The 226,217-nt window shown below is 65.5% G+C and carries 218 protein-coding genes, 5 tRNA genes, 1 riboswitch and 1 other annotated feature; of the genes, 105 read left to right on the plus strand and 118 right to left on the minus strand.

From position 1 onward, the window contains the following. Positions 1-1,397 (minus strand): SulP family inorganic anion transporter (locus tag EO136_RS12075; RefSeq protein WP_164730572.1); only part of this gene is annotated, 1,397 nt, incomplete at its 3' end. Between the two features lie 73 nt (positions 1,398-1,470). Then, positions 1,471-1,527 (minus strand) — a sequence feature (sul1 is cis-regulatory element that is thought to sense ions involved in sulfur or methionine metabolism; They are found in Alphaproteobacteria). A gap of 303 nt (positions 1,528-1,830) precedes the next feature. Between EO136_RS12075 and EO136_RS12080 the strand changes: the two genes are divergently transcribed. The 3 genes from EO136_RS12080 to EO136_RS12090 all read left to right on the plus strand — a co-directional run bounded on the left by EO136_RS12080 (position 1,831) and on the right by EO136_RS12090 (position 5,184). Next, the gene (locus tag EO136_RS12080) at positions 1,831-2,673 is read left to right on the plus strand and encodes a sugar phosphate isomerase/epimerase family protein (protein ID WP_164730573.1); all 843 of its coding nucleotides are present in this window, start codon (positions 1,831-1,833) and stop codon (positions 2,671-2,673) included. 646 nt (positions 2,674-3,319) lie between these two features. After that, positions 3,320-4,090: an MFS transporter gene (locus EO136_RS12085; protein ID WP_246018370.1), complete on the plus strand. Its 771-nt coding sequence runs from the start codon at positions 3,320-3,322 to the stop codon at positions 4,088-4,090. 233 nt (positions 4,091-4,323) lie between these two features. After that, positions 4,324-5,184, plus strand: a complete 861-nt coding sequence (locus tag EO136_RS12090) for an HNH endonuclease (protein ID WP_246018359.1) — start codon at positions 4,324-4,326, stop codon at positions 5,182-5,184. A 9-nt stretch (positions 5,185-5,193) separates the two neighbouring features. On the opposite strand, the gene darG is transcribed toward EO136_RS12090, so the two are convergent. From darG to EO136_RS12115, 4 genes are all read right to left on the minus strand, one after another. Further along, positions 5,194-6,228 (minus strand): type II toxin-antitoxin system antitoxin DNA ADP-ribosyl glycohydrolase DarG, encoded by a 1,035-nt coding sequence (gene darG / locus EO136_RS12095; RefSeq protein ID WP_127144666.1) that lies wholly within the window; start codon positions 6,226-6,228, stop codon positions 5,194-5,196. Positions 6,229-6,241: 13 nt separating this feature from the next. After that, the gene (gene darT / locus EO136_RS12100) at positions 6,242-6,877 is read right to left on the minus strand and encodes a type II toxin-antitoxin system toxin DNA ADP-ribosyl transferase DarT (protein WP_127144667.1); all 636 of its coding nucleotides are present in this window, start codon (positions 6,875-6,877) and stop codon (positions 6,242-6,244) included. Positions 6,878-6,898: 21 nt separating this feature from the next. After that, positions 6,899-7,117 (minus strand): helix-turn-helix domain-containing protein, encoded by a 219-nt coding sequence (locus EO136_RS12105; protein ID WP_127144668.1) that lies wholly within the window; start codon positions 7,115-7,117, stop codon positions 6,899-6,901. Positions 7,118-7,412: 295 nt separating this feature from the next. Beyond that, positions 7,413-7,670: a hypothetical protein gene (locus tag EO136_RS12115; protein WP_127144670.1), complete on the minus strand. Its 258-nt coding sequence runs from the start codon at positions 7,668-7,670 to the stop codon at positions 7,413-7,415. A 121-nt stretch (positions 7,671-7,791) separates the two neighbouring features. Between EO136_RS12115 and EO136_RS18730 the strand changes: the two genes are divergently transcribed. Continuing rightward, positions 7,792-8,205 (plus strand): hypothetical protein, encoded by a 414-nt coding sequence (locus EO136_RS18730; RefSeq protein WP_206513332.1) that lies wholly within the window; start codon positions 7,792-7,794, stop codon positions 8,203-8,205. Here the strand turns inward: EO136_RS18730 and EO136_RS12125 are convergent. Both EO136_RS12125 and EO136_RS12130 read right to left on the minus strand, forming a co-directional pair. Then, positions 8,192-9,514, minus strand: a complete 1,323-nt coding sequence (locus EO136_RS12125) for an integrase (RefSeq protein ID WP_127144671.1) — start codon at positions 9,512-9,514, stop codon at positions 8,192-8,194. The two genes, EO136_RS18730 and EO136_RS12125, sit on opposite strands and share 14 nt — an antisense overlap. Before the next feature lie 114 nt (positions 9,515-9,628). Next, positions 9,629-9,703, minus strand: a tRNA-Gln gene (locus EO136_RS12130). Positions 9,704-9,823: 120 nt separating this feature from the next. Between EO136_RS12130 and EO136_RS12135 the strand changes: the two genes are divergently transcribed. The 3 genes from EO136_RS12135 to EO136_RS12145 all read left to right on the plus strand — a co-directional run bounded on the left by EO136_RS12135 (position 9,824) and on the right by EO136_RS12145 (position 10,795). Beyond that, positions 9,824-9,900, plus strand: a tRNA-Pro gene (locus EO136_RS12135). A gap of 210 nt (positions 9,901-10,110) precedes the next feature. Next, complete coding sequence (locus tag EO136_RS12140) at positions 10,111-10,386, plus strand: hypothetical protein (protein ID WP_127144672.1); 276 nt, start codon at positions 10,111-10,113, stop codon at positions 10,384-10,386. 166 nt (positions 10,387-10,552) lie between these two features. Further along, complete coding sequence (locus tag EO136_RS12145) at positions 10,553-10,795, plus strand: hypothetical protein (protein ID WP_127144673.1); 243 nt, start codon at positions 10,553-10,555, stop codon at positions 10,793-10,795. Between the two features lie 2 nt (positions 10,796-10,797). On the opposite strand, the gene EO136_RS12150 is transcribed toward EO136_RS12145, so the two are convergent. The 3 genes from EO136_RS12150 to EO136_RS12155 form a co-directional block, all read right to left on the minus strand. Beyond that, on the minus strand, positions 10,798-12,153 hold the full coding sequence (locus tag EO136_RS12150) for an NAD(P)/FAD-dependent oxidoreductase (RefSeq protein WP_127144674.1): 1,356 nt from the start codon (positions 12,151-12,153) through the stop codon (positions 10,798-10,800). A gap of 2 nt (positions 12,154-12,155) precedes the next feature. Beyond that, positions 12,156-12,326, minus strand: a complete 171-nt coding sequence (locus tag EO136_RS18600; protein WP_164730575.1) for a hypothetical protein — start codon at positions 12,324-12,326, stop codon at positions 12,156-12,158. A 132-nt stretch (positions 12,327-12,458) separates the two neighbouring features. After that, positions 12,459-13,079, minus strand: a complete 621-nt coding sequence (locus EO136_RS12155; RefSeq protein ID WP_127144675.1) for a biotin transporter BioY — start codon at positions 13,077-13,079, stop codon at positions 12,459-12,461. 65 nt (positions 13,080-13,144) lie between these two features. On the opposite strand from EO136_RS12155, the gene EO136_RS12160 reads away from it, so the two are divergent. After that, a complete protein-coding gene (locus EO136_RS12160; protein WP_127144676.1) occupies positions 13,145-14,026 on the plus strand; it encodes an MBL fold metallo-hydrolase in 882 nt (293 codons plus the stop codon). On the opposite strand, the gene EO136_RS12165 is transcribed toward EO136_RS12160, so the two are convergent. From EO136_RS12165 to pdxH, 4 genes are read right to left on the minus strand one after another with little or no spacing between them, the layout of a single operon-like run. Then, entirely contained in the window at positions 14,023-14,820 is a 798-nt protein-coding gene (locus EO136_RS12165; RefSeq protein ID WP_127144677.1) for a DUF1499 domain-containing protein, read from the minus strand. The genes EO136_RS12160 and EO136_RS12165 overlap by 4 nt on opposite strands. Positions 14,821-14,824: 4 nt before the next feature. Further along, positions 14,825-15,985: a M48 family metallopeptidase gene (locus EO136_RS12170; protein ID WP_164730576.1), complete on the minus strand. Its 1,161-nt coding sequence runs from the start codon at positions 15,983-15,985 to the stop codon at positions 14,825-14,827. Continuing rightward, entirely contained in the window at positions 15,960-17,210 is a 1,251-nt protein-coding gene (locus EO136_RS12175) for a DUF898 family protein (protein WP_127144679.1), read from the minus strand. The genes EO136_RS12170 and EO136_RS12175 overlap by 26 nt, the downstream gene beginning before the upstream one ends. 6 nt (positions 17,211-17,216) lie before the next feature. After that, positions 17,217-17,855, minus strand: coding sequence for a pyridoxamine 5'-phosphate oxidase (gene pdxH / locus EO136_RS12180; RefSeq protein WP_127144680.1), 639 nt, complete (start codon positions 17,853-17,855; stop codon positions 17,217-17,219). A 161-nt stretch (positions 17,856-18,016) separates the two neighbouring features. On the opposite strand from pdxH, the gene EO136_RS12185 reads away from it, so the two are divergent. After that, on the plus strand, positions 18,017-18,982 hold the full coding sequence (locus tag EO136_RS12185; protein WP_127144681.1) for a DnaJ C-terminal domain-containing protein: 966 nt from the start codon (positions 18,017-18,019) through the stop codon (positions 18,980-18,982). A 5-nt stretch (positions 18,983-18,987) separates the two neighbouring features. Here the strand turns inward: EO136_RS12185 and EO136_RS12190 are convergent, their stop codons facing one another. Then, a complete protein-coding gene (locus EO136_RS12190) occupies positions 18,988-19,941 on the minus strand; it encodes an L-threonylcarbamoyladenylate synthase (protein WP_127144682.1) in 954 nt (317 codons plus the stop codon). A gap of 59 nt (positions 19,942-20,000) precedes the next feature. Between EO136_RS12190 and EO136_RS12195 the strand changes: the two genes are divergently transcribed. Genes EO136_RS12195 through EO136_RS12210 form a run of 4 tightly spaced genes read left to right on the plus strand, consistent with a single transcriptional unit; the run spans position 20,001 to position 22,549 of the window. Continuing rightward, a complete protein-coding gene (locus EO136_RS12195) occupies positions 20,001-20,966 on the plus strand; it encodes a histone deacetylase family protein (RefSeq protein WP_127144683.1) in 966 nt (321 codons plus the stop codon). Further along, positions 20,966-21,202, plus strand: coding sequence for an exodeoxyribonuclease VII small subunit (locus EO136_RS12200; RefSeq protein ID WP_127144684.1), 237 nt, complete (start codon positions 20,966-20,968; stop codon positions 21,200-21,202). Before EO136_RS12195 ends, EO136_RS12200 begins: the two co-directional genes overlap by 1 nt. 13 nt (positions 21,203-21,215) lie before the next feature. Further along, positions 21,216-21,803 carry an SCO family protein gene (locus tag EO136_RS12205; RefSeq protein ID WP_127144685.1) on the plus strand — a complete coding sequence of 196 codons (588 nt, stop codon included), beginning with the start codon at positions 21,216-21,218 and terminating at the stop codon, positions 21,801-21,803. Beyond that, the gene (locus EO136_RS12210; protein WP_127144686.1) at positions 21,800-22,549 is read left to right on the plus strand and encodes a TlyA family RNA methyltransferase; all 750 of its coding nucleotides are present in this window, start codon (positions 21,800-21,802) and stop codon (positions 22,547-22,549) included. The genes EO136_RS12205 and EO136_RS12210 overlap by 4 nt, the downstream gene beginning before the upstream one ends. Before the next feature lie 20 nt (positions 22,550-22,569). Here the strand turns inward: EO136_RS12210 and ribB are convergent, their stop codons facing one another. From ribB to fabI, 4 genes are all read right to left on the minus strand, one after another. Next, complete coding sequence (ribB, locus tag EO136_RS12215) at positions 22,570-23,649, minus strand: 3,4-dihydroxy-2-butanone-4-phosphate synthase (protein WP_127144687.1); 1,080 nt, start codon at positions 23,647-23,649, stop codon at positions 22,570-22,572. After that, the gene (gene aroC, locus EO136_RS12220; RefSeq protein WP_127144688.1) at positions 23,639-24,766 is read right to left on the minus strand and encodes a chorismate synthase; all 1,128 of its coding nucleotides are present in this window, start codon (positions 24,764-24,766) and stop codon (positions 23,639-23,641) included. The genes ribB and aroC overlap by 11 nt, the downstream gene beginning before the upstream one ends. 98 nt (positions 24,767-24,864) lie before the next feature. Beyond that, entirely contained in the window at positions 24,865-25,497 is a 633-nt protein-coding gene (locus EO136_RS12225; protein ID WP_127144689.1) for a histidine phosphatase family protein, read from the minus strand. A 25-nt stretch (positions 25,498-25,522) separates the two neighbouring features. After that, on the minus strand, positions 25,523-26,323 hold the full coding sequence (gene fabI / locus EO136_RS12230) for an enoyl-ACP reductase FabI (protein WP_127144690.1): 801 nt from the start codon (positions 26,321-26,323) through the stop codon (positions 25,523-25,525). 153 nt (positions 26,324-26,476) lie between these two features. Between fabI and EO136_RS18970 the strand changes: the two genes are divergently transcribed. Next, positions 26,477-27,886 (plus strand): FAD-binding oxidoreductase, encoded by a 1,410-nt coding sequence (locus tag EO136_RS18970; RefSeq protein ID WP_127144691.1) that lies wholly within the window; start codon positions 26,477-26,479, stop codon positions 27,884-27,886. Positions 27,887-27,986: 100 nt separating this feature from the next. Then, entirely contained in the window at positions 27,987-28,547 is a 561-nt protein-coding gene (locus tag EO136_RS12240) for a hemerythrin domain-containing protein (protein WP_127144692.1), read from the plus strand. Between the two features lie 23 nt (positions 28,548-28,570). Here the strand turns inward: EO136_RS12240 and EO136_RS12245 are convergent, their stop codons facing one another. Both EO136_RS12245 and EO136_RS12250 read right to left on the minus strand, forming a co-directional pair. Further along, on the minus strand, positions 28,571-28,810 hold the full coding sequence (locus EO136_RS12245; RefSeq protein WP_127144693.1) for a hypothetical protein: 240 nt from the start codon (positions 28,808-28,810) through the stop codon (positions 28,571-28,573). A 385-nt stretch (positions 28,811-29,195) separates the two neighbouring features. Continuing rightward, on the minus strand, positions 29,196-29,939 hold the full coding sequence (locus EO136_RS12250) for an SOS response-associated peptidase (protein ID WP_127144694.1): 744 nt from the start codon (positions 29,937-29,939) through the stop codon (positions 29,196-29,198). On the opposite strand from EO136_RS12250, the gene EO136_RS12255 reads away from it, so the two are divergent. The 3 genes from EO136_RS12255 (at position 29,938) to EO136_RS12265 (ending at position 31,209) form a co-directional block, all read left to right on the plus strand. After that, positions 29,938-30,405 (plus strand): NUDIX domain-containing protein, encoded by a 468-nt coding sequence (locus EO136_RS12255; RefSeq protein ID WP_164730577.1) that lies wholly within the window; start codon positions 29,938-29,940, stop codon positions 30,403-30,405. The genes EO136_RS12250 and EO136_RS12255 overlap by 2 nt on opposite strands. Then, positions 30,402-30,815 (plus strand): TIGR02301 family protein, encoded by a 414-nt coding sequence (locus tag EO136_RS12260; RefSeq protein ID WP_246018360.1) that lies wholly within the window; start codon positions 30,402-30,404, stop codon positions 30,813-30,815. Before EO136_RS12255 ends, EO136_RS12260 begins: the two co-directional genes overlap by 4 nt. 115 nt (positions 30,816-30,930) lie before the next feature. Further along, positions 30,931-31,209: a hypothetical protein gene (locus EO136_RS12265; protein ID WP_127144696.1), complete on the plus strand. Its 279-nt coding sequence runs from the start codon at positions 30,931-30,933 to the stop codon at positions 31,207-31,209. A 7-nt stretch (positions 31,210-31,216) separates the two neighbouring features. On the opposite strand, the gene rlmN is transcribed toward EO136_RS12265, so the two are convergent. The 5 genes from rlmN to EO136_RS12290 all read right to left on the minus strand — a co-directional run bounded on the left by rlmN (position 31,217) and on the right by EO136_RS12290 (position 34,924). Continuing rightward, positions 31,217-32,269 (minus strand): 23S rRNA (adenine(2503)-C(2))-methyltransferase RlmN, encoded by a 1,053-nt coding sequence (rlmN, locus tag EO136_RS12270; RefSeq protein ID WP_127144697.1) that lies wholly within the window; start codon positions 32,267-32,269, stop codon positions 31,217-31,219. A gap of 108 nt (positions 32,270-32,377) precedes the next feature. After that, positions 32,378-32,698, minus strand: a complete 321-nt coding sequence (locus EO136_RS12275; RefSeq protein WP_127144698.1) for a DMT family transporter — start codon at positions 32,696-32,698, stop codon at positions 32,378-32,380. Positions 32,699-32,851: 153 nt separating this feature from the next. Continuing rightward, positions 32,852-33,421 carry a TetR/AcrR family transcriptional regulator gene (locus EO136_RS12280; RefSeq protein WP_127144699.1) on the minus strand — a complete coding sequence of 190 codons (570 nt, stop codon included), beginning with the start codon at positions 33,419-33,421 and terminating at the stop codon, positions 32,852-32,854. 76 nt (positions 33,422-33,497) lie between these two features. Beyond that, positions 33,498-34,391 (minus strand): lipid kinase, encoded by an 894-nt coding sequence (locus tag EO136_RS12285; RefSeq protein ID WP_127144700.1) that lies wholly within the window; start codon positions 34,389-34,391, stop codon positions 33,498-33,500. Positions 34,392-34,462: 71 nt separating this feature from the next. Next, complete coding sequence (locus EO136_RS12290; protein ID WP_127144701.1) at positions 34,463-34,924, minus strand: Lrp/AsnC ligand binding domain-containing protein; 462 nt, start codon at positions 34,922-34,924, stop codon at positions 34,463-34,465. 132 nt (positions 34,925-35,056) lie between these two features. Between EO136_RS12290 and putA the strand changes: the two genes are divergently transcribed. Next, positions 35,057-38,815, plus strand: a complete 3,759-nt coding sequence (putA, locus tag EO136_RS12295) for a trifunctional transcriptional regulator/proline dehydrogenase/L-glutamate gamma-semialdehyde dehydrogenase (protein WP_425466618.1) — start codon at positions 35,057-35,059, stop codon at positions 38,813-38,815. Between the two features lie 13 nt (positions 38,816-38,828). Next, positions 38,829-39,026 carry a hypothetical protein gene (locus EO136_RS12300; protein WP_127144702.1) on the plus strand — a complete coding sequence of 66 codons (198 nt, stop codon included), beginning with the start codon at positions 38,829-38,831 and terminating at the stop codon, positions 39,024-39,026. A gap of 156 nt (positions 39,027-39,182) precedes the next feature. Here the strand turns inward: EO136_RS12300 and EO136_RS12305 are convergent, their stop codons facing one another. Further along, entirely contained in the window at positions 39,183-40,520 is a 1,338-nt protein-coding gene (locus EO136_RS12305) for a dihydroorotase (protein WP_127144703.1), read from the minus strand. 77 nt (positions 40,521-40,597) lie between these two features. Here EO136_RS12305 and ygfZ point away from each other — a divergent pair, with 77 nt between their 5' ends. The 3 genes from ygfZ to EO136_RS12320 all read left to right on the plus strand — a co-directional run bounded on the left by ygfZ (position 40,598) and on the right by EO136_RS12320 (position 42,752). Then, positions 40,598-41,425, plus strand: a complete 828-nt coding sequence (gene ygfZ / locus EO136_RS12310; RefSeq protein ID WP_127144704.1) for a CAF17-like 4Fe-4S cluster assembly/insertion protein YgfZ — start codon at positions 40,598-40,600, stop codon at positions 41,423-41,425. 35 nt (positions 41,426-41,460) lie between these two features. Further along, complete coding sequence (locus EO136_RS12315; protein ID WP_127144705.1) at positions 41,461-42,069, plus strand: HD domain-containing protein; 609 nt, start codon at positions 41,461-41,463, stop codon at positions 42,067-42,069. A gap of 155 nt (positions 42,070-42,224) precedes the next feature. After that, positions 42,225-42,752, plus strand: coding sequence for a hypothetical protein (locus tag EO136_RS12320; protein ID WP_127144706.1), 528 nt, complete (start codon positions 42,225-42,227; stop codon positions 42,750-42,752). 138 nt (positions 42,753-42,890) lie between these two features. Here EO136_RS12320 and EO136_RS19130 read toward each other — a convergent pair whose 3' ends face one another. Beyond that, positions 42,891-43,832 (minus strand): cell wall hydrolase, encoded by a 942-nt coding sequence (locus EO136_RS19130; protein WP_425466614.1) that lies wholly within the window; start codon positions 43,830-43,832, stop codon positions 42,891-42,893. A gap of 359 nt (positions 43,833-44,191) precedes the next feature. Further along, positions 44,192-46,474, minus strand: coding sequence for a putative PEP-binding protein (locus EO136_RS12330; RefSeq protein WP_164730578.1), 2,283 nt, complete (start codon positions 46,472-46,474; stop codon positions 44,192-44,194). Between the two features lie 146 nt (positions 46,475-46,620). Between EO136_RS12330 and ispH the strand changes: the two genes are divergently transcribed. Both ispH and rnhA read left to right on the plus strand, forming a co-directional pair. Beyond that, positions 46,621-47,595, plus strand: coding sequence for a 4-hydroxy-3-methylbut-2-enyl diphosphate reductase (gene ispH / locus EO136_RS12335; RefSeq protein ID WP_127144709.1), 975 nt, complete (start codon positions 46,621-46,623; stop codon positions 47,593-47,595). Next, a complete protein-coding gene (rnhA, locus tag EO136_RS12340) occupies positions 47,592-48,062 on the plus strand; it encodes a ribonuclease HI (RefSeq protein WP_246018362.1) in 471 nt (156 codons plus the stop codon). The genes ispH and rnhA overlap by 4 nt, the downstream gene beginning before the upstream one ends. Here rnhA and EO136_RS19025 read toward each other — a convergent pair. From EO136_RS19025 to EO136_RS12360, 4 genes are all read right to left on the minus strand, one after another. Continuing rightward, complete coding sequence (locus EO136_RS19025; protein WP_342773416.1) at positions 48,059-48,427, minus strand: Fic family protein; 369 nt, start codon at positions 48,425-48,427, stop codon at positions 48,059-48,061. The genes rnhA and EO136_RS19025 overlap by 4 nt on opposite strands. Positions 48,428-48,637: 210 nt before the next feature. Beyond that, positions 48,638-48,817 carry a hypothetical protein gene (locus EO136_RS12350; RefSeq protein ID WP_127144710.1) on the minus strand — a complete coding sequence of 60 codons (180 nt, stop codon included), beginning with the start codon at positions 48,815-48,817 and terminating at the stop codon, positions 48,638-48,640. 186 nt (positions 48,818-49,003) lie between these two features. After that, the gene (glyS, locus tag EO136_RS12355) at positions 49,004-51,175 is read right to left on the minus strand and encodes a glycine--tRNA ligase subunit beta (protein ID WP_127144711.1); all 2,172 of its coding nucleotides are present in this window, start codon (positions 51,173-51,175) and stop codon (positions 49,004-49,006) included. A 193-nt stretch (positions 51,176-51,368) separates the two neighbouring features. Continuing rightward, complete coding sequence (locus EO136_RS12360) at positions 51,369-52,388, minus strand: polyprenyl synthetase family protein (protein ID WP_127144712.1); 1,020 nt, start codon at positions 52,386-52,388, stop codon at positions 51,369-51,371. 81 nt (positions 52,389-52,469) lie between these two features. Between EO136_RS12360 and EO136_RS12365 the strand changes: the two genes are divergently transcribed. The 3 genes from EO136_RS12365 to EO136_RS12375 all read left to right on the plus strand — a co-directional run bounded on the left by EO136_RS12365 (position 52,470) and on the right by EO136_RS12375 (position 54,404). Then, complete coding sequence (locus tag EO136_RS12365; RefSeq protein ID WP_127144713.1) at positions 52,470-53,267, plus strand: tRNA1(Val) (adenine(37)-N6)-methyltransferase; 798 nt, start codon at positions 52,470-52,472, stop codon at positions 53,265-53,267. Between the two features lie 61 nt (positions 53,268-53,328). Then, on the plus strand, positions 53,329-54,186 hold the full coding sequence (locus EO136_RS12370; RefSeq protein WP_127144714.1) for a S49 family peptidase: 858 nt from the start codon (positions 53,329-53,331) through the stop codon (positions 54,184-54,186). Further along, on the plus strand, positions 54,186-54,404 hold the full coding sequence (locus EO136_RS12375; RefSeq protein WP_127144715.1) for a hypothetical protein: 219 nt from the start codon (positions 54,186-54,188) through the stop codon (positions 54,402-54,404). The genes EO136_RS12370 and EO136_RS12375 overlap by 1 nt, the downstream gene beginning before the upstream one ends. Before the next feature lie 38 nt (positions 54,405-54,442). Here EO136_RS12375 and EO136_RS12380 read toward each other — a convergent pair whose 3' ends face one another. From EO136_RS12380 to EO136_RS12400, 5 genes are all read right to left on the minus strand, one after another. Next, positions 54,443-57,790: a hypothetical protein gene (locus EO136_RS12380; RefSeq protein WP_127144716.1), complete on the minus strand. Its 3,348-nt coding sequence runs from the start codon at positions 57,788-57,790 to the stop codon at positions 54,443-54,445. A 77-nt stretch (positions 57,791-57,867) separates the two neighbouring features. Next, positions 57,868-58,641, minus strand: coding sequence for a MotE family protein (locus EO136_RS12385; RefSeq protein ID WP_127144717.1), 774 nt, complete (start codon positions 58,639-58,641; stop codon positions 57,868-57,870). After that, complete coding sequence (locus EO136_RS12390; RefSeq protein WP_127144718.1) at positions 58,638-59,057, minus strand: DUF6468 domain-containing protein; 420 nt, start codon at positions 59,055-59,057, stop codon at positions 58,638-58,640. The genes EO136_RS12385 and EO136_RS12390 overlap by 4 nt, the downstream gene beginning before the upstream one ends. After that, positions 59,054-60,151 carry a flagellar motor switch protein FliM gene (gene fliM / locus EO136_RS12395; protein WP_127144719.1) on the minus strand — a complete coding sequence of 366 codons (1,098 nt, stop codon included), beginning with the start codon at positions 60,149-60,151 and terminating at the stop codon, positions 59,054-59,056. Before fliM ends, EO136_RS12390 begins: the two co-directional genes overlap by 4 nt. Before the next feature lie 8 nt (positions 60,152-60,159). After that, positions 60,160-60,657 (minus strand): flagellar basal body-associated FliL family protein, encoded by a 498-nt coding sequence (locus EO136_RS12400; RefSeq protein WP_127144720.1) that lies wholly within the window; start codon positions 60,655-60,657, stop codon positions 60,160-60,162. Between the two features lie 274 nt (positions 60,658-60,931). Here EO136_RS12400 and flgF point away from each other — a divergent pair, with 274 nt between their 5' ends. The 6 genes from flgF (at position 60,932) to EO136_RS12430 (ending at position 67,665) form a co-directional block, all read left to right on the plus strand. Next, entirely contained in the window at positions 60,932-61,675 is a 744-nt protein-coding gene (gene flgF, locus EO136_RS12405) for a flagellar basal-body rod protein FlgF (RefSeq protein WP_246018363.1), read from the plus strand. A gap of 13 nt (positions 61,676-61,688) precedes the next feature. Beyond that, positions 61,689-62,474, plus strand: coding sequence for a flagellar basal-body rod protein FlgG (gene flgG, locus EO136_RS12410; RefSeq protein WP_127144721.1), 786 nt, complete (start codon positions 61,689-61,691; stop codon positions 62,472-62,474). 14 nt (positions 62,475-62,488) lie between these two features. After that, the gene (gene flgA, locus EO136_RS12415) at positions 62,489-63,439 is read left to right on the plus strand and encodes a flagellar basal body P-ring formation chaperone FlgA (protein ID WP_127144722.1); all 951 of its coding nucleotides are present in this window, start codon (positions 62,489-62,491) and stop codon (positions 63,437-63,439) included. Positions 63,440-63,498: 59 nt separating this feature from the next. Beyond that, entirely contained in the window at positions 63,499-64,239 is a 741-nt protein-coding gene (gene flgH / locus EO136_RS12420) for a flagellar basal body L-ring protein FlgH (protein WP_127144723.1), read from the plus strand. A 212-nt stretch (positions 64,240-64,451) separates the two neighbouring features. Further along, positions 64,452-65,945, plus strand: a complete 1,494-nt coding sequence (locus EO136_RS12425; protein ID WP_127144724.1) for a carboxypeptidase M32 — start codon at positions 64,452-64,454, stop codon at positions 65,943-65,945. A 133-nt stretch (positions 65,946-66,078) separates the two neighbouring features. Continuing rightward, entirely contained in the window at positions 66,079-67,665 is a 1,587-nt protein-coding gene (locus EO136_RS12430; RefSeq protein ID WP_127144725.1) for an ABC-F family ATP-binding cassette domain-containing protein, read from the plus strand. A gap of 103 nt (positions 67,666-67,768) precedes the next feature. Here the strand turns inward: EO136_RS12430 and EO136_RS12435 are convergent, their stop codons facing one another. The 3 genes from EO136_RS12435 to EO136_RS12445 form a co-directional block, all read right to left on the minus strand. Continuing rightward, the gene (locus EO136_RS12435; RefSeq protein WP_127144726.1) at positions 67,769-68,197 is read right to left on the minus strand and encodes a DUF1801 domain-containing protein; all 429 of its coding nucleotides are present in this window, start codon (positions 68,195-68,197) and stop codon (positions 67,769-67,771) included. A gap of 76 nt (positions 68,198-68,273) precedes the next feature. After that, the gene (gene dksA, locus EO136_RS12440) at positions 68,274-68,693 is read right to left on the minus strand and encodes an RNA polymerase-binding protein DksA (RefSeq protein WP_127144727.1); all 420 of its coding nucleotides are present in this window, start codon (positions 68,691-68,693) and stop codon (positions 68,274-68,276) included. 116 nt (positions 68,694-68,809) lie between these two features. Then, the gene (locus tag EO136_RS12445; protein WP_127144728.1) at positions 68,810-69,235 is read right to left on the minus strand and encodes a flagellar assembly protein FliX; all 426 of its coding nucleotides are present in this window, start codon (positions 69,233-69,235) and stop codon (positions 68,810-68,812) included. A gap of 249 nt (positions 69,236-69,484) precedes the next feature. On the opposite strand from EO136_RS12445, the gene EO136_RS12450 reads away from it, so the two are divergent. From EO136_RS12450 to flaF, 8 genes are all read left to right on the plus strand, one after another. Next, the gene (locus EO136_RS12450) at positions 69,485-70,609 is read left to right on the plus strand and encodes a flagellar basal body P-ring protein FlgI (protein ID WP_127144729.1); all 1,125 of its coding nucleotides are present in this window, start codon (positions 69,485-69,487) and stop codon (positions 70,607-70,609) included. Positions 70,610-70,611: 2 nt separating this feature from the next. Continuing rightward, positions 70,612-70,944, plus strand: a complete 333-nt coding sequence (locus EO136_RS12455; RefSeq protein ID WP_127144730.1) for a rod-binding protein — start codon at positions 70,612-70,614, stop codon at positions 70,942-70,944. Beyond that, positions 70,941-71,408 carry a hypothetical protein gene (locus EO136_RS12460; RefSeq protein ID WP_127144731.1) on the plus strand — a complete coding sequence of 156 codons (468 nt, stop codon included), beginning with the start codon at positions 70,941-70,943 and terminating at the stop codon, positions 71,406-71,408. The genes EO136_RS12455 and EO136_RS12460 overlap by 4 nt, the downstream gene beginning before the upstream one ends. 109 nt (positions 71,409-71,517) lie before the next feature. Then, positions 71,518-71,868 (plus strand): hypothetical protein, encoded by a 351-nt coding sequence (locus EO136_RS12465; RefSeq protein ID WP_127144732.1) that lies wholly within the window; start codon positions 71,518-71,520, stop codon positions 71,866-71,868. A gap of 146 nt (positions 71,869-72,014) precedes the next feature. Beyond that, positions 72,015-73,586 carry a flagellin N-terminal helical domain-containing protein gene (locus tag EO136_RS12470; protein ID WP_164730579.1) on the plus strand — a complete coding sequence of 524 codons (1,572 nt, stop codon included), beginning with the start codon at positions 72,015-72,017 and terminating at the stop codon, positions 73,584-73,586. Positions 73,587-73,816: 230 nt separating this feature from the next. Further along, positions 73,817-75,844: a flagellin N-terminal helical domain-containing protein gene (locus tag EO136_RS12475; protein WP_127144734.1), complete on the plus strand. Its 2,028-nt coding sequence runs from the start codon at positions 73,817-73,819 to the stop codon at positions 75,842-75,844. Between the two features lie 109 nt (positions 75,845-75,953). Continuing rightward, the gene (gene flbT, locus EO136_RS12480; RefSeq protein WP_127144735.1) at positions 75,954-76,382 is read left to right on the plus strand and encodes a flagellar biosynthesis repressor FlbT; all 429 of its coding nucleotides are present in this window, start codon (positions 75,954-75,956) and stop codon (positions 76,380-76,382) included. Further along, positions 76,348-76,707: a flagellar biosynthesis regulator FlaF gene (gene flaF, locus EO136_RS12485; protein WP_206513326.1), complete on the plus strand. Its 360-nt coding sequence runs from the start codon at positions 76,348-76,350 to the stop codon at positions 76,705-76,707. Before flbT ends, flaF begins: the two co-directional genes overlap by 35 nt. A gap of 242 nt (positions 76,708-76,949) precedes the next feature. On the opposite strand, the gene EO136_RS12490 is transcribed toward flaF, so the two are convergent. The 3 genes from EO136_RS12490 to EO136_RS12500 are packed head-to-tail and all read right to left on the minus strand — an operon-like array spanning position 76,950 to position 81,883. Beyond that, a complete protein-coding gene (locus EO136_RS12490) occupies positions 76,950-78,455 on the minus strand; it encodes a hypothetical protein (protein ID WP_127144737.1) in 1,506 nt (501 codons plus the stop codon). After that, positions 78,455-80,233 (minus strand): flagellar hook-associated protein FlgK, encoded by a 1,779-nt coding sequence (flgK, locus tag EO136_RS12495; RefSeq protein WP_127144738.1) that lies wholly within the window; start codon positions 80,231-80,233, stop codon positions 78,455-78,457. Before flgK ends, EO136_RS12490 begins: the two co-directional genes overlap by 1 nt. A 45-nt stretch (positions 80,234-80,278) precedes the next feature. Beyond that, complete coding sequence (locus tag EO136_RS12500) at positions 80,279-81,883, minus strand: flagellar hook protein FlgE (RefSeq protein WP_127144739.1); 1,605 nt, start codon at positions 81,881-81,883, stop codon at positions 80,279-80,281. 250 nt (positions 81,884-82,133) lie between these two features. Here EO136_RS12500 and EO136_RS12505 point away from each other — a divergent pair, with 250 nt between their 5' ends. From EO136_RS12505 to EO136_RS12530, 6 genes are all read left to right on the plus strand, one after another. After that, a complete protein-coding gene (locus EO136_RS12505; protein ID WP_127144740.1) occupies positions 82,134-83,000 on the plus strand; it encodes an ATPase in 867 nt (288 codons plus the stop codon). A gap of 26 nt (positions 83,001-83,026) precedes the next feature. Continuing rightward, positions 83,027-83,947 (plus strand): homoserine O-succinyltransferase, encoded by a 921-nt coding sequence (locus EO136_RS12510; RefSeq protein WP_127144741.1) that lies wholly within the window; start codon positions 83,027-83,029, stop codon positions 83,945-83,947. A 72-nt stretch (positions 83,948-84,019) separates the two neighbouring features. Then, a complete protein-coding gene (locus EO136_RS12515) occupies positions 84,020-84,943 on the plus strand; it encodes a glycine--tRNA ligase subunit alpha (protein ID WP_127144742.1) in 924 nt (307 codons plus the stop codon). A 63-nt stretch (positions 84,944-85,006) separates the two neighbouring features. Beyond that, positions 85,007-85,564, plus strand: a complete 558-nt coding sequence (locus EO136_RS12520) for a LemA family protein (RefSeq protein WP_127144743.1) — start codon at positions 85,007-85,009, stop codon at positions 85,562-85,564. Positions 85,565-85,589: 25 nt separating this feature from the next. Next, entirely contained in the window at positions 85,590-87,500 is a 1,911-nt protein-coding gene (locus tag EO136_RS12525) for a DUF2207 domain-containing protein (RefSeq protein WP_127144744.1), read from the plus strand. Further along, complete coding sequence (locus EO136_RS12530) at positions 87,490-87,924, plus strand: fosfomycin resistance glutathione transferase (RefSeq protein WP_127144745.1); 435 nt, start codon at positions 87,490-87,492, stop codon at positions 87,922-87,924. Before EO136_RS12525 ends, EO136_RS12530 begins: the two co-directional genes overlap by 11 nt. A 184-nt stretch (positions 87,925-88,108) precedes the next feature. Here EO136_RS12530 and EO136_RS12535 read toward each other — a convergent pair whose 3' ends face one another. From EO136_RS12535 to EO136_RS12545, 3 genes are all read right to left on the minus strand, one after another. After that, a complete protein-coding gene (locus EO136_RS12535) occupies positions 88,109-88,987 on the minus strand; it encodes a 4-(cytidine 5'-diphospho)-2-C-methyl-D-erythritol kinase (protein WP_127144867.1) in 879 nt (292 codons plus the stop codon). A gap of 2 nt (positions 88,988-88,989) precedes the next feature. Continuing rightward, positions 88,990-90,687, minus strand: coding sequence for a tetratricopeptide repeat protein (locus EO136_RS12540; RefSeq protein WP_246018372.1), 1,698 nt, complete (start codon positions 90,685-90,687; stop codon positions 88,990-88,992). Between the two features lie 276 nt (positions 90,688-90,963). Further along, the gene (locus EO136_RS12545; protein ID WP_127144747.1) at positions 90,964-92,631 is read right to left on the minus strand and encodes an electron transfer flavoprotein-ubiquinone oxidoreductase; all 1,668 of its coding nucleotides are present in this window, start codon (positions 92,629-92,631) and stop codon (positions 90,964-90,966) included. A gap of 72 nt (positions 92,632-92,703) precedes the next feature. On the opposite strand from EO136_RS12545, the gene EO136_RS12550 reads away from it, so the two are divergent. Then, positions 92,704-93,534 (plus strand): uracil-DNA glycosylase, encoded by an 831-nt coding sequence (locus EO136_RS12550; RefSeq protein WP_127144748.1) that lies wholly within the window; start codon positions 92,704-92,706, stop codon positions 93,532-93,534. 224 nt (positions 93,535-93,758) lie between these two features. Here EO136_RS12550 and EO136_RS12555 read toward each other — a convergent pair whose 3' ends face one another. Next, positions 93,759-94,739, minus strand: coding sequence for a DMT family transporter (locus EO136_RS12555; protein ID WP_342773417.1), 981 nt, complete (start codon positions 94,737-94,739; stop codon positions 93,759-93,761). 260 nt (positions 94,740-94,999) lie between these two features. Here EO136_RS12555 and EO136_RS12560 point away from each other — a divergent pair, with 260 nt between their 5' ends. From EO136_RS12560 to EO136_RS12580, 5 genes are all read left to right on the plus strand, one after another. Continuing rightward, a complete protein-coding gene (locus EO136_RS12560; protein ID WP_127144749.1) occupies positions 95,000-96,325 on the plus strand; it encodes an MFS transporter in 1,326 nt (441 codons plus the stop codon). Next, positions 96,325-96,858, plus strand: a complete 534-nt coding sequence (gene moaB / locus EO136_RS12565; RefSeq protein WP_127144869.1) for a molybdenum cofactor biosynthesis protein B — start codon at positions 96,325-96,327, stop codon at positions 96,856-96,858. Before EO136_RS12560 ends, moaB begins: the two co-directional genes overlap by 1 nt. 113 nt (positions 96,859-96,971) lie before the next feature. After that, the gene (locus EO136_RS12570) at positions 96,972-98,123 is read left to right on the plus strand and encodes a PA0069 family radical SAM protein (RefSeq protein WP_127144750.1); all 1,152 of its coding nucleotides are present in this window, start codon (positions 96,972-96,974) and stop codon (positions 98,121-98,123) included. A gap of 37 nt (positions 98,124-98,160) precedes the next feature. Beyond that, on the plus strand, positions 98,161-98,805 hold the full coding sequence (locus tag EO136_RS12575; RefSeq protein ID WP_127144751.1) for a ribonuclease HII: 645 nt from the start codon (positions 98,161-98,163) through the stop codon (positions 98,803-98,805). 111 nt (positions 98,806-98,916) lie between these two features. Continuing rightward, a complete protein-coding gene (locus EO136_RS12580) occupies positions 98,917-100,026 on the plus strand; it encodes a site-specific DNA-methyltransferase (RefSeq protein ID WP_164730592.1) in 1,110 nt (369 codons plus the stop codon). Between the two features lie 40 nt (positions 100,027-100,066). Here the strand turns inward: EO136_RS12580 and EO136_RS12585 are convergent, their stop codons facing one another. Continuing rightward, positions 100,067-101,176 carry an A/G-specific adenine glycosylase gene (locus EO136_RS12585; RefSeq protein ID WP_127144753.1) on the minus strand — a complete coding sequence of 370 codons (1,110 nt, stop codon included), beginning with the start codon at positions 101,174-101,176 and terminating at the stop codon, positions 100,067-100,069. A gap of 41 nt (positions 101,177-101,217) precedes the next feature. On the opposite strand from EO136_RS12585, the gene EO136_RS12590 reads away from it, so the two are divergent. From EO136_RS12590 to EO136_RS12625, 8 genes are all read left to right on the plus strand, one after another. Further along, positions 101,218-101,739, plus strand: a complete 522-nt coding sequence (locus EO136_RS12590) for a DUF721 domain-containing protein (protein WP_164730580.1) — start codon at positions 101,218-101,220, stop codon at positions 101,737-101,739. Between the two features lie 78 nt (positions 101,740-101,817). After that, positions 101,818-102,531 carry a thioredoxin domain-containing protein gene (locus tag EO136_RS12595; protein WP_164730581.1) on the plus strand — a complete coding sequence of 238 codons (714 nt, stop codon included), beginning with the start codon at positions 101,818-101,820 and terminating at the stop codon, positions 102,529-102,531. 24 nt (positions 102,532-102,555) lie between these two features. After that, the gene (locus EO136_RS12600; protein ID WP_127144756.1) at positions 102,556-106,014 is read left to right on the plus strand and encodes an AAA family ATPase; all 3,459 of its coding nucleotides are present in this window, start codon (positions 102,556-102,558) and stop codon (positions 106,012-106,014) included. A gap of 235 nt (positions 106,015-106,249) precedes the next feature. Further along, a complete protein-coding gene (locus tag EO136_RS12605) occupies positions 106,250-106,642 on the plus strand; it encodes an AtpZ/AtpI family protein (protein WP_127144757.1) in 393 nt (130 codons plus the stop codon). A 12-nt stretch (positions 106,643-106,654) separates the two neighbouring features. Further along, the gene (locus EO136_RS12610) at positions 106,655-107,428 is read left to right on the plus strand and encodes a F0F1 ATP synthase subunit A (protein WP_127144758.1); all 774 of its coding nucleotides are present in this window, start codon (positions 106,655-106,657) and stop codon (positions 107,426-107,428) included. A gap of 56 nt (positions 107,429-107,484) precedes the next feature. Then, entirely contained in the window at positions 107,485-107,712 is a 228-nt protein-coding gene (locus EO136_RS12615; RefSeq protein WP_127072379.1) for a F0F1 ATP synthase subunit C, read from the plus strand. Positions 107,713-107,810: 98 nt separating this feature from the next. Beyond that, positions 107,811-108,440 (plus strand): F0F1 ATP synthase subunit B, encoded by a 630-nt coding sequence (locus tag EO136_RS12620; RefSeq protein WP_127144870.1) that lies wholly within the window; start codon positions 107,811-107,813, stop codon positions 108,438-108,440. Between the two features lie 8 nt (positions 108,441-108,448). Then, positions 108,449-108,931, plus strand: coding sequence for a F0F1 ATP synthase subunit B family protein (locus tag EO136_RS12625; RefSeq protein ID WP_127144759.1), 483 nt, complete (start codon positions 108,449-108,451; stop codon positions 108,929-108,931). 320 nt (positions 108,932-109,251) lie between these two features. Here EO136_RS12625 and EO136_RS12630 read toward each other — a convergent pair whose 3' ends face one another. The 8 genes from EO136_RS12630 to EO136_RS12665 form a co-directional block, all read right to left on the minus strand. Beyond that, a complete protein-coding gene (locus EO136_RS12630; RefSeq protein ID WP_246018364.1) occupies positions 109,252-110,301 on the minus strand; it encodes a DUF2332 domain-containing protein in 1,050 nt (349 codons plus the stop codon). Between the two features lie 87 nt (positions 110,302-110,388). Next, complete coding sequence (gene gcvPB / locus EO136_RS12635; protein ID WP_127144760.1) at positions 110,389-111,930, minus strand: aminomethyl-transferring glycine dehydrogenase subunit GcvPB; 1,542 nt, start codon at positions 111,928-111,930, stop codon at positions 110,389-110,391. Next, positions 111,927-113,270, minus strand: a complete 1,344-nt coding sequence (gcvPA, locus tag EO136_RS12640; RefSeq protein ID WP_127144761.1) for an aminomethyl-transferring glycine dehydrogenase subunit GcvPA — start codon at positions 113,268-113,270, stop codon at positions 111,927-111,929. Before gcvPA ends, gcvPB begins: the two co-directional genes overlap by 4 nt. Before the next feature lie 22 nt (positions 113,271-113,292). Then, positions 113,293-113,658: a glycine cleavage system protein GcvH gene (gcvH, locus tag EO136_RS12645; protein WP_127144762.1), complete on the minus strand. Its 366-nt coding sequence runs from the start codon at positions 113,656-113,658 to the stop codon at positions 113,293-113,295. 14 nt (positions 113,659-113,672) lie between these two features. Further along, complete coding sequence (gene gcvT, locus EO136_RS12650; RefSeq protein ID WP_127144763.1) at positions 113,673-114,821, minus strand: glycine cleavage system aminomethyltransferase GcvT; 1,149 nt, start codon at positions 114,819-114,821, stop codon at positions 113,673-113,675. Positions 114,822-115,000: 179 nt separating this feature from the next. Beyond that, positions 115,001-115,093, minus strand: a riboswitch (glycine riboswitch). A gap of 61 nt (positions 115,094-115,154) precedes the next feature. Further along, a complete protein-coding gene (locus EO136_RS12655; RefSeq protein WP_127144764.1) occupies positions 115,155-115,718 on the minus strand; it encodes a hypothetical protein in 564 nt (187 codons plus the stop codon). Between the two features lie 22 nt (positions 115,719-115,740). Next, on the minus strand, positions 115,741-116,235 hold the full coding sequence (locus tag EO136_RS12660; RefSeq protein ID WP_127144765.1) for a peroxiredoxin: 495 nt from the start codon (positions 116,233-116,235) through the stop codon (positions 115,741-115,743). Between the two features lie 349 nt (positions 116,236-116,584). Next, a complete protein-coding gene (locus EO136_RS12665) occupies positions 116,585-117,391 on the minus strand; it encodes a protein-disulfide reductase DsbD domain-containing protein (protein ID WP_127144766.1) in 807 nt (268 codons plus the stop codon). A gap of 135 nt (positions 117,392-117,526) precedes the next feature. Here EO136_RS12665 and EO136_RS12670 point away from each other — a divergent pair, with 135 nt between their 5' ends. Continuing rightward, the gene (locus EO136_RS12670; protein ID WP_127144767.1) at positions 117,527-118,117 is read left to right on the plus strand and encodes a YqgE/AlgH family protein; all 591 of its coding nucleotides are present in this window, start codon (positions 117,527-117,529) and stop codon (positions 118,115-118,117) included. 24 nt (positions 118,118-118,141) lie between these two features. Here EO136_RS12670 and EO136_RS12675 read toward each other — a convergent pair whose 3' ends face one another. The 12 genes from EO136_RS12675 to coxB form a co-directional block, all read right to left on the minus strand. After that, complete coding sequence (locus EO136_RS12675; protein WP_127144768.1) at positions 118,142-121,042, minus strand: sensor domain-containing phosphodiesterase; 2,901 nt, start codon at positions 121,040-121,042, stop codon at positions 118,142-118,144. Between the two features lie 203 nt (positions 121,043-121,245). Further along, positions 121,246-121,842 (minus strand): GNAT family N-acetyltransferase, encoded by a 597-nt coding sequence (locus EO136_RS12680; protein WP_127144769.1) that lies wholly within the window; start codon positions 121,840-121,842, stop codon positions 121,246-121,248. 21 nt (positions 121,843-121,863) lie between these two features. Beyond that, positions 121,864-123,123, minus strand: a complete 1,260-nt coding sequence (locus EO136_RS12685; RefSeq protein WP_127144770.1) for a M16 family metallopeptidase — start codon at positions 123,121-123,123, stop codon at positions 121,864-121,866. A gap of 3 nt (positions 123,124-123,126) precedes the next feature. Next, positions 123,127-124,527 (minus strand): threonine synthase, encoded by a 1,401-nt coding sequence (gene thrC, locus EO136_RS12690; protein ID WP_127144771.1) that lies wholly within the window; start codon positions 124,525-124,527, stop codon positions 123,127-123,129. Between the two features lie 36 nt (positions 124,528-124,563). Beyond that, positions 124,564-125,364, minus strand: coding sequence for an SURF1 family protein (locus EO136_RS12695; RefSeq protein ID WP_127144772.1), 801 nt, complete (start codon positions 125,362-125,364; stop codon positions 124,564-124,566). 3 nt (positions 125,365-125,367) lie between these two features. After that, the gene (locus tag EO136_RS12700) at positions 125,368-125,748 is read right to left on the minus strand and encodes a DUF983 domain-containing protein (protein WP_127144773.1); all 381 of its coding nucleotides are present in this window, start codon (positions 125,746-125,748) and stop codon (positions 125,368-125,370) included. Positions 125,749-125,800: 52 nt separating this feature from the next. Continuing rightward, entirely contained in the window at positions 125,801-126,637 is an 837-nt protein-coding gene (locus tag EO136_RS12705; protein ID WP_127144774.1) for a cytochrome c oxidase subunit 3, read from the minus strand. Between the two features lie 8 nt (positions 126,638-126,645). Then, positions 126,646-127,197, minus strand: coding sequence for a cytochrome c oxidase assembly protein (locus EO136_RS12710; protein WP_127144775.1), 552 nt, complete (start codon positions 127,195-127,197; stop codon positions 126,646-126,648). A gap of 11 nt (positions 127,198-127,208) precedes the next feature. Continuing rightward, positions 127,209-127,349 carry a hypothetical protein gene (locus tag EO136_RS18605; RefSeq protein ID WP_164730571.1) on the minus strand — a complete coding sequence of 47 codons (141 nt, stop codon included), beginning with the start codon at positions 127,347-127,349 and terminating at the stop codon, positions 127,209-127,211. Positions 127,350-127,369: 20 nt separating this feature from the next. Then, complete coding sequence (locus EO136_RS12715; RefSeq protein ID WP_425466616.1) at positions 127,370-128,302, minus strand: heme o synthase; 933 nt, start codon at positions 128,300-128,302, stop codon at positions 127,370-127,372. A gap of 82 nt (positions 128,303-128,384) precedes the next feature. Further along, positions 128,385-130,040 (minus strand): cytochrome c oxidase subunit I, encoded by a 1,656-nt coding sequence (ctaD, locus tag EO136_RS12720; protein ID WP_127144776.1) that lies wholly within the window; start codon positions 130,038-130,040, stop codon positions 128,385-128,387. Positions 130,041-130,057: 17 nt separating this feature from the next. After that, entirely contained in the window at positions 130,058-130,984 is a 927-nt protein-coding gene (coxB, locus tag EO136_RS12725; protein WP_246018365.1) for a cytochrome c oxidase subunit II, read from the minus strand. Between the two features lie 372 nt (positions 130,985-131,356). Here coxB and EO136_RS12730 point away from each other — a divergent pair, with 372 nt between their 5' ends. Then, the gene (locus tag EO136_RS12730; protein ID WP_127144874.1) at positions 131,357-131,812 is read left to right on the plus strand and encodes an invasion associated locus B family protein; all 456 of its coding nucleotides are present in this window, start codon (positions 131,357-131,359) and stop codon (positions 131,810-131,812) included. Positions 131,813-131,988: 176 nt separating this feature from the next. Here EO136_RS12730 and EO136_RS12735 read toward each other — a convergent pair whose 3' ends face one another. Then, positions 131,989-132,192, minus strand: a complete 204-nt coding sequence (locus EO136_RS12735; RefSeq protein ID WP_127144777.1) for a DUF1127 domain-containing protein — start codon at positions 132,190-132,192, stop codon at positions 131,989-131,991. Between the two features lie 141 nt (positions 132,193-132,333). Here EO136_RS12735 and EO136_RS12740 point away from each other — a divergent pair, with 141 nt between their 5' ends. Beyond that, positions 132,334-133,230 (plus strand): LysR family transcriptional regulator, encoded by an 897-nt coding sequence (locus EO136_RS12740; RefSeq protein WP_164730582.1) that lies wholly within the window; start codon positions 132,334-132,336, stop codon positions 133,228-133,230. 10 nt (positions 133,231-133,240) lie between these two features. Here EO136_RS12740 and EO136_RS12745 read toward each other — a convergent pair whose 3' ends face one another. Next, positions 133,241-134,620: a glutamate--cysteine ligase gene (locus EO136_RS12745; protein ID WP_127144779.1), complete on the minus strand. Its 1,380-nt coding sequence runs from the start codon at positions 134,618-134,620 to the stop codon at positions 133,241-133,243. 104 nt (positions 134,621-134,724) lie between these two features. Further along, positions 134,725-135,465 (minus strand): 16S rRNA (uracil(1498)-N(3))-methyltransferase, encoded by a 741-nt coding sequence (locus EO136_RS12750; protein ID WP_127144780.1) that lies wholly within the window; start codon positions 135,463-135,465, stop codon positions 134,725-134,727. Positions 135,466-135,546: 81 nt separating this feature from the next. On the opposite strand from EO136_RS12750, the gene ubiA reads away from it, so the two are divergent. Continuing rightward, positions 135,547-136,479 carry a 4-hydroxybenzoate octaprenyltransferase gene (gene ubiA / locus EO136_RS12755; RefSeq protein ID WP_127144781.1) on the plus strand — a complete coding sequence of 311 codons (933 nt, stop codon included), beginning with the start codon at positions 135,547-135,549 and terminating at the stop codon, positions 136,477-136,479. 74 nt (positions 136,480-136,553) lie between these two features. Here ubiA and EO136_RS12760 read toward each other — a convergent pair whose 3' ends face one another. Then, on the minus strand, positions 136,554-137,063 hold the full coding sequence (locus EO136_RS12760) for a DUF6101 family protein (protein ID WP_127144782.1): 510 nt from the start codon (positions 137,061-137,063) through the stop codon (positions 136,554-136,556). A gap of 240 nt (positions 137,064-137,303) precedes the next feature. On the opposite strand from EO136_RS12760, the gene EO136_RS12765 reads away from it, so the two are divergent. Further along, positions 137,304-138,167, plus strand: a complete 864-nt coding sequence (locus EO136_RS12765) for a 3'(2'),5'-bisphosphate nucleotidase CysQ (protein ID WP_246018366.1) — start codon at positions 137,304-137,306, stop codon at positions 138,165-138,167. 4 nt (positions 138,168-138,171) lie between these two features. Next, the gene (locus EO136_RS12770) at positions 138,172-138,405 is read left to right on the plus strand and encodes a DUF4170 domain-containing protein (protein ID WP_127144783.1); all 234 of its coding nucleotides are present in this window, start codon (positions 138,172-138,174) and stop codon (positions 138,403-138,405) included. A 2-nt stretch (positions 138,406-138,407) separates the two neighbouring features. Here EO136_RS12770 and EO136_RS12775 read toward each other — a convergent pair whose 3' ends face one another. From EO136_RS12775 to xseA, 3 genes are read right to left on the minus strand one after another with little or no spacing between them, the layout of a single operon-like run. After that, entirely contained in the window at positions 138,408-139,514 is a 1,107-nt protein-coding gene (locus EO136_RS12775; RefSeq protein WP_127144784.1) for a glycosyltransferase family protein, read from the minus strand. 28 nt (positions 139,515-139,542) lie between these two features. Continuing rightward, entirely contained in the window at positions 139,543-139,764 is a 222-nt protein-coding gene (locus EO136_RS18860; protein WP_246018367.1) for a DUF2093 domain-containing protein, read from the minus strand. 55 nt (positions 139,765-139,819) lie between these two features. After that, positions 139,820-141,229, minus strand: coding sequence for an exodeoxyribonuclease VII large subunit (xseA, locus tag EO136_RS12785; RefSeq protein WP_127144786.1), 1,410 nt, complete (start codon positions 141,227-141,229; stop codon positions 139,820-139,822). A gap of 227 nt (positions 141,230-141,456) precedes the next feature. Between xseA and purD the strand changes: the two genes are divergently transcribed. Further along, entirely contained in the window at positions 141,457-142,728 is a 1,272-nt protein-coding gene (gene purD, locus EO136_RS12790) for a phosphoribosylamine--glycine ligase (RefSeq protein WP_127144787.1), read from the plus strand. A 37-nt stretch (positions 142,729-142,765) separates the two neighbouring features. Here the strand turns inward: purD and EO136_RS12795 are convergent, their stop codons facing one another. Continuing rightward, positions 142,766-143,134 (minus strand): hypothetical protein, encoded by a 369-nt coding sequence (locus EO136_RS12795; RefSeq protein WP_127144788.1) that lies wholly within the window; start codon positions 143,132-143,134, stop codon positions 142,766-142,768. A gap of 216 nt (positions 143,135-143,350) precedes the next feature. Between EO136_RS12795 and EO136_RS12800 the strand changes: the two genes are divergently transcribed. After that, on the plus strand, positions 143,351-144,220 hold the full coding sequence (locus EO136_RS12800; RefSeq protein ID WP_127144789.1) for a patatin-like phospholipase family protein: 870 nt from the start codon (positions 143,351-143,353) through the stop codon (positions 144,218-144,220). On the opposite strand, the gene EO136_RS12805 is transcribed toward EO136_RS12800, so the two are convergent. After that, positions 144,192-144,641 (minus strand): nucleoside deaminase, encoded by a 450-nt coding sequence (locus EO136_RS12805; RefSeq protein WP_206513327.1) that lies wholly within the window; start codon positions 144,639-144,641, stop codon positions 144,192-144,194. The two genes, EO136_RS12800 and EO136_RS12805, sit on opposite strands and share 29 nt — an antisense overlap. Before the next feature lie 97 nt (positions 144,642-144,738). On the opposite strand from EO136_RS12805, the gene mutL reads away from it, so the two are divergent. Beyond that, the gene (mutL, locus tag EO136_RS12810) at positions 144,739-146,562 is read left to right on the plus strand and encodes a DNA mismatch repair endonuclease MutL (protein ID WP_127144790.1); all 1,824 of its coding nucleotides are present in this window, start codon (positions 144,739-144,741) and stop codon (positions 146,560-146,562) included. A 147-nt stretch (positions 146,563-146,709) separates the two neighbouring features. On the opposite strand, the gene rsmD is transcribed toward mutL, so the two are convergent. The 8 genes from rsmD to EO136_RS12850 all read right to left on the minus strand — a co-directional run bounded on the left by rsmD (position 146,710) and on the right by EO136_RS12850 (position 156,531). Continuing rightward, entirely contained in the window at positions 146,710-147,270 is a 561-nt protein-coding gene (gene rsmD / locus EO136_RS12815; RefSeq protein WP_127144791.1) for a 16S rRNA (guanine(966)-N(2))-methyltransferase RsmD, read from the minus strand. A 3-nt stretch (positions 147,271-147,273) separates the two neighbouring features. Next, a complete protein-coding gene (locus EO136_RS12820) occupies positions 147,274-148,992 on the minus strand; it encodes a pseudouridine synthase (RefSeq protein ID WP_127144792.1) in 1,719 nt (572 codons plus the stop codon). Positions 148,993-149,098: 106 nt separating this feature from the next. Beyond that, complete coding sequence (locus tag EO136_RS12825; protein ID WP_127144793.1) at positions 149,099-149,704, minus strand: hypothetical protein; 606 nt, start codon at positions 149,702-149,704, stop codon at positions 149,099-149,101. Positions 149,705-149,778: 74 nt separating this feature from the next. Further along, a complete protein-coding gene (lspA, locus tag EO136_RS12830) occupies positions 149,779-150,270 on the minus strand; it encodes a signal peptidase II (RefSeq protein WP_127144794.1) in 492 nt (163 codons plus the stop codon). Then, positions 150,267-153,272 carry an isoleucine--tRNA ligase gene (gene ileS, locus EO136_RS12835; protein ID WP_127144795.1) on the minus strand — a complete coding sequence of 1,002 codons (3,006 nt, stop codon included), beginning with the start codon at positions 153,270-153,272 and terminating at the stop codon, positions 150,267-150,269. Before ileS ends, lspA begins: the two co-directional genes overlap by 4 nt. A gap of 92 nt (positions 153,273-153,364) precedes the next feature. Further along, positions 153,365-154,348 carry a bifunctional riboflavin kinase/FAD synthetase gene (locus EO136_RS12840; RefSeq protein WP_127144796.1) on the minus strand — a complete coding sequence of 328 codons (984 nt, stop codon included), beginning with the start codon at positions 154,346-154,348 and terminating at the stop codon, positions 153,365-153,367. A 76-nt stretch (positions 154,349-154,424) separates the two neighbouring features. Then, positions 154,425-155,288 carry a TIGR01459 family HAD-type hydrolase gene (locus tag EO136_RS12845; protein WP_164730583.1) on the minus strand — a complete coding sequence of 288 codons (864 nt, stop codon included), beginning with the start codon at positions 155,286-155,288 and terminating at the stop codon, positions 154,425-154,427. Between the two features lie 22 nt (positions 155,289-155,310). After that, positions 155,311-156,531 carry an EAL domain-containing protein gene (locus EO136_RS12850; RefSeq protein WP_127144798.1) on the minus strand — a complete coding sequence of 407 codons (1,221 nt, stop codon included), beginning with the start codon at positions 156,529-156,531 and terminating at the stop codon, positions 155,311-155,313. A gap of 179 nt (positions 156,532-156,710) precedes the next feature. On the opposite strand from EO136_RS12850, the gene EO136_RS12855 reads away from it, so the two are divergent. Next, the gene (locus EO136_RS12855; RefSeq protein ID WP_127144799.1) at positions 156,711-158,141 is read left to right on the plus strand and encodes a sigma-54 dependent transcriptional regulator; all 1,431 of its coding nucleotides are present in this window, start codon (positions 156,711-156,713) and stop codon (positions 158,139-158,141) included. Positions 158,142-158,260: 119 nt separating this feature from the next. On the opposite strand, the gene EO136_RS12860 is transcribed toward EO136_RS12855, so the two are convergent. Beyond that, positions 158,261-159,790: a glycosyltransferase family 39 protein gene (locus EO136_RS12860; protein ID WP_127144800.1), complete on the minus strand. Its 1,530-nt coding sequence runs from the start codon at positions 159,788-159,790 to the stop codon at positions 158,261-158,263. Beyond that, positions 159,790-160,929, minus strand: coding sequence for a glycosyltransferase (locus EO136_RS12865; protein ID WP_127144801.1), 1,140 nt, complete (start codon positions 160,927-160,929; stop codon positions 159,790-159,792). Before EO136_RS12865 ends, EO136_RS12860 begins: the two co-directional genes overlap by 1 nt. Before the next feature lie 220 nt (positions 160,930-161,149). Here EO136_RS12865 and EO136_RS12870 point away from each other — a divergent pair, with 220 nt between their 5' ends. The 3 genes from EO136_RS12870 (at position 161,150) to EO136_RS12880 (ending at position 163,901) form a co-directional block, all read left to right on the plus strand. Further along, positions 161,150-161,440, plus strand: coding sequence for a co-chaperone GroES (locus EO136_RS12870; RefSeq protein WP_127144802.1), 291 nt, complete (start codon positions 161,150-161,152; stop codon positions 161,438-161,440). A 46-nt stretch (positions 161,441-161,486) separates the two neighbouring features. Beyond that, a complete protein-coding gene (groL, locus tag EO136_RS12875; RefSeq protein WP_127144803.1) occupies positions 161,487-163,130 on the plus strand; it encodes a chaperonin GroEL in 1,644 nt (547 codons plus the stop codon). Between the two features lie 264 nt (positions 163,131-163,394). Beyond that, a complete protein-coding gene (locus tag EO136_RS12880) occupies positions 163,395-163,901 on the plus strand; it encodes a fasciclin domain-containing protein (RefSeq protein ID WP_206513328.1) in 507 nt (168 codons plus the stop codon). 186 nt (positions 163,902-164,087) lie between these two features. On the opposite strand, the gene EO136_RS12885 is transcribed toward EO136_RS12880, so the two are convergent. Continuing rightward, the gene (locus EO136_RS12885; protein WP_127144804.1) at positions 164,088-164,837 is read right to left on the minus strand and encodes a TSUP family transporter; all 750 of its coding nucleotides are present in this window, start codon (positions 164,835-164,837) and stop codon (positions 164,088-164,090) included. 208 nt (positions 164,838-165,045) lie between these two features. On the opposite strand from EO136_RS12885, the gene EO136_RS12890 reads away from it, so the two are divergent. Then, positions 165,046-165,429 carry a DoxX family protein gene (locus EO136_RS12890; protein WP_127144805.1) on the plus strand — a complete coding sequence of 128 codons (384 nt, stop codon included), beginning with the start codon at positions 165,046-165,048 and terminating at the stop codon, positions 165,427-165,429. A gap of 58 nt (positions 165,430-165,487) precedes the next feature. Here EO136_RS12890 and hisG read toward each other — a convergent pair whose 3' ends face one another. From hisG to hisS, 3 genes are all read right to left on the minus strand, one after another. Further along, on the minus strand, positions 165,488-166,180 hold the full coding sequence (gene hisG, locus EO136_RS12895) for an ATP phosphoribosyltransferase (RefSeq protein ID WP_127144806.1): 693 nt from the start codon (positions 166,178-166,180) through the stop codon (positions 165,488-165,490). Then, positions 166,177-167,253, minus strand: coding sequence for an ATP phosphoribosyltransferase regulatory subunit (locus EO136_RS12900; protein WP_164730584.1), 1,077 nt, complete (start codon positions 167,251-167,253; stop codon positions 166,177-166,179). The genes hisG and EO136_RS12900 overlap by 4 nt, the downstream gene beginning before the upstream one ends. A 183-nt stretch (positions 167,254-167,436) precedes the next feature. Continuing rightward, positions 167,437-168,972, minus strand: a complete 1,536-nt coding sequence (gene hisS, locus EO136_RS12905) for a histidine--tRNA ligase (RefSeq protein WP_127144808.1) — start codon at positions 168,970-168,972, stop codon at positions 167,437-167,439. A 496-nt stretch (positions 168,973-169,468) separates the two neighbouring features. On the opposite strand from hisS, the gene EO136_RS12910 reads away from it, so the two are divergent. Then, entirely contained in the window at positions 169,469-169,693 is a 225-nt protein-coding gene (locus EO136_RS12910) for a hypothetical protein (RefSeq protein WP_127144809.1), read from the plus strand. A 24-nt stretch (positions 169,694-169,717) separates the two neighbouring features. Here the strand turns inward: EO136_RS12910 and EO136_RS12915 are convergent, their stop codons facing one another. Then, complete coding sequence (locus EO136_RS12915; RefSeq protein WP_127144810.1) at positions 169,718-170,338, minus strand: DNA-3-methyladenine glycosylase I; 621 nt, start codon at positions 170,336-170,338, stop codon at positions 169,718-169,720. 107 nt (positions 170,339-170,445) lie between these two features. On the opposite strand from EO136_RS12915, the gene EO136_RS12920 reads away from it, so the two are divergent. Continuing rightward, complete coding sequence (locus EO136_RS12920; protein WP_127144811.1) at positions 170,446-171,081, plus strand: L,D-transpeptidase; 636 nt, start codon at positions 170,446-170,448, stop codon at positions 171,079-171,081. An 18-nt stretch (positions 171,082-171,099) separates the two neighbouring features. Here EO136_RS12920 and EO136_RS12925 read toward each other — a convergent pair. Next, a tRNA-His gene (locus EO136_RS12925) sits at positions 171,100-171,176 on the minus strand. Between the two features lie 267 nt (positions 171,177-171,443). On the opposite strand from EO136_RS12925, the gene EO136_RS12930 reads away from it, so the two are divergent. The 4 genes from EO136_RS12930 to EO136_RS12945 all read left to right on the plus strand — a co-directional run bounded on the left by EO136_RS12930 (position 171,444) and on the right by EO136_RS12945 (position 178,277). After that, a complete protein-coding gene (locus EO136_RS12930) occupies positions 171,444-174,143 on the plus strand; it encodes an ATP-binding protein (RefSeq protein WP_127144812.1) in 2,700 nt (899 codons plus the stop codon). Between the two features lie 90 nt (positions 174,144-174,233). Beyond that, a complete protein-coding gene (locus EO136_RS12935; protein ID WP_127144813.1) occupies positions 174,234-175,307 on the plus strand; it encodes an ABC transporter ATP-binding protein in 1,074 nt (357 codons plus the stop codon). Between the two features lie 240 nt (positions 175,308-175,547). Then, the gene (locus EO136_RS12940) at positions 175,548-176,531 is read left to right on the plus strand and encodes an extracellular solute-binding protein (RefSeq protein ID WP_127144878.1); all 984 of its coding nucleotides are present in this window, start codon (positions 175,548-175,550) and stop codon (positions 176,529-176,531) included. A gap of 51 nt (positions 176,532-176,582) precedes the next feature. After that, a complete protein-coding gene (locus tag EO136_RS12945; protein WP_127144814.1) occupies positions 176,583-178,277 on the plus strand; it encodes an ABC transporter permease in 1,695 nt (564 codons plus the stop codon). Positions 178,278-178,318: 41 nt separating this feature from the next. On the opposite strand, the gene EO136_RS12950 is transcribed toward EO136_RS12945, so the two are convergent. Next, positions 178,319-179,464 carry an ABC transporter ATP-binding protein gene (locus EO136_RS12950; RefSeq protein WP_127144815.1) on the minus strand — a complete coding sequence of 382 codons (1,146 nt, stop codon included), beginning with the start codon at positions 179,462-179,464 and terminating at the stop codon, positions 178,319-178,321. Between the two features lie 33 nt (positions 179,465-179,497). After that, the gene (bglA, locus tag EO136_RS12955; RefSeq protein WP_127144816.1) at positions 179,498-181,180 is read right to left on the minus strand and encodes a beta-galactosidase BglA; all 1,683 of its coding nucleotides are present in this window, start codon (positions 181,178-181,180) and stop codon (positions 179,498-179,500) included. Between the two features lie 268 nt (positions 181,181-181,448). Between bglA and EO136_RS12960 the strand changes: the two genes are divergently transcribed. Beyond that, on the plus strand, positions 181,449-182,537 hold the full coding sequence (locus EO136_RS12960) for a LacI family DNA-binding transcriptional regulator (protein WP_127144817.1): 1,089 nt from the start codon (positions 181,449-181,451) through the stop codon (positions 182,535-182,537). 77 nt (positions 182,538-182,614) lie between these two features. Here EO136_RS12960 and EO136_RS12965 read toward each other — a convergent pair whose 3' ends face one another. From EO136_RS12965 to EO136_RS12995, 7 genes are all read right to left on the minus strand, one after another. Then, entirely contained in the window at positions 182,615-183,817 is a 1,203-nt protein-coding gene (locus tag EO136_RS12965; RefSeq protein WP_127144818.1) for a carbohydrate ABC transporter permease, read from the minus strand. Then, on the minus strand, positions 183,817-184,821 hold the full coding sequence (locus EO136_RS12970; RefSeq protein ID WP_206513331.1) for a carbohydrate ABC transporter permease: 1,005 nt from the start codon (positions 184,819-184,821) through the stop codon (positions 183,817-183,819). The genes EO136_RS12965 and EO136_RS12970 overlap by 1 nt, the downstream gene beginning before the upstream one ends. A 177-nt stretch (positions 184,822-184,998) precedes the next feature. Next, positions 184,999-186,306: an ABC transporter substrate-binding protein gene (locus EO136_RS12975; RefSeq protein WP_127144820.1), complete on the minus strand. Its 1,308-nt coding sequence runs from the start codon at positions 186,304-186,306 to the stop codon at positions 184,999-185,001. Positions 186,307-186,554: 248 nt separating this feature from the next. Beyond that, a complete protein-coding gene (locus EO136_RS12980) occupies positions 186,555-187,625 on the minus strand; it encodes an Mrp/NBP35 family ATP-binding protein (RefSeq protein WP_127144821.1) in 1,071 nt (356 codons plus the stop codon). 13 nt (positions 187,626-187,638) lie between these two features. Continuing rightward, positions 187,639-188,295: a fructose-6-phosphate aldolase gene (gene fsa / locus EO136_RS12985; RefSeq protein WP_127144822.1), complete on the minus strand. Its 657-nt coding sequence runs from the start codon at positions 188,293-188,295 to the stop codon at positions 187,639-187,641. 79 nt (positions 188,296-188,374) lie between these two features. Further along, the gene (locus tag EO136_RS12990; protein ID WP_127144823.1) at positions 188,375-189,559 is read right to left on the minus strand and encodes an amino acid aminotransferase; all 1,185 of its coding nucleotides are present in this window, start codon (positions 189,557-189,559) and stop codon (positions 188,375-188,377) included. Positions 189,560-189,662: 103 nt separating this feature from the next. Then, entirely contained in the window at positions 189,663-190,277 is a 615-nt protein-coding gene (locus tag EO136_RS12995; protein WP_127144824.1) for a class I SAM-dependent methyltransferase, read from the minus strand. A gap of 124 nt (positions 190,278-190,401) precedes the next feature. Here EO136_RS12995 and EO136_RS13000 point away from each other — a divergent pair, with 124 nt between their 5' ends. Next, positions 190,402-191,571 (plus strand): M20 aminoacylase family protein, encoded by a 1,170-nt coding sequence (locus tag EO136_RS13000; protein WP_127144825.1) that lies wholly within the window; start codon positions 190,402-190,404, stop codon positions 191,569-191,571. On the opposite strand, the gene EO136_RS13005 is transcribed toward EO136_RS13000, so the two are convergent. Beyond that, entirely contained in the window at positions 191,529-193,220 is a 1,692-nt protein-coding gene (locus EO136_RS13005) for an alpha-glucosidase (protein ID WP_127144826.1), read from the minus strand. The two genes, EO136_RS13000 and EO136_RS13005, sit on opposite strands and share 43 nt — an antisense overlap. 82 nt (positions 193,221-193,302) lie before the next feature. Continuing rightward, a complete protein-coding gene (locus tag EO136_RS13010) occupies positions 193,303-194,232 on the minus strand; it encodes a 2-hydroxyacid dehydrogenase (protein ID WP_127144827.1) in 930 nt (309 codons plus the stop codon). 161 nt (positions 194,233-194,393) lie between these two features. On the opposite strand from EO136_RS13010, the gene EO136_RS13015 reads away from it, so the two are divergent. Genes EO136_RS13015 through EO136_RS13025 form a run of 3 tightly spaced genes read left to right on the plus strand, consistent with a single transcriptional unit; the run spans position 194,394 to position 197,561 of the window. Then, positions 194,394-195,815 (plus strand): circularly permuted type 2 ATP-grasp protein, encoded by a 1,422-nt coding sequence (locus EO136_RS13015; RefSeq protein WP_127144828.1) that lies wholly within the window; start codon positions 194,394-194,396, stop codon positions 195,813-195,815. 4 nt (positions 195,816-195,819) lie between these two features. Then, on the plus strand, positions 195,820-196,770 hold the full coding sequence (locus EO136_RS13020) for an alpha-E domain-containing protein (protein WP_246018368.1): 951 nt from the start codon (positions 195,820-195,822) through the stop codon (positions 196,768-196,770). A gap of 5 nt (positions 196,771-196,775) precedes the next feature. Next, positions 196,776-197,561: a transglutaminase family protein gene (locus EO136_RS13025; protein WP_127144829.1), complete on the plus strand. Its 786-nt coding sequence runs from the start codon at positions 196,776-196,778 to the stop codon at positions 197,559-197,561. A gap of 82 nt (positions 197,562-197,643) precedes the next feature. Here the strand turns inward: EO136_RS13025 and EO136_RS13030 are convergent, their stop codons facing one another. After that, positions 197,644-198,579, minus strand: coding sequence for an AEC family transporter (locus tag EO136_RS13030; RefSeq protein ID WP_127144830.1), 936 nt, complete (start codon positions 198,577-198,579; stop codon positions 197,644-197,646). Positions 198,580-198,703: 124 nt separating this feature from the next. On the opposite strand from EO136_RS13030, the gene glpK reads away from it, so the two are divergent. Next, positions 198,704-200,191 carry a glycerol kinase GlpK gene (gene glpK, locus EO136_RS13035; protein WP_127144831.1) on the plus strand — a complete coding sequence of 496 codons (1,488 nt, stop codon included), beginning with the start codon at positions 198,704-198,706 and terminating at the stop codon, positions 200,189-200,191. A gap of 17 nt (positions 200,192-200,208) precedes the next feature. Here the strand turns inward: glpK and EO136_RS13040 are convergent, their stop codons facing one another. Then, complete coding sequence (locus EO136_RS13040; protein WP_127144832.1) at positions 200,209-201,060, minus strand: aminoglycoside phosphotransferase family protein; 852 nt, start codon at positions 201,058-201,060, stop codon at positions 200,209-200,211. A 114-nt stretch (positions 201,061-201,174) separates the two neighbouring features. Next, positions 201,175-201,411 (minus strand): hypothetical protein, encoded by a 237-nt coding sequence (locus EO136_RS13045; protein ID WP_127144833.1) that lies wholly within the window; start codon positions 201,409-201,411, stop codon positions 201,175-201,177. Positions 201,412-201,658: 247 nt separating this feature from the next. Between EO136_RS13045 and EO136_RS13050 the strand changes: the two genes are divergently transcribed. Further along, positions 201,659-202,036 carry a response regulator gene (locus EO136_RS13050; RefSeq protein ID WP_127144834.1) on the plus strand — a complete coding sequence of 126 codons (378 nt, stop codon included), beginning with the start codon at positions 201,659-201,661 and terminating at the stop codon, positions 202,034-202,036. A 54-nt stretch (positions 202,037-202,090) separates the two neighbouring features. Here the strand turns inward: EO136_RS13050 and EO136_RS13055 are convergent, their stop codons facing one another. After that, complete coding sequence (locus EO136_RS13055; RefSeq protein WP_127144835.1) at positions 202,091-203,878, minus strand: SLC13 family permease; 1,788 nt, start codon at positions 203,876-203,878, stop codon at positions 202,091-202,093. Positions 203,879-204,079: 201 nt separating this feature from the next. On the opposite strand from EO136_RS13055, the gene EO136_RS13060 reads away from it, so the two are divergent. Then, positions 204,080-205,570 (plus strand): UbiA family prenyltransferase, encoded by a 1,491-nt coding sequence (locus EO136_RS13060; RefSeq protein WP_127144836.1) that lies wholly within the window; start codon positions 204,080-204,082, stop codon positions 205,568-205,570. After that, positions 205,567-205,986, plus strand: a complete 420-nt coding sequence (locus EO136_RS13065; RefSeq protein ID WP_246018369.1) for a GtrA family protein — start codon at positions 205,567-205,569, stop codon at positions 205,984-205,986. Before EO136_RS13060 ends, EO136_RS13065 begins: the two co-directional genes overlap by 4 nt. On the opposite strand, the gene EO136_RS13070 is transcribed toward EO136_RS13065, so the two are convergent. Continuing rightward, the gene (locus EO136_RS13070) at positions 205,949-207,193 is read right to left on the minus strand and encodes a glycosyltransferase family 39 protein (RefSeq protein ID WP_164730586.1); all 1,245 of its coding nucleotides are present in this window, start codon (positions 207,191-207,193) and stop codon (positions 205,949-205,951) included. The genes EO136_RS13065 and EO136_RS13070 overlap by 38 nt on opposite strands. 266 nt (positions 207,194-207,459) lie before the next feature. On the opposite strand from EO136_RS13070, the gene EO136_RS13075 reads away from it, so the two are divergent. Then, positions 207,460-209,169, plus strand: a complete 1,710-nt coding sequence (locus EO136_RS13075) for an FAD/NAD(P)-binding protein (protein ID WP_127144839.1) — start codon at positions 207,460-207,462, stop codon at positions 209,167-209,169. A 53-nt stretch (positions 209,170-209,222) separates the two neighbouring features. On the opposite strand, the gene EO136_RS13080 is transcribed toward EO136_RS13075, so the two are convergent. The 3 genes from EO136_RS13080 to EO136_RS13090 form a co-directional block, all read right to left on the minus strand. Next, complete coding sequence (locus tag EO136_RS13080) at positions 209,223-210,752, minus strand: tripartite tricarboxylate transporter permease (RefSeq protein WP_127144840.1); 1,530 nt, start codon at positions 210,750-210,752, stop codon at positions 209,223-209,225. A 125-nt stretch (positions 210,753-210,877) separates the two neighbouring features. Further along, positions 210,878-211,414: a tripartite tricarboxylate transporter TctB family protein gene (locus EO136_RS13085; RefSeq protein ID WP_127144841.1), complete on the minus strand. Its 537-nt coding sequence runs from the start codon at positions 211,412-211,414 to the stop codon at positions 210,878-210,880. Further along, entirely contained in the window at positions 211,411-212,376 is a 966-nt protein-coding gene (locus EO136_RS13090; RefSeq protein ID WP_127144842.1) for a Bug family tripartite tricarboxylate transporter substrate binding protein, read from the minus strand. Before EO136_RS13090 ends, EO136_RS13085 begins: the two co-directional genes overlap by 4 nt. A 203-nt stretch (positions 212,377-212,579) precedes the next feature. Between EO136_RS13090 and EO136_RS13095 the strand changes: the two genes are divergently transcribed. From EO136_RS13095 to EO136_RS13110, 4 genes are all read left to right on the plus strand, one after another. Beyond that, positions 212,580-213,260: a response regulator gene (locus EO136_RS13095; RefSeq protein ID WP_127144880.1), complete on the plus strand. Its 681-nt coding sequence runs from the start codon at positions 212,580-212,582 to the stop codon at positions 213,258-213,260. Continuing rightward, positions 213,257-214,660 (plus strand): sensor histidine kinase, encoded by a 1,404-nt coding sequence (locus EO136_RS13100; RefSeq protein WP_127144843.1) that lies wholly within the window; start codon positions 213,257-213,259, stop codon positions 214,658-214,660. The genes EO136_RS13095 and EO136_RS13100 overlap by 4 nt, the downstream gene beginning before the upstream one ends. Beyond that, positions 214,657-215,724: an ABC transporter substrate-binding protein gene (locus EO136_RS13105; RefSeq protein WP_127144844.1), complete on the plus strand. Its 1,068-nt coding sequence runs from the start codon at positions 214,657-214,659 to the stop codon at positions 215,722-215,724. The genes EO136_RS13100 and EO136_RS13105 overlap by 4 nt, the downstream gene beginning before the upstream one ends. A 181-nt stretch (positions 215,725-215,905) precedes the next feature. Continuing rightward, positions 215,906-216,202 carry a hypothetical protein gene (locus EO136_RS13110; RefSeq protein WP_127144845.1) on the plus strand — a complete coding sequence of 99 codons (297 nt, stop codon included), beginning with the start codon at positions 215,906-215,908 and terminating at the stop codon, positions 216,200-216,202. Positions 216,203-216,269: 67 nt separating this feature from the next. Here the strand turns inward: EO136_RS13110 and EO136_RS13115 are convergent. Further along, positions 216,270-216,344, minus strand: a tRNA-Thr gene (locus tag EO136_RS13115). A 422-nt stretch (positions 216,345-216,766) separates the two neighbouring features. Between EO136_RS13115 and murA the strand changes: the two genes are divergently transcribed. The 9 genes from murA (at position 216,767) to EO136_RS13160 (ending at position 222,915) form a co-directional block, all read left to right on the plus strand. Next, entirely contained in the window at positions 216,767-218,059 is a 1,293-nt protein-coding gene (gene murA / locus EO136_RS13120; protein WP_127144846.1) for a UDP-N-acetylglucosamine 1-carboxyvinyltransferase, read from the plus strand. Between the two features lie 92 nt (positions 218,060-218,151). Then, positions 218,152-218,583, plus strand: a complete 432-nt coding sequence (locus tag EO136_RS13125) for a DUF2948 family protein (protein WP_127144847.1) — start codon at positions 218,152-218,154, stop codon at positions 218,581-218,583. A gap of 14 nt (positions 218,584-218,597) precedes the next feature. Further along, positions 218,598-219,890 carry a histidinol dehydrogenase gene (hisD, locus tag EO136_RS13130; RefSeq protein WP_127144848.1) on the plus strand — a complete coding sequence of 431 codons (1,293 nt, stop codon included), beginning with the start codon at positions 218,598-218,600 and terminating at the stop codon, positions 219,888-219,890. Between the two features lie 7 nt (positions 219,891-219,897). Continuing rightward, the gene (locus EO136_RS18610; protein WP_164730587.1) at positions 219,898-220,836 is read left to right on the plus strand and encodes a UPF0262 family protein; all 939 of its coding nucleotides are present in this window, start codon (positions 219,898-219,900) and stop codon (positions 220,834-220,836) included. A 115-nt stretch (positions 220,837-220,951) separates the two neighbouring features. After that, on the plus strand, positions 220,952-221,170 hold the full coding sequence (gene infA / locus EO136_RS13140) for a translation initiation factor IF-1 (protein ID WP_127144849.1): 219 nt from the start codon (positions 220,952-220,954) through the stop codon (positions 221,168-221,170). A 27-nt stretch (positions 221,171-221,197) separates the two neighbouring features. Further along, positions 221,198-221,848 carry a Maf-like protein gene (locus EO136_RS13145; protein WP_127144850.1) on the plus strand — a complete coding sequence of 217 codons (651 nt, stop codon included), beginning with the start codon at positions 221,198-221,200 and terminating at the stop codon, positions 221,846-221,848. Continuing rightward, the gene (gene yacG / locus EO136_RS13150) at positions 221,845-222,057 is read left to right on the plus strand and encodes a DNA gyrase inhibitor YacG (RefSeq protein WP_127144851.1); all 213 of its coding nucleotides are present in this window, start codon (positions 221,845-221,847) and stop codon (positions 222,055-222,057) included. The genes EO136_RS13145 and yacG overlap by 4 nt, the downstream gene beginning before the upstream one ends. Before the next feature lie 168 nt (positions 222,058-222,225). Next, positions 222,226-222,301 (plus strand) — tRNA-Phe (locus EO136_RS13155). 122 nt (positions 222,302-222,423) lie between these two features. After that, the gene (locus EO136_RS13160) at positions 222,424-222,915 is read left to right on the plus strand and encodes a TlpA disulfide reductase family protein (protein ID WP_164730588.1); all 492 of its coding nucleotides are present in this window, start codon (positions 222,424-222,426) and stop codon (positions 222,913-222,915) included. Between the two features lie 183 nt (positions 222,916-223,098). Here the strand turns inward: EO136_RS13160 and EO136_RS13165 are convergent, their stop codons facing one another. Genes EO136_RS13165 through EO136_RS13180 form a run of 4 tightly spaced genes read right to left on the minus strand, consistent with a single transcriptional unit; the run spans position 223,099 to position 226,117 of the window. Then, positions 223,099-223,641, minus strand: coding sequence for a copper chaperone PCu(A)C (locus EO136_RS13165; protein ID WP_127144853.1), 543 nt, complete (start codon positions 223,639-223,641; stop codon positions 223,099-223,101). Between the two features lie 26 nt (positions 223,642-223,667). Continuing rightward, positions 223,668-224,996: an ABC transporter permease gene (locus EO136_RS13170; RefSeq protein ID WP_127144854.1), complete on the minus strand. Its 1,329-nt coding sequence runs from the start codon at positions 224,994-224,996 to the stop codon at positions 223,668-223,670. Beyond that, positions 224,993-225,673, minus strand: a complete 681-nt coding sequence (locus EO136_RS13175) for an ABC transporter ATP-binding protein (protein ID WP_127144855.1) — start codon at positions 225,671-225,673, stop codon at positions 224,993-224,995. The genes EO136_RS13170 and EO136_RS13175 overlap by 4 nt, the downstream gene beginning before the upstream one ends. A 6-nt stretch (positions 225,674-225,679) precedes the next feature. Continuing rightward, the gene (locus tag EO136_RS13180; RefSeq protein WP_127144856.1) at positions 225,680-226,117 is read right to left on the minus strand and encodes a hypothetical protein; all 438 of its coding nucleotides are present in this window, start codon (positions 226,115-226,117) and stop codon (positions 225,680-225,682) included. Between the last annotated feature and the right edge of the window lie 100 nt (positions 226,118-226,217).

Genomic DNA, 226,217 nt, shown 5'->3' on the forward strand with positions numbered 1-226,217 from the left:
AGAATTTCCACTTGCGCACCTTCGCGGCGGAACTTGAGGATGATCATGTCGAGCGCCTGCACGCTGGAGATATCCCAGATATGGGCGCGGCTGACGTCGATTGTAACGGTGTCGAGCACTTCCTTGAAGTCGAAGGCGTTGGTGAACTCCTCGGCGGAAGCGAAGAATATCTGCCCTTCGACGCGATAGGTCCGGTGCTGGCCATCGTCTGAGAGAACCGAGGTGATCCTGAAGATCTGCGAGATCTTCCAGGCAAAAAAGACCCCCGAGAGCATGACGCCAGCCAGAACCCCGATGGCGAGGTTGTGGGTGTAGACCACGGTGACCACCGTCGCGAGCATCACGATCGAAGAGCTTTTGGGGTGGGATGTGAGGTTCTTGATCGAACTCCAGGAGAAGGTGCCGATTGAAACCATGATCATGATAGCGACCAGCGCTGCCATGGGTATCTGGGTCACGAGGTCCCCGAGCACCAGCACCATGAAAAGCAGATAAATTCCCGCAAGCAGGCTCGAGAGCCGCCCACGACCGCCGGATTTGACGTTGATGATCGACTGTCCGATCATCGCGCAGCCGGCCATGCCGCCGATAAAGCCGGTTGCGGTATTGGCGATGCCCTGGCCGATGCACTCCTGGTTCTTGTCGGACTTGGTGTCGGTCAGATCGTCCACGATCTGGGCCGTCATCAGCGACTCGAGCAGGCCCACCACCGCAACCGCTGCCGCATAGGGCAGGATGATCATCAGCGTCTCGAAGGTCAGCGGGATCTGCGGGATCAGGAACATGGGCAGCGTGTCGGGCAGCGCACCCATGTCGCCCACCGTGCGCAGATCCATGCCCAGCGCCATGGCCAGCGCGGTCAGAACCACGATGCAGACCAGCGGCGAGGGAATGGCCTTGGTGACGTAGGGGAAGAGGTAGATGATCGCGAGGCCGGCGGCGACCATCACATAGGTCAGCATCGACACATTGGTCAGCTCTGGCAACTGGGCCATGAAGATCAGGATGGCCAGCGCGTTCACAAAGCCCGTCATCACCGAACGGGACACGAACCGCATCACCATGCCGAGCTTGAGAAACCCGGCGGCGATCTGGAGAACGCCCGCCATAACCGTGGTGGCCAGCAGATACTCGAGCCCGTGATCGCGCACCAGCGTGACCATGAGAACCGCCGTTGCAGCGGTCGCCGCCGAGATCATGCCCGGGCGGCCGCCCACGAAGGCGATCAATACGGCAATGGAAAACGAGGCGTAGAGCCCGACACGCGGGTCGACGCCGGCAATGATGGAAAAAGCAATCGCTTCAGGAATGAGGGCCAGCGCCACCACAATGCCAGCAATGGCATCGCCGCGGATATTGCCGAACCACTCGCGCTTGTACGCGGTGAGAAAGGTCATTTTTGGGATAATTCCAACAGGCAGTTGAACGGCGCCGATAACTTCCGGTCCGCAGGTTCAATATTCTGTGTGCTGGTTGCCGGGGGATAGGCGCCCGGAGAAGCCACTCGGCGCTTCCGCCAAGTCCAACTTACGCCACAGTCTTTGCCTGCAGAATCGTCGACGCGCAAGTTATACCTGCCATGCGCAAGGCGCATGGCCCAGCCTTGCAGTTGGTAACCCGTCTAGGTTGGAGGATCACCTGACGCTGATGCGGCGGCAGTGATCGGCGATAAAAACCAAAGACTGCACTTTTGCGCCCACGGCGGCGGAACGCCGGCCTCTGCGGGGTGATCGCTATAGAGGCCCTTTGATTGCGGTCGAGTAACATGTAAGACGTCTGACCGAGGAGCGGACACGCGTCAGTGCTATGCCGCACAGCCGGGAGGACCATATGCCGATAACGATCGATCAGTTCTGCGGGAGCAATTTCAGCTATTTCAGGTTCCCATTCGTCACCTTCCTAGCTGACATGGTCGACCTGGGCATCGGCAACATTGAGATCTGGGGAGTATCTCCTCATCTGTACGCGCCCGATATGACGGACAGCGATGTTGCTGCAGTGAAGTCCCAGATCGACGACAGGGGATTGAACGTCCGCTGCTTTACGCCCGAGCAGTGCATATATCCGATAAACATCGCAGCGGAAGAGCGGGTCATCAGGGAGCGCAGCCTGGCCTATTTCATGCGCTGCGTGGAAGTAGCGGCCCTTCTGGACGCGCCATACATGTTCCTGACCTCCGGGTGGGGTTATGAAGGCGAGCCCAGAGAGCAGGCGTGGGAACGTTCGGTGCAATCTCTCAAAGCGATCACGAGCTATGCAGCCGAAAACGGCGTAACGGCCGTTCTGGAGGGCTTGCAACCTGTTGAATCCAACATCGTGAACACCGCAGGAGACATCAAAAGCATGATCCAGCAGGTGGGCCCGAGCAACCTCAAACCCGCCCTCGATACCGTCGGGATGGCTGTGAACGGTGAGACGGTCAAGGACTACATCGCGTGTTTTGGAGCGGGCATAGAGTACGCGCATTTCGTGGACGGACGTCCAGCAGGGCACGTCGCATGGGGTGACGGGGAGCTTCCCCTTGCCGAGTACCTCAGGGACCTCCAGTCGATCGACTACAAAGGCTATCTGTCCGTGGAATTCGCCGGTCCGAACTATTACATGACCCCGCGCGTGCCAGTTGAGCAAAGTCGAGATGCTATCCGCGCGGCTCTGGCGGATTTGAACAAGTGAGGATGAGCTTGGACCGCTGGCTACCGTCCTTGTTGATCTCTGAAAAGCTGGTGAACGGCACGTCGTATCGGCTGCGGCCGTTGGTCTATGCATGACCGGCGATCTTGTCCCCTGGCCGTGGCCCGGCCGCAACTCTTATTCCGTTGCCTCAACCCAGTTTCAGAACACCTGCTCAGCGGCGCCGCAGACATAATTCTGCTCTGCGATGTTCGGCTTGACGGGCTCCGCAAGTGTCAACATGCAGTTGCCGGTGATGCGGCTGACCATGAATTTCCAGTCGTTCCGTTCTTCATCTCCCCGACCCCACCACTCCAGAGCTAACCGGACGGGTTCTGACCCTGATGTTGGCGTCGGAATATTGAGGGATGCGATGGAAAAACGGCTGGTTGTACTCCGGCCCGCCGCGAGACTGATACCCGTTGGTCGCATTGACACCATCTATCCGCGAAGCCTAGTGAATTGGACGATCAAACATGCTTCACTATGATGCACGATCTGCGGGTTTGCGGTCGACGTCACGGCGCGCAGGGTAGGACGCAATGGCGATGATTGCAGGGTCTGGCTTAGCCTTTGGGCATCTGCGCGCGCGGGCACTGCCATGAGCATTCCAGCTAGAGGCCAGAAGGCGGTCTGGCGCTTGACGTTGGTGCAAGCGCTCGCTGGTTCCAATGCGCCCGTCGTCTTTGCGACCGGGGCGGTGGTCGGACGCGATCTGGCGCCGATTCCGACGCTGGCCACATTGCCCGTCTCCTTCTTCATGGTGGGCATGGCGGCGAGCACTCTGCCTGCCGGGATGATTGCCGAACGGTATGGCCGTCGTCCCGTATTCATGCTCGGCAAGCTCGCAGGCTTCCTATCGGGGATGCTTGCCTGCTTGGCCATCGCAACGCAGGGATTTGCCCTGTTCTGCCTCTCCATATTCCTTGCCGGAGTCTATGCGGCCGTGGTCATGAGCTACAGGTTCGCGGCGGCCGAATGCGTGGAGCCGGCAGTGCGGCCACGAGCCTTGGCAACGGTGCTGGCGGGCGGCGTTGCTGCCGGCATTGTCGGTGGCGTTCTGGTCAGCGCAACGATGGATCTCGTGCCCGGATACATGTTCGTGGGCACATATCTTGCGACGGCGGCGATTGCACTGCTTTCCGCAGCCCTATTGGCGCGCATCGAGCTTCCCAACATCCGCACTGTGGGGGCCTATGGGGGGCGCCCGATGCAGCAAATCGCGCGCCAGCCCCGGTTCATCGCTGCGGTGGTCTGTGGGATCGTGAGCTATCTGCTGATGAACTACCTCATGACGTCCGCGCCGCTTGCCATGCGGATGCACGGACACTCCCAGATCGACGCCAACCAGGTGGTGCAATGGCATGTCGTCGCCATGTACGCGCCAAGCTTTGTCGCCGGCCATCTCATGGTCCGGTAGGCGAACAGCTGCCATTCAGACTTTAAAAGTGCTCGCCTTCGATCTGGCTTGTCTCTGTTTGAGCCTTGAAGGCCGCACGCGGATCCCCGCCTTTCTGATCCACGACAGTCCGCGCGAGGCCGATTTGGGACAAACGATCTATGATGAGCATTTCCGGCTTTTACGAGAACTCGAGGAAGAGCCGGCGGGTGGGACCTTTCAGTATCTGATTACAACGACAACAAGGCCACCTCATGACGTCAACAAAGGGCCTTGGCGACGTGCGGTATTGCGTGGTGCGCCTGGCCGCGAACGATTGTTGGCCTGTGACCTATGAGGATCAATATGCAATGATCGAAGCGCCGCAGCCCTTCGTCATCCGCCAGGAAAGCGACAAGGTCGCGTTTCAGAATGGCTTTCGCCGCAAGTTGGGCGAAAACGAAGGATGGGCCAGCTTTAGCTCGACCACGGTGCCCGGCACGATCCATCTCGCCGCAGGCGGCGCACAGGGCCCGTGGTTTCTCGCCCTGGATCACACAGGCGTCATTGAAGAGCTGGATATGCCTGCAGTGGACATGCCGGGTCCAGGTCATACCCGCTACGCATTCGGGACGCTCGGCCAAGTTTACATCGTGTTACCGCGGATCTACCAACTGGCGGCGAGCCTGCCCGATGCGCCGCTTCGGGAGTTCGAGACGAAGATCAAGGACCTTCCGAAAACGACGGAGGCCGAACGCCTCGTCGTCCAGCGCATCGGCCAGGACATCTTCCGCGTGGGCCTGATCGAGTATTGGCAGGGGCGATGCCCGCTGACCGGCATTACCGATACAGCGCTGCTGCGCGCATCGCACATAATTCCATGGAAAGATTGCGCGAGCGATGCAGAACGCCTCGACGTCCATAACGGCTTCCTGCTCTCGGCCTTGTGGGATGCTGCCTTTGATCGCGGGCTAGTAACGTTCAATGACGAGGGCCAGCCGCAATTCTCACCCTTCCTTAGCGACAGCGCTTGCGCCGAATTGCGCTGGCAGGAACCGATCCCGTTGACCGACAAGCATCGGAGGCAACTGACCTGGCACCGCACCAACCTCTTCGTCAGACAAGGAGGAGCGTAAGACACTGGTTCAGGCGCTTGCGAGCCACCCCTTGTTCTGCAAGTTCTGGAGAGCGATGCCGATCTGGCGCGGGGAGAAACGCTTCTTACGTTCGTTCCACGCATAAACCTTTTCGATTGCATCCTCTGCGCTGACAGCCTTTTCGCGCGTCGTCACCCAGTGCACGGTTGCGAGAAGTTCTAGGCCGAATGGTGTCTCGAACCCCTCTACAAGCTCCGCCACGCGATCGAAGCGCGCGGCTGTATCTTGGTTATCCGACAAGAAGGACTCCGCGTCCTTCACCGCGCCGGGGACCAGTTCAAGCAGTTTTTCGGGCGCATCGCCACCATCGGCGTATCCCGACACGAGATGCCCCTCGACCGCGCGAAGGACGTGCCGCAGATTCTCGGCGTAAGGACCATACGGCGCCTTCGCATACTTGAGGCGGAGTGGCTCGCCTGCTTCCTGCATGAAATACATGAGTTTATGCACTTCAAGTAGCGTCACGAACGGGTCCATCAGCCCGCCAAGATAGCGGTTCATTAGAACCACCAGCGCCGCTCGTCCGGGGCTCATCGTTGGAACTTCCCGCGACTTCGTTGTGACCGGCGCACTATTTGGCTCGAAGACAATGATCTCCAAGTCCGGCAGGTCGCGCAGCGCGGCTTCGATCCGGGGACGAACGTCCTCCCAATTCAAGCCACCAAGACCGCTCCCAAGCGGCGGGATGGCGATTGATCTGATGCCGCGTTGCCGAACCTCTTCGGCAAGGGCGACAAGCCCGGAATCGATATCCTCCATCCGACTTTTCCCGCGCCAATGCCGCTTCGTCGGGAAATTGATGATGTACTTGGGGTTTGTCAGTGTATGGCTCTCGAACACGAACATCTTGCCCGGCTGAACTTCATCGCGCTTGCAGGCCGCTTCGTATGCCTTGAAGTTCGCCGGAAATGCATTCTTGAACTGGAGGGCGATGCCACGGCCCATGATGCCGACGCAGTTCACCGTGTTGACGATCGCCTCTGCGTCCGCCTGTAAAATGTCGCCTGTCATATATCTGATCATGGTCATCCTCCCCTTAGTAGTACCATTCTCTTTTTACTTTGACTTGCGGTCTATGCTTACTCTTCCCGAACGCTGCCATTGCACGAGCACCAACTTGTTCGGAATGTACACCTATCCCGCGAACAAGCTCCCAAGGAAAGCTCTCATGCATGAGAAACTCTGCCATTTTGTGATCGCGACAAGAAACCCAGTTTCTTGCATTGATCGCGTCCCAGTTTACCTGATCGAGCTTTGAGAGATCGTTGTAGAAGTCAGCGGCGCGGTTGGCGGCATTTATGTCAGTAAATGCCCAGCGGCGATTATTTGCCGCTGCCCAATCTACGACTTCACGCATATCCGCGACGAGATGAACGACCGGACCCTGCCCATCCTTGTACGCCACGTTCGGGTGGTTTCTCCGTGAAATCACATAGAGCATCACGGAACGCGGACAGAGATAGAACGGAACATAGTCGCCCACGCAAGTGCCGGGATTGCATTGTACGGGCAGAACAAGGCGGTCAGCCTTGATCTCGTTGTTTCCGATCACCGCCGCTCCCTGCCGCTTGACCATCACGGCGTCAGGCCACAGGCAACCGTCCCCGACAATAGACGCTAGGTTGTCGACATGGACTATGTGATAAATCCTTGGCCGGTCAGGTGTCGGCATGATTAGCCACCCATTTTCACATCATTCACCTTCGCTCGTCAATTTCGCGGCAACGGCTGGTGCGTCTTCCGCTGCCATCCCGTCCATGACCCAGCGATCAACATCGCTCAGCTTGAACTTCCAAAGCCGCCCAACCCGCTGAGCGGGCAAGCTCTTGGATTCGATCCAGCGGTACACCGTGTCCTTCGCGACCCCTAGGTGGGCGGCCACTTGATCAACAGAGACCCATGGTTCAGTCATCCCGCCACCACCCTCTTTGGCCCGTGTATATCGGTTTGAATCGGTAAGAGTCGACGAAACCCGTATAACACGCACCTGTGTTCCTCGAAAGTTCTTTCTCGGACGGCAGCGCATCCAGTCTGTCATTATGCCGATTCAACGGCACGCCCGAGCCTGATCTCTCATGACGCTGTAGTCGGCGAGCATCTCGGCGATAGCCGACGCCTCCGGCAGCAGATCGAGCTCGTCTGCTGCGCGCGCCCGGAAGTCGCGGCTGTACTCGACAACCGGTGGGCAGACGGTCGTGACGCGGGGCTCAGAACCGACCATCGCGCAGCCGCTCAGCGAGCTCATCGCGATCGCGAGGACGACGAGCCGCCGCCTCCAGCATCTGGCGTTGGACATCATTGGCCTTCTCTGTTGTCTTGAGGCGTTCAGCGAGGCGTCCTGCTCGCTCGCCAGTGCGCCGAAGCGCAAGCAGAAACAGGAGCACGGCGAGGACGATTGCGCCGAAGCGCAGCGCCGCCCGCATCCACGGGCTCGTGGCGATCCGGCCGAGCAAGGTGCCGATCACCGCCGCCCCCGGCGCCAATCGTCGAGCCGGGCATAGATCGTGACCGCGATCCCCCGAGAGCGACGGCGATGATCACCCAGCGCAAGGTGTCGAGATACGGCACAAGCGGAAGGATTGCGGATTGGGTCTCCGCCAAGACGCTCTGCGCGACTTCGACCCCGGCTGCGCCCAGCGTCGCGACGCCAGCAGCGCCGCCACCCTTCATGGTGCGGCTGTCGGCCAAAACCTCGCGCGCTGGTGGCGCTTCTTCGGCGAAGGCGGTCTTCCGGACCGGGAACCGCTCGCCCCACTGGCGCGCGGGGCCGAGGTCGACATGCATGAACCCCGAGCGGGGGTAGAAGCCGAAGCCGAGGAACCCGACCTCTCGCGCCGCCGCCTCGAAGGCCAAGGGATCGTGGTCCGTCACGGCGAGGCCTACGGCCCGCTGCTCGAGCGCATCGAACGGGAGCTGGAGGAGGCTCGGCGCCGGTCGTCCACCCGCGACCGGGCGGCGGATATCCTTGCGCGCATGACGCGGGAGGCTAACCTTGCCTAGGCTGCTGGAACGCGATGCGCTTCATCCACCGCGCCTTCTGCTTCAGCGAGGGGCCCGCTCCGTACTTGGGGCGAATCCACTTGTGCCCCATCAGCGATGCCACGACCTTCTCGGGAGCCTCGAGGCCGGTCAGCTGATCCTCGAACGTGTGACGAAGGCTGTAGACCGAGTGCCCATCCGTCGGGCGCATGCCATGATCGCCCATGTATTTGTTCGCCGTCGCCGAGAACGAAGCGTTCTTGTCGCGGTATCGAGGAAAGCCACCTGGGAACAGCTTGAATGCGGCCAGCGCGGTGCCGACGAGAGGGATGTCGCGAGCCGAATGGTCAGTTTTCAGCACCCGCTCGACCGGACGGACCTGGACGTAAGGCACTTCGGCGTCGAGGTGCACGTGCTCGGGGTAGACATGACAGACTTCCACCGGTCGCATGCCCGTCGAAGCCACCACCCAGATGATGGCCCGCGCTTCTGGATTGAGACCATCGAGCGCTCCCGGCGCGAAGATGACGTCGCGCACGAAGGACGGGTCAAACGGCGCGCGCTGTTCGTATCCACCGCCTTCCAGCAGCATCCCCGTGAACTTGGAGCGCACGTCGGTCAGCGCCAGCCGGTCGACGCTGCCGAACATCTGCGTCAAATGGCCGATGTCCTTGTTGGCGGTGTCGACGCGCACGCCCCCCGCCATCACTCTGGCCTGCCAGTAGTGACGATATTCCAAGGCATCGGCGCGGGTGATGTCGGCAAGCGTCTTGTCGCCGACGACCGAGATCAGGTTCTTGATGGCGAGCTTCTTGGCGTTGCGCCACCGCCGCAACTGATTGGGCGAGTACTTGTCCAGGGCCGTCGACTGGTTTTCCTCGACGGCCTCGAGCAGTCCGGAGAGGCGCAATGTCGGCTTGCTTTCGCCGCCCAGAACGGCCGCCACCTCGTCCCCATCGTCAAGAGCGCTGCGATCAAGGAGCAGCTGCACGCGCTTGACGATTTCATCGACGGAGCCTTCGGCCAGTATCCCGGCCGGCTGGTAGCTCACATTGAGCGATCGAGCGCGCTTGCGCGCCGCCTCATAGCGTCGATGGGCTTCGGCGGCCTGGCCCTCACGCAAACCCCGCCAATAGGCTTCCAGCTCGGCCGAGAGTTGCCGGACCACAGCCTTTGCTCTCACGCCGCGCGGGTCGTCGGCCACGGCAATTTCTGTGCTGACCTTTACCGGATTGCGCTTGTCGAGGTGCGCAAATTCCTTGGGCACCCTGCGAACGAGGTACCAGACGCCGTCCCGCTTATGCGGTCGGGCGTCACCCGATTTCCGCATGCGCAGCCCCCATTTGTTGAACAGTTTGTTGACCAGTATAAGGACACTTCGGCCCGCCAACCGTCAAGGGAAAGCTGAAAAATGAAGAAAATCAATCGACTGCGATTTTGGGAATGGCTGGGGCGGCAGGATTCGAACCTGCGAATGTCGATACCAAAAACCGATGCCTTACCACTTGGCGACGCCCCAAGGCGGGTTGGTTCGTACACTGTTTGCCCAATGCGCGCAACCGTGCCAAACGGGCTTGAATAGCGCCCGCGATTGGGGCTATAACCGCGCCGCTCGGGCGCAAATTGCACCCGACGATGACGGAGTATAGCGCAGCCTGGTAGCGCACCTCGTTCGGGACGAGGGGGTCGGGTGTTCGAATCACCCTACTCCGACCAATACAGCCGAGGACTCTCGAGTCCTCGGCTTTTCTATGCCAGCTGTTTGCCGATACCGAAGCCCTCCCTTTCGCTTTCCGACAGCCGGGTGATCGCTGATGCTGCCAAGCGCGGTACCGGGCATGAACAGCGCATGAATGGCACACTCATCGACACCTCACGTCGATCGTCCTAGCCTCTTCTCGTTGATTTGATCAGGGATAGAGAGACATGTTGAGCACCCGTTCTGCCACGATCGCCGTATTCGCATCGCTGCTGGCGATCACCTCCGCACAGGCTGCTGAAGGCCACAAGCGTTACGGCAAATGCGTCGTGATGGTTGACGTTGGAGGCCGACAGGTCCCAGCTGCTTATGACTGCAATGGCTCCGGCGTGAGTTGTCCCAACCCCGGCTGGGATACCGCTTGCACGGTTAACGGGATCTCCGGCACCACTGCACCCGGCGACGCCGAGCGTGCGGTTCGCGCCAAGCCGGCGCTGATGTAAGGCGCGGTCGCCTCGCCGGGCCTGAAGGTGGGTTCGATATGGCCGAGAGCCGATGGCTCCCGGCCATTTTTTTGCCTGAAACCTCACATCATCAAAAGGTCAGAACCGGCGCAGGCAGTCGGAACGTGATACTGTCGTCCCCAATACCCTTTAACGGATGGATCCGATGCCTCCTGTCGCTCCCCTGATGCTGCCCGCCCTCCTCGCGCTCGGCGTGCTGATGGGCGGATGCTCGTCGACGCACTCGCGGTCCGTGCCCGTGTCCCAGCTGCACGAAGTGGAATGCGTGGCCAGCAACACCGAGAAATCGGGCTGCAAGACGAGCCACAGCTTCATCATCGACCTGACTGCTGTATCTGAAGGTGAGCCCGATTTCACCATACCGCCTGATGAAGACACGGTTTTCTGACGTCAGGATTTCTGGCGGCTCTCCTTGAGGTTGGCTACCGATTCGTCGAGTTCGGCATCCACTGCAGCCGTGCTTTGGAGCGATTGCACGTGGGCGCCTTCCGGGCCGGTGATGAGCCGGGCGCCCTTGGCGTAGCTCGCCCAGGCCCAGAGCCAGTTGACGATCACGCTGATCCGGTTGCGGAAGCCGACCAGATAGCCGACATGGACGAAGCCCCACAGCAGCCAGGCGATGGCGCCCCGGGCTTCGAGCTTCCCGAACTTGCCCACTGCGCTGGACCGCCCGATGGTCGCCATGGTGCCCCAGTCCCGGTAGCGAAAGGGGCCGGGAGGCGCTTTTCCCACCTTGCGGGCGACGATCGTTTTGGCCGCGTAGGCGCCCTGCTGTTTGGCCACCGGGGCCAGGGCCGGCAAGGGCTCGCCGTCTTCGTCCAGAACGGTGCTCGCATCACCCACCACGAAAATCTCAGGGTGGCCTTCGAGCGTTAAGTCATTGCGGACGGCGAGGGTGCCGTTCTTTTCCGTATCGACCCCTAACCACGCCCCGACCGGCGTTGCGGTGACGCCCGCGCACCAGAAGACATTGGGGGTGTCGATCGTCACGTCGCCCGCGACCACACCTTTCTCATCGATCCGTGAAACCGGGGCTTCCAGTTGCACGTCGACCCCAAGCTCGCCGAGCTTGTCGAGGGTGTAGCTGCGGAGATGGTCGGGAAAGCCACCCAGAACGGTATCCATGGCCTCGACAAGGACGATGCGGGCCGAGCGCGGATCGATGTTGGAAAAATCGCGCGCGAGGCTGGCCTTGGCCAGTTCGGCAATAGCCCCCGCGGTCTCGACACCGGTGGGTCCGCCGCCGACCACGACGAAGGTCAGCAGCCGCGCGCGCAGCGCCGCGTCCGAGGCCGTTTCGGCGCGCTCGAAGGCCAGCAGGACGCGCCGCCGGATGTTGAGGGCATCATCGATGGATTTGAGCGCGGGCGCATGGGGCGCCCAGTCCTCGTCATGGCCGAAGTAAGTGTATTTCGCACCTGTCGCGAGGATGAGGTGGCTGTAGGAGATGCTCGCGCCGCCTTTGGTGTGGACGATGCGCGCGGCCTTGTCGACCGAGGCGATCTCGTCCATGAGCACCTTGACCTCTGCGCCGTTGCGCGGGTGGATGGCGGCCCTTATGGGCACCGCGATATCGGACGGAGCGAGGGCGGCGGTCGCCACCTGATAGAGAAGCGGCTGAAAGAGGTGGTGGTTGCGCCGATCGATGATGGTTATCGACTGGCCCGCGCGGGTCAGGACCTGGGCCGCCTTCAAGCCGGCAAACCCTGCCCCGACAATAACCGTACGCTGGCTATCGTGATCCATCGTCAGCTCTTGCTCTGGTCCTTGTGGTAGAGATCACGGGCGCCCTGCTCGGCCGCCTCACGCTGGCGGCGCGAGGCCTTGTGGGACTTGAGGATGCCATATGCGAGAGCAGCGCCGAGCATGATGGCACCTCCGAGCACGGCGAACAGCCAAGGGGATGCGGCGAATTCCATGGTGATATCCTTTCGGTGCTTGAAAGCGACCGCAAGGGGAATCAACACCGCGCCGGCAAGTTGCATCGAACAAACGAAAAACCGGCCCGCGAGGGGCCGGTTCGATCATCGATAGCTTTCGGTAAAAGCCGCTCAGCCGCGGGCGCGGCGCACCAGAGCCCAGCCACCAATAACCGAGAGAGCCGCGAAGGCCATCTTCAAGATATCCCAGACGATGAAGGGCTTGATCGCGCCTTCGAACGCCGAGAGCACCGGGGCGGACTGATCGATCCAGCCAGCCTGGCCCGAGAGCGCCAGCAGCCAGAGAAAGCCGGCTGCAAAGCTGATGGCATTGCCGGCCACCATCAAAGCGAACAGCGAAAAGAAATTGCGCGACAGGCCCTTGTCGGCGCCCTGCCCGATGACCCAGGCCATGGGCAGCCACGCAAGAAGGAAGCCGCCGGTGGGCCCAAGCAGGTATGCAGCGCCGGCACCGGCGCCGGCGAAAACCGGCAGGCCGGCAAGGCCCTGGGTGAGATAGAGGGCCACGCTGGCCACGCCGACGCGCGCGCCAAAGGCTGCGGCAATCGCCGCGACGGCCATTGTCTGGAGAGTGACGGGCACCGGCCAGACCGGGACGGAGATCTTGGCGGACAGCGTCAGCAGCATGGAGCCGATAAAGGCCGCCGCCAGCATGGTGGTGGCCTGAGCGGCCCGGCCTTTGGGCTGCAGCGCTCCGAGCAACGTATTCGAAGTGGCGAAAGTCATGGCCATGATCGGTCCCTTTGCGTTAAAGCCAGCTCAATTCGTTCTTCTAGCCAGTCGACTGGACATAGGCAATGGCCGGAACGGCACCCGAACCACTCTACCAACGCCAATTCGATCCCCGGATAGGGCAAGCGGTCGCGGTGGCCCCCGGCATCGTGCGGATCACCGCCGGAAACCCGGGGCCCTTCACCTTCACCGGCACCAACAGCTTTCTGGTTGGCCGGGGAAGGCTTTTGCTCGTGGATCCGGGGCCGCCCGACCCCGCCCACCTGAGGGCGCTGGAGACAACGATCGCCGGGCGGAAAGTGCTGGCCGTAGTTCTGACCCACACCCACAAGGACCACAGCCATCTGGCCGACGCCATGGCGCGGGCGGTCGGCGCCCCCATCTGGGCCGGGCCGGGCGCTGCCGAATCGCCGTATGCCTCGGTCGCCCGCGAACTGGCGGACGGCGAGAGGCTGGAAACGGACGGCCCCGTTCTCGAGGTCGTGGAGACACCGGGGCATTGCGCCGACCACCTGGCCTTCGGGATCGAGGGCACGCCCGACATGCTGACCGGGGATCATGTGATGGGCTGGAGCTCGACGGTGCTCCCAGCGAACGGCGGCGGGCTTGGGGCCTATCTCGGCTCGATCGGAAAGCTGCTGAATCTCGCTCACATACGCTATCATCCCGCCCATGGCGATACGATTGCCGACGGGCCGGCCCATGCGCGGGCGCTCAGGGACCACAGGCTCAGGCGCAACGCCCAGATTCTCGACCTGCTGTCCTCGGGAGGCCCGATGCCATGGCGCGCACTTGTCGACGCCATCTACCCCGGGATCGGGCCGGACCTCCAAGCCGCGGCGCGGGCGACGCTGTCGGCGCATCTGCGCTATCTCGAGGAGAGCGGTGCGATCGCGCACGAGGGTCAAGGCGAGGATGGGATCGTCCGGCTCGATCAGCCGGGCTAATCGACGACGACCTCAGCGGGCGCCTCTTCTTCCTCCTCGATATAGACGTTTTCCTGCAGATAGGTCGTTGCGGTCTCGTCGAGACCGACCAGAAATGCCTCAAGCGTGCGCCCGTTGTCGCCCAGATCGTGCAGAAGGCTGCGGATCGAGGCGGCACGAAGGTCCATCCGTGAACCCAGATCGGACGGCCCGACCCGAATGGCCACTTCGTTGGGCCAGCCCAATGCGGTGCGGCGCTCGAAATTGATCTGGCCAGGCTGTTCCTCACCTGGGGACACCTCGCGCGCCACGTCCCATCCGCGCCGCGCGCCCTCGCCCAGCGCCATCTCGTAGAGCGATTCAGGCGGGATCTGATAGGTGCGGGACAACAGATCGGGGAAATGCTCGATCATGTCGTCTGTGTCGGCGAATATATCGCGCTCATGACCGGTGGCCAGCACGAGTTCGGGCGGATTGAGCACGTTGGTGGTGATGTCGGCAGTCGAGGGGTAGATCGCGACCATGGCCGCCGAATACCCCGCCGGTGCGAGGGCGATGGCGCCTGCAAACAGTCCCACGCTCGCAGCGCCCCAACCCCGGTCCCCGGTGTACCAGAGGCGGATATAGGCCGCTATCGCCAGGAGGACGGCGGCAAGCGCCAGGGCCGAGGTGATGATCAGGCATATCTCATAGGCGTCGGTGTCGATGCCGCCCAGCAGATGCAGGATCGTCGCAAGGACGAGGACCGGAAAGGCGAAGCTTGCCAGACGCCGCGACCACTTGGCCAATCTCGATGTGCGAATCGGAATGCGCATGGGGTCAATCTGCACCGGCAGGCACAGGTCCGCCACACATCTCGGTGATCGCCTGCCACTGGGCGGACGTCAGCGCCGGAACGCGCGGTGGCACGGGGGTGCGCGCGGCGAGCGCGGCCCGGCGGTCCTCGGTGAGCGGATGCGTGCTGAGAAGGGCCAGCGCCTCGGCGAACGCGTCTTCGCCGGTCACCCGGTCGAGCAGATCGGCAAGGCCGGAGACGTCGAACTGCATGCGCTCAGCGGCGAGCCGGGCGAAACGATCGGCTTCGAGTTCATGGCGCCGCGAGAAATTGCTGTCCACCAGCATGACGCCCAGGGCCCCCGCGACCGAGAGGCCCGTCACATCCCCCAGAACGAAGCCGACCAGAAGACCGGTGCCAGCGGACGCCACCAATTGCTCCATGCTGTGGCGGTGAACGACATGGCCGATCTCATGGGCCAGAACGCCGGCAAATTCCTCGGGCGTCCGGGTCTCATCGAGCAGGGCCGAGAAATAGTAGATGCGGCCACCGGGCAGCGCGATGGCGTTCGCAACCTCCGAGCGCACGACCGCAATCCGGACGTCGAACGGGGACTCGACACCTTGGAGCACGCGATCTGCGAAGCTGGACAGCGCGCGGTTTCCGGGGCTGTCAGGATCGGGATCGCAGATCTCGAACCCGCCCTGCGCCTCGAAGATTTCGGCGACCTGTTCGGCGACGGTCTCGCCCACCTGCGTCTCCCAGGCCGGGGAGATCACCGAGACCACCCGGCCGGCCAGAAGCGGCACGCCGACCAGATAAGCGGCCACGAAGGCCACGAGCGCGGCGCTCGAAAGCCCGATCAGGCCCATCTGGCGGCGCTTGTCGGCGTTGCGCTTGCGGCCCAGCCCGGGCAGCGCGGCACGTACAACTGCAACGGCGGAGGGATCCTCGACGATGATCCGAGCGCCGGCCGGAGCCCCTTCTCGCCCGATCCTTATGGTATCGCGTCTGGAGGGGACGGTGAAAACGTCGGCGGTCGGCCATTGGGCCAGTTCGCGCCCGTTTGCCGGATCGATGACGATGAGCGCGCCCTCGGCGTCCTTGCCCGCGACCCGGACGCGGATGGGCCTAAGGCGCGCGAGATTGCCGTCTTGGAAATGGGCGGAAAAGGCGATCTCAATAGGATCCGACGTTGAGCGCATCGGCCAGGCCCTCCCCGATATTGGGCGATTCCGCGCCGTGCGCGCGGACCGTTTCGATCGCATCCACGTTCTCGATGCGCGCGCCCTCGGCCAGCAGCTTCCAGTAGCCGAGCCCGATGACGATCTCCCAGAGCGTGGCGTAGAGGGTGACGACGGTCAGGTAGCCCAGCACGATGGCGAGCACCGCACCAATGCCGCGTCCGAAGGTTGAGATGGCCTGGAGCGCCCCGGCAAAGGCCCCCTGCTCTGCCACCGTGACCACAAGGCCCAGCACGAGAAACAACACCGTGGTAAGGACGATCGCGAACAGCCCATAGCAAAGATATTGCGCCACCAGCCATCGCGCGGGCATGCGGACCGCCAGCCGGGCCTCCCCCAGCGAAATCGAGGACAGCATCGCCGACCGCTCGCGCGAGATGTAGAGCGGCACGGAAAGGCACAGCACGAGGAGGCTGACCGCCAGCCAGGTCCCGCCCGTCATGGAGGGAACGGGGGTTCCGTCGGCGGTTGTGCTCCAGGGGTTGGCGACCGATTGGTAGAGGACAATGCAAGCCAGGACGAGGTTGATCGCATAGAGCCCGTAAAAGACCTTCGCCAGCGCCCCGGCCTTACCGGCGAAAACCATCCGACGGTCCCCGAACCAGGTGTTGGAGAACCTGTAGCGATAAAGGCTCGTGACCATGGCCGGATAGGCCAGCCCGAGCGTGATGATGACCACCGGAATCCAGAAGAAGCGCTTTAGCGCGTAGATCCAGGCGCTGCCCGACTGGCCGAACCGGATGCCCCGCCAGAGCGTGCGGGTGAGCCGGAAGCGGCGGCCGCGAAAGGCGGCATAGCCCGAAAGAAAAAAGAAGCCGCCAAACATCGCCAGATAGGCAAGAGCCGCATATTCGGGCGCTGCGGTGCTCACGTAAAAGACGGTGCCATAGACCGGGATGAAGACGACCACCGCCAGTAGAAATCCGACGAGAAGCTGCACCGAGCTGCCCGTGTATTCCAGCGGCTGGTCGTCCACCATGGTGTTGGACCAGTAGAACCGGCGGCGCTGGGTCACCAGCCAGAACCGGTAGATCCCGAAGGTGGCGAGGGTAAGAACATAGCCCCTGAGCAAGATCCCAAGGAGCGCAAGCCTGCGCCCCAGGAAGGAAACCTCACCGGTTCGCGCCTCGATGGGCACATCGGCAGGCGGAGGGGACCCCCATGGGCCGGGCACCAGTTCGCCCATGGCCGATCAGGGATAGAGCCGGGCGCAGGACCAGGCGGCGGCCTCGCCATCGCGGGAGTATCGGAACCGGTCATGCAGGCGGAACGCGCCATCCTTCCAGAACTCGTAGGCCGAGGGGCGGATGCGGAAGCCCGACCAGTTCTCAGGCCGAGGCACCTCCGAATCGCCGTACTGCGCGCGAAGCTCCTCCACCCGTGCCTCGAGAACGCCACGCGATTGCAGGGGCTGCGACTGCTGAGAGGCGTGGGCCCCGAGGCGCGACTGCAACGGACGCGTGGCGAAATAGGCATCGGCCTCTGCGGCAGAAACCGGCTCGACCGACCCCCTGATCCGCACCTGCCGGCGCAGCGACTTCCAGTGAAACAGCAATGCAGCCCGGGGCGCGGCGCGCAATTGGCTGGCCTTGGCGCTGTCGAGATTGGTAAAAAAGACGAAACCCCTCTCGTCGCGGGCGTTGAGCAGGACCATGCGCAAATCGGGCATGCCGTCAGCGTCGACGGTTGCGAGGGCCATGGCCGTGGGGTCGTTAACCTCCGAGGTGCGCGCCAGAGCCAGCCATTCCTCGAACAGAGCGAAGGGGTCGACACCGGTGTCTGATGGCTCATCGAACAGCGCTCTGGTCAGCCGTTCGGTATCGTGGTTCATCGGTTGACCCTTCGCTCGAGCTTTGGCGCTTCTGGACATTGCTCCACCTGCTCGCCATATAGGACGCGAAACCAAGGCCGCGCAACCGCGGCTTTCTCCTCAATTCATGTCCGCCGGTGCGGTGTTGCGCCGGCGGCCAAAAAACGGTGCTAAGCGAAGCAATGCGCGATCCTTACACAGTTCTCGGCGTCTCCCGGACGGCCAGCGAAAAGGAGATAAAGTCCGCCTATCGCAGGCTGGCCAAGGCCCATCACCCCGATCAGAATCCCGATGACAAATCGTCTCACGAGAAATTCGCCGAGGCGACCGCTGCCTATGACCTGCTGTCCGACACCCAGAAGCGTGGCCAGTTCGATCGCGGGGAAATCGACGCTGACGGCAACCCCCGGTTCGCCGGCTTTGACCCCGGGATGCGCGGGGCACGGGGCGGCGCAGGCGCGGCCGGAGCCGGCGGCTTCAGCGCCGAGGATATTCTCAAGGAATTCATGAGCGGATTCGGGGGCGCGCGGCGTGGTGGCGCGGGCCCGGGCGCGGCAGGCAATCCCTTTGCCGGCGCTGCGGGCGGCGCGGGCTACGACCCGTTCGCAGCCGGAGCGGGCGGCGGCGCGGGCGCGGCCAAGGGCCAGGATATCGTCGTCAACGTGCTGGTGACGCTCGAGGACGCCCACAAGGGCGCTTCGGTGCCGGTGATCCTGCCCACGGGCAAACAGATGTCGGTCAAGCTCCCCACCCCGCTCGAGGAAGGCCAGCAGATCCGGCTGCGCGGCCAGGGCAAGCCCTCGCCCATGGGCGGGCCTGCCGGCGATGCCCTGGCGACGGTGAAATTCGCGCGCCACAAGACCTTCCGCAAGGATGGGCACGACCTTCGGGTCGACGTGCCGATCACGCTCTATGAGGCGGTGCTGGGCGCCAAGGTCCGCGTGCCGACGCTTTCGGGCCCGGTGGAGCTGAACCTGCCCCCCGGCCCGGATACATCCAAGGCGCTGCGGCTCAAAGGCAAGGGCCTGTTCGGCACCGGTGATCTCTACGTGAACCTGAGGGTGGTTCTGCCCAAGGGTGGCGATCCGGATCTCGAGAGCCTGATGCGGTTCTGGCGCGACCAGAAACCCTATTCGGTCCGCGACTGAACTGCCTAATCGCGCGGGGCTGCGGCGCGTTCGAGACGGTCGTTGATGGCTTCACCCAGCCCCTCCCGGGGGATGGGCGCAACGGCGATGCGGGCGCAGCCGGTCTCGTCGAGCCGAGCGAGGAACCCGAAGAGATTGCGGGCGGCTTCGCGCAGATCGCCATGGGGCGAAAGATCGAGCGCCTCGCCCTCGATCCCCTCGGGCAATCGGCCAAACCCCAGATAAGCCTCACCGGGCTCAGGCGCTGCGGCGGCGAGCCGCAGCTTGGCGCCGGGCGCGTAATGGCTTTTGAGCATTCCCGGCGCCGATATGGCGGCGTCATGGGAGGCCACTGCAACGGCAACGCCCATCGCGGCCTCGATCTCCTCGCGCGGCAGGGCGCCGGCCCGCAGCTGGGTGATCCCGTCGGGGCCTACTGTGACGATGGTTGATTCCACACCCGCCTCGCACGGCCCACCATCGAGCACCGGCACACGGCCCTCGAAGGCGGCGCGCACATGCTCGGCCGAAGTGGGGGACAGCCGGCCAGAGGGGTTGGCGGAAGGGGCAGCGAGCGGGCGGCCGACCGAGGCGATCAGATCGCGGGCCAGCGGACGTGCTGGTACCCGCAGAGCGACAGTCTTGAGCCCGGCTGTCGCGATGTCAGAAAGGCCAGAGGCCTCCACAAGCGGCACGACGAGGGTCAACGGGCCCGGCCAGAACCGCTCGGCAAGCTCGAGTGCCAGCCCCTCGATCCGGCCGAACCGGCGGGCCATGTCGAGATCGGCGCAATGGGCGATGAGCGGATTGAAGCGCGGTCGACCCTTGGCCGCAAAGATCTCGAGCACCGCATCGGGGTCGGTGGCGTCCCCGCCCAGGCCATAAACGGTTTCGGTGGGAAACGCACAAATGCGACCGGCCCGCAGCAGCGCCGCGGCCTCCTCGATCGATGCTGGGTCGGCAACGGGCTGGTAGGACATTTCGTCTGTTTGACAAGGTCGGTATGGCGCGTCAAGAAGTGCCACACACAGGAACGATCATGACAACGCTTCTGCTCAGCCAAACCAATGCCGAAAAGCACCGCACGCCGGACGGCCATCCCGAGCGCCACCAGCGCATCGCGGCTGTCCAGGAGGCGCTTTCGGGCATAGCGTTCGAGGGCCTGAGACGCGAAGTGGCTCCCTCGGGCGATTTGTCGCTCGCCGAGCTCGTCCATCACGGGGACGTTCTGGACACCATCCGCATGGCGCGACCCGCCGAGGGAATCGGGCAGATCGACGGGGACACGTTCATTTCCTCGATGAGCCTCGAGGCCGCCGGCACGGCGCTGGGCGGGGGTTTGCGCGCGCTCGAGGCGGTGGTGCTGGGCGAAGCGAACAATGCATTCGTCGCGGCCCGCCCGCCCGGGCACCACGCGGAACGCAGACGCTCAATGGGGTTCTGCCTCGTCAACACCATCGCCATCATGGCGCGGCAGGCCCAGCGGCTGCACGGGGCCGAGCGCGTTGCGATCGTGGATTTCGACGTCCATCACGGCAATGGCACCCAGGATATCTTTGCCCACGATCCCACGGTCTTTTATGCTTCGTCCCACCAGGCGCCGCTGTTTCCCGGCACGGGCCGGCGCGAGGATACAGGCGCGGGCAATATCGTCAATGTGCCCCTGCGCGCGGGCTCGGGCGGGGCGGACATGCGGGACGCCTATCTCGAGATCATCCTGCCCGCGCTCGTTGATTTCAGCCCCGACCTCATCCTCGTTTCCGCCGGCTTCGACGCGGAGCGCCGCGACCCGCTGGCGCAGCTCGAATGGGAGCCGGGGGACTTCGGATGGCTCACGGGAAAGTTGATGGACATCGCCGACCGGCGCTGCTCAAACCGCATCGTCTCGATGCTCGAAGGCGGCTATGACCTGGATGGACTTGCGGAGGGCGCATCGGCCCATGTGAGGACCCTTCTGACGGGCCAGGCCGAGTGGCGCCCAGCCGACCAGCACGGAGAACAGTGATGACAGACGTCAAGAAGATGAGCTTTGAGGCGGCGCTCGCCGAGCTCGAGACCATCGTCGCCCAACTCGAGGGGGGCAAAGCGCCCCTGCAGGAATCGATCTCGATCTACGAGCGCGGCGAGGCGCTCAAGCGCCATTGCGAGACCCTGCTCAAGCAGGCCGAGGCGCGGATCGAGAAAATCACGCTGGCAGCGGACGGCACGCCCTCGGGCACCGAACCGCTCGACGCACAGTAACGGAGCACAAAAGGTGCTGGGAAAAGTTCGTATCGCGCTCTGGGGTCTCGTGGCACTGGCCGCGATCTCGGCGACGGCCATCTATTTCACGCGGCCCTTCCAGCCGTCCGGCGCCATGTTCGGCGGCCCGTTCGAGATGGTTTCGACCGCCAGCGGCGAGACATTCACCCAGGACGATCTGGTAGGCACCCCGACCCTGATGTTCTTTGGCTATACGTATTGTCCCGATGTGTGCCCCATGACGCTGGCCGAGGCGACGGCCTGGAAGCAGGAGCTGGGGCTGAGCGACGAGGAGCTCAACATCATCTTCGTGACCGTCGATCCCGAGCGCGACACGGTCGATCAGGTCGAACTCTATCTCTCGAACTTCGGAGACGACGTTTTCGGGCTGGTGGGCAACGCCGCCCAGACCGACCAGATCAAGCGTTCCTACGGTGTGTTCTCCGAAAAGGTCGAGGCCGAGGGTTCGACCGATTACCTCGTCAATCATACCTCCACGCTCTACATGCTCGACGAGGACGGCCAGTTCTTCGGCACCATCGCCTTCCAGGAGAACAGCGACACCGCCCTCGACAAGATCCGCCGCCTCACCGGCGCATGAGCGCACGGGTCCGGCTCGACGTCGCGCTTCTCGAGCGTGGCCTCGTGCAGAGCCGGGCGCGGGCCCGCGATGCCATCCTGCGCGGCACTGTGCTGGTCAATGGACACACCGCGCACAAGGCCGGGCTGGCGATCACCGACACAGACATCATAACCGTTGCCGACCCTGCCGCGGATTACGTTGCGCGCTCGGCGCTCAAACTGATCGCCGGGCTGGAATTCTCGGGCTTTGATCCGGTGGGGCTAGTGTGCCTTGATCTGGGCGCGTCGACGGGCGGGTTCACCCAGGTTCTGGCCGAGCGGGGCGCGCGGAAAATCTATGCGGTCGATGTGGGGCACGGGCAGCTTCACCCCAGGGTTTCCGGGCTGCCCGAGGTGATTTCGCTCGAGGGGACCGATGCGCGGGCGCTCGACCGGACGCTTGTTCCCGACCCCATCGAGCTCCTTGTCTGCGACGTCAGTTTCGTCTCGCTGGTCAAGATCATCGGCCCGGCGCTGGCGCTGTGTGCGCCCGATGCGCGGGCGGTTCTGCTGATCAAACCGCAGTTCGAAGTGGGCCGCGACCATATCGGGAAAGGGGGCCTCGTGGTCCCCGGCCCGCATGTGGAGGCCGCGATCAATGCGGTGATATCGCACCAAGAGGCGCTTGGATGGCGGTTGCAGGCGACGATCGCCTCTCCGATCGCCGGCGGAGACGGCAATCGGGAGACGATTGCGACGTTCATACGGGCAAATGTGGGGGGATAACCACAATTGCCCTCTTGGTGTCAGGCGTCCACGATGGTGATGCCGAATGCCTCGAGACCGACATAGCGACGCGAGCGCGACGCCATGGGGCGGATCGAGGTGATGCCGATATCGCGCAGGATCTGCGCGCCCAACCCGACCTCGCGCCATTCCGCTTCCCGGTCACGCGCCGAGCGATGGTCCTCGCCGGGCACGGCAGGGCCGGCCTCGCTCGCCACACCCGCCGTTCCCTCGCGCAGATAGACCAGCACGCCGCCCGAACTCAGGCCTTGAATGGCGCTGTTGAGCTTGTCGGCGCCGGCAAAGACGTCGGCGATCACGTCCTCGCGGTGGAGCCGAACCGGCACGCCCCCGGTGCGATCGACGTCCCCGAAGACCAGCGCGATGTGCTGGACCTTGTCGAAGGGCGTCGAATAGGTGTGGGCGAGTGCACGGCCCGCGACGGTCTCGATCTCGAAGGTCTCGACCCGCTCGACGAGCTTTTCGCGCCGCTGGCGGTAGGAGATGAGATCGGCGACCGAGACCAGCGCCAGATCGTGGGCGGCGGCGAAATCGGCCACCTGCTGGCCACGTGTGACGGTGCCGTCATCGTTGACCAGTTCGCAGATGACCCCGACATCGGGCAGGCCCGAGAGCGTGCACAAATCGACCGCCGCTTCGGTGTGGCCCGAGCGCATGAGCACGCCGCCGCGCCGGGCGATGAGCGGGAAGATGTGGCCGGGGCGCGAGAAGTCCGACGCCCCCACATTGCCATTGGTGAGCGCGCGGACCGTGGCGGTGCGGTCCTCGGCGGAAATGCCGGTGGTGGTGCCGTGCTTGAAGTCGATCGAGACGGTGAAGGCGGTGGTGTGCGCCGAATCATTGTCGGCCACCATGGGATTGAGGTTGAGCTTGCGCGCCCGATCGGCGGTCAGCGGCGTGCACACGATGCCCGAGGTGTGGCGCACCATGAAGGCCATCTGCTCGGGGGTGATCAGGCTGGCGGCGGCGATCAGATCACCCTCCCCTTCCCGGTCATGATCGTCGATGACCACGACCATCTCGCCCTTGCGCATGGCCTCAAGCGCGCGCTCGACGCGGGTATCGACCTCAGAGTACATCGTTTGCTCCTTGAAAGCCCATGCCACCCTCCCGGCCCGTCTGGCCGCGGTGACGCAGGAAATGATCGGCCAGCACCACCGCCATCATGGCCTCTCCGATGGGAACCGCGCGGATGCCCACGCAAGGGTCGTGCCGGCCCTTGGTGACGATCTCGGTGTCGGTGTTGGTGGTGTCGACGGTCTGGCGCGGGGTGAGGATCGAGCTGGTGGGCTTGACCGCAAAGCGCGCCACGATGGGATCGCCGTTGGAAATGCCGCCCAGAATGCCGCCGGCCTTGTTGGAGAGGAATTTGGGCAGCGGCCTGTCCGAGCGCATCTCGTCTGCATTGGCCTCGCCGGTCAGCGTGGCGCTTTCGAATCCGGCGCCGATCTCCACGGCCTTGACCGCGTTGATGCTCATCATGGCCGAGGCGATGTCCTGGTCGAGCTTGCCATAAAGCGGCGCGCCCCAGCCGACGGGCACGCCTTCGGCGACGACCTCGATGATGGCGCCCACCGAGGAGCCGGCCTTGCGGATGGTATCGAGATAGCCCGCCCAGTCCTCTGCCGCGCGCGGGTCGGCGCAAAAGAAGGGATTGCGGTCGACCTCGTCCCAGTCGAAATTGCCGTAATCGATCCTGTGCGGGCCGATCTGGACCAGAGAGGCGCGGATGGTGACGCCGGGAATCACCAGCCGGGCGATGGCGCCGGCGGCGACCCGGGCCGCGGTTTCGCGCGCCGAAGAGCGCCCGCCGCCGCGATAATCGCGAATGCCGTATTTCTGGAAATAGGTGTAGTCGGCGTGGCCGGGGCGGAATTTGTCCCGGATTTCGGAATAGTCCTTGGAACGCTGATCGGTGTTCTCGATCATCAGCGAAATGGGGGTGCCGGTGGTGCGCAGCCCATCGGTGCGCTCATCCTCGAAGACGCCCGAGAGGATTTTCACCTCATCGGCCTCGCGGCGCTGGGTGGTGTAGCGGGACTGGCCGGGTTTGCGGCGATCGAGATCGCGCTGAATGATTTCGGGGCTGATCGCGAGGCCCGCAGGGCAGCCGTCGACGACCACCCCGAGCGCGGGCCCGTGGCTTTCGCCCCAGGTCGTAAAGCGGAACATCTGTCCGAAGCTGTTGAAGGACATCGCGGACTCCAGCGTGAATGTGAGCGTCTTCTAGAGCAATTCCAACGTTCACGGAATGCCTGTTCGGCCCCGCCTGCCCTCTGCCAAACCGCCTTCGATCAGGCCCAGGTCTTTTCGGCGTGGTGAAGGGTCATGGTGCCCGAGACGAAATGGGCGATCACCCCCTGGGGGGCTTCCCAGTTCAGCACTTCGGCCCTGTCGGCGCCCTCGACCAGGTGGCGGAGCACGCGCAGCACCCCGCCATGGGCGACGATAATGGAATGATCGGTCAGCTCCTCGGCGAAATCGTGGAGGCGATCGGCGACGTCGGCGTAGTTCTCCCCGTTTTCGGGGCGGAAATGCCAATAACTCGAATCGCGCTCTCCGGGGGCCTGGGCGGCAGCGCGCTCGCGGGCGATCTCGGCGTGAAGCGCGCCCTCGAACTCACCGAAGGAGATCTCGATCAGCCGGGGATCGAACTGGACGGGAGGAAGCTCGATATCGAAGGCGGCGCGCATGCGCTCCATGGTCTCGCTCGCCCGGCTGAGGGGGGAGGCGTACCATTTGAAGGCGCGCGGGTCGGCTCCCGCTTCCTCGAGCAGGAAGCGCAGCAGCTCCCCGTTGGAATCGGCCTGGAGCCGCCCGGTCTCGTTGAGCGGGATATCGCGACTGCCCTGATAACGACGTTCGCGATTCCAGTCGGTCTGGCCGTGGCGCGCGAAATAGAAATCGGGCCAGCCTGGCTTGGTCATGATGCAATCCGGTGGTCGGGGGCGCTCAGTCGGCGCCCTTGTCGTGGTCGAGGGTCTTCATGCCGATGACGTTATAGCCGGAATCCACATAGTGGATTTCACCCGTCACGCCGCTCGACAGTCCCGAGAGCAGGTAGAGGGCGGAGTTGCCCACCTCGTCGATGGTGACGTTCTTGCGCAGGGGCGCGTTTTCCTCGTTCCACTTGAGCATTTCGCGCAGCCCGGAGATGCCCGAGGCGGCGAGGGTCTTGATGGGGCCCGCAGAGATCGCGTTGACGCGAATGCCGTTGGGGCCCATGTCGGCGGCAAGGTAACGCACCGACGCCTCGAGCGCGGCCTTGGCGACGCCCATGACGTTATAGTGCGGCAGCACTTTCTCGGCGCCGTAATAGGTGAGGGTGAGGATCGACCCGCCCGGCTCCATGAGCGCTTCGGCACGCTTGGCCAGCGCGGTGAGCGAATAGACCGAGATGTTCATGGTCAGCGCGAAATTGCCGGGGCTGGTGTCCACATAGCGTCCGTCGAGCTCTTCCTTGTTGGAGAACCCGATGGCGTGCACGAGGAAATCGAGCCCGCCCCATTTGGACTTCAGGACGTTGAACACCGCGTCCATCGCGTCGGCGTCGGTGACGTCGCACGGGAGCACGAGATCGGAGCCGAACTCGGCCGCGATCGGCTCGACGCGCCGGTGGAGCGCTTCGCCCTGATAGGTGAAGGCCAGTTCCGCCCCCTGCGCGTGAACGGCCTTTGCGATGCCGTATGCGATCGAGCGGTTGTTGGCGACGCCCATGATGAGCCCGCGCTTGCCTTCCATCAGTCCAGCCATTGTCTTCTCCGAGATAACCCTTGGCCCCGGTTTTGGCACAGGCCCGGGCGGCGGGCAAGGTGGGCGTCTCGGGATCGCGCCGGAGGTGGCGAGAGTCGCACCGGCTGTGCCATAGTCCAGGTCCTGCCCGACCCGCCCAATAAAAGGCCCGCCATGACGCTTTCCTCGGACCAGATCGCCAACGCCCTTATCAGCCTGCTCGGCCCGGACAGCGTGATTTCCGAGCCCGGGGGCATGGAAGGGTACCTTGTCGAACCGCGGCGGAGGTTCACCCAGACGGCCAAGGCCGTAGCCCTGCCCCGCACGGTGGCGGAGGTGCAGGCGGTGGTGCAATGGGCCCATGAGGTGGGCGTACACCTGGTGCCCCAGGCGGGCAATACCGGGCTCGTGGGCGGTCAGGTGCCGCTGTTCGGGGACGAGGTGATCGTCTCGATCGCCCGGCTCAAGGGCATCCGCTCGATCGACGCGGATGCGGGCACCATGGTGGTGGAAGCGGGCACGACGCTCCAGGAGGTGCAGGAGGCGGCGGACGAAGCGGGGATGCTGTTTCCGCTCTCCATCGCCTCGCAGGGTTCGGCGCGGATCGGGGGCGTTCTGGGCTCGAACGCGGGCGGGGTGCAGGTGCTGTCCTATGGCAATGCGCGCGAATTGTGCATGGGGGTCGAGGCGGTGATGGCCGACGGGACGCTCTATCGCGGGATCGGGGCCCTCAAGAAAGATAACACAGGTTACGATCTCAAGGATCTGCTGGTGGGATCCGAGGGCACGCTGGGGATCATCACGGCGGCGACGCTCAAGCTCTTTCCCAGGCCGGAGCGATACGAGACCGTGCTTGTGGACGTGGAAAGCCCCGAGGCGGCGTTGAAGCTGTTTTCCGCGCTCAGGGCCCGGGCCGGCCAGACGCTGACCGCGTTCGAATTGATGCCGCGCATCGGGTTCCAATTCCAGATCCGGCACGGGATGCTCGAGCGCGAGATCGCCGCGACGGCTTCGCCCTGGCACGTTCTGGCGGAGATCTCGGTGCCCCGAGGCGGGCACGGGGTTATGGAGGATGCGCTCGAGGACATGTTTGCCCAAGGGCTGGTGACCAATGGCGTGCTGGCCGATTCGCTGGCCCAGCGCGAGACCATGTGGCTGGCGCGCGAGCAGATGTCGGAGGTCCAGTCGCGCGAGGGCGGATCGATCAAGCACGACGTTTCCGTGCCCGTAGCCAAGGTGCCCGAGCTGATCGCGCGCGGATCGGCGGCGGCGATCGCGGCGGTGCCCGGGATCCGGCCGGTGCCCTTCGGGCATCTGGGCGACGGCAACATCCACTTCAATTTCAGCCAGCCCGAGGGGGCCGACAAGGCGGAGTTCATGGCCGGGGCCGAGCCGGTGCACGCGGCGGTCTACGCGGTGGTGGTGGAGCTGGGGGGCTCGATCTCGGCCGAGCACGGGATCGGCCAGCTCAAGACCGGGCTTTTAGCGCAGGTTAAAGACCCCGTGGCGCTCAAGGCGATGCGGGCGATCAAATCGGCGCTCGATCCCAAGGGGATCCTCAACCCGGGCAAGGTGCTGGGCTAGGCGCATAGCTGCGGGGCGCTGCCAGGGGTGGACATCGGGCGTCCCTGCCCTACATCTGGCGCGACACGCCTTGCCATCCTCAGATCGCGGAAGATTTCCCATGCTGCTCGATATCGGTTTTCTCGACGACGCCACGCGCCCGAGGGCGCCCCGGCTCGAGAACCTCACCCCTGCCCAGAAGGCGCCCGGCCGGCACCTCCAGATGATCCACAACCACCTGCGCCAGAACGTAGCGGTGCTGCGCCAGCTCGTGGACAAGGCCGCAAAGGGCAAGGTGTCGCCAGAGGCGGTGGAGGCCGAAGCCGCGGCGCTCGAAATGGTCGCCAATTTCCGGCAGTTCGGCAATTTGTGCGGGCAGCACTGCCAGATCGTGCACACCCATCATTCGATCGAGGACGCGCACATTTTTCCCGAGCTTTCGGCCAAGGGCGAGGCCTGGAAGAAGGTGACCGACCGGCTGGTCGAGGAGCACCACGTGGTCCATGCGCTGCTGCTCAAGCTGGTCGATGCGCTCAACGCGCTGGCGAGAGAGCCCAATGCGGCCAATTTCGAGGCGGCGCGGGAGGTCAACGACGCGCTCGAGCGCGTGCTGCTCTCGCATCTGGGCTATGAGGAAGAAGAGATCGGAGATGCGCTGGGCTATTTCGGCATCGGGGTTTGACCCGATGCCGGACGGCTGGCCGATTACGCCACGAGGTCGTCGTCGAGTTCGCGATTGTCGGGCGCGGTGATGGTCTCGGCGAAGTCCGCGGAATCCTCCACCAGCTTCCTCGCGGCCTCGCGGGCGGCGGCGACGGATTCAAAGACCCGGCCCTCGAGCGGGAACACGCCCAATTTCACGGCCATGAAGCGATAATCCCCGCCATTGGGGACGACGACGCCCTGAGGCTCACCATGGACGGATATGACGATAGGCTTGGTCATCTCGAATTCAGTCTCCGAAGCAGCCCGTCCCCGCGGGGAGGTGCTAACAGTATCGTGTGAGGGTCTTGTGACAGGCAGGCAGGCTGTAAAAAGCGCTACTTTCGCCAGGTCCAGAAGCTACACATCGAACCCGCGGGTTTGGAGCCACATACGGGATAGACGGAGACGGACGCGGTCAGGCGTGCCCAATATGCTTGTGGTTTCATACTGCCGTTCTCCAGCCTGACCGTGACGCGCGACGTCCTCCTGACGAGCGCGCGGCATGGCTAGTGTTTACCAAACACGAGGGGAAAAATCGAGGGCCAATGTCCCAAAGGGGGAGTTCGGCCTGGAATTTCCCTGTTCCGATAACCGGGAACGCGCAAACCGGTTCCGCGGCAAACGGCTAAAAAAGATCGTACTGACCACTATCTTTGCGCTTGACTTCACTGGGCTTTTTCTTCGGCGCCGGGGCGGGCTCGGGCGCGGCAGGCGCGATGAGATCAGGTCCGTCATTGGCAGCGGAATTGACCCGGCGCGAGACCGGGTGGAAGGCCAGCACACCCTGCTCCGCAGGTCGGATGGCACCCATGGCCTCGGGTCCGGTATGGCCGCGCACGTCCAGCCACGAATCGAAATCGGCCTCGGCGAGAAGGGCCGGCATGCGATGATGGATGGTCTTTATCTCGTCATTGGCGGGGACGGTGAGAACCGCAAGGGTATCGACCTCCTCGCCCTCGGGCCCGATCCATGTGGACCACAGCCCCGCCATGGCCAGCGGATCGCCGTTGGTGGCATGGATGAAAAAGGGCTGGCTGGGGCCATCGGTATCCCGGCGCCATTCATAATAGCCGCTGGCCGGCACGATGCAGCGGTGGTGCTTGAGCGAATCGCGAAAGGCGGGCTTTGACGCGATGGTTTCGGCACGGGCGTTGACCAGAAGCGGGAACTCGCGCGGATCCTTGACCCAGGCGGGCACCAGACCCCAGCGCGCCAGGCGCGCGGCGCGCCCGCTTTCGTCCTGCCAGATGGCGAGGACCGGCTGGGTGGGGGCGATGTTGTATCGTGCCGGAGGCAGGTCTATCCTGAGATCGGCAGCAAAGCGCCCCATGGCTTCGGGCACGAGCATAAAGGCAAAACGTCCACACATGGCAAAAGCGGTTCCATCGTCCGGTCCGGTCGGGACGTCATCCTATCAGGCTGGCGCGAGCGCGCCCAATGCCTGTTCGGCGGCCCTCGTCCATCGCGGGTCGGTGCTCCTGATCCGGAGGGCCTACGCCCCGTTCGAGGGGCTCTGGACGCTGCCGGGAGGGCGGATGGAGCCAAGGGAAACCCCGCTCGAGTGCGTGGCGCGCGAGGCGTTCGAGGAAACCGGGCTGATCCTTGATTCGCCCCTTCACGTTCTGACCGAAACCGTGGGCGAGGGGAAAAAGACCTTCTCGCTGGCGGTGTTCGTGGCCGCCCATGTCATGGCGGCGCCGGTGCCCTCCGACGAGGTTTCGGCGTGGGAATGGGTGGCGTTCGAGGACGTGGGAGGGTATCGAACCACACCGGGACTGGTGCGCATCCTTGCTGACTGCGCCCGGCACCTGCATGTCCATGGAGAGGCCCATTGAGCCCGCAGACCGGCCGCACGCACACTTGGAAAGCCCACTGGCTGGCCCGGATGGCGGGCGCGGTGCTGCTCGTTGTGGCGCTCGGGCTGCCCCATGGCGCGCGGGCGGTCGATCCGCCCTATCAGCCCCAGATGGAGCGGCTGGCCGAGATTTTGGGGAGCCTTTACATGCTCAGCCCGCTCTGCCGGCAGACCGAGGTGGACTGGCGCGGGCAGATGGCGGACCTTCTGGCGCTCGATGCGCCCGATCCGGACCGGCGGGCGCGAATCGCGGGAGCCTTCAATCAGGGCTATGAGGCCTATGCGAGGCTTTACAGAAGCTGCACGCCTTCGGCGCGGACCGCGATCGCGCTGCTGTTGCGCGAGGGTGAAGCGCTCTCGCGCGACATTCACACCCGGTTTTCCGAATAAGCCCGACGCCCGGGAGGGGGCCGGGGACGAGGATGCTGTGGATTGTCGGCCCCAAATTAACCAATCGGTCATTTCGCGTTAGCGCTCGGTGACGGGCATGTTACCACATTTGGCTATGAGACCATCGCGCACCAATTTCCCGTTTGCCGCTACCGAGCCCGGTCTGGAGACAGATCACGAGGAGCGCCAGCTCGCACTCGAATATCTGGCCGATGCCTGGAATGCGGCCGATGCCGACGGTGTGGATACCGAGGCGCTGGCCCATGCGGCCCTGTTTGCCGCCATCGCCACGCTGGTGCGCGAGTATGGCGAGGAAGCCGTGGCCAAGCTGATCGGGGACGTGCCCGACCGGATCAGCAATGGCGAATACACGCTGGACCGCGTGCTGCAATAGCGCCCTGTCAGGCGGGCGCAGCCAACGCCCTGCCCGCCGAATCCCGCAACCAGAGCTGACCGCAGGCCGCGGTGATATCCCGGCCCTGGGTATCGCGCACCGCGACGGGAATGCCGGCGCGGGCGAGACCCTCCCGAAATGCCGAGAGGGTGGAATCGGGCGTCCGCCCGAGCCTGACGCCATCGACCGGGTTCCAGCGCATGAGGTTGATGCGCGCGGGGGTGCCGGCAAACATCGCTTCGAGCCGGTCGAGATCGGCAGGGGAATCATTGATGCCCGGCAGGACGAGATAAACGAAGGTCACCAGGCGATTGTGCCGGTGCGCCCAGGAGAGGGCGCGCGCGACGACCTCGCCGATATCGTGCTTTCGCGCGCCCGGAATAAGGGCGGCGCGCTGGTTCTGGGTGGTGGCGTGCAACGAGATGGTGAGGTTGATGGCCAGATGCTCCTCACGCAGGGCCTTGAGCCCCTTGGGGATGCCGATGGTCGAGAGGGTGATTCCCGTGGTGGGAAAAGCCAGCCCCCTGCGTTCGCGCAGGATGCGGATGGCTGCGAGGACGTTGTCGTAATTGTTGAGCGGCTCGCCGATGCCCATGAAGACGATGCGGTTGACCCGCGGGCCGAGCCGGACGACCTGCTCGACGATCTCGCCAGCCGAGAGATTGCGTTTGAGCCCCGCCTGCCCCGAGGCGCAGAACCGGCAGGCAAAGGCGCAGCCCACCTGAGACGAGACGCAGGCGGTGTGCCCGTCGCGCCTGCGGATCAGCACGGTTTCGATCGCCATGCCATCGGGCAGCGCAAAGAGGAGTTTTTCCGAGCGCCCGCCGCGCTCCCTTGTGATCGCCTCGAGGCGCCGCAGGGACAGCCCGTGGTCCTGTGCCCATGCACGCAGGCGCCGCGGCAGGTCGGCATGGGGCGAGAAGAGATCGCGGTAGGTTATGGCCGCGCCCCCGTCTGACCCTAGCGCGTCGAACGCCTGCGCGGTGAGATCGAGGGCATGGGGAGCTGACGGCAGGCGTGCGGAGGCGACCGCCGGGGTGGCGGGCAAAGAGGCGGACATGGGGCTTTCCAGACGTGACCGGACGTGGGTGCGGGACAATTCAACCAGCGCCACTAATTTATAACAGTCACGTCGGTTATATTCAAGTCCGCCTCGAAACGTCCCCAGTCAGCTCGAGCTGGCGAGCTTCATGAGCACGATGCCCGAGACGATGAGGGACGCCGCGAGCACCCGCATGGGCGTGATGGCTTCGCCCAGAACCGTGATGCCCACGACGAAAGCGCCCACCGCGCCGATGCCGGTCCAGATGGTGTAGGCGGTGCCCAGCGGCAGGCTGCGCATGGCGGTGGCCAGCAGCGAGAAGCTGGCGATCATCGCGATGATGGTGACGACGGTCGGCATGGGGAGCGTGAAGCCCGCCGAGCGCTTCATGGAATACGCCCAGACGATTTCGAGCAATCCGGCGACAAAGAGATAGGTCCAGGCCATTGTCCGGCCCTCCTTTCGGTCAGGCCGGGTCGTCCCGGTGTCAGGGGCGCACGGATTATCTGGCTCCCGTGCGGATGGGGTCGTCCCCGTCAGGGACCGAGATAAACCATGGGCCGGCGGGGTCAAGAGGCGCGGCGAGCGGCCGGCACCGGATCAGGGGAAGTGGTGGCCCGGGTACAACACTTCGAGCATGCGGCGGGTCTGGTCGGTGACAAAGCCGTTCATGGGACCCACCGGTTCGATGAGCCATTGCATGGACGCGCCCTGGATGATCGCCTGGATGAGGCTGGCGGTGGGCGCGCGCTCGTGGGGGCCATCAGGAAGCCGGGCGGCGATGGCCTCGCGCACGAGGCGGTTGCGCTCCCGGGCCAGCGCGTTGAGAGCGGGATCGTTCACATCACTCCATTCGAGCAGGAGATAGCCCGAAAACCCCTCGCCCGTGCCCACGCCCGCGATCAGATCGCAGAGCATGGTCCAGAGGGCATCGAGCCCCCTGCCCTCGGGCACGGCAGCGAAATAGTCCCGCACCTCCTCGGTGGAGGCCTCCATGACGGCGCGGTGCAGTGTGTCGCGGTCGGTGAAGCGCTGGATGAGCGCGGCACGGGAGATGCCCACCGCGCGCGCGACGTCGGTGAGGGTGAAGCTCGAGGGGCCCTTTTCCAGAAGCACCTGCTGGGCGGCGGCCAGAATGGCGGCGTCAGAATGGAGTTTGGGTCGGGGCATGATGCGCCTTGGCTGGTCGGGTCCGCCCAATCGGATGGCAGGGATGGGCCCGGCTGGCAAGGGCCGGCAAGGCCGATCAGCGGGGGACGAACACCTTGATGGCGCCTTCCATGAGCCCGAAGCGGGCCGGCGTTTCGGTGACGATATCGCCGTCCACATTGACTTCCATGGGATGGGGGGTGCGGATTTCGAAGGTCTTGCCGCGATCGGTGCGCACTTCGCTGTAGAGCCCGTGCTCGCCGCGCTGGAACCGCCCGAGCATGAAGGCCAGCTTCCAGACGTTACGGGTCTCGAGGCTGTAGAGATCGAGCGTGCCATCGTCGATGCGCGCGTCCGCGCGCACCGCCGCGCCGCCCCCATAAAACCGGCCATTGCCCACCGCGATCTGGAGGGCGCGCACCGATTGGGTGCCGTGCTCGGAGACGATCTCGGCGGCGAAGGTTTCGGCCTTGAACGCGATGCGGGCGGCGGTGACCGCATAGCCGAACCGGCCCCATCGGCGCTTGATGTCCTTGGTGAGCTCGTGAGCGACTTTCGTGCTCAGCCCGATGCTGGCGACGTTAAAGAACGGGCGGTCGTTGATCAGCCCCACATCGATGCACCGGCGCGCGCCGCCCGCGATGATGTCGATGGCGGCGATGAGGTCGGTGGGAATCTCGAGCGTGCGCGCCAGATCATTGGCGGTGCCCAGCGGCACTATGCCCATGGGCAGGCCGGTTTCGATGAGCGCCGGGGCCGCCGCGTTCATGGTGCCGTCCCCACCGCAGAGGACGACCAGGTCGACGCCCTCCCGGTGATCGAGGATGGTCTGGCAGACCTCGTCGGATCCGCCCAGTTCAGCGTGGATGGGATCGAGCCCCAGAAAACGCAGGCGCTTGAGGATGGGCGCGGCCATGGCCGCGCCGCCGCCCGAATTGGGATTGGCAAGGACCAGGGCGCGGCGGGAGACCGGTTCGGGGGCGAGGGACATGACGCTCCGGGATGCGAGTGCTGACGGGCTCACAGTAAAGGCTTTGGGGCGGTTTTCGATCCCCTTTTCGATCAGATGGGCAGAGGCCCCTCGCTCTTGACCTCCTCGATGACCGGATAGGACCGGGTTTCGCGCACGCCGGGCAGGCCCAGGAGCACCTCGCCGAGAAAGGCGCGGTAGCGGGTCATGTCCGCGAGGCGCGCCTTGACCAGATAGTCGAATCCGCCGGCGACCATGTGGCATTCGAGCACTTCGGGGACCGTCCGCACCGCTTTGGCGAATTTCTCGAAGGCGTCGGGAGTGGTCTTGTCGAGCGAAACCTCGACGAGCACGAGCAGGTCGAGCCCGACCGCGTGCGGGTCGATGCGGGCGGCGAACCCGGTGATGACCCCCTGTTTGACGAGGCGGCGCAGCCGGTCGCTCATGGAGGTGGGGGCGAGCCCGACGCGCTGGGCGAGCTCGGCATTGGTGATGCGCCCGTCGTGCTGCAGCTCGTTGACGATGCGCCGGTCGATCCTGTCCAGTTCCGTCATTGCTGATATCCTTTGCCGCATTCTCCGTGGTTTATACGATGGATGGCGCGAAATTCCAATGGAGATGCGGCGCGGGCGGCCTAGTATCGGAGTTCTGAAATCCATGGCAGACTGAGGGACGAGGCAATGGCAATGGACGCAGTGGACACCGGCAGGGCCGCAGCGATGGATACGCCCGCAGACCGACCGGTCCCCTTCGCGGCCTTCCGGGGGCGCGAGGGAATCGCAGATGGCCCGTTGCGCCGCGCGATCACCGCGGCCTACCGGCTCCCCGAGCCCCAATGCGTGCCCCCGCTGATCGAGGCGGCGACCATGGACAGCGCGCGGGCCGCCCGCATCAGGGCGCTGGCGGAAAAAACCATCAAGGCGATCCGGGTGCGCGGGCCCGGCGGGGGCGTGGACGGGCTGATCCACGAATATGCGCTCTCGAGCCAGGAGGGCATTGCCCTGATGTGCCTTGCCGAGGCGCTGCTGCGCACGCCCGACAACGAAACCCGCGACATGCTGATTGCCGACAAGATCGCGCCGGGCAACTGGCAGAGCCATCTGGGCCAGGATCGCTCGATCTTCGTCAACGCGGCGACCTGGGGTCTTGTGGTCACCGGGCGGCTGGTGACGCCGGTGGACGACCAGGGGCTGGCGCGGGCGCTCAACCGGCTGGTGGCGCGCTCGGGCGAACCGGTGATCCGGGCCGGGGTGAAGATGGCCATGAAGATGCTGGGCGAGCAGTTCGTTTCCGGCCAGACGATCCGCGAGGCGCTGCGCAACAGCCGGAGCTGGCAAGCGCGCGGGTTCGCCTATTCCTACGACATGCTGGGGGAAGCGGCGACGACCGCCGAGGATGCCGAGCGCTACATGGCCGAATATGTGGCCGCGATCCACGCCATCGGCAAGAACACCCGAGGCAAGGGTGTCTATGAGAGCGCGGGGATCTCGATCAAGCTCTCGGCGCTCCATCCGCGCTATGGGCGCGCCAAGCACCAGCGGGCGATGGAGGAATTACTGCCCCGGCTCAAGAGGCTGGCGGGCATGGCGCGCGACTACAATATCGGGCTCAACATCGACGCCGAGGAGATGGACCGGCTCGAGCTGTCGCTGGATCTGATCGAAGCGGTGGCCACCGACCCGGCGTTCGACGGCTGGGACGGGATCGGGTTCGTGGTGCAGGCCTATTCCAAGCGCTGCCCGTTCGTCATCGACTGGCTGATCGACCTGGGCCGGCGCACCGGGCACCGGATCATGGTGCGGCTGGTCAAGGGCGCCTATTGGGACACCGAGATCAAACGGGCGCAGGTCGAGGGGATGGAGGGGTTTCCGGTCTTTACCCGCAAGGTCTATTCCGACGTCAGCTACATCGCCTGCGCGCGCAAGCTGCTGGAGGCGCGGGACGCGGTGTTCCCCCAGTTCGCAACCCACAACGCCCAGACCATGGCGACGGTTTACGAGCTGGCGGGGCCCGATTTCACCATCGGGGATTACGAGTTCCAGTGCCTGCACGGCATGGGCGAGCCGCTCTATGAACAGGTGGTGGACGCCGACAAGCTCGACCGGCCCTGCCGGATATACGCGCCCGTGGGGAGCCATGAAACGCTGCTGGCTTATCTGGTGCGTCGCCTGCTCGAGAACGGAGCGAATTCCAGCTTCGTCAACCAGATCGCCGACGAGGACATTCCCGTGGCGCGGCTTTCGGCGGACCCCGTCGAGATCGCGCGCAATATCACCCCGCTGGGGGCGCCCCATGCCGAGATCGACCTGCCGTCCGATATCCTGGCGCAGGGGCGCCAGAATGCGCGGGGGCTCGACCTTTCCAACGAGGCGGTGCTGGAGGCGCTGCACGAGAGTCTCAAGTCGACGCTTGATACCGATTGGCAGGCGCCTTCCCCCTCATCCGACCCTTCGGGCCACCTTCTCCCACGAGGGGAGAAGGGAAGTGAGCGGACGAGCAGATCGCGCGCTGTCCGCAACCCTGCCGATCATCGCGATGTGGTGGGCCATGTCGCGGAGGTCTCGCCCGATGCGGTGGGGGCGGTGATGGACCGGGCAGGCGCGGCGCTCAAGGGCTGGGCCGGCACGCCGCCCACCGAGCGCGGGGCGATCCTTGTCCGGGCGGCGGACATGATGGAAGCGCGCATGGAGATGTTCATGTCGCTGGCCATGCGCGAGGCGGGAAAATCGGCGGCCAACGCGATCGCCGAGGTGCGCGAGGCGGTCGATTTCCTGCGCTATTACGGCCAGCAGGTCGCAACCCTGTTCGATAACGAAACCCACCGGCCACTTGGGGTCGTGGTGGCGATCTCGCCCTGGAACTTCCCGCTGGCGATCTTTACCGGACAGGCCAGCGCCGCGCTGGTGGCGGGCAACACGGTGGTCGCCAAGCCCGCCGAGGAAACTCCGCTGATCGCGGCCGAGGCGGTTCGGCTGCTCCATGAGGCCGGCGTGCCCGATGACGCGCTGCAGCTCGTGCCTGGGGACGGGCCGGTGGGCGCGGCGCTCGTTGCGCACCCGACGACATCGGGGGTGATGTTTACCGGCTCGACCGAAGTGGCGCGGCTGATTGCCGGGCAATTGGCGGGGCGCACGCGCGACGACGGGGCGCCCATTCCACTGGTAGCGGAGACCGGCGGGCAGAACGCGCTGGTGGTGGACAGCTCGGCGCTGACCGAACAGGTGGTGCTGGACGTGCTCGCTTCGGCCTTCGACAGCGCCGGGCAGCGCTGTTCGGCGCTGCGGGTGCTGTGCGTGCAGGAGGAAGCCGCCGCGCGCACGATCACCATGCTCAAGGGCGCGATGGCCGAGCTGGCGGTGGGCAATCCCGACCGGCTCTCGACCGATGTGGGGCCGGTGATCACCGCCGAGGCGCGCGAGACCATCCTCGCCCACGTCGCGGCGATGGAGGAAAAGGGCCATCGGATTACCCGCACGCCGATGGGCCCCGAGACTGCTCACGGCACCTTCGTGGCGCCGACGCTGATCGAGATCGACGACATCGCCGCGCTGGGCCGCGAGGTGTTCGGGCCGGTGCTGCATGTGGTGACCTACAAGCGGCGCGAGCTCGACCAACTGATCGGGAAGATCAACGGGCTGGGCTATGGGCTGACCTTCGGGCTGCACACGCGGATCGACACGACCATCGAGAGCGTGGCGAGCCGGATCGAAGTGGGCAACATCTATATCAACCGCAACCAGATCGGGGCGGTGGTGGGCGTCCAGCCCTTCGGCGGGCACGGGCTTTCGGGCACGGGCCCAAAGGCCGGCGGGCCGCTCTATTTGCGCCGTCTGGTGAGAACCACGAGCCGGGCGGTGTTCGGGCTGCCGCAGCGCCAGCCGGGGCCAAGCCTTGCCGCGCTGGCGGACTGGGTGCGCGCCAAGGGCTATGACGGGCTTGCGGGCCAGGTGCTCGACTATGGACGGCACCCGGCAATCAACGCGTTCGTGGAACTGGACGGGCCGGTGGGCGAGCGCAACACCTACATGACCCAGCCCAAGGGCACGGTGCTGGTGGCCCCGACCAGTGTGACCGGGCTGGTACACGGGCTGGCCGCGGCGCTGGCGGCGGGAAATGGCGTGCTGGTGGAGGCCAATCCGGTGCTCGCCGCAATTCTCGGGGATCTGCCCGGCGAGATCGCCCCGCGCGTCAGCGTCACCCGCGAGAGGGCCGCGCCCGGCTCGGTGGCGGCGGTTCTTGCCGAGGGCGAGGCGGACACGATCGCCGCGCTTACCAAGCGCTGGGCCGAGGCCGAAGGTCCGATCGTTCTGGTGCAGGGCTTTGGCACCGAGGCGCTGGCCGAGGGCCGGGCCGTGTTCGGCATCGAGCTTCTGGTCAACGAGGTCTCGACCAGCATCAACACCGCCGCAGCCGGCGGCAATGCCACGCTGATGGCATTGGCTTGAGGGAGGACGGACAGTGAGCGAACCCACCGAACATCGCAAGGAGCCGGTCGAGGACGAAGCCCTGGACCAGCTCAAGTCAGAGCTCCGGCACGCCTTTTCGGCACCGGAGCACAGCTATCGGATGCTGACCGCCGCCGAGGTCATCGGGCGCAACGCGGGCTCAAAGGCTAAAGCATATCCTGTTCCGATTGAATCAGAACAAGAGCTCTGACCACTTGGGGTTTCTCTCCATCGCCGCCCCGGCGCAAGCCGCAGCCCATGGGCCCAGCTCTGAAACACCAGTGGTAGCGGGCATTCTGCTGGACCCCGGTTTTCACCGGGGAAGCGAAGTGCACGCCACCAGCGGTTCGCTCAAATCCTGAACGCTCTAAGCTTCGGGCTCGAGGGCTTCCATGAAGCGGATGGGTTGGCCGTTCGAGGGGGTGGTGAGTTCGCCGTCCCACATGACTTTTGCGCCCCGGACATAGGTGCCCACAGGCCAGCCGGTGACCGCGACGCCGTCATAGGGGGTCCAGCCGGCTTTCGATTCCATCCAGCTGTCGGTGATGGTTTCTGTGCGCTTGAGGTCGACGATGGTGAAGTCGGCGTCATAGCCCACCGCGACGCGGCCCTTGCCTGCGATGTTGAAGAGGCGCTGGGGGCCATGGCTGGTCATGTCCACGAAGCGCTGGAGACTCAGGCGCCCGGCGTTGACGTGATCGAGCATGATGGGCACCAGCGTCTGCACCCCGGTCATGCCTGAAGGGGACTGGGGATAGGGCTTGTCCTTTTCCTCGCGCAGATGCGGCGCGTGGTCGGACCCAAGGATATCGGCGACGCCATTGGCGACCCCGTCCCAGATGCCGGCGCGGTGCACCCCGTCCCGGACGGGCGGGTTCATCTGGGCGTAGGTGCCCAGCCGCTCGTAGGCGGTTTCGTCCAGCGTCAGGTGATGGGGCGTGACCTCGACGCTGGCCACGTCCTTGTGGTCGGCGAGATAGGCCATTTCCTCGCGGGTCGAGATGTGCAGGACATGGATGCGCTTGCCGGTCTTTCTCGCCAGCGAGACCAGACGCTTGGTGCACATGAGCGCAGCTTCGGGATCGCGCCAGACGGGGTGGGACGAGGGATCGTTGGCGATGCGCTCGGATTTGCGCGCCTCGAGCCGGTATTCGTCCTCGGAATGGAAGGCGGCGCGGCGCGAGATGGCCGAGAGGATCGCTTCGACCCCGTCATCGTCGGCGACCAGGAGCGAGCCGGTGGACGAGCCCATGAAGACCTTGATGCCCGCGCAGCCCGGGAGTTTTTCGAGCGCGGCCAGCTCGCCCACATTCTCGCGCGTGCCCCCGATATAAAAGGCGAAGTCGCAGTGCATGCGCGCGGTTGCGCGGGCGATCTTGTCGTTAAAGGTTTGCCGCGAAATGGTGAGCGGGTTGGTGTTGGGCATCTCGAAGACGCCGGTGACCCCGCCCATGACCGCGGCGCGCGAGCCCGATTCCAGATCTTCCTTGTGATCGAGCCCGGGTTCGCGAAAATGCACCTGGGTGTCGATGACGCCGGGCAGGATGTGAAGGCCGGAGCAATCGACCACCTCGTCGGCGGTATCGTTCAAGAGCGCGCCGATCGAGGCGATGCGTCCCTTGATAATTCCTACGTCGGCGCCACCTATGCCGTCGTGATTGACCAGTGTCCCGCCCCGCAGGATCGTATCGAAATGGCGACTCATGGCATACCTCCGGGCACGGGAACGACTGGCCCGGGTTTACCGGACGGGCCGGGACCAAGTCCAGCAGGGAGCGGCCTATGACAATCGAATTGCGCAGCGAGCGGGTGGCTTTCAGGATTTCGGGGCCCGATGCGACCCATCTGCTCAACGACGTGCTGACCCCCTCGATCACCGAGGGCGACGCGGTGGCGCGCTGGTTCGCGCTGCTTTCGCCACAGGGCAAGCTGCTGGCCGAGGGGCTGATCGGGTGGGCGGACGACGGCTGGTGGCTCGACGTCCATGAGAGCGTGGCGGAAAATTTCCGCAAGCGGATGACCATGTACCGGCTGCGGGCCAAGCTCGAGATCGCGGTGCTGGCCGAGACCCATCGCGTGGGATGGTCCGCCGAGCGGCCCGAGGCGGGGATCGTCCATGCCGACGGGCGGGACGAGGGGCTGGGTTACCGGGTGATCGCCGAGCGCGAGGCGGCGGGCGGCTGGGCTGCGGGAGACGGCGCGCACAAGGCGCGCATCGCGCTGGGCATACCCGAGCTTGGGCCCGATTTCGGGGCCGAAGAGGTCTTTCCCCACGATATCGGCATGGACCATCTGGGCGGAGTGGATTTCAAGAAGGGCTGTTATGTGGGCCAGGAAGTGGTCTCGCGGATGCAGCATCGCGGCACGGCGCGCCGGCGGCCTGTGATCGTGGGCGGGCTGACGGACGCGGCGGCCGGGGACGGCGTTGTCGCGAGCGGCAAGGCGGCGGGTCAGATCGGCCGGGTGATCGGGGGGTCGGCGGTCGGTCTCGTGCGGATCGACCGGATCGCCGATCCTGAATCTGTGGAGGTCGGCGGGCGACCCGCGACGCTTGCCCTGCCCGGCTGGGCTCGCTACGCTTTGGGTCAGCCGGGCGGCGATTCCCAATAGGCTGAGCAGCAGAATTTCACGGGTCGGGGGACAAGATGGCGCGCACTCCATCGCGGGCATGGCAGCGCATGCTGTCGGGGCGAAGGCTCGATCTGCTGGACCCCTCCCCGCTCGACGTCGAGCTGTCCGACATCGCCCACGGGCTGGCGCGGGTGGCGCGCTGGAACGGGCAGACGCGTGGCGATTATGCCTTCTCGGTGGCCCAGCATTCGATCCTCGTGCTGGAGATCGTCTCGGCGATGAGCCCGGAGATCGAGGATGCGGGGCGGCTTTACGCGCTTTTGCACGACGCGCCCGAATATGTGATGGGCGACATCATCTCGCCCTTCAAGGCCGCGATGGGGGGCAATTACCGGGACGTGGAAAGCCGGCTGCTGGGCGCGATCCATGTGCGGTTCGGGCTTTCGGCGATCGCGCCCAGGGCGCTCGCCAAGACGATCAAGCGGGCGGACCGGGAAGCGGCGTTCTTCGAGGCGGTGAACCTGGCCGGGTTCGAGCCCGACGAAGCGCGCAAGATTTTCGGGGAGCCGACCCTGGCCGGGTTCGACCTGCCCGGGTTCGAGCGGCTGATCCGCCCCTGGCCTACCCAGCAGGCCCATGACCGGTTCATCGAAGTCTGCGAAAGCCTCACCATCGAAGCCTGACGCCGGGCGCAAACGCGCGAGGTCCGGGCGCTGTCCCGGATCGCTAAACCTTGTTTCAAATTTTATGGTTAACCTTGGGTAAAGATGGGCTTTGCGTTAACTGAACGGAAAGGTTGATAATCCGTTAACGGCCGATAAGCCAAGCGAGCAGATCCATGTACCAGCGTCAGCCCAGACCTGTGCACCGGCATACCATTCCGCCCCTCGTGCGGTTGATCGTGGCGGTGGTTCTGCTGGGCCTTGCGGCCCTGGGCGGCGCGCAGGCCTCACGCGCGGACGACGCCACCGGGCCGCTCTCGACGCTGGTCAAGTTCGACGCGACCGACTACGAGATCACCCACGAGGACTGGGTGTCGCTCGAGCCCGAGAGCGCGTCTGTGGTCACAAAGATCGGGTTTGGGCGCGCCCGAACGGTCAATGTGGCGGTGACGCCGACGGGCACCTATTCATCGGACGCGATGGTGTCCCGGCACGTGCTGTATCCCGGCATCAGCGTGGAGCGGGTGCGGGCGGACAGTGCCGGGGCCGTTTTGCTCAAAGACTGGGCCGGGCCCGAAGGCACGTCGATCTACCGCCACACGCGCAGCGCCGAAGGGCGCGAGACAATCCAGGCGATCGGGCCGGATGCGTTGCGGGTGTGCGTGGCGAGCGGAAGCTTCGTGACCTGCTCGGTCAAGCGCTGACCGCCCTTGCCTCTGGGCATGTGTCGCGTTTGTGAACCTGAAAAGTGTTCCACTTTTCCTGGAAACGCTCCAGGTCCTTAGTTCGTCGCGTTTCCGAACCTGAAAAGTGTTCCACTTTTCCTGGAAACGCTCCAGTGCTCAGCCGAACCGCCAGCCGGGACGGAACCGGTAGAAGACGTGGAGCCCGACCTGGGTGACGCGATCCATGTTGCGGGCCCAGCGCGGGCGCACATAGGTGGCGTGGTAGTGGGTCGCGTCGCCGACTTCGGGGAGGTAGATGTCCTCGTCGAGCACGGTGGCGGTGATTTCCTGGGCCTGGGCCCATGCGGCGATCTCGGGCGTGCGGTTGACGTTGGTCTTGCCGTCGCAGGCAAAGGAGAACTGGCAGGCATTGCGCCTATGCTGGTTCTGGTAGACGACCCCGCAGATTGAGTTGGGATAGTTCTTGTGCTCGACCCGGTTCATGATGACCTGGGCGACCGCGACCTGGCCGCGATAGCTCTCGCCGCGGGCCTCGAAATAGATCCCGGTCGAAAGGCACCACTGCTCGCGCTCGGACCAGGCGTGCTTGGGGGTGAAATCGGTGGCAGGAGTGTTGGCCCGCGAATAGGCGAGCCGCTCGGGCACGGGGATGGGCCGTGGCACGCTGGGGTCGAGCGAGCCGGTGCCGGCCAGAGCGTCGATGGCGCCGAGCGCTTCGACGCCGCTGTGATCGATCGAAGCCACGGAAATGCGCGGGCCGATCTCCTCGGCCTCGTCGATATCGGCGACCGCGATGCCGGACTGGCCGTAAGTCGTGCCGGCCGCACGGGCCGAGGCGATGGACAGGCGCACCGCGTCAAAGCCCTGGGTGAAGGCGACGAGATCGGTGCGCGGCAACAGCCGGTCAGTCTTTTCGGAACGGTTGGGCCCGGAAAACATTGATGTGGAGAAGAGCGAGGCCACAGAGCCCTCTATGGCGGGCTGGCCGTCCCCGAACGTCAGCGACGCGGTGGGCGCAGGCGGCAGTTCGGTCGCAGGATCAAAGACGCGGGCGCCTCCGGTGCCCGGCGCGAAGGCGCAGTAAACGAAGGCCGACACTGCAAGTCCGGCCAGAGCCTGTCGGCCTGAGCCGAACAGTCTTTGATTTCCGGCCCGCTTCGGGAAAATCCGATACGTCATACGCCTACGCCACTCACTACTCAACACCACTCCGGCTGCCCCTTTGGTCGCTGAACGAAAACCCAATTTCACCGCGACCAGAGCCGATCCAGATCGCCGCGCTGCACGAATGCCACACAAACTGAATCAAATGCCGTCAGTCCCGATGATCCTCGATTAGGGTTATGAAGGGGTAAACACGGGCAATCTGGCAGACACCCGGCAGCAATTGGGCAAAGCCGGACCCATTTTCGGGCAGCGGCGCCTTTGTGTGCGGGGAGCGGCCGGGGGCCTCGACGTCAGGCGAGGGACTGGGCGAGGACGAGACGCGCGACGGGGACGCGATAGGGCGAGCAACTCACGTAATCGATGTCCAGCCCTGAGAAAAAGCGCAGCGATTCGGGGTCCCCGGCGTGCTCGCCGCAGATGCCGATGGTGAGGGCGGGATTGGCCTGGCGCCCGCGCTCGATGGCGATCCGGATCAATTCGCCCACCCCGCGGGTGTCGATGGTCACGAATGGATCGGCGTCGTAGATGCCCTTGCGGTGATAGGTGGCAAGGAAGGCCGGGGCGTCGTCGCGCGAGATCCCGTAGGTGGTCTGGGTGAGATCATTGGTGCCGAAGGAGAAGAAATCGACCTCACGGGCGATCTCCCCGGCCCGCAGGCAGGCGCGCGGCAACTCGATCATGGTGCCGAAGCGCATGGTGGCGCCGTGCGCAAAGGCAGGCGACTGGGCGACCATGTCGTGGACGCGTTTCTTGATCCAGGCCACCTCGCGCGCCGAGGTGACGAAGGGAACCATGATCTCGAGATTGACCGGCATGTCCTGCTTGTCCATGGCCGTCTCGACCCCGAGGATGAGCGCCTTGACCTGCATGGCAAGGATTTCGGGATAGGTGATGACCAGCCGGCAGCCCCGGTGCCCGAGCATCGGGTTGACCTCGTTGAGCCGCTGGAGCCGGCCCTTGAGGGTCTCCACCGACAGCCCGAGCGCCGACGCGGTCTCCTCGACATCTTCGGCCGAGCGCGGCAGGAATTCATGCAGCGGGGGATCGAACAGCCGGACATTGACCGGCTTGTCCTGCATGATCGCGAACAGTTCGGCATAATCGGCGGCCTGATAGTCCACCAGCCCTTCGAGCGCGGAGGCGCGGTCGGCCTCGCTTTCCGAGAGGATCAGGCGCCGCAGGGCCAGCATCCGGTCCCCGGAAAAGAACATGTGCTCGGACCGGGCGAGCCCGATGCCCTCGGCCCCGAAGCTGAGCGCGTTGAGGGCGGCTTCGATGGTCTCGGCATTGGTGCGCACGGAAATGGTGCGGCTGTCATCGGCCCAATCGAGCAGCCGGGACATGGCGCCGCCCAGATGCGGGCGCGAGAGCGGCAGGCGACCCGAAAAGATGCCACCATCATTGCCGTCGATGGTGATCTGCTCGCCGGCGTTGAAGGTCTGCTCCCCGATCCGGCAGGTGCCGGCCACCGGATCGATCGAGAGACTGCGCACGCCAGCCACGCAGGGCTTTCCCGTGATGCGGGCGACGACCGCCGCATGGCTGGTCATGCCGCCGCGCGCGGTCAGAAACCCGGTGGCGGCCTTCATGCCCTCGATATCGCCCGGGCCGGTTTCCATGACCACAAGGATGCAGTGCCGGCCACGCGCCCGGCAGCGGGCGGCGTCATCGGCGGTAAAGACGATCTCCCCGCTCGCCGCGCCGGGTGACACGCCCAGCCCCGAGGCGATGGCCGTATCGTGCTCGGGAGTGGCGAGGCGGGGGTGAAGCAATTGGGGAAGCTGGGCGGCGTTGAAGCGCCGGACCGCATCGGCGCTGGACCATACATTGGCATCCACCCGGTCGATGGCCGCTTCGAGATGGGCGCCGGCGCTGACCTGGACGGGCCGCGCGGACACCAGCGCCGCCTCGCCATCGGCCAGCGAGACGAGGCAGGCCATGTGGCGGCCGGACACCGCATCGATGGTGCGCGCGAGCTTGAGCGCGTTGTCGGGCAAGGGCGGCAGCTTGCCGCCCGGCAGGGCCACCGGGCCCATGCGCCCGGAGGTGGCATTGCGGGTGAGGAACTGGATGAGATCGCCCCGGGCAAAGGCCTGGACGATGACGATGGAATTTTCCACGTCGATATCGTCGGGCCCGGCGAGGGCCGGATCCCCTCCCCCGTAGGAGTCGAACGCGGCGGTGATCGCCTTGCCGAGCGGGCGGGCGGGATCGACCGAATCCTCGGGTCGTCCGGGCGCGGGAAGCCCCGTGCGGGCCGGACGCAGGCCTGGCATGTGCCGGGGCGCGGAGGTGCGGACCACCAGTTCGGGCGGCCTGGTATCGGCGCCCACGAGTTTAAAGAGCGTGGCCACCCAGACCCGGCGCAGGCTGTCCCCGCCTGCTTCGCGCTCCTCTTGCAGGGCACGCCATGCGGCGCGGGTGATGACGATGGTGGGAACGGTGGGCAGGCCGGCCTGCGCGGCGGCGAACACCCATTTGGCCTTGCCCACGAGCAGCCGCCCCTGCGCCTTGCTGACCGATGGCCGGCCCTGCGCAGGCGCGATCGCGAATATATGATGGGAGAGCGCCACCCGAAAAATCCCAATTGGTTCACAGCCATATTGCCTGCCGGGGGGCACCGGAGCAACAGGGCAAAATCGTCGCGGCGGGCGAACTCCACCCCCCATCGCCATGCTCATGCCTTGACTTGCAGGGCGCCAGCCCGCATCTCTCGCCCATGACCGGCAAGCCCCATCTCAAGATCCTGTTGTGTGCCCCGCGCGGCTTTTGCGCCGGGGTGGACCGCGCCATCCAGATCGTGGATCTGGCGCTCAAGAAATTCGGGGCGCCCGTCTATGTGCGCCACGAGATCGTGCACAACAAATATGTCGTGGACGGGTTGCGCGCCAAGGGCGCGGTGTTCGTGGAGGAACTCGACGAAATCCCCGAGGGAACCGAGGCGCCGGTGATCTTTTCGGCCCATGGGGTGGCCAGGTCGGTGCCCGCCGAGGCCCGGCACCGCAACATGTTTTATCTCGACGCAACCTGCCCGCTGGTAACCAAGGTGCATGTGGAAGCCCAGCGGCACGCCGAGGACGGACGCGACATCGTCCTGATCGGGCACAAGGGGCACCCCGAGGTGATCGGGACCATGGGCCAGTTGCCACCCGGGCGCATCTCGCTGATCGAAACGGTCGCGGACGCCGAGGCGTTCGCCCCGCGGGATCCCGACAATCTCGCGCTCGTGACCCAGACCACGCTTTCGGTGGACGACACCAGCGCCATCGTTCTGGTGCTCAAGAGCAGGTTCCCGGCCATTTCGGTGGCGCACAAGGAAGACATCTGCTATGCGACCACCAACCGCCAGGAGGCGGTGAAGGTGGTGGCCCCGCAGGTCGACGCCATGATCGTGGTGGGCGCCCCCAATTCCTCGAACTCCATGCGGCTGGTGGAAGTGGGCGAGCGGGCCGGATGCCGGGTGTCGGTGATGGTCCAGCGCGCCGGCGACATCGACTGGGACCAGTTTGCCGGCATCACCTCGCTGGGGATCACCGCCGGGGCCTCGGCGCCCGAGCAACTGGTCGAGGAGGTGATCGCGGCCTTTGCCGAGCGCTACGCGGTGAGCGTCGAGATCGCCACCACCGCCGAGGAGCACATCGCGTTCAACATCCCGCGCGTCCTGCGCGAGCTCGAGGCAGCGAGCGGCCGGTGAGCGATACAGCAAGCGATACGGTGACCATCCATACCGACGGGGCCTGTTCGGGCAATCCCGGTCCGGGCGGCTGGGGCGCGGTGCTCCAGTTCAACGGCCATGTGCGCGACCTTTCGGGCGGCGCAGCGCAGACCACCAACAACCAGATGGAGCTGACCGCGGCCATCGCGGCGCTCAACGCGCTCAAGCGCCCCTGCACGGTGGAGATGTACACCGACAGCCAGTACGTCAAGAACGGCATTCAGGGCTGGCTGCATGGCTGGAAGCGGAACGGCTGGAAGACCGCGGCGAAAAAGCCGGTCAAGAATGTCGAGCTCTGGCAGGCGCTGGACGAAGCGGTGCGCCCGCACACCATCACCTGGCATTGGGTGAAGGGCCATGCGGGCGACGAATTCAACGAACGCGCCGATCGGCTGGCCAATGAGGGCATGGCCGAATTCAAGCCCGGGCGCAGGGCCGCCGGCTAGGCGATGAGGGCGTGGACAAGGCGCTCGAGGTTTCGGTTATCGCCACCGAAGCTCTGGATCATGGCGTCCAGCGCGACAGCCGGCTCAAGAGCGTCGGCGTTGAACCCGTATCCGGACACCTCAGTCAGGATGCTCATCACTGCAAACTGAGTCCTGCCATTGCCTTCGCGAAACGGATGTATGGCGTTGAGCTCGGCAATAAAGTGCGCCAGTTCACGTACGAAGCGCTCCCGCGGGTGTCCCACGAACCAGTCCCGCCCTTCGGCCCATCCGAACAGCCTCGCCATTTCCGCTTCTATATTCTCGGGGTAGCAGAACCAGTTGCCGCCCTGGCAGTTCTGACGGTCCGGTATGTCCCCGCCCAATCGAACACATCCTGAAAAAAGTGGTGGTGAAGGCCGCGATAGTAGGACGTGCCCAAATCGCCATGCGGCCAGGGTCCGCTCGCGCGCAAGGCAAACATGGCCGCCTCGAACTCATCGAGCAAAGCCTGGGATTTCAGATCAGCCTTGTTACGAAGGACCGTAGTGCCCCGATAGCAGAGAGGATCCTGCTCGAAGCCATAGATCAGGTCGTCAGTCTTTGCTCACGACGGCATGAACGGCCTTGCGCCCGGCATCGCCCCGGCGCGAAATCGCCTGTTCCATGTGAGCGGTCACGACCAGTCCCTCGACTGCGGCCACCTTCTTGGCCGTGTCGAGACTCCACCCTTTGGGTGCGACCTTACCGGTGCGGGGCTGGGAAATGCGGGTCATCGGAACACTCTAGCACACCTGGGCGCACGCTGCATCCGGTCTTTGCCGGCAGAGCTGGTATTTGCCGGTCTTTGCTGGTCGCGTTTCCGAACCGCAAAAGTGTTCCACTTTTGCTGGGAGCGCAGGTCTTTGCTGGTCGCGTTTCCGAACCGCAAAAGTGTTCCACTTTTGCTGGAAACGCTCCGGTTACCCCGCCACCTGGCCGAAATCGGCGACTTTGTGCATGGTGTCGCGCAGCTGGGCGAGGAGGGTGAGGCGATTGATGCGCACGGCCGGGTCGTCGGCGTTGACCATCACGTTTTCAAAGAAGGTATCGACCGGCGCGCGCAGGCTGGCGAGGGTGGAGACGGCGCCGGCGTAGTCGTCGGCGGCAAGGCGTCCGTCCACTTCCCCGCGGGCCAGATCGATGGCCGTGGAGAGGACGGTTTCCTCGGGTGCAGTCAGCGCATTGGCGTCGAGCTCGCCGCCATAGCTGCGCCCGTCCTTTTTTTCCTCGGCGACGAGGATGTTGACCGCGCGGCGATAGCCCGCGAGCAGGGCCTTGCCGTCCTCGGTCCCGAGCAGATCGCCCAGCGCGGCAACGCGGTTGACGATCTGAAGGATGTCGTCGCTGTCCTCGGAAATCACCGCATCGACGAGATCATGGCGCGCGCCGGCATCGCGGAGCGAGACCTTGAGCCGGTCGTGGAAGAACGAGAGGAGGTCCAGGTTCTTCAATTCGACCTTGCGGCCATTCACATCACGCGAGGCGAACCCAATCACTGAAGAACCGTCAGCGAAACCCGATCCTTGTTTGTCGGCGGCCCGCGCTTCCTGCCTATGACTGCGCCATGTTTCGGAGTGCATTTCAAACAGAACAATCAGCTTTAGTCTGAGCCGATTATCCTCCACCAGCCGGATCACCCCCAGCGCGGCGCGGCGGAGGGCGTAGGGGTCTTTCGAGCCGGTGGGCTTTTCGTCAATCGACCAGAAGCCGGTGAGCAGATCGAGCTTGTCGGCGAGCGCCACGGCGATGGCGACGGGCTCGGCGGGCACGCGGTCGGACGGGCCGAGCGGCTTGTAATGGTCCTCGATCGCGGCGGCGACCTGGGGCTTTTCGCCCTGGGCGAGCGCGTAATAGCGCCCCATCAGGCCCTGGAGCTCGGGGAACTCGCCCACCATGCCGGTGGGCAGGTCGGCTTTCGAGAGCCGGGCGGCGCGGCGTGCGTCTTCCGGGTCGGCGCCCACCATCGGGGCGATTTGGGCGGCCAGGGCCTCGATGCGCGCGACCCGGGCGGCCTGGGTACCCAGTTTGGCGTGGAAGACCACCGAATCCAGCCGGGGCAGATTATCGGCGAGCGGGGTGGCGAGGTCGGTTTCGTAAAAGAACTTGGCGTCCGAAAGCCGGGCGCGGATGACGCGCTCATTGCCCGCCACGATGGTGGCGCCGCCATCCTCGGCGACGAGATTGGCGGTCAAAAGGAAGCGGTTGGCGAGTTTGCCGGTGACCGCATCGCGCAGGCAGAAGCATTTCTGGTTGGCGCGGATGGTGGCGATCACCGCTTCCTCGGGCACCGAGAGAAACGCTTCGTCAAAGCTGCCCATCATGACGACGGGCCATTCGACCAGCCCCGCGACCTCCTCGAGCAGGCCCTCGTCGGCGATGACCTCGAGGCCCTGGGCGAAGGCCAGTTCCTCAGCATCGGCGCGGATCGACTGCTTGCGGCGGTCGATATCGAGGACGACGCGGGCCTTTTCCAGCGCCTGGACGTAATCATCGAACCGGCGGACGCGGATCGGTTCGGGGGCGTGGAAGCGGTGGCCGAACGTGGTGTGGCCCGACCGGATCTCCCCGATCTCGAACTCGACGGTCTCGGGTTCCTCGCCATCGGCCCCGAAAGTGGCGGTGATGGCGCGCAGCGGGCGGACCCATTCGAGCCGCCCGGTGCCCCAGCGCATGGGCTTGCCCCAGGGAAAGCCCTTGATGGCGGCAGGCAGGATCTCGGTCAGAAGATCGATCGCCGGCGCGCCCTTCTTTTCGATGACGGCGACGTAGAAATCGCCCTTCTTGGGATCGGACTGGATCTTGGCCTCGTCGATCGAGGACAGGCCCGCGCCGCGCAGAAAGCCTTCGACGGCCTTGTCGGGGGAGCCGACCTTGGGGCCCTTGCGCTCTTCGCGGGTGTCGGGGGATGCAGGGGGCAGTCCGGTGACGGTGAGGGCCAGCCGACGCGGGGTGGCAAAGGCGCCGGCGCTTTCATAGACCAGCCCGTTCTCGACCAGGGCGTCGGTCACGGCCTTCTTGAGATCCTCGGCGGCGCGCCGCTGGAGGCGCGCTGGGATTTCCTCGGAAAAAAGCTCGAGAAGCAATTCGGGCATGGGTCGGGGCGCCTTGCGTGCGGAAGAGAACCTGGGTTGGCTCCGCACCCTCTATAAAGGCTGCGGGACCGCCTGTGTCATCGGTGTGCCGCGCGCCCCGCGGCCGCCTGTTTCAGCGGCCTTTGCCGAACGCGCGCGATCGCGCAGATCGGTAGCAGGGGACCGGGGACTTGTCCATCGCCGAGCGGCGGGGTCAGTAGGCGCGCCGGGTGCAGAAGGCGGGGACGTCGAGCAGGATGTCGGCAATGGGGGACGATGGCAGCCCCGAGAGCGCCGCGCGGGCGGCCTGGGCATGGCCCTCGGCCCGCGCCATGGTCTGGGCCAGCGCGTCGTGGCGTTCGAGAATGGCAAGCACCGTCTCAAAGACGCCGGAATCGGCATTGGTGTTGCCCAGCGCGGACTCGATTGTGCGCCGCTCGGCGGCATCGGCGGTGGCCAGAGAGAGGATGATGGGCAGGGTCATCTTGCCCTCGCGCAGATCATCGCCTGTGTTCTTGCCCAGATTGCCGCGGGCGCCGCCATAGTCCAGCACATCGTCGACGAGCTGGAAGGCCATGCCCAGTTCGCGCCCATAGGCGGCAAGCGCCTCGCGCTGCTCGGTGGCGGCGCCGCCGGCCATGGCGCCCACTTCGGTGGCGGCTTCGAAAAGCGTTGCGGTCTTGGCGTGGATGATGCGGTCGTAGTCCCCCGCGGTGGTCGAGAGATCGCCGGCCTTGGCGAGCTGGAAGACCTCGCCCTCCGCAATCGTCGCGGCGGCGCGCGAAAGCACGCCCAGAGCCGCGAGATCGCCGCTTTCCACCATCATCATGAAGGCCTGGCCGAGGAGGAAATCTCCCACCAGAACCGAGGCCTGATTGCCCCAGATGGTGCGGGCGGCGGGCCGGCCCCGGCGCATGTCGGATTCATCGACCACGTCGTCGTGCAGGAGCGTGGCGTTGTGCATGAACTCGACCGCAGCGGCAAACCGCACGCCATTGCCGTCGGCGGTGCCGAACATGGCGGAGGCCGCGAGCGTCAGCATGGGCCGCAGGCGCTTGCCCCCGGCGGCAATCAGATGGTTGGCAACCTCGGGGACCATTTCGACCGAGCTGTCGGCACGCGACACGATGAGCGCGTTGACCGCGTCCATATCGGCACGGGTGGCCGCAACGAGCCGGTCCATGGCCTGTGCGTCGTCCGCCCTCGGGCGCTTTTCCAGACTTTCAACCGCCATGGGCGATATTCTCCCGGGGCCGGTGGTGTGGGCCAGCCCGTTCGTCTATCATTGCCGTATCGGCCCGCAATCGGACCTCTCATGGGTATGTCGGTAAACCAGCCGCTCGGAATTGTAAAACGCCAAGACCTCACAGAGGACGCCTTTCTGGGCGGCAAATTGTCCATACTCCAGCACCGCAGGGGCTTTCGGGCCGGAATGGATTCCGTGCTCCTTGGGGCCAGCGTGCCCGACGATGCCGGTGCGATCCTCGATATGGGCGCCGGCGTGGGGGTGGCGGGGCTGACCGCGCTCACCCATGTGCCCGGCGCCCGGGCGATGCTCGCCGAGATCGACCCCGACCAGTGCGCGCTCGCGATGCAGAACGCCGCGCGCAACGGGCTGGGTGGGCGGACCGGGGTGATCGCGGTCGATGTGACGGCGCCGGGGCGTGAGCGGCTGGCCGCGGGGCTCGTGCGCGATCACTTCGACGTGGTGATCGCCAACCCGCCCTATTTTCCCGCCGGCACGCAATCGGCAGTGGCCGGTCGCGCGCGGGCCCGGCACATGGCGGCGTCCGCGCTCGAGGACTGGATCAGGGCCGCGGCCACCGCCGGACACGCGCAGGCCGAGATCATCATGGTGTACACGGCCGAGGCCCTGCCCGCGCTGCTGGCCGGGTTTTCCGCCCGCATGGGGGGGATCGAGATCCTGCCCATCGCCGCGCGCCCGGGCCGGGCCGCGGGCCGCGTGCTCGTCAGGGGGCGCAAGGGCTCGCGCGCCGCGCCGGTGCTGCATGCGCCGCTGGTGATCCACGAGGCGGAAGGGAATGGATTTGCGCCCGTCCCCGAGGCGATTTTCCGGGGCGCGCGCCGGCTGGACTGGCCAAAAGGCGGTTGACCTCCTACATGGCAGACATGAATCGCGCATCGACATGTCCCAAAAGGAGCACCCCGCACCCATGAGCACAGGCGAAACCGAACGAGCCAGGGCCCCGTGGTACAAGCGGCTGTTCAAGAAGGGGCCGGTGGTTCCCGTGGTGCGCCTGCAGGGCCAGATTTCCCAGGACCAGCGCCCGGGCCGGCTCAACATCGCCTCGATCTCCCCGCTGCTCGAGAAGGCGTTCGCCAACCGCAAGGCGCCTGCCGTGGCGCTGGTGGTCAACTCGCCGGGGGGCTCGCCGGTGCAATCGCGGCTGATCGCGCGGCGCATTCGCCAGCTTGCGGACCGGCACGACAAGACCGTGCTGGTCTTTGTGGAAGATGCAGCGGCTTCGGGGGGCTATTTCATCGCGGTGGCCGGCGACGAGGTGATCGCGGATCCCTCCTCGATCGTGGGATCGATCGGGGTGGTGATGGCCGGGTTCGGCTTTGTGGACGCGATCGCCAAGCTGGGGGTGACGCGCCGGCTCTATACGGCGGGCACCAACAAATCGACGCTGGACCCGTTCCTGCCCGAAAAGCCCGAGGACGTGGACCACATCAAGCAGCTCGAACTCGACGTGCACGACGTCTTCATCGACTATGTGCGCACGCGCCGGGGGGAAAAGCTCAAGGGCGAGGAGGCCGAGCTGTTTTCGGGCCGGTTCTGGACCGCGGGCCGTGCGCTCGAAATGGGACTTGTCGACGGGCTGGGAGAAATGCATACGGTCCTGCGGGAACGCTATGGCAATGATGTGCGGCTGCGGCCGATCGCGCCCAAGCGGAGCTTTTTTTCGCTGCCCGGGCTGGGGATCGGGGCCCAGGGAACCGACGATGCGCTGGGCTCGGCACTGAACCGACTTGAGGAGCGGGCGCTCTGGGCCCGTCTGGGACTGTAATGGGATCGACCCTCGTTCTGATCGTTACCGCCATCATCATCGGGCTGGGCGTGCGCGCGATCATGCGCGACTGGCGCAAATCCTTCCGCGAGGAGGACAAGCGCGCCGCCGAAGCCAAGAACGAGCAGCTCCAGCGCAACCGCTCGGAGGTCAAAAAGGGTGCGATGGTGACGCTCGAACGCGACAAGGACGGGGTCTATCGGCCCAAGAAGGACTAGGCACAGCCTGTTGTGACTCAATCGGCACGGGAGATGCGCTAGAGGTCCCGCGAGGCGTGCAGGGGCGCGAGCGCGCTCGAGCCCGAATAGATTTCGCGATAGGCGTTGAGGAACGCGTTCAGCGAATCGAGCCCCGCCACCTCGTGGGCGATCTGGCGGAATTCCCGGCTGTCGGGGGCCACGTCCTCGACCACGAAGGCGAACATGGGCCATTCGGAGGTCTCGGCCATGGCGGGCGAAAAGCGTGAGCGCAGGCGCGAAAGGCCCAGCGCATCATCGGCCAGCACGTAGCCCACCGCCGCCTTGACCACGTTGATCCGGGCCAGCGAGCTCAGCCCATCGGGCAGCGAGCCGCTGTAGAGCGTTTCGATCAGCTCGGCGGATTCCCGATATCGCCGGGACGTCCAGTAGGCTTCGATCCGCAGCAGGTCGACGTCCCTGCCCGACATGCTCGAGAGAATGTCGAGCGCCAGATCCTGGCGGTTGGCATCGACCAGCGCGCGCGCTTCGAGCACCCGGCGCTGGCGCTCGAGCTCTGAGGGCAGGCCCGCAAGCCGGCTCTGATAGAGCACGCGCAAGGCGGCGTCGGGCGCGCGGTTGGCGATGTGCACGAGGGCCAGATCGGTCGCCACCTGGGCCCGGGCCGCGCCCTGCAGCCGGTGATCGACCTGGTACTGGAGGAGTTCGGCTGCCTGGCCCAGCAGGTCCACATGCACGAGACGCTGGGCGAGATTGCGGATCATCAGGTCGCCTTCGGCGCCCGGCGGTGTGAGCTGGCGGAAATCATAATAGATGCCGAGCGCGGCGACCGGATCGAGGGCATCGGCGCCGCCATCGAGATAGAGCCCGGCGAACTCGGCGCGGGCGCGGTCCACCATGGCCGGGACGATGGTGGTCTCGTCGAACATCTCGGCGATCTCGCGGGTGACGGTGAAGGCTTCGCGGTATTTGCCGGTGCGGTATTGCAGGTCGGTCATCAGCTCGACCAGTTCGAGCTCTATGGCGTCCCCGCGCCAGAGGGCGGCCTGGACCTCGACTGCGGGCAATGCGCGCTCGGGGTCGAGCCGGCCCATCCTGTCGAGCAGGGTTATGGTGCGCAGGACCGCTTCGGCGGTGGTGGGGCGCCGGTCGGCGGTGATGGCCCTTCCATAGCTTTCGAGCGCGGCGGCGGCGTTGCCGTTGAGCTCGTCGAGCATGCCGATGAGCAGTTCGTATTCGCCGATCTGTTCGCGGTCGAGCTGGGCGAGATCGATGCGCTGGAAGAACCGGCCCGCGCCCTGCGCGTCCTCGCTCATGAGTGAGGCACGGGCGGCGGTGAGCAGGAAGCGCGAGCGGATCCAGTTGGGGTAATCGTCGATGACCTCGGCCCCGCCCTGTGCATCGAGCCGGGCGCCGCTGAAATCGCCGCGTTCGGCGCGGGCGAGCGTGCGCCAGATCATGGCGTCGGCCTCGTCGCGCAGGCGCTCGTCGGCGAGCGCATCGAGGGCCGGTTCGGGGCGTCCGGCGAGCGCATTGGCGGCGGCCCAGAGGACGCGGGTGGGCACGTCGAGTTCGCTGTTGCGCAGATCGGCCCGCAGATTGCCCAGGACTCCCAGCGCCTCGTTGATGAAATCGTTGGCGAGGTAGAAGCGGGACAATTCGAGGCGCGCCTGATCGAGCGCGCGGCCCTCGGACGCCGAGGCGCGAGAGGCGATGGAGCGGTGGCGCTCGCGGAATTCCTCGGGGTTGGATTCGATATAGGGCGCCAGATCCATGGCCGTGTCGCGCGAGGCGACGGGCACCCGGAAGCGCACGTCGATATCGGGGGAAAGCGTGAGCCCCGCCGGAGCCGAGACGACCGCCAGATCGCCTTCGAGCCCGACCCGGACCTCCTCGGTGCGCGGGCGGATCACGAGGCCGTGGATCGAGCGCGGGGCGGCGAATTCCACATAGTCGAGATCGCGCAGCATGCCGCGCGCGGGGGGATGGAGCGTCACGATTTCGAGCCGGTCGCCCACATCGGGATCGTGGATGGTGTGGACCCCTCCGGCCCGGGGGACAGCGACGGTGATCTCGTCGAGCCCGCTCGCGGCGCGGCGGCGCTCAAGGACCATCGGGCCGGTGGCGTCGAGCACCACATCCCCCAGCGAGAGCACCCAGGACCGACCCTCGGACCCGAGGGTGGCGAGACGATCCTGGAGCAGCGTCATGGTGATGATGGCCACGCCCTGATCATGGCGGATCGTGAGATCGCCGGCCAGCGCGGCGAGCGCGGGCGGGATTTCGGTCGGCGCCTCGATCTCTACATGGGTGTCGAACACCATCCAGAGCACATCGCCGCGCCGGAAGGCCGCGGAGGGAACGTCCTCCTGGAAGGGGAAGGTCAGCCGCACGGTCGCGCCCTCGTCGGTGACCTGGGGCACCAACGTGGTCTGGAGGACGTCCGCCCCTGCCTCGTCGGCCGGATCGGCGGGCGCGCCGGCGATGCTCGAAGCGGTGGAGACCAGCGGCTCGGCGCCCGGGAGCGCGGTGATGTCGAGGGCCCCGGCGATGGGATCGCGGCTGTCGATATCGAGAATGAACCGGCTCGGGGTCTCCTCGTAGAACCGGGTCTGGACGTCCTCGGCCAGCGTGAGCTCGACACGGGTATCGACGGTGCCCGGGGTATTGGTCGCCGCGATGAGCTCTTCGGGGCGGTCCGAGAGCACCTCGTAGAGATCGACGGGGACCGGCCAGTCGAAGGTGATCGCCGCGCCGCCGTCCTCGGTGCGCTCGAAGCTGGCGCCGGTGCCCACGTTCCAGTCGAAAACGATGCGCGAGAATGTGGGGTGGCGGCCCATGCGGACGCTGGCAGCCGGCTGGTATTCGGCGACGAGCTCGGCCCGGCGGCGCTCTTCGGCCAGTTGCGCGGCTTCCTCGGCGCGGCGCGTCAGGCGTTCGACGGCTTCGGGCGGAAGGCCGGGCGGAAGACCCACCCAGTCAGAAGGCAGCAGATCGACATAGAGCTGCTCGCCCGCCTCCATGGCATTGACCTGGACGGGGCCGCGCAGACCCACGCGGACGCTGCGGCGATCGGGGTCGAACCGGGCAACGGTCGTGTAGGGCGCCAGAAGCGCGGCGACGTCGGGCAGGGCCCCATCGAGCACGGTCTCGAAGGCGACGACGAGGACGCCATTGTCGCTGGCCACGTCATGGGGTGGCAGGGAGGTGCGCTCGGGAAAGGTGAAGATCAGCCGCCCGAACCCCTCGCCCTGCTCGGCCTCGACCGAAAGGCGTTCCTGGGCGGCACCCGGCAGGGCCGAGGCGAGACATATGAGAACAAACAGCGCACACGCGAACGCGCACCGCACGGCAAACCGCGCGGGCTGGTAGAACGTGACTGCCCAATTCTTGGTCGTCGAAAGCATTCTGCCTGCCGCTCTGATGGCGGGAGACTAGCGACGAGCCTTTAAGATGAGCTTACCGGGAGCCGACGCCCCTGCCCTTACTGCCCGACGATCTGGGGCAGTTCGGCGTGTTCGGGCTCGGCGGTGGCCTGGAGCTCGGCGTCGGGGTTGGCGAGCCTTATGGTGAGCTGGCGGGCCCGGGCGGGGTCCATGGCCGCGAGGATAGGTCCCAGTCGCCGCGGGTTCATGGCCTCTCCGACGCGGGCGAGAATCTCGATATCGAGGCTGTCGAAGATCGCGCCGGCCTGGGCGGGGCGCATGGCCTCGTACATGGCGACCAGATTGGCGAAACGCTGCTGCTCTTCCTCGGCCTGGGCGTCGAGGGCTGAGTTGATGCGGGTTTCGATCGCCGCGAGTTCGGCCATGCGCTGGTCGATCCGCAGCTCGGCGGCCTCGACCAGCGTGAGCCGGTCCGCGAGCTCGGCGGCGAAGGCATCGAGCTCGGCGCGGCGCTCGGCAAGGCGCGCGGCGACGATTTCCTCCGTGGCGCTGGCCGCCGAGGAAATCGGAACCGTCCCGCCCTCCCCGTCGTCCTGGGTGACAGGGGTGGGCGTGGCGACTCCGGCGCCGGCGGGTTCGCTGAAGAGCGCCTCGGCGGCAGCTTCGGCGGCCTCGATATCGGCTTCGTCATAGCCTTCGGCCTGGCGGTCCAGAGCCGGCTCGGCGGCAGGCTCGGCCGTGCCTTCCTGCGCGGTGGCGCTGCCCATGCCCGCGAGCGTATAGCCGGCCCCGGTCACCAGACCCGCAGTCTTGAGCACGAGGAGGGCGGAGGCCGCGACCACGATGACCGGCAGGAGCCTGACTGTTCTCACGCGGCGGTCTCCCGCCGGCGCTGCTCGTGCTGGTTGAGGGCCTGGAGGGCGGAGCGGGCGCGGTTGGCCGCAGGCTCGTCGTCGCGGCGCACGGCCTGGGTGATCCGCGCGATGCGGTCCATGACCGCCTGACCGGCATTGACGTGGTTGGCGAGCTCGACCCCGAAGCGTTCGGCCTCGGCGAGCCGGGCGGTCATGATCTGGTCCGATTCCACGGCGGTCTCGCGCATACCACGGATCGCCTTGTTGGCGAGGTCGGTGGCCGAGACCAGATCGCCGATCATCTTTTCGAGCGCGGCCCGGTCCGAATGGAGCGCGTTGAGCTTGCGGTTGAGCACGATGCAATAGCCGATCGTGGTGGCCAGCAGCAGCGCGACAGCCGCTTCGATGACGAGACCCAGGGGCAGCCCGCTCATATCTTGCTCTCCGGTTTGGCTTCCATGGCTTCGAACACGTCCATGGTCACCCTGGGCGGGTTGAGCGGACGGGTGATGCGAAGCGATACGGTGTTGTCTATGTGTCCCATGACGGCGCGGGTGAGATCGACATTGCCACACCGCAGGGTCACCGGGTCGCTGGGCTTCATGTCGAACATGATGGTCTCGCCGCGCTCGAGCTTGAGAACCCGGGACAGGGGCAGATCGAGCTCGTGCAGGACCGCTTCGAGCTCGACATCGGCGGCGTAGATCTCAGTGGCCAGGTGGCCCTCCCAGATCGGATCGCGCCCGAACTTCTCGCCCATGTACATCTGGAGGAGCTGTTCGCGGATCGGCTCGATGGTGGCATAGGGCAGCAGGATCTCGATCTTGCCGCCGCGATCGTCCATATCGATCCGCAGCTCCACGAGGATCGCGGCGTTACCGGGCCGGGAAATGGCGGCGAAGCGGGGATTGGTCTCCATCCGGTCGAGGCGGAAATGCACGTCGTCGAGCGGCTCGAACGCCTTGTGCATGTCCTCGAGGATGTGCTCGATCATGCGACGGGCAAGCGCCAGTTCGATGGTGGTGTAGGGACGGCCCTCGATGCGCACGACATTGTTGCCGCGCCGGCCGCCCAGGAGCACGTCGATCATCGAATAGATGAGGCTCGAATCGACCGTCAGCAGGCCGAAATTATCCCATTCCTCGGCCCTGACCACCGAGAGGATGGCCGGTAGAGGAATTGAGTTGAGGTAATCGCCGAACCGCACCGAGGTGATGGAATCGAGGGAGACCTCGACATTGTCGGAGGTGAAATTGCGCAGGCTGGTGGTCGCGAGCCGGACGAGCCGGTCGAACGCGATCTCGAGCATGGGCAGGCGCTCATAGCTCACCAGCGCGGAGTTGATGAGCGCGCGCACGCCGGAAAGCTCGACATTGGCGCTGACCGAGGCGTCAAAGCCCAGGAGGTCGTCGACCTCGTTCTGGTTGAGCACCCGGCCCTCGTCGTCGTTTTCGACGGCGCCCAGCACGGCGGCCCAGTCCTCGCTCAGCTCGTCGTCTTCGGCTTTGCTGGCCGGTTCGCTCGCCATGCCGCCCCCTACTGGACCAGAAGTTCGCGAAACAGGATATCGTCGACCACGGCCGGATAGACGGCGATGTTGACCCGGCGCTGAAGCTCTTCCTTGATACGATAGACGCCCGCCGAGCCTTCGAGATCGCTGCGCCGAAGCTCGCGCAGATAGACCTGGAACGCGTCGAGCACGCGGGCGATGCGCGGCTCGATGACCTCCATCATGGCGGCATCGCGCACTTCGAGCGATGCGGTGATCCGGAGAAATTCCACCGATTCCCCGCCGGTGTTCAGGTTCACGGTCATGACCGGGAGGTCGTAGAAATGGACGTCCTCGGCGACCGCCATGGCCTCGGCGGCGGGCGCGCCGCCCAGCACCCCCGACTGCATCAGCGCGTAGGCGCCGCCACCGGCGACAACGAGCAGGCCCAGCACGGCGCCGCCCAGCACCAGCCCCTTGCGGCGGCCCTGCGGCGCGGGGGCGGATCCCCGGTCGATGTCGTCGCTTTCGGTGACGTCGGTCATGGACGCGCGAATCCCTTCGGGACGGGGAAATTGTCTTCCACCAGAGCTAAGCGAAACAGGGTTAACGATTGGTTACCAAAGGGGTGAACCCGGCAGGATTTGCCCGGCAGGATTTGCCACAAGGCCGACACTGCACAGGGGCGCGGGACGGCCGCATCAAGCCAACCCATTGATTTTACTCAATCTCGCAGTCTGGCACGGCAAATGCATCGTTAATGGCGAGCCGGCCGGCTTGGGGAAGCGGGCCGCTCGAGATGCAAACGGGGAACCGCGCATGATCCAGAACGCGCAATTGATCGGCCTGTCTCGCCAGATGGCCCTGCAGCGCCAGCTCGACGTGTTGGCCAACAACATGGCGAACATCAATTCGACCGGCTTCAAGGCCGAGGCGATCATGTTCGAAGAATTCCAGATGGACCGCGCGGCGGACCACACGTTTCAGGGCCCCGACCAGCCGATCTCCTATGTCCGCGACTGGGCCACGATGCACGACCTGTCGGCGGGCGCGGTGACCAATACCGGCAATCCGCTGGACGTGGCGCTGACCGGCGAGGGCTTTTTGCGGGTGGACACCCCCGAGGGTGAGCGCTGGACCCGCAACGGCGCGCTGGCGCTCAGCGCCGAGGGCGTTCTGGTGACCCAGAACGGAGACCCGGTGCTTTCGGGCAATGGCGAAGAGATCCGCTTCGGGCCGCAGGAAACCGACATCACCATCACCGCGGACGGCGAAATCAGCTCGAGCGCGGGCGCCAAGGGCGTGCTCGGGCTGGTGGAGTTCGCCAATCCGCAGGCGCTCGAGCGGGTCGGAGACACGCTGTTTGCCGGCGGCGAGCCGATCGATGCGGAAAACACGCGGGTCATCCAGGGGGCGCTCGAGCGCTCCAACGTCTCGGGCGTCTCGGAGATGACCGAAATGATGCGGGTCACCCGCGCCTACACCTCTCTCGCCGATCTCATGAACAAGCAGGACGAGATGCGCCGCAGCGCCATCCAGCGCCTGGGCGACGCACAAGCCTGAAGGACACCACGCCATGAAAGCTCTCTATATCGCATCGACCGGCATGGGCGCCCAGGAGCGCAATGTCGAGGTGATCTCCAACAACATCGCCAACATGCGCACCACCGGCTACAAGCGCCAGCGCGCCGAGTTCCAGGACCTGCTCTACCAGAGCTACCGCCGGGCCGGCTCGGCGACATCGGATGCGGGCACCCAGGTGCCCGTGGGCATCGAGATCGGCTCGGGCGTGCGGCTTGCCGCCACCGCGAGGGTCACGACCCAGGGCAGCGTCGCGCCCACGGAAAAGGAACTGGACCTCGCGATACGGGGCGAAGGCTATCTCATGGTCGGGCTGCCGGACGGACGGACCGCCTATACCCGCGACGGCACGCTCGAGCGCGATGCGCAGGGCATGCTGGTGACCGTGGACGGCTACCAGATCCAGCCCGGCATCGTGATCCCGGGCGACGCGCGCTCTGTTTCGATCAGCCGGGACGGGATGGTGGAAGCCTTCATCAACGGCGATGCGCAGCCGGTCCAGCTCGGGCAGATTCAGCTTGCCCGCTTCGCCAACAAGGGCGGGCTGGAATCGATGGGCGACAATTTGTTCCTCGAAACCCCCGCGAGCGGCGAGGCACAGATCGGGATTGCCGACAATGAAGGCATGGGCAGCCTGCTGCAGGGCTATCTGGAGGGCGCAAACGTCAACGCGGTGACCGAGATGGCCGACCTGATCGCCGCCCAGCGCGCCTACGAAATGAACGCACGCGTGATCTCTGGAGCCGACCAGATGCTCCAGGCCGCGGCGCAGCTGCGTTAAGGGGAGCCAGAGCCATGATCGAGAAATTCGCACGCTACGCCGCTCTCACCGTCATCCTCGCCGGCTGCACCACGTCCGCCCTTGCAGCCCCGGTGCTGCGCAGCGAGGTTTCGGTGACCACCGGGATCGTCACGGTCGGCGACATGTTCGAGGACGCAGGCACGCTGGCCAATGTGGGCCTCTTCCGGGCCCCTGCCCCCGGGACCGCCGGCACGGTTTCTCTCGAAGACGTCACCCGCGCGGCCAATGCAGCGGGCATCGAGGTGTTTGATGCGGCCGGGCTCGGGACCGTCCGGGTGGCCCGCGAGGGCCGGTTTGTGGATGCCCATCTTGTCAGCGAACTGATCGAGGGGGATCTGCGGGCGCGCGGCATCCTGGGCGCGGGCATGGAGATGGTGATGGCGCTGGACGCGCCGCTGCCCGAGCTGATGGCCGCCGACCTTTCCCAGCCCGCGCGGCTGGCGCTTCTGCGATACCGGCCCGGCGCCTCCTCGTTCTCGGCCCGCATCGAGGTGGCAGGGATCAGCCAGCCCATCGAGATCACGGGGCGGGTGGAGCTGATGGTCGAGGCCCCGCATCTTCTGGCTTCGCTGAGCGCGGGCGCCATTGTCGGCCCGGACGATTTCGAGATGCGCATGGTGCCGCTCGACTATGCGGAAAGCGCGGGGCTTGCGCTGCCCGAGGACATCGTGGGCAAGCAGATGCGCCGCCAGGTGCGCGCCGGGGTGTTGATCCGGCCCAATGACGTGGTCGAGCCCGAACTGGTTTCGCGCAACGACACGGTGACGCTGATCTACCGCCAGGGCCCGCTGACGCTGACGGCCAGGGGCCAGGCGCTCAATTCGGCGAGCCTGGACCAGCCCGTCACCGTCCTGAACCTGATGACCAAGAAGGTCGTGCACGGGTTCGCTTCGCCCGACGGCACGGTCACCATCACACCGACCCGGCAAATCGCCGGCCTTTGAACGCCTATTTTTCGCACCGCGCTTGGGGAAGCGCAGCGGACCAAACGGGGAAACCGAACATGAAAACTTTCGTCAAAATCGCTACGGGCCTGCTGCTCGCCGGGCTTCTGGCCGGCTGCAACACCACCGACCGGCTGGCCAGTGTGGGCAAGGCCCCGGCCCTCTCGCCCATCGTCGACCCGACGGTGACGGCGGGCTACCGCCCGGTCTCGATGCCCATGCCCCAGGCCGAGCCGGCGGTCTACCAGGCCAATTCGCTGTTCCGCTCGGATGCGAAGGGCTTTTTCAAGGACCAGCGCGCCGCCCAGATCGGGGATATCCTGACCGTGATCGTCACCATCGACGACCGCGCCCAGATCGGCAATTCGACCACCGCGACCCGGGCCTCGAGCAATGAGCTGGGCGTCGGGGGCGTGATGGGCTCGATCTTCAACTCGGTGGCGCCCGACGATGTGAGCGCGGACGCGGCGATCGGCACCAATTCGGGCATCACCAATGCCGGCAATGGCTCGGTCAACCGCTCGGAACGCGTGACCACGCAGGTGGCGGCGGTCGTCACCCAGATCCTGCCCAATGGCAATCTGGTGATCGAGGGCCGGCAGGAAGTGCGGGTGAACTTCGAGGCGCGCGACCTGATCGTGGCGGGCATCGTGCGGCCCGAGGATATCGGGTCGGACAACACCATCCCCTCCTCCAAGATCGCCGAGGCACGGATCGCCTATGGCGGGCGCGGGCAGATCACCGACGTCCAGCAGCCCCGCTACGGCCAGCAGATCCTCGACGCGATCCTGCCCTTCTGACCGGGGTGGCGCGGGTCACTGCGCCCCCTTCCCAGTCCCCAGGTCTTCCGGCGATTCCCCCAATACGCGCCGGACGGCCTTTCGGCCCGCCCCCGTCGGGCCGTCCCACAAGGGGCGCGGCGCTTCCCGGCCGCGCCCCTTGCCTTTTCTTTGCCCGGGCCGGGCGATAAGAAGAGCCTGCCTTTACCTGCTGCCATGGAGCCCGGACCCACATGACCTATGCCAAGCTCGACGCCCTCGGCCACCAGATCGAAGCGATCGAACACGCCCTTTCGATCCTCTCGGCGGACGAGGCGACGACCATGCCGGTGGGGGGCGGGGAAAAGCGCGCCGAAACGCTCTCCTACCTGTCGGGGCTCTTGCACGAGACCATCGTCGCGCCCCAGGTGGGCGACTGGATCGGGGCAGCGGAAGGCGAGGATCTTTCCGCCGACGAAAAGCTGGCGCTGGCCGAGTTCGCGCGCGTGCACACCAATGCCACATGCCTGCCCTCGGACTTCGTGCGCCGGCAGACGGCGGCCAATATCCGCAGCGAGCAGCTCTGGCGCGACCTGCGGGCCAAAAACGACTGGGCCGGGTTCGCGCCGGCCTTCGAGGGCGTGGTGGCGCTGGCCCGCGAGGAGGCGCAGATGCGGGCCGAGGCGCTGGGGCTCGAACCCTATGACGCACTGATGGAGCAGTATGACCCCGGCAACCGGGCGGCGGATGTGGGGCCGGTGTTCGAAACGCTCAAGACCTTCCTCGTCGATTTCGTGCCCACCGCGCTCGACGCGCAGGAGGAACGCCGGGCGACGCGTCCGGCCAAGCGCTTCGAGGGACCCTTCCCGATCGAAAAGCAGCGCGAGCTGGGGCTGTCGATGATGGCGGCGCTTGGGTTCGATTTCACCCATGGCCGGCTCGACGTGTCCCACCACCCCTTTTGCGGGGGCGTGCCGAGCGATGTGCGCATGACCACGCGCTATCGCACCGACGATTTCCTCACCGCGCTGATGGGTATTCTGCACGAGACCGGGCACGCGCTTTACGAGCAGGGCCTGCCCAAGGGGTGGCACCACATGCCGCTGGGCAAGGCGCGGGGCATGGCGATCCATGAGAGCCAGTCGCTGTTCGTGGAGCGCCAGATCGCCCATGCGCCCGAGTTCTGGGCATGGGCGATGCCCCACATCGCCCAGCATCTGGGGGACGCGGCGATCGCTGGCTGGCAGGTCGAGGACGTGGTGGCGGCGGTCAATACCGTGGAGCGCGGGCTGATCCGGGTCGATGCCGACGAGGTGACCTATCCGCTCCACATCATCGTGCGCTACGAGATCGAGCAGGCGCTGATCTCGGGGCAGATGGAGGTCGCCGACGTGCCCGAGGCCTGGGATGCCAAGATGGGCGACTATCTGGGGCTCTCGACCATCGACACGCCCGCCGACGGGCCGATGCAGGACGTGCACTGGCCCATGGGCGCGTTCGGGTATTTCCCCTCCTATACGCTGGGCGCGATGATCGCGGCCCAGCAATGGGCGGTGATCGAGAAGGCCATCCCCGATGTGGGCGCGCTGATGGCCAGGGGCGAGTTCGGCCTGCTCAACGACTGGCGGCGCGAGCACATCTGGAGCCAGGGATCGCGCTTCTCGACGCCCGAGCTTTTGGAGCGGGCCACGGGCGAAAAGCTCAACCCCGACATCTTCATCGCCCACCTCAAGGCCCGTTATGGGTGAGCCCAAGCCTTGACTTTCGGAGGCCAGAGCCTAGGTTCCGGTCTGAAAGCCAACGCCAACAGGATGTGTGCCCAGATGGATTTCCCAGTGACAGCCGCCCTTTTCTGCCCTGTCACCGGATTTTCGCGCACCCATGGCTTCATCCCACATCACGCTCACCCATCTCGGCTTTGCAACGGCTGACGGCCGGACGCTCTTTTCCGGCCTCGATCTCGCCTTCGGCCCCACCCGCACCGGACTGGTGGGGCGCAACGGGGTGGGAAAATCCACGCTGCTGAAATTGATCTCAGGCGAGCTCGTGCCCCGCACCGGCTCGGTGAGCATCTCGGGCACGCTCGCCATGCTCCGCCAGTCGCTGGCGCCCGGGGACGGGGAAACCGTCGCCGGGCTCTTCGGCGTCGCCGACGCCATGGCGACGCTCGCCCTGGCGATGAAAGGCGACGCAACGGCGGAAGAGCTGGCCGATATCGACTGGACGCTCGAGGCGCGGCTGGAGGCGGCACTGGCCCGGTTCGGGCTGGCCGCCGGCCCGGAGACAGCGCTCGATCACCTCTCGGGCGGGCAGCGGACGCGGGCCATGCTCGCGGCACTGGTCTTTGCCGAGCCCGATTTCATCCTTCTTGACGAGCCGACCAACAATCTCGACCGGGATGGCCGGGACGCGGTGCTCACGCTCCTCGCCCAATGGCAGGGCGGAGCGATCGTGGTCAGCCACGACCGGGAGCTGCTCGAAGCAATGGACGCCATCGTCGAGCTGATGTCACTGGGCGCAAAAACCTATGGCGGGGGCTGGAGCTTTTTCGCCGAGCGCAAGGCGATCGAAATGGCCGCCGCCGAGCATCGGCTGGACGCGGCCGAGCAGCGTCTGGCCGAAGTCGAGCGCAAGGCGCAGGCGACGCGCGAGCGCAAGGCGCGAAAGGATGGCGCCGGCAGGAAAAGCAAGGCGGCGGGCGGCGCGCCGAAAATCCTCCTCAACGCGCGGCAGGGCAAGGCGGAGAATTCCTCGGGCACGCTCGAGCGGGTCCATGCCCGCCAGCAGGCCGATGCGCTGGCCGAGACCGAGGCGGCCAGAGTCGATCTGGCCACCCAGGCCCCGACCGTGAAAATGGACCTGCCTTCGACCGGGCTGGCGGCAGGCAGATCGGTGCTGACGGCAAGGGAGGCCAAGGTTGGCCGGGAAGGCCGGAGCCTTCAGGGCGACGGCCTGTCCTTTGCGATCACCGGGCCCGAGCGGGTGGCGCTGGTGGGGCCGAACGGGGTGGGCAAGAGCACGCTGCTCGCGACCATCGCCGGGGCGTTGCCGCTGGTTTCGGGGACGCTCGAGGTGCATGTGAAGGCGGTGCTGCTCGACCAGCAGGTCGGCCTTCTGGCGCCCGAGCGCTCGATCCGGGACAATTTCCTGTCGCTCAACCCCAAGGCGAGCGAAAACCAGTGCCGGGCGGCTCTGGCGCGCTTTGCGTTTCGGGCCGATGCGGGGCTGCGGACCGTGGGCACGCTTTCGGGCGGGGAGACCCTGCGCGCAGGACTGGCGTGCGTGCTGGGAGGCGAGACCCCGCTCCTGATGCTGGACGAGCCCACCAATCATCTCGACCTCGACTCGATCGCGGCGGTGGAGGCGGGACTGGCCGGCCATGACGGGGCGCTGATCGTGGCGAGCCACGACCGGGCGTTTCTCGAGGCCATCGGGATTACGCGCGAGATCGCGCTGCGGCCTGGCTAGAGCTTCTGTTCTGGTTCAATCAGAACAGGGTCTCTGGATTTGTGATTTGTCGCGTTTCCGAACCGGAAAGGTGTTTCCACCTTTCCTGGAAACGCTCCAAGGGCTAGTCGGCCAGGACCTGCCAATGGGTCGCGAGATCAGCCAGCCCCGCGGCGATCAACTCGGCCAGTACGTCGGTGTCGATGGCGGAGAGCGCGGTGATATAAAGGCACGATTTGCCGCGCTTGTCCTTGCCGAGCCGGGCAAGGATGGGCTCAAAACCGGTGTAGCCGGGCAGGATGTAGACCACGAGGCTGGTCTTTCTGGGCGAAAAGCCCGTGGCGAGGAAATCGGCTTGCCGGCCCGTTGTGTAGCGGTAGTGATATCGCCCGTAGCCGACGATCGAGTCTCCCCACATGCGAGGGGAAAATCCGGTGGTCTCGCGAAAGATGGCGTCGAGCGCCATGGCATCGGCGCGCCGCCTGGGATCGGCCACCGCCTCGAGGAAAGCTTGCACACTCGCGCCCGTGGGCACAGTCTTGTTCGCGCTCATGATCGTGCTCGTGCAGGCAGGCCGATGCGGCACCGCCCTCGCAGCTCATTTCAACGCGACGCCCGCAACCGGACGATCAGTCGTCGCGATAGACCTTTTCGCGGCGCTCGTGCATTTCCTGGGCCTCCAGGCTCAGGGTTGCGATCGGGCGGGCGTCGAGCCGGGCAAGCCCGATCGGGTCGCCCGTTTCCTCGCAATAGCCATAGGTCCCGTCCTCGAGCCGCTTGAGCGCCGCGTTGATCTTGGAGATCAGCTTGCGCTGGCGGTCCCGGGTGCGCAGCTCCAGGGCCCTGTCGCTTTCGGACGAGGCCCGGTCTGCCATATCGGGGTGATTGGTGCTCTCTTCCTGGAGGGTGTCGAGCGTCCCGCGGCTTTCGCGCAGGATCTCGTCCTTCCACGCATCGAGCTTGCGCCGAAAATATTCGCGCTGGCGGGCGTTCATAAATTCCTCGTCCTCGGAAGGACGATAGGTGTCAGACAAGGTGGCAACCGACATCGATGGACTCACTTCCCCTCAATCATGGGCCGCCGCCTATATAGATTTATGGTCAGATTGGAGCAACTGCCTTTTCAAGGTCGTGTTCACAACTCCGTGGGCCCCGGGCGGGGGACTCAAAAGGCCGGGAAATGACCAAGCTTGGCCAGTTCGACCCTCACCCGCAATTCGATATCTGCGACGAGCGCTTCCAACCCCGGTTCGGTGCGGGACCGCGCCTGGGTGAGAAGCGAGACGGCCCGGTGCAGCCGGCCCTCGCTGACCGCCCCGCCCAGAAGGTCGGCACGGATGTCCTCAAGGGTGTCGAGCAACTGGCCGGCGCGGCGGACCGCCTTGCGTCGTCCGGTGGTGGCATCGTCGACCGACTGGAGCGCAATGAGTGCGTCGATCCCGGCGGCGGGCGCGGGCGCATGGGCGCCACCGGCGCGCTCTGGCCGTGCGGGCGTGTCCAGGGAAAAGGCCTGGCTTGCAGATGATCCGGACTGGCTGGACCTGCGGGCGGTGCCGGCAGGAACAGACCGCCCCGTTCCGTCGATCCTCATGTCGGTGCTCTCGGCGAACGCATGGTTAATCAGGTGTATAGGGGGAAGAATTTGCCCAGAGCCGTTAAGATTGTCTTAACCACCCGGCAATTGTTTCCAGCCTTTTGGCCGGCACTCCGGGCGGGCTGAATTTTTTCTCCGTTTTATCAGGGCCTTATCGCGAATTGTGCGGTTGGCACGAAATTCGCTCCACACTGGCTGACGGACCGATCCCCGGACCGCGACGTGCTGGCAGGATGGAGAAGAGCGATGAGACTGGGTCTGGCAGGCCATGTTCTGGCGATGATCGCATGTGTCGTCACGACGCTGGCCCCGCTGGCGCCGGCCCAGGCCGCGCCGGCCCGGATCAAGGACATCGTCGAGGTCGAGGGCATCCGCGACAACCAGCTCGTGGGCTATGGCCTCGTGGTCGGGCTCAATGGCAGTGGCGACGGGCTCAACAATGCGCCCTTCACCCGCCAGAGCCTGCAGGCCATGCTCGAGCGCATGGGGGTGAACACCCGCGGGGAAAACCTGCGCACGACCAATGTGGCCGCGGTGATGGTGACCGCCGACCTGCCCCCGTTTGCCACCCAGGGCACGCGGATCGACGTTTCGGTCTCCGCGCTCGGGGACGCCTCGAGCCTGCAGGGGGGCACCCTGCTGGTGACCCCGCTGCTGGGCGCAGATGGCGAAGTCTATGCGATCGCGCAGGGCCCGGTGCTCATCGACGGATTTTCCGCGTCCGGCGACGCCGCTTCGGTGGTGGCGGGCGTGCCGACCACGGGGCGGATTTCCTCGGGCGGGCTGGTGGAGCGCGAGATCGCCTTCTCGCTGGGCGCCCAGCATTCGGTGCGGCTCTCGCTGCGCAATCCCGATCTCACCACCTCGCGCCGGATCGCCATGGCGATCAACGATCTCATCGGCATTCCGGTGGCCATTCCCACCGATCCGGCCAATGTGCGGCTGAGCCTGCCCAAGGACTTCAACGGCAATATCGTCGATCTTCTGACCGATATCGAGCAATTGGTGATCCAGACCGACCAGCAGGCCCGGGTGGTGATCGACGAGAATTCCGGGATCATCGTGATTGGCAAGGACGTGCGGGTCTCGACCGTGGCGATCGCCCACGAGAACCTGACCGTGACGATCGCCGAGAACCCCAATGTGGTCCAGCCCGAGCCCTTCTCGCAAGGCGAGACGGCGGTCGAGCCCTCGACCCAGATCGGGGTGATCTCGGACGCCACGCAACTGGCCGTGGTCCCCGAATCGATCTCGCTCCAGGAGCTGGTGGACGGGCTCAACGCCCTTGGAATCGGGCCGCGCGACCTCATCGCGATCCTGGGGGCCATCAAGGCGTCCGGGGCGCTGCAGGCCGAAATCGAGGTGATGTGAGCATGGCCGTTGCACTCGACACACTCCAGGGCGCGGGCGCGCGGGCGCCCGAGCGGCTCGACCCGCTGCGCCAGCAGGCCCAGGAACTCGAGGGGGTGTTTCTCAACACGCTGGTCTCGGAAATGTTCAAGGGTCTGGAGACCGAATCCATGTTCGGGGGCGGCCATGCCGAAGAGCAGTGGCGCGGCCTTCAGGCCGAGCATCTGGCCAGCGAAATGGCGCGCTCAGGCGGCATCGGAATCGCCGACCAGATCGTTGCCACCCTTCTGCAATCCCAGGAACACAACGCCGGAAGCACAAGCCCGGCCACTGCAATCGGAGCCTATACACGATGACCGCGACAAGCCGACTGGCCGTTCTGGACGAGATGGATGCGCCCACACTGTGCATGAAGACCCAGACCGCGCTCTCCGCCCTTGTCGAGGTGATGAACCGGGAAACCACGCTTCTGCGGGCCGGGCACATGCGTGAAGCCACCGCGATGTCGGCGGAAAAGGCGCAACTGGCCCAGGACTACGTGCAGCTTGCGCGCGCCGTCCAGCGCCACACCCCGCGCCTGCGGGCCGAGGCGCCCGAACGGATCGCGGCGCTGGCGCGCGGCCACGAGGCGCTAGCCACCCAGATGGCGGAAAACCTGCGGGTGCTGGCCACGGCCCGGGCCGTGACCGAGGACCTTCTGGGCGACGTCGCACGCCAGGCGGCGGGATCGTCCGCGCCCAGGACCTATGGGGCCAGCGGCGCGGCACCGGCCACCGCCCAGCGCGCCATGGAGGGCATTTCGGTCAACCGGGCGCTGTGATCGTTCCCATTTCAGGACAATTGTCGGCACCAGATTAACCGCGCGCTCATCGGCACCAGGCAAGAATTGCCGGGCATAATGTGCCCTTCACGTGCCGGAGCGGTTAACGATGTCGCGCCTCTCAACGCTGTCGCAAGGACCACTCGGCGTTGCCGCATCGGCATCGCCGCCCGCCCGACGTCCGGGCCGCGCCTCCCACACCGAAGCGGCTTCGGGCGAGGGTCACGCCGGGGACTATCCCCCTCCTCCTCCAGGGGCTCCCGCCCGGACCCAAACCGGGTCGATACCCGCTGCGGACGGGCGGGACGCCGGGGTTTCTCCTTCCACATTGCTCATGGCCAGCCAGCTTGCGGTGAGCCTTGGATCGCCACGCACTGCAAGCTTTGATGCAGCGACGCTGCGCAATGGAGGATGGACACCCCCGCCCTCTCTGCTGGCGCTGCGCGACCGCAAGGTGTGACCCCGTCGCGGGCGGACACACTCGTTAACCCCGGACAAGAGCGTTAACGCATGTTAACCTTTCGGTAGCACCTGCCGATCCATAATATGGTTAACACCGTCTTACGACGGCGAATCGGTACGACCATTCTCGAGGGTGCGCATTCCATGTCCGACGTGACGCTGTCCAAGGCCGTTCGCTCCAACCTTCTGCATCTGCAGGGTACGGCCACCATGATGGACCGCACCCAGGAGCGGCTGGCGACGGGGCTCAAGGTCAATTCGGCGCTCGACAACCCCACCAATTTCTTCACCGCCAGCTCCCTCAAGGCGCGGTCCAAGGATCTGGACCTGTTGATGGACGCCATTTCCAACGGCGTGCAGACCCTGCAGGCCGCGGACAAGGGCATATCGGCAATCCAGAAGCTGGTGGAATCGGCGCAGGCCACCGCCCGGCAGGCCATGCAGACCACCCCGCGCGTGGACACCACCCAGACCGCGGTGCTCCAGGAAGCGGTCGCGACGGGCACGGTGGCGATAGGGGCCGACAGCGCGGCGCTGGCGACGGGCAGCGATCTGGGCGCTAACACCGGCACCGACCTCGCTTCGGGCATCGTCGCCCATGACGATGTGTTCTCAATCACCGTGGACGGGGACGTATTCACCATCGGGATCAACGACACCGATGGCGGCGGCGGGTTTACCGGGACGGCAGACCTTGTGATCGACCTCGATTTCTCGAGCGCTACGGTCGATGACGTGATCGCTGGGCTCAATGGCGCGATGACGAGCACGGAAGCGGCGGGAATTTCGCCTGCGCTGGCCGATTTCAGCATCGGGCTGGACGGCGCGAACCAGCTTGCGGTGACCACGAGCGAGAACGAGATCTCGTTCTCGCTTTCGGGGTTCGCGACCGGGTTCGGGATTGCCGACGGCAGCTTTGCGCCGAGCAATGCCCAGATCGCCGGGTTGTCGGGCACGCTGACGATCGGGACGCAAACCGCAACCTTCGGGGCAGGCAACATCGAGACCCGCGCGCAGCTCGAAGACTGGCTGGCCGGGCTGACCGGGGATGTTTCCGCCGAAATCGACACCAGCAGCGACACGCTCGTGGTCACGGGCGCGAACGGGGCGTCGGTTGCCATCGGCGGCACGCTCGACACGGTCGCCGCGTTCGGAATCGCCCAGCAGACCTATAGCGCCCAGACCGAGACCACGACGGTCAACGTGCCCAATCCGGTGCGGCGCGAGATGGTCGAGCAGTACAACGCCATGCTCGAGCAGATCAGCAATCTGACCCGGGATGCGAGCTATAACGGTGTGAACCTGTTGATCGGGGACAGCCTGGACCTGATCTTCAACGAGGACGGGACGTCCCGGCTCAACATAGAAGGCGGGCAATTCGATGCCGCCGGGCTCGGGCTGACGCCCGTGGCCAATGAGGCCTTCGATGAGAATGCCGACATCGAGACCGTGCTCGACGGTCTCAAGGGCGCGATCGACTCGCTGCGGGCCCAGGCCTCGCGCTTTGGCTCGAACATGTCGGTGGTCGAGGCGCGGCAGAATTTCACCAAGGAAATGATCAACACGCTCGAGACGGGCGCGGCCGACCTCACGCTTGCCGACACCAATGAGGAAGCGGCCAACATGCTGGCGCTCCAGACCCGCCAGCAGCTCTCCCAGACCGCGCTTTCGCTGGCCAGCCAGGCCGACCAGGCTGTGCTGCGGCTGTTCGGGTAATCCCCGCCTTCCCGGCTGGCGCAATGGCCGGCCCGCGGCGCGGCGCTCCCCGCGCGCGCAGATTTCCATGGATCGGTTTTAACCTGTTGTTAGTCCGGCGCGATTCAAGCTGGGGCTACGGCGGGCATGGTGACGTCTTTAACCTCGCGTTAGCGGACAGCCTGCACAATACGCCACGGGCCTCAGGAAGAGGCGAAGTGCAGAGCAAATCCTAGAAAGGGATTACGCAAATGGATGTGAATCTTTCCAAGGCCGTACGGTCGAACCTTCTTTCGCTGCAGAACACGGCGACGATGATGGGCAAGACCCAGGAGCGGCTGGCCACGGGCCTGAAGGTCAACTCGGCCCTCGACAACCCCACCAACTTCTTCACCGCTTCGGGCCTCAAGAGCCGCGCGGGCGACCTTGGTCAGCTCATGGATTCGGTGTCCAACGCCATCCAGACCATCCAGGCTGCCGACAAGGGCATCTCGGCGATGACCAAGCTGGTCGAGTCCGCACAGGCGACTGCCCGTCAGGCGCTGCAGACTTCGGCGACCGTCGAAGGCACGACCGGCGGCTCGCCCGCGACCGGTGCCAGCATCACGGCCGGCACGTTCTCGACTGTCGATCTGAGCGGTGCCGGTTCGCCGGCCCAAGCTGCCGAGATCACTGGCTCGAGCTTTACGGAAGTCAATGTCGGGCAGGAAGCTGAAGCCGCAACGCTCTCCAGCACCAGCTTCGGGACATTCGACGTCAGCGATGGTGGCGACTCCTTTACCTTCGACATTTCGCTCGATAGCGGCACCAGCTACAGCATTGACGTCTCCGATGCTGCCGTCGACGCATATAATCTCGACAACACCGGCGATACGATCGCCGCGAATTCGCTGGATGCCGAAAGCCTTTCCAAGCTCATCAATTACCAGATCGGCGAACAGGCTTCGGGCGCCCCTGTCGAGGCAGAGGCTGGCTTTGCCGGCGGCGAGTTGACGATTTCGTCCATCGCCCAGAGTGATGCCGCAAGCGTCACCATCGAGAACCTGACGGACAACATCTCGACCGGCGGCGGCGATCTCGGCATCGCGAACAACGCTACCGACACAGGGGTCACGGCCGACTCGATAAGCTTCACGCTGGATGTCGACGGCGACCAGACCAATATCGACATCAGCGCGGCTTCGGTTGCCGACTACAACCTCAACAGCGGCAATCCGGCAATCGACGCATCTGCGCTGGCTGGCGATGACGTCGCCGCACTGATCAACTACCAGACCAACTCCAGTGTCGCTTCGTTCGACGGGAGCGGGTTGACCCTTACCGGTGCAGATGGCGACGCCGCCTCGATCGAGATCAGCAGCTTTGACGCTACGAACGTCACCGCCGGTGACATAGGGCTCGGCCTCGCGACGGGAAGCGGCCAGGATGCAGTTGCCGCCGACTCCATCAGCTTCTCGCTGAGCGTTGACGGCGACACCACGGCGGTCACGATCGATGCAGCGACTGTGAACACCTATAACACCGACAACGGGACGAGCTTTGATGCATCGGCGCTGACGGCAGAGAACATCGCGACCCTGATCAACGATCAGGCCGGGGCGGAAGTGGCCACTGTCGATGCAGGCGCACTGACGTTCGCTTCGGGTACGACCGGAACCGGCTCGACGGTTGATATCTCGGGCTACTCGGCCGGCGTATCGGGTGGATCGACCGGGATCGCTGATGCCACCGACGCCGGTGATGCAGAAGTTGCCGGGACGCCGGGCACGGTTGCCAACCCCAAGCGCGCCGAACTGGTCGATCAGTACAACGAGTTGCTCCAGCAGATCGACGACCTCGCCAAGGATGCGAGCTTCAACGGCGTGAACCTTCTCAATGGCAATGACCTTCAGGTCATTTTCAACGAAGACGGTTCCTCCAAGCTCGATATCACCGGCGTAGAGTTCGACTCGGCGGGCCTCGGGCTGACCGAACTGTCCGGTTCCGCCTTTAACGACAATGACGGCATCAACGCGGTGCTCAATGATCTGAAGTCGGGCATCGAGGATCTGCGGACCCAGGCGTCCAAGTTCGGTTCGAACCTGTCGGTCGTCGAGACCCGCCAGAACTTCACCAAGGACATGGTCAACGTGCTGGAAACCGGCGCGGCGAACCTGACCCTGGCCGACACCAACGAGGAAGCGGCGAACCTTCTGGCTCTCCAGACGCGCCAGCAGCTCTCCTCGACGGCGCTGTCGATGGCCAGCCAGGCCGACCAGTCGGTGCTGCGTCTGTTCTAAGGCACGGCCAGCAAGACATCATGATCGGGGCGGGCCATGGCGGCCCGCCCTTTTCTTTTGCCCGGGCACGCCACATAGTTCCCGGCGACAGCGTGAAAGGGAGCACTCAATGGCGCTGAAAGTGGAGCTCAAGCCGGGCGAGCGGCTGCTCGTGGGCAACAGCGTGATCACCAATTCGGACCAGCGCACGCGCCTGTTCATCGAGGGCACGGCGCCGGTGCTGCGCGAGAAGGACATCCTGACCGTCGAGACCGCAGATACGCCCGCCAAGAACCTCTATCTGGCGATCCAGATCATGTATGTGGAGCAATCGGTCGAGAAACTGCAAAAGAGCTATTTCGAGCTGGTCAACGATATCGTCCGCGCCGCGCCCTCAACTTTACCCCTGATCGACGATATCAATAATGAGATATTAACCGGTGACCTTTACAAAGCCTTGAGGGTTGCAAAAAAGCTTATCGACTACGAAGGGGAGCTACTGTCCGATGCAGCATCAGGGGGCAATGGCCTATCAGCAGACGGCACGCCAGACCGCTAATCCGCGCGACCTGGAGGCCAGCCTTCTGGCCCGCAGCGCTGCCCATCTGCAGCGGATCCGCGACGACTGGGAGAGCGGGGAGAGCGAACTCAACGCCGCGCTGACCTACAACCGCAAGCTCTGGACCGTCCTGATGCAGGCGGTGACGCGGGAGGAAAACCCCCTGCCCCAGCCCATCAAGCAGAACATCGCCAATCTGGGCCTGTTCGTGATGAAGCAGACCCTGGCGGCGACCACCCGCCCCGAGCCGGGCAAGCTCGACGCCCTGATCACCATCAATCGCGAGATCGCCGCGGGCCTGCGGGCCATGCCGCAGGCCGCCTGAGCGGTCCACCCTTGCGCAGGCCCCTGTAGCGTTTCCAGGAAAAGCGGCAACACTTTTCCGGTTTGCAAACGCGACAGATCAAGCCGGTTGGAGCGCGTGCTCTGATCCGATCAGAACACCACATGCTCCAGCGGACCGGTTTTCCCGGGACGGCACCGGCTCGTCCCCTGCCCTCAGGGCGCACCGAAGGCCTTCGGACCGATCGCGGACCAAGGGGCCAACCGCCGAGACGGCAGACGGCTTTATCTCAGGTAATTGACGAGGCTGAGCTGGCTGACCATGGCGGTGACCTGGTAGCTGGCATTGAGCCGTGTCTGGAGCGTCATGAGCATCATGGCGACCTCCTCGACGGGGGCTTCCTCGATGCCGGCCAGCATGGTGTTGAGCTGGGCGTCGTACTGGGTGTGGCGCGACTTGACCTTGTCGAGCGTATTGCTCGCCAGCCCCATCTCCATCGCGATCATCTCGATCGATCCCTCGCGGGATGCGCGGGTGGAGGACAGTCTGTCACGCTGGGTGGCCACCAGCCCTTCGTACTGACCGGCACGATCCTGATTGTTTTCGCTGAAATCGGTGACGGCAAAGACCGCGAGCCCGCGCACCAGTTCGGCGATGCCGCGCTCATTGGCCTGGATCCCGATGCCCACACGGGTGCTCTCATCGATGCCGGTGGAGACCGTATCGCGCGGATTGGCATCGGGCCCGACGTCCTGCCCCCGATACCACTGGACCGTCCGATCGTGATTGGTGTCGGCGACGAGCGCTTCGGGGGGGCCGGCATCATGGCGCATCACGGCCTCGCCGGGGGCGGTGAAAAACGCATCGGCGGCGGCATAGGTGGAAGCCGCATCAAGCCGGGTGCGTGAGAGATCGTCCGTGGCGGTCTTGAGCGCGGCGCGGAAATTGGCGGCGGTCGTCGCCGGATCGTCCGAGGTAAGATATCTGCCGGCGGGGGGTGGGGTCTCGTTGGTCGCCTTGAGCGTGACGTAGACGGTTTTGGATCGATCATCGGGGAGCGTGAGGCCGATCGTGATCTCCTCGCCCGCTGCAGGGCGCGTGGAGAAGTCGAATAAGGCCTGGCGCGCGCCTGCGGGACTGGCGCTGTCGGCGGGCCCGGCGGTGCCGCCGGTGACGGTGGATATCTTGAGCCCGAAGGGGTGGTCGCCGTCTTCGGTGAGCGTCACGAGGGCGCCGGATGCATCGGTGTCCACGCGGCCGCCATTGGCGACGCCATCGGCCATCTGGCGCTCGGTGCGGACGTCGAGAAAGCCGGCCTTGACGCCATCTCCGTGCATGAGCGCATCATAGGTGGCGACGGGCTTGGTATCGGACGCATTGCCCGAGAAGACGTAGCGCCCCACGAGGTCGGTGTTGAGCACGTCGACCACTTCGCGCAGGAGGTTCTGGGCGATCCCGCCCGAGGCGGCCATGGTCAGCCCGTCATTGCCGAGCGCGCCGGGGTCGGCGATGCCCTTGGCGCTGGCCTTGATCTCCGAGAGCCGATCGAGCGCGTTGGTCTGGAACGAGAGCCGCGTCTCGACGGTCTTGATCGATTGGGAATAGCCCTCGATCCGGGAAAGCCGGGCGCGCAGGTTCAGCGAGTGGAGCCGGTCCTGCCCCGATTCGGCAAGCGTGTTGTAGCGTTTGCCGCTGGAGAGCTGCTCGAGCATCCCGTCCATCTGCTTTTGCATGGTCGAGATGGCAGCGACGTTGCGGGGAACCGGGTAGAGGGTCTTGTTTATGATCATCACATCCTCAGCAACGCATCGAGCAGTTCCTGCACGGTGGAGACGACACGGGCGCTCGCCGAGTAGGCGTTCTGGAGCTCCATCAGGCGCGCCATTTCCTCATCGACGTTCACACCGTATTCGCTTTCCATGCGCGTATTGATCGCATCGAGCCGGTAGCTGAAGGCCTCGGCCTGGCTCTGGGCCCGCGCGGCGGTATCGCCCTGATGGTTGATCGACTGGGCGATCATCTCGCGCACCGTGCCGGTGAGCCGTGTGCCCCCGTCACGCTGGGGGGCCGCCGCATCGGCGATGAACTGGGCGGACTTGATGGACTGGAGCAGGAATTCGGGCCGGGCGGCATCGCCCATCGAAACACCCGGGGCGTGCTGGACGAGCGCGGTCGGATCGGACGCCAGGGCGCCGTTGACCGTGATCCGCCCGGCGAACCCGGCTTTCTGGCCCGCGCCATCCAGGCTTCCGGAATAGGCCCGGCCATTGCTGTCGATAAAGAGATCGAGCCCGAGCCCGGTGCCCGTCATCCGCCCGGTCATGGCATCGACGCCATTGGCGCCGGTGCCGTCGTCGAGAACGGTCAGGGCGCCGCCCGAAACGGTGACGGTGAAGCCCGACCCCAGCTCGGCAGCGATCGCGGCCTGGGCCGCGGCATCGTCGGTAAAGTCGATGCCCACGACCGTCTCGCCGGCCGTGTTGGGGCTCTGGAGGGTGGCGCCGTCCTCGGTGTGAACGAAACGCACGGCGTGGGTGCCGGCACCGTCGCGATAGGCAACGAGCAGCGAATTGCCCGGCGCGATGGCCGAGGCATCGAAGCTGAAGCCGCCCGGATCGCCGGGTATCCCCGGATCGGGCGCAATGGCGGTGCCGCCGACCTCGACGGTGTTCATGGCCAGCGCGAGGCCGGCGGCGATCTCGTCGAACTGGGCCTGGACGGCGGGAAGCGTCGTGCCGCGCATGTCGGCGAGGGCCGCAAGACGCCCGGATTTCAAAAGCCCTTCAGTGCTCATGTCGAGGCGCAGGCCCGAGGGGGTGGCGAGTTCGAGCCGGCCATCGGTCTCGAAGCGGAATTCGGACGGTTTGACGTCGAGGATGCCGATGCCGGATTCGGTCATCAGAGCGACGGTGCCATCGCCGCGATAGGTGACCTTGACGTCGATGGCCTCGGATATCCCCGCGACCAGCCGGTCGCGCTCGTCCATCAGCGCGAGGCGCGCGCCCTCGTCCTGGCTCTGGTCGAGAATGCGCAGATTGATGGCGGCGAGCTGGTCGACCTGGCGGTTGAGCCCGGCCACCGCGTCCGACATCTGATTGCCGGCCTCGCGCTCGAGATCGCGCACCGAGGTGGACAGGCTGTTGAGCTGCTCGACCAGCATCTGGGCCGCCCCGATCACCCCGGCGCGTGCGGAATGGTCGTCGGGATTGGTGGCGAGCGACTGCAGGGCGTTCTCGAACCCCGCATAGAGCGTGTCGAGGGAATGGGCGTCCCCGGGCATGCCCATGTGCATCTGGAGCCGGTCAAGGAAGGTCGCCCGGGTGGCGTGGAAGCTCGCCGAGGACACCGCCGAGACGTGCTGCTTTTGCAGCGCGTCGTTGAAGGCGCGCTCGAGCCCGGCGAGCCGGACCTGGGCACTGGTGCCAAAGGAGGTGTCGGTGACGGTCTGGGACTGCCGGTGATAGCCGGGCGTGCCCGCATTGGCGACGTTGCGGGAGAGAACGTCGATGCCGCGCTGGCTGGCATTCATGCCCGCCAGCGCATTGGAAAGCGTCGAACTCAGCCCCACTGCCTAATCTCCCCGTACCAATGCCAGTCTCCGGCCATCGCGGACCTAGCGGATCATGTTGAGTGCTTCGCGCAGCATCTCGTCGGATGCCGAAACGATGCGCGTGCCCGCCGAATAGGCCTGCTGGGTGGTGATGAGCTTGGTGAACTCCTCGGAAATGTCGGTGTTGGACGTCTCGAGTGCACCGCCGGTCACCCCGCCTTCGGTCGAGAACATGGCCTGGCCCGACTGGGACGTGGCCTCAAAGACACCGCCATCGAGCCGCTTGAGCATGTTCTGGGCGTTAAAGTTCGCCGTCACGAGCTGGTACATCTCGATCTGCTGGCCATTGGAATAAGTGGCCACCACGCGCCCGGAATCGTTGATTTCCACGGACATGAAAGAGCCTGCGCCGAACCCGTTCTGGTAGAGCTGGACGTCGGACGCCCGGCCGCTCGAGCTATCGAACTGGGACAGCCCGTCCATTCCGAAATTGATCTGGACAGTGCCCACCGCGGCACCGTCGACGGTGAGGTTGGGGATGGTGATGCGGGCGGGCTCGCCGACGCCGGGCGCCTGCCCGCCGACGGTGGCCAGCGTGCCGTCGGAATTGAACGAGAACCGCCCGCCGGGCGCCTCGGCCCATTCCTCGGGCTGGGACGCGGACTGGTAGTACAGCCGCCAGCTGTCAGGCTCGTTCCCGACCTTGGCCCAGCGCAACTGCACGTTCACCGCCGCGCCATTGGGCGCATAGACCGTGACGGCCCCGCCCTCGACCGAGCGCTCGCGGAACAGCTCGGTGTCCGATTCAGGGTCGGTCATGGCGTAGGTGCCGGTCAGGCCGGCCGCCGCCGCGTCACCGGCGATCTCGATGGAGGTGTCGGTGGTGGCGCGCACCACGAGATTGCCCGAGCCGTTGATCTGGGCGCCGACATCGTCGAGCCCGTCCAGCCAGCCGATCAGGTCGTTGAGCGTCGCGCCGGTGTCGCCTTCGGTGAAGGTGAAGTCCTGGTTATTGGCGGTGACGGTCATGGACTGGCCTGATGTCCAGCCGGGGAAGATGTCGACCAGATCGTCATTGGGGTCGATGCCGGTCATGTCGAATTCAAAGGAGGGAAATACCCCCGAATTCTGGACCGCCGGATCGGCAGGCAGGTTGAGCTGGTAATCGATCCGCTCGGTCGGTTTGGCGGCGATCAGCCCGTTGCTGATCTCGATCATCTCGGGCACCGAGCCCGCTATGTTGCCGTTCTCGACCGGCACGCCCATCAGGTAGTAGCCCGAGCCGTTGACCAGATAGCCCTCGCGGTCCATCGCGAAATCGCCCCGGCGCGTATAATAGTTTGCGTCCCCGAACAGGGACTGGCCGTCGCTGGTCCCCACCTTTTCGGCCACGATGAAAAAGCCGTTCCCGTTGAGCGCCACATGGGTGCCGATGGGCGAAGTGATGATGTCGCCGCGCACGTCGTTGGTCGATCGCGAATAGCCGATCACCGCGCCCGGGGTCTGCCGGCCGACCGCCGCATCGGGGATCAGGTCGACAAAGCCGGTCTCGAGCTTCTTGTAGCCGGTCGTCTGGGAGTTCGCGATGTTGCCCGAGATGTTGGAGAGCGCGAAAGCCTGCGCGCTCATCCCCGTCACCGCCGTCGCCAATGCTCCATAGATACCCATACTCACTTCTCCATAGCGAACGCGGCAAGTGCCGCACCAAACCGCCAGACGCGATGCAAGCGCGATGCCAGATCGCCATGGTGTTGATCGGCTTGGGTTTTCCTGCTTTTGCCGACGCGGAAAGCCCGTCTGACCGGGCAAGAAGCACCGGGGTGAGGGAAAAATCTGCCCAGTGGGCGGCCAGCTTGTTTGGGCGGCGTGCTTGGTCTAAACCCGCGTGATCCTTGAAACTCCCAGCCGCGGGCGCGCCATGTTCTTTGAGAGTCCGGACCAGTTCAGGCAGCAAAAGCAGAAGGCGGTGACCGTCTTTGGCATGTCCGGGGTCGGCAAGACCTGGATCGGGAACCTCTTGCGGCGGCGCAACTGGTTCCACTTCTCGGTGGATTTCCGGATCGGCACCCGCCACATGGGCGAGTTCATCGTGGACAATTTCAAGCGCGAGGCCATGAAGGTGCCGTTCCTGGCCGAACTGCTGCGCTCGGATTCGATCTATATCTGCTCCAATATCACCTTCGACAATCTCGACCCGCTCTCGAGCTATCTGGGCACGCCGGGCGATCCGGCGCGCGGGGGGCTGGAACTGGCCGAATATCAGCGCCGCCAGGAGCAGCACCGGGTGGCCGAGATCTATGCGCTGGCCGACGTGCCCTATTTCATCGAACGCGCGCGCGAGCTCTATGGCTATGACGATTTCCTGTGCGACACCGGGGGATCGCTGATCGAGGTGCTCGATCCCAACGACCCCGACGACCCGGTGGTCAAGGCGCTGACCGAGCACACGGCGCTGCTTTATATCCGGGGCACCGAGGAGGACGCGACCGCGCTTGTCGATCGCTTCCGCGCCAATCCCAAGCCGATGTATTATCCGCCCGATCTGCTGGTGAAGAACTGGCAGGCGTTCAAGGCGCAGGCCGGGATCGAACGGGACGAGGACGTGGACCCGGACGCCTTCGCGGTCTGGGGATTCGAGGCCCTGCTCAAGGACCGGCTGCCGCGCTACCAGGCGCTGGCGGACAATTTCGGCTATGTGGTCGAGGGCCGGGAGCTTGCAACGGTGCGCGACAATGCCGATTTCGTGGACCTGATGTGTCAGGCCATCGCCCGCCGCACCCCCTGACGCCCGCCACCCTAGGACAAATCGCAATGCCGATCAGAATTCCCGACCTGCTGCCCGCCCGCAAGACGCTCGAAGACGAGGGCGTGGTGGTGATGGACGATACCCGCGCCACGCGCCAGGACATCCGGCCGCTCCAGATCGGGCTCCTGAACCTGATGCCCAACAAGGAGCGCACCGAGACCCAGTTCACCCGGCTGATCGCCTCGACCCCGCTCCAGATCGACCTCACGCTCGTGCGGATCACCGATCATGCGTCCCGGAACACGCCCGAAGAGTACCTCCAGACGTTCTACAAGACCTGGGAAGAGGTGCGCGCGCGCAAGTTCGACGGGTTCGTGGTGACCGGGGCCCCGATCGCCAACATGCCGTTCGAGGAGGTGCGCTACTGGCAGGAGATGGTGGACATCATGGACTGGACCCAGTCCAATGTGCATAACACCATGTTCATCTGCTGGGGCGCGCAGGCGGCGCTGCACCATTTCCACGGCGCCCGGCGCTATCGCATGGACACCAAGGCGTTCGGGGTCTACCGCCACACGGTGGTCGACACGCGCTCGCCCTATCTGCGTGGCTTTTCCGACGATCTGGCGATCCCCGTCTCGCGCTATAACGACATCGACCGCACCAGCCTTGGCGAGGATCTCGAGATCCTGATCGACAACGACCAGATCGGGGTGTGCATGCTGGGGGACCGGAAATACCGGGCGCTCTACATGCTCAACCATCTCGAATACGACAACAGGTCGCTGGCCGACGAATATGAGCGCGACCGCAATGCCGGGCTCGATATCGAGCCGCCGCTCGATCTTTATCCGGACAACGATCCCTCGCGCACCCCGCTCAACCGGTGGCGCAGCCACGGGCATCTGCTGTTCCAGAACTGGATCAACGAGATCTACCAGACCACGCCCTACGACATCAAAGAGGTCGGGCTCACCCACGGGTGAGCCCAGCTTGACCTTGCCGACCGGCACAACTACGGTCGCGCCGCCCTTTCCTCTCGCCCAGCCGGACCCCACATGAGCGACGCCATCAAGCCGCATATGGACCCCAGGAACTCGTTTCAGGGGCTGATCCTGACCTTGCAGAATTTCTGGGCCGACCAGGGGTGCGTGATCCTGCAGCCCTATGACATGCAGATGGGCGCGGGCACGTTCCACACCGGCACCACGCTGCGGGCGCTGGGCCCCAGGCCCTGGAACGCGGCCTATGTGCAGCCCTCCCGCCGGCCCACCGACGGACGCTATGGGGAGAACCCCAACCGGCTCCAGCACTATTACCAGTTCCAGGTGATCCTCAAGCCCTCGCCCGCCGATATCCAGGACCTCTATCTCAAATCGCTGGCCGCGATCGGACTCGATGCGAAGGTGCACGATATCCGGTTCGTTGAAGACGACTGGGAAAGCCCGACGCTGGGCGCCTGGGGGCTGGGCTGGGAATGCTGGTGCGACGGCATGGAGGTGAGCCAGTTCACCTATTTCCAGCAGGTCGCCGGCTTCGAATGCAGCCCGGTGCCCGGGGAGATCACCTATGGGCTCGAGCGTCTGGCGATGTATGTGCAGGGCGTGGAGAACGTCTACGAGCTCAATTACAATGGCCGGCAGGGCGCCGACAAGGTGACCTATGGCGACGTGTTCCTGCAGAACGAGCAGGAATTTTCCAAATACAATTTCGAGGCCGCCGACACCGCGATCCTGTTCCAGCACTTTACCGATGCGGAGAACGAATGCCGGGCGGTTCTCAAGGCCGGGCTGGTGGAGGGTCGCCAGACCATGGCGGTGCCGGCCTATGAGCAGGTGATCAAGGCCAGCCATACCTTCAATCTGCTCGACGCGCGCGGGGTGATCTCGGTCACCGAGCGCCAGAGCTATATCCTGCGTATTCGCGAGCTCGCCAAGGCATGCGGCGAAGCCTGGCTTCTCACCGGAGGCGGCGGCGCATAAGTCGTTGATCTTGCCCCGGTCCGGTGCCAAAGTCCGCGCACCAATTGCTGGAGGGCGTGGTTGATGGAATGGGTATTGCTTGCGGTGATCGTGGCTGTCGCCGGCTATGCGGTCTTTGCCTACAACATGCTGGTGCGCAACCGGCAGATGAAGGAAGAGGGCTGGTCGGGCATCGACGTGCAGCTCAAGCGCCGCGCCGATCTGGTGCCTAACATGATCGAGACGGTCAGGGGCTATATGGGCCATGAGCGCGATACGCTCCAGGCGGTGACCGATGCCCGCGCGGCCGTGGCCCAGGCCGGCGATGCCAACCCGGCGGAACGCGGCAAGATCGAGGGGCTGCTTTCGGGTGCGCTCGGGCGCCTGTTCGCGGTCGCCGAGGATTATCCCGACCTCAAGGCCAACACGACCTTTCTCGAGCTGCAGTCCGCACTGCAGACGGTGGAGGACGAGATCCAGATGTCCCGGCGCTACTACAATGGCGCGGTGCGCAATCTGAACGTGGCCGTGGAATCCTTTCCCTCCAATATCATCGCGGGGGCGTTCAAGTTCGAGAAGGCCGAGTATTTCGAGCTCGAGAACGAGGCCGATCGCGCCGTGCCGCAGGTGAACTTCGCCTGACACGCACCCGGGGGATGACAGACCGATGAGCACCCTGTCCGGACGCCTCGTGCTGCGCCTGCTTGCCCTCATGATGGCTCTGGTTCTGGGACCGCTGGGCGGGCAAGCCTGGGCCCAGGAGGTGATCCGCAGTTTCGAGACCGCGATCGTCGTCCAGCCCGACACGAGCGTTCAGATCATCGAAACGATCACCGTCAACGCCGAAGGCCAGAGCATCCAGCGCGGGATTTTCCGCGACATCCCCACGGTCCTTGAGACCGATGATGGCGGGCAGATCCGCTCGACCATCAGGGTGCAGTCGGTGACCCGAAACGGGAGCGCCGAGCCCTATTCCCTCGAGAACATCCACAACGGGCGACGCATCCGGATCGGTGACCCCGATATCCGGATCGGACGGGGCGTGCACCGATACCAGATCCGCTACACCATGGACCGCGCCGCGCGCATGTTCGGGGACCGCGACGAGATCTACTGGAACGCGACCGGTAATTTCTGGGAATTTTCCATCAACCAGGCGACCGCCGTGGTGACCCTGCCCGAGGGCGCGACGATTTCCGACCTCGCCGTCTTCACCGGTCCGCAGGGCGCAGTGGAGTCGGAGGCGAGCATCGAGCGGCTGTCCGATCGCCAGGCCCGGTTCGTCACCACATCGCGGCTGGCGCCCTATGAGGGCATGACGGTGGCGGTGGCGTTCGAACCCGGCATCCTTTCCGCTCCTGAAGGGTTCGACGCGTTCGGCTACTGGCTGTCGGACAACCGGGATTTCTGGGTGCCCGCGCTGCTGCTCGCCATCGTCTTTGTCTACAATGGCTGGGCCTGGAGCACGGTGGGGCGCGACCCGGCGCGCGGGGTCATTTTTCCCCGCTTTCACGCGCCCAAGGGGTTCTCCCCGGCGCTGACCCATTACGTGCACCGCATGGGATGGGCGAGTTCGGGCTGGAGCGCGTTTTCCGCGGCGCTGGTTTCGCTGGCCACCAAGGGGCTGATCGAGATCGAAGCGCGCGGGAAGACCACGACGCTGATGGCCACCCCCATGGCGCCGCCCGATGATCTGCCCCCGGGCGAGGAGGTCATCCTGCGCTATCTTCGCGGCAAGGACATGGTCACGATCGACAAGGAGCATGGGCCCGAACTGGCCGAGCAGCGGGTGGCCTTCACGCGGGCGATCGAGGGGGAGAACCGGAAGGTCTATTTCAACAATCATTACATCTACACCGTGGCCGGCGCGGTGATCGGGGGGCTGGGCCTGCTCGTGATGGGGCTGGCCGACGTGCTCGACCCTGAGCTGATCTTTCTCTCGCTGTTCATCACCATGGGAGCGAGCGGGGTCGCGGCCAGCCTGCGCGGGCTCTGGCAGGGCGATACGCTGGGCAAGCTGCGGCCGGTGCTTTTCGTGGTCTATGGCCTGTTCATGTTCGGCGGGCTGATGACCGATTTCCTGACCGCGCTCCAGAGCAGTTTCGCGGTGATTGCGGCGGGGCTGATCGTGGCAACCACAATCGTTTTCGGGGTGCTGATGCGGGCGCCTACCCTGCATGGCCGGCAGGTCATGGACGAGATCGAGGGGTTCAAGATGTATCTCGAGACCGCCGAAAAGGAGCGCCTGAACTTCCAGGACGAGCCGGAAATGTCAGTGGCCCGGTTCGAGACCATTCTGCCCTATGCCATGGCGCTTGGGGTGGAAAAGCCCTGGGCGGAGCGCTTCGAGAACGATCTGGTCCGGCATGCGGTAAGGGACGCACCGCGTTCATACAGCCCTGCCTGGTACCACGGATCGCGGTTCTCGGGTGGCAGGCTGGCGGCGACGATGGGCGGACTTGCCGCCGGGCTGAGCTCGGCCATGGTCGCCGCACAGCCGGCAAAGTCCTCGGGATCGGGCTTTTCGGGCGGCTCGTCGGGTGGCGGCGGGGGTGGCGGAGGCGGCGGTGGCTGGTGAGCCTGACCATGGACCTGCCGTTCGCGGGCTCAATCACATCACGCTCGCGGTAAGTGACCTGGCCCGATCGACCGCGTTCTATCGCGACGTGCTGGGGTTCGTGCTGCGCGCCGAATGGCCCGAGGGCGCGTATCTCGAAGCCGGCGCGCTCTGGCTGTGCCTGTCGCTCGACCCTCTGGCGCGCACCACGCCGCATCCGGATTACACCCACATCGCGCTCGATGTGGCGGAGGCCGATTTCGCGGCGCTGAGTGCGCGGATTTCGGCCCAGGCAAGGCTCTGGAAGGAGAACCGGAGCGAAGGGGCGTCGCTCTATGTCCTCGACCCGGACGGGCACAAGCTCGAATTGCACGCGGGCGACCTACGCTCGCGGCTGGCCCATTACCGGGCCCACCCTGCCCCCGGACGCGTGATCCACGACTGATCGACCGACGGCGCGGGCCTTCGCGCATATCCACTTCTGATTGACCCGGAACGGGAGCGCCGGGTCTTTGGTTTGTCGCGTTTCCGAACTGAAAAAGTGTTTCCACTTTTTCTGGAAACGCTCCAAGTCTTTGATGTGTCGCGTTTCCGAACCGAAAAAGTGTTTCCACTTTTTCTGGAAACGCTCAGTCCTCCAGAAGGCGCGTGGCCGCGACCCAGCAGCGGGGCAAGGCATCCCTGAGATCGTGAGCCGCCTGATGGGCGGCAGCTTCACTGCCATAGAGCCCGAAGCAGGTGGCGCCGGAGCCCGACATGCGCGCCAGCGCACAGCCGGGCGTGCGGGTGATGGCGGCAAGGATGGGGCGGATGGCCGGCACCATTTCCTCGGCAGGCGGCTGGAGATCGTTGCGGGTATCGGCGAGCCACAGGGAGAGATGCGCGGCGCGCTCGAAGCGCTCGGGGATATCCGGCAGCGGCGGATTGGTGCGTTCGGCAAGGTTGCGGAAGACAGCCGGGGTGGCCAGCGGCTCGCCGGGATTGACGAGCACCATGTGCATGGTCGGCAGTTGGGCGAGCGGGCGGACCCGTTCGCCAACGCCCGTGACCTCGCAGGTGCGCGACATCAGGCACATGGGCACATCCGCCCCCAGCCCGGAGGCCAGGGCAAAGAGATCGGCATCGTGGATGGCGTAGGCGCTCATCTGGCGCAGGCCGCGCAGCGCGGCGGCCGCATCGGCCGACCCGCCGCCCAACCCGGAGGCGACCGGCAGGTGCTTTTCGAGCGTGATGTGAATCCCGGTTTCGAGCGCGTCGGGGAATCTGGACCGGAATCGCTCAAGGGCCCGCATGACGAGATTGGAGCGCCCGGCGGCCAGATCGGCGGCAAACGGGCCGGTGATAGTCAATTCGTCGGACCGGGCCGGGACAAGGGTCAGGTGATCGGCAAGCTCGGTAAAGACGCACAGCGAGTGCAGGGTGTGGTAGCCGTCCGGGCGCTGCCCGGTGACGTGCAGCGCCAGATTGATCTTGGCCGCGGCCGCCTCGCCTACCGAGCCGCCTTCCACGGTCAATCGCCGACGGGAGCGTCGGGATCGAGCCCGTTGGCCAACTTGGGACGGGCCCGATCGGTGACCGTGCCGCGCTCGTCGACATCGATGGCGATGCGCCACTGAAACCTGGCCTCGCGCTCGCGTCCGGCCACCCAATAGGCGTCGCCCAGATGATCGTTGACTTCGGGATCATTGGGCAGGATGCGGGCGGCCTGTTCGAGCTGCTCGACAGCCTCATCGACCCGGCCGAGGCGATAGAACGCCCAGCCCAGACTGTCGATGATGTAGCCATTGCCCGGGGAGAGGGCGACGGCCTGCTCGATCATCTCGAGGGCCTGCTCAAGATTGATTCCCTGGTCGACCCAGCTGTAGCCGAGATAGTTCAGCACGTCCGGGTGGTCGGGGTTGATCTCGAGGGCACGGAGGAAATCGGCTTCGGCCAGTTCCCAGCGCTGGGCACGCTCATAGGCGATGCCGCGCACGTAGAAATAGCGCCAGTCGCGCGGGCGGTCGCCGTCGATCTGGGCGATGAGGTCCGAATAGGCTTGCGCCGAGGCATCCCACTGCTCGTCATAGCGCAGCAGGTCGCCCAGCGCGCCCAGAGCCTCGATGTTGTCGGGCTCGAGCGCCACGATGCCGCGAAGCTGCTCGATGGCTTCCTCGCGCTGGCCCTGCCGGTCGAGATTTTCCGCCAGCCGGATGGTGGCCGTGCCGTGCAGGGGGTAGGATTCGGGCACCGACGCATAAAGCGCATTGGCCTCTTCGAACTGCTCGCGGGCCGAGAGGATCTCAGCGAGACTGGTGGAGATGACCCAGGATTCGGGGTCGAGATAGATCGCATAGCGCAGGAAGATGACGCCGAGCTCGATCGAGCCCTCACGTGCCAGAGCCGCGCCGAGGGAAAAGAGGGTTTCCGCGGCGCCGGCCTGGGCGCTCTGGGCAAAGACGCCGGGGCGCCGTTGAGCGGAAATAGGCTCCTCGAGCGCACGGACGAGCGGATGGACGGGACCGGCGGCCTGGAAGTCGGCAAGGACCTCGGCGGCTTCCTCGAACTCGCCGGCATTGCCGAGGATGCGGATATGGGCTTCGGCGGTGCGCGGGACCAGCGGATCGAGATCATAGGCCTGACGGGTAAACGACAGCGCCTGCTGGCGGTCGCCGGCCACATCGGCCATCAGCCCGCGATAGAGCACGAGGAAATTTTCGAAAAGGCCCTGGGGGACCGTATCGAGGGTTTCATAGGCGCCTTCGAGGTCGCCCTTGCCCACGGTGGCCCAGGCACTGAGGATGCCTGCAGCTCCGCCCATAAGGGTGTTGGGCGCAATGCGGCCAAGGGTCTGTTCGGCAGAGGCATAGCGGCGTTGCTTGAGCGCGATGATGCCAAGCGTGATGCCGGCGAGTTCGTCCCCGGCATCGGCGTCGCTGAGATCCTGCGCCAGCAATTGCGCGCTCGAGATGTTGCCGGCCAGAAGATGGGCGAGAAAGGCGCTGCGCAGGAATTCGGCATTGCCGGGCTCTGCCATGGCGGCCTGAGCGAAATATTCGGACGCCGTACCCGCGTCGAGCCGGTTGAGCGCGGCGGTGCCGGCGAGATAGCTCCCCGTGGCCGAGGACTGGAACGAGGGGAAAAACGACTGGGTCCATGCCGGAACGGCAGGAACGAAGGCAAGGCAGACGACCGATAGCCGCAGGGCAGCCCGTTTGACCTGATACATCACTTTGGCACCGCACTCCTCGATCCTGTTTCCGGTCCCCTCGCGCGGCAACCGATTCTCCACCTGCGAACCCTAGAGCATTTCCTGGTCTGATTGCATCAGTACAGGGCTCCGAGTCTTGATTCGTCGTGCTTCCGAAGCGGAAAAGCGAGACCGCTTCACCGGGAAGCACCCTAGCCAGAACGGCAAAGCGTGTCGAATTTGCGGCCTTCTGCGCACCCCGCCAACGTGGCCACCTGCGCCGGGCGGTGCAAGGGCGCTTCAATCACTTCGGCGTCACATGCCCGAATAGTTGGGGCCCGACCCGCCTTCGGGGGGCACCCAGTCGATATTGCCGGCGGGATCCTTGATGTCGCAGGTCTTGCAGTGCACGCAGTTCTGGGCGTTGATCCGGAACACGGGGCCCCCGCCCTCCTCGGTGACCTCGTAGACCCCCGCGGGGCAATAAAGCGGCGCGGGCTCACCAAAGCGGGGCAGGTTCTCGGCTATGGGAACAGCAGGATCGCGAAGGCGCAGATGGACCGGCTGGTCCTCTTCATGGGCGATGTTGGCGAGATAAACCGAGTCCGTGCGCGAGGAGGTGAGAGCACCATCGGGGCGCCCATAGGTGAGCGGTTCGACCTCGGCGATGGGTTTGAGGACCTCACGGTCCGATTTCCGCATGGAGAGCCCACCGAAGGGGGACACCCGCGCAAGGCTGGAGGCCCACATGTCGAGCCCCGCCAGCCCGACGCCCGCAAGATCACCGAATCTGGACCAGAGCGGTTTGACGGCGCGAACGGGGTAAAGCTCGTCCCTTATGCCCGCGCCGAGCACCGCTGCGTCCAGCGTCTCGATCACGTCCGCCGAGCGCCCCTCGCCGATGGCGCGTGCGACCTCGAGGCCGGCGACCCGGCCCGAGCGGAAGGCGTTGTGGATGGCCTTGAGCCGGGGCACGTTCATGAAGCCCGCCGCGCAGCCGATGAGCGCGCCACCGGGAAAGGCCAGCCGCGGGATCGCGCCCCAGCCGCCCGAGGTCAGCGCCCGGGCGCCATAGGAAATGCGCGTGCCCCCTTCGAGCAGCGTCGCCATTTTCGGGTGGGTCTTGAAGCGCTGGAACTCGTCGAAAGGCGAGAGCGTGGGATTGGTGTAGTCGAGATGGGTGACGAGCCCGAGATAGACCCGATTGTCCGACGCGTGATAACAGAACCCGCCGCCCGAGGCGCGACCGGCCAGCGGATGGCCGAGGAAATGCTCGACCTTGCCCGGGCTATGCCGTTCGGGGGCGATCTCCCAGATTTCCTTGATGCCCAGGCCGTATTTCTGCGGCGCGCGGCCCTGGGCCAGCCCGAAGCGCTCGATGACCCCCTTGGTGAGCGAGCCGCGGGCGCCTTCGGCCAGAAGCGTATAGCGGGCACGCAGCTCGACGCCGGGGGTGAAGCCGGGCTTTTCGCTTCCGTCCCGGGCGCGGCCAAGATCCCCCGTGACGACGCCGAGGATTTCCCCTTTCTCCCCGACGATCACATCGGCCCCTGCGGTGCCGGGGAAGATGTCGACCCCAATCGCTTCAGCCTCCTGGGCGAGCCAGCCGCAGAGGGTCCCGAGCGAACAGATCACCGCCCCCTGGGTCTTCATGATGGGCGGGATCAGCGCCTGAGGGAAACCGATGGCCCCGGTTTTGGTAAGATAGACGAAGCGGTCATCGGTGACCGTGGGGCCGACCGGGGCGCCCTTTTCCCGCCAGTCGGGGATCAGTTCGTCCAGCCCCACCGGGTCCATGACCGCGCCCGAAAGAATATGCCCGCCCACTTCGGCGGCTTTTTCGATGACGATGACGGAGAGTTCAGGAGCGGCCTGGCGGATGGCGATGGCGGCGGCCAGCCCGGACGGCCCCGCACCCACGACCAGAACGTCGGTTTCCATGATCTCGCGTTCGACGGCGTCTGACAGGCTGGCTTCGGACATGGCGTCACAATCCATGCTGGGGGACCGGTGCGGCTTTGCGACCGTTCGTGCGTGTGCCATAGAGAAGGCGTCATGGCAAATCGCGAACTCGACCACAGCGAAATGATCGCCGCGCTGGAATGGTACAGCGCGGTCGGGGTCGATGTGTCCGTGGGCGAGGTCGCGGTCGACCGGTTCGCGGAATCGGCGCGCGCCGCGTCGGCGTTGACTGGGGAAAAAGGCCGCCCCCGACCTGCCCCGGCGATGCCGGCGGCCCGGACCGAGCCGCCGCCGGTGCCCACCCTTGGCGGGGTCGAGGACGGAGATCCGCAATCGGCGCGGGAGCTGGCGCAAAGCGCCGATACGCTCGATGCGCTGCGCGCGGCGCTCGATGGTTTCGAGGGATGCCAGCTCAAGCTGCGGGCCACCAACCTGGTTTTCGCGGACGGGAACCCCGAGGCCGAGATCATGCTGGTGGGCGAAGCGCCCGGGCGCGACGAGGATTTGCAGGGTAAGCCGTTCGTGGGCCGTTCGGGCCAGTTGCTCGACCGGATGCTCGGCGCGATCGGGCTCGACCGCGACTCTGTCTATATCGCCAACACGGTGCCCTGGCGGCCGCCGGGCAACCGCACGCCGGCGCCTGCGGAAGTGGCGGTGTGCCTGCCGTTTCTCCATCGCCAGATCGAACTGGTGGCGCCCAAGGTTCTCGTGACGCTGGGCGGGGCGGCCTCGGCGACGCTGTTCGAGACCGATACCGGGATCACGCGCCTGCGTGGCACATGGCGCGACCTGGAGGTGGGCAGCCATTCCATGCGGGCGATCGCCACGCTGCACCCCGCCTATCTGTTGCGCCAGCCGGCGGCCAAGCGGCTGGCCTGGCAGGACATGCTGGCGATCGCTGACGCGATGGGGCGGGCGAGCTAGATTCGTCGCGGTTCCGAGCCGGAGAAGGGTTCCGTTTTTCCTGGGAACGCCCGGTCTCCGTTTTCGCCTTCCCGAACCGGAAAAGTGTTCCACTTTTCCTGGGGACGCTCAGTCTCCCTTTTCGCCTTCCCGAACCGGAAAAGTGTTCCACTTTTCCTGGGAACGCTCAGTCTCCCTTTTCGCCTTCCCGAACCGGAAAAGTGTTCCACTTTTCCTGGGAACGCTCAGTGCGGGCTGGTGGTCCGCCTGGCGCTGGAATGGTCGATGCCCAGCCGGCTCTCGCGATAGATGATGAAGATGCCGGCGCCCACGACAATGGTGCCGCCGATCAGCATCTGGGGGGTGGGGACCTCGGAAAAGACCAGGTAGCCGATGGCGACCGCCAGAATCATCGAGGAATACTCGAAGGGGGCAATGGTCGACATGTCCGCGTGGCGGTAGCTTTCGGTCATCAGGATCTGGCCCACGCCGCCGGCGATGCCCGCGGAGATGAGCAACGTCGCCTCCCCGGCCGACAGCGGAACCCAGCCGAAGGGGATGGAGATCAGCCCCGTGGCGGTGCTCACCAGAGAGAAATAGATCACGATGGTGGCGCTACGCTCGGTAAAGACCAGCCGACGCACCATGAGCATGGCCACCGCGGCCGTGATGCAGGCGGTGAACGCGGCGAGCGCGCCGACCGTCTCGGGGCCCATTTCGGAGAGATCGCCCGAAAAGACCGTCAGCCGGGGCCACATCACGATGATCACCCCGATAAGCCCCACGATGACCGCGGACCAGCGGAAGAGCCGGATCTGCTCGCCCATGAACAGGGCCGAGAACACCACGATGAACAGCGGGGTGGCGTAGTGGATGGTGATCGCCTCGGGCAGCGGCAGGCGGGTGAGCGCAAAAAAGATCAGCCACATGCCGGAAACCCCGATCAGCCCGCGCAGGACGTGCGAACCGGGCCGGCTGGTCTTGAGCCCGTCGCGCAACTGGCCCTGCCAGGCGAGGAAGGCGACCATGGGCACCAGCGCAAAGAACGAACGGAAGAAGACGATCTGGCCCACCGGCACCCCCTCGGCGGCCTTGATCATGGAGCTCATGGCGACCATGACGAACACCGAGGCGACCTTGAGCCCGATGCCGATCATAACGCGCGGCTGGACCTGGGACAGCGACGGGCGGTCGGGAGCGGAGGGGGAGCGTTTCGGGTCGGACACGGCAGAAGTCTTTCGGGCGGCTGGCCGGCCGGACACGGCAGTGTCACGGCGCTTGCCTATCACTACCGGCTACTCCGCGGCCGGACTTTTGGCAAGCGCGCAGGAACACACTGGACCGGACGATCATTTTCGACCGGGTCTTTTGCCTTTGCGCTTGACGATGGTACCGTTTGAGATACGGCAGGCCGTGACGACAACGCGAACCGGACGAGTGGCACGCGCTCGTCCTCTATACACTCGAGAGAACCGGCAAGGTCAGCATGTCACAAGTCATCCGGATTTCCGCGCTGCTGATGAGTTCGGCGCTGCTCATGGTGGCGGGGGGCATGCATGGGCTGATTCTGCCCGTGCGCGGCGCGGCAGAAGGATTTTCGCTGCTCGCGCTCGGCCTGATCGGCACCGGATGGTCGGTGGGCTTTATCACCGGGTCGATCGCCGTGCCCAAGCTGGTCCAGAGGGTGGGCCATATCCGGGCCTATGCGGTGATGGCGGCCATCGCCTGCATGACGATCCTCGTGAACCTGATATTCATCCACGACTGGGCGTGGATCGTCTTGCGCGTGTTTTCCGGCTTCTGCTTTGCCGGGGCGGCGATGGTGGTGGAAAGCTGGCTCAACGAGGTCTCGGACAATCGCAGCCGGGGCACGACGTTCTCGATCTATGTGTCGGTCACGCTTTTCGCCACCACGGCGGGGCAGATGGCGATATCGGTAACCGGGGTGGCGGGCTACATCCCCTTCGTTCTGGCCGCGATCGCCTATATCGGGGCGGTGCTGCCGACCGCGATCACCCGCACGCCCCAGCCTGTGCCGCTGCAATCGGCGTCCTTTGATATCGGGCTGTTGTTCAGGACCTCGCCGATCGCGGTGATGACCGCGTTTTCGGTGGGCATGGCCAATGGCGCCTTCGGTACGCTGGCGCCGGTCTATGGTCTGGAACGCGGGTTTTCCACGGCCACGATCGCCTATGTGATGAGTCTCGCGATCGTTGCCGGAGCCATCGCGCAGATCCCGCTCGGGCGTCTGTCAGACATCATCGACCGGCGCGCCGTGATCATGGGCGTTGCGGTGACCGGCGCGGTCGCGGGGCTTTTGATGATGGTGTTCAACCCCGGCGAAAATGTCTTCCTATACATCTTCTTCGGGCTGTACGGGCTGGCGGCCTATTCGATGTATGCGATCGCCGTCGCCCACGCCAACGACTTCGCCCAGGATGGCGAATTCGCCAAGATCGCGTCGGGGATGCTGCTGTTTCTGGGCGCAGGGTCGATGGCCGGCCCGATTCTCGCGGCCCTGATCATGGGCATGGCGGGCCCGGTGTCGCTGTTCATCGTCACGGCTCTCTTCCATGGAGGGCTGGCGCTGGCCGCCTTCCTGCGCATGCGGGTGCGCGAGGCGACGCCGGCCGACGAGCGGGCGCCGTTCCAGCCCATGCCGGCGGAACGCACGGTTACCGCCGAAACGGTGGCGTTCGACCCGCGTGCCGACGAGATCGAGTTCGACCCCGATGCCATGCAGGAAGGGGACCAGAGCTCTTCCGAACAGACTGGCAGCGACACGCCTGCGCACAAACAGGAAGTGCAATGATGTTTCCCTTCAAGATCGACGAAACCCACCCGTTCGTCCCCGTGAGCTTTGCGGTGCTGGCGGTTTCCGACACCCGCACGCTCGAGGATGACACCTCCGGGGCGCTCCTGGCCGAGATGATCGAGCGGGACGGGCATCGCTGCCTTGACCGGGCGGTGGTGCGCGACGAGATCGAGGCGATCCGGGAGCGCGTGCGCCCCTGGCTCCAGGACGCAACCATCGACGTGGTGCTGACCACGGGGGGCACAGGGTTTTCCGGCCGGGACGTAACTCCCGAAGCGCTCGAGCCCCTGTTCACCAAGCGGATGGAGGGGTTCTCGGTGCTCTTCCACCAGTATTCGGCGACCCTGATCGGCACCTCGACGCTGCAGTCGCGGGCCACCGCGGGGCTGATCGACACCACATTCGTCTTCTGCCTGCCCGGCTCGCGAGGAGCCTGCCGGGACGCATGGGACGCGATTCTCAAGCACCAGTTCGACAGCCGGCACATGCCGTGCAACTTTATCGAAGTGATGCCTCGCCTCCGCGAATAGCGGACTGCCTACGTTAACTTGTTCTTGTTTTGTTCTGATTGCTCCCCTATCTTGAGGGGAACGAACAGGCCGCGATTCGGCTTGTTCGAACATCCGGAATGGAGACATGAGCGATGGCACAGTTCGCGTATTCGGGAGACGGCCACGAAACGAGACGCAGCCTGCTCGGCTCGCGCGACGTCGACCTTCTGAGCCGGCCCTTCGCCGACCCGGCAATGACCAGGGGCCGGGGCGCCCAGAGCAATGAATCGGGCCGGTTCGAGGTGCTGACCCGGGAGTTGGCCGACGATGGCTGGGGCCTGCCGGTGACCGAGCGTGCCGAGACGCGCGAGCATATCGAGCGCGCCAAGTCGATCATCACCCGCAATGTCTCGCCCGATATCGGCTTTGACCGTTCGGTCAATCCCTATCGCGGGTGCGAGCACGGATGCTCGTATTGCTATGCGCGGCCCAGCCACGCCTATATCGGGCATTCGGCGGGGATCGATTTCGAGCGCGACATCTATATCAAGGTGAACGCGGCGGAACTGCTGCGGGCCGAGCTGGCCAATCCGCGCTACAAGGCCAAGCCGATCGCCATCGGGACCAACACCGATCCCTATCAGCCGGTCGAGCGCAAGTACAAGCTGATGCGGTCCATCCTCAAGGTGCTGCTCGAGGCGCGCCATCCGGTGATGATCACCACCAAATCGGCGCTGATCGCGCGTGATCTCGACCTTCTGACCAAGCTCAACCGGTATGGGCTGGTGACCGTGGCGCTGTCGGTGACCTCGATGGATCACAAGCTCTCGCGGTTCATGGAGCCGCGCGCCTCCACCCCGTCCCGGCGGCTCGAAGCGCTCAGGTTGCTCTCGGAAGCCGGGATCCCCACGCGCATCATGGCGGCGCCGATGATCCCGGCGGTCAACGACCATGAACTCGAGCGCATTCTCGATGCGGGACGCGCGCAGGGGGCGACCAGCGCCTCGATGATCGTGCTGCGGCTGCCCGGGGAGGTCCGCGACGTCTTTCGCGAATGGCTGCTGCGGAACTATCCCGACAAGGTCAAGCACGTCATGAACCTGGTGCGCGACATGCGCGGCGGCCGGGAGAACGATCCCCGGTTCGGCTCGCGGATGACCGGCGAAGGGCCCTATGCGGTGCTGATGGGCCAGCGCTTCGAGAAGGCGCGGGCCCGGCTGGAACTCGAGGAGGCGGGGCCGGCGCTGCGGACCGATCTCTTCGTGCATCCGGAAAAGGCGACCGATCAGCTCAGCCTGTTCTGACCTGACAGGGGATGGGCTAGGCGATAATGTCTGACCCATGCCGCATCCTGATTCGCCCCTGGTCGCGCCTGCGCGCCAACCCGATCTCTTTTTCGAGCTGGCCGCCCGTTCGGGCGGGGCAGAGATCGTTGCGGGCGTGGACGAAGCGGGGCGCGGGCCGCTGGCTGGGCCGGTGGTCGCCGCCGCGGTGATCCTTGATCCCAACCATGTTCCCGACGGGCTCAACGATTCCAAGAAGCTGACCGAGGCGCGGCGCGAAGCGCTGTTTGCCCAGATCATGGCCAGCGCCATGGTGGGGTTCTGCGCGGCGCCCGTCTCGGTGATCGATGCGCTCAACATCAGGGGCGCGACCCTCTGGGCCATGTGCCAGGCGATCGCGGCCCTGCCCGTTCGGCCCGATCTGGCGCTGATCGACGGGCGCGACGTGCCGCCCGAGCTCTCGTGCCCGGGCCAGCACCTCGTCGGCGGGGACGGGAAATCGGTCTCGATCGCCGCGGCCTCGATCGTGGCCAAGGTGGTTCGCGACCGCATGTGCGCGATCATGGATTGCGGGCACCCCCAGTTCGGTTTTGCCCGGCACAAGGGATATGGCACTGCGGTCCATCTCGAGGCGCTGCTCGCGCACGGGCCCACCGAACTGCACCGGACCAGCTTTACGCCGGTTCTCGCCGCGCGGCGCTAACGCCCCGTTAACCCTAACATTTAGCCGGCATTTAACCCTAACGCCCTACAAAGGGACCGTTAGTTATGCGTTAGGGTTAGTGATATGTTGCGTACCGGTAATGCGGCGCGGATGCGCGCTCCGGAGGCCCCACAGGGCCACCTGCCCCTCGACACGATCCTGGTGGGCGATTGCATCGACCACATGAACAGTCTGCCGGCGGGATCGGTGGATCTGATCTTCGCCGACCCCCCCTACAATCTGCAGCTCGAAGAGGGCCTGACCCGGCCCGACCAGTCCCGCGTCGATGCGGTGGACGACGAATGGGACAAGTTCGAGAGCTTCGCCCATTACGACGCCTTCACACGCGCCTGGCTTGCCGCAGCCCAGCGGGTGCTCAAGCCCGACGGGGCGATCTGGGTGATCGGATCCTACCACAACATCTTCCGGGTGGGCGCATCGCTGCAGGATCTGGGGTTCTGGATGCTCAACGACATCGTGTGGCGCAAGTCCAACCCGATGCCCAATTTCCGCGGCACGCGGTTCACCAACGCCCATGAAACGCTGATCTGGGCCTCAAAGAACCGCAAGAGCCGGCCGACCTTCAACTACGAGGCGCTCAAGCTGGCCAATGAAGACACCCAGATGCGCTCGGACTGGCTGTTCCCGATCTGCACGGGCAATGAGCGGCTCAAGGACGCCAATGACGAGAAGGTGCACCCCACCCAGAAGCCCGAGGCGCTGTTGCACCGGATCTTCCTCGCCACGACCAAACCGGGCGACGTGGTGCTCGACCCCTTTTTCGGGACGGGCACGACCGGGGCCGTGGCCAAGAAACTGGGGCGCCATTTCATCGGCATCGAGCGCGAAAATGCCTATATCGCGGCGGCTCTCAAACGCATTGCAGCCATAAAACCGCACGAAAGCGCGGTTATCGAAACCATTCTGGCCAAGCGCGCGGCGCCCCGTGTCGCCTTCGGCTCGCTGGTCGAACAGGGCCTTGTGCGACCCGGGATGAAACTTTTTGACGCCAAGCGGCGTTATCAGGCCAAGGTACGGATCGACGGGTCGCTGATCTGCGACACCCATCAGGGGTCGATCCACAAAGTCGGCGCGCTGGTTCAAGGGTTCGACGCGTGCAACGGGTGGACGTTCTGGCACTACGAGCAGGACGGCGCCCTCCGGCCCATCGATGAATTGCGCGAACATGTTCGCGAAACCCTTTTGAAGCTTTCTGCCTGATCCCGACCTCCAATCAGTCAGGCATTCCTGCCCCCGGCTCTCAAGCCGGGGGCTTTTTTTTGCCCTCGTGGCCCGCCTTTTTGCCCTCGTGGCCCGCCTTGGCGAGAACCTTTCGATAGAGACTGGGCAGGGCCTCGTCCTCGAGCGCCGCGCCATCGCCCCACCAGCCTTCGTCCAGCGGATGATCGGCCGAGATGTGCCAGACCGTGAGCGTCAGGTGGAAATGGGTGAAGGTGTGATTGACGACGCCCTTCTCCCGCCAGTCCCCGGCAAAGGGAAACGCGGGCTCGGCCGGGATGTCGGTCCAGTCGCTGGAGGGCACTTCGGTCATTTTCGCGAGCATGCCCTTGGGGCCGCGCTGGCGCAGGAAGACGGCCCCGTCGGGGCGCGTGATGACGAAGGCGTGCCCGGTCCGGCTCGGCTTGGCCTTCCTGTCGGCGGGCAACGGGAAGGCAAGCGGATTGGCGGTCCGGGTGCCCGCACACCCCGGCTCGAGCGGGCAGAGCAGGCAATTGGCGCGACGGGGCGCGCAGATGGTGGCGCCGATATCCATCATCGCCTGGGCGAAATCGCCCGCGCGGGCCGGGACGGCGGCCTGCACCCAGGCGCGGATACGCGGCTTTTCCTCACGCACGGGCCTGCCGAGCGCGAGATAGCGGGCGGCGACCCGTTCGACATTGCCATCGAGCACCGCGACCGGTTCGTCCTGGCATATGGCGGCGATGGCGGCGCTGGTGTAATCGCCGATGCCGGGCAGCGCGCGCAGGGCGGCCGCTGTGGTGGGAAAACGCCCGCCATGCTGCTCGGCGACGACCCGGGCACAGGCATGAAGGTTTCGCGCCCGCGCGTAATAGCCCAGCCCCGCCCAGCGCACGAGAACGTCGTCAAGCGGGGCGGCGGCGAGGTCGGCGACCGTGGGCCAGAGCTCCACGAAGGTTTCGAAATAGGCCCTGACCGCGGCGATGGTGGTCTGCTGGAGCATGATTTCGCTGAGCCAGACGCGATAGGGATCGGGCCGCGCGCCCGCAGCCCGACTGGCGGGGGAAACCCGCCAGGGCAGCGCGCGGGCATGGCGATCGTACCATCCGAGGACGGCGACGGCATCGAGATCGGGCAGATCGGGGTGTTGAATATGGGCCGGGTCAGTCATACTGGATGAGGAAAACCGCATCCGAGGGCAGGACGCAAGCAATGGCCGCCAAATCTCCACCGCCCAAACGTCGCAACCGGACCGTGCAGCTGGGCGACATGATCGGCTCGGCGCTCGATCCCGCGCTCAAGCGGCGCGGATTTGCGAGCCGCGACCTGATCGCCCGCTGGCCGGCGATCGCGCCCACGCCGTGGGACCAGATCGCCATGCCCGACCGGCTGACCTGGCCCCGGCGCGACCGCCCGGACCCCGAGGGCGCGGTGCTTTATCTGCGCTGCGTGGAAGGGCACGCGCTGGCGCTGGCCCATGAGGGGCCCGCGATCGCCGCGGCGATCAACCGGTATTTCGGCTATCTGCTGGTGAGCACGGTGCGCTCGGCGACGACGCCGTTCGACGGCGCGGTGCCCGCCCCAGCCGCGCCGCCGCCGGCCCTGCCCCGCGAGACCGAGGAGATGATCCGGACCACGCTTGCTCCGGTCGAGGACCCGGACCTCAAGGCGGCGCTCGAGCGTCTTGGAACCGGAATGGCGCACCATCGGCGGCGTGGCCTCACCAGCAGTTGAAGCCTGCGCCCCCTTGCCGCCACGGTGATGGTGTGTAGTGTGCGCCCAAATTGGTCGTGACCTGGAGAAAGCCCCTTGTTGTTCAATCGCAGAACCCTGCTCGTGGCCGGCACATCGGCCGGCCTTGCCACCGTCCTTTACGGATGCGGGCAGACCGACGACACCCCCGAAGCGAGCGCGCAGACCGTATCGGGGGACGCGGGAGCGGACGCCGGCGATGTCGCGCTCTATGACGGCTCGACCATCGAGCCGATCAACAACGAAGCCATCAACAACCCCGACGGGTTCGCCGACCGCCCGCTGGGCGGGGTCGATGCGGACGTGACGCTGATCGAATACGTCTCGCCCACCTGCCCGCACTGCGCCAACTTCCACCAGACGGTCTATCCTGACCTCAAGGAAGCCTATATCGACACCGGCCGCATCCGGTTCATCGCGCGTCCGTTCCGCCGGAACGTGCTCGACCTGGCCGTGTTCATGGTCGCGGAAGCGTCGGGCACGGCCTATCACGACGTGCTCTCGGCCTATATGGCCCAGCAGAACGATTGGATGAGCGCGGACAACCCGCGCGAGGCGATCTTCGAGATCGCCCAGGAATTCGGCTTTACACAGGAAAGGTTCGAGGAAGTCTTGACCGACGATGCAATGTTCGATGCATTGGAATCCATGCGTGAACAGGCTCTCGACGAATTCGGACTGGTCGGCACGCCCACCTTCTACATCAATGGCCAGAGACTGGAAGGCAATGCCACCTTCGAGACCCTTTCCGAGGAGATCGACAGCCGTCTCTGATCGCCCAGCCTTTCAGGCGGCGCGATGAAATTTTCGCGCCTGAGACTGGTCGGCTTCAAATCCTTCACCGATCCGGTCGAGCTCGTGATGGAACCCGGGCTCACCGGAGTGGTGGGCCCCAATGGCTGCGGCAAATCCAACCTCGTGGAGGCGCTGCGCTGGGTGATGGGGGAATCCTCCTACAAGGCCATGCGCGCCTCGGGGATGGACGACGTCATCTTTTCGGGCTCGTCCAACCGCCCGGCGCGCAATTCGGCCGAAGTCACCGTCGTTCTCGACAACACCGACAAGACCGCCCCGGCCCAGTTCAATTCTTCCGACACTCTCGAGATCACCCGGCGGATCGAGCGCGAACAGGGCTCGGCCTACCGGCTGAACGGGCGCGAGGTGCGGGCGCGCGACGTCCAGCTTCTGTTTGCCGACGCCTCGACCGGCGCCCATTCCCCTGCTCTCGTCCGCCAGGGGCAGATCGGGGAGATGATCGCCGCCAAGCCCACCCAGCGCCGCGCGCTGCTCGAAGAGGCCGCCGGCATATCTGGCCTCCATTCGCGCCGGCACGAGGCTGAACTGCGCCTGCGCGCCGCTGAACAGAACCTCGAGCGGGTCGACGACATCGTCGCCCAGGTGGAAGCCCAGCTCGAGACGCTCAAGCGCCAGGCCCGGCAGGCCAACCGGTATCGCTCGCTTTCGGGCGATATCCGGCGCGCGGAGGCCGCGCTCTATCACTTGCGCTGGGTGCAGGCTCGCTACGCGGAAAAGGAAACCGAGGCCACCCAGGGGCGACTGGTCAGCCAGCTTGCCGATGCCAACCATGTGGACCTGCGGGCCAAAAAGGCGTTCGAGGAGACCGACGCGGTCCTGCAGCCGCTGCGCGATGCCGATGCGGGCGCGGCGGCGGCGCTCCAGCGGCTGACGATCCTGCTCGGCCAGCTCGATGAGGAAAAGCGCCGGGCCGATTCCCGGCGCGCCGAGCTCGAAGACCGGCTCCGCCAGATCGACACCGACAGCGCGCGAGAGAGCGCCATGGTGACAGACAGCCAGGGGTTCATCGAGACCCTGCTGGCCGAGAAGGCCGAGCTCGAGCGCTCCGACACCGAAGAGCGCGCGGCGAGCACCGCGGCCCGCAGCCAGGCCGAGCAGAGCCGGGTGGCCCTTAATGAGGCGGAGGCGAGGGCGCGGCAGGCATCGGACAGGGTGGCCCAGATCCGCGCCCGGCGGGTCGAAGCGCAGCGCGGTCTCGAACAGGCCGATGCGCGCGTTGCCCGGTTGCAAGCGCAGATGGAAGAGCTCGCGCGCGACGCGGCGGCAGTGGCCGCGAACCTTGCGGCGGACAGCACGGTGGCCGAGCGGCAATCGTCGCTCGAAGCCGCGCAGGCGGCAGCGGCGCAGGCCGAAGCGCAAACCGAGGTGGCCGAGGCCGAGGTGGCGCAGGCGCAGACGGCGCTCGATGCGGCGCGCCCGGCGCTCGCCGAGCTCGAAGGGCGCCTCAATCGCCTCGAGAGCGAAGCGGACACGCTGGCCCGGGTTCTGAACGTGGATGGCGGCTCTCTCTGGCCGGCGATCGTGGACGCGCTCGCTGTGGCGCCCGGCTTTGAGGTGGCGCTGGGCGCGGCGCTCGGCGACGACCTGGAGGCTTCGACCGACGCGGCCGCGCCGATCCACTGGGCGGAAACGACCGAGAAAAGCAGCGACCCCGCGCTGCCCGATGGCGCCATCCCCCTTTCCCGGAACGTGTCCGGAGCGCCCCATCTCAAGCGCCGTCTCGACCAGATCGGGATCGTGGAGCCCGGGGTGGGACCGGGGCTGATGGCGCAACTGCATCCGGGCCAGCGTCTTGTGAGTCGCGATGGCGCGCTCTGGCGCTGGGACGGGCTGGTGGCTGCCGCCGATGCGCCGACGGCCGCCGCCCAGCGGCTGGCCCAGCGCAACCGATTGGCCGAGATCGAAGAGGATGCCGCCCGGCTTCGCGGGGCCCGGGCCGAGGCGCGCGAGGCGCTGGAGCTGCGCAAGCGGGCCGTGGAGGCGGCGCGCACCAGTGAATCCGGGCACCGGTCCCATTGGCGGGATGCCCAGCGGGCCATCACCGCCGCGCAAGCAGGGCTCGATGCGGCGCGCAAGACCCTCGCGGCGCTCGGCGCCCGCCAGGCCGCGCTCGAGGAATCGCGCACGCGCCTTGCCGAGGGCCTGCAGGAGGCGCTCGACGCCCAGAGCACTGCGCGCGCGACGCTGGAAGACGCAGGGGACGAAGGGGCCGGGATCGCCGAGGCCGAAGCGCTGCAGCGCACGCTGGCGAGCCTGCGCGAGACCGCCGAGCAGGCCCGCATCCGGCTGGCAGGGTTCGAGAGCGCGGCGCGCATGCGCGAGGGCCGGCTGGCCCGGATCGCGCAGGAGCTGGCAAGCTGGCAGACCCGCCGCTCGGGCGCCCAGGCCCAGATCGAGACGCTGACCAAACGGCGTGGGGAGATCGAAGCCCAGCTCGATCAGCTCAGCGCCTCTCCGGACGCTTTCGCGGGCCGCCGGGCGGCGCTCGAAGACGAAGTCGCCGAGGGCGAGCAGGCGCGCAAGCGCACCTCGGACCGGCTGGCCTCGGCCCAGACCGCGCACAGAGAGGCGGACAGGGCGGCGCGGCTGGCTGCCGAAGCGCTGGCCGATACGCGGGCGGAGATGGCCCGGGTGGAAGAGCGGCTCAAGGGGTTGATCACCCAGCGCCACCAGATCGAGCGCCAGATTTCCGAGAACCTCGGGATCGAGGCCTCGCGGACCGCGGAAGCGGCGGGCATTCGGCCCGAAGACGCGCTGCCGGGGGAAGCGGCGACCGAGGCGCGACTGGACCGGCTCAAAGCCGAGCGCGAACGGCTGGGCGGGGTAAACCTGATGGCCGAGCAGGAAGCCGCCGAGATCCAGGACAAGCTCGACACCATGATCGCGGACCGGGACGACCTCGTCGCGGCGATCGCCAAGCTCAGGACCGGAATCTCGAGCCTCAACCGGGAAGGCCGGGCCCGGCTGACCGAGGCCTTCGAGAAGGTGAACGGGTATTTCCGGGAGCTGTTCACCACGCTGTTTGGCGGGGGCACGGCGGAACTGACGTTCGTCGAGAGCGATGACCCGCTCGAAGCGGGGCTCGAAATCATCGCGCGCCCGCCGGGCAAGCGGCCCCAGACCATGACCCTGCTGTCGGGCGGGGAGCAGGCGCTGACCGCTCTGAGCCTGATCTTTGCCGTGTTTCTTACCAATCCCGCGCCGATCTGCGTGCTCGACGAGGTGGATGCGCCGCTCGACGACGCCAATGTGGAGCGCTTCTGCAACCTGCTCGATTCAATGCGTCAGCGCACCGAGACGCGCTTCGTGGTCGTGACCCACAACCCGATCACCATGAGCCGCATGGACCGGCTGTTCGGTGTGACGATGCCCGAGCGCGGGGTGAGCCAGCTCGTGTCGGTCGACCTGCGCACCGCAGAGAGCTTTCTCGAGGCGGTCTAAGCCCTTCGGGCCGCCGCCGGCACGGCCGGGAATCTCCGCTCTGCCTTGCCCGAGCCACAAAGGGATGCGCTGACGCAATGCCGCACCCCTGTTGAAAGCTTTCAACCCCTTGATAATTCTTGGTCTTTTGCCTCCATAGCATTCTTGACTTACACGGGGGGCGCAACTATGGTGCGCGCGACTTTAAAGGCACCCTCTGCCGGGGTGCCCGCGGGTTGGAGCGGACGGTTTATCCATGGCCAATTCCGGCAACACCCCGGGCGAACAGACGCCTCGAGACGATCACTCGGGACCGGAGACTTCCGATCTCGCCGAGCGGATCAAACGGGCGCAACGGGCGCGCGCTCCCCATGGGGACGACGCCTCATCTTCCCGGCAGGGCGACATGTCGACGCTGGCGCGCGGATTGCGCATCGGCACCGAATTTGTCGCGGCGATACTGGTCGGCTCGTTCATCGGGTTCGCTATCGACCAGTTCGCCGGCACGGGACCTTGGGCTCTGCTCGGATTTTTCTTTCTGGGTTTTGCCGCTGGAATTTTGAATGTCACTCGTGTAGTGGCGGAGCTCAATGCTCAGAGCACGGCGTCCGACAAGGACCCGGGCGACAAGAATGAAAAGGTGAGATAGGGGCAAACGACCTTGGCGAACGATCCGATTCACCAATTTGTCATCGAGGACATCTTCACCTTCGGCACGATCGGCGGCGATGGCGCTGCCGACACCGGCGTGACGATCGCGTTCACGAATTCGGCACTGTTCATGGTCCTGACCACCGGGCTGATCGCAGCCTGGCTGGTGCTGACCACGCGCGGACGCGGGCTGGTGCCCAATCGCTGGCAGCTTTCGAGCGAACTCATGTACGAGTTCGTGGCCAACATGGTCCGATCGAACGCGGGGACGGAAGGGATGAAGTTCTTCCCCTTCGTGTTCTCGCTGTTCACGTTCATCCTGATCGGCAACTGGTTCGGGATGATCCCCTACTTCTTCACGTTCACGAGCCACATCATCGTCACCTTCGCACTCTCGATGCTGGTGATGGCGGTGGTCGTGATCTACGGCTTCGTCAAGAACGGCCCGAAATTCCTCAAGCTGTTCGTTCCCTCGGGCGTTCCGGGCTATATCGTGCCCATCGTGACCCCGATCGAAGTCATCTCCTTCCTTTCCCGGCCCGTCTCGCTTTCGGTGCGTCTGTTCGGCAACATGCTTGCCGGCCACATCACCCTCAAGGTGTTCACAGGCTTTGTGGTTTCGCTCGGCTCGCTGGGGGCGATCGGCGTCGCCGGCGCAGTTCTGCCCCTGTTCATGGGCGTTGCGATCACCGCACTCGAACTCATGGTGTCCACGGTCCAGGCCTATGTCTTTGCCGTACTGACGTCCATGTACCTGAACGATGCGATCCATCCCTCGCATTGATCACCAGACAACTTCTCCTCAATTATAGAATTCCAAGGCTCTGAAAGGATCTGAAAATGGAAGCTGAAGCCGCAAAGTTCATTGGTGCCGGTATTGCATGCTTTGGCATGGCGGGCGCTGCAATTGGTGTGTCGAACATTTTCGGCAACTTCCTTGCCGGCGCCCTGCGCAACCCCTCTGCCGCCCCCTCCCAGACCGGCAACCTGATTTTCGGCTTCGCCGTGACCGAAGCTCTGGGCATCTTTTCGTTCCTGGTCGCCCTTCTGCTGCTGTTCGCCGTCTAATCGGCTTTCAGCCACAGCAATGACCGAAACGGACAGCGCGGCGCCTGCCGGGCTGTCTCTTCGGGTTTCAGGGGCCATACGGGCGGAATGAAGGCATGATGCAGGCACAGGCACAGGAACAAGAGCCCGTCCTCGACGAGCTCACCGAGCCCGTTGAATCGGACGTCGAGTCGATCGATGAATCCGTGGACGGCGAGACCCATACCGAGGTCGGCGCAGACGGCAGCGAACACGTTACCGGCGTGTTCCCGCCATTCGATGCCACAACCTTTCCCTCGCAGCTCCTCTGGCTCGCCATCAGTTTCGGCGCGCTCTATCTGATCATGAGCCGCGTGGCACTGCCCCGGGTGGCCGATATTCTCGAAGCGCGGCGGGACCGCGTCGAGGGTGATCTGGCCGAGGCGGACAGGCTGCGCCAGAAGACGGACAATGCCATCGCCTCCTATGAGGCGGAACTGGCCCAGGCCAGGGGCAAGGCCCACGCCATTGCCGAGGAAACGCGCGGCCAGATCAAGGCCGATCTCGACAGCCAGCGCTCCAAGGTCGAAGCCGACCTGGCCAAGAAGGTGGCTTCGGCCGAGGACCGGATCTCCCGGACCAAGGCGGAAGCCCTTGGCCATGTGGACGAGATCGCAACCGACACCGTGCAGGCACTGGTCGCTCAGCTTACGGGCCAGATTTCCGAATCCACCGCGCGCGACGCGGTTGAAAAGGTCACCAAGGAGTAGCCCGAACCATGGAACTTGATGCCACGGATTGGGCCTTCGTTGCCCTTCTGATCTTCATCGGCATCGTCGTGTACCTCAAGGTGCCGTCGATGATCACGAAATTCTTCGACAAGCGCATCGCCCAGATCGAGTCCGATATCGAGGAAGCCCGGCGCCTTCGCGAGGAGGCTCAGGCGCTGCTGGCCGAGTATGAGCGCAAGCGCAAGGCAGCCGAGAGCGAAGCCGACGATATCGTGACCGCCGCACAGGAAGAAGCCGAGCGCCTGACCGCGGAGGCCAAGCTGGCTCTCGAGGACATGGTGGCGCGGCGCACCCGGTCGGTGGAAGAAAAGATCGCCCAGGCCGAATCCCAGGCGCTGGCCGAAGTGCGGGCCCGCTCGGCGGACATCGCCATTGAGGCGGCCCGCATCATCCTCGCCGAACAGGCGCGTGAGACCGGGGATGCCATGGTGGATGCCTCGATCAAGGACGTGGCCGCGCGGCTCAACTGAGCCCAGGCACTGTCTGTGGGACATGGCGATCAAGACGGCCCCTCGCGGGGCCGTTTTTTTGTGCGCGTCAGCCCGTGGCTCGGGCGATGGGTGATTTTCCCGAGCGTTTCAGGCTTTCGTGGGGACGCTTGCGCCCTGCCCCATCCCCCTCCCCGTCACACCTGCGGTTGGACATCACACCCTCTGGCACCGGCGTGAAGGAATTGGGTCCATAAGCTCCGGTCCGCGCCGGAGCCGCAATAGGGGTACAGAGGCGCCTTGTGGGCATTCGGGTATGACCGGGACGGGCAGACGGGCCCATGGGCCCGGTCCGGGAGGCGTCAGGACCAGTCTACCCAGCGGCCGTGATAATCGGCGAGGCCGAGGGTTTCGGTCTCCCCGCCCGGCCAGGTGCGGCGCTTGAGGACGGCCCCGGCGGGATGATCGTCCGATTCCATGTACATCCACACCAGAGGGGTGGTTTCCCCTGCGGCTTCACCCGCAGCTTCCAGAGCGGTGACCATCCGCTCCTTTGTCGCGTCGCCCAGATACTGCCAGACGATCGTATGGAAGAAGACGCGGGCGACCCCCGTTTCGGGGGCCGGCGAGAGCTGGGCCTCCACCCAGTCGGCGGCATCGGCCTTGTCGATGAGCGAGGGCCTTCCGGCGGCGGCGGCGAGCGCGGCTGAGGCGCGCTGGATGCGGTCGTGCTGATCGGCCCAGATATAGGCGAGCTGGCGCTCGACGCTGTCGGGATTGCCCGGGTCGAGCGGGTTGCGGTCACACCCGGCGCGGGTGCTGATTTCCAGCGGCGCCTCGAGCGGTGGGATGGTGCCCCGCCATTCGCTCTCGATGTGGACGATGGCATCGGCATCGCCCCATTCCCGGTCCTGGCCCAGAGCATAGTGGTAGCGGTCAAAGCCCAGATTGAGCCCGCCGCTGGCGCCGATCTCGTAGAGGGCCAGCGGGAGCCGGAATCGCTCCGCCACGCCCAGCGCCATGCCGAGAATCGGCGAAGAACGCATGACCTCATTGGTCTGGGGGGGCGAATCAAGGAAGTCGTGCAGCGTATCGTCGTGCCGGGAGATGGCCTCGGAGAGGGCCTCCCACAGGGCGTCGGGCTTGGCTTCGAGCGGGGGATAGAGCGCGGCAAGGCTGCGGGCCCGGCCCGAGCGAACGAGGCTGTGCAGCGCACCTGCGGCGCGCAGGGGCAAGGCGTCGTCACGCGCGGTGGCCGGCCAATTGAGGATCCGGGCCCCGAAGCGTGATCCCTCGTCGAGCCTTTCGGCCAGAAGCGCGCACAGGCCTGCCGTGAACGGCGACCCCAATTCTCGACAAACATCCGCCTGATGCCTGAAGGCATCGAGCACGTGCCCGGACATGGTCGTCATTCAAGCCCTCTTCGACTGATCGGGTCGGAGTTTAGGGACTTTGTCGATCTGTTCAATGGGGTTTTATTTCAGCCCCATATCACGCTGTCAGGATGCCTCTGTCTTTTCATGACGCCAGATCAGCCGGGGCTGGCGGGCCGCGCGGGTTTCATCGAGCCGGGCGAGCGGGGCGCGAATCGGGGCGGCGGTGAACCGCTCCGCATTGCCCGCCACCGCATCCTCGGCCAGTTCGCGCATGGTGGCGATGAAGGCATCGAGCGTCTGGCGCGATTCCGATTCGGTGGGTTCGATCAGCATGGCGCCGTGGACCACGAGGGGGAAATACATGGTCATGGGATGGAAGCCCTCATCGATCATCGCCTTGGCGAAGTCGAGCGTGCTGACCCCGGTGCCCTTGAGGAAGCTGTCGTCGAACAGCACTTCGTGCATAACGGGCTGGCCGTCGAACGGGGCGGTGAAGAGATCGTCGAGGCCCGCCTTGATGTAATTGGCGTTGAGGACCGCGTCGCGCGCAGCCTGGGCGAGCCCGTCCTTGCCGTGGCTGAGCATGTAGGTGAGCGCGCGCACATACATGCCCATCTGCCCGTGAAAGGCGGTGAGGCGGCCAAGGCTCGTTGCGTCGGGGTGCTCGACGAGTTCGAGGCCATCGCCCGACCGGCGCACGAAAGGCACCGGCGCGAAGGGCGCCAGCGCCTGCGACAACACCACCGGGCCGGCGCCCGGCCCGCCCCCGCCATGGGGCGTGGAGAAGGTCTTGTGCAGATTGATGTGCATGGCGTCGATGCCCAGATCCCCGGGCCGGACGACGCCCATGATGGCGTTGAAATTGGCGCCATCGCAGTAGAAATAGGCTCCGGCCTCGTGGATCGCTTCGGCGATCTCGATGATCTCGGGCTCGAACAGCCCGCAGGTGTTGGGATTGGTGAGCATGATCGCCGCGACATTGTCGTCGATCGCCGCCTTGACCGCGGCCACGTCGACCGTGCCGTTGGCATTGGCGTCAATGGAGCGCACCTTGTAGCCGAGGAAGGCGGCCGTGGCGGGGTTGGTGCCGTGGGCGCTTTCGGGCACCAGCACCACGTCGCGATGGCTCTGTCCGTTCGCCGCGTGGGCGGCCCGGATGGCCATCATGCCGCAGAGCTCGCCATGGGCGCCGGCCTTGGGCGACATGGCGACCGCGGAGGTGTTGGTGAGCTCCATGAGCCAGTGGGCAAGCTCCTCGATGACCCCGAGCGCGCCCTGCACCGTTGCGACGGGCTGGAGGGGGTGGACATCGGCAAAGCCTGGGAGCCGCGCCATCTTCTCGTTGAGGCGCGGGTTGTGCTTCATGGTGCACGAGCCGAGCGGATACATGCCCGAATCAATGGAATAGTTCCGGCGCGAGAGCCGAACATAGTGGCGCATGGCCTCAGGCTCGGTGAGCCCGGGCAGATCGAGCGGGGTCTTGCGGCGCAGCCCGGCCAGGCGCTCGTCGCCCACCTCGAGATCGGGCAGGTCCACGCCGGAATGGTCGCGGTCCCCGATCTCAAAGAGCAGGGCCTCGGCGGGCAGCAGCGCGGCATCGGCCGGGCTGGACGGGGCGGGAGCGGAGGTGGGTGCGGTCGGGCGGCCCGTGGCGTTCATGGTCATGCCAGTTCTCCCTTGAGCGCCTCGACCAGCGCGGCGATGTCGGCGTCGGTGGTCAGTTCGGTAGCGGCGAGGACGATGAGCCGGTCGACGTCGGGCTCTCCGGGCTGGAGCCGGGAGACCGGAACGCCGGCCAGGATGCCGCGGGCCGCCAGCGCATCGACGATCTGGGCTGCCGCGCGCGGCAGCCGGATGGTCATTTCGTTGAAGAAACTTTCATTGAGCACCTCGACCCCGGGGACGGCGGCAAGCGCATCGGCCAGGGCACAGGCCCGGGCATGGTTGAGCCGGGCAAGCCGTGTCAGTCCCGTCTCGCCCAGAAGCGAGAGGTGGATGGAAAAGGCCAGCGCGCAGAGCCCGGAATTGGTGCAGATGTTGGAGGTCGCCTTCTCGCGCCTTATGTGCTGCTCGCGGGTGGAGAGCGTGAGCACGAAGCCGCGGCGCCCCTGGGCGTCGACCGTCTCGCCGCAGAGCCGCCCGGGCATCTGGCGCACGAATTTCTCGCGGCAGGCCAGAAGGCCCACATAGGGCCCGCCAAAGGTGAGCGGATTGCCGATGGACTGGCCTTCGGCCACAACAATATCGGCCCCGAGCGCGCCGGGGGCCTCGATGAGGCCCAGCGAGACGATTTCGGTTACCACCACGATCAGCAGCGCGCCTTTTTCATGGGCGGCGCGCGCGAGGGCGGGCACATCGCGAAGATGGCCGTAGAAATCGGGGGTCTGGACGACGATCGCGGCGGTCCCCTCGTCGATGTGGTCGACGATGTCGCCCTGCCCTTCCGGCGAGGGCGAGAGGCACGTCAGCCCTTCTTCGCCCGACAGATAGGTGACGACCGTATCGCGGTATTGCGGGTGCAGCCCGCCCGAGAGCACGACTTTGTCCCGACGGGTGATGCGGCGGGCCATCAGCACCGCCTCGGCGGTGGCGGTCGAGCCGTCATACATCGAGGCGTTGGCCACCTCCATGCCGGTGAGGTGGGCAACCTGGGTCTGGAACTCGAACAGCATCTGCAAGGTGCCCTGGGACACCTCGGGCTGGTAGGGCGTATAGGCCGTGAGCCATTCCGAGCGCTGGATCAGGTGATCGACCGTGGCGGGGACGTGATGGCGATAGGCGCCCGCGCCGACAAAGAACGGGCCATCCCCGGCCGCATGGTTGCGGCCGGCCAGCGCACGCATGTGCGCCTCGACGGCAAATTCCGGCTGGTGGTCGGGCAGATCGGGCGAAAAGGTCGAGAGCACCGAGGCGGGAACCGCGGAGAACAGCTCATCGACCGATCCGACGCCGATCGCAGCAAGCATTTCGGCCCGGTCGGCCGGCGAGTGTGGGAGATAGCGCATGGGTATCCGGGGGTTACGAGGATCAGGCCGTGTGATCGGCGTAGGCGGCTTCGTCCATCAGGGATTCGAATTCGCCGGTGTCGGCGACCTCGATCTTGAAGATCCAGCCGGCGGCGACCGGGTCGGTGTTGATCAGGCCGGGCTCGTCGGCGAGCTTGTCGTTGACCTCGACAATGGTGCCGGACACGGGCGCGTAGATCTCGGAGGCAGCCTTGACCGATTCCACCACGGCCACCTCGTCGCCCCTGGTTACGCTGGCGCCGACCTGGGGCAGTTCGACAAAGACGACGTCCCCGAGCTGCTCCTGGGCATAGCGGGAAATGCCGATGGTGCCGACGGCACCCTCGAGGCGAACATATTCATGGTCCTGGCTGTAGCGAAGGGTCATGGGTCTATCCTCGTCTATTTGCTGGTCTTGCGGACATAAGTGTTGGGGACGAAGGGCGTGCGCACCACCTGCCCGGGAATAATCTTGCCACGGACGGCGGCGGAGATGGCCTGGCCGGGGCTAGCCAGATCGGCACGGACATAGCCCATGGCAATCGGCGCCTCGAGGGTGGGCGCGAATCCGCCGGAGGTAACATGACCCACCGTCTGGCCCGATTCATCGAGCAGTTCGGCGCCTTCGCGGACGGGCTGGCGGCCTTGGAACCGGATGCCGACGCGCCGGGTTGCCGGCCCCTCCGAGAGGGCCTTGCCGATCGCCTCAAAACCGGCAAAGCCGCCGGTCTTGCGGCGCTCGCGGCCCATGGAAAACAGCAGCGAGGCGCTGACCGGGTCGGTCTCCTCGGTCATGTCGTGACCATAAAGGCAGAGCCCGGCTTCGAGCCGCAGGCTGTCGCGGGCACCCAGCCCGGCCGGTTCGACCGCGGGGTGCGCGATCAAAAGATCGAAGAGGGCCACCGCATCGGCGTTCTCGAGCGATATCTCGAACCCGTCCTCTCCGGTATAGCCCGAGCGTGAGAGATAGGTCTCGATCCCCCCGAGTGTCGCGGGCGCGGACTGCATGAAGCCCAGATCGTCCGTCGCATCGGTGAGATCGGCAAGCACACCTGCCGCCTTGGGGCCCTGGAGCGCGATGAGGGCGAGGTCGGGGCGCATTTCGGCGCGCAGCTCGCCTTCGAAGACGCGCTGGAGGTAGCGCAGATCATGGGCCTTGCGCGCGCCGTTGACCACGGCGAACATCACCCCGTCCTCGGCATAGCCCTCGGCCGGCCGGGTGACGATCAGATCATCTTCGATCCCGCCCTTGTCGTTGAGCAGGACCGTATAGCGCATCTCTCCGGGGGCAAGGGAGGCGAGGTCCGCGGGCACGACCTTCTCGAGCCAGCCTACCGTCGTCGCGTGGTCGGGTCCCGAAAAGACCAGCTGGCCCATGTGGGAGACATCGAACAGGCTGGCCGCCTCGCGGGTGTGGCGGTGTTCGGCAACGATGCCTGCATACTGGACCGGCAGTGCATAGCCCGCGAAATCGACCATACGGCCGCCAAGGGCGACGTGCCGGTCAAAGAGCGGGGTTTTCCTGAGGTCTGTTGGGGGCGTGTCGCCCATTTGCGTCTCCCGGTTCGTTCAAAGCAAGCGCCTGTCCCACTCCGCCCAACGGCGTTACGGGAAAGCCAGCGCCCCCTCTGTCGTCGAACCTGAGAGATTTCCCGCTATCCCCAAGAGTGGAGAGAAACGGCTACGCCCTTCGGTGGGAAGCCCGCAAAGGCTCCCGCTTTCCAGAGTTTTATCGCACAGCGGTCCGGGTGCCTGAGAGTTTCCGGGGCGGTTGCTCCTTCGGCGATCCGGCACAAGGCCGGACACTCTCCCGCTGCAGATACAGAACATGGTGCAAAGCGGCCCCCGCGTCAATCGCGCGAATGGGCCGCTTTGCATTCGCGATCAGGCGTCGAAGCCGACCCAGATGGTGATGGACTCGCCGCCCACATAGGGAATGGAGACGTTCTCGATGGTGTGCACGAACTCGTTGGCCGAGGACATCGAGGCGGTGACGGGCACGTCGAACCGCTGGGAATAGACGGCAACCCCATCCCGCTCGACGGCGAATCGCAGCGGCACGGTCATGGCGCCTTCGGTGCCCGAAGGCCCGAGGATGACGCGACCGACCGCGCCCATCTGGACCGTGATCAGGCCGTTCGAGACCACGCAATTGCGTGAAATGCGGTCGATCACCGCCTGATGACGCAGGGCCTGGGCGCTGGCCGTGCGGTTGCCCGCATGCACGCGATAGGTCCCGGCCCCTTCCCTGATGCGGATCGGGGGGCATGTGGTGGCGATCGCCGGCATCGCCGTGCTGCTCGCCGCATCGATCTGGGTCTGGCTCGCCGAGACTTCTGCATAGCGGGCGTCGTCCCCGCCCCCGAACATCGACCCGGCCGTCACGCACCCTGAAAGCGAAAGGGCGAGAACCGCCGCCCCGACCAATCTGCTGATCCCCACCATCATCCCTGTCTCCACCGTCTGCCGATCACAGCGCCTTTAGGGCGTCGAGCATAGCCGGAGCGCCCGACGAGGTCACCTCACCGGGCGAAGATTCCGCGTTGACGATCCGCACCACGCCGTCTTCGATCAGAAGAGCGTTGCGACCGAACCGCGTGCCAAGCCCACCGGCGGACAGATCGCGGTCCAGCCCCATTTCCACGGCCAGCTTTGCCATGCCGTCGGCGATGAAATCGATGCGGTCGCCGGCGCCGGTGGCTTCGGCCCAGGCCTTAACCACGTGATGGTCATTGGCGGTGGCGCAAACGATCCGGTCAACGCCCGCCTGCCTGAACTGGTCGGCGGCCTCGAGATAGCCCGGCAGATGGTTAAGATGGCAGGTGGGAGTGAACGCACCGGGGACCGTGAACATCAGCACCCTGCCCTTGCCGAGAACATCCTGGCTGGACACGTCAGAGACGCCATCGGGCGTCACCAGCTTGACGGGCACTGCAGGCACTGACTGGCCGGGCTGAATGGTCATGGAACGGTCCTTCTCGAATGTGACGGGCAAATCGTTGCGCAGGCTTGAGACGAAATCAATGCGACCATCCTGTGGCCACCACGCCCAATAGCACAACAATGAACACTTTACACAGGCACTGTTGGGGGCCGGGCTCCGCCAGAGCCTGTTTGCAGGCAATCGGGGGCTCGCGGCCGCGCCGCCTGGAGCAGGTCGTGCTCTGCTTGAATCAGATCAGGATCTCCAAGCCATTGATGTGTCGAGTTTGTGGACCGGAAAAGTGTTTCCACTTTTCCTGGAAACGCTCCAGGTCCTTAGCTTCGTCGCGTTTCCGAACCGGAAACGTGTTTCCACTTTTCCTGGAAACGCTCTAGCGAGCACGGAGCGGGGTGGTGACGCGATAGGGGCCTTCGGACGTGGCAAACGAGAGGGTCATGGACGCATCGGTCCCGATCGGGTCGCGCATCTTGCCGTAGACGGGAAAGGCCAGCGTCCTGCCCGTCTCGTCATGCTCGGGCGGGCCCAAAAGGGTCATCCTGCCATCGATCTCCCCGATGATCCCCGAGATATCGGACGCGGCCTGCCAGTCGAGCACGATCGCGTGGCTGTCCGGGTCATAGTGGGCCTCGCCGACCTCGAGGAGCCCTTGGGGGGCCGGCACGGGCACGTCGGCCAGCGCCTGATCGATGCGCAGACTCTGGGCCCTGTCGGGCACACCAAAGTCGAGGGCCGTCTCGAAGGACACCGCAACGGGGACGCAGACGTCAGAGCAGATCCCGAGCGTGAAATCGGCGGCCAATCTGGGCTCGGACCCTGTGACCGAGAGCTGGATGGGCAGCACGAAATGGCCATAGAAAACATGGTCGAGATAGCCCGCGCGGGTCTCGCGGGTCGGGTAGGGCCAGACCGGTTCGGCGGCATCGATGCCCTGCGAGCCGGACATATCGAGCTGTGCGGGAATGCCGGATTCGCCGGGCACCTTCCAATAGGTCTTGGTGTCGGTGGGCATGTCGATTTCGAGCGCGACCCATGTGGTCTGGTCGGGCAGCATCACGTCGCTCGAGATGACGCGCATCGCCACGTCGGGGAACACTTCCTCCCATGCGGTTTGCCCTGCCATGACGCCGGGGGCGGACAGGGAGACGGCCAGCATTGCGACGGGGACGAGCGTTTTCATGACGCTTGGTGATAGACCAGCCGCGCGCGCGGCGAAAGCGGCAAGCGTTCAGGGCTTCGTGATCGTTAGTGCTTTGCCGGGAGGGGCAGTTGCAGCTAGACTGACCCATGCGGCGGGCAGAAAGCGAGCGCACTCATGGATTCCCTCAAGGGCCATTTTCTCATCGCGACCCCCGAGATGTCCGACGAGCGTTTCGTTGAAACCCTCGTCTACCTCGTTGCGCACAGCGAAGAGGGCGCGATGGGGCTCGTGGTCAACAAGCCCATGCCCGACATGCGGTTTTCCGACATTCTCGAGGAAATCGAACTGGGCGCGGACAGCGATTTCATCCGCATTCCCGAGCGCCTGCTGGACAAGGATGTGCTGCGCGGCGGGCCGGTCGATGCGAGCCGGGGGTTCGTGCTGCACACGGCCGACTATTTCCGGGACGGCAATTCCTATGTGGTCGAGGACAATATCTGCCTCACCGCAACGCTCGACGTGCTCCGCGCCATCGCGGCGGGCAGCGGGCCGGAAAAAAGCCTCCTGGCGCTCGGCTATTGCGGCTGGGGCGCCGGGCAGCTCGAGGCCGAGCTCAAGCAGAATGGCTGGCTGACGGTTGACCATTCCGACGAGCTTCTGTTTTCGGTGCCCCCGGGACGGCGCTACGATGCGGCGCTGGCCGCGCTGGGGGTGACGCGCGCGACCCTCGCGCCGCACACGGGCGGCAAGCCGCTGCCCAACTGATCGCGCGCCGGGGCGCTCGGGACTTCAGTACTGGACCTGGGTCTGGTTGGTGATCCGGTGCCGGAATTCGGCCGCCGAGACCGGAGGCCCGAAGGCAAAGCCCTGGGCGAAGCGGCAGTTGAGCTCCTTGAGCCGTTCGACGTCCGCCCGGGTCTCGACACCCTCCCCGATCAGCGCCATGTCCAGATCATGCGCCAGCGCCACCACCGAGCTGATGATGGGTGCCTGGGTGTGCGAGCCTGCGGCGCCCTCGCGCATCGTGACGAAATTGGCGGCGAGCTTGATGGTGTCGAAGGGGAACCGGTGCAGGTAGGAGAGCGAGGAAAAGCCGGTGCCGAAATCGTCGATGGCCAGGCCGATACCCAGAGCCTTGAAGGCCTCGAGCATATAGACGGCATGTTCAGGATTGGCCATCACCTGGCTTTCGGTGACCTCGAGCTTGAGGTGCGGCGCGATCTCGCGATGGTCTTCAAACAGCGCCCGCATGTCGTTGAGCAAGCTTTCGCTGCTCAGTTGAACGGCCGAGAGATTGACCGACACGAAGAATTTTTCAGGCAGTTTGAGAAGCCGGAGCCATTCGCGGGTCTGGTCTGCCGCCTGCTCGAACGCGAAGCGCCCGAGGGTTTCGATCAGGCCCGTGCGCTCGGCGAGGGGAATGAATGTGGACGGACTGATGACCCCGCGTTCGGCGTGGGTCCAGCGCATCAACGCCTCGGCACCGATGATCCTGCCGCCCTGGATGTCCACGATCGGCTGGTAGAGAAGCTGAAGCTCGCGGCGTTCGAGCGCGGCTTCGAGATCGGCTTCCATGGCCTGGGTGTACATGGCTATCGAGCGCGTCGCCGCGCGGAAGGCCTCGATGCGGTCTCCGCCATGGCGCTTGGCGTAATGCATGGCCAGTTCGGCATCCCGGAGCACGTCGCCGGCCTCGACGGGGCGATTGTCGTAGATCGTGACCCCGATCGAAGCTGTGAGGGTCAGGTCCCGGTCTCCGAAATTGAAGGGCGCCCGGAGCGCCTTGCGCATCTGCTCGGCAACTTCGGCAATCTTGCCGGCGGCCTGTTCGCTCAGGAGAATGACGGCGAACTGGTCGCCGCCGATCCGCGCCAGGGTATCGTGCGGGCGTAAAAGGCGGGTGATCCGGCGCGAGATGCCGAGCAGGACCGAGTCCGCGGCCATATGCCCGATGCGCTCGTCGATATCGGTGAACCGATCGATGTCGATGAGGAAGACGGCAGGCTTGGTTTCATCGAATTCCCGCGCCCGCAGCAGCGCCCGGTCGAGCCGATCGAGAAAGAGCTGCTTGTTGGGCAGGCCGGTGAGGCTGTCGTGGACGGCATCGTGAAGCAGGCGATCACGCGCGGCCCGTTCGTCGGTCACGTCCTGGAGGGTGCCCACGATGCGATTGACCTGATTGTCGCTGCCCAGTACGGGTTTTACGCGCATGCGGAAGGTTCTGTAGCTGCCATCGAAGCCGGCAAGCCTGATATCGGAATTGACCTTGCCGCGCTTGAGCTCGACCAGCGTATCGAGCGCGGTGCGGAAGCGGTCCCGGTCTTCGGGGTGCACGCGGTCCAGCCAGCGCTTGATGGCGCCCCGCAGCGCGCCCTTGCGTTCGCCCAGCCTGATGGCGAGTTCGTCGGAGATGTTCACCCGGTCGCGGTCGATGTTCCAGTCGAAGACGAAATCGCCGCTCCCGGTCACCGCCAGGGCCCGGCGCTCGACTTCCGAAAGCGAACCGATGGACACCTGCCCGTCGGCAAAGGCGTGCTGGACGGCGGTGAAGCCGAGCAGCATGACGATCAAGACGAGGCCACCCGCGACCGCCGATTGCGCGATGTCGTTGGAGACCTGCCCGGTCGCCACCATGGCCGCATAGACCACCCAGGCGATGAAGATAACCCATGTGGGGACCAGCAGGACGGCCCGGTCGTAGCCGCGGATCGAGAGCAGGGCGATCAGGAACAGGCCCATAGCCGCGATCAGCGCTAGGGAAGTGCGCGCGATGCCCGCGGCGGTGGAGGGGTCGATGAACGCATAGATCAGCAGCGCAATGAAAATGGCGGACAGCGCCATCGCCAGATGGGTGAACCGCACATGCCATCGGTGCAGGTTGAGATAGATGAACAAGAACCCGAAGAGCGCGATGGCGAGCCCGGCCTCCGCCGCGGCGCGGAAGGGCTGCATGCCCACGCTGCCGGCGCCCAGCAACTGGGCCAGAAGCCCGAAATCGATCAGCAGATAGGCAAGGACCGCCCAGGCGAGGGCTGCGGTGGCGGGGAACACGCCCCTGCCCTTGACCACGAACATGATGGTCAGAAAGATCGCCGCAAGGCTCGAAATGCCCAGCACAGTCCCCCGGAAAAGGGTGAAGGAGTTGACGTAATCGCGATAGGCGTCGGGCTCCCACAGGTAAAGCTCGGGCAGCGTGCCGGAGGTGAGCTCGGCCACGAGCGTGACGGTGGCGCCGGGGTCCAGGATGATTTCGTAGACGTCCGCCTCCCGGTCCGGCACGCGCTCGGGCCGCAGGCCCTGGCTGGGCGTGAGGGCGGTGATGCGCCCAGAGCCGAGGTCCGGACGGAAGACGCCCGAGCCGGGCAGGCGAAAGAACGGAGCGACCAGCAGCCGCTCGAGCTGTACATCGCTGTCGTTGCGCAAGGCGAAGGCCGCCCATTGGGGATTGGCCTCGGGCCGGACGGCGATCACCTCGATCCGCCGAATGACCCCGTCTTCGCCCGGGGCGGTGCTCAATTGCACGCTGCCCTCCTCGCCGGGCAGGATATCGACCGCTGCCCGCAGGTTTAGGGCATTGATCCCATCGGGAACGGAGATCACCTCGAAGGCCTGCGCCCGGCCCGTGACAGCACAGAGCGAGGCGATGGTGAGCCAAACCAGAAACGAGATGCGCAAGGCAGCGATGGGCATAGCAATATCCAAATAAATCGGGCCCAGAGTTAGCGGGCCCCGGCACGCTTTGGCAACCTAGCGTGATGTGCTTTCAGAGCATTTCCTGTGTCGACGCGCTTTTGAGCATATCCCGTTCTGATTGAATCAGAACCGGAGCTCCAAGTCCTTGATTTGTCGCGTTTCCGGACCGAAAAAGTGTTCCCACTTTTCCTGGAAACGCTCTAGCCGGCAAAGCCGTTGTAATGCTCGAGGGTGAGTCCGAAAAGAACGTGATCGCGCCATGCCCCGTCGATCCTGAGGTAATACTGGGCAAGGCCGATCTCCATGAAACCATTGCTGAGAAGGACCCGACGCGAGGCCGCATTGTCGGGAAGGCAGGCCGCTTCCACGCGGTGGAGGTGCAAAGTGTCGAAGACAAAAGGCAAGATCAGGGCAACCGCCCGCTTCATGATGCCTTTGCCGGCATAATCCACACCCATCCAGTACCCCAGCGTCGTCGTCTGGGCGGATCGGCGGCGGATATTGGACAGGGTGAGCCCGCCAACCAGCCTGCCGCCATGATCGCGCGGGGAGAAGATGAAGAACGGGAACTCCACCCCGCTGGCGGCATCGTTCCTGTTGCGGCGGACCCGCTCGGCAAAGCGGCGCTGGGTCAGCTCCCCTTCAGCCCAGCGGGGCTCGTAGGGTTCGAGAAAGGCGCGGCTGCGCAGCCGCAGATCGCGCCATTGATGGTAATCGCGCCGCTCGGGGCAACGCAGAACGAGCCCGTCTCCCTGCACGCTCGGCGGGGGCTGGCGGATCGCCGTCAGAGAGAGCATCGGAAATCCCGGCGCAAGGTCCTATTTGAACCCATCGGCGACCCTGTCATAGTCGGGCATGTGATGAACCGGGCCGATGCTGGCCAGCGAAGGACGTCCGCCCTCGAATATCTGCCCGGCCACATGCCGCACACGGCCCGCGTCGATCTTGTTGATGCGGTCGACGGTTTCCTGGAGCGGTATGGGACGCCCCCACAAAATGTGCTGGCGGGCAAGCTGGCCGGCGCGCGAGGACGGGCTTTCCAGCGACATCAGAAGCCCCGCCCTGATCTGGGCCCGCACGCGCAGGACCTCGTCGTCGGTGATGTCATTGGCCGCCTTGTGCAGCTCGTCGAGAATGACCGGCACCAGTTCGGGCACGTCCTCGCCGCCCGTAGCGGCGGCGACGCCGAAAATGCCGCTGTCGGCAAAGGCCCAGTGGAAGGCATAGACCGCGTAGCACAGCCCCCGCCGCTCGCGCACTTCCTGGAAGAGCCGCGAGCTCATGCCGCCGCCGAGGATCGAGGAGAGGATCTGGACCGCGTAAAAGCCGTCCGAATTATACGCCCGGCCTTCGAGGCCCAGGACGATGTGCGCCTGCTCGTGTTCCGAGGATTCGCGGTGATCCCCGCCGCTGTAGCGGGCGCGCTCGAACTGGGGCGCGCCTGTGGCCTTGATGGCCTGGAACTGTTCGGCGGCCAGATCGACGAGTTCGTCATGATCGACATTGCCCGCGGCCGAGAGCACCATCTGGTCGCCCACGTAATGGGCGCCCATATAGTCGCGGACCGAGCGCGCATCGAACCCGCGCACCGAGTCTTCGGTGCCCAGAATGGTGCGGCCGAGCGGCTGGTCGGGAAAGGCGGCTTCCTGGAAAAGATCGAAAACCCGATCGTCGGGGTTGTCGTGGGACGCGCCGATTTCCTGGCAGATGACGCGCTGTTCGCGGGCCAGTTCGTTGTCCTCGAACACCGAGTGCTGGAGAATGTCGGCGAGGATGCCCGCGGCCAGCCCCACATCGTCCTTGAGGACGCGGGCGAAATAGCCGGTGTGTTCGATCGAGGTCGCCGCGTTGATATCGCCGCCGACCGCCTCGATGGTTTCCGCGATCTCCCGTGCAGACCGGGTGGCCGTGCCCTTGAAGGCCATGTGCTCGAGCAGATGGGAGATGCCGTGCTGGTCTATGCGTTCGCTGCGCGATCCGGACTTGACCCAGACTCCCAGTGCCGCGCTCTCCAGATGCGGCATGGAATCGGTGATGACCGTCATGCCGTTATCCAGCGTGGTCGTGCGTACAGGCAAGGGCTACTCCTCCCGAGTGCGTGCGTGTTCGGCTATGAAGTCTTCCACCACTTTTGTCTCGTTTGCCAGCACCGTGAAGCGTTCGGGGCGGCTTTCGAGGTCCGAAAGCCGCTCGGGCAGCGCGGGATGCAGGCCCGAGGCCGCCTCGACGGCGACGGGAAACTTGGCCGGATGGGCGGTGGCGAGCGTAACGAGCGGGGTCGTCGCGGACAGGTGCGCCTCGGCCACGGCGACGCCCACTGCGGTGTGGGGGTCGAGAAGGTAACCGCAGGCGCGGTGGACCCGATCGATGGTGTGTGCGGTTTCCGCCTCGTTTGTCGTTCCCGCGTCAAAGCCTGCGCGAATTTCCGCGAGGGCGGCGGCGGGAATCTCGAAACCTCCCGACTGGGCGAGCGAGGCCATGAGCTGGGCCGTCTGGACTCCGTCCCGGCCCAAAACCTCGAAAATAAGCCTCTCGAAATTGGACGAGATCTCAATGTCCATCGACGGGCTGGCGGTTTCGGTGACGCCCTGGCGGTCATAGCGGCCGGTGTCGATGGCGCGGCGCAGGATATCGTTGGCGTTGGTGGCCACGATCAGCCGCTCGATGGGCAGGCCCATGCGCCTGGCGCAATAGCCCGCGAAGATGTCTCCGAAATTGCCGGTGGGCACGCTGAACGAGACAGGCCGGTGCGGGGCGCCGAGCGCCACGGCGGCGGTGAAGTAATAGACGATCTGGGCAACGATCCGGCCCCAGTTGATCGAATTGACCCCCGAGAGCCGCACCGAATCGGCGAAGCCGTGATTGGCGAACAGGGCTTTGACGATGGCCTGGCAATCATCGAACGTGCCCTTGATCGCGATGTTGTGGACGTTGGCATCGGGCACGGTGGTCATCTGCAGGCGCTGGATGGCGGAGGTCCGGCCTTGGGGGTGCAGGATGAAGATGTCGGTGTTCTCGCGCCCGCGGAACGCTTCGATGGCCGCCGAGCCGGTATCGCCCGAGGTGGCGCCCACGATGGTGGCGCGCTGCCCGCGCTGGCCCAGAATGTGATCCATGGCGCGCGCCAGGAACTGCATGGCCACGTCCTTGAAGGCGAGAGTGGGCCCGTGCCAGAGCTCGAGCACGAAATGGCCCGGCGCGATCTGGACGAGGGGCGCGACGGCAGGGTGGCCGAACGTGCCATAGGCCCCATCGACCATGGCCCTCAAGGCGTCAGGGGCGATCTCCTCGCCGGTAAAGCGGCTCATCACCTCGAAGGCGACGTCCGCATAGGGACGATTGGCGAAGCCCGCGATCTCCCCGGCGGTGAACTGCGGCCAGGTTTCGGGGACATACAGCCCGCCGTCACGGGCCAGCCCTGCAAGCACGGCATCGCAAAAGCCCAAGACTGGGGCCTGGCCCCGGGTACTCACGTAGCGCATTTATGACGATACCTTCCCGCCGTTGTTGGCCGCACCCTAATCGTCGGCCTGACCCCGGGCAACCCGCCCGTCCCGGCGTCTTTGCCTTGCAAGCCAGAACACCAGCATGACCGGCGTGATCAGCGCGAAGGCGAACCAGGTGCCCGCATATTCCAGGTGCCTGTTTGAGAACCGCAGCTCGGTCTCCCCGCCCTGGGGGAGCCCGTCGGGGCCCGAGGCAATGGCATCGAGGGTGACGGGCAGAACCGGGCGGTCGGCGTCCGCAAGGAACAGTGCCAGACGCTCGGGGTTCCGGATCCATTCACGGCGCCCGGCGATATCGGCCTCGGGCGTGAACGGGCCGGAGCGCTCGGGACGGCGGGCGATGGCCTCGAGCGTGATGGGGTCGCCGGATGCGCCGGGCCCTCCATCCTCGTACTGGCCAACGATATCCTGGGGCACGAAGCCGCGATTAACCCAGACCACCCCGCCATCGCCGGTCTGCAGCGGCGCCATGATCCAGTAGCCGATGCCCGAGAACGGGCCGTTGGCGTCGGTTAGGTTGCCGAAGATGACGACGGTCTGGTCGTGGTCGAACCGACCCGTCACCTCGACCGGGTAGTAGTCCCATTGCGCGGGATCGAGGCTGGCCCATTGATCGCTGGCCGGAAGGGCTCGCGCCGGCTCGTTGATGCGGGCCTCTGCCGTGGCGATCTCGGCCTGCTTTTCGCCGAGCCGGGAGACCTGCCAGAGCCCGAGATAGACAAAGAGCGCGGTCAGCAGCCCCATCAGAATGACGAAGGCCCACTGCCCCGCGGTGCCGAAACCGGGCCTCTGTGTGCGCTGATCGGGGGCCATGGGTTACTCTTCCCGCTCGCCGGGACCGCCGCCGGGGCGGGCGCCCTCGTGGAACTGAAGATTGATCATGGCGCCCTTGAACGGGCGCAGCAGCGCCAGCGAGAAAATGAGGGTCGCGGGGAACCACAACAGGATGTGGACCAGAAAGGAAAAGCCGAACAGCGCGTCGGTGATCAGCCAGAGCAGGACGACGGCCAGCCCCACGGGGAACATGATGAGCACGGCAGGACCATCGCCGCTGTCGGCGAAGTCGAAATCCAGCCCGCAGACCCCACAGCGATCGGCCACGCTGAGGAAGCCGGAAAACAGACGCCCCTCTCCGCAGTTCGGGCACCGACCCTTGAGGCCGGAGACGAGCGGAGAGGGGCGTTGATGAGCGCTCATTGGGGAGATGCCGCACGCTGGCCGGGAGCCAGCCTGCGACCCTTGGCTAGGATCAGTGGACGGCGATCGTCGCGCCCCAGGAGCCCCAGACGTAGATCGAGGCGAAGAGGAACAGCCAGACCACGTCGACGAAGTGCCAGTACCAGGCCGCAAATTCGAAGCCCAGATGCTGGTTGGGGGTGAAGTGACCGCGATAGACGCGCATCAGGCAGACGAACAGGAACACGGTGCCGATGAAGACGTGGAAACCGTGGAAGCCCGTGGCCATGAAGAAGGTCGCGCCGTAGATGTTGCGGGCGAAGTCGAAATGGGCCTGGGTGTATTCGATGACCTGCACGAAGCTGAACAGCGCGCCAAGCAGCACCGTGAGGATCAGGCCCCACTTCAGGCCTTCCCGGTCGTTCTCGAGAATGGCGTGGTGCGCCCAGGTGACGGTGGTTCCCGAAAGCAGCAGCAACAGGGTGTTGAAGAGCGGCAGGTGCCAGGGATCGAACACCTCGACGCCGACCGGGGGCCAGGCACCGCCGGTGAAGGCGACGCGTGCTTCCTGGACGATTTCATCGGGGTAGAACGCGGCGTCGAAATAGGCCCAGAACCACGCCACGAAGAACATGATCTCCGAGGCGATGAACAGGATCATGCCGTAGCGGTGATGAAGCTGGACGACCGGGGTGTGGTGGCCGGTTTCCGCTTCGCTGACCACGTCAGACCACCAGGCGAACATGGTGTAGAGCACGCCGACCAGACCGGCCGCAAAGAGCCAGGGGGCAGAACCGTGCATCCAGAAAATGGCACCAAGCGCCATGACGAAAGCTGCGACGGAGCCGACGAAGGGCCACGGGCTCAGGTCGACCAGGTGATAATCATGGTTCTTTGTGTGGGCGGCCATGTCTGCGCTTATCCCCGTTCGGTATGATGGAATGTGTACGACAACGTGATGTGCTGGATCGTACGAAGTTCGGTGTCGAGATCAATATCGGGATCGACGAAATATGTCACCGGCATTTCCACCGATTCGTGCGGTGCCAGCGTCTGCTCGGTAAAGCAGAAGCACTCGATCTTGTTGAAGTAGATCCCGGTTGCGTCCGGCGTGACGTTAAAGCTCGCCGTGGTCGAGATCGGCTGGTTGGACATGTTGGTCGCGCGGTAGACAACGGTCCGGGTCATGCCGATGGGGTCGGTCTCGACCCGCGAGGGCACGACGCGCAGCGGCAGGCCCGGGGAAATGGTGGCATCGAACCGAACGGCCATCTCGCGATCGAGCACGCCCTTTCCATTGCTGCCCGCGATCTGGGTGGTCCCGCCATAGCCGGTCACCCGGCAGAAGAGGTCGTAAAGGGGAACAGCAGCAAACGACATGCCCAGCATGAACAGGGCAAATGCCGCAGCCGATATGACGATCTTGCGATTGGAGCGCCGGGGGGCGACCGCGGGATCGATAGTGGCCATCGCCTCGCTCCCTATATGGCGCGGACAAGCACGGCGGGGCCGAGCTTGACGACCGTGATGACGTAGAACAACAGCACCAGCGCGGCGAGCGAGAGCCCGATGGCGATCGAACGGCGGCGCTGCCGCTTGCGGGCGATATCGTGCGAGATCATTGCCTTTTCGTCCTTCATGTTCATTGCGCGGCCCCAAGCCAGAATGCCAGACCGCTATCGGCCAGCAGCGCAACGAAAAGCACGAACAGGTACCCGAGAGAATAGGTGAAAAGGACGCGGGCCCGGCGCTTCATTTCCACGCCCTCGGCCATGCGCAGCCGCACGGCGAGAATCGCGAAACCAGCACCCAGGACGGCGGCGGCAAGGCCATAGACCATGCCCGCAAGGCCGGTGAGAACCGGGCCGAACGCGGTCGCGCACAGAAGGACCGTGTAGACGACGATCTGATTCTGGGTCACTCGCTCGCCCGCGACATTGGGAAGCATGGGGATGCCCGCTGCCTCGTAATCGCCCTTCTTGTAGAGCGCCAGAGCCCAGAAGTGCGGAGGCGTCCACAGAAAGATGATCATGAAGAGGATCAGCGCATCGATCGAGACAGTGCCGGTAACCGCCGCCCAGCCGATCATCGGGGGGAAGGCGCCGGCCGCGCCGCCGATGACGATGTTCTGGGGCGTCGAGCGCTTGAGCCAGACCGTATAGACCACGGCGTAGAAAAAGATGGTGAACGCGAGGAGCCCGGCGGCGACCCAATTGGTCGCGAGCCCGAGGGTGATTACAGAGAAGGCCGACAGCGTCATCCCGAAGGCGAAGGCCTCCTCGCGCGGGACGCGACCGGAGGGAATCGGGCGGTTAATGGTGCGGCTCATCACCGCGTCGATGTCGGAATCGTACCACATGTTGAGCGCACCCGATGCGCCGGCGCCGATGGCGATGCACAGGATGGCAACGAAGCCGAGAACCGGATGGATGGCCTGGGGTGCGACGATAAGGCCCACAAACGCCGTGAACACGACCAGAGACATGACCCGCGGCTTGAGAAGCGCGAAGTAGTCTTCGATCCGGGCCTCGTCAGCTATCGAGGCCGTGCGGTCATGTCCGTCCATATAGACCAAAAATGATCTCCGAGCTCTTGAAGCGACCAGTGAGTAGCGGACGGGGCCTTGGCCTGCCGCCCGCTACCTGGCTTGTCGCTCCCTACTTGAAGCGGGGCAGCGTTTCGAACTGGTGGAACGGCGGAGGCGAGCTCAGCGTCCACTCGAGGGTCGTTGCGCCCTCGCCCCAGGGATTGTCGGCAGCCTTGCGCTTCTTGGCGAAGGCTTCGATCACCGAATAGAAGAACACGATCATCGCGACCAGCGTGATGGCGTAGCCGATCGAGGACACGAGGTTCCACAGGCTGTAGGCGTCCGGATAGTCGATGTACCGGCGCGGCATGCCCGCAAGGCCCAGGAAGTGCTGGGGGAAGAACACGAGGTTCACGCCCACGAACATGATCCAGAAGTGGATCTTGCCCAGAAGCTCGGAGTACATGACGCCGAACATCTTCGGGAACCAGTAGTACCAGGCCGCAAATATCGCGAACACGGCGCCCAGCGAGAGCACATAGTGGAAGTGGGCCACCACGTAATAGGTGTCGTGCAGCGCCCGGTCAGCACCGGCATTGGCAAGGACCACACCGGTCACGCCGCCGACGGTGAACAGGAAGATGAACCCGACCGCCCAGAGCATGGGCGTGGTGAACCGGATCGATCCGCCCCACATGGTCGCGATCCACGAGAAGATCTTCACGCCCGTGGGCACGGCGATGATCATGGTGGCGGCCACGAAATAGCGCTGGGTGTTGAGCGATATGCCGGTGGTGTACATGTGGTGCGCCCAGACGACGAATCCCACCGCGCCGATGGCGATCATCGCATAGACCATGCCGAGATAGCCGAAGATGGGCTTGCGCGAGAAGGTCGAGACAATGTGGCTGACGATGCCGAAGCCGGGCAGGATCAGGATGTACACCTCGGGGTGACCGAAGAACCAGAACAGGTGCTGGAACAGGATCGGATCACCGCCATAGGCCGGATCAAAGAACGCGGTGCCGAAATTGCGGTCGGTGAGCAGCATGGTGATGGCGCCGGCCAGAACCGGAAGGCTCAGCAGCAGCAGGAACGCGGTGATCAGCACCGACCAGGGGAACAGCGGCATCTTGAAGAGCGTCATGCCCGGTGCGCGCATGTTGAAGATGGTGGTGATGAAATTGATCGCGCCCAGGATCGATGACGCACCGGCAATGTGCAGCGCAAGGATCGCATAGTCCATGGCAGGACCGGGCTGACCGATGGTCGAGAACGGCGGGTAGATGGTCCAGCCGCCACCCACGCCCATCATCGAAGGCGCGCCTTCGACGAACATGGACATCAGCAGCAGGAGGAAGGCCGGCGGCAGCAGCCAGAACGAGATGTTGTTCATGCGCGGGAACGCCATGTCCGGCGCGCCGATCATCAGGGGCACGAAATAGTTCGCAAACCCGCCGATCATGGCCGGCATGACCATGAAGAAGATCATGATCAGGCCGTGGGCGGTCGTGAACACATTGTACATGTGCTTGCCGGCATCGACCGCGGCGTCGCCCTCGACGCCATAGGCCATGGAGGCGAGCCCGTGGAAAATCTGGATTCCGGGTTCGGCCAGTTCCCAGCGCATAAAGCCCGAAAGCGCACCGCCGATGATCCCCGCGACGATTGCGAAGATCAGGTAAAGGATGCCGATGTCCTTGTGATTGGTCGAATAGACGTAGCGCTTCCAGCCGGTGGGAACACCGTGTGAAGCGTGATCGTTCTCAGCGTGAGCCTGAGCCATTTTCTGCCAGCCCCCCTTTAGATTGCGTCGGCGTCGCCACCGGCCGGCTCGGCCTCGGCAAACATCTGATTTGCAGCAGCAAGATCGCCGCCCGAGGCCATCTCGAGCCAGGCGTCGTACTCTTCCTGTTCGACCACCCGCACCGCGATGGGCATGAACGCATGGTCCATTCCGCACAGCTCCGAGCACTGGCCAAAGAACATGCCCGTGCGCCGGGCGTGGAACCATGTCTCGTTGTTCCGGCCAGGCACCGCGTCGGCCTTGATGCCGAAGGACGGCACGGCGAACGAGTGGATCACGTCGCTGGCGGTCACGAGCACGCGCACGGTGGTGTCGACCGGCACGACGATCTCGTTGTTCACGGCCAGAAGGCGGGGATGATCGGGCTTGGATGCCAGGCGCTCTTCTTCGTCGAGCATCAGCGAATTGAAGGCGAAGCCATCATCCATGTACTCGTAATCCCAGGACCACTGGTTGCCCGTGGCCTTGATGGTCACCGAGGGTGCGGGGACCTGGGCGTCACCGCCCGAGAAGATCGCGGCACCAAGATAGGCCCGCTCGCCGTCCGGCGTGGTCTCCTGATCGGCGAGCACGCCGAATGAGGGGATCGCGATGACGATGAGGATCAGGATGGGGACGACCGTCCAGACCACCTCGACCAGCGTATGGTGAGTAACCTTGCTCGGCACGGGGTTGGCGCGGTGATTGTAGCGCACGATGACCCAGATCAACAGGCCAAGGACCAGCAGGACGATGCCCGTGATGATCCACATCAGCAGGCCGTCATGGAACGCGACGACAGAGTCCATGATCGGAGTAACCGATTCCTGAAATCCGATCTGACCCGGCGCCGGCTGGCCGAGTTGAGCAAAGGCCACCGACGGCATGATCGCGGCGATGAACGCGGCCAGCACTGCGAGGAGGCGGAAAGAAAATCCTGTCACCTGGACTTCTCCTGAACGTTTTTATTTTCTGGCCCCCATTACCGACCGGGTGCGCATGACAAATGCCGCACGCGCCCGACTCATGTGCTGGGTGCAGGGTTTTCCGGGTGTCAGCTAAACCACATCCCGCCCCGCAAGGCAATTGAGCACAGGGGTGCCAGCCGTGCGTCATTTTTGCGCCCCCGCGCCACACCCCTGCCCCACTCGTGGGTTTGATGACCACAGACGTGGCCATGGCCGACGTTGACAAATCACCGGCACACCGCACACAAAGGCCCGTCGGCCTGACCGTCCCCAGGAGAGTTTTCCGTGACGCGCCCCATCCTTCCCATCCTGCTGCTCGCTTTCGGCGCCGCCCTTGTGCTTGCAACGATGGTCATTAGCCCGGCGGCTCATGCACAGGGTTCTGTCCGATCCCAGCACGGGGACTGGCAGATGAGCTGCGACATGCTCCCGGGCGCCAACGAAGAGCAGTGCGCGCTGATCCAGAACGTGACCGCGGAGGACCAGCCCAATGTCGCCCTCTCGGTGATCGTGCTCAAGACGGCCGACGAGCAGGCCCGCCTGTTGCGCGTGCTGGCCCCGCTCGGCATCCTTCTGCCCAACGGGCTGGGGCTCAATATCGACGGCGAGGATCAGGGGCGCGTGGCGTTCGTGCGCTGCCTGCCCAATGGCTGCGTGGCCGAAGTGGTCATGGACGAGGCCCTGATCGACCAGTTGTCAGAGGGCGACTCGGGAATCTTCATCGTCTTCAAGACGCCCGAAGAGGGCATCGGCATCCCGGTTTCGCTCGACGGCTTCGCTGAGGGCTTTGCCGCCCTGCCCTGAGTTCTTTCCTCACTCGGACATGAAAAAGCCGGACCCGCTGGGGCCCGGCTCTGGGGTCAGGAAACGGGGTCGAAAAGGCAAATCAACCCTGTTCCGTCAGGTCCGGCTCGTTGGTGGGCCTGCGCCGGCAAAAACGCGAGGGCCCGAACCAGACCTATATCGGCTTCGGCAAGGGGTCACCGAAGCCAATCTGTTGCGCGTTGCGCGCGCCGGGCGGACAAGACATCGGCCGCATTGCCGCCCTCCCGCAGCGCATCCGCGATATCGAAACGGGTCAGACCCAAATCGCTCAGACGAGCTGCATCCAATGTCATCAGGGCACGAAGGCTGCCACGACCAACACCGCCATTGCGCCGAAACCTGGTAAAGAATGCAGTCATTTTCAAGGCCTCCGAAGCGCCGATGCGCTCGCTGTCTCGCCAAGGCTCCTCGTGAGCCGGCAAGCGAGCAGATAGGGCCTTGCGGCACATTAATCAATTGAATAGAAGTCATTGTTGTCATCAACTTCTGTGATGAATGCCATGGCCAGTCCTCTCGATCTCGACCAGCTCCAGACCTTCTGCGCGATCGCCGATTGCAGCAGCTTCACCGAAGCGGCAAAGCGGGTCTACAAGACCCAGTCGGCGGTCTCGATGCAGATCAAGCGGCTCGAAGAGCGGCTGGGGCGCCCGCTTTTCTTAAGGGAAGGCCGCCGGATCGCGCTGACCGGTGACGGCGAGGCCGTCTATGCGCGGGCACGGCGGATGCTCAAGCTCAACGCGGAAATCATGGATCTCTTTTCCAGCGAGGACCTTGCGGGCAATATCCGGTTCGGCGTGCCCGACGACTACGCGGTCAAGCTTTTGCCGATCATCCTCTCGGGCTTCCAGCGCACCCACCCCAAGATCATGGTCGATGTGCGCTGCCAGCCGTCCGAAGAGCTGCTCGAGGGCATGCGGTCAGGCAAGTACGACATCATCGTCTTCACCCAGGGGACGATGCATGAATTCGGCGAGCTGTTCCGGACCGAGCGCATGTTCTGGGTCGCCTCTCATGGCGGACAGGCGCTGGCGACCGAACCGCTGCCGCTAGCGTGCGGACCGCAATACTGCATCTGGCGGGCCGATGCGGTCGAAGCGCTCAGCCGCATAAATCGCGATTTCAGGATCGCCTATACGTCCTCGAACGCGACCGCGATCTCGAGCGCGGTGCTGTCGGACCTCGCCGTGGGTTTCCTGCCCGAAAGCGCCATCCAGCCCGGCATGCGGGTGATCGCCGAAGACATCAAGCTGCCAAGGCTCCAGGACGCCCAGATCGCGCTTCTGCGCGCCTCACACGCCTATGGCGGGATCTACGATGCGCTGGTGACCCACATCACGGGGAACATGGGCAATCTCTCGGGCGCGCGCAGCGTGGGGGATACCGCCGCGGCGGAGTGATCTGGCTCGTTCAGGCCGCATCCCGCGCCATGGGATGGTCGGCAAAGACGCGCGAAGCGTCCCCGTTCCAGGGCCCGTGGTACAGGTCGAGCAGGCGCTCGGCCGGTGTCTTGCCGCATTGAAGCGTGTATTCGAGCGGCGAGAGGAACACGGTTTCGTCCGCACCTTCCCAGTTGCGACGTCCCCGCGCCTTGAGCCCCGACCGCGAAATGGCGACCACCTCGCGGGCGACGTCCATGAGCGTTCCATCGCGGAAGGGTGTAGAGAGCGCGTGACGGGCCACGCCATCGCGAAGGCTCTGGCGTTCCTCGTTCGTCCAGTCCCGGACCAGGGACCAGGCGGCTTCGAGCGCGGCATCGTCGTAGAGCAGCCCCACCCAGAAGGCGGGCAGCGCGCAGACGCCGCGCCAGGGCGCGCCATCGGCGCCGCGCATCTCAAGGAACTGCTTGAGCCGCACTTCGGGGAAGAGAGTCGAGAGGTGGTCTTCCCAGTCCTTGAGCGTGGGGAGTTCACCGGGGCGCTGGGGCAGCTTGCCTTCAAGAAAGGCCTTGAAGCTCTCGCCGGCGCAATCGATGTATTGCCCGTCGCGGACGATGAAATACATCGGCACGTCCAGCGCGTAATCCACATAGCGCTCGAACCCCATGCCGTCCTCGAAGGCGAAGGCAAGCATGCCGGTGCGCTCGGCGTCGGTGTTGAGCCAGATGTTTGAGCGGTAGGAGAGATAGCCCGAGGGCTTGCCCTCGAGGAAGGGCGAATTGGCGAATAGCGCCGTGGCCAGCGGCTGCAGGGCCAGCCCGACCCGCAGCTTCTTGACCATGTCGGTTTCTGAGGAAAAGTCGAGATTGACCTGCACGGTGCAGGACCGGAACATCATCGAGGTGCCCAGCGTGCCCACCTTCTCCATATAGGGCTTCATGATCGCGTAGCGCGATTTGGGCATGATGGGGATGTCCTCGAGCCGCCAGGTCGGGGTAACGCCCAGACCGAGAAACTCGATGCCCATGGGCTCGGTGAACTTGCGCAAAAGCTTGAGGTGATCGTTGGTCTCGACGCAGGTTTCATGAAGGGTCTCGAGCGGCGCGCCCGAGAGCTCGAACTGGCCACCCGGCTCGAGCGAGATGGCGCCGCCGCCCAGGGGGTTGTTGAGCCCGATCACCTTGCCCTTGTCGTAATAGGGGGTCCAGGCGGTCTCTGCCTGCACCCGGTCGAGCAGGGCTCCGATGCCGTTCTCACCCTCATAGGGCACGGGCATGCGCGTGTCCGAGAAGAAGGTGAACTTCTCGTGCTCGGTGCCGATGCGCCAGTCCTCGACCGGCTTGTTGCCGCGCGCGAGCGCTTCGATCAGTTGACCGCGCGATTCGATGTGCGGGGAAGGAGTATCGACCATGCAAAACCTCTGGTCCCGGGATAGGGTGCCGGGACGTTTTCCGCGACAATAGCGGCCCGGTGCGACAGATCAATCCTCTTTATCGTAAAACACCGATAAAGCAATCACCAGTCGCCGGCCACCGCCTGGATGATTGCGAGGGCGGCCACGGTCGCGGTATCGGCCCGCAGAATACGAGGGCCCAGGCTGATCGGGCACACGAAGTCCTGCGCCAGCAGCACCTCCCGTTCCTCGGCGGTGAACCCGCCTTCCGGGCCGATCAGGAGCCCAAGGGACCGCCCTTCATGAACCGCGACGGCATCGAGCGGGGAGGAGGATGCGCTTTCCTCATCGCAAAAGACGAGGACGCGCTCCCCCTGGGATTGCCGCCAATCGGCGATCAACGCCTCGAGCCTGATCGGTTCGGCGACCGCGGGTACGGCGATCACCTCGCATTGCTGGGCGGCCTCGATGACGTTGGCCCGGACCTTGTCGGTCCGGATGCGCGGGCTCTGGACGTTCCGGGTGATGACCGGCTGGAGGACGCCTGCCCCCATCTCCGTTGCCTTCTGGACCTGATAGTCGAGCCGCTTGATCGGGGCGAAGCCGAACCAGAGGTCGGGCTGGGGCGTCTGGGGGGCGCTCTGCTCGATCAGCGTGACCCGTGCGCTCTTTTTTCCCACTGCAGTGAGTTCGGCAAGGAAGGCGCCGTCCGAGCCGTTGAACAGCACGCATCGATCCCCCTGCCTGCGGCGCAGCACCGTTATGAGGTGGTTGACCTGTCCGGGTTCGAGCTCGAGCTCGCCGCCGGCTGCCAGTGGCGCATCGACGAACAGGCGGGGGAGGAATTTATGGGTGCGCGGCATGCTGGGGTTCCGGGCTTGATCTCTTGATCGGAAAACGCCAGTGCTTTGTGCCAGACAAGACCAGCGGGAAAAAGCCTATCCATGAATTCGACCAGCAAACCGATGGGCACCGTCTCGGATGCCCCGAAGGGAAATTGGGTGGACCGGTTCGCCCCTGACCGGGCCAAGCCCTATCTGCGCATGTCGCGGCTGGACAGGCCGATCGGCTACTGGCTTCTGTTCTGGCCCTGCGCCATGTCGCTCGCGCTGGTTGCGATCGCTACCGATACTGCGTTCAACATCTGGTTTGTGGTCCTGTTCCTTATTGGCGCCATCGCCATGCGGGGGGCGGGCTGCACGTTCAACGACATCGTGGACCGCGATATCGACGACAAGGTCGAGCGCACGCGGTCGCGGCCGATTCCCTCGGGCCAGGTCAGCGTGCGGCAAGCCGCGGCTTGGCTGGTGCTCCAGGCTCTGGTCGGGCTCGCGGTGCTGGTGCAGTTCAACGGCTTCGCCATCGTCGTGGGCCTCTCGTCGCTGGGGTTCGTTGCGATCTACCCGTTCATGAAGCGCATCACCTATTGGCCGCAGCTTTTCCTCGGCCTCGCCTTTTCATGGGGTGCGCTGATGGGCTGGGCGGCGGTCGATGGCGCGCTGGGGCTGGCGCCGGTGCTGCTCTATTTCGGCGCGATCGCCTGGACGATCGGGTACGACACGGTCTACGCGCTCCAGGACATCGAGGATGACGCGCTGATCGGGGTGAAGTCCACCGCGCTTCTGGTGGGCGCGAGGGTCGTGGGCTTCGTGGCGCTGTTTTACGGGCTCGCGATGGCGCTCTGGCTGGCGGCAGGGCTGCTGGCGGGCGGCGGCTGGGGGCTGGTTGCGCTGGTCGTTCCGGCAACCATGCTGGGCTGGCAGGTGGCCCGGCTCGATCCCGCGGACCGGGGGCGGGCACTTTTCCTGTTCAAGTTCAACCGCTTCGTGGGGCTGGCGATGACGCTTGCCCTGCTTGTCGCGGCCTGGATCGGCTAGAGCGTGTCCAGTTCCGATCCAATCCGAACAGGCCCCGGACTGCTCCGGGGCCTTGATGATCGGTTCCCTGTCGCTCAGACCGACTGGCCGGTCTTGCGCTTGCGGGCGAACCGCGTCCGGCGCTCGACCTGAGGGGCGAGCATACGGCGGGGGCCGGCCTCGCCGAGAGCGACGCCATCGATATGCTGGGAATAGGCCACCATCTTGCCGTCGCCGGCGCGGATATAGAGCGGCAGGCGGAGCTTCTTGCCCCAGTTCTGCCATTCGGCGACAACGTTGGCGTTTCCGCGCTCTTCGAAGACCTGATAGTGGAAATCGGGATTGGGGTGGACCAGTTCGATGGTGCTGAAAAGCTCGCCATCCTCGCCGATCCGCGTCGCAACGGCGACCGCGACATACTCGTCGACCGGCACCTTGATGCGAACGGTGAAGCCCGATTTCTCGAGCTTGCGCCGAACGGTGACCGTCATCGTATCGGAGCGCGCCCTGTTGTCATTGGCCGGGGAAAGCCCGAGCCCTTGGGGGTAGGATGTGCCCAGGTAAAGGGCGACCGGGGAACCCGTGATCTGTGCGCCGCGAACCATGTTCTGCCTCTCTGTCAACTTTCGAGAGCTTGTTTTTGCCGCTCTCTTGATGACCCCAACCTAGCTGGCCGCGCTCTCGATCGGCTTAAAAAACTGGGTTAAGTTTGTCTTGTATGGAAATGGGTTAGCGGATCGTCACCCGGTGTAAGGGCCGATTAACCCAACGACCTTGCGCCGGGCGGGCAAGGGGCATAGGAAAGCGGCCGAACCCTCGCGTTTCCGCCACAGGAACGGCCTTTCTTGATCCCGACGCACACAAGGGCGATGAGCGACACCTTCCCCCACACACCGGCCGACGACCTCAAGCTGCTCAAGGCCGCCGCCGTGCACGCCGGGATCATTGCGCTCGGGTTCTTCAGGTCCGAATACAAATCCTGGATCAAGAACGTCTCCTCGCCCGTCTCGGAAGCCGATATCGCGGTGAACGACTTCCTGGCCCAGTGCCTGCCCTCTGCCCGGCCCGATTATGGCTGGCTGTCAGAAGAAAGCGCGGACGACGACCGAAGGCTCGGCTGCCGGCGGGTTTTCGTGATCGACCCGATCGACGGCACGCGCGGGTTCATCGCGGGGGAAGACAGCTGGACCATCTCGATGGCCATCGTCGAGGATGGCATCCCGATGGCCGGCGTTGTCTATGCGCCTGCGCGCGACGAGCTCTACGAGGCCGCGCGCGGCGGGGGCGCCTGGTTCAACGGGGTCGCCATGGGCCCCGGCGAGATGGACGCGGAGACTCTGCCGCTGATCCCCGCACCGATCGCGGTCCATAAGGAACTGGTCTCGGGCGGGCTGTCCTATGAACGCGGGCCGGCCTATCCTTCGCTCGCCTACCGGCTGGTGCAGGTGGCGGCGGGCACGCTCGATGCGGCGGTGGCGCGGCGCGGGGCACATGACTGGGACATCGCGGGCGCCGACATCATCCTGAGCGAGGCGGGCATGCGGCTCGAGGACGTGTGCCGGGGCACTCCGCTCTACAATCGCACCGAAACCCGCCATGCTGCGCTTGCGGCAACCGGGTCGGGCTCATTAAGGTCACCCCTGCACGCAGCCTTGCGCACAGTCTATGGCTGCCCCGACCCTGAAGGACCAACCGAACCCGGAGCGTGACGGCATGACCAGCGAATCCAACAAGCAATTGCTGCATCTTGTGATCGGCGGCGAGATGTCCGGGCTCGACGCCATCGAGTTCCAGGATCTCGACAAAGTCGACATCGTCGGGGTCTTTCCAAACTACAAGGCCGCCTACGACGTCTGGAAGCAGAAGGCCCAGATGACCGTGGACGATGCCCAGACCCGGTACTTCATCGTGCACCTGCACCGGCTGCTCGATCCCGCGCAGAACTGAGGTCAGCCGAAAAGGCTTTCCACCACCGCCGCCAGCGTGCCCGCACCGCCGATCCGGGCGGGCATGACCGCCGCGATCCGCGCCCGCTCTCCGGGATTGTCGAGCAGCGTGCGCAACGCGGACGCGAGCCTGCCCGCATCCTCCTCGACCAGCACCCTGCCCCGGCCCATCAGCGCCGCTTCATCGGTGACCCGCTTGGCGCGCGTGCCCGGGCTGCGCATGGAGATGACCGGCTTGCCGAGCCCGAGGGCCTGCTGGGTCGCCGTTCCGGCCTGGGAAAGCACGACATCGGACGCTTCGAGCACATTGCCCACCGCGCCGCGGGTGAGGTGGACGATCAGCCCGCCCCGACCCATGAGAACCCCGAGATCACATCCGCGCGGCCGGAATGGCGGACGATGATCGAGCCCGGTGGCCGAGGCGATCTGGTCGGGCTCGATGCCCGGCGCGAGAGCAGCAAAGAGGTCGAGATCGGTGCGCCTGAGGCGCTCGATCGCGGCGATCTGGATCGCCATGGCCTCTGCGGTTCCCGCACGCGAGCCCGGCAGCAGCGCGATGGCGAGCGGGTTGCGGCGCTTGGCCTGGGCATCGTACTGGCCGTAGTCAAGCGTATCCATCATGACATTGCCGCCCGAGGCGGCATCGATATCGTGCGCCCTCAGGCTGGCGGCCAGGGCTTCGTCGCGGCAGTAGACGGTTTCGCAGACCCGCGCGATGGTTTTGCGCTCGAGCGCGGAGTAGCGATGGGATGCGCCATATTTGTAGACGTCGAGATAGACCGAGACCCGCAGGCCGCACAGCCGGGCAAGATAGATCGCCGTCATGTCCCCGACCACCACGACCCTGTCGTAGCGCCGGCGCGCGGCGCGCAGGAACCCCAGCGCGCGCGGCAGGCCTCTGGCGATGGCCGGCAGGTCGCCCGCGACCGTGCCGCCCCGGACCCGTGATCCCTGGCTGGGCAGGTCCAGCCGTGGGCCGGCGAGAGTACAGATGCCTGAGAAGGCCGCGCCATCGCCCATCACCGGATAGGCGTGGGTCTCGACATGGCCGGGGAAACGGGCGATCAGGCTGGCGGCAATGGAATCCTCGCCATGCCCGTTCGCGATCACGAGGACCGTTGGACGGGGGGCGTCGGGACTATTCGCCGATGGCGTTGCGGTAGGCCCTGAATGCGGCGCTGGCGTCCGCATACGCTTCCTGCCGATCGACGCTCCAGTACGAGAGTTCTTCAAGCGGTATGGGTGTCCCGGTTATGGCGCAACGAACGAAGCTGCCTGGCTTGACGACGACATAGTCGGCATCGAGATAGCGGATCTGCGCTTCGGAAGGGGAAAAGCCGGAGTCCAGAATGGTCGTCACCTCTTGGTTGGGCCGCGTCCCTCTTATAGCGGAAAACGGCGGGGCCGCGCAAAGCTCAAAACAGGGTTTCCTGATCGTCGGGAGCGGGCCGTGGCTTGCGTCTGGCGGGGGCAGGTGCGCCTGCGACATTGGCCTCGATCTCCCCGCCCGCGAGCGTGATCGAGAGCGCATCCCCGGGCTTTACCGCTTCTGGAGTCGAGACGACGCGGCCCTCGGCATCGGTGACCAGCGCGAAGCCACGGGCCAGCACCTGCTTGTAGCCCACGCTCGAGAGCACGCGGGCGGTCGCTTCGAGGCGACGGGTGCGTTCCTCAACAATCCGGCGCACGGCGGGCCCTGAGCGCATGCCCGTCATCTCGAGTCGGCGGGCCAGAAGCTCGAGCGTGGATTTGAGCAGGCGCGGGCGCAAAGCGCTCGACCAGCGCGACAGGGCCACGGCCTTTTGCTGGGCGCAATGGCGCAGGCCCGAGCCCAGGCGATCGGCGGCACGGTCGAGCCGCTGGCGGTGCAGCGCTGTGAGGTCGGACGCGCGGGGGAGCCCGGCCGTCGCCGCGCGCAGCCGGTCGCGCTGGTTGGACGCCAGACGACGCGCGCAGGAGCGCTGGCGCAGGCCCAGCTCCTCGACATAAGAGAGCAGTTCGGCGCGGACCGGCACCGCCATTTCAGCCGCGCCGGTGGGCGTGGGCGCCCTCCTGTCAGCCACGTGATCGATAAGCGTGGTGTCGGTCTCGTGGCCCACGGCGGTAATCGTTGGGATGGTGCTGCGCGCCACCGCGCGCACGACGCTTTCCTCGTTGAAGCCCCACAGATCCTCGATGGACCCGCCGCCGCGGGCCACGATCAGAAGGTCGGGTCGAGGGATCGGGCCGTCGGGGGCGAGCGCATTGAACCCGTCGATGGCCTCAGTGACTTCCGAGGCACAGGTGTCGCCCTGCACGCGCACCGGCCAGACGATGACATGGGTTGGGAAACGGTCTTCGAGCCGGTGCAGGATGTCGCGGATGACGGCGCCGGTGGGCGATGTCACCACCCCGATGACCCGGGGCAGATAGGGCAGCGGCTTCTTGCGGTCGGGGTCGAACAGGCCCTCGGCGATCAGCTTGCGGCGGCGCTCCTCGAGCAGCGCCATGAGCGCGCCGGCGCCGGCCGGTTCGATGTTGTCGATGACGATCTGGTATTTGGAAGAGCGCGGATAGGTCGTCAGCCGGCCCGTCGCGATCACCTCCAGCCCTTCCTCGGGGCGGAAGCGCAGTTTCGAGAAGCTGCCTTTCCAGATCACCGCGTCGATCGAGGCGCCCTCGTCCTTGAGGGTGAAATAGGCATGCCCGGAGCCGTGCTGGCCGCGATAGCCCGAGATCTCTCCGCGAATCCGGACATGGCCGAACCGGTCCTCGACGGTGCGCTTGACCTCCTGGGCGACCTCGGAAACTGTGTATTCAAGGGCATTGGTGGGCGTCTGGCTCATGGACGCGTTGGTGGCCGATGCCCGCGCGTCCGTCAAGGGTGGTGCGCAGCAGCCCGGCCATGCTAGAGCCGCTCCAGGTCTTTGATTTGTCGCGTTTCCGAACCGGAAAAGCGTTTCCACTTTGCCTGGAAACGCTCTAGTGCGAGCGAATGGATGTAACGAGACGCTTGTGAGGCGAAAAGGCCGGCCGGCTTTTTGTCTGCAAGCTCAGGAGGGAGACTGCCGGGATGCGGGTCTTGCTGATCGGATCGGGCGGACGCGAACACGCCCTGGCCTGGGCGCTGGCTCGCTCCGAGCGCCTTGAAAAGCTCTATATCGCCCCGGGCAACGGGGGCACGGGCGCCTTGGGCGAGAACGTCGCGCTCGACGTCTCGGATCATGACGGCGTTGCCGATTTCTGCACCGCGCACGGGATCGGGCTAGTCGTCGTCGGGCCAGAAGCGCCGTTGGTGGCGGGCATAACCGATCGGTTGCGCGCGGCGGGCGTGCCCGTGGTGGGCCCTTCGAGAATCGCGGCCCAGCTCGAAGGCTCCAAGGCGTTCACCAAGGCGCTGTGCGACGAGATGGGCATTCCCACCGCAGCCTATGGCAAATTCACTGCGCTTGCCCCGGCACTCGACTATCTCGAAACGCGAGGCGCCCCGATCGTGGTCAAGGCAGACGGGCTGGCGGCAGGCAAGGGCGTGACCGTCGCGGCGACGCGGGACGAAGCCGAGGCGGCCCTGCGTGCGTGTTTCGACGGTGCGTTCGGGGACGCGGGCGCTGAAGTGGTGATCGAGGAATGCCTTGTGGGCGAAGAGGCCAGCCTGTTCGCGCTGTGTGACGGCGAGAGCATCGTTCTTCTGCCGCCGGCCCAGGACCACAAGCGGGCCTTTGACGGGGACGAGGGCCCCAATACCGGTGGCATGGGCGCCTATGCGCCCGCTCCGGTGATGACCGCTGCCCTGGTCGACCGGGCGGCCCGCGAGATCATCGAGCCGGCCATAAGGGGCATGGCCGCGCGCGGCACGCCGTTCACGGGGGTCCTGTTTGCCGGACTGATGATCACGGCCGAGGGGCCCAAGCTCATCGAGTTCAACACCCGGTTCGGGGATCCCGAATGCCAGGCGCTGCTGATGCTGCTCGAGAGCGACCTGCTCGACCTTCTGGAAGCCACTGCGACGGGCGCGCTGTCGACGGTGAGCCCGAAATGGCGCCATGACTTCGCGCTGAGCGTCGTTCTGGCGGCAAAGGGCTATCCCGGCGCCTACGCCAAAGACACGGTGATCGGGGGTCTCGATACGATCGGGTCCGATGATGTGGTCGTCTTCCACGCGGGCACGCGGCGCGAGGGCGATGCGGTGCTGGCCGATGGCGGGCGGGTGCTCAACGTCGTAGCGCGGGGCGCGACGGTGGCCGAGGCGCGCCAGCGCGCCTATGATGCGGTCGCGGCCATCGACTGGCCCGACGGGTTCTGCCGGCGCGACATCGGCTGGCGGGCGATGGCGGGTACGGACTGACGGGGCAAGACCGTCAGTCCGGCAGGGCTTGCACCTGCTATTCAGGCTTGAAAATGATCCATGCGAAGATGACCGCCCCCAGGGCGAACAGGATCGACCCGATGGCAATCAGCGGCTCCATCGCCGCGTTGCCCTGGAGATAGACGTATAGCGCCCCGGTCATCAAAAGCACCCCGACGACGTGGATGCCGTACTGGATAAAGGGTAGCCGGCCCGTCGCCTTGGCCCTGTTGAGCGCCAGATAGGCCCCGAAGAGGGCACTGGTCGCCCAACCCAGCAGGTTGATATGGGCGTGCGCTCCGACCACGTTGTGATTGCCCGAGATCGACATGTGAAGACCCATGGCAATGCCGACGAGCAGCAGGGCGATGGCCGTCTTGAAATAAAGTTGCGAGATAGCAGGCATATTCATTCCCCCGATGCGGCACACAACTGGTGCCATTCCCACTTCGATTCTTGAACGCTGCTAGGCCGACTCTTGAACCAACAACAGCGGGCAGAATCCTATGCGCCTCCTTCTTGGTTCTGGCAAGTGTTTGCGCACGCGCGCAAAGTGCACGCTTGAGTATTGGCAAGAGGCGGGTAAACCTGCCAGCCTGTGGCTCTGGCAACGGGGGAGCACATGACGTCGAGCGCGACCGGAGATCCGCGGATAGGGATAGCGCTGGGGGGCGGTTCGGCGCGCGGGCTGGCCCACATTCCCTTCATCGAAGCGATGGACGAGATGGGGCTGCGCCCCGCCTCGATCGCCGGGACCTCGATCGGCGCGCTGATCGGGTCGGGCTGGGCCGCAGGGCTCGAAGGCCGGGTGATCCGGGAGCTGGCCTATGACATGCTGGGCTCGATGAATTCGCTGTTCGGGCGGCTGCTCTCGACCCATATGCGCTCGATCAAGCAGGTGCTGGCCGAGGGGCTCTCGATCCAGCTCGATGCCGAACGCGTGGTCGATGCGTTCACGCCCATCGACATGCCCGAGCGGTTTTCCGCGCTCAAGATCCCCTTTGCCTGTGTCGCGACCGATTTCCGCTCCTGGCATCAGGTGGTCTATACCTCAGGCCTGCTCAAGCCGGCCATTGCGGGCTCGCTGGCGATCCCGAGCCTTTTCAAGCCCGTGCATTTCCAAAAGCGGCTGCTGGTGGATGGGGGCGTAGTCAATCCGCTGCCGCTCGATTGCGCGGGCGATGACCCCGACATCCTGATCGGCATCGACGTCAATGGCGACCCGCATGACTGGCCAAGCGATTTCGTGCCCTCGGCGCTCGATATCGGGCTGGGGTCAGCGCAGATCATGATGCATCAGTTGACCGCGCACATGATCGCCGCCTATCCGCCCGACCTATATTTCCGGCCGCATTTGCGGGCCTATGGCGCCTATGAATACTGGCGGGTGCGGGAAATCATCGCGGCGAGCGACGCGGACAAGGACCGGTTCAAGCGCGAACTGGCAGCCAAGCTCGAGGCCTTCATCGGCGACCGGCAAAGAACGCCCTGAGCATCTCTCCGGCGCGCGCGCCCGAGAGCCCCCCGATCACTTCGGGCGCGTGGTGGCAGGTGGGTTGGGCGAAAAAGCGCACGCCATTGTCCACCGCCCCTCCCTTCGCGTCCTCGGCTCCGTAGTACAGCCGGCGCAGCCGCACATGAGAGATGGCCGCCGCGCACATGGTGCAGGGCTCGAGCGTGACGTAGAGATCGCACTGGGCCAGCCGTCCGCTCCCGATCTTGTCGAGCGCGGAGCGGATGGCGAGCATTTCGGCATGGGCGGTGGGATCGCGCAGGGCGCGCATGCGGTTGCGCTCGGACGCGACCAGCCGCCCTTCGAGCGTGATGACCGCCCCCACGGGCACCTCGCCGGTCAACGCGGCCTGCTCGGCCAGCGCGAACGCCATTTCCATCGGTTTAAAGCCCGTGCTCATGGCCCGGCCCCATATCAGCTTTGGACAGCGATGTCGCGCGGGATGAAATGGATCGTCAGGGCGCCTATTGTGAGGTTCAAAGGAGAATCGATCCCTCATGGCCATTCGCCAGCTTCCAGACGACCTCGTCAACAAGATCGCCGCGGGTGAAGTGGTCGAGCGGCCCGCCAGCGTGGTCAAGGAGCTGGTGGAGAACGCGCTGGACGCCGGAGCGGGCCGAATCACCATCACCACGGCGGGCGGGGGCAAAACCCTCGTCCGAATCGAAGACGACGGGGTGGGGATGGGCGCGGCCGATCTCGTCCTCTCGGTGGAGCGGCACGCGACCTCCAAGCTGGCCGATGACGGGCTCGAGGACATCCGGACGCTGGGGTTTCGCGGCGAGGCGCTGGCCTCGATCGGCGCGGTCTCGGACCTTTCGATCGCCTCGCGCCCGGCCGACGCCGAGAGCGGGCTGGTGCTTTCGGTCTCGCGGGGCGTGCGCAAGGGACCCGTGCCCCAGGGGATGAACCGTGGCACGGTGGTGGAGGTGCGCAATCTCTTTGCGGCGATCCCCGCGCGGCGCAAATTCCTCAAATCGGACCGGGCCGAGGCCAACGCGATAACCGACGCGGTCAAGCGCCTCGCCATGGCGCACCGGGGCGTGCATTTCCAGATGTCTGGCGCAGACCGCCAGCCGATCAACTGGCCGGCCCAGAGCGGGCCCGAAGCAGTCAAGGCGCGGCTCGCCCAGATCATCGGGCAGGATTTTTCGGCCAATGCCCAGGAGATCGCCTTCTCGCGCGGCGGGATCGTGGTGGGCGGGATGGCGGGCCTGCCGACCTTTTCGAAAGCCAACACGCTGAGCCAGTTCTATTTCGTCAATGGCCGGTCGGTGCGCGACAAGGTGCTCCTGGGCGCGACGCGGGCCGCCTATGCCGATTTCCTGCACCGGGACCGGTTTCCCGTGCTGGCGCTCTTTGTGGCCATCGATCCCGGGGAGGTGGACGTCAACGTTCACCCCACCAAGGCGGAGCTGCGTTTCAGAGACGCGAGCGCTGTGCGGGGGACGGTGATCCGGGCGCTGTCCGAAGCGCTGGGGGCCGCTGGATTCCGGGCGTCCTCGAGCGTCGCCGAATCGGCGTTGGCGAGCTTTTCGGCGCCTCAGCCGGCGCCCGCCTTTGCCGAGCCCGAAGCGGGTCCGGGCCCGAGCTATGGCTACAGGGCGCCGACCGTTCCCTTTCCTGCCCGATCGCCGATCTCCCCTACCCTGGAGGGCGGACGCCAGAGCGTGCTGGGCGCCCTGGACGCGCCGAGTGCGCGGGCCGAGCAGGCTGTGGAGGTCACTGCTGAATCGGCGGAGTTCCCGCTGGGGGTTGCGCGCGCGCAGATGTTCGAGAACTACATCATCGCCCAGAACGGGGACGCTCTGGTGCTGATCGACCAGCACGCGGCCCATGAGCGGCTGGTCTATGAGCGGTTCCGCACCCAATTGCGCAGCGGGCCGGTGCCCGGCCAGCGCCAGCTCATTCCCGTGGTCGTGGATCTGCCCCAAGAAGATTGCGACAGGCTGATCGAGGCCGCGCCGGTGCTCGAAAGGCTCGGGCTTTATCTCGAGCGGTTCGGCCCGCGCGCCATCGCGATCAACGAGACGCCGGCGCTGCTGGGCACGCCCGACAGCGTGGGGCTGATCCGCGATCTGGCTGACGGGCTGGCCGAATGGGACAGCGTGGCGGTTCTGGAAGAGCGCATGGACGCGATCATCGCCCGGATGGCCTGCCACGGGTCGGTGCGTTCGGGCCGCAGGCTCAAGCCCGAAGAGATGAACGCCCTGCTGCGCGAGATGGAAGCCACGCCTCATTCTGGCCAGTGCATCCATGGCCGCCCGACCTATATCGAGCTCAAGAAGGGCGATCTGGAGCGGCTGTTCGGACGGCGCTAGAGCATATCCTGTTCTGATTGAATCAGAACAGGAGCTCTAAATCTTTGATTCGTCGCTTTTCCGAACCGGAAAAGTGTTTCCACTTTTTCTGGAAACGCTCCAGAGCTTATCGGGTGCCGATTGAATCAGAACGGGGCGCCAAGTCCTTCATGTGTCCGCTGCCTCAAGCAGGGTGACCAGAGTATCGCCATAGGTGCGGGAATCGATCGGCGTGGTGCCGGCGATGGGGGCGATTTCAGTGCCCTTTCGCTCCTCGAGGACGATCAATGCGCCCGGCGCGATCCAGCCGCCCGCCAGCGCGCTGGCGATGGCCTTTTCGCCCAGCCCCAGCCCATAGGGCGGGTCGGCGAAAACCAGGCTCGTGGGCCGCAAGCGCTCCACCGGGCCCATGTCTGTGGCGTCCCGGCGCAACAGCCGGACCTGGCCGGCTACGCCGAAGGCCTCGATATGGCCCCGGATCAGCCCGCGCGCCTCGACGCCCGTATCCACGAAGATGCAGTGGTCGGCGCCGCGCGAGAGCGCCTCGAGCCCGAGCGCACCGGTGCCGGCAAAAAGGTCGAGCACCCGATGGCCAGAGAGGTCGGTGCCCAGCCGGCTCGCGACAATCGAGAACACCGCCTCACGCACCCTGTCGGCGGTGGGGCGGATGTCCTGGCTTTTGGGCGCGTCGAGCGCCTTGCCGCGAAATTTGCCGGCGACGATTCTCACCGCCTAGCTGTCCCGGGGCTTGCGTGGCGGGCGTGGCCCGTCAGGACGACGCGGACCCGGGCGCGCGCCGGTGGGCTTGCCTGCGGGTCGGCCACCGGGCCTGCCTTCCGGCTTGCCAAGTGGTCGGCCACCGGGCTTGCCCGAAGGTCTGCCAGCGGGGCGCGCATCTGAGCGGGTTCCGGGCCTTGCGTCGCGACCACCAGCGGGTTTGCCGGAAGGACGACCGCCGGGCTTGCCCTCCGGCTTGCCGAAAGGACGGCCGCCCGGGCGTGAATCGGAACGCATTCCGGGCTTGGCGTCGCGACCTTCCCCGAAGCGTTGGCCGGCCGGTTTGCCCGACGGGCGACCGCCCGGACGGGCATCGGCGCGCGCGCCGGGCTTTGCGTCCCGCCGGTCGCGGGAGCGCTCGGCATCGGGGCGGCTGGCGCCAGGCGCACCCGCACGGTCGAACGGTTTGCGGGCCGGGCGGGAACCGGGCCGTGCGGCGGCGTCATCGCGGCTTGCGGGCCGGTCTCCATAGGGACGGCGTTCTGTGCTCTCGGCGCGGTCGGGGCGCGGGCCGCGAGAACCGGGACGGTCGCCATCGCGGCGGAACGGCTTGTCGCCGGGGGCGCCGGTGCGGTTATCGCGCGGGCCCCTTGCGAACGGCTTGCCACCGCCTTCGCGACGCGGACGGTCCGCGCCAAAGGACCGATCCCCGCGTCCGGGGCGTCCCTCGCCGTCACGGGCATCCCTGCCCGGTCCATCGGGCACAAAGGTCTGGGAGGGTCGGCCATCATCGAAATGCAGCGTGCGCTTTTCGCGCTCACGGGGCTCGGGCCGGGCCCGGCCCTCGGGGCGCTTGCGCAGCCCGCCATGCCGGTCACGTTCGGTGGGGCGCGAGGGTTCGCGTTCGGGCATGCGGCGGCGCGGCTCGGGCGCGGCGCCCGGCAATGCGCGCCCGGTCTCGGGCGCGTCGAAATCGGCACCGGCGTGCTCGGCGAGACGCGTGCCCAACTGGTCCCGCAGGATTCGCGGCTTGACCTTTTCAACGGCCCCCTGGGGCAGATCGCCAAGCTGGAAGGGACCGTAAGAGAGCCGGATCAGCCGGTTGACCTCGAGCCCGAGCGCGGAAAGGACGTTGCGCACCTCGCGGTTCTTGCCTTCGCGCAGGCCCAGGGTGAGCCAGACATTGGCGCCCTTGACGCTGTCGAGCGCGGCCTCGATGGGCCCATAGGTGACCCCTTCGACGGTGATGCCGTCATTGAGGGTGTCGAGCTGTTCCTGGGTCACCGCGCCAAAGGCACGGACCCGGTAACGGCGCACCCAGCCGGTGGAGGGCAATTCCAGGGTGCGCTTGAGCCCACCATCATTGGTGAGGAGCAGCAGGCCCTCGGTGTTGAAGTCCAGCCGCCCGACGGTGACGACGCGCGGCAGGCCCAGATGCTCGAACTCCTGGAAGACCGTGGGGCGCCCCTCGGGGTCCTTTTCGGTGACCATCAGGCCGGCGGGCTTGTGATAGAGCCAGAGGGCCGTCGCCTCGCGCCGTGCGACCGGCTTGTCATCGACGGCTATGGTGTCCTTGTCGGTGACGTTGAAGGCCGGTGTGCGCACCGGGCTGCCATTGACCGAGACGCGGCCGGCCGCGATCCAGGCTTCCGCGTCGCGGCGCGAGCAGATGCCGGCGCGTGCGATGACCTTGGCGAGCCGCTCGCCGGTGGAGGGGGACGAATTCTCGCTCATTGGAGCGTTTCTCTTTTCTGACGGTTCGTGACTGGGGACAAAGCCCCGCAAAGCAAAGCGAGGCCACACGGCCTCGCCTCCATTCCATTGCGATGATCGGCGGCTGTTACCGCGACAGCGCCGCGCGGGTTTCCGCGGGGCAACTGGGATCGGTGACCGCCACCAGTTCGCCGCCGGCGGTCTCACAGATCAGATTGGCGCCGTCCACGCGGGTGAAATATTCCGCGGGCGGCATATAGATGTTGCGCTGGGTGGTGCCCTGGGCGCGGCGATAGGCGGCCATGCGCGCGGCAAGCTGGCGCGTTTCGGCCTCGGTCAGCGGCCGGCCGGCAGAGAGCCCGCCACTGGCCACGCGCCCTTCGCGCAAAAGCACCAGATCGGCTTCAGTCAACCCTGCGGAATCGACGACCACGCCCGACCGGTCTTCCGGAATCTGGGCCGAGGATTGCTGCGGGGGCGGCGGCGTGCTGCCTGCGGCGGGAACCACGAGGGGCGCGCGCTCGGTCGTGGGCAACGCCTTTTCCTCCGAGCCGATGATACCCACGCCCTGCAGGGTGGGGCGCATCACTTCGCGCTCGAACGTGCCCACATCGGACAGCGCGTTGGTGCCTTCCATGGTGGTGCAGGCGCCCACAGAGGCCAGCGCAACCAGTGCTGCGATACACGACATCAGGCGCGGCGCGGCCTTGTGGCCGGACAGGGAAATACTCATCGGACGCCTCGGAACCCCCAAAACTTTCTGGCCTTATAACTGATCGTAACGGCTAAGACCAGAATGAGACGGTTTTACGGTTGTTTTCCGGCGTCCCGCCGGGGGCGGAACGCATCGAAGATCAAAAGGATAACGCCGAGGGTGATCGCAACGTCGGCGATGTTGAAGATGTAGAACGACCAACCCATTGCGTAGAAATGGAAAAAGTCGGCAACCGCGCCATAGATCACCCGGTCGATGGCGTTCGAGAAAGCCCCGCCCAGGGCGAGTGCGATGCCCAGCCGGGTCAGGAGCGCGGTGTCCTTCCACCACCAATAGCCGAGGGCGACCATGGCGAGGGCCATGATGACCAGCAGCATCTCCGGGGAAAGCCCGCCCAGAAGGCCATAGGAGATGCCCGTGTTCCAGACGAGGACGTAGTCGAAAAAGGGCGTGACCGGCACGACCTCGCCACCGGTCCAGCCCATGACGTCGATCTGCACGAATTTGTGCAGCCGATCGAGGATCAGGACATCAAGGCCCAGGAAAAGGGACCAGATAACGGAGGGCGAACGCCAATCCGTCATGCATCGCCCCCTGCGTCAAGCCCGGCGGCGGCCCGCTCGCGCATCGCATCGGCGTCGCGCACGGTGAGATCGGGATAGTCAGGGTCCGAGCCGACTTCGGGAAGCACCTTCCAGGACCGCGCGCAGCGCTCGCCTTCGGCGCGGGCGAAGGTGACCGCGACGCCCGGCACGTCGGCGAGCGTGAAGCCTTCGGACGCCAACGCCTCGGCCCGGCGGACGTCGATCTGGCTGGTGATGCAGATATCGGCCATGTCGTGCCCTTCGAGCGCGGCCAGGAGTTCGGGATCGGCGATCTCGACGACCGGCGCGGCTTCGAGCGACGCGCCGATGACCTTATTGCGCCGCTCGATTTCGAGCGCACCGGTGACCACGCGGCGCACCGCGCGGATCTGCGCCCATTTCTCGGCGAGCGCATCGTTGCGCCAGTTAGCGGGAAGCTCGGGGAAGGTGCGCGCGTGGACCGAGGAGGTCTCGCCCGGGTTACGCTCGAGCCAGATCTCTTCCATGGTGAACACCAGCACCGGCGCGAGCCATGCGGTGAGGCACGAATAGAGATGGTCGAGCACGGTGAGCGCGGCCTTGCGGCGCACCGAGGAGATCGGATCGCAATAGAGCGCATCCTTGCGGATGTCGAAATAGAACGCCGAGAGTTCGAGGTTCATGAAATTTGCGATCGTGTTGACCACGCGCTTGTAGTCATAAGCCCGGTAGCCGGCCCGCACCTCGCCATCAAGCACAGCGAGCCGGTGCAGGATGAGTTGCTCAAGCTCGGGCATGTCGGCGTGCGCGACGGCCTCTTCGGGCTCGTAATGGGCGAGATTGCCCAGGAGCCAGCGGAAGGAGTTGCGCATCTTGCGATACATCTCGACCGTATTGGCCAGGATCTCGTCGCCGATGCGGTGGTCCTCGGCGTAATCGATGGTCGCGGTCCACAGGCGGAGGATATCGGCGCCGAACTTCTTGATGATATCCTGGGGCGCGATAGTGTTGCCCAGGGACTTGCTCATCTTGAAGCCGTTCTTGTCCATGGTGAAGCCATGGGTGAGGACGGACTCATAGGGCGCATGGCCGTTGGTGGCGCAGCTTTCGAGCAGGCTGGAATGGAACCAGCCGCGGTGCTGGTCCGAGCCTTCGAGATACATCGATGCGGGGAATTTCAGATCCGGCCATTTTTCGCTGTTGCGCAGAACGAAGGCATGGGTGGAACCGGAATCGAACCACACGTCGAGAATGTCGGTGACCTTGTGCCATGCCGCGTGATCGGGCACGTCGGCGCCCAGGAATCGGGCCTTTGCGTCCTCGGCGTACCACGCATCGGCGCCCTCCTTGAGGAAGGCGTCGTGGATACGGGCGTTGACCGCTTCGTTTTTCAGAATTTCGCCGGTGTCGGTATTGACGAAAACGGTGATCGGCACGCCCCAGGCGCGCTGGCGGCTGAGCACCCAATCGGGGCGGTCCGCGATCATCGAGCGCAGGCGGGTCTTGCCGGCGGGGGGCACGAATTTGGTGGCATCGATGGCTGATAGCGCGCGGGTGCGCAGGGTGTCGGTGTCGCTGCCGAGCGGCTTGTCCATATAGACGAACCACTGGGGCGTATTGCGGAAGATGACGGGCTTTTTGGACCGCCATGAGTGCGGATACTGGTGCTTGAGACGGCCGCGGGCAAAGAGCGTGTTGGACGCAATCAGCGCGGTGATGACACGCTGGTTGGCATCGCCCTTCTTGCCCTTGTCGTCGATGACGCGCGCGGCCCCGCCCTCGGCGTCCGGCCCGAAGCCCGGCGCGTCCTTGGTGTAATAGCCCGCATCGTCGACGGTAAAGGGGATGGTGGTGTCGATGCCTTTGGCGGCGATCTCGCGGCCCTTGGCCATCCAGATTTCAAAGTCGTCCGCGCCGTGGCTGGGCGCGGTGTGCACGAATCCCGTGCCGGCATCGTCGGTGACGTGATCGCCGTCGAGCAGGGGAACGAGAAAATCGTAGCCGCCAGCCAGCCCGCTCAGGGGATGGTGGAGAGTCATGGCAGAGAGTTCGGCGAAGGTGACATCGCCCAGACGATTGAAGGTGAGCTTGGCCTTGGCCGCGCTCTCGTCGGCGAGCTTGTCGGCAAAGATCAGCTTTTCGCCGGGCTGCGGGCCGAAATCGTTCTCGGCCCCGGTGACTTCGTAGAGGCCATAGGCGATGCGCGAAGAGAACGAGACGGCGCGGTTGCCAGGGATGGTCCAGGGAGTGGTAGTCCAGATGACGACCGAGGCGCCCAAGAGCCGTTCTTCCGGTGCTTCGTCGCTCCAAGCCTGCGAGGCCACCGGGAACTTCACCCAGATCGCATCGCTCTCGTGCTCGTGGTATTCGATCTCGGCCTCGGCCAGCGCGGTGCGCTCGACGACCGACCACATCACGGGCTTCGATCCGCGATAGAGCTGGCCGCTCATGGCCACTTTCATCAGCTCGCTGGCGATGGTGGCTTCTGCATCAAAGCTCATGGTGAGGTAGGGGTTATCCCAGTCTCCCATGACGCCCAGGCGCTTGAATTCCTCGCGCTGGACGTCGACCCAGTGCTCGGCGAAGGTCCGGCACTCGGCGCGGAACTCGTTGATCGGCACCTCGTCCTTGTTCTTGCCCTTGGCGCGATACTGCTCTTCGATCTTCCATTCGATGGGCAGGCCGTGGCAGTCCCAGCCCGGCACATAGGCCGAATTGTAGCCCAGCATCTGCATGGACCGGCTGACCAGATCCTTCATGGTCTTGTTAAGCGCGTGCCCGATATGGATGTTGCCATTGGCGTAGGGAGGGCCGTCGTGAAGCGTAAATTTCTCGCGGTCGCGGCTCTGCTCGCGCAGGAGCTTGTAGAGGTCCATGTCCTCCCAGCGCTTGAGCCATTCGGGCTCGCGCTGGGGCAGGCCCGCCCGCATGGGAAAATCGGTCCGGGGCAGGAACAGGGTCTTGGAATAGTCGCGCTCCCCGTTGTCCCGTGTCTCGGTCGCGCCCGGTGCCGTATCGGTCATTGCTTCTCGCGGATCGTCAGAGTTCTGTGAAAAAACGTCCCGGCTTTTACCAGCCGAAGCCACGCTAGGCCAGTGCGGATTGGGCTTGCGCCCTAGCCGACAAAACCCAGCGCGCCATCAAGGGGGCTGAGCGGAACGGCCTCGGCGATGATCGCCCGCGCCCGCTCTGCGTCCCACCCCATCTGGGCGACGAGCGCGTCGAGCCCGTCAAAGCGCATCTGGCCGCGAAGATGGGCCAGAAGGGCAATTTCGAGGTGCTGGCCGTAGATGTCGCGATCGAAGTCGAAAATGAACGTCTCGAAGGGGGGGGCCGAGTTGTCGAACATCGGCTTGCCATAGGCGGCAACGCCGGAATGGACCGCATCGCCCAGCCTGACCCGGACGGCATATACGCCCTGGGCCAGCCGGCAATTGGCCGGCAGGGGCACATTGGCGGTAGGATAGCCCAGCGTCCTGCCGCGCCGGTCGCCCTCGACCACCGTGCCGGTGAGGAAGTGGCGGTAACCGAGCAGGCCGTTCGCGGTCTCGACCTCGCCCTCGCTGAGCGCCTCGCGGATGCGCGAGGACGAGATCGCGGCGGTGCCGTCGTCGAGCATCTCGAGCACGTCGACGCCAAAGCCGTGGGCGCTGCCCTGCGCGCGCAGGAAGTCGGGGGTGCCGGCCCGACCTTTGCCGAAATGGAAATCGGCCCCGACGGCGACCCCGGCGACGCCCAGGGCATCGATGAGATAGCGCCCGACGAAATCGGTCGCCTCCACCCCGGCAAGATCGCGGGAAAAGGGCATGACCACCAGCCCGTCAAAGCCGAGCGCTGCAAAGAGCGCCGCCTTGGCATCGGCATCGGTGAGCCGGTACATGAAGGGCTCGGGCGCAAAGACGTCGCGGGGGTGCGGCTCGAAGGTTAGCGCCAGGAGGGGCGCGCCATTGGCCCGCGCCCGTTTGCGGGCGGCATCGAAAACGCGCTGGTGGCCAAGATGGCAGCCATCGAAATTGCCGATGGCGACCACGCCGCCGCGAAGAGCGGCAGGTACGGCGTCGAGCCCGTTGAGCCGGACGAAGGAAGAGCCGGAGGTCATGAGGTTTTTATGGCCACACCCGTTTTGGAAAGCGGCGCGAACCTGCCTTTTTCGCTCCGGCTTGGCAAGAGGCGGCCTACCAGGCGAGGCGCGGCATGAAGCCGGCCATGCGCACGCGGCTCACGGACACGAAATCGGCCACCCGCTTGGGGTCGGGATCGTTGAAGGCGTCGAGTTCCTCGGCGTGGATCGAGCCGGTGATGAACAGGAAGTCGACTCCATACTGGGCGGCGCCCATGGCATCTGTGCGCACCGAATCCCCGATGGCGAGGATCTTCTCGCGCCGGATCCGGCGTCCGGCTGCGGCAGCGAGCAGGTTTTCCGCGTGCGCGTAGATGGGGTTGAAGGGCTTGCCCGCCATCATCACCCTGCCCCCGCGATCCTCATAGGCGTCGGCCAGAGCGCCACCGCAATAGATGATCCGGCCCCCCTCCTCGACCACCTTGTCCGGGTTGGACGCGATCAGCGGCAAGCCGCGCTCCAGCCAGTGTGTCATCCGGTCTGCATAGTCGGCGGGGGTGTCGTCGTCGCTGTCGAGGTCGGTGACGGCGATCGCGGCGGCGTCCTCGACCGAACCGAGCGTGAGGTCCAGCCCCTCAAAGAGCACGTCATCGGATGGCTGGCCGATCCGGTGGACGGTCCTGCCGCGGTATTGCTCGAGAAGGGCGCGCGTGACGTCGCCCGACGAGACCACGTCGTCATAGGCGTCGGGCCGGACATTGAGCGCTTCGAGCCCCTCGACGATCGAATGGCCGGGGCGCGGCGCATTGGTCACGAGCACGACGCGCCCGCCCCCGGCGCGGAAGGCCGCCAACGCCTCGACGGCGGGCTGGTGAGCGGTAACCCCGTCATGGACCACGCCCCAGACGTCGCAGAAGATGCCGTCATAGCCGGCGGCGATATCGGAGAGCCCGCAAAGGGCGCGCTTGAGTCCGGTCATTGGTGCTCCTGAGCCTGTGGGATCAACGCGCCGCGGCGCTGCGCAAGGTGTCGTTCTCGGCTTCGCGCAGATCCTCGCGCAGCGGACCGGCCGGGCCGATGGCCGGCCCGAGCGCGAGCCGGATCCGGTCGTCGAGCAGGGTGAGGATCTGCTGCTCGGTGCGCACATTGGACATCACGAGATCGATGCCGAAGCGCTTCATGTAGTCGTCGATATCGGCGGAGTGGAAATCGGTGAGGCGCGAAGGCGAATCGGTGAAGGTCCGGGCATCGACGCTCACATAGCGCACGCCGCGCCGCGAGAGATTGCTGAAATCATGGCGCAGGCTGGGGGCGTCGCGCAGCACCATGCCCACTCCCTGCTCGACGAGGCGATCGATCATGCGCTGCTCGGATTTGTCCAGCACCAGCCAGTCGGCGGCATCGATCGCAAAGCAGAGATCGGGATTGACCGCCCGGTTGGCCGAAAGGATGGCCACGATCTGGTCCATGGCCTCGGTGCTCGAAAGCGAGGCGCGCGACATGTCGAGCCAGAGCTTGACGGGGTCGCCGTTCATCCGCGCCCGGCGGATGGTCCGGATGGCTTGCTCGGTGCAGATGCGTTCGAGCCGGCGGATGACGATGTCGCCTTCCGCGTTCCGCACGGGCATGTAATCGGGGGGATCGGAGAACACACTCTCCTCGAGTTCGAGCCGCGCAACCATATGATAGGCGACGAGCCGCCGCTGGGGCAGGGTCACGATCGGTTCGGCGTGATGGACGAGGCTGCCGTCCTCGAGCGCCCGGCGCAGCACAGGCAGGGGCACCGAGGGGATGCGCAAGTCGGTCAGGGGCGCGCTCTCGCCCCCGGACGCGTCCTTTGACGGCCCGCGTGCGGCCTGGCTTTCGAGCTCGGAGACTGCCTCGGCCACCTGGCGCACCACGGTCCCCAGAACGCTCATGTCGGCCTCGACCACGTCCATGCGCCCGCCCATGTCCAGATCGTCCAGGACCTTGACGCGCTGGCTGAGCACATGGCCGGCCCGGGCATCGGTCGCCAGCAGGCTTCGCAGATCGGTCAGGGCCTTGTCGAGGCGCACTTCCGCCTGGCGGCGGGCCGCGCGCTCATGGACGATCAGGCCGAGAAGGGAAAAGAGGGCGCCCGCGAGCACTGCCTCGATCACCGAAATCCCGAGCGCATACCATCCGGCGGCGGCAATGCCGACGCCGGAAAGGCCGATCAACAGGAAAATCAGTGCCTGCACGCCATATCCAACCAGAATCGCCCGGGACAGGCGTAAGTTCTAGCACCCCCACGATCTGGGCAAAAGCGTGGCTGCGCCACAAATGGGCCGATGCCAACGGTTTGTTTACCCTAACCAATCGATAATCGGCCTGCGCTCTTTGGCGCCAATGTCCATCTGGCAGGGAGAACTTCCCGAACATGCGCTCCGGATCGCAATCCGCCGCAGAGGTGAGCTTTCTGCTCGTCGACACTGCGCTCGACGCTGCACGGGCAACCGAGGCGACCCTGCGCGCCCAGTGGGGCCAAGGGGTGCGCATTAAGCACTGCACCACGGGGAGCGCGGCGCTGACCTGCCTGGCCGGTTCACGATACGACGTGGTGCTGGCCGATTCCCGGACGCTGCGCGACATCGGCAACGCGCCAGAACAGGGCATGACGCGGCTGGCGCGGGCTGCCGAGGGAGCGCTGCTGATCGCGCTTTCCGAGGCCGCTTCGGTATCCTCGGCGGTGGCGGCGATGCAGGCGGGTGCCCATGATTTCCTGGCCAAGCCAATCGGGGGCGCAGCGCTGGCGTGCCGGCTCGAAGAACTGGGCCAGCGCCATGGCAAGGCGCGCGCGCTCGGCTGCGAGGCGGCGGAAGGCACCGATGGCGATTTCGAGGGCTTTGTCGGCAAATCGCCCCAGATGCACGCGATCTACGATCAGATCGTGCGGGCTGCGCCCTCCTCGGCGCCGGTGTTTATCACCGGCGAGAGCGGAACGGGCAAGGAAGTGAGCGCCGAAGCGCTGCACCGGCGCTCGCCCCGGGCCAAGCGCGCCTTCATCGCGCTCAACGCCGCAGCCATTCCCCACGAATTGATGGAAGCCGAGCTGTTCGGCGCGGTCCGTGGCGCCTATACCGGGGCCCATCAGGACAGGGCCGGCGCCATCGAGCTGGCGGACAAGGGCACCCTGTTCCTCGACGAGATCGGGGAAATGGACCTCGCTTTGCAATCGAAACTCCTGCGCTTTCTCCAGACAGGCACGATCACACGGGTCGGGGAATCGCGGTCGCGCGCCGTGGATGTGCGGGTCGTGTGCGCGACCAACCGCAATCCCATGCAGCTCGTGAGCGAGAAGAAGTTCCGCGAGGATCTCTTTTACCGCCTGCACGTCCTGCCGATCCATTTGCCCCCGCTCCGGCAGCGGCCATCGGACATCCTGCCGCTCGCTCAGTGCTTTCTCGCCCGTTTCGCGGCCGAGGAGAACAAGCGGTTCCGAGGCATGGACCCGGACGCCGCCGATCTGTTCGTAGCGCGCGAATGGCCCGGCAATGTGCGCCAGCTCCAGAATCTGGTGCGCCGGATCGTCGTGATGTTCGATGGTGGCGAGGTGACCGCCGATATGGTGATGGCGGCCGATATCGAGGCCCGCGGCCGCCACATGCTCGAGTTACCGCATGTCGCCCCCGATGGCGCGCGCGAGATCGAACCCATGTGGCGCCAGGAGCAGCGGATCATCGAGGACGCGCTCGCGGCGTTCGGGGGCAATATCGCCCGCGCGGCAGCGGCGCTGGAAATCAGCCCGTCGACTATCTACCGCAAGAAGGTGAGCTGGGAGCGTCAGGGCAGGCTGAGCGGCGCGGCATGACGCCGGGCCAGCCCGTCTGGAGCGTATCCTGTTGTGATTGAATCGGAACAGGAGCTCCAAGTCTTCGATGTGTCGCGTTTGCGAACCGGAAACGTGTTTCCACTTTTTCTGAAAACGCTCTAAGGCCGGTACCCTTCGGCGCGATAAAGCTGGATATCGTCCAACTCCACAACCCCGCCCCGGGTGATCCCGATGGTCTCGAGATGCTCGATGGTTTCGAACGCTTCCTCGATGCGATCGGGCACGCTGCCCACGCGGCTGCTCTGGACCACCACATAGGCGTCCCAGCCTGTAAGCGCCTCGAGATTCACATTGTAGGCCAGGTTGCGCGCATCGTCCGAAAGACAGGCGAGCGGGAGGCGTCCGGCGACCTGGGGATCGACGTGGCCGCACTCGATCCAGCCGGTGCTCGCAACGAACGTCTCGGGCTGATCGAACGCGCCGCGCGCCGCGAGGGCGACACCAAGTTCGCGCCAGTGCAATTGCAAGGCCGTGGGGTCCTCCCAGTCTCCGGGGAACATCTGGCGCGCCCAGCCGGTGGCGGCATGCGAGACAAGCAGCGTCAAGACGACGAGCGTGGTGATCGCCGAGCCATAGAGCCAGAACCGGATGAACGGCCCGTTGCGGCGCGCGGCCCAGCCGCCCATCAGAATAAACAGCATCAGATAGCCGGGCGCCTGCCAGTGGAAATGGAACTGGGTATCGGCCCACAAGGCCACGAGGGTGAAGAACAGGATCGGCGGCCAGCCGATATAGGCCAGAAGCGCGGCCGAGCCCGACGGCGCGCCGGTGGGATATTGCCCGCGCGGGCCGGCAACCAGCGCTCTGGCCCCAAACCAAAGGGCCGGTATGGCCAGCCAGGGGACCATATAGAGCAATTGCCCCCAGATCATGCGCAGCAGACGGTCCCAATGGAGTTCGCCGCCGAGCGCCCGTCCGCCCTGAAAGCCGAAGGAGGCCCAGTCGGTCTGGTAGTTCCACGCGATGACCGGAGAGAAAACGAGCAGCGCTACGGCCAGCGCCACCCAGGGCGCGCGATGGGCGAGCCAGGGCCGTGCGGTGGAATTGGAAAGCAGGAACAGCCCCGTTCCCGCCACGAGAAATACCGCATGGTATTTGGAAAGGAATGTGAGCCCCAGAAGCAGGCCGGCCAGTCCCCACCAGAGATAGGGCCGACGCTGGCCGGCCCTGCCGATGAGGATCTCAAGCAGAACCAGCACCGTGGCGAGCCAGAACATCAGCATGGGCGCGTCCGGCTGCATCCAGCTGCCCACCGAAAGGGAAAACAGCACGCAGGCATTGACGATCAGCGCGGCATAGAAACCCCCGAGCGGGGAATAGAGCCGGCGGCCGATCATGTAGACGAACAGGGTCGAGACCGAGAACATGAGGACGAACGGGGCCCGGAGCACCCATGTCGCCTCGCTTCCGGTCCACTCGCGCATCGCCCAGATGACCCACAGCGAAAGGGGCGGCTGGTCGAAATAGCTCAGGTGCAGGACGCGGGAGGAGGAGAGGTAATAGGCCTCTCCCGTGCCCCAGCCGATCGCCCAGGCGCCGATCATGCGCAGAACGAAGGTGATCCCGATCAGCACAAGGGTCGCCTGAAGCGGCGTGAACGGCCCTACCCTGTCGCCTTGCCCAGCCATCAGTCGCGCCACGTGAACATCCGGGTTACCGCATAATTGAAGACCACGCTCATCACGACGCCGGCGATGCCCGCAACAAAGACATTGGTGAGCTGTGCCTCGTATATGACGCTGGCGACCGAGACGTTGGCAACGGTGCCGAAGCTGCACACGAGATAGAAACTGAGCAGGCCAGTCCAGAACCGGCGCCCGGTCAGGCGCTTGTCGGCATAGGTCAGCTCGTTGTTGAGAATGTAGTTGGACGTCATGGCGACCACGGTGGCCGCGAGCTGGCCATTGGCGAAGTTGAACTCGGCGACGAACAGGAAAAAGGCCAGCGCCGCCATGTGCACGACCACGCCCGTGGCCCCCACCAGCGAGAACAGCAGAAAGCTCGTGGGCAGGACGCCCCGGGAAATCTTGGAGACGATCAGCCCCAGGAACTGGGCGACGATCAGCGGGCTCATCTTGCTTTCACCGGCGTGGCGCGGACGGAAGCTGTAGGGCACCTCGGCGATGGCGAGTTCCCCGTCCTTGAGCCGGTCGGCCGAAACAACGATGTCGAGAAGGATCTTGAAACCTTCCCTGGAAAGGGACGGGACGACCGTGTTGAAGAGGCTTCGGGGCATGAGGAAAAAGCCGCTCATGGGATCAGAGAGCGTCTTGCCCGTCAGGATGCCCGAGAGCCGGGTGGCCAGCGTCGAGCCGGCCTGGCGGCTTTTGGTGAACCCGGCCGACGAATTGCCCTCTCCGGTATAGCGGGACCCCACGACGATATCGGCGCCCGCTTCCGCCTCGGCAAGCATCAAGGGGAGGATCGTTTCGTCGTGCTGGTGGTCCGCGTCTATCACCGCAACGAAGTCCGCGGCACTCGAGGCCATGCCCTCAATGCACGCCGAAGAAAGCCCCCTGCGACCGAAACGATGAATGCAGCGCACGTTCGGCCGTTCGGCGGCCAGGGATTTGGCGAGCTCGGCAGTGCCATCGGGGCTGTTGTCGTCGACCACAATGATCTCGAAAGTGATGCCCTCGAGCGCGCGCTGGAGCTTTTCGACCAGAGGCTCGATATTGTCATGCTCGTTAAAGGTGGGCACGATGACCGACAGGCGCGGCCGGACGGCTCCCCGCACCGACGGCGCGGGCGCTGACGTCGAAGACATGATCTGGTACCGGTCCCCTTGATTGCAGGCGGCGCAAGAACGAGATGCGCCCCAAAGCGCATAGCAAGCGCGGCAGGCAGATGCAAAATTTTACGACCCTTGTCCTTGACTCTTTTCGGCCTGCTGCCTATCTCAAGCTCAGCTATTGGCACTCTCTGATTGAGAGTGCTAACAGCGGAGGATAACTGGCTTTTTCAATCTTACGTTCCAAGGAGCGACCATGAGCTTCCGTCCCCTGCACGACCGGGTTGTCGTCCGGCGCGTCGACAGCGAAGAAAAGACCGCTGGCGGCATCATCATCCCCGACACCGCAAAGGAAAAGCCCTCCGAGGGCGTCGTCGTCTCCGTGGGCCCAGGCGCCCGTGACGACAGCGGCAAGGTGACCCCGCTCGACGTGAAGGCGAACGACCGCGTTCTCTTTGGCAAGTGGAGCGGCACCGAGGTCAAGGTCAACGGTGAAGACCTGCTGATCATGAAAGAATCCGACATCATGGGCGTGATCGAGAATTAATTTTCTCGGGCGTCCTTTTTTCCACCTTTCCAAGGAGCAGAATTAAATGGCTGCCAAAGAAGTCAAATTCTCGACCGACGCCCGCGACAAGATGCTGCGCGGCGTCAACATCCTGGCCAATGCGGTCAAGGTAACCCTGGGCCCCAAGGGCCGCAACGTCGTGATCGAAAAGTCCTTCGGCGCACCGCGCATCACCAAGGACGGCGTGACCGTTGCCAAGGAAATCGAGCTTGAAGACAAGTTCGAAAACATGGGCGCGCAGATGCTGCGCACCGTTGCTTCCAAGACCAACGACATCGCCGGTGACGGCACCACCACCTCCACGGTGCTGGCCCAGTCGATCGTCAACGAGGGCGTGAAGGCCGTTGCGGCCGGCATGAACCCGATGGACCTCAAGCGCGGCATCGATCTGGCCGTGACCGACGTCGTCCAGAACCTCGCCAACCGGGCTGTCAAGATTTCGTCCTCGAGCGAAGTCGAGCAGGTCGGCACGATCTCTGCCAATGGCGAAAAAGAAATCGGCCAGATGATCGCCGAAGCCATGCAGAAGGTCGGCAATGAGGGCGTCATCACCGTCGAGGAAGCCAAGACCGCCGAGACCGAACTCGACGTCGTCGAAGGCATGCAGTTCGACCGTGGCTATCTCTCGCCCTACTTCGTGACCAACACCGAGAAGATGGTCGCGGCTCTGGACGATCCGCTCATCCTGCTGCACGAGAAGAAGCTCTCGAACCTGCAGGCCCTGCTGCCGGTTCTCGAATCGGTCGTGCAGTCCAACCGTCCCCTGCTGATCATCGCCGAAGACGTTGAAGGCGAGGCTCTTGCGACCCTCGTGGTCAACCGTCTGCGTGGTGGCCTCAAGGTCGCAGCCGTCAAGGCTCCTGGCTTTGGCGATCGCCGCAAGGCCATGCTCGAGGACATCGCGATCCTGACCGGCGGTCAGGTGATCTCGGAAGACCTCGGCATCAAGCTCGAGAACGTGACGCTGGACATGCTGGGCACCGCCAAGCGCGTCGAGATCACCAAGGAGAACACCACCATCGTCGATGGTGCGGGCTCCAAGGAAGACATCGAAGGCCGCGTCAACCAGATCAAGGCGCAGATCGAGGAAACCTCCTCGGACTACGACCGCGAGAAGCTCCAGGAGCGTCTTGCCAAGCTCGCCGGTGGCGTTGCGGTGATCAAGGTCGGCGGTTCGACGGAAGTCGAGGTCAAGGAGCGCAAGGATCGCGTCGACGACGCGCTCAATGCGACCCGCGCTGCCGTTGAAGAAGGCATTGTTGCCGGTGGTGGCGTTGCGCTGCTCCGCGCGTCTGTCGAAATCAAGGTGACTGGCGCCAATGCCGACCAGAACGCCGGCATCAACATCGTGCGTCGCGCGCTTCAGGAGCCGGTTCGCCAGATTGCGAACAACGCCGGTGCCGAAGGCTCGATCGTTGTGGGCAAGATCCTCGACAGCTCGGACGCCGCGTTCGGCTATGACGCCCAGACCGGCGAATATGGCGACATGATCAAGATGGGCATCATCGATCCCGTCAAGGTCGTGCGTGCCGCGATCCAGGACGCGGCCTCGGTTGCCGGCCTTCTGGTCACGACCGAAGCCATGATCGCAGAGCTGCCCAAGGACGACGCCCCGGCGATGCCCGGTGGCGGCGGCGGAATGGGCGGAATGGGCGGCATGGACTTCTAATCGGGTCCATTCCGACTTACCCGATCCAGACCTCTCCAGGGTCTCGAACGGAGGGCGGTTCCGAAAGGGGCCGCCCTTTTTTGTTGGGCACAGCACGGGCCCAAGAGCGCATCAACGAGTCTGCAAGCCCTGCGGATCACGGGGTTCCCGGCACGTTTTTGTGAACCGGGCGTCCTGATCTGGCGGCAAATCCCTCGCGTTCAAGTGCCAGTTCGGGCGACGCGAAGACGCCCGGCGCTCCCAAGAGACATTTGGAGGACCATCATGACCGCTCTCAAGACCCTCGCCGTTGCATCGATGCTCACCGTCAGCCCGCTCGTGGCCGGCGCCGGCTTTGCCCAGATGGCTTCGGCCCCCGGCAACGTCGTTGAAGTTGCGTCCGAGGCCGGCACGTTCGAAACCCTGCTCGCTGCAGCCACCGCCGCCGGTCTCGCCGACGCATTGGCGACCACCGACGACATCACCGTGTTCGCACCCAGCGACGAGGCCTTTGCCGCCCTGCCTGAAGGCACAGTGGAAGGCCTGCTCGAGGACACCGATGCGCTCGCAGCCATCCTGACCGCGCATGTCGTGCCGTCGGTCATCATGTCGGGCGACATCGCCGAGGGTGACACCGAAGTGGCGACGCTGAACGAAGACGCACCGCTGACCGTCACCAATGACGGCATGAGCGTCACGGTTTCGCTTTCGAACACCGCAACGGTCGTGACCGCCGATGTGGAAGCCTCGAACGGCGTGATCCACGTCATCGACGCGGTTCTTCTGCCCTGACCGGTGATCCACGCGCCGACGGGGCGCGTAACTGACTGGCGTTTCAGCGACATCCGCTGCTCTGAAGCGTTTCCTTTGCAGGGCCGTCCCCGCCAGATTCCGGCCCTGCACCACGGCGAAGCTGCCCGGCTTTGCCGGAAGCCGTGTCACTCACCGAGTGGCACGGCTTTTTTTGGTTTCACCCGTTCATGGAAAGAACAGCAGCCGCGCCGCAAGAACGATCGAGACGACGATGACCAGCGGCCGGATCAGCCGGGCGCCGAACCGGATGCCAGTGAGTGCCCCCAGATAGCCGCCGACAAGCTGGCCGGCGGCCATGGCGAGCCCGACCGACCACACCACCTCTCCGGCCGGGATGAAGTAAAAGAGCGCGGCAAGGTTGGAGGTGACGTTGAGCACCTTGGTGTTGGCCGTGGCGCGCACCGCCGAAAGGCCGAACAACGCAACAAAGGCCAGCATGAAGAACGAGCCCGTGCCCGGGCCGAAAATGCCATCATAGAAACCGATGACGAAGCCGACGATGGGCACGAAGACAGCGAAGTTCAGCCGCGCGATGCCGTCCACATCGCGGATCGAGGGAGAGAGCGCGAAATAGAGCGCCACCGCGATGACCGCGACCGGGACCGCTATGCCCAGCGCCGAGGTATCGATGACCGTCACCGTATAGGCACCTGCGAACGATCCCACGAAAGCGGCGGCAATGCCCGGCACCAGTGACCTGATGGTGATGAACCCCTTTCGCCAATAGGTCCAGGCGGCAGCGCATGTGCCCGCGACGCCCTGGACCTTGTTGGTCGCGAGCGCGGCAACGGGCGAAAACCCCGCCGAGAGCAGCGCCGGCACGGCGATCAACCCGCCCCCGCCGGCCACCGCATCCACGAACCCGGCCAGCATGCCGACCCCGCCAAGCGCAACGAGAAGCCAGATGTCGATCACGGGGAGAACTCCATAGGGATGCCGGTGGGCAGGCGTTGCCCCAAGCGGGCCGTTTTGTCCAGCGGCACGCGCGAGGGCCCTTCGATCAATTGCCCCTCATTGATCGATATGTCCGAACGATCTGTGCCGAAAACCACCCATTCCCAGGCTGCGACAAAAAGAGCACGTTCCGGCCATCGCAATCGCAGCGCTCATGGAGTTTTAAACGATGCATCAGGCTCAAGCCTATCTGCCCACCGCCGGCCGCGTGCTGCTGGCCCTCATCTTCATTGTTGCCGGGTTGGGCAAGATCCCCGCGCCCGAGGGCACGATCGGCTATATGGAAGCCTTCGGTGTGCCCGGCGTGCTGTTCTGGCCGACCGTGGCCGTGGAAGTGATCGGCGGCATCATGCTGCTGGTGGGGTTCAAGGCCCGTTGGGCGGCCGCGGCGCTGGCCGGATTTACGCTCGTTGCCGGGCTGATCTTTCACAGCGATTTCGCCAACCAGGCCGAAATGACCGCGTTCCTGAAGAACCTCGCGATCGTGGGCGGCATGCTCTATGTGATCGCCTTCGGCGCCGGCGCATTGTCTCTCGACCGTCGCAAGGCCTGAGGCCTGCTGCCATCACGCATGAGAAAGGCCGCTCCCTGGGGGCGGCCTTTTTTTGCGTTCAGCCCAGCCGGGAGAGCAATCGATCGAGAACGGCGCGGCGTGGGCCCGGCCAATCGGCATTGCGTGCCACCATCAGCACGGCCTCGCTTTCGAGCATCACCCCATCGCCCAGAATGCGCAGGCCGTTGGCCTTGAGGGTGGAGCCCGTCGAGGTGATGTCGACGATCAGATCGGCCGCCCCCGATGCGGGGGCCGCTTCGGTGGCCCCGAGGCTTTCCACGATCCGGTATTCCGCGATGCCGTGGCGGGCGAAATGGCGGCGGGTAAGGTTGACGTATTTGGTGGCGACCCGCAGCCAGCGGCCATGACGCGCGCGGAAATCGGCGGCGACGTCGGACAGATCGTCCATGTCGGTCACATCGACCCACGCATCGGGGATCGCAACGATCACGTCGGCGCGCCCGAAGCCCAGGCGTTTGACGATGTCGACCTGCTCGGGACCCTGCTCGGCGGTCTCGTGGATGAGATCTTCACCCGTGATCCCCAGATCGATGGTGCCCCGGATCAACTCACGCGCGATCTCGGAGGCCGAAAGGAAGCGCACGGCGACGTCCGGCATCGCGGCCATCTCGCCGAGATAGGACCGCGCGCCGCCGGGCCGGTCGATGGTCAGTCCCGAGGCGGCGAACAGTTCCATCGCCTGTTCCTGGAGCCGCCCCTTGGACGGCAGGGCCAGCATGATCGAACTCATTGCGCGGCCCCCCCTTCGAGCCGGTCCACCCAGACGGCGCAGCCGACGGCGGGAATATCCTCGCGCGCGCCGAGGCGGCGCAGCAGCCGGTCGTACTGGCCGCCCGAGACCAGGACACCCCGGGGGCCCGATATCTCGAAGGTCACGCCGGTATAATAGTCGAGCCGCGGGCTGAACCCAGCGTCGAACACCAGCCGGTCAAAGCCGCCGGTGGTGCGAAGCTGGTCGAGCCGGGCGCGCGTCACCCCGAGCACGGCGGAGAGATCGATCCCCGCCTGCCGGGCGCGGGCGTCGAGCGCGGTGAGCGCCGTATCGGCCTCCCCGGAAATCGAAAGGCATCCGCGCAGCAGATCAATGGTGGGCGCGGGCACATGGGCGGCCTTGAGCGCCTGCTTTTCGAGGTAGCGGGCGGCGATCTCCTCGGGCGAGCGGCTTTCGGTGGGGCTGAGCCCCGCAGTCGCCATCAGTTCTCCGACCCATTCGGCGATGGCCCGTTGGGGCATGCCTTCGGGCCCGGGCATGGGGGCGTGGGGATCGGCCAGCCGGTCGAGCAGGCGTCCCATGGCCTCGGGGTGCCCGAAGCGCGCACGGATGCGCGGACGCCAGACATCGGGCATGTCGCAGGCCGCCAGAAGCGCTTCGAATATCTCGATGCTGCCCACCCGCACCGATGTGGCGCCGGCCCCGTAAAGATCGAGCGTGGCACGGGCAAAGGCCACGATCCGGTCGAGCGCCGAGCCCGCATCCTCGTGAGCGAGAAGCTCGATGCCGGCCTGGTCGAATTCCGCCGGGCCATCGGCACGGTGCCGGAAAATGGGGCCGAGATAGCCATAGGCCGCGGGCGTGCCCGCACCGATCTCGAGATGGCGCATGGCGATGGGCAGGGTGAAATCGGGCCGGAGGCAGAAATCGGCGCCATCGGCGGCGCTGGTCAGGATCATGCGCGCCCCGAATTCCTCGCCGGCGAGGTCGAAATAGGGGGCGGGCGGGATCAGGATCGGGGGGGCGACAAAGGCGATATCGTCGGCCGAAACCAGCGCTTTGAGCGCTTCGCGGCGGGCTTCAGCGGACATGGGCGGCTCCGGTGGATGGGGCTGGCGCTGCTGCCCCCTCATCCGACCTTTCGCTTGCGCCAAAGCCCACCTTCTCCCGCGAGGGGAGAAGGGGAATAGAGGAGCCGCAGCGATCGCCCCCCTCTCCCCTCGTGGGAGAGGGGCTGGGGGTGAGGGGGCCCTGCTGGCTCTGGAATGCGCCCATCACCCGTTCGCCTTCATCCAGGCTGCCACCGCGGGGATCTTTCTGACGAACTCCACCATCTCCTCGCGGGGCACCGAATACTGGCCGGGGCGCTCGGTTTTCCAGGCGGCGTTATCGGTTATCGAAGCGGCCGCTTCGGCGCCCTTGGCAAGATCCTTGATCTGGACGATGCCCTGATCGCGCTCGTCCGATCCCTGGATGATGACCGCCGGTGCGTTGCGCTTGTCGGCGTATTTCATCTGCTTGCCCATGTTCTTCGAGTTGCCCAGAAAGAGCTCGGCGCGGACCCCGGCGGCCCGCAGATCGGCGACCATCTTCTGGTAGTCGGGGATGCGATCCTTTTCCATCACGGTAACGACGACCGGGCCGGTGACCGGTGCGGCGTCGAGATTGCCCGTGAGTTTGAGGGCCGAGGCGAGCCGGGAGACACCGATGGAAAAGCCGGTGGCCGGGGTTTCCTCGTTGCGGAAGCGGGACACCAGCCCGTCATAGCGTCCCCCGCCCCCGACCGAGCCGAACACCACGTCCTGGCCCTTCTCGTTCTGGACCGAGAAGGTCAGTTCAATCTCAAAGACAGGGCCGGTGTAATATTCGAGCCCGCGCACGACCGAAGGGTCGATCTTGATGCGGTCGGCGCCGCAGCCGGCGGATGCAAAGAGCGCGGCCATGGCCTGAAGCTCGGAGAAACCCGAGGCAAAAGCTTCGTTTATCGAAAACTTGCCCAGAGCCGGCGTCTTGAACTCGGCATCGAGAAAGCCGTCGGGGCCGGCGTCGGCTTCCAGATCGACGAGATCATCGATGCGTGCCGCGCCCATCATCTCGAGGATGGCCTCTGCCTGATCGCTATCGAGCTTGGCGCCTTCGGTGAAATCCCCGCTCTCGTCCTTGCGCCCTTCGCCCAGAAGAAGCTTGACGCCTTCGGGGCCGAACTTGTCGAGCTTGTCGATGGCGCGCAGGACGGTGAGCTTCTGGGATTCATCGGTGACCCCGATCGCCTGCATGACCCCATCGAGCACCTTGCGGTTGTTGACCCGGACGACGTATTTGCCCGAAAGCCCCAGCGCATCCATGGTGTCGGCCATCATCATGCACATTTCGGCATCAGCCTCAGGGCCTGCCGCGCCGACGGTGTCGGCGTCGAACTGCATGAACTGGCGGAAACGGCCCGGACCGGGCTTTTCGTTGCGGAACACCCAGCCCTGCCGATAGGAGCGGAAGGGCTTTGGCAGGTCCTGATAGTTCTGGGCGAAATAGCGGGCGAGCGGCGCGGTGAGATCGTAGCGCAGGCTCATCCACTGCTCGTCATCATCCTGCAGCGAAAAGACCCCGGCATTGGGCCGGTCGGTGTCGGGCAGGAACTTGCCGAGGGTTTCGGTGTATTCGAAAAAGGGCGTCTGGATATGGTCAAAGCCGTAGCGCTCGTAAACGGCGCGGATTCTTGCGACCATCTGCTCGATGGCGGCGAGGTCCGCAGGTTCGGAATCGATGAATCCGCGCGGCAGGCGCGGCTCGATGAGCGCACTGTTCTTGGCCATTCTTGCCCTTGCTCCAATGCCCGGAACGGGCGGAAATCTCGGGGCCGTTCCTAGCCGATCGGTCCCGCGCGCACAAGGCAAGCGGCAGTGTCACCGATGGGCAACAGATCGGACGCCCCTGCGACACCCCGCCACATCCGCACTTGCCTTGCCGGCTGGCCGGGATTATCGAAACGGCCCGCCGGACGCAAAGGCCTCCGGCGCAGTGGGACACGAGCCGGGGAAAGGCATCGACATGATCGTATCGCTATTTGCCCTGCGCACCCTCGTGTCGATGCCGAACGTCAAAAATCGACGCATGGCCAACGAACGCCGCAGCTAAAGCCAGCTCCAGCGTCCCTCTCCCGGACAGCCCGCATAGCCAGGCCCTCCGGCCTTCCTAATCCTTACCCAGACCACTCCGGCACATCATGCAAGGACATGCCTTGCTGCGCCGGACGTCGCGATCCCTGCAACCAGAAAAGGAGCCGGAGGCTGGACGCCCCGGCATGGTCCGATGATCTTTGTTCGTTCGTCCGTGGACACCACGATTCTGCGCATCTGCATCGACACGCTCGCAGCCGAACACGGCCGCTGGCGCGTAGCGCGCGCGGTCCTCGTGATGCTCTTGGGACGTCCGGGCAAACAGCCGGTGGTGCGGGCCGACACCCTGCCCGACCACATCAAGCGCGATATCGGGCTGCCGCCCGAAGGCGCTTCGGTCACAAGGCGCGGGCCGTGATCCGGAGGATGGCCGCGCGAGACTTCAGGCCGGGCGGGTGAACGCCGCCCGCGCGGCCTCCACCGCCGGCCGGCAGTGGCAGCCTTCGATGTGGTCGTTGACCATGCCCATGGCCTGCATGAAGGCGTAGCACGTGGTCGGACCCACGAACGAGAATCCACGCTTCTTGAGGTCCTTGGACAGCGCCCTGGACGCGTCGGTCATCGCCAGCGTGCGCAGGGTGTCCCAGTCCAGGCGCTCCGGCCTCGTGTCGGGGTGGGGCTCGAAACGCCAGAAATAGGCAGCGAGCGAGCCGAACTCGGCGCGCAACTCGAGCGCCCGCCTGGCATTGTTGATGGTGGACTGGATCTTGCCCCGGTGCCGGACGATGCCAGCATCGGCCAGAAGGCGCGCGACGTCATCTTCGCTAAACCGGGCCACCGCCTCGATATCGAAGCCGGCAAAACCGGCCCGGAAGTTCTCGCGCTTTCTCAGGATCGTGAGCCAGCTCAGCCCGGACTGGAAGCCCTCAAGGCAGAGCTTTTCGAAAAGCCGCGTATCGTTGGCGACGGGAAAACCCCATTCGGTATCGTGATAGGCGACATAGAGCGGATCGCTGCCCGCCCAGGGACAGCGCACGATATCTGGCGCGTGTGGCTCGCTCATGGAATCGCGATCCCCCGTTAACGATGCGTCGACCATAGCGATCAAGCCCGGATTAACCATCCCATTTGACGCAAAATTTTCCCCGTCCACCCTAGGGTCGGGATCGAATGGACAGGGACGGGGTCATCCTCATGGCAGGCAGGACATTACTCATCATGGCGCTGTTTGCGCTGGCGGTTTCGCCAGCCCAGGCCTCGGGGCGCGGGTTCATGGACGCCATGTTCGGCCCGCCGGCGGGCATGGCGCTGACCCAGGAGCGGCCCGCGCACGCGCTGGCCTACCAGGCCGACTATATCAGCCACCCCAAATATCTGCGCCAGGCCGTGGACTACCCCACCTCGCACCCCGCGGGCACGGTGGTGGTCGAGACCGGCCGGCATTTCCTCTACCTTGTTCTGGGGAACGGGAAAGCCATGCGCTATGGAATCGGGGTGGCGCGCACCGGATTTGCGTGGAGCGGCACCCATAGGGTGACGGCCAAGCGCGAATGGCCGAGCTGGACGCCGCCGGCGGAAATGCACGCCCGCCAGCCCGGGCTGCCCACATTCATGGAAGGCGGACCGAACAATCCGATGGGCGCCCGCGCGCTCTATCTCGGCTCGACGCTCTATCGGATCCATGGCACCAACGAGCCCTGGACGGTGGGCCGTTCGGTGTCCTCGGGCTGCATCCGGATGACCAATGAGGATGTGGTCGACCTTTACGGCCGCGTTCCGGTCGGCGCGCGGGTGGTTGTCCTGTGACCAAACATGATGGGGTGGTGGTACCGCCTCCCCGGATTGAACGGGGGACCTCTAGATCCACAATCTAGCGCTCTAACCAACTGAGCTAAGGCGGCAGACACAGTCATCACGCGAACAAAGTCCGGCGCGGAACGGGGCGGACCATAGGTCGAGATCGTTGCCATGACAAGACCCGATTTCACCCATGAACGCGCCGTGCCGACCTTAACCATCACGGCAATCTGCGGTGCCCGATCAGCCTCTGGCGATAGACCCGGCTCGTGCGCACCTATATTTAAGAAAAGCTCACCATTGCCCATTATTCGTCCCATTCCGGGACATATCGGGCGCTAGAGAGCGGAGAGGCACGAGTCAGAGGACGGATGGCCCAGGATTGGACATCGGCACCCGCTTCCCAAGCGGTCAAGGCCCTTAAGGACGACCCGCGTCCGGCCTGGCTCTGGTCCCCGACCGGAAGCGAACTGGTATGGGCCAACGCCGCCGCCGGCCTGTTCGGGGCGCGCCTTGTTGCGGGCGAGCTCAGGCGTGCGTCCGATCCGCACCCCATCAAGGGCCAGATCAACCGCATCCTGCGGCTGGGCCTGCTTGGCCAGCCCATGATGAGCCGGCTCCAGTTCATCGCCGGTCGCAAGCCGCTATCCGCCAGTTGCCTGTGCACGCCTGTTGGCCTGGGTGAATCCGGGGTGCATCTGCTCGTCGTCGCCGTCGAGCCGATCGCCGAGACCGTGCGCGAGGCGGCGGGCATCGGGGCGCGGCAGGAGCCGCAACCGCCAACGCCGATGGAAGGATTGGCGCCGGATGCACAGGACCAAAGTCCTCCGGACGCGGATGATGGGTCGGGCCCGATCGTGGAGGCTCTGGATGCGCCAGAAGCCGATCAGGACGATCACGAGAATGCGCCGGCCGCCGGTGACGAGCCGGACGAGCAGGACGCCCCTGCCCCCACGCCCCCTCAGACCTCCCGCAGCGGGCTGGGTGCGCTGGTGGACAAGCTGGCGCGCGAGACACGGCTTTACGAGCCGCTCGATTCCAGCGACGACGCGCCCTTGCCGCCCGCCGTGGACACCACCGAAGGCGCAGAGGAGCCTGCGCCCGCCGATCCGGCCCCGTCCGATGAGGCCGGCAGCGATGCGCCGCTGGCGCTTGCCGGCTCGGACGAGGGGTATGTCGAGCCGCCGGACGCCGAGCACGATCGTGAGCCCGACACAGCCGGGGACGGTGCGACAGAGCGCGCGCCCGGCGGCGAGAACATCCCCGGACCCGATCCGGAAGACGATGAGGCGGCCTTCATCCGGGACGATCTGGAGGAAGCGCCCGCGTCCAGACACCGCCTGTGGAGAATCACGGGCCGCGGGCTCTTCGGCACGCCCGGGCCCGAACCCGAGGCGCAAGACATAGGCACGCCCGAAGCCCCGGACGTCGAGGAGGCGCCGGAAACGCCTGATTCGGGCGCAACAGAAACGGGCGTTGAACGCGTCGATCCGGAGCCCAGCGCCGGGACCACGGCCGACGAACCCGCGCGCCTCGATCCGGCGGCGCGGTACAATTTCGAAGAGCTTTCGCGCATTCTGGGCGAGCGTGTGGGCCGGGACAGCGAGAAGGCGTTCGCAGCGCCAAATGCCGATGCGCCAGCGGCGGGCGAAGCTCCCCTTGAGGCTTCGCCACAGGCCGGGGGTGAGCTGGTCACACTCTCGGATGCGGCACTGGTGCTCAACCGGGTGCCCATGGGCATCATGATCTTTCGCGATCAGGACACGGTGTTCGTCAACCGGGCCATGCTCGACATGACCGGATACGAGAACGCCTCGCTGCTGCGGAGCAAGGGGCCCGGCGTCATCTTCCCCAATGCCGACGAGCGGGAAACCGCCGGCCCGATGACCCATATCCTGCGCCGGGACGGCCAGCGGCTGGCCGTATCCGCCCGGCTCCAGACCGTGACCTGGCAGGGACGGCAGGCCTTCATGCTCTCGGCGCGACAGGCCGATCCGGTGTCTTACAGGGAAACCGAGATCAGGACATTCGCGGCGCTGCAGGCGCGGCTGCTCGGTGGCACGTTTTTCCAGACCGACCGCACGGGCAGGATCACCACGGTTGTCGAATCCGGCAAGGAGAGCCCGCCGGACCTCGTGGTCGGCAGGCCGCTCACCGAGGCGGTGAACCCGTCCGATGCGGGAGCCCTGATGCGCTTTCTGGCGCTGCCCGCACGCTATGCGGACACCGAGCGGCCCGGGACCCGGCTTTCGGGCCGGCGCCGGGGCGACGTCGTGACCGTGTTTGCCGAAGGCAGGGCGGGCGTCGTTGCCGGCTATTTCGGATCGATCATGCCCGCGGGGCTCGACGAGGAACGCGACGGCGGCCTCTCCCATGGCGCAATCTCCCGGATCGGACGCGAGTTGCGTCGGCCGCTCAACACCATTTCGGGGTTTTCCGAACTGTTGGTGGAGCAGACGTACGGCCCGCTTCATCCGCGCTATCTCGACTATGCGCGCGACATCGTCTCGGCGGGCCAGGCCGTCTCGGACCTGGCCGACGAGCTCGACGAGTTCCTGAGGGTGTCGGATCGCAGGACCAGGTTGCCGGTGGGCGAACTCGACCTTTCAGAACTGCTCGAGGAATGCGTGATGCGCATCCGCGCGCAGGCGGGCTCGGCGCGGGTGTTGCTGCGCAGCGCCATTTCCGAGCGCCTGCCGGTCGTGCGCGCGGACAGGGCCACCCTGCGCCAGGCCGTTCTGAACATGCTGGCCAGCGCCATCGCCGAAAGCCCGGCGGGGGGCAAAGTGGTGCTTTCAGCCCAGGCCGAGGACGACGGCTCGGTCTCGGTCCATGTGCGCGATACCCAGAAGGCCCCCAACGCCCTGCTCGAGCAGTTCGTGGTTTTCCGGGACGGCGAGAATGCGGACGGCACCCAGCGCCAGCCCATGCGCTCGAGCATCGGGCTGACCCTGACCCGGTCGCTGGTGGCGGCCAATGCGTGCACGTTCACGATCAGCCCGGCCAGCGACAGCGGGGCGCTGATGACGCTGACCATTCCCGCGGTGCTGGTGGCGGCCACGGGGACGTGACGTCGCGGCCCGCGTTCAGAACTTGACACTGGCTCTCAACTTCGTCCTGTTTGGCCCCTCAGCTCTCACAACCGGCCAGGAGCCCATGCCGTGAAGGTCAGTCTCGCAGCCGCCGTATCCATTGCGTCAGTCTCGCGGCGTTTCGGTGCGGTTCAGGCGCTCGACAACGTCTCGCTCGAGATCGCGCAGGGCGAGATCGCCTGCCTCGTTGGCCAGTCCGGCTGCGGAAAGTCCACGCTTTTGCGCGCCATCGCCGGGGTCGAGGATATCGACAGCGGCGCTCTGGCCCTTTACGGCCATCCGGTGACGGCGAGCGATGTGTTCGTCGAGCCCGAGAATCGCAATATCGGGTTCATGTTTCAGGACTATGCGCTCTTTCCCCACCTGACCGCGCGCCAGAACATCCTTTTCGGGCTGCGCAAGCTCGGACGCAAGGTCGCCGGCGAGCGGACCGACCAGACGCTGGACAGGCTGGGTATCGCCGCGCTGGCGGACCGTTATCCACACATGCTCTCGGGCGGCGAGCAGCAGCGCGTGGCGCTGGCGCGCGCGCTTGCGCCGCAGCCCCAGGTCATGCTGATGGATGAGCCCTTCTCCAATCTCGACAGCCGGCTGCGGGACACGATCCGCCAGGAAACGGTCTCCGTACTGCGATCCCTGGGCACCACAGCGATCATCGTGACCCACGACCCCGAGGAAGCCCTGTCACTGGGCGACAAGGTCGTGCTCATGCGCAAGGGCAAGGTCATCGAGACCGGTACGGGCGATGCGATCTACACCTACCCCCAGACGGCCTATGCCGCAGAGTTCTTCTCACGGGTCAACCGCATCCCCGCGCGGCGTTCGGGCGACTGGCTGGACAGCCCGCTGGGCCGGTTCGCCGCGCCCTGCGGCAGTTCGGGCCCGGTGTTTCTCTATGTGCGCCCGCAGGCGGTGGTGCTCGACGAGGCGGGAATCGCCGCCAAGGTGACCCGGCGCGTGCTTCTGGGCGAGATCGAGGAGGTGACGCTTGCGGTCGAGGGACTTGCCGATCCGCTGGTAATGCGCACATCCGAGCGCTGCGGGGTCTCAATCGGCGGCGACGTGCGCATTGGCGTCAATCCGGACCATGTTCTGGTCTTTGCCGACGATGAGTCCGCACGGGCCGCCCTGCCCCGGGGCTAGCGCCTTGCGCGATCTACCGGAATCCGATCAGCAGTGCGGGAGCCGGGTTTTCATGATTTTCCAATAGTTTAGAACGGTTCCAAACTTGTTCGATTATACTTGATTGCTTCACTCCACTATGCAAAGCGTGACCCACCTCGAGGAACACCAAGTCTTTTCTGCCGCCTACGCATTGCCAAGGAGACAATCGTGACGACACCCATCCGTTTTCGGTCCATTGCGGCCGCCAGCCTGATTGCCATGGGAGCGGCCGCGCCTGCGCTGTCCCAGGAAGTCAACATCTACACCACCCGTGAGCCGGGCCTGATCCAGCCGATTCTCGAAGCGTTCACCGCCGAAACCGGCATTGCCGCCAACACGGTCTTCCTGCAGGACGGCATTGCCGAGCGCGTGATGGCCGAGGGCGAAAGCTCACCCGCCGACATCCTGATGACGGTGGACTTCGGCGCCCTGATCGACCTCGTCGACCAGGGCCTGACCCAGTCGATCGAATCCGACGTGCTCGAATCCGCCGTTCCGGAAGCCATGCGCGATCCCGAAGGCAACTGGTTTGCGCTTTCGGGCCGCGCGCGCATCGTTTATGCCGCACGCGATCTCGAGCTCGACGCAATCACCTATGAAGCGCTTGCCGATGAAGAGTGGCAGGGTCGTCTGTGCATCCGTTCGGGCCAGCACCCCTACAACACGGCGCTTTTCGCGGCCTATATCGCCCATCATGGTGAAGAAGCCGGGGAAGAATGGCTCGCCGGGCTCAAGGCCAATCAGGCCCGTCCCGCAGCCGGCGGCGACCGTGACGGCGCGCGCGACATCGCGGCCGGTATCTGCGATATCGCCGTGGGCAATTCCTACTATGTCGGGCGCATGAAGAGCGGCGGCGGCGGAGCAGAGCAGGTGGCGTGGGCTGACGAAATCGACGTCGTTGTCCCGACCTTCGAGGACGGCGGCACGCATGTGAACGTCACCGGCGCCGGTGTTGCGGCCCACGCTCCTAACCGGGACGAAGCCATCCAGCTTCTCGAATTCCTGGTCTCGGACGAAGCCCAGAAGCTGTACGCGGAAGCCAATTTCGAGCACCCGATCACCGAAACCGGCGAGCCGCACCCGATCGTGGCCTCGTTCGGCGAGATCGTGCCCGACACGCTGTCGTTGACCGATATCCTGCCGCACCGCACCACGGCGAGCGAGATCGTCGACCGGCTCAATTTCGATACGTTCGAGAACTGAGCCAGACGAGGAGTTAAGGGTGGCGGGTCCGGCCCGCCACCTTCATTGCCGATGGCGCTGGTCACCTACACCAAACCCCGGTCGCGGTCGCGATTCACCCTCAACGGGTGGGTCGTTTTTTCCGTTATCGTGGCGGCGCTGGCGCTGCTTCCGGTCCTGACCATCGCGCTGACCGCCGTGGGGAACACCGGCACGCTCTGGTCCCATGTGGTGGCCAACGTGCTGCCGCAGGCGACCAGGAACACGCTTACCCTTTTGATCGGCACCGGAATTCTGGTGACCATCATAGGAACGGGCACCGCCTGGCTGGTGACCGCCTACAGCTTCCCGGGCCGGGGCATTCTCGAATGGGCGCTGCTCCTGCCCCTCGCGGTGCCCACCTACATCATGGCCTACGCCTATATGGACGTGCTCAGCCCGCTGGGCTGGATACAGGACACAATCCGGGCCATCCTGGGCTATTCCAGCCCGCGCGATTTCCGCCTGCCCGACATCCGAACGATGTGGGGGGCGATCGTGCTCTTTGGTTTCGTGCTCTACCCCTATGTGTATCTGACCACGCGGGCGATGTTCCTGACCCAGGCCTCCAATCTCGTGGAGGTGGCGCGCACGCTCGGGGTGGGCCGCTCAGCGGTCTTCTGGCGCGTCGCCCTGCCGCTGGCGCGCCCGGCCATCGCCGTCGGGGTGAGCCTTGCGCTGATGGAAGCGCTCAACGATGTGGGGGCCTCGCAGTTTCTCGGCGTGCGCACCCTTACCGCTTCGGTCTACACCACCTGGATCGTGCGCACGGACCTGACCGGCGCGGCCCAGATCGCCACGGCGATGCTAGTCTTCGTGGTGACGCTGATCCTGCTCGAGCGGATGGCGCGCCGGCAGCAACGCTACGCCCACAGCGCCCAGCGCGCCCGGACAATGACGCCCACCCGGCTGCGCGGATGGCGTGGATGGCTGGCCCTATCGATCGGGTCGATCCCGATCGTCATCGGGTTTCTCGGCCCGGCGCTTTATCTGGTCCTCGCGGCGATCGAGCGCGTGCAGTTCGCCGGGGTCTCCCCCTATATCGTGCGGGCCACGATCAACACTGTCACCATGTCCGCGACCGCGACGCTGGTCGTGCTGGTGGCAGGCTTTGGCGTCGCCTATGCAGCCCGCCTGCGCCCGGGCGCGGCGACCGACGCACTGGCCCGCATTTCCGCGCTGGGCTATGCGGTTCCGGGCACGGTGCTGGGCATCGGCATTCTCATTCCCGTGGCGGCGTTCGACCGGTTCGTGGACCAGTCGATGCGCGAGCTGTTCGGCTATTCCACGGGCCTGCTGATGATCGGCTCGGGCGCCGCGCTGGTCTACGCCTACGCGGCGCGCTTCCTCGCCATCGCCAGCGGCGGGATCGAGGCGGGGCTGAGCCGCATTCCGCTCTCTTACGACCATGCCGCGCGCACGCTGGGCCATACGGCGACCGGCTCGCTGGCCCGGGTCCACCTGCCGCTCTCCCGCACGGCTCTGACCGCGGCGGGATTGCTGGTCTTTGTGGACTGCATGAAGGAGCTGCCGGCAACGCTGCTGCTGCGCCCGCTCAATTTCGAGAGCCTTTCGTCCCTGCTCTACGGGGAAGCGGCGCGCGGCACCTATGAGGAAGCGGCGCTGGCTGCGGTCATCATCGTGGCGATCGGCATCCTGCCGGTGATCTTTTTGGCGCGCACCGGCCGGATGTCCCAGAGCAGTTCCGCGGCCGAGAGCCGACTATAAAGCCATCCCGGAAAAGTGTTCTCACCTTTCCGGGAAACGCTTTATCGGCTCTTGTCGTCAGCCGGCATGGCGACCCCGCCTGCCCCGCCGACCACGCCCGCATCGGGCTCGCCCTGTTTGCGGGGGTCGACAGGCTCGGCCAGATCGGACGCCGTGGGCGCGGCCGCCGCTGGGGCCGAGATGCGCCCGGAGATGGGCCGGCCGCTCTGGTCGAAGCGGTGATAGAGATCGTCCTTGGGCGAGAACGAGACCTGGGCGCCCGCACGATGACTGGTCTTGCCATCCTGCCTGACGATAACCGGCTCATCGGCACCGATATCGACATAGAGATAGCTGTCGGATCCCAAATCCTCCGAGTAGATGACCTTGCCCGTCCACACGCCCTTGTCGACGACGTCCAGGTGCTCGGGGCGCACGCCAACGGTATGGGCCTGGTGATGCTCGGCATGCCGGCCGGTGAGCAGGTTCATCTTGGGGCTGCCGATAAAGCCCGCCACGAAAAGCGACTGGGGATTTTCGTAGAGCTCCATGGGAGTGCCTACCTGCATCACCACGCCATCCTTGAGCACGACGATCCGGTCGGCCAGCGTCATGGCCTCGACCTGATCGTGGGTGACGTAGATCATGGTGGTTTCGGGCAGGGATTCCTTGAGCTTGGCAATTTCCATTCGGGTCGCCACGCGCAGGGCGGCGTCCAGGTTCGAGAGCGGCTCGTCGAACAGGAAGACCTGCGGGTTGCGCACGATCGCGCGTCCGATCGCCACGCGCTGACGCTGGCCACCCGAGAGGGCCTTGGGCAGGCGTTCGAGATAGGGCTCGAGCTGGAGCATGCCGGCGGCCCGGTCCACCAGCGTCTTGATCTCGTCCTTGGGAAGGCGCTGGAGCTTGAGCGAATAGGCCATGTTGTCGAACACGGTCATGTGCGGATAGAGCGCATAGGACTGGAAGACCATGGCGATGCCGCGCTTGGACGGCGCCACTTCGTTGACGACACGCCCCCCGATTTCGAGCTTGCCCGAGGTAATGGACTCCAGCCCCGAGATGGTCCGCAGCAGGGTGGACTTGCCGCACCCGGAGGGGCCAACGAAGACGACGAACTCGCCCGACTTTATGTCGAGGTTGATGTCCTTGAGGACTTCAACGTTACCGTACCTCTTGAATAGATTGGTGATCTTGAGATCAGACATTTCCCCTCCCGGAAGGCTTGGTTTGCGCTTCTTTTATTTCATGGTTCCAATATAGGCGCCGAATGGCCCGAAACTCAACGTATTGCCATCGACCCGGGCATCCGAACCCGGCGCGCCGGCGTCCGCCACGCCCCCCAGGGTCTCCAGTTCGAACGTCATAGGCTCTGCGCTCATGTTGTAGACGCACACGAGGGTCTCCTCCCCCAGGGTGCGGGTGAACGCCAGAACGGGTTCGGGCGTGTTCTCGATCAGCGTCAGATCGCCCTTGACCAGTGCCGGGTGCTGCCGGCGGAAGGCCAGAACGGACCGGTAGAAGGAGAGAAACGAGTTGGCGACGTGCTCCTGCTGGTCGACTGCGGCGTGCAGATGCTGAGCGGGCACGGGCAGCCATGTGCGGTTTGCGGCCGAAAAGCCGCCATTGTGGCCATGGGCCTGCCACACCATCGGCGTCCGGCAGCCATCCCGGCCCTTGAACTCGGGCCAGAATTCGATGCCGTAGGGGTCGACCAGATCCTCGAAGGCCAGTTCAGCTTCGGTCAGGCCCAGCTCCTCGCCCTGATAAAGGCACACCGAGCCGCGCATGGTCATGAGCAGCAGCGCGGCCTGCCGGGTGACCAGATCCTCAAAGCCGTGCGGCGCCCAGCGGGAAACGTGACGCACTACATCGTGGTTGGAAAAGGCGAGGCATACCCAACCCTGGGGCGCTTCGGCTTCAAGCGCGGACATGGCAGATCGGAAATAGGGGGCCGAATACTGCCCACCGAGATAGTCGAACGTATAGCACATATGCAGCATGTCATCGCCGGAGGTGTAGGCGGCCATAAGTTCGAGCTGACGCTGGGCATCGCCGATTTCGCCCACGGTCGCACGCCCCGGATACTCCTCGATCAGAGCCCGCAAGCGCTTGAGAAACGCTATGTTGTCCGGACGACTCTTGTCGTGCACATGGTCCTGGAGATTGTAGGGATTGACCGCCGGCGCCATAGCGGCGCTGTAATTTTCCGTGCCGATCGGAGGATTGTTTTCCAGCCCAGGAGAGTGAAAATAGAAATTGACGGTGTCCAGTCGAAACCCGTCCACGCCGCGCTCGAGCCAGAACCGCATATCGGCGAGAACGGCGTCCTGGACATCCCCGTTGTGGAAGTTGAGATCGGGCTGGGCCGCAAGGAAGTTATGCAGATAGTACTGCATGCGGCGGCCGTCCCACTGCCAGGCCGAGCCGCCGAAGATCGAGAGCCAGTTGTTGGGCGGGGTGCCGTCTGGGCGGGGATCGGCCCAGACGTACCAGTCGGCCCGCTCATTGGTCCGTGATACCCGGCTTTCGGCAAACCAGGGATGGCGATCCGAGGTGTGGGAGATCACCTGGTCGATGATGACCTTGAGCCCGAGCGCATGCGCTTTCTCCACCAGCCGGTCGAAATCCTCGAGCGAGCCGAAGCTGGGGTCGATGTCGCGATAATTCGAGACGTCGTATCCGAAATCCTTCATCGGCGAGGTGAAAACCGGAGAGAGCCAGATGGCATCCACCCCCAGATCGGCGACATACTCCAGGCGCGACGTGATCCCGACGAGATCGCCGATGCCATCCCCGTTGTGGTCCTGGAACGAGCGGGGATAGATCTGGTAGATCACGGCGCCGCGCCACCAGTCCGTGCCGACCGGAGAGGTGTCTGCCGGGTGCAGGACGTGCATGGCGGCAGGCGCAAAATGACTCATTTCCGGCAAGCCCTCCCCTGGAACGCGGAACCGCAAGCGGCCGCTTGGATGGTGTTTTCCCATTCTGCGCGGCGGAACCCGAGCGGTTCGCTGTCGTTGACCAAAACGTTTTGGAGATATAGGCATACGCGGGCGGAAGCGGGCGCGTCAACAGCACTCGATAAAATTGGCAGGGACGGTGCTTGGCGGTATAAGTCTCGGCAGAACGGGGCAGGAAAAAGCCCTTGAGCAGCGCCACCCAACCCGTGGCGCGGAGGAGAACCAGAGCATGCCAGACACGGGGCGACGGGCGCGGCGGGCCCCGGGAGCCGGAAGCCGGAACGTCACGATCAAGGACGTCTCGGCAGAGCTGGGCCTGTCGATCACCACCATATCGCGGGCGCTGAACGGGTATGGCGACGTTTCGGAAAAGACGCGCAAGAGGGTGTTCGAGGCGGCGCGCAGGATCGGCTACACCCCGAACCGCAACGCCCAGCGGCTTGTGACCCAGCGCAGCCATTCCATCGCCTGGGTGCAGCCCGACGACGAGAACAAGTTCACCGACCCCCACTTCGTGGAGGTGATGGCTGGCGTGCTCCGCGAGGCGCGTGTGAGCCGGTACGACATCGTGATGTCGAGCGAAGTCCCTTCCCAGCAGATCGCGACCTATGAGCGCTACGTGGCCGATCGCAGCGTGGACGGGTTCATCGTCGACCTGCCCAGGCCCAACGACGCCAGGATCGACTATCTGCTCGAGGCAGGCGTTCCTTTCGTGGTGCACGGGCGGGACACGCGCGCCGAGCGCTATGGCTGGGTCGATGTGGACAATTACGGCAATTTCTTCAACATCGCCAAGCTGGTGATCGAGAACGGGCACAGGAAGTTCGCTTTCATAAATGGCGACGAACAGTTCCTTTATGCTTCGGCGCGCCGGCGCGGGGTGGAGGATGCGCTGTTGGCCATGGACCTTCCGCCCGACACCGCGGTGCTGCTCGAGGGCACGCACCCCATGGGCGAGGCCGGCTTCCAGCTCACCGAGCTCGCGCTGGCCGATCCGGCGATAACCGCGTTCGTCTATTCCTCGACCCTGATGGCGATCGAGGGCAATGCCGCCCTGCTTCGGGCGGGCCGGACCCCGGGCGAGGATGCCATGCTGGTTTCGATGCACGATGAGTTGCGCTATCTCAACCTCGCGCCCATCGAAGGAGTGGTGACGCTGGTTCGGTCCTCCCTGCGCTCGGCGGGGCGCGCCATGGTGGCCGAAGTGATCCGCCAGTGCGACCAGGGTACCGTCTCAGGCACCATCATCCCGTCCCTGTTCGATCTGGCCGAAGGTGTCACCGCGCAGACGATCAGCCGGGACGTGCTGTTCGCCTGAACCCGGGCTTGGCAAGGATGAGAAAAAGGGCCGCTCCAGTGGAGCGGCCCTCGACATGCCCGGCAACGGGGTCGGCCTCAGCCGCCTTTTACCGATCCGGCCAGCAGCCCGCGCACGAAGTAGCGCTGGAGCGAGAAGAACACGATCAGCGGTACGGTGATCGAGACGAAGGCGCCGGCGGTGAGGATTTCCCAGTTGTCGCCCCGCGAGCCGAGCAGCGCGCGCAGCTGGCCGGTCAACACCAATTCGTTCTGGCTCTGGCCCAGAAAGACGATGGCCACCAGCAGGTCGTTCCAGACCCACAGGAACTGGAAGATGGCGAAGGACGCCAGGGCCGGGAAGGACAGCGGCAGCACCATGGTGACGAAGATGTTGAAGTGCGACGCCCCGTCGACCCGGGCCGACTCCATGATTTCCCTGGGCAGGCCGGCCATATAGTTACGCAGCAGGTAGATGGCCAGGGGCAGGCCGAACGCGGTATGCGCCAGCCATATGCCCAGATAGGATTTGGGATTGCCCCCGAAAGTGCCGGCGATGCCGTTGTACATGCGCAGAAGCGGGATCAGCGACATCTGCAACGGGACCACGAGCAGGCCCACCATGAGCGCGACCAGGAGCGCCCGTCCGGGAAACCGCATCCAGGCCAGTGCATAGGCCGCGAAAGCCGCGATCAGGATGGGGATGATCGTTGCCGGCACGGTGACGGTGAAAGAGTTGACGAAGGCGCGTCCGATCCCCGCTGCCGTGAGCACTTCGGTGTAATTCTCGAAGGTGAAGCGCGGCGGAACGGCGGCAGTATAGAACAACCGTGCCCTGTCATGCTCGAAGGCCGTCGGGGAGTTCCACACGTAAGTGCCGTCCGGCTCGACCGTGATTTCGCCTCCGATGCGCATCTCCGCGGTGGTGCCAGCTTCGAACTCGCCCGGATTGTTGATCGAGGTGCCGAAGCGTTCGATCACCTGATTGGAGCCCTCGGCGAGGATATTGCCGCGGATGACGTATCCCCCGCCCTCCTCGACCTGATCCTCAGCGGTGCCCAGCGTGCCAGCTTCCGAACGCGAGACTGTAGTGAGCGAGGTCCACCAGCCCGAGACTGCGAGCTGGTCCTTGTCGCGAACCGAGGAGACGAGGAGCCCGAACGTAGGGATCGTCCAGATCAGAACGAGCAGAAGGAGAGCGGCATGGGCGGCAAGCCGCCCGGGGCTGACGCGAACTCTTGAGAGCAAACTGCTGGTTGCGGGTGCCGCCTCGGCCGGGCGTGCCTGAGTTACGGTAGCCATCAGTGCGTCCCCTGTTCTGAGTTGGCCTGGCGGATGTTCCAGATCATCACGGGCAGAACGGCGATCATGATCACGAGCGCGACCACCGAGCCGTGCCCGAAATGGTTGGCCCTGAACATCTGGTCGTACATGAAGTTGGCGAGCACCTGGGTGTTCCACTGGCCCCCGGTCATGGCCAGCACGATGTCGAAGATCTTGAGCACGACGATGGTTATGGTGGTCCAGACTACCAGGATCGTGGGCAGGATCTGGGGCACCATGATGTCAAAGAAGATCCTGATGTCGCTGGCCCCGTCGATACGCGCGGCCTCCAGGGTTTCCTCGGGAATGCCGCGCAGCGCCGCCGACAGGATGACCATGGCGAACCCTGTCTGGATCCAGACGAGGATGACCATGAGCAGGAAATTGTTCCAGAACGGAATGGTGATCCAGGCCTGCGGCTCGCCGCCGAACGCGACCACGATGGCGTTGAGAAGCCCGATCTGCTCGCCGCTACCGCGATAGTCGTAGATGAACTTCCAGATCACCGACGCGCCCACAAAGGAGATCGCCATGGGCATGAAGACCAGCGACTTGGCAATGTTGCCCCACCAGAGACGGTCGGCAAGAACCGCCACGAGCAGCCCGAATGCAGTCGAGGCCGCGGGCACCACGATCAGCCACAGAGCATTGTTGATCAGCGATTGAACGAATTGCGGGCTGTTGACCGCCCATATCCAGTTCGAGATACCGACAAAATTGCGCCCGCCATTGTCAAAGAAGGTCAGCCGGATGGTCTCGAAGACCGGATAGATCAGGTAGACTGTGAGAAAAAACAGCGCCGGAAACAGGAAGAGCCACGGGCGGACCCGCGTGCGCAGGCGGTCCCGGCGAATGGAGGTCGCATTATCGACCCCCTGGGTCGACAGCGCCTTGTCCAGAAGCCAGTTGCTGCCCCAGAAATAGAGAAACGCGAACCCAACGCCGACGACGATGGTTATGCCCGCATAGAGAACCTGTTCGATCATCTGCTCACCCCCTCCCGGTCCGATGATGCCGGTGCGCGAGACGCACCGGCATCCTTGGTTTGGTCAGACCTTTTGAGCGTTTCCAGAAACAGTCGAAACACTTTTCCGATTCGGAAACGCGACACATCAAGGACTTAGAGCTCCTGTTCTGATGCAATCAGAACAGGATATGCTCTAGAGGTTGTCCCAGGCAGCCTGGATGTCTGCCGCGACCTCCTCGGCGGATGCGCCGCCCACGAAGTCCACCATGCCGGTCCAGAACGCGCCTGCGCCGATGGCGCCGGGCATCAGGTCGGACGCGTCGAACCCGAAGGCATCGGCGCCGAGCAGGATCTCGCCCTGTGCGCGCAGTGTATCGTCGGCATAGGCGGCAAGATCGGCACCCAGGTGCGGAGTCAGGAAGCCTGCGGTCGCCATCCAGATTTCATGGGCGGCCGGGGTCTTGAGGTAGTCCATGAACGCCCGGGCACCGGGCGTGTCGTTGGTGATCGCGGCCAGCGTGCCGCCCCCAAGGACAGGGTTGCCCAGATCCTTCTCGGCGAAGGCCGGGAAGTAGAAGAAGTCCGCATCGGTGCCCAGCTCGGTCCCATCTGGGAAGAACGAGGACACGAAGGAGGCCTGACGGTGCAGGTAGCACTGGGGCGGAACCTGGAAGAGGCCCGCGGGGCTGTCACGGAAGTCGGTGGTCCCAACCGCCTGGGTGCCGCCTGCGACCCAGCCTTCGCTCTTCACGAACGTGCCGAAGGTGTCGATCGCTTCGATAACTTCGGGCGAATCGAAGGCGAGATCGTTGCTGACCCAGCGATCATAGACGGAGGGCTCGTGGAGGCGCAGCATGATGTCCTCGACCCAGTCGGTCGCCGGCCAGCCGGTGGCTGCGTCCGAACCGATACCGATGCACCAGGGCGTGCCGCCATCGGCGACGATCTGCTCGGAGAGAGCGATGAGATCTTCCATCGTCTCGGGCACTTCGTAGCCGGCATCGGCGAAGTTGTCGGGTACGTACCAGACAAGCGATTTGAGGTTCACGTTGTAGAAGAACCCGTACAGTTCGTCTTCACCGCTCTCGTTTGCATAGGTGCCCAGATCCACCCAGGACTGGCCGGCTGCGTAGTTCTCGAGAACCCACTCTTCGGATCCTTCGGGAAGCGGGGTCAGAAAGCCCTGCTGAGCCATGTTGGCGGCGAGGCCAGGCTGCGGGAAGAAGGTCACTTCGGGGGCCGAACCGGCCTGCGCGTCGATGACGATCTGCTGCTCGAGGCTGTCGGACCCGACATACTCGGCATTCGCGCCGGTCTTTTCGTTAAAGTCGTCAACGACGGCCTGGAACGACTCGATCTCGACGCCACCGACCCAGGGGCCGAACACGGTAAAGGATTCGCCAGCCAGATCGGGCAGCTCCACGTCCTGCGCGGTTCCGGCCGAGGTGAGGGCAAGCGCGAATGCTGCGGCGGAAATTCCCGCCAGCAAGGTTTTGTGCATGTAGTCCTCCCATTGCACACATGAAGACGCGACGGATCGCATCAGTCGGTCGCCTCCCGCCCAAAACGTTTTGGCTTCCAAAACGTTTTAGTCGCCTGTTGCAGTGCGGTTACCGGGGCGTGACGACAAGTCCAACGTTGCACAATCGAGCGCACTTGCCAAGACAGTACGCGATCACCAGGGACAACCGGGCCGGGCGCGCGCGATCGCTGTCGGGAGAAGACCTGCCGGGCTGGCCCGGACCGGGATCAGCGCCGGGCGATTGCCGCAGCGATGGTCGCGCCGATCGAGAGGAACGCCTGCGTGTCGGGGCTTTCGGGCGCCACGGCTACGACGGGCCTGCCCTCGTCCCCGCCTTCGCGGATGGACATCACGAGCGGGATCTCCCCCAGAAAGACCGCGCCGATCTCCTCGGCCGCGCGCCGGGCACCGCCATGGCCGAAGATGTCGTATCGCTTGCCCGTATCGGGGGCGATGAAATAGCTCATGTTCTCGATGATGCCCAGAATGGGCACCTGAACCCTCGCCAGCATGTCGATGGCCTTGCGGGCATCGATCAGCGCCAGATCCTGAGGCGTCGAAACGATCACGGCGCCAGCCAGTTCCACCTGCTGGACGAGCGAAATCTGAATGTCACCGGTGCCGGGGGGCAGGTCGACCACGAGTACGTCGAGTTCGCCCCAGTCGGTCTCGCGCAAAAGCTGGCGCAGGGCGGACGTCGCCATTGGCCCGCGCCAGACCACGGCCTGATGGCCTTCGAGCATGGGCCCGATGGACATGGCCTTGAGCCCATAGACCTCGAACGGTCGGAAGATGCCGTCATCGCGGAGCGCCGGCTTGCCCTCTATGCCCAGAAGCTTGGGCAGGGACGGCCCGTAAAGGTCGGCGTCGAGGAGCCCTACCCGCAGACCCTGCGCCTTGAGCGCCAGCGCCAGATTGACCGCGCAGGTGGACTTGCCCACGCCGCCCTTGCCCGAGCCCACGGCGATGATGCGGGCGATGCCGGGGACCGGCTCGCGCGGCGGCGGTCCGGGACGGCGGGCCGAGGCGGGCTGGGCGTTCGAAGGGGGCTTTTCCGCCGAGAGCGACACCATGACCTTTCGGCCCCCGGCCACCTTGAGCGCAGCTTCCTGGGCAGCGGCGCGCACGGGGCCGAAGGCGGCCTCCATGCCCGGCTGCACGGAAATGGCGAACGCGGCAGCGCTTTTGGTGACGATGACGTCCGAAAGGCCGGGAAACGCGTCCAGCGTCCCGCCGCCGGGCACTTCGACCGTGCCCAGCGCCTTCAGGATGGCCTCCTGTACGGCCTTGTCGGTCATCGGGCGTCCAGGATCAAAGTATCGACTGACCGGTCGATGCCCAATCCTTGACGAAGGCTTCAAGACCCTTGTCGGTCAGCATGTGGCTGGCCAGCTTCTTGAGCACCGCAGGCGGGATCGTGGCGACGTCCGCGCCAGCGAGCGCGGCCTGGGACACGTGATTGGGCGTGCGGATCGAGGCGGCGAGCACCTGGGTCTGGTAATCGTAATTATCGTAGATCATCCGGATATCCTGGATGAGGTCCATGCCGTCGACATTGAGATCGTCCAGACGCCCGATGAAGGGCGAGATGTAGGTCGCACCGCATTTGGCGGCCAGAAGTGCCTGATTGGCCGAAAAGCACAGGGTCACATTGGTCCTGATGCCTTCGGAGGTCATGTGCTTGCAGGCCTTGAGACCATCAAGGGTGAGCGGCAGCTTGACCACCACATTGTCGGCGAGCGCGGCAAGCACCTTGCCCTCGGCCATCATGCCGTCATAGTCGGTTGCGGCAACTTCGGCAGAAACCGGCAGGCCGGGCAGCAACGCACAGATTTCCTGCACCACTTCCTTGAAGTCACGTCCGGACTTGGCGATCAGCGAGGGATTGGTGGTCACGCCATCGAGCAGTCCGATGTCATGCAGCTCGCGAATGTCGGAGACTTCGGCTGTATCGACGAAAAATTTCATGTCTCTCCCCACGGGAATTGTACTTTGGTCTTACGACCAAAGGTGTAACACGACCGGTCCGGGCCGCAAGAATTATCGGCTATCGCGTGGCGGCGACGAGGGCGTCCGCCAGTTTGACGACCCTGTCTTCGGCCAGTCCGGCAATATTGATCCGGCTGTCATCCAACATGTAGATCGCATCCTCATCCTTCAAGCGCTCGACCACCTTTTCGCTCACGCCGAGCAAAGAAAACATCCCCCGGTGTTCGGCCACGAAGTCGAAATCGGTGCTGTTGGAGCGCTCGCGGATCGCCTCTGCCAGTGCGGTGCGGTTGGCGATCATGCGGTTGCGCATGGCTTCGAGCTCGGCCTCCCACTCGGCGCGCAGGGCGCTGTCGCCAAGGATGGTCGCCACGACCTCCGCGCCATGGGCCGGCGGCTGGGAATAGGCGGCGCGGACGGCCGAAAGCATCTGCTTTAAGGCCAGATCAGCCGTCCTTGCGCTTTCGCCCACTGCGATGGCGCACCCGGCGCGGTCGCGATAGAGCCCGAAATTCTTCGAGCAGCTCGTCGCCATGACGAATTCCGGCAGGCGGGAGGCCAGGAGGCGCACGCCGGCGGCATCCTTGTCCAGCCCGTCGCCAAAGCCCTGATAGGCCATGTCGATCAGCGGGAAGGCGCCGGTACGCTCAAGGCTGTCGGCCACCCGGCCCCATTGCTCGAGGCTCAGATTGGCGCCTGTGGGGTTGTGGCAGCAGCCGTGCAGGAGGACGACGTCGTTCTTGCCCAGCCCGTCGAGCGTTTCGATCATAGCCTCGAAGTTCACCAGCCCGGTCGAGCGGTCGAAATAGGGATAAACGGCGGGTTCGAGCCCGACCTGTTCGACCATCGGGGTGTGGTTGGGCCAGGAGGGATCGGAAATCCAGACCCGCGCATCGGGGTTGGAGCGCTTGATCAGCATCATGAGGACCCAGAGGGCTCCGGTGCCCCCCGGCGCCTGGACCGCGCGCACCCGCTCGGCCGGAACGCTGTCGGCCAGCGCCAGATCGATCATCGCCGCATTGAAGGCCTTGTCGCCCCCCACGCCCACATAACCCTTGGTGCTCGCGGTCTCGAGCAGGCGCTGTTCGGCCTTTTTCACCGCGCTCATGATCGGGGTCTTGCCGTGGTCGTCCTTGTAGACGCCGATGCCCAGATCGATCTTGCCCTGGCGTTCGTCTTCGTTGAACGCAGCCATGAGTGCAAAGATCTTGTCCTGGGGTGCAGGCTTGAGGTGTTCGAACATCGGAGCTCCTCGGGTGATGCGGGGTTCGCGCGGCTGCCTTTATAGCGGGGACCGTAGTGTTTTCAATCGGGACGGCGGAAATTGTCGCGCCCATCCCATGGGGTCAGCGCACGAAAACGTCATAGCGCGTGGTCTTGCCGGCAATGGTGTGAGATGGCCTCGGCAGACCTTCGGGGAGCGGCGCGCGGGCCGGCCATTTGACCACCACGCGCCTCGTCGCAGCCTTGAGCGCCACGGCGATCAGCTCGTGAGCGTCGGGGTCCGCGCCCACGATGTCGCGCAGGTCGCGCATCTGCTTTTTGACCAGCGCGGACTTGCGCCGCTCGGGGTGCATGGGATCGACGAGCACCATCTTCGGGTTCAGCTCCGGGAGCACCTCGCGCGCGTCGCCCTCGAGCAGGGTCATGCGGGCAATGATCGCGGCAAGGTCGCCCCCCGCCTCCGTGGCCCGCGCCAGCGCGTCGGTGAGGGCGGCGCGGACGCGGCCATTGCGCTCGATCAGCGTCACCCGTGCGCCGAGCGAGGCCAGGAGGAAGGCATCGCGCCCCAGCCCGGCAGTGGCATCGACGATTTCGGGTTCGGGGATGCCTGCGAGCCCCAGCGCCCGGGCAAGGGCCCCGCCCCTGCCCTCGCCGCTGCGCCGGCGAAAGCCGACCGCCCCATCGACGAAATCGATGTGCAGATCGCTGCCCGGTGCAGCACCGTCCTCGCTCGTCATTGCCTGCGCGTTCTCCCGTCCGGCCGAGTGTTTCTCCCAAGCGTTTTTCCCCTGCACGCCATTGACGCGGCAGGGGCCGAGGCAGAAAGTGCGGCCAGTTTGCATACACTTGCAGGTCCTGCCTATGCCCGTGATCAACCGGATTGCCGAATTCCACTCGGAAATGACCGCCTGGCGGCGCGATATCCACGCCCATCCCGAACTGCTCTATGATGTGGAGCGGACCGCGGGGACCGTCGCGGACAAACTCAGGGCGTTTGGAGCGGACGAGGTGGTGACGGGGATCGGGCGCACCGGGGTCGTGGGAGTCATCCGGGGCAGGAATGGAGGCGCGGGCCGGGTCATCGGGCTGCGCGCGGACATGGACGCGCTGCCGATTACCGAGCGCACCGGCCAGCCCTACGCCTCGACCGTTTCGGGCAAGATGCACGCCTGCGGCCATGACGGGCACACCACCATGCTGCTGGGCGCCGCCCGCTATCTCGCCGAAACCCGCAATTTCGAAGGCACGGCCGTCGTCATCTTCCAGCCCGCCGAAGAAGGCGGGGGCGGCGGCAAGGCGATGGTCGAGGACGGGCTGATGGACCGATTCGGCATTTCCGAGGTGTTCGGGATGCACAATCTGCCCGGCCTGCCGCTGGGCCATTTCGCCATCTGCGAGGGCGGCATCATGGCGGCGAGCGACGAGTTCTCGATCGAGGTCGAGGGCCATGGCGGGCACGCGGCCATGCCGCACCTGGCCGCCGACCCGGTGATCACCTGCGCCCACATCGCCACCGCGCTGCAGTCGCTGGTCTCGCGCAATATCGATCCGATCCGCTCGGCGGTGCTGTCGGTGACCACGCTCAACGCGGGCACGGCGTTCAACGTCATTCCGCGCACGGCCCGAATGGGCGGCACGGTGCGGACGCTGGACGAGGCGGTGCGCGACCAGATGGAAGAGGGCATAACCCGGGTCGCGACGGGCATCGCCCAGGGGTTCGGCGCGGTGGCCCATGTCACCTACCGGCGCGGATATCCCGTGACCGTCAACGCCCCTGCCCAGACGGCATTCGCAGCGGAAATCGCTGCCGAGGTGGCCGGCACCGCGCATGTGGATGCGCAGGCCGATCCCACCATGGGGGGCGAGGACTTCGCCTATATGCTCAATGCCCGCCCCGGCGCCTATATCTTCATCGGCAATGGCGAGAGCACCGAGCTCCATACCGACACTTATGATTTCAACGACGAGGCCTTGCCGATCGGGGCCAGCTATTGGGTACGGCTGGCCGAGCGGGCGCTGGCTCCGGCCTGATCGCTGATCTCGATGCCGAACCGGGCCGGGTCGGCGTCGGCCCCGCATTCGATATAGGCAAAGCCGTTGCCTGCGAGCGCGAGGGTGTTGCCCGCAAGCTCCGCGCCCTGCGAGACGCCCCCCGGCACGGCACTTTCTGGCAGGCCCGAGAGCGTGACGGCGAGCGGGGAGGCCGAGAGGTTGAAGACGCACAGGAAGGTGTGATCGGCGGCGTGGCGCGTGAAGGCGAGGACCGGTTCGCCCACGTCGTGGAAGTGGATGTCCCCGTCGATCAGCGCGCGATGGGCGGCGCGATAGGCGATGATCTCGCGGTAATAATGCAGAAGCGAGGTCCGATCGGCCTCCTGAGCGGCGACGTTGCGCTCGATATGAGGCGGCTTGACCGGCAACCATGGCGAAACGCTCGAAAAGCCGCCATGTTTGCCGTCCGTCCAGGGCATGGGCGTCCGGCAGCCGTCGCGACCCTTGAGGTCTGGCCAGAACCGGATGGCCTGGGCGTCGGTCAATTCCTCGTAGACCAGTTCGGCTTCGGGCAGGCCCAGTTCCTCACCCTGGTAAAGGCAGATCGAGCCGCGCATGGCCAGCAGCATGCCGATGGCCAGCCGGCCGAGGGTGTCGGGCGTCGCCTCGTGGGATTCCCATCGGCTGACGTGACGGCGGACATCGTGGTTGGAAAAGCTCCAGCACGGCCAGCCGTCCGGCGCGCTCTTGAAGAACGCTTCGAGCCGCGATCGGAAATGCTCGGCGGTGAAATCGGGACCGAGCATGTCGAACGAGTAGCACATGTGCAAAAGGTCGTCCCCGCGCGTGTAGTCCGACATCAGCCGGATGGCGTTGTGGTGGTCGCCCACCTCGCCGACGCTGGCCCGGGCCCCGAACGCGTCGAGCAGCGCGCGGACCCGCTTGAGGAACCCGATGTTCTCGGGCCGGTTCTTGGAGAATTCATGGAACTGCATGGCGTAGGGATCGCGCGCGAAGGCGGCGTTGGTCCGATCCCTGGGCGCGGGCGGATTGTCGCGCAGCCGGTCGTCGTGGAAATAATAGTTCACCGTATCGAAGCGGAAGCCGTCGACCCCGCGCTCGAGCCAGAACCGCATGGCATCGAGCACCGCGTCCTGAACCTGGGGGTTGTGGAAGTTGAGGTCGGGCTGCTCGATCAGGAAATTGTGCAGATAGTATTGCTGGCGCGCGCCGTTCCACTCCCAGGCCGGGCCGCCGAAGATCGAGGGCCAGTTGTTGGGCGGGGTGCCGTCCTCCCTGGGATCGGCCCACACATACCAGTCGGCGCGCGAATTGGTGCGCGAGGCCCGGGATTCGATGAACCAGGGATGGCGGTCGGAGGTGTGGCTGACCACCTGATCGATGATCACCTTGAGCCCGAGCGCATGGGCCTTTTCGACCAGCGCATCGAAATCGTCGATGGTACCGAAGATCGGGTCGATGTCGGTGTAGTTTGATACATCGTAGCCCATGTCGGCCATGGGAGAGGTAAAGACGGGCGAGAGCCAGATAGCGTCCACCCCCAGACTCGCCACATGATCGAGTCGGGCGAGAATGCCGCGCAGATCGCCGATCCCGTCCCCATTGCTGTCAGAAAACGAGCGCGGATAGATCTGGTAGATGACCGCGCCGCGCCACCAATCGTTCATGGGTTCTCTCCGTTCTCAGAGGGTCGCTGGGGACAGGGCGGCCCGCGCCCGATCCGGGATGTTGCGATTGGGGGGAAGTGGCTCAGACGACCCGGTGGGGGACCGGGCGCCCGGCGAAATGGGCATCGAGATTTTCCACCAGCGTCAGGCCCATCAGGGTCCTTGTCTGTTCGGTGGCGCTGCCCTGATGGGGCGAGAGCACGACGTTCTCGAGCCCAAAGAACGCCTCGTCCATCTCCGGCTCGTTCTCGAACACGTCGAGCGCGGCGCCGCCCAGTCCGCCCGATTTGAGCAATTCCAGCATGGCGGCTTCATCGATCACCGTGCCGCGCCCCAGATTGACGACGGCGCCCTCGGGCCCCAGCGCTTCGAGAACCTTCCGTGAGACGAGCCCGGCCGTGCCGGCCCCGCCCGGGGCGATGACCATGAGCCAGTCGCTGTCGCGCGCCATGTCCTCGAGGTCGGAATAGTAGACGAAGGGCTGGTTCGCCTGCTCGTGGCGGCCGTGATAGACCACCCGCATCTTCATGGCCTGGGCGCGCGCCGCGATCTCCTTGCCGATGCGCCCCAGACCCAGAATGCCGACCGTCTTGCCGGTGAGCTCGCCGGTCAGCCCGAACTTCTTGCCGCCCCAGCGCCCCTCGCGCACGTAGCGGTCCGCCTGCGGAATGCGGCGGGCAAGGGCGATCATCAGGCCGATGGCGAGTTCGGCCACCGCGTCGTTGAGGACTTCGGGGGTATTGGCCACCACGATGTCGCGCGCCGCAGCGGCCTGGACATCGACCGAATCATAGCCCACCCCGAAGGTCGCGACGATCTCGAGCGCGGGCAGGCGCGCGATCAGCTCCGCGCTCACATCCCCGCCCGCGATCGCCTTGATCTGCGGCCCGATCTGGGCAAGCAGCGCCTCGGGATCGGCGGCCTCGTGAAGCTTGTGGACGGTGAACTTTTCAGCAAGGGCGGTCTGGCCGGCGTGATGGAAGGCATGGGTCTGGAGAATATCGACGGGCACGGATCACCTCTCGCGTGGCAGGACTGAAAGCATCAATCTAGAAGCAACTGGCGATGCTGTCGAACCCGTTGGCCGGGCCTGGAGCTGCCATCGCACTTGTGGCAGACCGAGAAATATGCAGCAATGGCAGGGCGATGAGGTCGCAGGGCAATCGGGGTGGTATGAGCGAAAAGAAGTTTTTCGACGAAATGCTCAATGCGGACGGCTCGGTCCGCGACCCTTACCGCATACTGGGTGAATGGCTGGAGGGCCAGCCGCGGCAGACGCTCAGGCAGCTCTCGCGCGATGCGGAAACCATCTTCCGGCGACTGGGCATCACGTTCGCGGTCTATGGCGCCCAGGAGTCGACCGAGCGCCTCATCCCCTTCGACGTCATCCCGCGCGTGATCGCTGCGGCCGAATGGCAGCTCCTGGAAAAGGGCATCGAGCAGCGCGTCAAAGCGCTCAACATGTTCCTTCACGACATCTACCACGACCAGGACATCATCCGCGCCGGGATCGTGCCCGAACGGCTGATCGTGCAGAACGAGGCCTTCTGCCCCCAGATGATTGGCCTCAACCCACCGCGAGGCATCTATTCGCATATCATCGGCGTCGATATCGTGCGCACCGGGCCCGACGAGTTCTATGTGCTCGAGGACAATCTGCGCACCCCCTCGGGCGTTTCGTACATGCTCGAGGACCGGGAAGCGATGATGCACCTGGTGCCTGACCTCTTCCACAAGCTCCGGGTCGCACCGGTCGAGACCTACCCGGAAGATCTGCGCCGCACGCTCGAGAGCGTGGCGCCCGATGCCTGCACGGGGTCTCCCAACATCGTGGTGCTGACCCCGGGGATCTACAATTCGGCCTATTTCGAGCACTCGTTCCTTGCCGACCAGATGGGCGCGACACTGTGCGAGGGCCATGATCTGTTCGTCACCGATGGCAAGGTCTACATGCGCACGACGCTGGGCCCCCAGCGCGTGGACGTAATCTATCGGCGGATCGACGACGATTTCATCGACCCGCTGACCTTCCGCCCGGACTCCATGCTCGGCGTGCCCGGGCTGTTCGACGCCTACCGGGCCGGCGCGGTGACGCTGGTCAACGCCCCGGGGACAGGGATCGCCGACGACAAGGCGGTCTATACCTATGTTCCCCAGATCATCGAGTTCTATCTGGGCGAAAAACCGATTCTCAACAACGTGCCCACCTACAATTGCACCGATGACGACCAGCGCGCCTATGTGCTCGCCAATCTCGAGCATCTGGTGGTCAAGGAGGTGCACGGTTCGGGCGGATACGGGATGATGGTGGGCCCGGCGGCGAGCAAGAAGATGCGCGCCGAGTTCGCCCAGAAAATCAGGACCCGGCCGGACAATTACATCGTCCAGCCCACCCTGGCGCTGTCCACCTGCCCCACGTTCACCGGCAGCGGCATCGCATCCCGGCACGTGGATCTGCGCCCGTTCGTTCTGGTGGGCGACAAGATCCGGATCACCCCGGGCGGATTGACCCGCGTTGCGCTCAAGAAGGGCTCTCTCGTGGTCAATTCCAGCCAGGGCGGCGGCACCAAGGATACCTGGGTCTTGAAGGATTGAGGCGATGATGACTCTCGGGCGGATCGCCGCAAACCTCTTCTGGATGTCGCGCTATGTGGAGCGGGCCGAAAACATGGCCCGGCTGCTCGAGGTCGGCTATCGCATGAGCCTGACCGAACGCGGCGAGGACGAATCGAGCGACCATCTGCTCTCGATGATGCGGGCCGCAGAAGTCGACGACATCTTTGCGACCAAGCACGATGTGGTGGACGTTTCGACCGTTGCCCATTTCATGCTGTTCGACATCGACAATCCCTCCTCTGTCAGGTCGTGCCTCGATGCCGCGCGCACCAACGCCAAATCGGTGCGCACCGCGATCACCACCGACATGTGGGAGAGCCTCAATTCCACATGGATCGAGTTTTCCCAGATCCATCCCCGGCAGGTGCTTGGCAACCGGCTGCCGAGCTTCCTGCAGTGGATCAAGCAGAACGCCAACCAATTCCGCGGCGCGCTCCTGGGCACGCTGATGCGCACGGACGGTTTCGCCTTTGCCCAGGCCGGCGGCTTTATAGAGCGGGCCGACAACACCGCGCGGATCCTCGACGTCAAATATTACGTCCTGCTGCCCCAATCCTCGGAGGTGGGCGGGGACGTGGACATCCAGCAATGGACGATGATCCTGCGGGCCGCCTCGGCGCACCGGGCCTATCGGCACCTCTACCGGGATCGCTACCGGGCCTGGAACATCGCGGACTTTCTGATCTTCAGAAAGGAAATGCCCCGCTCGCTCGCCTTCTGCGTGACCTCGGTGGCCGCCATGCTGGGCATGCTCGAGCAATTGTACGGCGAGCCGTCCTCTTGCCATGACGAGGCGATCAAGATGGCCCAGCGCCTGACCACTTCGGACATGGACAAGGTCTTTGCCGAGGGCCTGCACGAATACCTCACCGCGTTCATCGCATCAAACAACGGGCTGACCGACGCGATCTCGGACAGCTACAACTTCTACTGAGCCCCATGCGCCTATCGGTCCGACACGAGATGAAGTTCGCAGCCGCCGACGCGGCGCAAAACCGGGTGCAGCACCTGTTGCTCACCCCGCGCGACACCGCCGGCCAGACCGTGCACGAATGGTCCATCGCCATGACCGGTATCGAGAGCGCGGCGCGCTTTGCAGACGCGTTCGGCAACACGGCCTGCCTCGTGAGCCAGCCGCGCGGCGAGGACCAATTGTCCATCACCGTCTCGGGCATTGTCGAGACGACCGACACCTCCGGGGTCGTTGGCCTGTCGGATTCCGATCCCGCCATTGCGCTTTTCAGCCGGTTCACGCCCCAGACAAAGGCCAACGGGAACCTGGTCAACCGGCTGCGCGCCCAGCAGAAGGCCGGGGCGAACCGGATCGAGATGCTGGCCTGGCTGATGAACGTGCTGCACGAAGCGCGCGACGGCGAGGAGGACGAAGACGAGGCCGTCGAGATCGTGGCCGAAGACCACGCCCATGTGTTCGTGGGAGCGGCACGCGGCATGGGCATACCGGCGCGGTTCGTGACGGGCTATGTGCTGACCACCGACAGCGAGCCGGCGCGCCTGCATGCCTGGGCGGAGGCCTTCGACGAGGAGTTGGGCTGGGTGGGGTTCGACCCCTCGGCCAATCTGTGCCCGACCCCGGCCTATATCAGGCTGGCCGCGGCGCTCGATGCCGACAGCGCGCGCCCGGTGCGCCTGGCGCCCGACCTGCCCCGGACCGGGGCGGATACGATCGCGGTCCGGCAGGCCGAAGCTGGCAACCAGCAGCAATAGAGCGTTTCGAGGAAAGGTGGAAACACCTTTCCTGGAAACGCTCTAGGTGGCCGCTCGGTCGATCCCGCTTTCGGGCGGCGGATCAGACAGGCAGGATCAGCAGCCAGACCGAGATCGTGACGATCGAGAGCACGGTCGAGATCAGGATGGTGTTGGCCGCCACGTCGACCGCCCGATTGTAGTAGGTGGCAAACACATAAACGTTGATGCCGGCGGGCATGGCTGCGAGCAGCACCCCATAGCGCGCAAGTTCCGGATCGAGCCCGAGCACCGGGACCATCAGGATCCAGGCGATGGTCGGCTGGGCGATGAGCTTGAACAGCGCCATCACCAGCGGCTGGACCCAGCCCTGGGCGAGCCGGTAATCGTTGAGCGCGGCGCCGAGCCCGAAGAGCGCAACCGGGAACACCGTGATCGCGAACAGGCCCGTCACCTCGTCGACCAGCCCGCCGAGTTCGAAACCCGAGAGGTTGAGCAGGAGCCCCAGCGCGATGCCGATCAGGAGCGGATTGGTCAGCGTGGTGCGCGTGCCCTGGAGCAGCGCTTTCGAGATTTTGCCCCCGTCGCGGCGGGCGAGCTCCATCACGAACATCGCAAGGGTCACGAGCACCGGGGCGTGCAGCCCGATGATCGAATAGACCACCGGCATCGCCTCCTCACCATAGGCGCGCTGGATGATGGGGATGCCCACCAGCACCGTGTTGGTGAACGTGCCCGAAAAGCCGACGGCCACCGATTCCCCCGGACGGCGCCTGAAGACGTGGAAGGCGAGGAGCGAGCCCACCAGCAGCACGCAGAGGGCCGCGGTGTAGAACCCGAACAGGATCGAGGGATTGAACGCGGTCTCGAGATCCACCCCGGCCATGGCGCGGAACAAAAGGCAGGGCGTCGCGACGTTGTTCACATAGGCGATCAGCCCCCGCACCCCCTCGCGCGGGAAATACCGGAACCGGGCCGCGCCATAGCCGATCGCGATCAGCATGAAGACCGGCGCGACGACGTTGAGGACCGAAAGCATTGCGGGGGTGACCGGGCAGACTGGCAGGGTGTGGATTTAAAAAGACACCCATCGGTCCGGCGCGTCAATCTTTACCTCGGCGCCTGATTGGGACACTCTTTTGCAAAACGGAGGAGACAGGGCTTTGGCGACGCATATTCTGGCGATCGATCAGGGCACCACATCGAGCCGGGCGTTGGTCTTTGACAGCGCAATGACACCGGTCGGGCTGGGCCAGAAGGAGTTTGCTCAGCACTTCCCGCGCAGCGGCTGGGTCGAGCACGATCCCGAGGATATCTGGGAGACCGTGCGCGAGGCGATCGACATCGCGCTGGCCGAGGCCGGGCTGGCGCTGACCGACATCGCGGCGATCGGGATCACCAACCAGCGCGAGACGACGCTGGTCTGGGAGCGGACGACCGGCGAGCCCATCCACAACGCCATCGTCTGGCAGGACCGGCGCACGGCGGACCACTGCGCGCGGCTGCGCAAGGAGGGCCATGAGGAGACGATCCGCACCCGCACCGGGCTGGTGATCGATCCCTATTTCTCGGCCACCAAGCTGGCCTGGCTGCTCGATACGGTCGAGGGCGCGCGCGAGAAGGCCGAGGCGGGCGACCTGGCGTTCGGGACGGTGGACAGCTTTCTCGTCTGGCGTCTCACAGGAGGTAAGCAGCACCTCACCGACGCCACCAACGCCTGCCGCACCATGCTCTGCAACATCGCCGAGGGCGCGTGGGACGATGAGCTGCTCACGCTCTTTGGTATCCCGCGCGCGATGCTGCCCGACATCCGCGATTGCGACGGGGACTTCGGCGCGACCGACCCCGAGATCTTTGGCGCGGCGGTCCCGATCCGGGGCGTGGCGGGGGACCAGCACGCCGCCGTGATCGGGCAGGCCTGTTTCTCGCCGGGCATGATCAAATCCACCTACGGCACGGGGTGCTTTGCGGTGCTCAACACGGGCACCGATCTCTGCCGATCGGAGAACCGGCTGCTCACCACCCTCGCCTACCGCATCTCGGGGGAAACCCATTACGCGCTCGAGGGCTCGATCTTTGTGGCCGGCGCCGCCGTGCAATGGCTGCGCGACGGGCTCAAGGTGATCGCCAAGGCAGAGGAAACCGGCGCCCTCGCGCGCTCGGCCGATCCGGAACAGGATGTCTTTCTGGTGCCCGCGTTCACCGGGCTGGGAGCGCCGCACTGGGACGCGGAGGCGCGCGGAGCGATCTTCGGGCTGACGCGCAACACCGGTCCGGCCGAGATGGCGCGGGCCGCGCTCGAGGCGGTGTGCTACCAGACACGGGACCTGCTCGACGCCATGCACAAGGACTGGCAGAGCGATGCCGATACCGTATTGCGGGTCGATGGGGGGATGGTGGCCTCGAACTACACCATGCAGTTTCTGGCCGACATTCTCGACGCCCCGGTCGACCGGCCCGAGATTTTGGAGACCACCGCACTGGGCGCAGCCTGGCTTGCGGGGCAGGCCGTGGGGCTTTGGCCGGACCGGGAAGGATTTTCAGAGTCCTGGGCGCTCGACAAGAGGTTCGCGCCCGGGATGGACGACGCGGTGCGCGCGCGCAAGCTTGTGGGCTGGCGCGACGCGGTGCGCCGCACGCTCACGCATTGATCCGGACCTGATCGGGCTCAGGCGAGGTCGTAGACCGCCAGCAGATTGGGCAGGACGGCGAGCTGCCAGTTGATGGTGCCGCCATTGGCCAGTTCGGTCGAGGCCGAACTGGCCGCCTGCACGGCCGCAAACCCAAGCATGCGCTTGCGCTTGTAGCCGAGCCGCTTTTCGAACTGGGAGGCCATGGCGTTGATGCGGGTGGTGTCCGCCGCCAGCCGTGTCTCGCCCCAGGGGTGAAGAAAGCACGCGGCCAGATCATAGGCCGGATCGCCCAGAAGTCCCAGCGGGCTGCGGGCCACCCATCCGCGCTCGGCCATCACGATGCGGTCGTGATGGACATCGCCGTGCAGCGGGATTTCGGCCTGCGGCTTGTCAAAGAGGCTGTAGGCGATGCCGACCGACCGGGCGTAGAGATCCCGGGCGGTATCGGGCCACATGCGCACGTCCGCGTCAAAGAACGGTGTAAGATGCTCGCGCAGCGGGACCAGAGATTTGGGGACGGATGGCCGGGGTACGTGGAGCATGCCCACCAGATTTGCTATCGCGGTCGTGGCCTGATCGTCCTTGCCATCCTTGGCGGCGTCCCCGAGCGTCTTTTCACCAAGCCATTCGAGCAGCATGGACTGTCCGCTGACCCCGAAGCACTTGACCGCGCCATCGCCGCGATACCAGTCGAGCAGTTCGGCCTCGCGCGCGGCGGCATCGGTGTCCCCATCCTTGCGGATGAGCAGGGCTGCCGGGGAATTGTCCTCGCGCTGGACCCGGTAGACCCAGAGCGCGGACGTTTCCGCCACAGGTGCGAGCTTGGACAGGTTCCAGCGTATCGCAGCCTTGTTGACGATCGTCTCTGACGGTTTTTCTGTGGCCATGGCCCCTGTTTCGCCAAGGCCTTGTCGGCCCCGCGCCCGGTGTGGAATCAGCAATTTTATTGTCTGGCCAGATCAAGTCGAGTTCAAGACCGTCGCACAAAACAGTTGAAGTCCCTAGCGCCGCGAGGGGGGAAACGGCCCCGTGAGCACCGGATTGTTCCAGGCCGGGCGGGAAAGGGCGCTCCCGGGAGCGTAGCACGGGGAATCAAACAGCCGCCGCTCGAGATCGTCGAGCCGGCCCACCGCCCGCTCTATGATCTGGGCCAGCTCGTCATCGTGCCACACATCGCTGGCCAGGATCGCCCGTGCCTGCTCGAGATGGTCTTTGGCAAGGACATAGGCTGACGGCATGGCACACTCGCACGATTGAGACGACATGGGTCCCTGAGTAGGAGCCCAGCCTGAGTCGAACCAGTCCTCGTCCGGATGCGCCCACAGACCACCGGGGTCAGGGTTAACCGGGGAGTAACCACGTATGTACGATTTTAAGTACATTGCGGGTCGCATCTGAGTATTTGCGCATTGTCCCGCAGGCAATGTCGCATTCCGCCCCTCGGGCCGGCTCATCCGGCAGGGCGATTGTCAGTGGAGTTCAATCATGGCCGACCTGCGCATGGACGGTGTCAAAGTTCTTCTGGTCGAGGACGACGCGCTGATCGCGCTCGATATAGAGGATACGCTCGTGGCGGCAGGAGCGACCGTGATCGGCCCCTATGCCACGCTGGCCGCCGCGCGGCAGGCCGCCAGGGGCGCGGCGATCGACCTTGCGATCCTCGATATCGACCTGCACGGGGAAGAGGTCTTTCCGGCCGCTGCCGTGCTGCGCGAACGCGGGGTGCCGTTCCTGTTCTATACGGGGCGACCCGATCGGGAGGCGCTGACCTCGACGTTCCAGGGCGTCCCGGTGTGCCGCAAGCCGCTGGACACGCGCCAGTTGATGGCCGAAGCGGGCAAGCTCATTACCCTCGCCGCCTGACAGAACTTTTGCCCGTTCCGGGTCGCTTGCCCGAATGCGGTCCCCGCGTTCCGCTCAGAGCGGCCAGAATATCGGAATCAGAACCATGGCGCAGGCAAAGGCGATGAGGTTCATCACCGAACCGATGCGCACGAAATCGAAGAAGCGGTAGCCGCCGGCGCTGTAGACCAGTGTATTGGTCTGATACCCGATGGGCGTGAGAAAGCTCGCGCTGGCCGCGAACATCACCGCGACCACGAAGGGGCGCGGATCGACCCCCAGACTGGCGGCGAGCCCGATGGCGATGGGGGTGACGATAACCGCCACCGCGTTGTTGGTGACCACCTCGGTCAGGAACGAACACAGCAGATAGATCACCCCAAGGGCGAAGAGCGGGGAGACCAGGGCCAGCCCCGGCGCCACGCCGTCCACGATCAGCTCGACCAGCCCTGCCCGGTCCATGCCCACGCCGATGGCCAGCATGGCGATGATCAGGCCCAGAATACGCCAGTCGACGGCCTGGACGGCCTCGTCGACCTCCACGCATCGGGTGACCAGAACCACCGCGGCCCCGATCACCGCCAGCCCGGCGATGGGCATGAGCCCGAAGGCCGCGCCCACGACGACCGACAGCGTCACCGCAATGGCCAGCGGGGCCTTGGCCCGCCGGAAGCCGCGTTCGGCGGGTTCTGAGACGTTGACGAGGTCGTAATCCTCCACCATGCGCCGCAGATCTTCGGGACTGCCCTCGATCAGGAGCGTGTCGCCCACCTCGAGCGGGGTGGTCTCGAACCTTTCGGCGAGATTGGAGCCGCGCCGATGCAGCGCGATGGGATAGACGCCATAGCGGCGGCGCAGGCGCAGATGGCGCAGGGTCTTGCCCAGGATGCCCGCCGCCGGGCCCATGAGGATTTCGATCACGGTCGAGGTTCGCGCGCCCAGAGACTGCATATGATCGCTCTCGGGTACGGTGAGGTTGCCCTCCTCCTTCATCGAGAGCAGCTCGGCCACAGACGTGCGCAACACCACCACGTCGCCGGGCTGGAGCACGACCTCGTTCATGTGCCGGCGCAGCGAGAAGCTGGCGCGCAGCACGTCGATGAGCTGGCGGTCGGGCCGGTTGAAGGCCGAGACCTCCCGGGCGCGCTTGCCCACATGGGGGGAATTGTCCTCGATCACCGCCTCGAGCACGAATTTCTTGCCGCTGTCGCCCGAAAGGACCGTCGAAACGGTGGTCCGGTCGGGCAGAAGCCCCTTGAGCGCGATCATTGCCAGGATGCCGAGGACCGCGGCGACCACCCCCAGCGGGGCGATCTCGAAGATGTGGAAGGGCTCCATGCCCGATTGCTGGGCGACGCTGTCGACCAGGATGTTGGTCGAAGTGCCGATCAGCGTGCAGGTCCCTCCAAGGATGGCGGCAAAGGACACGGGAATGAGCAGCTTGGAGGCCGCTGTCGACATCTCCTTGGCGAGCGAGACAGCCACCGGGATCATCAGCATCACCAGCGGGGTGTTGTTCATGAAGGCGGACATGATTGCGATGGCAAAGAGAAAGGCCACGAGGGTGAAGCCGGGCCGGACCCGGGCGCCTGCGGTGACGCCCCGGGCAAAGGCTTCGAGCGCGCCGGTGCGCACGAGCGCGGCGGAAATCACGAACATCGCCGCGATGGTGGCCGGAGCGCTGTTGGAGAGAACCCCGAGCAGATCATCGACCGAGATCAAGCCTAGAATCAAAAGTACCGAGACCGCCACCGACGCGCTGACTTCGGGCGAACGCCATTCGCGGGCGAAAGCCACGAACAGGACAGCCAGGACAGCCGCGACGACGACGGCTCCGTATGGCTCGACTATAGCTGCGATCAAGGCCGCCCTCCGCGTGATGCGCCGCGATCATAGAGCATGGCCATGCCCGGGCGAAAGGGCGCAGGTGAAAAGCCCCTGCACTTTCGTCACCACGGGCCGGGGCGCCGGGCCGATCCATTAACCGTCCGGGCCGCAATCGCTTAGGCGGGACGGGCCCCTCTGGTAGAACCTTCGGAGAAATAACCAACCTTGCGCGGGCACATGTCACAGATCCTGGCCCAGACCGACACTCTCGACGCCTCGGAGGCCGATGCGAGCCTGTTGCCGCTGGTTCTCGATCTCGACCGCACGCTGGTGCGCTCGGACCTGCTCGAGGAGATGGCGCTCCTGCATCTGCGCGGCCACCCCTTAGCGCTTTTCGACCTCGTTGGCTGGACGCTCGAGGGTCGGGCACAGCTCAAGCGCCGGCTCGCCGAAGCGGTGGCGCTCGACGTCGAGCACCTGCCGGTCAATGCCGAGCTGATCGCCTATGCCGAGGCCGAGGCGGGGCGCGGGCGCCAGATCGTGCTGGCCACCGCGGCGGACACGCTGATCGCGAGCAAGGTGGCCAAGCGCTTTGCCTTTATCGACCGGGTGATCGCCAGCGATGGCGAGACCAACCTCAAGGGCCCCGAAAAGGCGCGGGTGCTGGCCGAGATGTTCCCCGATGGCTTCGTTTATGCGGGCGACAGCCACGCGGATCTCGCGGTGTGGAAAAAGGCTGCCGGTTCGGTGATCGTGGGCGCCTCGCCCGCGCTCGAACGGGCGGCCCGGGCGGCGAGCCCGATGGAGAAGGTCTTTGCACGCCCCCCGAGCCTGGGCGCCTGGGCCAAGGCCGCAAGGCTGCACCAATGGGCAAAAAACCTCCTCGTCTTCGTGCCGCTGGTGTTGAGCGGGCACATGCTCGATCCGGTCGCCTGGTGGTCGGCGGGCCTCGCCTTCCTCGCGCTGGGGGTTCTCGCGTCCTCCACCTATATGATCAACGACCTCTGGGACATCGCCGACGACCGCCGGCACTGGACCAAGCGCAACCGCCCGATCGCGAGCGGCAGGCTGCGGCTGGGCCATACGGTGATGGCGGTGCCGATCGGCCTTGCGATGGCCTTCGGGCTCGGGGCGCTGGCGGGGGGCGCAGTGATGCTGGTTCTTGCCGCCTATCTGGGGCTGACGCTCTCCTATTCGCTGGCGCTCAAGCGCAAGCCGGTGCTCGACGCCTTCGTTCTGGCGGTGCTCTTCACCCTGCGGCTGGTCCTCGGGATCGCCGCCGTGGGGGTCGTGGCCTCGCCCTGGCTGCTGGTGTTCTCGATGTTCCTTTTCGCCTCGCTCTCATTCGCCAAGCGCCAGACCGAGGTCCAGAGGATGGCCGAGACCGGCCGCGACATAGGGGAAAAGATCGCGGGTCGGGGCTATTTCGCCATGGACGCGCCCTTCATCCTGGCCATGGGCGTGTCCTCGGGCATGGCCTCGATCCTGATCATGGTGCTCTATCTGACCCAGGACGCGCTGATGGCCGATTTCTACGGCAATTCGGTCTGGCTGTGGGCCATTCCGGCGCTGCTCTTCCTGTGGCTGTCGCGGATATGGATGATCTGCCAGCGTGGCGAGCTCAATGACGATCCGGTCGCCTTTGCCATCAAGGACCCCAAGAGCCTCGTGCTGTGCGGGTTCGTGGGCGTGGCTTTCGTCATGGCATGGGTCGGGGTCACGGTGTGATCCAGATCGTCCGGTTTCTGCTTCTGGGCGGACTTGCCGCGGCGATCAACTGGGTCGCGCGCTTTCCGCTTTCCATGGCGATGCCGTTTCCGGCGGCGGTCTTTGTGGCCTACATGATCGGGATGAGTGCGGGCTTCGTCCTTTACCGGCGCTATGTGTTTCCCGGCTCACACTTGCCGATCGGTACCCAGATCGGGTTGTTCCTCGGCGTGAACGCCGTGGGCGCCGTGGTGGTGATGGGCTGTGCGCTGGCACTGCTGCACGGGGTCTTGCCGGCCATCGGCTGGACGTCTTACCCCGAGGCCATCGCCCATGGGCTGGCCATCGGAATCGGCGCGGTGGTCAATTTCATCGGCCACAAATTCCTGACCTTCCGGGTCAGGCGGAGTTCAACAGCACCAGCAACGCCATCGTGACGAGGTTGAGCCCGATCCCGTAAGTGGCGAGCACCGCAAAGGAGGGGCGGTGGCGCCGGGCGACGGCCAGGGCGAGCACGTAAACGAGGATCGGCAGCCAGTCGAGCACGTAGCGCTGGACGTTGTACTGGGAGAACCCGTTCGAGTGGTAGACCAGCGTCGGGGCCGCAATGGCGATGGCGCACAGAATACCGATCACCACCGGGCGGCGCATGGGTGCAAACAGCGCCAGCAGCACGAAGGGGCTCGCTGCGAGCAGCGAGGTTCCGGCGGGGTCCAGCCCGAGCGGGGTGAGCACGGCGTCGCCGCCGAAATCGAGGTGGAAGCCCTGGATGAACAGGTACATGGCGTTGAAGAACAGATAGTCGAGCGAGAACAGGCCGCTCTGGTCGAGCCGGAAGTCGATCATCGACCATTCCCCCCCGCTCGCCATGTGCTGGTAGCCCGTTTCCATGGCGCCGCCGAAGCGGGCGTAATTGTAGGCCATGTAGGCAAGGACTGCGACCGCGACCGGCAGGCCGAGCTTGAGGACGCGCGCGATGTGGGGCCGGGCGAAGGAAATCAGCGGTTCGTCGCGCTCGAGCGCGAGCGCAAAGAGGAAGGGCAGGTAGAACATCGACATCTGCCGGCACAGGAACGCCAGCCCGATCAGCACGCCCGCGAGCACCAGAGAGCCGCCGCGCACCACCTGGTGGATGGACGCGGTGACCAGAAGGAAAGCCAGGGTCTGGGCGAAGAACCACACCCCGTCCCCGCGCAGGGTGACGTAATAGAGCGGGGTGGCGAAGACCAGCGCCAGCACCAGCCATAGGGCCGTCGCCTGCTCGACCTCCAAGTGGGACAGGATGCGCCACCAGAGCCATGCGGCGGCGGCGGTGAACAGCGCCGAGAGCAGGACGAACCCGCTGAACTCCACCCCGAACAGCGCCACGAACGGCATGGCGACCAGCGCGGGGAATGGCGGGAACATCACATAGGTCCGGCCATCGAAGACGGCGCAGTCGCCATCGAAACAGGTGTCGGAATGGAACCGGCCTTCGAGAAAGGACTGGGCCAGAAGCGCGTAGCTGTTGGTCCCGCCGGGCTCGATCACCGCGTTGAGCGCGACCCCTCCCAACAAGGCCAGTGCCATGAGCGCGGCGAGAACGAGCAGGCCGCGCAGGCGACCACTGTCTTGGCTGTCGTCGGCGGGGAATGCGATTTTCATGATCGGCCGTTGCCTCCCAGAGCGCTCTGCCGGCTCCGATATCGGAAACCCGCATGCCGAACGGCCTAGCATGGCCGGCCTTACCGTTTGGTTTCGGGGCGGCAGTGCCCCGACCGTGGCCAAATGGACACGGTTGGCGCCCCACCATCGGGCGCGGGGAACCGGTCGAGGGACCAAGCCCTTGTGTCCTCGCACCAATTGTAATCTCAACCTCGCAATGACGCTGCGCGGCTCTTCGCGAAGCGCTCCAGGGAGAACAGGACCCCATGCCCCCTTCACATGTCTGGCGGATCGCGATCGTGGGTGGTGGGCCGAGAGGGTTGGCCGCCTGCGAAGCCATGGCCATCAGGGCGCGCGAGAACGGACTGTCCGTGGCGCTCACGCTGTTTGATCCCGAGCCTCGCCCCGGGGCGGGGCCCAACTACGATCCCGCGCAGACCGAGCTCAACCGGCTCAACATTCCCGGTCGCGCCATCTCGATCCCCGCCTCGCCGCTGGCGGGCGCCGATCCGGTTGCCGGGTTCGCGCGCTGGGCACAGGCGCGCACCGACGCCTATGACGAGGACCACTACCCGCCACGGGCCGAGCTGGGCCGGTATCTCTCCGAGCGGTTCGAAGCGCTGGTGGCCGCGCTGCCGGGCGGAGTGAGCCTGGAGCATGCGCGCGCGCAGGTGCGGTCCGCGCGGCGCGGCGAGGATGGCTGGCATCTGGAGGCCGGCGGGGAATGGAGGGGCCCGTTCGACGATTTGCTCCTGAGCCCCGGGCACCTTGTCACCGAGCCCGACGCCCAGCTCGCCCGGTGGCAGGACCATGCGCGCGAGAGCGGTGCGGTGCTGATGGATGCTTACCCCTCGCACAGGGTGCTTGAGGCCTCCGGGAGCTGGGCGGGCCGTGCGGTGGGCATCAGGGGGCTGGGCCTGAGCGCCATCGACGTGATCGGGCTTTTGTCCCAGGGGGCCGGCGGGCGGTTCGAGGAACAGGAGGACGGCACGCTGAGCTATGTCGCGTCGGGCCGCGAGCCCTCGCGGATCGTGCCCTTTTCGCTCGATGGCCTGCCCCCGGCGCCCAAGCCCGCCAACGCCCGGATCGACGCGCTCTACGATGTCGGGCAGGAGCATTCCCGGGCGTTTTCCGCCGCGCTCGACGCAGCGCTGAGCGAGGACCCGGACCAGGCGCTGGCGACGATCTGTTCGGCGGTGGCCGAAGCGACGGTGGCGGCGCTCGAGGCGATGGGGCATCCCGAGGTGGGTGCCGAAATTGCCCCATGGCTCGCGCGCGAGCGGACACAAGGGGCGACCCACGAGGATGCCGATGCGCCGCCCGCCGAACTGCTCGGGCGGACCCTGGCCATGGCCAACGGCACGCTGGCGCCCTCGCCCGGCTACGCGATCGGGCAGATCTGGCGCAAGCTGCAGACCCCGCTGCGCAAGGGCTACAATCCCCGCGCGGTCGATCCCCGGATCGGTGAGGCGCTCGTGACGTTCGACGAGGGGCTCAAGCGCTATTCCTACGGCCCTCCTGCCCGGGCCGCCGCCGAGATGCTGGCGCTGATCGAGGCGGACCTTCTCGACCTGCGGGCTGCGGACGACCCCGATATCGTCACGTCCGCCGATGGCTGGACGTTGGGCAGCGGCACCCATGCGGTCGAGATCGCGGTGATGATCGATTCGGTACTCTCGAGCCCGGTGCTCGGCAAGGTGGACGACCCCCTGATCGCCCGGCTGCGCGCCGAGGGACTGCTGGTGCCCTATGGCGAGGGGCTGGGCGCGCATGTGACGGCGCAGGGCCAGGCCATCGCGGCCAATGGCGAACCGGTGGCGGGGCTCTCGCTGGTCGGAAGGCTGGCGATCGGGTCGGTCATCGCCACCGATTCGGTCCACGACTGCTTTGGCGCGGCAGTGAGCCGCTGGGCCGATGCGGTGGCCGGACATGCGGGCAGCGCGGCGCTCTCGGCAGCCTTTGCCGCCACGTCCTGACCCAAACGAAAGGGCCGCCCCGGGGCGGCCCTTTCTCATCAATGCGCTGACGCTCAGTCGCCGTCCATGGCAAAGGCGGTCTTTGACTTGTCTTTCGCCAGCAGGCGCCAGAGGACAGGCCCAAAGATCGCTGCAGCCGCAACCGCGTAGATCACGAGGGCGATGGTCGAGGTCCAGAGGAACGTCCAGTCTCCCTGGTTGATCATCAGCCCGCGGCGAAGCTGTTCTTCGGCGAGGGGCCCGAGAATGGCCCCCACCAGCACCGGAGCGAGCGGATAGCCGAACCGGCGCATGACGAAGCCCACGAGCCCGAAGCCCAGCAGCAGGACGAGCGAGAAGACCGAGCCCTGCGAGCCGATGATACCCAGGGTCGCAAAGGTCAGGATGCCGGCATAGAGCCAGGGCCGCGGGATCATCAGGAGCCGCACCCAGACCCCCACGAAGGGCAGGTTGAGCACCACCAGCATGATGTTGGCGATAAAGAGCGAGGCCACGAGCCCCCAGACCAGCGCAGGATTGTTGGTAAAGAGGAGCGGTCCGGGCTGGAGCCCATATTGCTGGAAGCCGGCGAGCATCATCGCTGCGGTCGCCGATGTGGGCAGGCCAAGGGTCAGAAGCGGGATGAGCGTGCCCGCGGCCGAAGCGTTGTTGGCCGCTTCGGGTCCCGCGACGCCTTCGATGGCGCCTTTGGGGCCTTCGAATTCCTCACGCGCCTGGCCGCGCGCCGCTTTGCGTTCCGCCGAATAGGACAGGAAGGTCGGGATCTCGGCGCCGCCCGTGGGCAGGGGCCCGAAGAGAAACCCGAGGCCCGCGCCGCGAGCGTAAGGGGCAAGGCAGCGCTTGAGATCGGTGAGGCTGAGCCACACCGAACCCTTGATGGCCTCGACCTTGTCGACCACCGCGGTGGTGCGCGAGGCGATGTAGAGCGTCTCGCCGATGGCGAACAGGCCGACCGCCACGATGGCGATAGAGATATTGTCGCGCAATTCGGGCACGCCAAAGCTCAACCGCGCCTGCCCGGTGAGCTTGTCGATGCCGACGAGACCGATTGTGAGCCCGATAAAGAGCGCGGTCAGTCCCCGCGCCACCGAGCCGCCGAAGGCAGCCGAGACGGTGACGAACGAGAGCACCATCAGGGCGAAATATTCGGCCGGTCCGAACGAGAGCGCCACGCGCACCATGAAGGGGGACACGATGGCAAGCCCGAGCGTTCCCACCATCGCGCCCACGAACGAGCCGATGGCGGCCGCGCCCAGCGCCTTGCCGCCCCGCCCGTCGCGAGCCATCTTGTTGCCCTCGACCGCGGTCATGATCGATGCGGTCTCGCCGGGGGTGTTGAGCAGGATCGAGGAGATCGCCCCGCCATACATCCCGCCGTAATAGATGCCCGCGAACATGATCAGCGAGCCCGTGGCGCCGAACGAAAGCGAGATGGGCAGCAGCAGGGCGACCGTAAGCGCCGGACCAATGCCCGGCATCACGCCCACCGCAGTGCCCAGCAGGACGCCGATCAGGGCGAACATCAGGTTGGCGGGCTGCGCGGCGACGAGCAGGCCATCGAGCAGAAGAAGAAAAGTATCCATCTGTTTTGCCTCGGTTGCGCCTTGGCGCAGTTCCTGATCTGATTCCGATCAGAACAGGAGCTCTAAGTCCTTGATTGGTCGCGTTTCCGAAGCGGAAAAATGATTCCGCCTTTCTGGGAAACGCTCTAGCGCCTGAACGGCAGGTCGATGATCCGCTCGAGCGGACCGGCGGGAAGCGAAAGGCCGAGCCCGTGCCGGAACAGCACGTAGAGAAGCGTGGTGACGCAAACCCCTACGAGCACGGTCAGCCACAGGGGCTTGCGGCCCAGCCCGCGCGCCGCGAACCCGAACAGGGCGCCCGCACCAATGATGAAACCCGCACCGCTGTAGAGCAGCACGATCTTGGCGACGACCGCCGAGACGATCCACGAGACGGCCGGCCAGTTGACGTTCTCGCGCTCGGGAAACCCGCCGCGCAGCCCCATGATCACCGTTGCGACACCAAAAATGGCGAGGCCGGCGGCCACGATATAGGGAAATATTTCCGGGCCGAACTGAGCGTAAGAGCGGCGAATGGGATAAGTCGAGCCGTCCCACGCGATGAGAGCGGCCAGCACGAACAGGCCCGCGGCGATGGCAAGGCCGCCGAGATCGGTGGCCTTGCGCGCGTCAGGAGACCGGTCGGGGCCGGTCTCCTGCACTGTCTGATGCTCGGTGGTCACTCTGTGATGCCCAGCTCGGCGAGGATCGCCGTGGTCGCTTCGATCTCGCTGGCGAGATATTCGGCGAAGGCGTCACCCTCGAGATAGGTGTTCACCCATCCGCGGGTGGCCAGTTCCTCGTTCCAGGCTTCGGACTCGGCCATGGTGCCGATGACCGACAGCAGTTCGGCACGCTCTTCCTCGGTGATGTCGGGAGCCGCCGCGATCATGCGCCAGTTCTGGATATCGACGTCATAGCCCTGGTCCACGAAGGTGGGGGCGTCAGTGTAGTCCTGCGGCTCAGGCGCGGTGATGCCGATGGCCCGGACCGTGCCGGCCTCGAGCTGGCCGGAGAATTCCGAAAAGCCCGAAATCCCGACGGTAACCTGACCGCCCAGAATGGCCGCCAGCGCTTCGCCGCCGCCCGAATAGGGGATGTAGTTGATCAGCGCGGGATCGACGCCTGCCGCCTGCGCGAAGATGCCGGCTGCGATGTGATCGACGCCCCCGGCCGAACCGCCGGCCCAGGTGACCGAACCGGGATCCTCGGCGAGCATGGCCGCCAGATCGTCGGCGTCCTGGATATCGCTTTCAGCGGGTACAACCACGAGGACGTATTCGCCGGTGAGACGGGCCAGCGGAGTGATGTCTGCGAGACCGACCGGCGAATCATTGGCGATCACGGCGCCGACCATCACATAGCCGCCCACGATGGTGGCCGTGGGATCGCCAGCGGACGAGTTGATGAACTGCTGAAGGCCGATGGTGCCGCCTGCGCCAGCCACGTTCTCGACCTGGATGTTGGAGACGAGCCCCTCGGACTGGAGCGTGGACTGGATGGTGCGGGCCGTCTGGTCCCAGCCGCCGCCGGGGCCGGCTGGCGCCATGATCGAAAGGCTGTCGATCGCGAGCGCCGGCCCTGCAGCCAGCGCACCCAGGACGGCAGCCGACGCGGCCAGCCGGAGGGTAAGGGTCTTGGTCATGAGAAATCTCCTCGGGTATGGTTCTTGTCGTTGAGAGCCGGGAAAAGCCGAACAGATGAACCGTCCGCGCATGGGGACACGGTATGGCCCCTCGTCTCCTCCCTCTTGCCGAAAGCCTGTGGAATGGACACACTCGGCTCGGGCTGCTCCTCGGGGCCACCCTAGGCCACGTTAGCTGTCAAGAACCTGTCAGGGAGAAGGCTCTGCGCATTCTGGTCATAGAAGACACCGAGGATGTCGGCGAAGCGGTGGTCGACGCCTTCGCGCGCAGCGGCCATGCCGTGGACTGGGTCCGCACCCGCCAGAATGCCGACCATGCCCTAGCGGTGCAGGATTATGCGCTGATCGTTCTGGACATCAACCTGCCCGACGGCAGCGGGTTCGACATCCTCTCGGCGCTCCGCCAGCGCGGCAACACCACCCCGGTGCTCGTGCTGACGGCGCGGGCGCTGGTGGACGATCGGGTCGACGCGCTCGACACGGGGGCCGACGACTATCTGGTCAAGCCTTTCGACTTTCGCGAGCTCGAGGCGCGGGCCCGCGCCCTGCTGCGCCGGCAGAACGGGAACGCCGCGGCGCGGCTGATGCTGGGCAATGTGGTGCTCGACCAGACCGCCCGCGCCGTCAGCATCGGAGCGCTCCCGGCCGATCTCACGCGCCGTGAGATCACACTTCTCGAAGTGCTGATGGGCCAGCCGGGCAAGGCCTTCACCAAGTCCGAGCTGCTCGACCAGCTCTACGGGTTCGACAACGACGCCGGGCCCAACGCCATCGAGCTCTATGTGGGGCGGCTGCGGCGCAAGCTCGAGGGCGCGACAGCCGAAATCCGCACCGTGCGGGGCCATGGCTACCAGATCGTGGCGCGCGCGCCCGAGGCCCCATGAACGCCATGCCCACGCCCGGGGTCACCCGGCGGCGATTCTCGCTGTTCTGGCGGCTGACCGGGGCAATCGCGCTGGTGCTGCTGGCGGGTGCCGGGGCCCTGACCTTTGCGGCATTCTCCTATGCGCGCACCGCGGCGGACGGTGCCTATGACCGGCTGCTGATCGGGGCGGCGCGCCAGATCGCGGACACGGTGAGCGCCGAGGGTGGCACGATCACCGTGGACGTGCCGATCTCGGCGCTCGAAACGCTCTCGATCTCGCGGACAGACCGGGTCTACTACCAGATCACCGCGCCCGACGGGGCGATCGTCACTGGCTATGAAGCGTTGCCGGTCGCCAGTCCGGCGATCCAGGCCGGGGACGCGGCCCATGTTTCGGATGCGCGGTTTCTCGATCAGGATATCCGGCTGGCTTCGGTCTGGCGCTATATCGCCGAGCAGGGGGCGACCGGATGGGTGCGCATATCGGTGGCCCAGACCCGCGAGGCGCGCAATGTGCTGACGCTCGAATTGACACTCGGGGCGCTCCTGCCGGTTCTCGCCATGAGCCTGCTGGCGCTTGTCGTGCTGATGGCGGCGGTGCGGATCGGGCTGGCGCCCCTGCGGCGGGTGGAACGGGCGCTCCAGCGGCGCGACCCCAACGACCTCACCCCGCTCGAGGGGGAGACACCCATAGAGGTGGAAGCGCTGATCGTGGCGATCAACCGGTTCATGGGGCGGCTTTCGGACCGACTGGGCGCCATGCAGCGCTATATCGAGACCGCGGCCCATCAGTTGCGCACGCCTTTGACCGGCATCGCCGCACAGGTGGAGATGCTCGACCGGGCGCGCGACGACAAGGCGCGGGACATGGCGACCGCCCGGCTGCGCAAGCGCACCACAGAAGTGGGGCGCCTGGCCAACCAGTTGCTCAGCCACGCCACGGTTCTCCATCGCGCCGAGGTGATGCTGGCCGACCGCATCGACCTGCGCCAGCTCGCCGAACAGGCGGTGGTGGACGCCAATATCGACCTCGCCGCAAAGGACCTTTCGGTGCGCAAGGCGCTGCCCGAGAGCCCGGTCTGGGTGCGGGGCGATCTCGTCGCCCTGCGCGAGGCGGTTCGCAATCTGGTGGAGAACGCCGTTCATCACGGTGCTCAAAGCCGGGTGACGATCACCGTGGAGACGGCCGAGGAAGGCCCCATGCTCGCAGTTCATGACGACGGGCCCGGCATATCGCCGGGCGACTGGGACCATCTGCTGATCCGGTTCGTGAGCGGGAAATGGGGCCATACGGGGCTTGGGCTCGCCATCGTTTCGGACGTGGCGCGCGCCCATGGGGCAAGGCTGGGCATCCGGCACGCGCCCGACGGGGATTTCGGGATCGCCCTCATGTTTCCCGCAGACGGAGCTTGCCCATGACGCGTTCGCTGGCCGCAATCGCCCTGCTCGCCGTGCTGGCAGCGCCGGCATCGGGCCGCGAGGAAACGGTCTTTGCAGCACCCGGGCAGGAGACCGAAACGCTGGTCATCGAGGCTTCGGCCGATCTCGAGGCGATCGCCCCGCTGATTCTGGGGTTCCAGGAGACGGCGCCCGAGGTGACGATCCGCTATGCGGATTCGCTGACCAACGAGGTGTTCGCCTCGGCCATGGACGCCTGCACGCAGGCGGAGAACTTTGCCGATATCGTCATATCCTCATCGGTCGATCACATCGCCCGGCTCACCAATGATGGCTGCGCCCAGCGCCACGACTCACCCTTTGCCCAGGCGATTCCCGAATGGGCCAACTGGCGCAACGAGGCGTTCGGCTTTTCCTTCGAGCCGGCGGTGATGGTCTACAATTCCGAACTGGTGCCGCCCGAGGACGTGCCGCTGACGCGCAATGCGCTGGTGGAACTCCTGCGTACCCAGCCCGAGACCTATGACGGAAGGGTCGGGACTTACGACATCACCCGTTCGGGCATCGGCTATCTCTTCGCCTTTTTCGACGCGCAGCAGTCGAGCGTTTTCGGGCGCCTGCTCGAAGGGTTCGGGCGCGCCGGCGCGGTGCTGGCCCCGACGACGGGCGACATTCTCGACCGGATCGAATCGGGGCAATTGCTGGTGGGCTACAATCTGCTTGGCTCATACGCCTATGGCCGCCTGCGCGAAGGCGCGCCGCTCGGCATCGTGTTGCCGCATGATTTCACCATCGTCCTGTCGCGCGCCGCGCTGATCCCCGTCCATGCCGCCAACAGGACGACGGCGGGCCGGTTCATCGACTATCTGCTGAGCCCGGCGGGCCAGGACGTGGCAGCGGGATCCTCGTTCTTTTTCGGCTTCGACCGGCCCCCGCCCCCAGACGTGACGGCAGCCGACGACGCGGGCGGGGCGACCTTTTACAGACCCATCGTCCTCAGCCCCTCGCTTCTGGTGACGCTCGACCAGGCCAAACGCGCGCGCTTCCTCGCCGAATGGAACGACGCGCTCGGCACGGACCGGTGAACCCGGCGGGCCCGCTCCTTGAAAAGGGCGCATTCGGTCACCATAATCAGGATCGAACGCGGCGCGAGATATCGCTTGCCGGTTCTTCATCCCACGGGACCAATCAATCCTGACGCGCCGCGGCCATGAGGCCTGCGGCACCCTTATTTCTTGGGCCCAACGGGCCCGATCGAGAGACATAATGACGAAAATAGACCTTAATTCCCGGGCCGCGCTGTACCTCGGCAGCGGCTGGGAAAATGCACGGGAACAGGGCGCGCGCGCCTTTCCCACGGCGGCCCAGGCCATTCGCTTTGCCATGGAAGAAGCTCCACCGGTCAGCCGGCGCGGCGCGCTTATGGTGGTGGACGGGCGCTCCTGTTCGGGCGCGGACATCGAAGACATCTATCGCAGCCGGGCCTATCCCTATCCCCGCAAATCGCACCGTCGTTACCGGCCTTCGCAGATCGCGCGGCGCCTGCAGACAATGGCGGGGTGAACCGCCGTGCCGCTGACGTTCCGACGAGCCCCCTGGGGCTATAATTCATATGGTGAGGTGGGACAAATGGTGCTGCCGGAGAGATTTGAACTCTCGGCCTCTCCCTTACCAAGGGAGTGCTCTACCCCTGAGCTACGGCAGCACTGTGCGGCGGGTCTGGGCCCTGCCGGAACGGGGCGTTACTGCCACAGAGGTTTTCTGGACGCAAGCGCAAAAAGCTGGCAGACTCCACGCTCCCAACGTCAATTGCCAAACCATGCCCATGCCTGCACCTGACCGGAACCAGAGATTGGCCGCCAAGCTGCGCGAGAACCTCAAGCGCAGGAAGGTGCAAAGCCGCGCCAGAAGCCAGGCCGACGCGCGCGACGCCGGCCCGGTTCAGGACGCGCCCGTCTCGCCCTTGGATCGAGAGGCCCCGGGTTCGGGCTCCCGATAGGGTGATCGCGACGCCCCCTGCCCTCGTGCTCCGGCCATTGCACACCGACCCTCGCCGCGCTATCGGGTTACCATTGGCCATCCCCTCACGTCTCCGCCCGCCCGGCGCACCCCACAAGGAACATTGATATGGACCGCATCCGCCTCGTCGGTGGCAATCCGCTCAACGGCGAAATTCCCATCTCGGGCGCCAAGAACGCCGCCCTGCCCCTGATGATCGCATCGCTTCTGACCGATGAGTCGCTGGTCCTGCTCAACGTGCCGCGGCTCGCGGACGTCAAGCAGCTCGAGCGCATTCTGGAAAACCACGGGGTCGACATCGCGGTTCACGGGCGTCGGCGTGGGGACGCGGCCATGGACGGACAGCGGATCACCTTCACCGCGGCCGATATCGTCGATACCACCGCTCCTTATGACCTCGTCTCCAAGATGCGCGCCAGCTTCTGGGTCATCGGGCCGCTTCTCGCCCGCGAGGGCGAAGCCCGGGTTTCGCTGCCGGGCGGCTGCGCCATCGGCACGCGTCCTGTGGATTTCTATCTCGACGGGCTCAGGGCACTGGGCGCCGAAATCGAGATCGACGGCGGGTATGTGGTCGCGCGCGCGCCGGGCGGGCGGCTGCGCGGGGCGACCGTGCACTTCCCCAAGGTTTCGGTAGGCGCTACCCATGTGGTGATGATGGCCGCTTCGCTCGCCGAGGGCACCACCATCATCGAGAACGCGGCGCGCGAACCCGAAGTGGGCAATCTGGCCGATTGTCTCGTGGCGATGGGCGCAAAGATCACCGGGATCGGGACCGACCGGCTCGAAATCGAGGGCGTGGACCGTCTGGGCGGGGCCACCCATGAAGTTCTGCCCGACCGGATCGAGACCGGCACCTATGCCATGGCGGCGGCCATGACGGGGGGCGAGGTGTTCCTGCGCGGTGCGCGGCCCGAGCTGCTGCAGGCGGCGCTCGACACCCTGGCCCGCACCGGGACCACGATCACCCCGGAAACCGGGGGCATCCGCATCTCGCGCAATGGCAACGGGCTTTCGGCCACCGATATCTCGACCGAGCCGTTCCCCGGTTTCCCGACCGATCTGCAGGCCCAGTTCATGGCGCTCATGACCCGGGCGGACGGGGTTTCGACCATCTCGGAGACGATTTTCGAGAACCGTTTCATGCATGTGGCCGAACTGCTGCGCTTTGGGGCCAACATCCAGGTTGAGGGCCAGACCGCCAAGGTGACCGGCGTTCCCGAACTGCGCGGCGCCCAGGTGATGGCGACCGACCTTCGGGCTTCGGTTTCGCTGGTCATCGCCGGGCTCGCGGCGCGCGGGGAAACAGTGGTCAACCGGATCTATCACCTCGACCGCGGGTTCGAGCGGCTCGAGGAGAAGCTCTCGCTGTGCGGCGCGGAGATCGAACGGATCGCGGGATAGGCCCGGGGGACGCCCGGCCTTGCGGCGGGGGCGGACAATAACCAGATGTGCCCCACCCACACAGTCTGCATGATCGGATCGGGACCTTACCCATGACCAGCCTGAAATTGCTCGCGCTCGATACGGAAGACCTCGAAGTGATCTCTGCCCATGTCCAGGACGCGGTCGTGCGCGTCGGGGACATGGGCTATGCCAAGTCCGACAAACGCTTCGTGCTGCTCATGAACCGCTATGCCTGGGAAGCGGGCCATGCCGGCGGTCGCGGCCACCGCACGCGCGCAGGGCTGCATTTCGACTTCGTCAACGGCGCGCGGTCCGAGGGAATCGATCTCAACGCAAAGGACGGGGTCCTTGAACTGCTGGCCATCAGCTTCGAGGTAACCGCCGAGCCGGCCGGCGAGGTGCTGCTGGCCTTTGCAGGCGGGGGCACGGTCCGGCTGGAAGTGGAATGCCTCGAGGCGCGCCTTCGCGATCTGGGCGGGGCCTGGGCGGCGCGGGGCGAGCCCCGGCACGAGCTGGACTGAACGGACACCCTTACGTGACACTGATCCTCGACAGCACCGCGCCCGATTTCCCCCAGGCATTTGAGGCCCTTCTGGGCTCCAAGCGCGAATCCTCACCCGAGGTCGACCGGCAGGTCGCCGACATTTTAAAGGACGTGAAGGCCCGGGGCGACGCGGCTCTCCTTGAGCTGACCGAGCGGTTCGACCGGATGACCCTGTCGCCCGAAGCGCTCCGGATCACCTCAGCGGAGATCGACGACGCGCTGGCGGCAACGCCCGGCGACGTGCGCGACGCGCTGGGCTTTGCCCATGAGAGGATCTCCTCCCATCACCGCAAGCAATTGCCCGAGGATCACCGCTACACCGATGCGCTGGGTGTGACGCTCGGCATGCGCTGGACGCCGGTGGATTCGGTGGGGCTCTATGTGCCCGGCGGGCTGGCCTCCTACCCCTCCTCGGTGCTGATGAACGCGGTGCCGGCCCGTGTGGCCGGGGTCGACCGGCTGGCCATGGTCGTGCCCACGCCCGAGGGGCGGATCAACCCTGCCATCCTCGCGGCGGCATCGATTGCCGGGGTCGATGAGATCTACCGGGTGGGCGGCGCCCAGGCGATCGCCGCGCTGGCCTATGGCACGGCAACAATCTCCCCGGTCGCCAAGATCGTGGGCCCGGGCAACGCCTATGTAGCCACCGCCAAAAAGCAGGTGTTCGGCACGGTGGGCATCGACATGATCGCCGGGCCCTCCGAAGTGCTGATCATCGCCGATGAGACAGCGGACGCCCGCTGGGTCGCCGCCGACCTTCTGGCCCAGGCCGAGCACGGAGCCGGCGCCCAGTCCATTCTCGTGACCACCAGCGCAGAGCTCGCGCGTGCCGTCCCCGGGGAAGTGGAACGCCAGCTTCAAGCGCTGAGATCGCCCGACACCGCCCGGGAAGGCTGGGAGAGCCTTGGGGCCATCATCACCGTGCCCGGTCTCGAGGAGGCCGTGGGCCTTGCCAACCGGATTGCGTCCGAGCATGTGGAACTGATGGTCGCCGAACCAGAGGCGCTTTCGCCGCGCATCCGCCATGCGGGAGCGATCTTTATCGGGCACCATACCCCCGAGGCGATCGGGGATTACGTGGGGGGCTCGAACCACGTGCTGCCCACCGCGCGGTCGGCGCGGTTTGCCTCCGGGCTCGGGGTGCTCGACTTCATGAAGCGCACCTCGATTCTTTCCTGCACGCCCGAGGCGCTGGGCGCTCTGGCCGATGCCGCCGTGACGCTGGCCGAGACCGAGAATCTCGAGGCTCATGGCCGGTCGGTGTCGATCAGGCGCAACGGGTAGGCCCGCCATGGCACCGCGTGCGTTCCAGACCGAAGACCGGATCGTCACCGTCACCCTCGACCCCAACACCATCACGTCGGTGGACCCCGACGAGGTCCATGAATGGCGGGTCGCGAGTTATGATCTGGTCAGCTCCAATGCGTTCTATCCCGCGCGGGTGAGTGCACCCGGGCCCTTTGCGCTGCACCTTTCGATCGTTTCCAACCACATCGTTCTCGATGTGCGCCATCCGGAAACCTTTGCGCCCATTGCCGCCCATTATCTCTCGCTGACTCCGTTCCGCAGTCTGATCCGCGATTATTTCCGGATCCGCGAGAGCTATTACGAGGCGATCCGGTCGGCTTCGACGTTCCAGATCGAGGCCGTGGATATGGGACGCCGCGGACTGCACAACCAGGCAGCGGAACTGCTGATCGAACGGCTCAGGACCAAGCTGGTGATGGATCTGGAGACCGCGCGACGGCTCTTTACCCTCATCTGCGCCGTCCAGCCCTATGCCAGCCGGGTGCCCGAGCGCGACAGCGTCCTGCCCACCGTGCTGTTTGTATGCTCGATGAACTCGGTGCGCTCGCCCATCGCAGCGGCGCTGGCGCGCAAGCTCTATCCGGGCCGGCTGGTGGCGCGCTCGGCGGGCGTGCGTTCAGGCAAGGCCGATCATTTCGTGCACGAGGTCATGGAAGAGGTAGGCGTGGACATGTCGGTCCATACACCCCATACCATGGACGAGCTGGCGGCGTCGCGGTTCGACCTCATCGTGACCCTGGCCGAGGACGCGGCCGAAGCGATTGCCCGGCGGGCGCTCGAGTCCGATGCGATCGAACACTGGCAGGTGGACGATCCCACGGAAATCGAGGGGCCCCGCGACAGCGTCAAGGCTGCCTACAGAGCGCTTCGGGAGACCCTGGAACGCCGGCTTTCCGACAGGCTCGCAACGCTTGTCGGCTGAGAGAAATCACCGGGCGGGCAACGCCCTTTCATTTGCGCGCAATCCGGTTTAGGTTGCGCGCCGAATTGTTGGGACCCCCGCCCGATGGCGGAGCGGGGACCGATCAGGAGACGGAATGGCCAAAGAAGAAGTGCTCGAGTTCCCGGGCGTCGTCGTGGAATTGTTGCCCAATGCGACTTTTCGCGTCAAGCTCGAGAACGACCACGAAATCATCGCTCACACTGCCGGACGGATGCGCAAGAACCGCATTCGCGTGCTCTCCGGGGACAAGGTCCTCGTCGAGATGACGCCCTACGACCTCACCAAGGGCCGCATCACCTACCGTTTCAAATAGCCCGATGGGCCGATTGCGAGACCGGACATGCCTGCGTCCAGCCGCCCCGAACTGATTCTGGCGTCGGCATCGCCGCGCCGGCTGGCTCTGCTCAACCAGATCGGGGTCGATCCCGATCATCTGATCCCGGCCCAGATCGACGAGACGCCAGAGCGCGGCGAGCTTCCGCGCCGGCTGGCCCAGAGGCTCGCCCATCTCAAGGCGATCGAGGTCCAGAACAAGGCCCGTCAGGGCGGGATCGGCGACGGCGCGGCCGTATTGGCCGCCGATACCGTGGTCGCGGTCGGGCGGCGCATCCTGCCCAAGGCCGAGACCATGGACGAGGCGGCCACCTGCCTGCGCCTGCTCTCGGGCCGCGCGCACCGGGTCTATACCGGCGTGTGCCTGCTCTCGCCCGCCGGCCAGGTCCACCATCGCCTCGTTGACACCAAGGTGCGGTTCAAGCGGCTCTCGGCGCGCGAGATGGAAGCCTATCTCGCCAGTGGCGAGTGGAACGGCAAGGCCGGCGGCTACGCCATTCAGGGCATTGCCGGGGTGTTCGTGGTCAAGCTCTCGGGCTCCTACCCCGCCGTTGTGGGCCTGCCGCTCTACGAGACCGCCGCGTTGCTGGCCGGCGAGGGCTATCCGGTGCATTTCAACTGGCTCAATCCCAGCGCCATGGCCGGAGCGCCGGCATGAGCGATGCATCTGCCAAGGTAACGCGCCTGCGCACGCCCAAGCCGTGCCCGATCTGCAAGCGCACATCTGTGCAGGCGTTCCATCCCTTCTGCTCGTCGCGCTGCGCGGATATCGATCTGGGCCGCTGGCTCAAAGGCAACTACGCCATTCCCGGCCGGGATGGCGATGCCGGCGCCGAACTCGGGCCCGACACTCCGGACGAGGATTAAAAGCCCCTCGGCGCCGCTGCTGTGCACAACAGGCCGACGACCTGCAAATTTCACCCGATCAGTGCTGGACAGCCCCCCTATCACGCCCTATAAACCGCCCACCAACAGCCGACAGGCGGGCTGCGAACGGGTCAAACCCAGCGCATATCCACACAGCCATCGGCAGGCGCCCAGGTAGCTCAGTTGGTAGAGCAGCGGATTGAAAATCCGCGTGTCGCTGGTTCGATTCCGGCCCTGGGCACCACTTTTCTTTCAGTCGACAACACGCGAAAACTGGTTCTTCTCGATTTCCCGGAGCTGCGTGCAGACATCACACCGCTGATGCATTGGTGTGGCAGTCTGGCGAGCAGCAAAGGGAGCAAGGCAATGCGCGCGCTGGTTGTGGTTCTGGGTGCCATTCTGACGATGGGCATGGCTCACGCGCAGCCGGCGGCGGTGGATCTCGCGGCCGTGACCGTGCGCGACGCCGCGGACAATCGCCTGACGCTGAATGAGCGCATCGCGACCCCGACCATCCTGCATTTCTGGGCCACATGGTGCGCGCCGTGCCGGGAGGAATTGCCCGAGCTCGCGGCGTTCGACGCGGTGCTCGACGAGCAGGGGCTGGCGGAGCGATTGGTGCTGGTTTCGATCGACACGATCGATTTCGCCGCCATCACGGCGTTTCTCGACGATCTGGCGCTCGAGATCGACACGCTTCAACAGATCAAGGGCAACGCGGGAAGCGCGTTCGGCATTCTGGCCTATCCCGCTACGGTGGTGGTGGATGGTGACGGCGCCGTGTTGTTTCACCGACAGGGCGTCGTCGCGTGGGACGACCCCGAAGTGGCGCAGGATATGGTCGGGCTCATCGACTGACGCGCGCCCGACCGGATGGGTGTCATGGACACACGTAGGAGCCCTGATGCTCCGGCTGCGGCCCCGGGACGGGCAAGCGCCAGCTAGAGGCCCTGTTCTGATGCATCAGAACAGGAGCTCCAGGCGCATGATCTGTCGCGTTTCCGAATCCGTACAGTGGATCAGCCGTTCCTGAAACCGCCCCTAGTGCTGGTGCCCGGCATGGCTGTGCTGGGTGGCTCCGGCAGCCTCGATGGCGACGACAGCGTCCAGATGGGCGCCTTCGAACTCCAATTCGATCTCGAAGCTCTCGCCCTCGAGCAGAGGAGCGGCAAGCCCGGAGAGCTGAATGGCAAGGCCATTGGGCGACAGAACCAGCTCGGATGCAGCCGGGATCGGCATTTGCGGGATTTCGGCGTAGCGCAGCTCGCCATCCACGTTCTCGAGCCCGACCAGCATGGCACCCTCGGCAATCATGGCCTCGGCACCAAGAAGGGTTGCTGCCTGCCCGGAGGTATTTTCCAGCTCCACATAAACCAGCGCCAGCGCGCCGTCCGTGGCGTTGGTCCAGGCATGGACGGCCCGCAAGCCATCAGCTTGGGCCACGTGGTCATCATGCCCATGGTCGTCGTGATCTTCGCCGTCATGGTCCTCATGGGCGGCGTGGTCCTCGTCGTGGTGATCGTCCTGCGCGATCGCGGGAAGAGCGAGAGCGAGGGCGAACGATAGGGCGATGGCGCGGATCATGATGGGGTCTCCCTGCACGTTATAACTTAACCACGCAAATCCGTAACCACGGGGCGTGACACTGCGATGAAGGCAGGCGCCAGCGCGAGAATGACCGTAAGGGAAACGAAGGCGGCCACGAGATGGAATTCGGGCCAGGCGAGCGTTGCGTTGACCAGGATATCGGTCTGTTGGGTAACGATCCGGGAGATGACCGCAGCAGCTCCGTACCCGACGGCGATGCCCAGAGCGGAGCCCATAAAGATCAGCGCGGCGGCATAGGACCAGACGACGGCGAGGACGAACCGGGCCGGCGCCCCCAATGCGCGGAGAAGCGCAAGACGCCGGGAAAACAGTCGCGTGAGAATGACGAGCCCGGCCAGGACGCCCGCAGCCACCAGGATCTGCGTGACGATCGCCATCAGTGTCATCACCTGCCGCACATCGCCCATCAGCGCATGAAGATTGGCCAGCACGGTGCCGGGAAAGAACGCCATTGTCTCGGACGTCGTGAACTGGGCCCGCAGGGCGTAATTGACATAGAGCTGCTCGGCCGAGACCAGCACCGCGGGCGTGCCGGGGAAATAGTCCGGATCGAACGGCGGGCCGAGCTGATCGGCGTGTTCCGGCGCATGGCCATTGGCAAGGCCGTGGATTTCCCAAACCGCCTCGACGGGCACGAGGATGGCACGGTCCCAGGGGCTGCCGGTGGGCTCCATGCGCCCGACCACGGTGTACTCCGCATTGGCGTGCGCGTCGGTCTCGGCGGCATCGCCCACGCCGTGGGCCGGGCTGAAGACGTCACCGAGCGCCAGTTCGACCCGCGCGCCGATCACCGCGTCGCCATACCCCGCGAACATGGCGCCCTCGGCCAGACTCTGGGACATGTGGGTGACGAACTGGCCCGTCGTGCCCACGATGGGATAGGATTGGTAGCTGTCGCCAAAGGCGATCGGCGCTGCGAGGGAAACGTCCTCTTCGCTCGCGATCTCGTTATAGATCTCGCCCGAAAGAAGCGGCACGTCCGAGGGCTGGAGATAGACGGCGGCGAACAGCATGGTGATCTCGCTGCCCGGCGCCGAGATCACGAGATCGAACGGATCGGCTGCACGCGCCGTTCCCTGCCGCAGCCCCCGCTCTTGGGCCGTGAGCGCGACGCCGATACCCACCGATATGGCGATCAGCGCGATAAAGAGCACATTGGTCCAGCGGAAGCGCCAGAGCATGGCGCGCACGAGCGAAAAGGGGCGATAGCCGATCAGCACCAGCCCGCCGAGCAGCAGCGCAGGCAGCAGGAGCACGATAAGGACGATGGTGTCCTGCACCGCCACCGGCATCCACTCGATGAGCCTGTAGAGCGGCGCGAGCGGGTTCATGCCGCCACCTCGTCGCGCACGATCCTGCCATCGACGATGTCGATCACCCTGTCCATGCGTTCGTGCACCGCCGGATCGTGACTGACCGCGACCAGCGTCTTGCCTTCGTCGCGCACGAGCGACACCAGATCGGCGATCAGCGCGTCGGCCGTGGCGCGGTCAAGACTGGCGGTCGGCTCGTCGGCCAGAAGGATTTCGGGGTCGGCGGCCAGCGCACGTGCAATGGCGACCCGCTGACGCTCGCCGCCCGAAAAGCTCTCCACCGTGCGCTTGCCGTGCGCGATGCCAAGTCGATCGAGGGCCCTGGCCGCTCCCTCGCCTATGGGCGCCTGGCGGCCGCGCGCGGCATAGGCCCCGGGCAAAGAGGCGTTGGCGAGGGCGGACAGTTCCTCAAAGAGGAGGAAATCCTGAAACACCATGCCCACATGGCGGCGCCGGAACCGGGCGCGCTCTTCCATGGACTGGCTGGCAAGCGCGTGCTCGCCCCAGTTCACGCTGCCGGTGGCGGTCTCGACGAGCCCAGCGATGGTAAAAAGGAATGTCGACTTGCCCGCGCCCGAGGGCCCGCGGACGCCAAGGCACGTGCCGGGCGCAAGGGCGAGTTCGGGCACGCTCAGAAGCGTTCGTCCCGAGGTCGCCCGGACCTCGAGATCGGCGATGGCAAGTGCGAGTGCCATCGGAGGCTAAGCGCGTTCCTGCACGGCATCGACGACCCGCACGCGGGAGACAAAGCCCAGTTCGGGATCGGTGTAAGTGCCCAACTCCAGCGTGCCGCGGGTGATGATCTTGACGTTGAACGGGATCACATCGACCACGCGCTGGGCGTAGACGGCAAGGATGTCGTTGGGCCATTCGGCTGCATCAGAGCAGAACGGGCACACCGCCATGGGGCGATTGGTGAGCACGTAGAACTCGCTTTCCGCCTTGAGCGGGGGGGCCATGAAGCCTTCGATGGCGACACGCTGGCCTTCATGCTCGAGCGCAAAATCGGTGAAGCTCATGTCGTTGTTGTAGAGTTCGCGCAGGCGCACCTGGGGCTCTGCTGCCGTGGCCCGCGTTGCAAACAGCGGTGCGGCGAATGCGGCCCCGGAGGCCAGGGCAAAAAATCCGCGTCGGTTCATGGTTCAAACTCCTCTTGCCTGGATCAGGAGAACACCCCCGTTTTACCAGACGGCTCGCCCTGCCGTGTGACAGTGCGATGAAGAAAGGGGCCGACAAGCC

It is taken from the genome of Pelagibacterium montanilacus, assembly GCF_003992665.1.
In the GTDB taxonomy this organism is placed as follows: domain Bacteria; phylum Pseudomonadota; class Alphaproteobacteria; order Rhizobiales; family Devosiaceae; genus Pelagibacterium; species Pelagibacterium montanilacus.

Excerpts from the sequence above, each read along its gene's own strand:
- EO136_RS12080 (WP_164730573.1), top strand. The coding sequence starts at position 1,831 with ATGCCGATAACGATCGATCAGTTCTGCGGGAGCAATTTCAGCTATTTC.
- EO136_RS12090 (WP_246018359.1), top strand. The coding sequence starts at position 4,324 with ATGACGTCAACAAAGGGCCTTGGCGACGTGCGGTATTGCGTGGTGCGC.
- darG (WP_127144666.1), bottom strand. The coding sequence starts at position 6,228 with ATGATCAGATATATGACAGGCGACATTTTACAGGCGGACGCAGAGGCG.
- darT (WP_127144667.1), bottom strand. The coding sequence starts at position 6,877 with ATGCCGACACCTGACCGGCCAAGGATTTATCACATAGTCCATGTCGAC.
- EO136_RS12105 (WP_127144668.1), bottom strand. The coding sequence starts at position 7,117 with ATGACTGAACCATGGGTCTCTGTTGATCAAGTGGCCGCCCACCTAGGG.
- EO136_RS12125 (WP_127144671.1), bottom strand. The coding sequence starts at position 9,514 with ATGCGGAAATCGGGTGACGCCCGACCGCATAAGCGGGACGGCGTCTGG.
- EO136_RS12140 (WP_127144672.1), top strand. The coding sequence starts at position 10,111 with ATGTTGAGCACCCGTTCTGCCACGATCGCCGTATTCGCATCGCTGCTG.
- EO136_RS12145 (WP_127144673.1), top strand. The coding sequence starts at position 10,553 with ATGCCTCCTGTCGCTCCCCTGATGCTGCCCGCCCTCCTCGCGCTCGGC.
- EO136_RS12150 (WP_127144674.1), bottom strand. The coding sequence starts at position 12,153 with ATGGATCACGATAGCCAGCGTACGGTTATTGTCGGGGCAGGGTTTGCC.
- EO136_RS18600 (WP_164730575.1), bottom strand. The coding sequence starts at position 12,326 with ATGGAATTCGCCGCATCCCCTTGGCTGTTCGCCGTGCTCGGAGGTGCC.
- EO136_RS12155 (WP_127144675.1), bottom strand. The coding sequence starts at position 13,079 with ATGGCCATGACTTTCGCCACTTCGAATACGTTGCTCGGAGCGCTGCAG.
- EO136_RS12160 (WP_127144676.1), top strand. The coding sequence starts at position 13,145 with ATGGCCGGAACGGCACCCGAACCACTCTACCAACGCCAATTCGATCCC.
- EO136_RS12165 (WP_127144677.1), bottom strand. The coding sequence starts at position 14,820 with ATGCGCATTCCGATTCGCACATCGAGATTGGCCAAGTGGTCGCGGCGT.
- EO136_RS12170 (WP_164730576.1), bottom strand. The coding sequence starts at position 15,985 with ATGCGCTCAACGTCGGATCCTATTGAGATCGCCTTTTCCGCCCATTTC.
- EO136_RS12175 (WP_127144679.1), bottom strand. The coding sequence starts at position 17,210 with ATGGGCGAACTGGTGCCCGGCCCATGGGGGTCCCCTCCGCCTGCCGAT.
- pdxH (WP_127144680.1), bottom strand. The coding sequence starts at position 17,855 with ATGAACCACGATACCGAACGGCTGACCAGAGCGCTGTTCGATGAGCCA.
- EO136_RS12185 (WP_127144681.1), top strand. The coding sequence starts at position 18,017 with ATGCGCGATCCTTACACAGTTCTCGGCGTCTCCCGGACGGCCAGCGAA.
- EO136_RS12190 (WP_127144682.1), bottom strand. The coding sequence starts at position 19,941 with ATGTCCTACCAGCCCGTTGCCGACCCAGCATCGATCGAGGAGGCCGCG.
- EO136_RS12195 (WP_127144683.1), top strand. The coding sequence starts at position 20,001 with ATGACAACGCTTCTGCTCAGCCAAACCAATGCCGAAAAGCACCGCACG.
- EO136_RS12200 (WP_127144684.1), top strand. The coding sequence starts at position 20,966 with ATGACAGACGTCAAGAAGATGAGCTTTGAGGCGGCGCTCGCCGAGCTC.
- EO136_RS12210 (WP_127144686.1), top strand. The coding sequence starts at position 21,800 with ATGAGCGCACGGGTCCGGCTCGACGTCGCGCTTCTCGAGCGTGGCCTC.
- ribB (WP_127144687.1), bottom strand. The coding sequence starts at position 23,649 with ATGTACTCTGAGGTCGATACCCGCGTCGAGCGCGCGCTTGAGGCCATG.
- aroC (WP_127144688.1), bottom strand. The coding sequence starts at position 24,766 with ATGTCCTTCAACAGCTTCGGACAGATGTTCCGCTTTACGACCTGGGGC.
- EO136_RS12225 (WP_127144689.1), bottom strand. The coding sequence starts at position 25,497 with ATGACCAAGCCAGGCTGGCCCGATTTCTATTTCGCGCGCCACGGCCAG.
- fabI (WP_127144690.1), bottom strand. The coding sequence starts at position 26,323 with ATGGCTGGACTGATGGAAGGCAAGCGCGGGCTCATCATGGGCGTCGCC.
- EO136_RS18970 (WP_127144691.1), top strand. The coding sequence starts at position 26,477 with ATGACGCTTTCCTCGGACCAGATCGCCAACGCCCTTATCAGCCTGCTC.
- EO136_RS12240 (WP_127144692.1), top strand. The coding sequence starts at position 27,987 with ATGCTGCTCGATATCGGTTTTCTCGACGACGCCACGCGCCCGAGGGCG.
- EO136_RS12245 (WP_127144693.1), bottom strand. The coding sequence starts at position 28,810 with ATGACCAAGCCTATCGTCATATCCGTCCATGGTGAGCCTCAGGGCGTC.
- EO136_RS12255 (WP_164730577.1), top strand. The coding sequence starts at position 29,938 with ATGGCAAAAGCGGTTCCATCGTCCGGTCCGGTCGGGACGTCATCCTAT.
- EO136_RS12250 (WP_127144694.1), bottom strand. The coding sequence starts at position 29,939 with ATGTGTGGACGTTTTGCCTTTATGCTCGTGCCCGAAGCCATGGGGCGC.
- EO136_RS12265 (WP_127144696.1), top strand. The coding sequence starts at position 30,931 with ATGAGACCATCGCGCACCAATTTCCCGTTTGCCGCTACCGAGCCCGGT.
- rlmN (WP_127144697.1), bottom strand. The coding sequence starts at position 32,269 with ATGTCCGCCTCTTTGCCCGCCACCCCGGCGGTCGCCTCCGCACGCCTG.
- EO136_RS12275 (WP_127144698.1), bottom strand. The coding sequence starts at position 32,698 with ATGGCCTGGACCTATCTCTTTGTCGCCGGATTGCTCGAAATCGTCTGG.
- EO136_RS12280 (WP_127144699.1), bottom strand. The coding sequence starts at position 33,421 with ATGCCCCGACCCAAACTCCATTCTGACGCCGCCATTCTGGCCGCCGCC.
- EO136_RS12285 (WP_127144700.1), bottom strand. The coding sequence starts at position 34,391 with ATGTCCCTCGCCCCCGAACCGGTCTCCCGCCGCGCCCTGGTCCTTGCC.
- EO136_RS12290 (WP_127144701.1), bottom strand. The coding sequence starts at position 34,924 with ATGACGGAACTGGACAGGATCGACCGGCGCATCGTCAACGAGCTGCAG.
- putA (WP_425466618.1), top strand. The coding sequence starts at position 35,057 with ATGGACGCAGTGGACACCGGCAGGGCCGCAGCGATGGATACGCCCGCA.
- EO136_RS12305 (WP_127144703.1), bottom strand. The coding sequence starts at position 40,520 with ATGAGTCGCCATTTCGATACGATCCTGCGGGGCGGGACACTGGTCAAT.
- ygfZ (WP_127144704.1), top strand. The coding sequence starts at position 40,598 with ATGACAATCGAATTGCGCAGCGAGCGGGTGGCTTTCAGGATTTCGGGG.
- EO136_RS12315 (WP_127144705.1), top strand. The coding sequence starts at position 41,461 with ATGGCGCGCACTCCATCGCGGGCATGGCAGCGCATGCTGTCGGGGCGA.
- EO136_RS12320 (WP_127144706.1), top strand. The coding sequence starts at position 42,225 with ATGTACCAGCGTCAGCCCAGACCTGTGCACCGGCATACCATTCCGCCC.
- ispH (WP_127144709.1), top strand. The coding sequence starts at position 46,621 with ATGACCGGCAAGCCCCATCTCAAGATCCTGTTGTGTGCCCCGCGCGGC.
- EO136_RS12350 (WP_127144710.1), bottom strand. The coding sequence starts at position 48,817 with ATGACCCGCATTTCCCAGCCCCGCACCGGTAAGGTCGCACCCAAAGGG.
- glyS (WP_127144711.1), bottom strand. The coding sequence starts at position 51,175 with ATGCCCGAATTGCTTCTCGAGCTTTTTTCCGAGGAAATCCCAGCGCGC.
- EO136_RS12360 (WP_127144712.1), bottom strand. The coding sequence starts at position 52,388 with ATGGCGGTTGAAAGTCTGGAAAAGCGCCCGAGGGCGGACGACGCACAG.
- EO136_RS12365 (WP_127144713.1), top strand. The coding sequence starts at position 52,470 with ATGGGTATGTCGGTAAACCAGCCGCTCGGAATTGTAAAACGCCAAGAC.
- EO136_RS12370 (WP_127144714.1), top strand. The coding sequence starts at position 53,329 with ATGAGCACAGGCGAAACCGAACGAGCCAGGGCCCCGTGGTACAAGCGG.
- EO136_RS12375 (WP_127144715.1), top strand. The coding sequence starts at position 54,186 with ATGGGATCGACCCTCGTTCTGATCGTTACCGCCATCATCATCGGGCTG.
- EO136_RS12380 (WP_127144716.1), bottom strand. The coding sequence starts at position 57,790 with ATGCTTTCGACGACCAAGAATTGGGCAGTCACGTTCTACCAGCCCGCG.
- EO136_RS12390 (WP_127144718.1), bottom strand. The coding sequence starts at position 59,057 with ATGAGCGGGCTGCCCCTGGGTCTCGTCATCGAAGCGGCTGTCGCGCTG.
- fliM (WP_127144719.1), bottom strand. The coding sequence starts at position 60,151 with ATGGCGAGCGAACCGGCCAGCAAAGCCGAAGACGACGAGCTGAGCGAG.
- EO136_RS12400 (WP_127144720.1), bottom strand. The coding sequence starts at position 60,657 with ATGACCGACGTCACCGAAAGCGACGACATCGACCGGGGATCCGCCCCC.
- flgF (WP_246018363.1), top strand. The coding sequence starts at position 60,932 with ATGATCCAGAACGCGCAATTGATCGGCCTGTCTCGCCAGATGGCCCTG.
- flgG (WP_127144721.1), top strand. The coding sequence starts at position 61,689 with ATGAAAGCTCTCTATATCGCATCGACCGGCATGGGCGCCCAGGAGCGC.
- flgA (WP_127144722.1), top strand. The coding sequence starts at position 62,489 with ATGATCGAGAAATTCGCACGCTACGCCGCTCTCACCGTCATCCTCGCC.
- flgH (WP_127144723.1), top strand. The coding sequence starts at position 63,499 with ATGAAAACTTTCGTCAAAATCGCTACGGGCCTGCTGCTCGCCGGGCTT.
- EO136_RS12425 (WP_127144724.1), top strand. The coding sequence starts at position 64,452 with ATGACCTATGCCAAGCTCGACGCCCTCGGCCACCAGATCGAAGCGATC.
- EO136_RS12430 (WP_127144725.1), top strand. The coding sequence starts at position 66,079 with ATGGCTTCATCCCACATCACGCTCACCCATCTCGGCTTTGCAACGGCT.
- EO136_RS12435 (WP_127144726.1), bottom strand. The coding sequence starts at position 68,197 with ATGAGCGCGAACAAGACTGTGCCCACGGGCGCGAGTGTGCAAGCTTTC.
- dksA (WP_127144727.1), bottom strand. The coding sequence starts at position 68,693 with ATGTCGGTTGCCACCTTGTCTGACACCTATCGTCCTTCCGAGGACGAG.
- EO136_RS12445 (WP_127144728.1), bottom strand. The coding sequence starts at position 69,235 with ATGAGGATCGACGGAACGGGGCGGTCTGTTCCTGCCGGCACCGCCCGC.
- EO136_RS12450 (WP_127144729.1), top strand. The coding sequence starts at position 69,485 with ATGAGACTGGGTCTGGCAGGCCATGTTCTGGCGATGATCGCATGTGTC.
- EO136_RS12455 (WP_127144730.1), top strand. The coding sequence starts at position 70,612 with ATGGCCGTTGCACTCGACACACTCCAGGGCGCGGGCGCGCGGGCGCCC.
- EO136_RS12460 (WP_127144731.1), top strand. The coding sequence starts at position 70,941 with ATGACCGCGACAAGCCGACTGGCCGTTCTGGACGAGATGGATGCGCCC.
- EO136_RS12465 (WP_127144732.1), top strand. The coding sequence starts at position 71,518 with ATGTCGCGCCTCTCAACGCTGTCGCAAGGACCACTCGGCGTTGCCGCA.
- EO136_RS12470 (WP_164730579.1), top strand. The coding sequence starts at position 72,015 with ATGTCCGACGTGACGCTGTCCAAGGCCGTTCGCTCCAACCTTCTGCAT.
- EO136_RS12475 (WP_127144734.1), top strand. The coding sequence starts at position 73,817 with ATGGATGTGAATCTTTCCAAGGCCGTACGGTCGAACCTTCTTTCGCTG.
- flbT (WP_127144735.1), top strand. The coding sequence starts at position 75,954 with ATGGCGCTGAAAGTGGAGCTCAAGCCGGGCGAGCGGCTGCTCGTGGGC.
- flaF (WP_206513326.1), top strand. The coding sequence starts at position 76,348 with ATGGCCTATCAGCAGACGGCACGCCAGACCGCTAATCCGCGCGACCTG.
- EO136_RS12490 (WP_127144737.1), bottom strand. The coding sequence starts at position 78,455 with ATGATCATAAACAAGACCCTCTACCCGGTTCCCCGCAACGTCGCTGCC.
- EO136_RS12500 (WP_127144739.1), bottom strand. The coding sequence starts at position 81,883 with ATGGGTATCTATGGAGCATTGGCGACGGCGGTGACGGGGATGAGCGCG.
- EO136_RS12505 (WP_127144740.1), top strand. The coding sequence starts at position 82,134 with ATGTTCTTTGAGAGTCCGGACCAGTTCAGGCAGCAAAAGCAGAAGGCG.
- EO136_RS12510 (WP_127144741.1), top strand. The coding sequence starts at position 83,027 with ATGCCGATCAGAATTCCCGACCTGCTGCCCGCCCGCAAGACGCTCGAA.
- EO136_RS12515 (WP_127144742.1), top strand. The coding sequence starts at position 84,020 with ATGAGCGACGCCATCAAGCCGCATATGGACCCCAGGAACTCGTTTCAG.
- EO136_RS12520 (WP_127144743.1), top strand. The coding sequence starts at position 85,007 with ATGGAATGGGTATTGCTTGCGGTGATCGTGGCTGTCGCCGGCTATGCG.
- EO136_RS12525 (WP_127144744.1), top strand. The coding sequence starts at position 85,590 with ATGAGCACCCTGTCCGGACGCCTCGTGCTGCGCCTGCTTGCCCTCATG.
- EO136_RS12540 (WP_246018372.1), bottom strand. The coding sequence starts at position 90,687 with ATGTATCAGGTCAAACGGGCTGCCCTGCGGCTATCGGTCGTCTGCCTT.
- EO136_RS12545 (WP_127144747.1), bottom strand. The coding sequence starts at position 92,631 with ATGTCCGAAGCCAGCCTGTCAGACGCCGTCGAACGCGAGATCATGGAA.
- EO136_RS12550 (WP_127144748.1), top strand. The coding sequence starts at position 92,704 with ATGGCAAATCGCGAACTCGACCACAGCGAAATGATCGCCGCGCTGGAA.
- EO136_RS12560 (WP_127144749.1), top strand. The coding sequence starts at position 95,000 with ATGTCACAAGTCATCCGGATTTCCGCGCTGCTGATGAGTTCGGCGCTG.
- moaB (WP_127144869.1), top strand. The coding sequence starts at position 96,325 with ATGTTTCCCTTCAAGATCGACGAAACCCACCCGTTCGTCCCCGTGAGC.
- EO136_RS12570 (WP_127144750.1), top strand. The coding sequence starts at position 96,972 with ATGGCACAGTTCGCGTATTCGGGAGACGGCCACGAAACGAGACGCAGC.
- EO136_RS12575 (WP_127144751.1), top strand. The coding sequence starts at position 98,161 with ATGCCGCATCCTGATTCGCCCCTGGTCGCGCCTGCGCGCCAACCCGAT.
- EO136_RS12580 (WP_164730592.1), top strand. The coding sequence starts at position 98,917 with ATGCGCGCTCCGGAGGCCCCACAGGGCCACCTGCCCCTCGACACGATC.
- EO136_RS12585 (WP_127144753.1), bottom strand. The coding sequence starts at position 101,176 with ATGACTGACCCGGCCCATATTCAACACCCCGATCTGCCCGATCTCGAT.
- EO136_RS12590 (WP_164730580.1), top strand. The coding sequence starts at position 101,218 with ATGGCCGCCAAATCTCCACCGCCCAAACGTCGCAACCGGACCGTGCAG.
- EO136_RS12600 (WP_127144756.1), top strand. The coding sequence starts at position 102,556 with ATGAAATTTTCGCGCCTGAGACTGGTCGGCTTCAAATCCTTCACCGAT.
- EO136_RS12605 (WP_127144757.1), top strand. The coding sequence starts at position 106,250 with ATGGCCAATTCCGGCAACACCCCGGGCGAACAGACGCCTCGAGACGAT.
- EO136_RS12615 (WP_127072379.1), top strand. The coding sequence starts at position 107,485 with ATGGAAGCTGAAGCCGCAAAGTTCATTGGTGCCGGTATTGCATGCTTT.
- EO136_RS12620 (WP_127144870.1), top strand. The coding sequence starts at position 107,811 with ATGCAGGCACAGGCACAGGAACAAGAGCCCGTCCTCGACGAGCTCACC.
- EO136_RS12625 (WP_127144759.1), top strand. The coding sequence starts at position 108,449 with ATGGAACTTGATGCCACGGATTGGGCCTTCGTTGCCCTTCTGATCTTC.
- EO136_RS12630 (WP_246018364.1), bottom strand. The coding sequence starts at position 110,301 with ATGACGACCATGTCCGGGCACGTGCTCGATGCCTTCAGGCATCAGGCG.
- gcvPB (WP_127144760.1), bottom strand. The coding sequence starts at position 111,930 with ATGACCATGAACGCCACGGGCCGCCCGACCGCACCCACCTCCGCTCCC.
- gcvPA (WP_127144761.1), bottom strand. The coding sequence starts at position 113,270 with ATGCGCTATCTCCCACACTCGCCGGCCGACCGGGCCGAAATGCTTGCT.
- gcvH (WP_127144762.1), bottom strand. The coding sequence starts at position 113,658 with ATGACCCTTCGCTACAGCCAGGACCATGAATATGTTCGCCTCGAGGGT.
- gcvT (WP_127144763.1), bottom strand. The coding sequence starts at position 114,821 with ATGGGCGACACGCCCCCAACAGACCTCAGGAAAACCCCGCTCTTTGAC.
- EO136_RS12655 (WP_127144764.1), bottom strand. The coding sequence starts at position 115,718 with ATGATGGTGGGGATCAGCAGATTGGTCGGGGCGGCGGTTCTCGCCCTT.
- EO136_RS12660 (WP_127144765.1), bottom strand. The coding sequence starts at position 116,235 with ATGACCATTCAGCCCGGCCAGTCAGTGCCTGCAGTGCCCGTCAAGCTG.
- EO136_RS12665 (WP_127144766.1), bottom strand. The coding sequence starts at position 117,391 with ATGAAAACGCTCGTCCCCGTCGCAATGCTGGCCGTCTCCCTGTCCGCC.
- EO136_RS12670 (WP_127144767.1), top strand. The coding sequence starts at position 117,527 with ATGGATTCCCTCAAGGGCCATTTTCTCATCGCGACCCCCGAGATGTCC.
- EO136_RS12675 (WP_127144768.1), bottom strand. The coding sequence starts at position 121,042 with ATGCCCATCGCTGCCTTGCGCATCTCGTTTCTGGTTTGGCTCACCATC.
- EO136_RS12680 (WP_127144769.1), bottom strand. The coding sequence starts at position 121,842 with ATGCTCTCTCTGACGGCGATCCGCCAGCCCCCGCCGAGCGTGCAGGGA.
- thrC (WP_127144771.1), bottom strand. The coding sequence starts at position 124,527 with ATGCGCTACGTGAGTACCCGGGGCCAGGCCCCAGTCTTGGGCTTTTGC.
- EO136_RS12695 (WP_127144772.1), bottom strand. The coding sequence starts at position 125,364 with ATGGCCCCCGATCAGCGCACACAGAGGCCCGGTTTCGGCACCGCGGGG.
- EO136_RS12700 (WP_127144773.1), bottom strand. The coding sequence starts at position 125,748 with ATGAGCGCTCATCAACGCCCCTCTCCGCTCGTCTCCGGCCTCAAGGGT.
- EO136_RS12705 (WP_127144774.1), bottom strand. The coding sequence starts at position 126,637 with ATGGCCGCCCACACAAAGAACCATGATTATCACCTGGTCGACCTGAGC.
- EO136_RS12710 (WP_127144775.1), bottom strand. The coding sequence starts at position 127,197 with ATGGCCACTATCGATCCCGCGGTCGCCCCCCGGCGCTCCAATCGCAAG.
- EO136_RS18605 (WP_164730571.1), bottom strand. The coding sequence starts at position 127,349 with ATGATCTCGCACGATATCGCCCGCAAGCGGCAGCGCCGCCGTTCGATC.
- ctaD (WP_127144776.1), bottom strand. The coding sequence starts at position 130,040 with ATGGCTCAGGCTCACGCTGAGAACGATCACGCTTCACACGGTGTTCCC.
- EO136_RS12730 (WP_127144874.1), top strand. The coding sequence starts at position 131,357 with ATGGTCATTAGCCCGGCGGCTCATGCACAGGGTTCTGTCCGATCCCAG.
- EO136_RS12735 (WP_127144777.1), bottom strand. The coding sequence starts at position 132,192 with ATGACTGCATTCTTTACCAGGTTTCGGCGCAATGGCGGTGTTGGTCGT.
- EO136_RS12740 (WP_164730582.1), top strand. The coding sequence starts at position 132,334 with ATGGCCAGTCCTCTCGATCTCGACCAGCTCCAGACCTTCTGCGCGATC.
- EO136_RS12745 (WP_127144779.1), bottom strand. The coding sequence starts at position 134,620 with ATGGTCGATACTCCTTCCCCGCACATCGAATCGCGCGGTCAACTGATC.
- EO136_RS12750 (WP_127144780.1), bottom strand. The coding sequence starts at position 135,465 with ATGCCGCGCACCCATAAATTCCTCCCCCGCCTGTTCGTCGATGCGCCA.
- ubiA (WP_127144781.1), top strand. The coding sequence starts at position 135,547 with ATGAATTCGACCAGCAAACCGATGGGCACCGTCTCGGATGCCCCGAAG.
- EO136_RS12760 (WP_127144782.1), bottom strand. The coding sequence starts at position 137,063 with ATGGTTCGCGGCGCACAGATCACGGGTTCCCCGGTCGCCCTTTACCTG.
- EO136_RS12770 (WP_127144783.1), top strand. The coding sequence starts at position 138,172 with ATGACCAGCGAATCCAACAAGCAATTGCTGCATCTTGTGATCGGCGGC.
- xseA (WP_127144786.1), bottom strand. The coding sequence starts at position 141,229 with ATGAGCCAGACGCCCACCAATGCCCTTGAATACACAGTTTCCGAGGTC.
- purD (WP_127144787.1), top strand. The coding sequence starts at position 141,457 with ATGCGGGTCTTGCTGATCGGATCGGGCGGACGCGAACACGCCCTGGCC.
- EO136_RS12795 (WP_127144788.1), bottom strand. The coding sequence starts at position 143,134 with ATGCCTGCTATCTCGCAACTTTATTTCAAGACGGCCATCGCCCTGCTG.
- EO136_RS12800 (WP_127144789.1), top strand. The coding sequence starts at position 143,351 with ATGACGTCGAGCGCGACCGGAGATCCGCGGATAGGGATAGCGCTGGGG.
- EO136_RS12805 (WP_206513327.1), bottom strand. The coding sequence starts at position 144,641 with ATGAGCACGGGCTTTAAACCGATGGAAATGGCGTTCGCGCTGGCCGAG.
- mutL (WP_127144790.1), top strand. The coding sequence starts at position 144,739 with ATGGCCATTCGCCAGCTTCCAGACGACCTCGTCAACAAGATCGCCGCG.
- EO136_RS12820 (WP_127144792.1), bottom strand. The coding sequence starts at position 148,992 with ATGAGCGAGAATTCGTCCCCCTCCACCGGCGAGCGGCTCGCCAAGGTC.
- EO136_RS12825 (WP_127144793.1), bottom strand. The coding sequence starts at position 149,704 with ATGAGTATTTCCCTGTCCGGCCACAAGGCCGCGCCGCGCCTGATGTCG.
- lspA (WP_127144794.1), bottom strand. The coding sequence starts at position 150,270 with ATGACGGATTGGCGTTCGCCCTCCGTTATCTGGTCCCTTTTCCTGGGC.
- ileS (WP_127144795.1), bottom strand. The coding sequence starts at position 153,272 with ATGACCGATACGGCACCGGGCGCGACCGAGACACGGGACAACGGGGAG.
- EO136_RS12840 (WP_127144796.1), bottom strand. The coding sequence starts at position 154,348 with ATGACCTCCGGCTCTTCCTTCGTCCGGCTCAACGGGCTCGACGCCGTA.
- EO136_RS12845 (WP_164730583.1), bottom strand. The coding sequence starts at position 155,288 with ATGACCGGACTCAAGCGCGCCCTTTGCGGGCTCTCCGATATCGCCGCC.
- EO136_RS12855 (WP_127144799.1), top strand. The coding sequence starts at position 156,711 with ATGCGCTCCGGATCGCAATCCGCCGCAGAGGTGAGCTTTCTGCTCGTC.
- EO136_RS12860 (WP_127144800.1), bottom strand. The coding sequence starts at position 159,790 with ATGGCTGGGCAAGGCGACAGGGTAGGGCCGTTCACGCCGCTTCAGGCG.
- EO136_RS12865 (WP_127144801.1), bottom strand. The coding sequence starts at position 160,929 with ATGTCTTCGACGTCAGCGCCCGCGCCGTCGGTGCGGGGAGCCGTCCGG.
- EO136_RS12870 (WP_127144802.1), top strand. The coding sequence starts at position 161,150 with ATGAGCTTCCGTCCCCTGCACGACCGGGTTGTCGTCCGGCGCGTCGAC.
- groL (WP_127144803.1), top strand. The coding sequence starts at position 161,487 with ATGGCTGCCAAAGAAGTCAAATTCTCGACCGACGCCCGCGACAAGATG.
- EO136_RS12880 (WP_206513328.1), top strand. The coding sequence starts at position 163,395 with ATGACCGCTCTCAAGACCCTCGCCGTTGCATCGATGCTCACCGTCAGC.
- EO136_RS12890 (WP_127144805.1), top strand. The coding sequence starts at position 165,046 with ATGCATCAGGCTCAAGCCTATCTGCCCACCGCCGGCCGCGTGCTGCTG.
- hisG (WP_127144806.1), bottom strand. The coding sequence starts at position 166,180 with ATGAGTTCGATCATGCTGGCCCTGCCGTCCAAGGGGCGGCTCCAGGAA.
- EO136_RS12900 (WP_164730584.1), bottom strand. The coding sequence starts at position 167,253 with ATGTCCGCTGAAGCCCGCCGCGAAGCGCTCAAAGCGCTGGTTTCGGCC.
- hisS (WP_127144808.1), bottom strand. The coding sequence starts at position 168,972 with ATGGCCAAGAACAGTGCGCTCATCGAGCCGCGCCTGCCGCGCGGATTC.
- EO136_RS12910 (WP_127144809.1), top strand. The coding sequence starts at position 169,469 with ATGATCTTTGTTCGTTCGTCCGTGGACACCACGATTCTGCGCATCTGC.
- EO136_RS12915 (WP_127144810.1), bottom strand. The coding sequence starts at position 170,338 with ATGAGCGAGCCACACGCGCCAGATATCGTGCGCTGTCCCTGGGCGGGC.
- EO136_RS12920 (WP_127144811.1), top strand. The coding sequence starts at position 170,446 with ATGGACAGGGACGGGGTCATCCTCATGGCAGGCAGGACATTACTCATC.
- EO136_RS12930 (WP_127144812.1), top strand. The coding sequence starts at position 171,444 with ATGGCCCAGGATTGGACATCGGCACCCGCTTCCCAAGCGGTCAAGGCC.
- EO136_RS12940 (WP_127144878.1), top strand. The coding sequence starts at position 175,548 with ATGGGAGCGGCCGCGCCTGCGCTGTCCCAGGAAGTCAACATCTACACC.
- EO136_RS12945 (WP_127144814.1), top strand. The coding sequence starts at position 176,583 with ATGGCGCTGGTCACCTACACCAAACCCCGGTCGCGGTCGCGATTCACC.
- EO136_RS12950 (WP_127144815.1), bottom strand. The coding sequence starts at position 179,464 with ATGTCTGATCTCAAGATCACCAATCTATTCAAGAGGTACGGTAACGTT.
- bglA (WP_127144816.1), bottom strand. The coding sequence starts at position 181,180 with ATGAGTCATTTTGCGCCTGCCGCCATGCACGTCCTGCACCCGGCAGAC.
- EO136_RS12960 (WP_127144817.1), top strand. The coding sequence starts at position 181,449 with ATGCCAGACACGGGGCGACGGGCGCGGCGGGCCCCGGGAGCCGGAAGC.
- EO136_RS12965 (WP_127144818.1), bottom strand. The coding sequence starts at position 183,817 with ATGGCTACCGTAACTCAGGCACGCCCGGCCGAGGCGGCACCCGCAACC.
- EO136_RS12975 (WP_127144820.1), bottom strand. The coding sequence starts at position 186,306 with ATGCACAAAACCTTGCTGGCGGGAATTTCCGCCGCAGCATTCGCGCTT.
- EO136_RS12980 (WP_127144821.1), bottom strand. The coding sequence starts at position 187,625 with ATGACCGACAAGGCCGTACAGGAGGCCATCCTGAAGGCGCTGGGCACG.
- fsa (WP_127144822.1), bottom strand. The coding sequence starts at position 188,295 with ATGAAATTTTTCGTCGATACAGCCGAAGTCTCCGACATTCGCGAGCTG.
- EO136_RS12990 (WP_127144823.1), bottom strand. The coding sequence starts at position 189,559 with ATGTTCGAACACCTCAAGCCTGCACCCCAGGACAAGATCTTTGCACTC.
- EO136_RS12995 (WP_127144824.1), bottom strand. The coding sequence starts at position 190,277 with ATGACGAGCGAGGACGGTGCTGCACCGGGCAGCGATCTGCACATCGAT.
- EO136_RS13000 (WP_127144825.1), top strand. The coding sequence starts at position 190,402 with ATGCCCGTGATCAACCGGATTGCCGAATTCCACTCGGAAATGACCGCC.
- EO136_RS13005 (WP_127144826.1), bottom strand. The coding sequence starts at position 193,220 with ATGAACGATTGGTGGCGCGGCGCGGTCATCTACCAGATCTATCCGCGC.
- EO136_RS13015 (WP_127144828.1), top strand. The coding sequence starts at position 194,394 with ATGAGCGAAAAGAAGTTTTTCGACGAAATGCTCAATGCGGACGGCTCG.
- EO136_RS13020 (WP_246018368.1), top strand. The coding sequence starts at position 195,820 with ATGATGACTCTCGGGCGGATCGCCGCAAACCTCTTCTGGATGTCGCGC.
- EO136_RS13025 (WP_127144829.1), top strand. The coding sequence starts at position 196,776 with ATGCGCCTATCGGTCCGACACGAGATGAAGTTCGCAGCCGCCGACGCG.
- EO136_RS13030 (WP_127144830.1), bottom strand. The coding sequence starts at position 198,579 with ATGCTTTCGGTCCTCAACGTCGTCGCGCCGGTCTTCATGCTGATCGCG.
- EO136_RS13040 (WP_127144832.1), bottom strand. The coding sequence starts at position 201,060 with ATGGCCACAGAAAAACCGTCAGAGACGATCGTCAACAAGGCTGCGATA.
- EO136_RS13045 (WP_127144833.1), bottom strand. The coding sequence starts at position 201,411 with ATGCCGTCAGCCTATGTCCTTGCCAAAGACCATCTCGAGCAGGCACGG.
- EO136_RS13050 (WP_127144834.1), top strand. The coding sequence starts at position 201,659 with ATGGCCGACCTGCGCATGGACGGTGTCAAAGTTCTTCTGGTCGAGGAC.
- EO136_RS13060 (WP_127144836.1), top strand. The coding sequence starts at position 204,080 with ATGTCACAGATCCTGGCCCAGACCGACACTCTCGACGCCTCGGAGGCC.
- EO136_RS13070 (WP_164730586.1), bottom strand. The coding sequence starts at position 207,193 with ATGAAAATCGCATTCCCCGCCGACGACAGCCAAGACAGTGGTCGCCTG.
- EO136_RS13075 (WP_127144839.1), top strand. The coding sequence starts at position 207,460 with ATGCCCCCTTCACATGTCTGGCGGATCGCGATCGTGGGTGGTGGGCCG.
- EO136_RS13080 (WP_127144840.1), bottom strand. The coding sequence starts at position 210,752 with ATGGATACTTTTCTTCTTCTGCTCGATGGCCTGCTCGTCGCCGCGCAG.
- EO136_RS13090 (WP_127144842.1), bottom strand. The coding sequence starts at position 212,376 with ATGACCAAGACCCTTACCCTCCGGCTGGCCGCGTCGGCTGCCGTCCTG.
- EO136_RS13100 (WP_127144843.1), top strand. The coding sequence starts at position 213,257 with ATGAACGCCATGCCCACGCCCGGGGTCACCCGGCGGCGATTCTCGCTG.
- EO136_RS13105 (WP_127144844.1), top strand. The coding sequence starts at position 214,657 with ATGACGCGTTCGCTGGCCGCAATCGCCCTGCTCGCCGTGCTGGCAGCG.
- EO136_RS13110 (WP_127144845.1), top strand. The coding sequence starts at position 215,906 with ATGACGAAAATAGACCTTAATTCCCGGGCCGCGCTGTACCTCGGCAGC.
- murA (WP_127144846.1), top strand. The coding sequence starts at position 216,767 with ATGGACCGCATCCGCCTCGTCGGTGGCAATCCGCTCAACGGCGAAATT.
- EO136_RS13125 (WP_127144847.1), top strand. The coding sequence starts at position 218,152 with ATGACCAGCCTGAAATTGCTCGCGCTCGATACGGAAGACCTCGAAGTG.
- EO136_RS18610 (WP_164730587.1), top strand. The coding sequence starts at position 219,898 with ATGGCACCGCGTGCGTTCCAGACCGAAGACCGGATCGTCACCGTCACC.
- infA (WP_127144849.1), top strand. The coding sequence starts at position 220,952 with ATGGCCAAAGAAGAAGTGCTCGAGTTCCCGGGCGTCGTCGTGGAATTG.
- EO136_RS13145 (WP_127144850.1), top strand. The coding sequence starts at position 221,198 with ATGCCTGCGTCCAGCCGCCCCGAACTGATTCTGGCGTCGGCATCGCCG.
- yacG (WP_127144851.1), top strand. The coding sequence starts at position 221,845 with ATGAGCGATGCATCTGCCAAGGTAACGCGCCTGCGCACGCCCAAGCCG.
- EO136_RS13160 (WP_164730588.1), top strand. The coding sequence starts at position 222,424 with ATGCGCGCGCTGGTTGTGGTTCTGGGTGCCATTCTGACGATGGGCATG.
- EO136_RS13165 (WP_127144853.1), bottom strand. The coding sequence starts at position 223,641 with ATGATCCGCGCCATCGCCCTATCGTTCGCCCTCGCTCTCGCTCTTCCC.
- EO136_RS13170 (WP_127144854.1), bottom strand. The coding sequence starts at position 224,996 with ATGAACCCGCTCGCGCCGCTCTACAGGCTCATCGAGTGGATGCCGGTG.
- EO136_RS13175 (WP_127144855.1), bottom strand. The coding sequence starts at position 225,673 with ATGGCACTCGCACTTGCCATCGCCGATCTCGAGGTCCGGGCGACCTCG.
- EO136_RS13180 (WP_127144856.1), bottom strand. The coding sequence starts at position 226,117 with ATGAACCGACGCGGATTTTTTGCCCTGGCCTCCGGGGCCGCATTCGCC.